The following is a 230,686-nucleotide window of genomic DNA, read 5'->3' as shown; positions in this document are numbered from 1 at the left end:
CATCATTGTATGGTTCCTCATTATTTCTTGCGCCTCCATATCCATAAAGCGAATTTTTTCTACACTCTGATTAGATTTTCAGATAACTCTTATTAAACGTAAAAACAGACTATGAAAAATAAGGCAGGCTGATGAATGCGCTGGGAGGGACAAAGATGCGATTTATATAGGCTTGAAAAGTGTAATTTCTGATCTCTGGGAGAGGTGGACAGCATTGCGTCCGTTTCGTTTGGAACTGTACAGAGCATGGTCAGCCTCTGACAGTAGCTCTTCTAGAGTGGCTTTAGGACTTAGGGCTTCTACTACTCCGAAGCTGGCAGTCACGTTAATGGACCCGATGAGCGTATACAAGACACTTTGTTCAATATCTGCGCGGATAGTTTCGCAGAGTTGTGCGGCTTGCTTCAGCGACGTATCTGGCAAACAGATCACAAATTCCTCACCGCCATAACGTCCGAAGATGTCACCCTCCCGGATATGTCTGTTGCATACCTCGACAATGTGCTGAAGGGCTTGATCTCCATATTGATGTCCGAATCGATCATTAATGCTTTTGAAGAAGTCTACATCCAGCAAAATAATCGATAGTGAACTCCGATTGCTCGCGGCCTGAACAAGAAGCCCTCGGCTCAGCTCCAAAAAATAGGTACGGTTATAAATCCCCGTCAGACTATCCATCGTAGCCAATTGACGCAGCTTATCTTGAAGCAGTATTCGTTCAGTTACGTCAATCAGCATGATCATTTGTCCTGCTAAGTATCCCCCTTGTTTCTGTACGGGAGAGGATCGAATTTGGTAGTAACAAATCTCGTCTCCTTTGATCCAAGCAACTTCACGTTCTTCGCGTAGCAGTGGCTCTGTATCCATAACATAGGACAAGGCATCTTTGCCGGCATTAAGAAACAGTTGAGCCAGCGATTTACCAATCGCCGAGGAATTAAGTCCTTCTATCATATCCGCGGCTGCGCGATTGTAATCGACGAGCATGTCCGAACGATCGGTGACAAGCACCCCATCTCGCATGCTTTCGAACAGATTCTCACGGGCGATAGGCGCAGCTGTTAGCATACCTCTTGATAGGATAGCCCAGATATATAGGGTGGAAGTGATACTCATAATGATGGGAACGGGATCCATCCCGTAGGGAGTCAGGCCCATTAAATATAAAAAAGAGCCTAACGTTGGAAGGCTTAGTCCAATTAGAATAGTAACGATTTGTCTCCGGTATACTCGTTTCATCCGGTTCCACTGCCATAACATAAGGCAGATAGCTGCCAGTAGACAACCAAAAGTAAAGCTGCCGTGAACGATATACCAAGGTCCCATCACTACATCAACGAGTGGGGAGGGCGTATTGTCTCGCAAATAAATGGATTTATAGAAGAGGTGGTGGTAATCATTGGTCCACACCATCAGTGTTGTGATGAACGGTATTATATATAGCGCTGCTCGCATGCCCTTTTTAATTAGACTCTCCAGCCCTACGAAATGCATCACCATAATAAGGCTGGCGGGCGCTATAAAAGGCATCCCCAGGTACTCTACTTTAATCCAAAAACTCATTTCCTCCAGTGTTTTCCCCGACAGTTCTAGTGCGAAGCCGAAGGTATAAATCGCGGAAGTGAAGGAGCTTATAACAAAGGCTCTAATTCCTAAGAAATCCGTTTTTTTATAGTAGGCGAAAAGGGCTAGTAAAACGCTCAGGACACCAGATATAGCCACAATAACAATATAATTCGAAATTACAGATCCCATGGGTCTATTGTCTCCTACTGAGGAAAGATATGGATAAATATTACCACAAATCTACAAATATTTAAAAATCACTTCATTTGAAACTCGAATAAATGTCCCCTAGACAAAATGACGTGATTTAGCGGGAGCTATTTTACTAATTGTCTAATGAGAGTCCAGTGAGCAGCGTGTAACATGTTAGTTAATACTACACAACAGAAGATTTTAACTCGACACACTCTCTAGTGAGTCAGATTAATTAACATTAATTGCATAGCTTATTTTGATAAGGGGGGGGCTGAGTATGTCATTACTCGCGACAAATATTCCTGAAATTCAGCTGGAAAATGTTGAAATGCGCTATAGGGCAGAAGCTGCGGAAGTGCTTGCACTGCATCAGGTGAGTCTTGATATTGCAAAGGGGGAGTTCGTCTCACTGCTCGGACCTTCAGGATGTGGCAAAACAACGCTTTTGAGACTGATGGCCGATCTCATCGCGCCAACGGGCGGGAACATTGTAGTCGCTGGAAAAAGTGCTAAAGAGGCAAGGCTGGCGCAGAAATATGGCATTGTTTTTCAAAGTCCTGTGCTGTATGACTGGCGGAAGGTGAAGCATAACATCACATTGCCGCTGGAACTGATGGGAGTTAAAAAGTCGATCCGTGAAGAGAGGGCGCTGGAGCTTCTTGATCTAGTGGGCTTGCAGAGCTTCGCGGATAAATACCCTTGGCAACTTAGTGGGGGGATGCAGCAAAGAGTAGCGATTGCCAGAGCGCTATCGATGGAGCCGGAAATTCTACTGATGGATGAACCGTTCTCTGCACTGGATGAGTTTACACGTGAGCGTCTGAACGAAGAACTGTTATCTGTCTGGAGCAAGGTGCAGAACACGATTGTCTTCGTAACACATAGTATTCCTGAGTCGATATTCCTCTCTGACCGGGTGTTTGTTCTTTCCCCGCATCCAGGTCGCTTATCCGCTGTGGTTGAAATTCCTCTGCCACGTCCGCGAACGGCGGAAATGAGAAACAGCCCAGAGTTTTTCGAACTGATCGCAAGTATTCGCGACAGCTTTGAAGGGGTGTAGGGATGAAAGGGGGCAGTATCTTTGTACGGGGTCGCCTGCTGCCGTTGTTTGTCTGGATATTTGGTTTGCTGCTAGTTTGGGAAGGAACCTCCTGGATGCTGCTCCATGTAGTGGAGACACCGTTAGCTCAGTCCAAGTTGCCCTACGTTCATGAGGTGCTATCCACGCTGTGGAAGTATAGTGGCACGCTTCTGAAAGAGGGGGCTGCCACCTTTGGCAATGCTGGTGTTGGCTTCCTGATTGGTGCGGTGGCTGGTGCTTCGCTGGCGGTGCTAATGAGCTTGTCGAAGACGATAGAACGGTTAACTTTTCCTTACGCTATCGCCTCGCAGATGATTCCGATCCTGGGGCTGGCGCCGATCATTTATGGGATTGTGAGAGATGAGCAGACTTCACGGATTATTATTTCGGGTTATATTACATTCTTCCCAGTGGCTCTCAATATGCTGCGTGGCTTGCGAAGTGTGGATCCTTCCGCGCTGGAATTAATGCATTCTTACGCAGCGAAGCCGTGGGCAGTCTATTGGAAACTCAGATTTCCAGCGGCCCTGCCGGGTTTGTTCGGAGGGCTTAAGATTGCTGCTCCGCTCGCAGTGACTGGTGCTATCCTGGTAGAGCTCATGGGTGCGCAGCACGGGATTGGCGTAATCATGCTGCGTAATCTCTACTACGGCAGCTCTCATACCTACATGTTCTGGTCTACGGTGATTGTCGGCGCTTTGTTGGGGATTGTAAGTTACTGGTTGATCAGTCTGATAGAACGTTTGGTGGCGCCGTGGCAGCCTGAATTTCGACCGAAAGGAGGTAGCCGCTAATGGAAACCAACTCCGTTCGGGAGGCTTCATTTATAGGCTCTAGTGGTAAAGAAATGGCTCAGCCGGCGCTAACGGCTACACAAAAGAATGCTGTAGCCGTTCCGAAACCTGCGGAAGCTACCGCGAGTCGAGGCGGCTCACGAATGCTGAAGAGGATATTTAGCGCAGGGGTGCTGCTGCCTGTATTGGCGGGGGTGTTGTTTCTTGGGCTATGGGAGTTCGAATTCTTTCATAAGATCTTTGATCTGAAGAAATATCAGCTGCCGTTGCCCACAGCAATTGCCACGACCATGAGGGATAATTTCAGCATGTTGCTATCCTATACCGGATACACCCTTACTGAGGCTGTGCTGGGAATGTTGGTTGGTTCTGCTATCGGATTTCTGATCGCTTTAGCTGCTACGGCGTGGCCGCGTTGGGGAAGTGGAAGTTTAACTTTGGTTGCTGCTCTAAATGCTGTGCCCATCGTCGCCCTCGCGCCCATTATGAATCTGTGGTTTGGAGATGGGATAGGCTCACGAATTGCCATAGTAACAGCAACTACAATGGCAGCGATGGCGATCAACGCCTATAAAGGCATGGCGGCGATTGATCCATTGGCGCTGGATCTGATGCATTCCTACGCGGCAGGTAAGCCGGCAGTGTTTCGTTATCTGCGGATTCGCAATAGCCTGCCCTATGTATTTACAGCACTGAAGATCAACGCGACGGCGAGTATGATTGGCGCCATTGTTGGGGAATTCTTTTTCTCCTCAAAAGGGCTTGGGTATCTGCTCTCCAATTCCATTAAAGTTGCCAAAATGCCGCTGGGCTGGTCATGTATCGTTCTGGCCGCAATTGCCGGAGTGCTCTTCTACTTAGTAGTTGAGCGGCTGGAGAAAGTATTCATTAAGTGGCATCCTTCGCAAAGATAACCTTACCATCAGTACATCCAGTCCTAATGGAGAAAGAGAAACCGCCCACGGCTGTATGCATACAACGCACCACGATGATTGTCCATACTGTGCTTGTTACAAACTTAAATTACGATAGGGGGAGTTCGATTGATGAACGGGAAAAAACGCAAATTTCGTGGTGGTTTGTTGGCAATCGTGATGATGTTGAGTGTTTCTTTAATGGCGGGTTGCGGTGGCAACAATAATAACTCGGCAGCCGAAGCTACGACTGCCCCTGAAGCTTCTACAGCTCCTGAGGCAAGTGCTACGGCTGAACCAGCGGCTGATCCAGTTACAGTGAAGCTGCAGTTGAAATGGGTGCCGCAGGCACAATTCGCTGGGTATTTTGTGGCGCAGGATAAAGGATATTACAAGGAAGAAGGACTAAATGTAGAGATTCTGCCGGGAGGTCCGGATATTGTTCCAGAGCAGCAAGTGGCAGGCGGCTCCGCAGATATCGGTGTGGGTTGGGTAGCCAGCTTGCTGCCGAGTCTTGAAGAGGGAATGCCGCTGGTGCAGATCGCGCAAATCTATCAAAAGAGCGGATTGGTCCTGGTCTCCAAAAAATCGGCGGGCATCAACTCAGCCGCTGATCTTAAGGGTAAAAAAGTCGGCAATTGGATGGGCGGCAACGAATTTGAACTATTAGCGTTATTCGATAAATATAAGTTCGATCCGAATAAGGATCTAAGCTTTACGAAGCAAGGGTTCACGATGGATCAGTTCTTGGGCGATCAGATCGATGCGGCCTCAGCGATGACCTATAACGAGTACCAAGTAGTGTTGGAGTCAGGTGTTAAGGCTGAGGATCTAAATGTCATCGATATGAATACAGAAGGCGTAGCGATGCTAGAGGATAATCTGTTCGCTAATAAGGAATGGCTTGCGGAGAACAAGGAGACTGCGGCAAAGTTTGTTCGTGCCTCATTGAAAGGCTGGAAGGATGCAATTGCTGATCCTGCGGCTGCGGTGGATAGTGTAATGAAGCAAGCAGAAGACGGCAGTACTACTAAGGAGCATCAATTGACGATGATGACCGAGGTTGCCAAGCTGATTCTGCCTGAGGGCTTTGACAGTGCGAAGATGGGATATACCGATGCAGCGGCGTTCCAGCAAACGGCTGATATTTCGCAAAAGTTCGGTGTTATTAAAGAGCCTGCTAAGGTAGATGAGGCTTATACGAACGAAATCGTAGAAATGGCGGCAAAATAACCAACTGAGCTTAATGTTATTGTGGATGGCCGCCTGATCTGGCGGTCATCTATTATAATCAGCAGTCCATCAGTGCATCTGAAATAGAGAAAGAGGTGCGAGCTATGTCTCTCCTAGTAACGCAGGCTGAAAGAGTTAAGAATTATGTGAATGGAGCTTGGGTAGAATCGTCGTCCGGGCGAGATGAAGAGGTATATAATCCGGCGACGGGTGAAGTGATTGCTTATGTGCCCATTTCCAGTAAGGAAGAGCTGAGTGCGGCGGTAGAAGCGGCTGCTGTGGCATTTCAAGCGTGGAAAAGGGTCGCTGTGCCGCGTCGCGCCCGCTACTTTTTTCAATATCAACAGCTGCTGGTAAAGCATTGGCATGAGCTGGCCGAGCTGATTACGCTGGAGAATGGCAAAAGTCTGGAAGAGGCGCAAGGTGAGGTGCAGCGTGGAATTGAGTGTGTGGAATTTGCCGCAGGCATCCCCACGTTGATGATGGGCAGCCAGCTTCCGGATATTGCTACCGGAATTGAATCCGGGATGTACCGCTATCCATTGGGGGTTATCGGGGGGATTGCCCCGTTTAATTTTCCGATGATGGTTCCTTGCTGGATGTTTCCGCTCGCCATTGCTTGCGGGAATACCTTTGTGCTGAAGCCTTCTGAGCGTACGCCTCTGCTGGTCAATCGGTTAGCTCAATTATTTGCTGAAGCGGGCTTTCCACCAGGTGTGCTGAATGTGGTTCATGGAGCGCATGAGGTGGTGAACGGGCTGCTGGAGCATGATGAAGTGAAGGCGATTTCGTTCGTCGGTTCGCAGCCGGTTGCGGAATATGTATATAAGACAGGAACGGCGCAGGGGAAGCGGGTTCAAGCATTGGCAGGCGCTAAGAATCATTCGATTGTGTTACCTGATGCGGAGCTGGATAATGCGGTGAAGAATATAATTGCCGCTGCGTTTGGCTCTGCGGGTGAGCGGTGTATGGCTTGCTCGGTTGTAGTGGTTCATGAGGATATTGCTGACGAGCTAGTGAGTCGTCTGGCTGCGGCTGCAGATGAGCTTAAGATTGGTAATGGTGCCGATGACGGGGTGTTTTTGGGTCCAGTAATTCGCCAGTCGAATAAGGATCGGACTCTTTATTACATTGAGACTGGTGAAGCTGAACAAGCCGAGTTAGTGAGAGATGGGCGGAAAGATGCTGCTGTGGGCGGTGTGGGTTATTTTATCGGACCAACGATATTTGATCATGTACAGCCGGGAATGACCCTCTGGAAGGATGAGATTTTTGCACCGGTGTTGTCTGTGATTCGTGTGAAGAGTTTAAGTGAAGCTATTGCGGTGACGAATCAGTCTCCATTCGCGAATGGGGCGTGCATTTACACAGATAGCGCTAAAGCGATCCGCGAGTTCCGGGAAGAAATTGATGCAGGAATGCTGGGTGTCAATCTGGGTGTGCCTGCGCCCATGGCCTTTTTCCCCTTCTCGGGTTATAAGAAATCATTCTATGGAGACCTGCATGCCAATGGCCGTGATGGGGTGGAATTCTATACGCGTAAAAAGATGATCACTGCCCGTTATTAGAGAAAATGAGCTGCTGAGAGGAGAAGATGTTATGCAGAGTCTGGGGAATGATAGTGAGCTTGCGGTGAGCAAGGATCGGAAATATTTATGGCACAACATTACACCTTATAGTGAAAAAAATCCGCCTATGATTGCCGCCTCGGCAAGTGGGTCGTGGATCACGGATATACAAGGCAATCGATTTTTGGATGGGATGTCTGGCCTGTGGTGTGTAAATGTGGGATACGGGCGCAAGGAGCTGGCGGAAGCTGCTTACAATCAATTGCTAACGCTGCCTTATTTTCCGCTGACTCAGAGTCATCTCTCGGCGATTGCGCTGGCAGAGAAGTTGAATGAGTGGCTTGGAGACGAGTACGTGATCTTTTTTTCCAATAGTGGGTCAGAGGCTAACGAGGCTGCTTTCAAAATGGCCCGCCAGTACCAGCAGCAAATCGGCCAGCATTATCGCCATAAATTCATTGCCCGTTATCGTGGGTACCACGGTAGTTCGCTTGGGGCATTATCTGCAACGGGCCAGGCCCAACGCAAATATAAATATGAACCGCTGACAGGCGGGTTTCTGCATGTAGCTCCCCCGGACAGCTATCGCCGCCCGGCCGGGATGACTGTGGAAGAATTCAACCTCCAGTGTGCACAGTCCATAGAGGATATGATCATCTGGGAAGGCGTGGAGACGGTAGCTGCGGTGATTATGGAGCCTGTAATTACGGGTGGTGGCGTCATTGTACCCCATCAGGTTTATTTGGATAGGGTGCAGGAAATCTGCCGTAAGCACGGTGTGTTGCTCATTATGGATGAGGTGATTTGTGGATTCGGACGTTCTGGACGTAAGTTTGGCCATCACAACTTTAATGTGAAGCCTGACATCGTAACGATGGCTAAGGGACTGACCAGTGCTTATCTTCCCTTATCTGCCACTGCTGTTCGTAAGGAAATCTATGAGGCGTTCAAGGATAATAGTGATGATTATGGTCATTTTCGCCATGTGAATACTTTTGGTGGCAATCCGGCTTCGTGTGCACTAGCGTTACGCAATCTGGAAATTATCGAGCAGGAGAAGCTGGTGGAGCGTGCAGAGCTTTTGGGCAAAAGACTGAACACTGCATTCGCCGAGTTACTGGATCACAAGCTTGTGGGTGATGTTCGCAGCTTTGGTTTAGTGACAGGCATCGAGCTGGTTGAAGATAAGGTTAGCAAAAAGCCAGTTGATCTGAGTATTGTGAAAGGCATTATTGCTGAATGCAAATCCAAAGGACTTATTATCGGCAAGAATGGCGATACGGTAGCTGGGTTCAACAATGTGCTTACCTTCGCCCCGCCGTTATCTTCCACGGATGAAGATGTAGAGTTTATTATCGATACGTTTAAATCTGTACTGAGCGGGGGCTGGGTAAAGTAATTTTGTCCGGATATAGAAATTGGTAGGCGCGCAGGGCAACCTGAATGGAGATCCGGTTCTCTGGCTGCATGAAGTCTTCGCCTAGCAGCTCTGTTATTTTGTCCAGACGATAATACAGTGACTGTCTGACAATGAATAAGTTTCGAGCGGCAATTTGTTTGGAACCATCATGATCCAGATAAACGCGAAGGGTAAGCAGCAGCTCACTGCCTTTGGTTTGGTCGTGGTCGATTAGCGGGCCGAGATAACTGCGAATGAAGTTCTGCAACGTTTTTCCGTCATTTAAGCTCAACAGCAACTGGAATACACCCAGCTCTTCATAGAAGAGTAGTGACTTCTGGTAACAGGAGTATAACGACAATGCCTGTAGGGCTTCTTGATAACCGGAATAGGCCTGTTTTAGGCGCTTATGCGATTTACTGACTCCGATGACCAGCTGCAAATCTTTGAGCTTCTCGTCGGAGCGGATATGTTGAAGGGCCTCAAGTGCTTGCTGAAGCCGCATTTTTCCAGGCATTTTCGATTGAATGTCGAGTGCGATGACGGTGAGGCGATTGTTCTTGAGTGTGATCAGCGGACGTAGGGAATATTTTTCGAAAATGGAACGCAGGATGAGCGAAAGGTGGAAGGTAATTGATTCCCATTCGTTCTCTGAGCTGTTCCATTTTACGTCTCTAGGGTTCTTGATTTCGATAAGGCATACACGGTAAGGGAGTTCGTTGACCATGTTGAAATTGGAACCGATCAAGCCTTTTAAGCGATTGTCATCCTCTATACGACCATTGATCAGCTCGTCGACCCATAGATTTTCTGAAAAAAGCTTACGCTCCTCCATATACCGGGTACGCAGTAGCTCCTGAGCAATGGACAAAGAGGCGGAATCCAGCAGCAGACAGTCGAATTCCTGTGGTTTGTGATTGCATACCATCAAAATGTAAGCCCAGGTCTGATCCAGCGCACCTACAGGCTTGATTGCAATCGTCTTTTGTCCATATTCTCGGGTGTAAGGAGCGATGTCTGGTTGAATGCCTTCCATCTCGTCACCGAAGGTGGTGAAGAAATTCAGCAGGGGAGTTTGCTCTTCGGGCGGAAGTGCCGGGAAGAATAAGGGTTTGCCTTGCAGTTGCATATAGACGATTTGTGTGCGGGTGCTTTTACATAATAATTGCAGCACCTTCACTGTTCCTTGTGAGGTTAAGGTCAGACGGTGGAATTCACGAGAGATGCTTTCGAGTTCTTGCAGCATCCGGTGATGCCGATTGATGATGATGGAATGGAGGTCTAGGGTGATATCGACGAAGCGAACCGTGCGGGTGAAGATGATTAGCGGAAAGTCATGCCTATCGGCTAATCCGATCATCTCTTGCGGGATGGTGCTGAAATACGTACCTAACTCAATACATAGGCAAGCTGCATTTTTGTCGATCAGGTTCTGCATAAACTCCAAGGAGGAAGGGAGATCGACACTTGCACCAATCCCCGTAGTCAAAATCATTTCTTCGCCATGAATCAGAGTCTCGAAGTTGGCACTTTCCAGCACATGCACCCAGCGAATGGCACGGCTTAGGCCGCTTTTCCCGCCGATCACCTCGGCTTCTGCGAATAGTGGTCTTTTTAAAGCGTCACGAATGGTTAATACAAGCTCCCAGTCCATAGTTACTCCCCCTCGATCTTCTGCGCTCTGGCCTTCGGCTAATGCCCTGTTATTCTCAGCCTATTCTCACACGTAAAAAATACAGTTTTGAAATTAGACAAAGTGTCTAATGCAACGAAAATTCGAAATGACTATAGTTTGATTAACGGATGTCAGTATATATAACCTAATCAGGAAGAACGTTGAGAGATAATTTCTGTTAATGCTTATATTACTACAATAATTTAAAGATGTAAGCAAAATATTCAAACGAAACTTGAAATAATGTTATATTATATAACGCAAATATGAAAAATTACCCATAAGGAGGGACTAGTGATGGAGCATTCATCTCCGTTAACAGCATTTACACCTGATATGTTCATGCGCAATTTCGCCGAGGCTGAGCCGCCTCTGACCCATAAGGGTGCCCTGGATGAGTCCAATCGCTGTCTATATTGCTATGATGCCCCATGTATAAAAGCATGTCCGACCAGCATTAATATTCCCTCCTTTATCAAACGGATCGCCACTGACAATCTGAAAGGCTCGGCACAGACGATTATGGATTCCAATCCTGTGGGTGCCAGCTGTGCTCGTGTTTGTCCTACAGATGAGCTGTGTGAAGGCGCCTGTGTGTTAAACGATGCCTCGGCGCCGATCCAAATCGGACTGCTGCAGCGATATGCAACAGATTGGGCGATGAACAGCGGAGTTCAATTATTTAAGGCTGGCATTCCTAATGGGAAAAAGGTAGCCGTAATCGGTGGAGGTCCTGCGGGATTGTCAGCGGCTAGGGAACTCGCCCGTGAAGGTTTTGCTGTTGTGATCTACGAAGCGAAGGCGTTAGCGGGTGGGCTGGATACACATGGGATTGTATCATTTCGGCTCCCGCAATCTGTATCTCTTTGGGAAGTAGAGCAGGTAGAGAAGCTGGATGTGGAAATACGTACAGGTGTAAAAGTCGGAGTAGATGTTTCTGTAGATGAGTTGAAGTCGAATTATGATGCTATCGTTTTGGCAGCGGGTATGGGTTATGTGCCTCCAATAGGGATTGAAGGTGAAAAAATGGCTGGCGTATATGACGCCATTGCGCTCGTAGAATCCACTAAGACTGGCATTCCTCTACTAGAGCTGATGGGTCAGCGGGTCGCTGTCATTGGTGCAGGGAATACGGCTATTGATGCAGCGACTTGCTCAGTGCGGCTGGGAGCCTCAAATGTAAAAATGGTCTACCGCCGGACCCGCGAAGAGATGACGGCTTATGATTTTGAATATGAATTTGCGAAGCAGGAAGGTGTGGAGTTCAACTGGCTTACCTTACCGAAACGTATCGTGGGTGATGAGCTTGGAAATGTAACCGCACTGGAATGTGTGCAGATGAAGCTGACGGAGGAGCTGGGCAAAGATGGGCGTCCAATACCTATGCCGATCGAGGGTTCTGAGTTCTTGATTCCTGTAGATGCGGTTGTAATAGCTATTGGTCAAAAGCGTCGTCTAGATCTAATAGATTCCTTAGGTCTTATGCATGACCGTGGGGTTGTAAAGGTGGATGAAGCCACCTGTCAAACCTCCGATCCGCAAATTTATGCCGCTGGCGATATCATATTTGGTTCAGGCAAAGGCGAGGCCATGGTTGTATCCGCGGCACAGCAAGGAAAAGATGCAGCCCATGCGATTGTTAAACAATTCTCAGGCCAGCAGGAGGCCGTTATTAGATCTGCGGGTTGAGCGTAGAGATCAAATTGGATTTTACATGACAGGGAGGGAACATCAATGGCAGATTTAAGTATTAATCTCGCAGGAATCAAATCACCGAATCCGTTCTGGCTGGCCTCTGCGCCGCCTACGAATACAGGTTATCAAGTGCAGCGGGCCTTTGAAGCAGGTTGGGGCGGGGCGGTGTGGAAGACGCTCGGCGATCCGATCATTAATACCTCATCGCGTTTTGCGGCAGTAAATTTCAATGGGCAAAGGGTTGCGGGCTTTAACAATATTGAACTGATCACCGACCGTCCGCTTGAAGTTAATCTGAAGGAAATCTATGAAACGAAAAAAAGATTTCCGAATCATGCGATTATAGCCTCCCTGATGGTAGAACCAACGCAGCATAAATGGCATGAGATTGTTAAGCGGGTAGAGGATGTGGGTGTAGACGGTCTGGAGCTTAACTTTGGCTGTCCGCACGGGATGGCTGAGCGTGGAATGGGCGCTGCTTCGGGGCAGCAGCCTGATCTGGTGCAGGCACAGACCACCTGGGTAAAAGAAGTTGCGACGACCCCGGTGATTGTGAAACTGACGCCCAACATTACGGATATCACCGTCGTTGCCCGCCATGCGGTTAAGGGGGGAGCGGACGCGATTAGTATGATCAATACAATCAACAGTCTTGCTGGTGTAGATATTCATAGCTGGAATACGATTCCGAACGTTGGAGGTCAAGGTGCGCATGGAGGTTATTGTGGTCCAGCTGTGAAGCCTATTGCGCTTAGTATGGTAGCTGAGTGTGCTCGTGACCGGGGAGTAGGTATTCCTATCTCCGGTATTGGAGGGATTTCGACCTGGCAGGATGTTGTGGAGTTTATGCTAATGGGTGCTACAGGTATTCAGGTATGTACAGCGGTTATGCATCATGGTTTCCGGATTGTGGAGGAAATGATCGATGGGCTGAACAACTATTTGGATGATAAAGGGTTAGCTTCTGTAACAGAGCTAATCGGCAAATCGGTATCCAGATACTCCAACTGGGGTGATCTGGATCTCAACTATAAAGTCGTTGCCCGTATTAATGAGAACAACTGCATTAACTGTAATAAATGCCATATTGCCTGCGAAGATGCTTCACATCAGTGTATTGATATGTTAACTAATGCGGATGGGAAAGCTATTCTACAGGTCCGCGAGGAAGATTGTGTAGGCTGTAATCTTTGTTCTATTGTCTGTCCAGCAGACGGCGCGATCGATATGGTTCCAGTGGATACTGGGGCAACCCCACTGACCTGGAACCAGCGGCAAAAAGTGATCGGCAGTTTGAATGGCTCCTATTCGGAAGTGGAGGTGGTGTAAGGATGAAAAAGATTATTAAAAATGGCATCATCGTTACCGCAGCAGATACTTATACAGGCGATGTGGCGATTGAAAACGGGGTTATTACGGAGATTGGCCTTCATTTGGATGTCCCTGGTGCGGAAATTATAGATGCCTCGGGGTGTTATGTTTTTCCTGGTGGCATTGATCCTCATACGCATCTGGATATGCCTTTTGGCGGCACGGTTACAGCTGATGATTTCGAGACGGGAACCATTGCGGCTGCATATGGCGGAACGACCACGGTCATTGATTTTTGCTTAACCACCAAAGGACAACCGCTACAGCAAGCCGTAGATACATGGCATCATAAGTCGCAGGATAAAGCGGTGATTGATTACAGCTTCCACCTTATGGTCTCAGAATTAAACGATAAAGTATTGGGCGAGCTTCCGGAGATAATTGAGAATGAAGGCATTACCTCGCTCAAAGTATTTATGGCTTATAAGAATACTTTTCAGGCGGATGACGGCACACTTTTTAAGACCCTCCAAGCCGCGAAAAAAGAAGGTGCGCTCGTTATGGTGCATGCGGAGAATGGAGATGTCATTGAATATCTTGTTGAGCAGGCCTTGGCCGCAGGCAACACTGATCCGATCTTTCATGCGCTGACCCGCCCGCCGGAGCTGGAGGGTGAAGCTACGGGACGCGCAGCTTATCTAACTGAACTGACAGATTCTCAGCTGTATGTTGTACACGTGACCTGTGCGGAAGCTGCTTGGAAGATTGCTGAAGCGCGTAAAAAGGGACTACGCGTCTACGGCGAGACTTGTCCACAGTATTTAGTGCTGGATCAGACGGCGCTGGAAAAGCCTAATTTCGAAGGTGCTAAATACGTGTGGTCTCCGCCCCTGCGTGAGCAGTGGAATCAGGATGTTTTGTGGGATGCGCTATGGAGCGGCAGCTTGCAGACGATTGGCTCTGACCAGTGCTCGTTTGATTTCAAAGGACAAAAGGATCTGGGGCTAGGCGATTTCTCCAAAATCCCGAACGGTGGGCCGACCATTGAGGACCGGTTTACGATTCTATTTTCGGAAGGTGTACAGAAAGGCCGGATCTCATTGAACAAATTCGTAGACATTATTGCTACCTCTAGCGCTAAGCTGTTTGGCTTGTATCCGCAAAAAGGCACGGTCGCGGTAGGCAGTGACGCTGACTTGGTTATTTTTGATCCGGCTGTAGAAAGAATACTCTCCGCAGAAACACATCATATGAACGTCGATTATAATGCGTTTGAGGGCTTTGAAGTAAAGGGAGAGCCTGTTTCTGTTCTCAGTCGAGGCGAATTTGTGATTCGAGACAAGCAATTTGTTGGTAAACCCGGGTCGGGAAAATATTTAAAGCGCAAGCGTTTTGCAGCGGAGGCTCCTCTTCCTTCCAAGGCGGAAATTAGCGGAGGTGTAGTCTAATGTCTGCTTTTGCGGAATATGCCAAAGAACAGCAGGAGATTGATGGGCTGCTTTTTAAAGGATATACGATTGCCAGCATCCAAGAGGATTTGGACGGTGCCCGAATAAAGTTTGTCAGAGGGGAGCCGGCTAAAAGCTCGGTAGAGCTGTTACTGCTGACAGCGGATGCCCGTAAGTACGTGACAACCCTTGTGGTTGCGGGGCTGAGGGCTGAAGGTGAGCAGGCGGGTTGTTACAGTGGAGAGGTTTGAGGTGCGGGTATTGAAAGCTGAGTAGTAAGCTCCTAAACCGGGGGCTTGGTGCTCGGCTTTTTTGTTGTGATGATGAAAATTTAAAGGCCACCCTGCAAAAGGATGGCCTTTTCTCTGAATTATTGAACTAACTAACAAGCTAGTTTAATTAGGCTCAATGAGGCCAACGGTTTGTAAATCCTCAATGTTAAGATACATAGTGCCCTTATATTTCTTTACACGTATGTCGCTTAACGTGAATTGGCCTGTTTTTGCTTTTTTGTATTCATCTGTCACAATGATATCGTATCTTACGAGGCCCATCTCAGCATATTTACCTATGCTAAGGGTGTTGGAATCACTATTTCCAAGATTAATGATTTTTTCAATTTCGGAGAGCATAGATAAGGAAATCCAACCTTCGCTCATAAGCGGAGGCAAGGTTTCCTTGTTTCCGGCTGCGGTTACATAATTGGCGTCAAAATAATCAGGGTATCCTTTATAGCCGGGATCTTTGGATTGTTCTTGTGTTGGCGGTACTCCGACAATACGAATTTTGGGAGCGTTAGCTGTGAAATCTTTAATGGCATCGATCTCAGCTATTTCCTTTTGTAAATTCATGTCTTTTAATGCGTTGGGACCAAACAAGACAGTTCCATTGGCATTGAATAAGATCGGGATGCCGTCAATGGTGTAAGAGGCACCTTTAAAAGATGGGCTATTAATTTGAATCACATCTGCTGCTGCTGAATAATAAACGGCGTTCCCGGTTGCTTCACCAACGATACGAACCGGAATTAACGTAGTGCCATTCTGAGCAAATGGCGCCGCCTGCAGCATTTTTTTCTGGCCATTCACGTATGCTGTTTTGCTACCAATAGTAAAAGTTATCTTCAAATCACCTTTGGTGCCCGTAACTTGTTTCAGTTTTGCGTTATAGTCTATACTCATCTTAAGCTTCTCGAATAATTCTCGGAAAGGGACGAACGAAACTCCGTTTTTGCTCACAGATCTTGAATTTAGTGGCACCCCATCCACAAAAATGTGGGATCCCTTCGAAGCTGCTGACGCTGGAGCAGGAATAAGACCTACAGAAAATATCAAAACGCATATCATTGCTAGAACCGACAATCTCTTCAACAAATAACGCCCCCATAAATTCATTTTATTTCCATCAACTCTCATCTTACTATTAATCGTTGTGCTGTCAAGATAAGTGTCCTGAAGTCCCTTTGTAATGAAGTAACTTAATCTTATTTTGTCTATCGTAACGAAGAACTTACCCACTGTCATTCATGTAGTTCTAGCTTGTTTTCTTTATATTGGAAGAGCTGTAGGAATGCTCGCAACTTCGTGTATAATTGAGACCAGGTGTTAAGAATTCCAATCGGATGAGGAGATCAGCTGGTTATGTACTTTCTTGATATTATGTCTTGGCTGACAGAGGATAATCTGCGGCATCTGCTTGAACAATATCGTTCGTTTGGGCCCTTTCCGGGCATTGCGTTAACGTTTTTGAAATCATTTATACCACCACTACCAACTATTGCGATCGTCGGATTAAACGGGGCTGTATATGGTTTATGGTTAGGTTTTTTGTATTCTTGGATCGGCTTGGTTGCGGGCTGTGTGACAACATTTTGGATTATTCGCAAAGTAGCTTCGCATCGGTATCTGCGAAAATGGGCAGAACGGCCAAAGGTAGCCAAAAGTATGACATGGGTGCGGCAAAGCGGATTCAGTTATGTATTTCTGCTTAGTATATTCCCGGTTGGCCCCTTCGTTGTAATTAATATGGCTGCTGGTCTTGCTGGTATGAGGTTTCGTTCATACCTCCTTGCGCTCACTGTGGGCAAAGCGATCATGGTATTCGCAGTTTCATATATTGGAAATGATCTGGAACGATTTATCCGCCAGCCGTGGGAGATCATCTATGTCTTGGTGTTTATTGGATTGTCACTATGGGGAGTTAAAGCCATCGAGGCGCGGTTCGCTAGAACGGTGGAAGATGGAAACAAGGCCGCTTAGTACTGTGAATGGACTATTTTAATAGAACAAAGGAGGAAATGATGATGAAATATCGTAAACTTGGCAGTACAGGGATGAATGTATCGGTGATCGGATTGGGTACTTGGCAGTTCGGTGGAGAGTGGGGCAAGGATTTCACTCAAGCAGAAGTCGATGCCATGCTAGATAAGGCTGGAGAGCTCGGTATTAACCTGATTGATACGGCAGAATGTTATGGAGATCACTTGTCAGAGAAGTTCATCGGGGGTTATCTGGCTCGCCGGAAACGTGAGGACTGGATTGTAGCTACGAAATTCGGTCATCATTTTCAGGGACATTTGCAGCGGGAACAGTTATGGCGTGTTGAGGATGTGCTGAAGCAACTGGATGATTCCCTGCGTGCACTTCAGACTGAGTACATCGACCTCTATCAATTCCATTCCGGAACGGATGAGCAATTCGATAATGACAAGCTGTGGAGCATGCTCGACAGACAGAAGCAGGCAGGGAAAATCCGTCATTTAGGCGTCTCGATAAGTGCATCAGGCTCAGGTGTACATCAGACCTCTGCAGCAGCGGATGTGCAAGCAGAGGCCATACAAGTAGTATATAATCGGCTGGATCGTCAACCTGAGGAAGAGATTCTTCCACTCTGCATCGAGCATAAATTAGGTGTGTTGGCGCGTGTTCCGTTAGCGAGTGGTTATTTAAGCGGCAAGTACAAGCCGGATGCGGTATTTGGTCAGGGTGATGTGCGTGCTAACCATAAAGAGGATGTAAGGCAAAAACAGCTGCGCGCTGTAGCTGAAATTGCTGCCAATGAAGTCCCTTCTGGACTCGATATGGCGCAGTGGGCTTTGGCGTGGTGCCTTCAGCATCCCGCAGTAACCAGTGTAATTCCAGGTTGTAAAAATGTAGAACAAGTTATCTCCAACGCTAGTGCTGCCGATCTGGACATGGTGAAGGACATTACACAATAAGCTGGGAACTACACCGAAAAAAGCGCTTTGACCTTCGCCTCTGCGGGATCCTCATTGTAGATATGGGTCCAACTGTTCGTAGAAGCATCATAAAAATAGTCCTGTTTCCATTGTTGGAAATGGATCACGATATTTCGTACAGCGGATACAATTCTCTCTACCTCCTGATTCGTCATAATGGGGTGTAGAGAGATGCGGATCCAACCCGGTCTAAGCGACTGGTCTCCTACAGTAATTGCCTCAGCGATCTGAGCAGATTGCGCCCACCCTAATTCAAGTAAGTAATGCCCATAAGGACCTGCACAAGAGCAACCACCCCGGGCTTGTATACCAAAGCGATCATTCAGTAGTTGAACTGCAAGATTATAATGAATATCACGTAGTGTAAAAGAGACAATGCCATGACGTTCTGTATGATGTCCAGCTAGCAGCGAGCATTCGGGTATGCTACGGAGCCCGTTCATTAATTGCTGGCATAGCTCGTGCTCTCTAATCACCATATATTGACCGTTTCCATTCATCTGTTCCTTCAGCTTCACGCAAAGTGCCGTCCGAAAAGCTTGCAGAAACCCCGGTGTTCCCCCGTCTTCCCGCATCTCTATTTCGTTGGTGTAGCGCCGTCCTCCCCAAGGATTGACCCAAGCCACTGTACCTCCACCCGGTTCGTCAGGAATACGTCCATTACTTAGAGCCTCATCAAAAATTAGAACGCCATTCGTGCCCGGTCCACCCAGAAATTTATGCGGAGAAAAAAAGATTGCATCCAGCTTCTCCAGCGGTGAGACAGGATGCATATCGATAGGCTCATAGGGTGCACTGGCGGCAAAATCTACAAAACATAGGCCTCCGTGGCGGTGCATAATCGCGGCAAGCTTCTGGTAGGGAGTCTGAATTCCGGTCACATTGGAGCAAGCCGTAAATGAACCGATTTTCCAGCGGCGATGCTGATACAATTTCAACTGGGCTTCAAGCTGCTGAAGATCTATATTTCCGTTTTCTCCGGGAGGAACAGTCACAACATCACCAATCCCCTCCTGCCAGGGAAGGATATTGGAATGATGCTCCATATGGCTGGTGAAGATCACAGGACGTTCCTCCATCGAATGGGAGCTATAGTCCTGAATCCACTCAGGGAGTCTTAAGCCCATGATACGCTGCAGCTTGTTTACGGCTCCTGTTGTTCCATTTCCGCAGAAGAGCAGGATGTCCTGAGGGCCAGCATTTACATGCTTTTTAATAATTTGTCGCGCTTCATTATAAGCCAGTGTCATGGTTAAACCGGTCGTGTTGGAGTCTGTATGTGGATTACTAACATATGGACCGAAGGCTTCCTGCAGCTTCCGTTCAATCGGTTCATATAAGCGTCCGCTTGCGGTCCAATCGGCATACAGCAGTGGCTGTCTACCATAGGGTGTGGTGATCTGATGCCGAGTTCCAATGGTGTGCTCACGAAAAATCTCGAAATGGTTTTGTAGTGAAGCGGGCGTCTCTGCAGAAGAGGCGTGGATGATGTTTAGCACGGATTTCCCTCCAGCCCGTACGCCGATAGTGGTAAGGTCATAGTTTATTTTCGGCGTGCCAGTAGTTTCTATGGCATTAGTATATGCTTGCTTGGAGAATTGGGTTAAAGCCTAGGTGGAGTTTATAGGAAAAACAAATAAAGGAGATAGAGGTGAATGGTGTAATTAATATACAACATTGTTTTTTATTTACTTATAATGAAACTTTTTGAGATCTACTGCGTCAAATAATACGATTTGAAATAATGAATGTACCATGAAGTAAAAGCACTGTCTCGTTATATAAGAGGAAGGTAAAGTTAGGGGCCACTTATATTCACAAATGGAGCAGAGGAGTCAAATCATGCATTTAAAAAAACTATCATTAGTTGTACTATTGGCCGTATCTCAGACTGCTGCGGCAGTGCCCGTTTTTGCTGAAGCTGGAAATATTACCTCCAGTAACACCAGTGGAGTAAGAGTGGCTACTACATCTTTTGCGGAAGTAATTCCAGAAGCTACTGATCCATTGCCATCATTGACACGTCCGGTAGCAGAAGGGGCAACAGCAACACCAACACCAACACCAACACCAACAGCGACAGTAACGCCAATTACAGGGGTAACAACCGATTCTACTTTAACAACGTTACCATCCCCCACACCGAGTCCAAGTCTTACACTTATACCTGCGACCACCACACCACCGATTACAACAGATATAGTTAATGCAGGGGCTAGCAATCAGCTTGTACTTATGATGAATAGTAACAAAATGTATCAGAATGGCATTGAATATTTGGCTAATCAGCCAATGGCAGTAAAGAATGGTGTTTCCTACGTTTCGATTAGAGCTATGGTTGAACGTGTAGGTGTGAAATACATTTACGATTATAAGACGAAAGAGACTATTGTTACTAAAGGCAGCGACGTTATGCGGTTCAAGACAGACAGTAAGATTTATTCCGTAAATGGTAAGAATGTGACAATGAAAGGTCCAGCTTATCAATTCAAAGGAACCTTTATGATTCCATTGACGTCCATTACTGGGGCGCTGGGCATTCCGTATACCGTGGATAATGTGCAAAAACGAGTCATTCTTTCGCTAAATTTGAAGCCTAAAGCTTCTTTTACAGTACCGGCTATAATTTATGCTGGTGATCCAGTGAATTTCCTGACTTCTAGCTCTTCACCGATTGGTTCAGCCATAGTTGAAGAGAAGTGGGAAGGGAAGCAGGATATCTATGATACACCTGGGCAATATGTAGTATCCTACTCTGTTAGGGATGCTAATGGACAATGGAGTGATCCTTACTCCACGACGATCACGATTCTAAAACCGAATACACCGCCGGTTGCAAATTTTACGACCGATAAGAATTCCTACAAAATGGGTGAGATGATCACTTATACGGATATGAGCACCGACCCAGACGGAGATACAATTAAAACAACGACCTGGACAAATAAAGCGGAAGCTTTCTTCACGCCTGGTCCTGCAACAGTTTCTATTCAAGTAGAAGATTCACATGGCGCAATCAGCACTTTTGAAAAAGTCATTAATATTACGGGTGAAGTCTTGTACAGTAAGGAAGATTTCTATAGATTGTTCGCTTCTCCGGGTAGTGTATTTGATGTTGACGGATCCAATGTTCCAAACTGGCAGAAGGTAGCTTATACGCTCACTTCTGAGCCTTATAATCTTATTCGCGCTAACAGTCCAGAAACCGTAAATATGGAAGGGATTACTTATCGTGAAACATCGTTCGGTGGAACCCGCTTTTTGATTCACCACAAGAATAATATGAATACTAAAATGAAGGTATATGTGATAGCTAAGAACAACAATCTATCCCCTACGACGATCACAACAGAATATTTAGGAGTTGGAGGCCCACATCCCTTTCCGGAAGCTACGGGTAAACTCTCAGTGCAACGTTACTGGGAATCCATGCAAACGAAAAAAGATTACAAGACAACGGTCCTGCAACCTGGTGAAAGCGTCTCTATCCTGTCTGATCTGAATAATATTGCAATAAAACCGAGCGAAATCGTTTCACTCCAAGCGGACTTATATAGTGATTATCCTATTGAATACAATGTTATGATGATTGATGCGAATAAAGATCCGTTAACCACACTTCCTATGCTTCCAATACTGGATCGTGATGGTGTGCATAACCGAGGGACTTATGCTGATTCTACACGTATCATGACTGTTACGGATGAAGTAGGGAGAACACCAGCGAGACTTCTCATCGGTGATAATTCAAGTGATTTGAATTTGATGGGCACCGACCCTATGTCAGGAACTGGTGCATCCAATGCAGGCAACTTCGGAGTACTATACAAAATCAAATTTGAACATGTTGCTCCAAATTCATTAATTACCTTTAACCCGCGTGGTGGTAATTATATGGGACCTGTTATGGTGAATGGTCAAATTGTTCAAATGCCAAGTACCGGCAGTATTACAAATGCAAACTTGAATAGTGTGGTTTATCGTACAGGTGATGAAGGGGGCTCTGTTGAGATATTGTTCACTGCAGCATCTGGTAGTAATTTGCCGGTTAACTTCCTGATTACACCGCAACCACCGAAGAGATAGTTATGCAAAGTAATCATTAGGGGGACCAAAAGGCGAGATTCCATTCAGCTATGAATGAGAATTCGCCTTTTTTAAAAATATACGGAAGTATAAGTTTCACGCTATACTTTATCCTTATATTTCTCGCAAAAACGCTTTCCGTCCTTTAAGGACGCCGAAGGCGTTTTTGCTTGTCATTTCATGTGATCTTTTCGATACTCCCTTGCGGTCATGCCTAGATGCGTCTTGCAGTAGGTAGAGAAGTAGGCAGAGGAAGCGAAGCCGAAGATATCACTAATATCCTGAAGCGCCATATTTGTATGGATCAGGAAGTTCTTGATCGCATCCATTCTTTCTTTATGGATGAAGTTGAGGACAGTGCTCCCTGTTTCTTGTTTGAATAGCGTTGCGAGGTAATTCGGATGCAACTGCACGATTTCCGCAACTCGCTCTAGCGTAGGCTTCTCTTCAATGTGCTTTTTAATATAGGCGATGGTCTTATTAATGATGGGTCCATACGAATACGAACGATGGGTTGAGATGACACTAATAAAGCTATTTAGCATGAGGTATTCAATCTCAACGGTCTTCACGATCGAGTCGCTCTCATCAATTAAGTTGATGTAATGGTCACTGAGAATGAACGCGGACTCGGAATCGACTCCCGCCTCAATGATCGCACGCGTAAAAATGGTGCAGCTAGCGACTAGAGAATATTTCAACGACTGCAAAGGCTTCGGTGACAGGTTGGCTCGTTCCAGCAAGTTGATTTCATTCAATATTTTAACGGCACCTTCACGATCAATGCGTTGGATTGCATAGACGAGCTTCTTTTCGTGCTCATAGGAAGGGTGCATATAGTTCTGATAGCGATTCTTCGCCATATTGCGTTCGAGGACGGCAGTAATGTCTAGCATGGATAATCTCCTTTAGGCTACCTGTTTAAGGGAGGATTTTACAATATAATCCGTATTTATAAATCGAAACTAATGTTAAGAATTTATAATTAAGTGTTATATTATCGTGTAATATCAGTTTTGTAAAGGCTTTCAATTTTAGAAATACAAATAAAAATTATGAAATCTTCAGAAGAGGGGTATTGCAGATGAAGAAAAAAGTAGGGGCAGCATTATTATCTGTAGCTATGTTATCCACGTTAGTCGCTTGTGGAGCAAAAAGTGATGATGGGGCAAACAAGGCAAATAGCACAGACACAACGTCTAAAGGAACTGGTAAAAAAGCGGTTATTACAATCATTCAGAATAAAGTAGAAATCCAAAGTGCACTAGAGGATGCAGTGAAAGAATTCAATAAAACTCAAGATAAATATGAAGTACAAGCACTAGGAGCAGCAGGTGACAACCTGATGACGGTGCTCCAGACACAATTCAGCTCCGCACCTGAAAAAGCACCAACCATTTTCACAACAGCATCTGGCTCAGAGTTTCAAAAATATCTTCCATATATGGCACCCTTGGATGATATGAAAGCGGCTAGCAAAATTGTTGAAGGACAAGATACAGCAGCGCGTAATGATGGTAAATTATATGGCTTGCCAGTTGCGCTTGAAGGCTTCGGACTTATCTACAATAAGGATATGTTCAAGGAAGCAGGCGTGAATGCGGACGATATTAAGACATGGGATGAGCTTGTTGCAGCAAGCACGAAGCTAGAGCAAGTGAAAGGCGTGAAGAAGGCCATAGCGTATGCACAAGAGTCTTACTTCCGTTTCATGCATCCATTTAACTGGCCATTTGCATTAATGAAAGATACATCGGGTACGATTGCTAAGATTAATGCTGGCGAATTGAAGCTTCAAGATATTCCTGAATTGAAAGAGTACGTTGCTGATCTGGACAAGATCAAAGACCATACGAACTTGAGTAAAGATACGTATGATGAACAAGTTGCAGGCTTCGCGGCAGGACAATATGCGATGATTCACCAAGGAAACTGGGCACAAGGTCTCTTGAACGATTATGATGTGAAATTTGAATACGGTTTCTTGCCAGTACCTTTCGAAGGTAATCAAGGTATTGCGGTAGGTAACAGTAACTTCTTCCGCGTGAACAAGCATGCATCGGAAGATCAACAAGCGGGTGCGAAGGCGTTCTTGGATTGGTTGCTAACAGATCCAGCGGGTCAGCACTATGTAACGGATGAGTTTAACTTTATCCCTGTGTACTCCGGTTTTGATACTAGCAAAATGGATCCGTTATCCCAAGAAGTGAACCGTTATGCAAGTGAAAGCAAGACAGTGAAATGGGTATTCGATCAATTCCCAGCGGGAGCAGATCAAGAGTTTGCGAACCAAATGGAAAAATACTATGCAGGAAAATTAACGGGCGAGGGCTTGTTAGAAGCACTTCAGAATGTTTGGATGACTGCGGTTAAAAAATAATCGTATGGCTATGGAGGCTGCTTCTCGAATATTCGTTAAGCGGCCTCTTCCTGTTTTGTAGAAATGGATAAGAGGTGAAACCATTGAAGAAAAGTGTAAAGAGAAATTTAATAGCCGCAGCTTTTATTGTTCCATCATTATTCATCTTTATAAATGTAGTCATCATTCCATTCGTTATGGGGATTGTGTACTCTTTTACAGATTGGGATGGGTTTAAATTTGCAGGTTCTAACTTTGTAGGCTTCGATAATTATGTACGGGTGTTTCAAGATTCAGATTTTCTTACATCCTTCGGCCTGACATTTAAATATGCCGTATGCATGATTATTCTCGTTAACGTTATCGGACTTTCACTCGCGATGCTGGTGACTTCCAAAATTAAGTCGCGTAATCTTTTACGCTCAATATACTTCCTGCCGAACTTGATCGGTGGTCTGATCCTAGGTTTCATCTGGAAGTTCGTATTCACGAAATTCTTCGTACAGGTTGGAGAAGTAATGGGGAATAGCTCGATCTTCTTCAATTGGTTGGATGATCCGACGGCTTCCTTCTGGGCGCTGGTCTTCGTAGGAACATGGCAAATGGCCGGCTACGTCATGATCATCTACATCGCAGCTATTCAAGGTGTTTCGGATGAGGTGCTGGAGGCAGCTGATATGGATGGCGCAGGCGGATGGATGCGATTCCGCAAAATTATGTTCCCACTCATTATGCCAGCCTTCACGATCAGCTTGTTCTTGACGCTGTCGAACGCATTCAAACAATATGATACCAATATCTCACTAACGAACGGTGGTCCTTACGGTACAACCGAGCTTGTTGCAATGAATATCTTTAAAACCGCGTTTAGTATGAATCAATATGCGCTCGCGCAATCCAAGGCGATTATTTTCTTCCTCGTCATCTTAGTTGTGACGGTTACGCAGGTCGTTATCTCGAAGAAAAGGGAGGTTGAACAATAATGAAACGTCGCAATAAATCAACTTCAATATTGCTTGAAGTTATAGCTTGGGTTAGTGGACTTCTTATGCTGTTGCCTATGTATATTATGTTTGTGAATTCGTTCAAAGGACGTGCCGAGATATTCACCGATACGTTCGGCCTGCCGAAATCCTTTTCCTTCGAGTACTATGCTGCGGCAATGGATAAAATGAACTTTTTGTCAGCATTTAAAAACTCGCTCTTAGTGAGTGTCATTAGTATTGGGCTTATTATTATCTTCTCAGCGATGACATCTTGGATGCTTGTTCGCATGAAGAATAAATTGTCCAATGGCATTCTCCTCTTATTCGTAGGTACGATGCTCATCCCGTTTCAATCGGTGATGATTCCGCTAATGCAATATTTAAACAAATGGGATATCCCATCACTTAATTTCTCTATGATTAATACACATTATGGCCTAATTTTCATGTATATCGGATTTGGGCTAAGTATGTCGGTCTTCCTTTATCATGGTTTTATTAAAGGGGTACCGATTGCTCTTGAAGAAGCGGCGATGATAGAGGGCTGTAATACGTGGCAGACATTCTGGAAGGTTGTATTCCCAATGCTTACGCCAATTACGATGACTGTAGGAATCTTGAATCTATTGTGGATTTGGAATGACTATTTACTTCCATCCTTGACCTTAACAAGCCCAGCGCTTCGTACCATTCCATTGTCAACCTTCTTCTTCTTTGGAGAATTTACAATTCAGTGGAACCTTGCAATGGCAGGACTTGTCGTATCGATTATTCCGGTTATTATCTTTTATCTGTTCGCACAGAAATACATTATTAAAGGCGTTATGGCAGGTGCTGTGAAATAAAATTGGATGAGGGGGCCTTCATATGAAGTCGGGCTGGATTATTGAGAATCATAGGGATATGCAAGACCTCGGCGTTAGTGAGAGTATTTTTAATGTGGCTAATGGTTATGTAGGTGTTCGAGGTAATTTTGAAGAAGGTTACGAAGGTGACGAGCCAACGGTTCGTGGAACATATATAAATGCATTTTATGATATTACACCGATGCTATATGGGGAGAGCGCGTATGGCTTTCCCGATACACAACAGAAACTTGTGAATGTGATGGATGTACAGGATGTGACTATTCATATTGGGGAGGAGAAGTTCAATCTTTTCACAGGGACGGTCGTTTCCCAGCGTCGTTATCTCGATATGCGCGAAGGTAAGTACGTACGGCTCGTGCACTGGATTTCACCACAAGGTAAAGAGGTCGAAATTTCATTCACACGCATGGCGTCATTGACAACACTCGAATTGTTCACGATAGATATTGAGGTAACTCGTATCAATTGTCAGGATGAAGTGACGATTACCTCTGGCGTGAATGGCAATGTAAGTAACTATACGAATGCGAAGGACCCTCGTGTTGCATCGGGTCATGCTAAGCTATTGGATATGAAGAATATCGAGGTGTTCGACGAGACCTCCTTACAAATCGTGCTTGAGACAAATACGTCGAAGCTACAAGTGGCGGCAACAACAGTTCATCAGACAACGCCTGCGGTGAACGGTGAACTGATCAAGGGTGAGAAAAGTGTAATGGTGCGGTATGCGTTCCCAGCCGGTAAAGATATTGTTCAATTCACAAAATTCAACGTATTTACAGATACACGTCGACACGAAGATCCAGCTGCTCACGGACGTGAGTTGATGGCTTTGGTATTAACGCAAGGGATTCAAGCGGCTTACATGGCACAAGAAGTATATTTACAACATTTTTGGGAAATTGCAAATATCGAGATCCAAGGTGATGAGGTACTTGAGCAAGGTCTTCGATATAACGTATATCAGTTGCTGCAATCTGTGGGCAAAGATAAATACAGTAACATCGCAGCCAAAGGCTTAAGCGGTGAGGGCTACGAGGGACATTATTTCTGGGATACCGAAATCTATATCCTGCCGTTCTTCATCCTCTGTCAGCCAGAGCTGGCGAAGCAGTTGCTTCGTTACCGTTATACGATTCTAGGTGAAGCGAAGAAGCGTGCGTTAGAGCTAGGCCACAAGAAGGGGGCCGCTTACGCATGGCGTACCATTACAGGGGAAGAGTGCTCGGGGTACTTCCCAGCTGGTACGGCACAGTATCATATTAATGGTGATATTGCTTATACGTATATTCAATATTATCTCGCGACAGGCGATAAAGATTTCATTGCGGAATTCGGTGCGGAAGTCGTATTTGAAACTGCAAGAACTTGGATGGAGCTAGGTCATTATCATGAAGGTCTATTCAAGATTGATGATGTAACAGGTCCGGATGAGTATACGGCCATCGTAAATAATAACTATTACACGAATGTACTTGCAAAATATAATCTAGAGTGGGCTGCATCGTGGTATAAGCAGCTGGCAGAAACTCATCCTGCAGCATGGGAAGCTTTGTGTAGTCGCATTGGCTTAACAGCAGATGAGATTACAGCATTTGAAGAAGCGGCTGCGAAGATGTATCTGCCTTTCGATGAGAAGTTGAACATTCATGCACAAGATGATTCTTTCTTAGCGAAGAAGGTGTGGGATTTCGAGAACACACCGGAAGAAAAACACCCACTGTTGCTTCACTATCACCCGCTACACATCTATCGTCATCAGGTGTTGAAGCAGGCCGATACGGTGCTGGCGCATTTCTTGCTCGAGGATGGCATTTCAACCGATGTCTTGCGGAACTCCTACGATTATTACGAGAAGCTGACAACTCATGATTCGTCCTTATCCTGCGCGATCTATAGCATCATGGCTTCGAAGTTAGGTTACTCGGACAAGGCGTACGATTATTTCATTGAAACGGCACGAATGGATTTGGATAACACTCATGGCAACACGAAAGACGGATTGCATATGGCGAACATGGGTGGTACATGGATGTCGATCGTCTATGGCTTCTCGGGTGTAAGGATCAAGGATGATCATTTGGCATTGAACCCGACATTGCCGAAGCAATGGAAGGGATACACCTTCACGATGCGTTACCGTCAAGCGACGATTACCGTGGAAGTGAACCATCTGAAGACGCAATTAATCGTGGATGCACAAGAGTTGATTCATATCAAAGTAATGGAGAAGAGCTTCAAGATTCCAATGGGCAAGACAATCATCACGGTATAATTTATATCCTTTCAATTGAAATCCGAAGCGGCATGAGAAATTCCCCATGTCGCTTTATGTTTTCTTATATTAATTAATTTCAACCGCTAAATGAACAGCTGAACATCACTCTCCAAAGCATCTTTTAAATACGCCGCAGCATCGATAATCTCGACCTCTGGCAGCAGTTCTTCTGTTTTAAAGCCCATGATTTCGACGGAGAGCTTACAGGCATAGAACTTGATGTTTTTTTTACGAGCTCCTTTAAGAAAATGAATCAGCTTCGGCGCGCCTTGCTCCTCCATCATCTCCTCTAGCATCATCCGGCCCAGCCCGCTGAAATTCAAATGGGAGAGTGGCAGCTGCCCAGGGCCTTTTGGCGTAATGACATCCATCAGCTTCTCATAAATACTTTTATCCTCTAGCGTCATCTTCTCCGGATCACGTACCAGAAACAAACCCCAGAAAGAGAAAAACATCGTAACCTCTACATCAATATCTCTCGCGGCATTCGCTAGGATCAATCCCGCCATGGCTTTGTCGTATTCTCCGCTGAACATCAGAAGATTTATTTTTTTACTCACCTGCATAGTCCTCCCGTTACTTATATTGAATTATAAGAAAGTATAAGTCTCACGATATACGTTATCCTTATAATTCTCGCATAAACGTTTAGCGTCCTAAAGAGGACGCCGTAGGCGTTTTAGCTTGGAATGTCATTAGTATGGTTATGGAGGGGAGAAGTATGCGAAGGGACCTTCCGAATTCACAAAAAAAGCCCCCTTACGGGAGCTTCATCACCTTTATTTTGTTACCTAGCTTCTACTAATGTACTTCAGAATCTTTGGATTCTGGATCTAAGGTGCTGCGGATGTCATGGTAACGGGCGGAAAGCCAAATGCTTCCGGTAAATAATACGATGAGTCCAAGAACGATAGAAAATCGCCAGTCGCCTGCTTTGAAGTTCAGCTGAAGTACCGTTAGTACAAGCGAAACCTGGGTCCAGACCAGTGTTCTTTTGCGAAAAGCCGCAATATCTCCAGACATCTTTGGGATATTCCGAATGATCAAATAGGCAATAACTGCGAGAATAAGCGCAAATATAGCGGTTACGGCTAATTCAGAAGAGGATAGAACATGCATGGTCTCAGGCATCCTTTCGGCTTGCAAAAGTTAGGATTCAAAAAAGGTGAATTACTATTTCTTGAAAATACCTAGCGGAGCTCCAATCGGTAAGAAAGTGCGTCCGAAATGAGCGTTTAGTACAGACGCGCCACATCCGTATAAGGATACGATACCAATTCCAAGTTCGGCACAAGCAGCAAGCTTATGGAAGAATTCTGGAGCGATACCAAAGGAATCGAAGGTTAGTCCAATAAAAAGGAAATCTATCAATACAAAAATGATAAGCAAAACTCTATTAGCCTCAACCGCGCCAATGGTCATAAAGATTGTAAAGATCAAGTAACCCAGAAATACAAATCCGAGCTGCTTAGGATCTACAGCCTCTGCAAGCGTTGGGCCGAATACGCCGAGCTTGATCAGCCAGCTGCTAGCCATGCCGAACCAAAAGAAAGCGTAGGCGCCAAAGGCAGTCATACCAAAGGTGTTGTTGTGCTTAGCATCTTGAATTGCGGCGAATAGTTGAGCAAATGCTCCCAGGAAGATAGCCCAAGGAATGACGTAGCTAAGTCCTGTTGTAAACTCAAGCTTCTGTGAAGAAGCAACCAATGTGACAATAGCCAGTCCGAATAGCCCGATGGCGCTAGGGTCTGCGGTGACGATTTTGACAGATTGGGTGTTAGGGGATTGCGCTGACATGACAGTAAAAGCCTCCATTATTATATATAGTTTTACGCTCTTAAAAACAGCACTCAAGGAGCGCTGTTCATAGGCTTGCCTATCATATCATATTGGTATGTGCTTGCCTATAAAACAGCGCTCATTTTTTGTTGTAAAAGGGTGGCCTTATGTCCAATAAGAGGTTATTTACATTTTTAGCTTCAATGAAGAAACCTTTTAGCCAAACAAACCGAGGTATTATGTCAAGATTAGACATTATATGCAGTGATAATCTTCACAATCTGTTGAAAATTGATGTATAATAGTCAGTGATAATTATTATCAAGTCATAATGAAAAGGCGGTAAGCTTGAAGTGAACAAATGGACATTATTTACGAAGGCGACCCGGTTTTGGAGTTTTTCAGTTATGCTTATCCCGATTGTTTTAGGTACAGTTGGGGCATATGTATGGGAAAGGTCATTCCATCCGGTCTTATTTATTCTAACCTTAATAGGAGCGATTTCGGCGCATCTGTTTTCCAATATGGTGAATGATCTGTGGGATTATCGCAACGGAACAGATACAGAGGCGAAGAATTCCGCTGGTGAAATCAGCACAAACTCCGGGCTACTGACAGGTGGAATCCTCTCGGAGTCTTTTTATGCAAAGATGACCTGGAGTATGTTGGCGATTGCCCTCATCTGTGGTGGAATCCTAAGTATATATAGCGGTTGGAATATCCTCTGGTTTGTACTTGCAGGTGCTTTAATCGCTTATTTCTATGTAGCCCCACCCCTGCGGTATGGATATCGCGGTAAGGGATACAGTGAGATGGCTATCTTTATAGCTTTTGGGATCATGCCTGTGTTAGGTTCCTTTTTCGTACAAACCGGTCATTTTAGCATGAAGCCTGTCATCCTTTCATTGCCGGTTGGATTCTTGACTACATTGCTATTGTTTAATCATCATTTCTTACATTGGAAAGCGGACGAGCAGGCTGGAAAACTTACGCTTGTTGTAGTGTGGGGTGAACAGAAGGCACTTGTCTTCTCGCGTGTGCTTCTCTTCACCGGTTATGCTTCTGTGGTGATCTGTGTGCTGATGGGCGTACTTCCAGTTTATGCACTATTGGCCTTGGTTACGGCCTTCTGGCCAATTCGTATTTATCGTGGACTGAAGCCGCATAATGCTTCACCAGCCTATATCCCGCTCATGGGTGCTTCACAAAAAGCCTCCGTTCGTTGCGGAGTAGTGATGGCAGCAACCTTACTAATTCAAGGATTATTCTGAAAATATAAGAATATATAGGTTTTACGCTATACATTATCCTTATATTTCTCGCATAAACGCTTACCGTCCATTAGGGACGCTGAAGGCGTTTTTGCTTGTACTAATAATTACCATACAGAAGGAGTGAGCTTTCATGGAAAAGAAGGACAAGGAACTGTTGAAGGAAGAACAAAATGTTAAAGGCAATCAAATGGTGCTTGGAGATTTCCACTCCATTTTAGAAGAAGGAAAGGTCTGGAAGACAGGTGGATTTACACTGCCTGATGGATCCTTTTGGGCTTATCGTGAACCGGAAGCAGTAGTTATCGTTCGTAATGATACGCTGTATGTGCGTGCGAAATTATCTCGTGAGAATCATCAAGTACAAATTCTAGACAATGCTAAGCATATGTATTACTCCGCGGAGCCAGTGGTAATTCCTGAGGCCGGAGAGATTAGCTTTGAGCTGCAAATTCGTAGCCGTACACAAGGAACAGCACCTGGAGATTTGTATGATGGTTATGTATCGCTGAACTTGCTTGATTTTACGACAGGTGCGGCGCTAGACTTTTTTGCGGGAAATGATAAATATGCTACTGTATATGGTATTTTGCCGTTCCCGGGGGTACAAGTACCAGAGAGTAAAGGAACGAAATATTTCTGCATCTTTAAAGAAGATACGGATTTCAAACCACGTGAATTTAATACCTACCGCATAACGTACCACCGTGGAAATGATGAGGCTGTATTCTATTTGAATGGAAAAGAAGTGCGCCGTGAGAAAAATATTCCGATCAAATTCAACAACTTTACAGTCGCGCTTGGAATTATGACAGAGAAGGATCTGAGTCCTGAAGGCAGCGTGTCTGTGCACGGTCAAACGGTTATTGCTGAATGGTCCCCAGTGAAGATTACAACGACTGAACAGTAATACCTTGCAGGCTCATTTGATAAATAAGGGTGTATGGTGTGAATATTAAAAGCTTTCTAAGATTTGTGGAGCTGCCGACAAAAGTAGCCAGTATGATCCCCTTTCTGATGGGAACGCTGTATGCCCTGTATCGGTTTGAGGATTTTTATGTGTTGCGTTTTGGTCTGATGTTCGTTTCCTTGCTTAGTTTTGATATGGCAACGACGGCGATTAACAACTATTACGATTTTAAAAAAGCTTCTAAAACCCACGGCTATGGCTATGAGACGCATAATGCGATTGTACATTTTAAGCTAAAAGAGAGCACCGTCGTGGCGACGATTGTTATTTTGCTAGCTCTGGCTGCAGGGGGCGGGATTGCGCTTGTTACGCAGACGGGTTTACTGGTCTTTTTGCTGGGTGGATTGTCGTTCTTGATAGGTATCCTTTATTCGTTCGGGCCTATTCCGATTTCGCGGATGCCATTAGGGGAGTTGTTCTCGGGTTTGTTTATGGGCTTTGTCATTATTTTTATTTCTGCCTATATTCATACGGACGAGCATGTGGTATCGCTGTTGCTTCAGAACGGTTGGGTCAGCTTGAATATCAATATTGTGGAAGTGCTGTACCTGTTCTGGTTCTCTGTTCCTGCCATTTTGGGGATAGCAGGGATTATGCTCGCTAATAATATTTGTGATATTGATGAAGATGTGGAGAACCGCAGGTACACACTTCCGGTCTACATTGGCCGACGTAATGCGCTTGTGCTGTTTAAATATCTATACTATGTCTCTTATCTGGATCTTGTAGTGCTGCTGATCTTGGGGATTAACCCTATTCTTGTCTTGGCGATTCTACTTACACTGATCCCATTGCACCGAAATATCGATTTGTTCAAACAGAAGCAGGAGAAGGCGAGTACCTTTATTCTTGCCGTCAAAAATTTCGTGTTGATGAATGCGGCCCGTATTGCTGTGCTTGGTGCGGCTGTGCTGTTAAACATGATAATGTAATTTTTCCACTGGATTAAAAAGCAGTATCTATCGGAGTCGAATCTCCTTTGGGTGCTGCTTTTTGCGCTCTGACTGTACTTTTCTATTAGTGATGAGTTTCATTCTATGATAAGGTGTCTTAAAGTATAGTAACTAATCCAAGGGAAGAGGTGTAGCCATTATGGTACAAAAACTTCGGTGGGGAATCATAGGCTGTGCGCAGATTGCGACTGGTTCAGTGATGCCAGCTATCATGAATTCAGATTCGGGAGTGATTACAGCGGTAGCGAGTCGTGGCTTGGAAAAAAGCAGCGCTGTAGCCGCAGAGTTCGGAATAGAGAAAGCATATGGCAGTTATGAAGAGTTACTTGCGGATAAAGAAATCGATGCGGTGTATGTTCCGCTCCCTAATCATCTTCATCGAGAATGGGTGATCCGTGCGGCAGAAGCAGGTAAGCATGTGTTATGTGAGAAACCGATCGCACTGAACAGTGCAGAGGCTGCAGAGATGGTGAAAGCATGCAACGATGCAGGCGTCCACTTAGCAGAAGCATACATGTATCGGCATCATCCACGGATTGCTGAACTCCAGGACATTATCGCTAGCGGTGAAATCGGAGAATTACGCTCGATTCGAGGTACATTTACTTACAATGATGCTACAGATACTTCAAATATTCGTTTTAAATCGGCTTGGGGTGGCGGCTCGCTTTATGATGTTGGCTGTTATCCGTTAAGTGCGGCACGACTGTTGTTTGGGACGGAGCCGGAAGCTGTGACCGTGCATGCGAAGTTCTCCCCTGAGCATGATAATGTAGATATGATGGCTTCAGGGCTGGTAGAGTTTCCAAATGGTTTAAGCTTGATCTTTGATTGCGGAATGTGGGCATATAACCGCCAGCTCTTAGAGATTCTTGGGACTGAGGGACGAATTGAGGTGCCTATGCCTTTCAACGCTAGAGACGAAGATGCGGAATTCTTTGTGTACACTGGCGATGAGGTGAGACGGGTCGATGCCACAGGGGCTAATCCATACATTCGGCAGGTGGATGATTTTGCAGCCGCTGTGTTCACAGGTAAGAGACTCATTGCGCCGGAGGATCCGGTGCTAAGTATGCGGCTGGTTGAAACCTGCCTTGCTTCAGCTAAACAACGGCAAAGAATTAGCATGGTGTAACAGCGAATCTAATATGGATCTACGTTAAAAAAACCTCCGGCTTGCTGCTATAAGCAGATGCCGGAGGTTTTTTTGCTTGTATGTTCGGATTTTAAACTGTGCCCAAGAGAATATCATCTTCGTCATCATTGCTATTAAAGGCTTCGCGGTCAAATTCACCTTCTGAATTCGCGACCAACAACGCGGTTACAGCTGTTCCTGTTGCATTTACAGCGGTACGACCCATATCAATGAGCGCTTCTACACCTGCAACGATAGCGATTCCTTCAAGCGGCAGGCCAAGAGCGGTTAAGACCACCGTAGTGGAGATTACGGCTGGTCCAGGTACGCCAGCTACACCAATAGAAGAGATAATACTTACTAAAACCAGCGTAATATAGTCAGTCCAGTTCAGATCAATACCGAATACTTGGGCGGTGAACACAGCCACAATCGCCGGCCAAATGCCACCGCACGCATTGAAGTTGACCGATGCTCCTAACGGTGCAATAAAGCTCGCGATCCGCGGGGAGACATGAAGGCGCTTCGTAATCACTTCAAGATTGACAGGAAGTGTTGCGTAGCTGCTTCTAGTCGTGAAGGCAACGGTAATGGTTGGATAGATTTTGCGGAAGAAACGGATTGGATTCACCTTCGCTACTAATAGAACCAACCCGCCAAAGATAAGAACAAAATGTATAATCATAGCGACATATGAGGTAATGATTACACTGCCCAGCTCCTGCAACGTTTCCCAGCCATAACGTGCGGTAATTCCTGCAATCAGTGCGAAGACACCGTAAGGCGTCAAGCGAATAATGAATTTCACGACCTGATGCAGTATCAGTGTCAGGGATTCAATAAGATCACGTACAGGTTTCACGGCTTCCGGTTTCTTGGAGCCAATTTTGATTATAGCTACTGCTAGGAAGATAGCGAAGATGAGCAGAGGCACAACCTTACCCGTAGCTGCTTCATTCACAGGGTTAGATGGCACAAGATCCAGAATAACCTGTGAGAAGGTAGGGATTTCCCGGGCGGCGAAATCTGCAGGTACATCCTGTTGTATCCCTTGACCAGGATTGAACAGCAGCGCAACCGATAGGCCGATAATAGAAGCGATACCCGTCGTTCCGAGGAACCAGGCGAAGGTTTTGATCCCTATTTTGCGCAGATACTCCAGATTAGTTAAGGAAGAAATACTGTTTAATACGAGTATGAATACTAAAGGGATGACGAGCATGCGAATCAAGCTGACATAAATGCTGCCGAACGTGCTAATGGCTTTGGTCTCTAAATCGAAGTATTGAAAAAATATTCCGGCAATAAGTCCGATGCCAAGTCCGATGAGTACTCGAGTACCAAATCCGATGCGTTTACGTGCCAGTAGAAACAAAATTGCAAAAACAAATATGGAAGCAACAAATCCATACCAGTTCGTTTCGATGGCGGATAACAAGTTGTTATCTATGTTCACTACCAATACCCCCTTAAACCTAGTTTTTTAATGTGATTAATCCTATTGAGATCAATCTATATACAATTTATAGTAAAGTCAATGTAATAATATGTTAAAAATAATCAATCCCGATAAAAACCATGTGAAAAATAAAAATTGATTGACAAGGCGCATCGTCATGAATAATATGGAACTTAATCACAAGCCAATTGGAATCGACTGGACAGCCGGAGATTCAACGAAAGACGCGTATTTTGCGTCTCGTTGAGTCTCTTTTTTTATTTTAGAGAAGGGAGAGGTAATGGGGGTAAGGTACAAAAATGTAGTGAAGTGGCATGGATCTACTGGACAGCCAGAGATTCAACAGGTACGTAATACGTGCCGTGTTGGGTCTTATTTTATTTGAAAAGGATGGTACACATTATGAAAAAACTTACGATATCTTTGGTTGCTGCAACTGTCGTCTTTTCCGCACTGACGTATGCCGCAGTATCCGCTAATAAAAAGACAGCAGAGGCAGCATCCATTGAAGCAAGCAGTAATACAGCAGTATCCGTTTCAGCAGCAGCGGCACCTGTAGCTACTTCTGCAGCCGTAGTCGTTGTTCAGGCAGAAGCCACTTCGGCTCCTGTTACAGAAACGGTTCAGCCGGAATCTTCAGCTCCAGCAGTGGAGACTGTCTCCGCAAAAGCGACTGCTGCCTCAGACGCAACCGTTGATTCTGCGGAGAAGACTGTTGCCTCAGCAGCTCCAGCGGTGGGTGAAACTCAGCCTAAGGCGACCGCAGCTCCAGCCGTGGAGACCGCTAAGGTAGCTACAACTACAACCGCGGTAGCTACGACTGTCAAAACGCAAACTCAAACAGCTACACCGGTTCCAACGTCTGCGCCTACGGCAGCTCCCAAAGCAATCGTAACTGCCAAAGCAGCTCAAACGACATCTGCTCCTGTCGTATCTGCTCAGCCTAAGGCCACTGCGGCTCCTGTAGTAACGGCAACGGAAGCACCTTCGAAATCGAAATCCATTACTTTCTCCACAACTGAGGTGGTTAAAGCGACAGCCGCTCCGGTAGTTGAGTCTGCCCAACCGAAGACATCGTCTTCTGCACCTGCATCATCCACGGTCAGCGCACCAGCAGCTGCTCCAGCGGAAACGGTTCAGGCACCCGCACCGGCACCAGCCGCTGAGGAAGAGGTTTGTCCTTGATGAGCGGCAGGCTCATTCAGGATTCCTTTCAGCCCATACATCACATAAACCTATTTAAGGCGAGGTGCACATAATGATACGACCATTAACCTTTAAAAAAATTCTAACGCTGCTGCTGGCAGCCTCCCTGCTAATTCTGCCTACTCAGGCAGGAAGAGCTTATGCTAATCCGGATAGCGCAGAGGCGCTAACTTCTTTTGGTTCAAGTAGTGGTGTAAGCCACTTTGATTATTTCAGTCATGTCTATGACCGTCTGAATGATCCTAACCATGTATTTAAAACGGCAACCTATGAGGATATCGTTCATCTTTTTGAGAGTGAAGGCATATACGCTGTTCTGGTTGGCGGCGCTTGGAGCGAGAATACACAGGCCGACATCGGCTTTATCAATGAAGTAGCAAAAGAATATGGCATCTCTACGATTTATAACTTTGATACTAAGCTGGACGGTGACACGCTCCAGATTGCAGACAGCAATAATAAATTTGCTTACAAATACGTTGACCTGATAAACAAATATTTAAAGAATTTGAATCTGTCCTCGAAGGATGTTCCAGAACGCAATGTTAGCTATACCAATAAAAACGGGGATGTCGTAACTGCTAATAAGATCGAATCTCCATTTCTCTTGGTATACAACAAGGATCACAAGGATGCACAAGGAAATATCGCTCCTGTTGTATCCTATCTGGATAAAAGCTACTCGTGGAATGAGTTCCTGACGAACGGAACACTTAATGCTGCGAAGGTTAATGCGTATAAAGCATCAGTAAGAGAGGTACTTAGTGCCGCTTCTGGGTATAACACGATCGATGAATCTGCTTATATCAAGGCTGCATTTAACAAGAACTACGAGGGCGAAAATGAGGGCAAACCCACGATCTTCAACGAATCGGACGGTACGCTCGTGTATGAACATGTGACCTACCATCAGCTGAAGCAAATTTTGGCGAGTGATGGCAACTATGCGATTTTGTTAGGTGGATCATGGTGCCCCAACACGCAAGCGGTTATCAAATATATTAATGAGTATGCCAAAAAGCATAATATCGATAAGGTCTACTTCTTCGATACGAAGCTCGACTCTGGGGTGACGGTTGCTGAACCAAGCAACAACAGCGGCACCAAGGGCAATGCCAATCCGCACAATAATAATGAGCTTCAGATTAGAACAACCAATCACCCATATGCGAAGTTGTATGTTGATTTGGTCCGTACTTATCTGACTAATATCAAGACCGAGAACAATACAGCAGCCAAACCATCTGTGATTAGTTATGTGAATGAGCTTGGAGACACTGTGATTGGAGATAGACTTCAGGTTCCATATCTGTTCACGTACAACAAGGATAACAAAGATGCAGACGGCACTAATGCACCTATTCTAGGGCATATTGAGCTTATGTACAGCTGGACGAACATCCAACCGGATTACGTGCAGGCGAATTACCCAGTCGGAGCCAGATACACTAACACTACAACAGCTCTGGATAAGCTATTCTCTAAACTGGAAGCTGTGCCCGCTGGACTTACAGGTGTTGCACCAACCGCAGCAGACAGTAAGGATGGGCAAATCTTGGGCACAAGTTCGGCCTTGGAATATAAGCTGGCTGGAGATACGGCATATACGCCAGTATCAGGATCAGCGGTTACAGGGCTTGCGCCTGGTGTTTATAAAGTAAGATATGCGGCTACATCAGGATATCAAGGTCCAACGAACGCAGCGGGACCAACAATCATTCCTTATAATGCTGGAGAAGATGTAAGTGTGGAGGTGCCTGCTTATATCCATCAACAAGCAGCTCCAACAGGTCTATTAGGCGTAGCTCCTACTTCTGAAGCTAACGATGATGGGCAAATTACGGGCTCAGCTGAAGGGCAGGAGTATAAGGGTGTTGGAGAAGCTGATTATAAGCCTGTAACAGGCGTAGCTATCACAGGTCTTACTCCGGGTTTTTATAATGTAAGATTTGCGGCAAAAGAAGGATACAGCGTAGGTAAAGATGCTACTGTTGAAGTTCCGGCCTATGGCGAGCAAGCAGCTCCTGTAGGGCTAGTGGGGGTGGCACCGACTAATGCAGCCAATAATGATGGCAAAATCACAGGGACTACGAAAGCGTTGGAGTATAAGCTATCAACAGTTACCGATTATGTCTATGCAACAGATGTAGAGATCGTTGGACTGGTACCGGGAACGTATCAGGTAAGATACGCAGCCAAAGAAGGGTTTAATGCAGGCAGAGCAGCAGAAGTGATTGTTCCAGTATTCACTGCAGAGCAAGCAGCGCCATCTGGTTTACAGGGGGTAGCACCTACCTCTACAGCGAACAATGATGGGAAAATTACAGGAACCACAACAGCCTTAGAATATAAGCTGTCCAGTGTGACTAATTATGTGTATGCACCAGATAAAGAGATTACAGGTCTAATACCAGGTACGTATCAAGTTCGATATGCAGCGAAAGAAGGTTATAAGGCGAGTCCAGTAACTAATATTATTGTCCCTGCTTATGTATCTATTTCAGACCCAGGAACAAGCGGGCCTGGCGGCAGCAATCCTGCGCCGAGCACGACCACACCAACGCCAACAGCAAGCCCTCAACTGGTTGCTACAACAACAACCGGTAACACTGTGAATTTATCATCAACAGCAGCAACCAAAACGGATAAAACCACAGGAGTAACCACAGCTACAATCACGAAAGAAGCGGCTATCGAGCTAGTGAACCTTGCTAAAAAGGCAGAAGCGGATGGGAAGAAAGCTGTACTGGAAATTAAAGTAGCAGCTACTTCTGATACCAAAACAGCCGAGCTTACCCTATCTAGAAGCATAATTAATGAGTTAGTCTCTGGTACAAAGGCCGAGATTACGATTCATTATGAGAATGTAGGTACGATTACGCTTGATGCCAAATCTTTGGCAAGTATCAACGCAGCCTCGGATGCAGGGGATATTGTCATAACCATTGCTAAGGTTTCGTTAACGGCAGAAGGTAAGGCCGTTCTCGGGGACAGACCGGTTTATGATTTGTCGGTAAAAGCAGGTCAGAGTACCATTTCCACCTTTGGTGGGGGCATTATCCATATCAGTGTGCCGTATACACTGCAAGCAGGAGAACAGAAAGATGCGGTCATCGTATACCATATCAATACCAACGGAAGCTTGGAGAATGTACGCGGGAATTATAACGCTGCCAAGGGAACCGTAGATTTTGTTACCACACATTTCTCCCAATATATTATTGGATATAACAAGGTGAGCTTTGCGGATGTTTCAGAGACATCGTGGTATAGCAGTGCAGTAGGTTATCTTGCGGCACGCAGTATCACATCCGGTACGGATGCAGAGCATTACAGTCCGAATGCTGCAATTACTAGAGGGCAATTCATAGTCTTGCTCTTGAATGCTTATGGCATCACACCCGACGCTACCGCAACTGATAATTTTGCGGATGCGGGCAATACGTATTACACGAACTATCTCGCGACTGCTAAGCGCCTTGGGGTAGCCACAGGTTCTGGAGATAATCAATTCCAGCCAGAGGTTCAGATCACTAGACAGGAGCTATTTACACTCTTGTATCGCTCACTTGTAGCGATAGGTGAACTGCCATCCGAGAAGAAGGCTGTAGCTCTTTCTGATTTTGGTGATGCAGGGGATATTGCTGGCTATGCACAGGAAGCCCTTCAGGTGCTGGTGGAAAGAGGTGTAGTAACCGGAGCGAATAGCAAGCTGAGCCCTAAAGAAGTTACTACAAGAGCGCAAGCGGCACAGGTCATTTATAATCTATTATCGAAATGATTGGCGGTAGCTGAATATAACAGTAGAACCCCCCTGCTTTTTTACAGGGGGGTTCTACTGTTAAAACTTAATGCAGATTTTTCCGAAGTGTGTACCCTTAGCCAAGTATTGCAATGCTTCAACAGATTGTTCAAATGGAAATACAGCGTCAATGATAGGGCGAAGTCCATTTTGTTTAACCGCACGGTTCATCATCTCAAACATGTCACGGCTTCCGACATTGATGGCTTGAAGGCGTGCTTTTCTCAGAATTGCAGGGATGATTTCAAAGCCCTCGACTTGGAAGCCCGACAGACCGCCTACCAGACTGATCCTTCCACCCACCCGCAGCGTCCTGATAGACCTATTTAATGTAGATGATCCACCGAGGTCAACAATATGGTCTGCCCCGCGTCCTCCTCCCCTAGGGGTATCTTTACTTGAGCCTATGAGAGCGTTAAATCAGTGGACGAGTCAAAATTATGTATGGGTTGAAAAGGCCAGAGCTTCATATGATCAAGTGGATCAAACAGAATAATTTGTGTGGGATAGATCTCTACACTTTAAGGGGGAACCAATGGTTCTCCCTTTTGTGCTGAAAAGGGCACTAGCATTCATAGATATAAGATTAGTGAGTTAAATTATGGAGTGGGATTCAGTTGAATGATACAATTATTGTAATTTTATGAAATAGTAATTTTTAACATCGTCAATTAGTCGCTAGAGAGGGGATTAGGATATGGGCCTTGCTGATGATCCAGTCATTGCGATTTCTGGTTTATGGATGAACTACACGGACCGAATGGTGCTAAAGGGCATTGACCTTAAGGTATACAGAGGACAAATTATTGGCTATATCGGCCCTAACGGGGCAGGAAAGAGTACAACTGTTAAGATTATGCTCGGTCTGGTAGAAGGCTACAACGGCAAAGTAGAGATTTTCGGTAGGGATATTGCTGATGGAGATGTTTCTTACAAAAAAAGAATCGGTTATGTGCCGGAGGTAGCCGAATTATATGATAGCCTCACCGCTAGGGAGTATCTAACTTTTGTAGGTGAGTTGTATGGCATGAAGCGTAGTGATGTGGATTCCAAAGCTGGAAAATTGATGGCCTTGCTAGGTCTTGAGAAAGCTTATGATTCGCGGATCGCAACCTTCTCCAAAGGGATGAAACAAAAGGTACTGCTGATCTCCAGCATGCTTCATGATCCCGATATTCTGTTCCTAGATGAACCGTTGAGCGGTCTGGATGCCAATAGCGTAATGGTGGTAAAGGAGATTTTTGCATCTTTGGCGGCACAGGGCAAGACCATTTTCTATTCTTCACACATCATGGATGTAGTTGAGAAGATCAGTAGCCGGATTGTTTTGATCGATGGTGGAGATATTGTGGCGGATGGGAGCTTTGCTGAGTTAAGAGAGAAAGGTCGCGAAGGGTCGCTTGAGGATATTTTTAATCAACTAACTGGATTTGATAAATACCGTGATATTGCTGGGGAATTTGTTGCGGTCATGCAAGAGGGATATTCTCATGACTGATTTCTATGTGCTGAAGCTTCTGGATAAGCTGCGAGGTGGGTTTAGCCGAATCGGAGTTGATTATGATGTGATGCGGAGTATTCTGCAGGTCAAGCTGACGATGGACGGAAGAAGAACACCAACAGTGCTCGCTGGAATGCAGAAGAAGGAGGAGAAGAAAGAGGGCTCGCCGCTGCGTGTGCAATGGATTTATTTACTTTTTGGCGTCATGTTAATTCCGCTTATGATGTTAACGGGCAATTATATGCTACAAATGAGCCTTGTATTTGGTGTAGTGATGTTTATGATTACGACCACACTGATCTCTGATTTCTCTTCCGTGATGCTTGATCTTCGGGACAAAAACATACTGGCTTCAAAGCCAGTGAACCGCCGTACCTTGAACATGGCGAAGAGCATCCACATTCTCATTTATTTATTTTCAGTGACGCTGACATTGACCGGACCCTCGCTGATTTTGTGCCTGTTCAAACAGGGAGTACTATTTTTTCTAATATATGCTGTTGAGATCATTCTGATGGACTGCTTTATCCTCGTCATTACGGCGCTGCTTTATTTACTGATCATGAAGTTTTTCGACGGGGAGAAGCTCAAGGATATTATTAATTATGTACAGATCATTTTGACTATAGGGATTACAGTAGGGTATCAGCTCGTTGTTAGACTGTTCGATATTGCTGAATTGAGCCTCTCTTTTAAGCCGGCATGGTGGCAGTATTTGATTTCTCCGATTTGGTTTGCGGCTCCATTTGAGATGTTGATTGGCGGGGCGAGAGATACACACTTCGTGGTGCTTTCAGTGCTAGCTTTAGTAATTCCGGTTCTGCTGATTGTGGCTTATATTAAGCTGATGCCTTTATTCGAAAAGAGCTTACAGAAGCTTTCAGAGCAAGGGAACGTTGGCAAAAGTAACGCCCGAATGGTGGACTGGTTGTCGAAAGTAACTTGTAAGAACCCTGTAGAGGGCATGTTCTTTCGTTTTAGCTGGTCGATGATGAAGAATGAGCGTGACTTCAAGTTAAAGGTATATCCGGCAATCGGTTATTCCATTGTCTTCCCGTTCATTTTTATATTTGGGATCTTTTGGGATGGAAATGCATCGTCAATCAAGGATTCGAACACATACCTGATGATTTATTTCGGTGCGACGTTACTTCAGACGGTTGTTCTAATGCTAAGGTACTCTGCGGGTTATAAAGGCTCTTGGATTTATAAGCTGATTCCTTTGCCAAACACCGCACCCATCTATCGTGGAATGCTTAAGGCAGCTATAGTTCGCCTGCTATTACCTTTATTCGCTATAGAAGCGATAGTGTATCTTTGGTTGTTTGGGCTGCGGATTGTGCCAGACTTGGTAGTCGTGCTGTTTGCAATGCTGATCTATGCGGTCATTTGCTTCCGTTCTTATCCTCCGGTACTACCTTTCTCAGAACGTTATGAGGCAGCTAAACAGAAGGATTACACCGCAAACTCCTTTGGGTTGCTATTTTTGCTGATGGGGATGGCAGGTATTCATTATGTCTTCACTTTGTTTATGGGTGGAGTTTATATCTACCTGTTGGTTCTGGTAGTTTTGAATCTATGGATATGGCGAATTACCTTTCCAAAAAATGTATCATCAACAGGTCATGGTTCAAGTTTTCAGGGTTGAGTGAGTGTGTCAAATATGGACATTTTTCGCGTAATAAAAAAGGGTATAAATTCCAGTATTTACTTAGACAATCTTCTGAATACAGAGTAGAATACATCTAAAGTTTCTTTTTATGGATAACCTATAATCTTTACGCACTCTTCCATATCTGATATTCGTGTACTGATTTTTTACTTGAGAAATACGCTGAGCGATTACGGGATTCAAAACCGGTGAAGAGGTTAACTAATGGATAAAATGGGAATCCACTTTAATGTTTGGATTGTTTTACTATCATTTGTGCTAGCGGCGACAGTTACTTATTCTGCACTAAATCTGATTTCGCAAGTTTCGCGTTCTACTGGCAAAATCCGACGTCTGTGGTTGATCTCGGGAGCTTGTGTGTTAGGCTGCGGTATATGGGCAATACATTATGTTGGGATAATGGCGAATCGCTTTCCGGCGGAGGTCAATTATTATCCAGGCAGATCTATAATATCACTATTAGTTGGTGTGTTATTCTGCTATTTGGCATTCCGGATCACATCTGTTCCTCAGTTAAAGATATGGAATTTAGTAGTAGGTGGTATTCTCTTGGGAAGCGGCTTTTCGGCTATGCATTATATCGGAATGTCTTCTATGAAGATTGCGACGAGGATTCATTATGATATATGGATTCAAGCCGTTGCTGTAATTCTGGTTTTGGTTTCGTCTTATATCGGATTATTGATGTTTCAAAAGTTTAAAGAATGCGCAGGGTTTCAGCGATGGAAGCTATACTCGGCGTTGTTTATCGGATTTTCAGTTACCGGATTGCATTACACAAGTGTAAAGGCTTGTCATTTTGAATATAACAACTTACCTGGAAGCAAACCTTTTTTTGTAGAGACTGATGTTATACTGTTAATGGCATTTTCGCTGGCAGCGCTACTTATGCTCGCAGTTTCTGCTGGCGCCGTATTTCTGGATCCCCATGTGCTTGAACGAATGGCTTATCAAGATCCACTAACAGAGCTGCCGAATCGACATGGACTAGAACGCTATTTTAAAGATGAATTTTTTGAAAGTAGATCTGGTGCTGTTTTTATTGTAGATCTAGATCGCTTTAAGTCGATTAATGATACGCTGGGACATGATATAGGTGATATGTTACTACAGGAGGTCGCTGTTAGATTAATTCGTTCTGTAGGGGATAAAGGAAAGATATTCCGTTTAGGCGGTGACGAATTCCTGATTGCTCTTCCAGATTGCACGCTGGAGGGTGCGCAGGAAGAAGCAGGGCATATTATGCATGAACTTAAGGAATTCTATCGTATTCAGGGCAATGAGCTATATGTTACTGCAAGTGTTGGAATCAGTATGACTCCTATGCATGGGACTGATCGCTCAGCGCTAATGAAGGCTGCGGATACGGCTCTTTATACCTCTAAAGATTCAGGTAAGAATAAATGCAGTGTGTTCGACCAGGAAGTAAATCGCCATCAGTTACGGCGGATGTCGCTAGAGAAGGATCTTCGAAAAGCTTTGGCTCGTTCTGAGTTTATGGTTGTGTATCAGCCGAAATGGGATTCTTATATGAATGTTACGGTGGGTCTTGAAGCGCTGCTGCGCTGGAGACACCCAGAGCATGGGATCATTTCGCCAGCGGAATTCATTCCTATTGCAGAGGAGACCGGACTGATCGTTCCGATTACCTATTGGATGCTACATGATGTGTGTAGCCAGAACAGGTTCTGGCATAAGGAAGAGATAGCTAACGTACCGGTCTCTATTAATATGTCCGCACGGATGTTTGAGGATGGGAGTCTATACGATGTTGTAGCGGAAGCACTCACATGTGCAGAATTAGAGCCACACTTTCTCGAACTGGAGATTACAGAGTCCATTGCGATGCATAACATGAAAGAGACGGTTGCACAGCTGTCTAGACTTCGAATGCTTGGGGTAAGAGTATCGCTGGATGACTTTGGGACAGGCTTCTCCTCCCTTGGTAATTTGGATGAAATCCCAGTGAACACACTCAAGATTGACCAAGTATTTATTCGTAACAGCAAGATGCACTCCAAGAAAGCTATTATCAGCAATATTATTGCGATTGCGACTCATCTTAATATGGAAGTCGTGGCGGAAGGTGTGGAGACACCAGAGCAGATTGAATTGCTGAAATCACTGGGTTGTAGAGTCATGCAGGGTTATTATTACGGTCGGCCGATGCCTGTACATGAGCTGGGTGAGTGGTTTATAGCGAATACGGCAGCGTCGTGATCTCAATACATAGAAGAGGGGCTAGCGACCAAGCAGAATTTCTCTGCTTGGTCGCTAGCCCCTTTAAGTTTAAGAACTAACATGATAAGAAGAATTATACTTTGAAACGTTCAATTAGAATCTGTAGCTTCTCAGCTAGCGAGGACAGGAAACCTGCAGCTGACTCCACTTCTTCCATGGCTGCAAGCTGCTCTTGTGAGGAGGCGGATAATGTTTCCGCACCACTTGCTGTCTGATTAGCGACGTCTACAATATTCTGTAGAGTAGTAACGAGACCATCGGAGATGGAGGCTAGCTCGCGGACTGTTCCGGAAATCTGCTGACTTTGTGAAGCCATCCCAGAGACAGACATCTCAATCTCGGAGAAGGATTGACCTGCCGTTACGATTAATTCCCGGCCTTGATCCATCTCTTCTGTAGAGCGCTTCATGGTCTCTCCTGCTTGGTCCATCTGATTTACGATGATGCTTACGAGTTGTCCGATTTGAGCAGCAGATTGGGCGGATCGCTCGGCAAGCTTGCGTACGGATTGTGCAACTACCGCAAAGCCTCTTCCCTCTTCTCCGGCTCTTGCAGCTTCAATGGCTGCATTCAGCGACAGCAGATTGGTTTCTTCTGCGATGCTCGCAATCGTGCCCACAATATTCTCAATTTCCTTGGAGTAGCCGCCCAAGGTCTCAATAATGACAGCTAAATCAGTGATGCTGTCACTGACGATGCTCATCTGTTGTGTAGTAGAATCCATTGCTTCTCGACCTGTACGAGCCTTTTCAGCGTTACTGGTAGCATTATTCATTGCGTTATCAGCATTTCCTGCAATCTCTGTAATGAAGTGTGACAAGTCTTGTACAGACTTATATCCACCCTCCAAATTTTGCAATTGTGTATTAGCTCCATCGGCAAGTTCAATCGAAACGTTGACACTGTACTCACCAGCACGGTTAGTTTCCTGTGCACTGGCAGAGAGCTCTTCGGATGAAGACGCCACCTGCATGGAGGTTTCATTAACTTCGGTAATGAGCATGCGCAAGCTCTGCGTCATGCCGTTGAAATTTCGAGCTAGTGTACCAATCTCATCCTTACTGTTGAATGAAATAGGATCATGAGTAAGATCACCCTGTGCAACAAGATTTACGCCTCTGGATAGCTTTGTTAGTGGACTTACCATTCGGCGGATTAAGAGATATGCTGCCACAATAGCAATAACTAGAATGGAAGTCCCGATAATAAAAGGCTGAACAATGATGTCTCGGGTCCGTTCTTGAATTAATGGGCCATCGAAGTTAATAGCCATTAGAGCGACTATAGGCTTGGACGGATCATGATCCTGATAGATGGGGCCGTAACCCGTCTTAAGTGAGGTACCTTCGTATGTATAAACCTTGGAGTAAGCGGAATGCTTAGATTTAGTGATCATTTGTTTCTCTTCATCTGAGAAATAAAAAGTGTCACCTGCTTTATAACCTCTTGCTTTGAAGCTTGAATCTGCGGCGAGGATCTTTCCGTCTAGCGATAAAATGAACGCCTCTTTAAAAATAGCCTTATGTGCCACAATCCAACCGATCCGGTCCTCGACAGCCTCCAGTTTGCTTTGATCTCCTGCAATTAATGCGGTAATGTCTGATGGGTCAATCAGCCCGGTTGTAATATTGGCGCATCCTACCAATTCGATACCTGCTGCTTCGTCTACTTGCTTGTAAGCAGTACGATATCCGAAGAACCCGATGGATGATCCAACAAGAAGTAACACGATGAACATCATCCAAGTTAATTTAGTTGCCAATTTCATTTTTTGCACCAACCTTGACAAATTATGTTTTCGGTGACAATCGCTCTCACTGCTACGATTATAGCGTATCGTTAAGCTTAGAACCTTACATAGAATATAGTATTTTTGTGTCGGATATTGTAAAATGGTGGAAAAAATATGGAAATAAACGTGATTATGAAATGTTTAGCAGACAAAAACATTGAATCCTAACCAGTTCTAGTGGTACGCTTGAGTTATTAAAAACGGATTGGGAGTTGAAACAAGGATGCCGCATCAATTAGATCCGTTAATAGAGCGTCTTGGATTATCCATGTGGAGAGTACAGCGTAAGATCATGTCTCAAAGGACTTTGCATAAAGAACTCGGACTTACCGTACCTCAGATGGGTCTGTTAAATATAGTAGCGAAAGAGAAAAAGTCGCGGGTGGTACAACTGGCGGAGTCTATGGAGGTCAAATCCAGTGCCATTACCGTGATGCTCGATCGCCTGGAAGCGCTGGGTTTTATTAAGCGTGAGACGGATGGATCGGACCGGAGAGCGGTTGTGGTGACCATCACCGAGCAAGGTCAGCAAATACTTGAAGAAGGACATTTCCGTTCAAAACAGCTGCTTGCTGAGCATTTATCTATACTGAAGCCGGAAGAGCTGCAAAAGTTTGCGGAGTACTACCGTATGATCGAGGATCAGGAACGGTAAATCTCTAGCTTTAGCTTATAGATACAGAAAGAAGGCCACCTTCTCCGGAGAGAAGGTGGCCTTCTTTGAAATATAATAATGATAAGTTCTAAGGTTCAATTGGTTTGTCTGGCAGCTGCGTAATATAGCTATGGGAAAGCTGTAGAAGTCTCAATGCTCGGTTGTATTCATCCTCAGTAGCAGCCGGTGCTTTTCCATTATAAATAGGGTATTGGGTATTATCTTCAAAGCTGTTACCCGGAATAAGCAGTCCTGAGCTGGAAATGAAAGATCCAGAAGGTAAATAATATCTTTCTGGCAGCAAATTATAAGTCTGACTGAGTAGATCTTGACCGAAAACTAGGTTATTCTCTAATGAAATTCCAAGAAGACCAGCAGCAGTTGGCATAATATCTACTTCGCCACCGACTTGCTCTAAGGTCTGTGGTGCTGTACTGTCTCCTGCATGAATGAGCAGAGGAATGTTTAACATATCCGCATAGGAATATTCATGACCATAAATTTCAGTCATTAATTGCTTATCATCATGATCGAGAGAATAAATAGGCAGTCCCATATGGTCTCCATAAATCATGATCATGCTGTTATCCCATACGCCATTCGCTTTGAGCTCTTCTACGAAATGTCCGAAGGCATCATCCGCATAGTTTTGGGAACGGATATAGTCACCCACAAAAGTACCTTCGTAACGCTCTGGTAGCTTCATGCGGTATTTTTCCTCAGGAATTGTGAATGGATGATGCGCTGACATCGAAATGATCTGAGCATAGAAAGGTTGACCCTCGCTATTCATGTCTTTCAGCTTGTCGGCTGTTTTACTATATAGCGTATCATCAGAAGCCCCAAAGAAGAAAACATCATCTTCACCGAAAAACTTCCGATCATAATAATGATCGAAACCCAGTGATTCATACAGCTCACCACGGTTCCAGAACTCTACGACATTCGTGTGAAATGTTGCGGTCTGATAACCATTTTCTTTAAGCAAGCGTGGCAGACTTGGTAGCACCTTATCCACATAGGACATCGTTGCCGCACCACGTGGAGGGATGTAGGCGGATGTGTTCACTACGAATTCTGCATCCGAAGTATTCCCTTGACCTACCATTTGATAGAAATTAGGGAAGTAAAGACTATCCTTCATTACCTTATTCAGGTTCGGTGTAATCTCTTGCCCGTCTAGCTCGAGACCCATCAAAAAGTTCTGGAAGGATTCCAATTGAATGATAATAAGATTTTTGCCTTTAGCCGTGCCATGAAGTGGAGAACTAACCGCAGTATTAATCCCCTTCACTTTGTTGATGGCATCTTGTGTAATGTCACTTGATTGCACAAGCTCTGGTTCTTCTTTTGCAAAGATCGTATAGGCTTCATAGTTAAGAATACCCATCTCCTGAGCTTTCTTAATTTCGTTCATACTAGCCTTATTAGGCAAAATGTTGAACAAGCATAAACCAAGTGAGACTGCGAATAGAACACTATATTTTATTTTTCCGTTACGACGGTTGATATTCTCTTTTTTATAGACACGGCCTTTCTTATTAAAGAAGAAATAGCCTCCTAGGACAATAATATCTGTAAAGATTAACAGGTAGTAAGGATCCATCAGTGAGAATACGCTGTTGCTGACGGCTGTGACTTGATTCACCTGTTCCGCGGCATGGTAAGTTACAATGACTCCATAATATTTAAAATACATAATGGCTGCGAAAAAGATGGCTGTTACTAATAAATTGACTGTCATGTAATATCCAAGCTTTCGTTTGGAGGCGAACCGCTCAATAATACAGAAGAGCGCCCAGGCAAAAGGAATTTCTGTCAGTAATGACTTCCAAGGCAGCACATCATCAAAAATGACGCCCCAAGCCAGAAATGCTTTTAGGATAAAAAGTATTGTGAAAAACACAAAAGGTTTAATAATCCAACGTTTAATATTAAAGGATGACACAGCTTCCCCCTCTTTCTACATGATAAAACGCCATTTCTCAAACAGGACGAAACAGTGTCAAGACAAAATGGCTCCATAGTAATAAAATTTATTATGCAGGGCTAGCAGAAGAAAGTCAAAAACCGAAAGCGTAAGTATAAGCTTTGTGGAGTGCGTAAAGTTAAACACACATGGGTGAAAGATGATGCTTATGCTATCCCATGGGGTTATACAGCGATTAAAGGACCGAAATAGACATTGGGAACAAAAAGGATATATGGCTAATTAAGGGAGGTGAGAATAGTTGGATCATACTGTAACTCTATCCGTTAGAACTCTCGTCGAGTATGTCTTTCGCAGCGGTAGTATTGAGCCTGGATTTCATGGTACTTCCTCTATGGTTGAAGGAACACGAATTCATCAGAAAATCCAAAAGCAATATAAGGAAGGTGACCGCAAGGAGGTCTATCTGAAAACAGAGATCCCTTATGGTAGCTTACTCTATATTGTAGATGGGCGCTGTGATGGACTGCTTGTTTCGGAGGATGGGAGCCTAACGGTGGAAGAAATCAAATCAACCTCCGGACTGCTGGACATGCTGGAAGAGGGACATGAGGTTCATTGGGCTCAGGCGCTGATGTACGCATATATGGTATCGCTGGAGCAGGAGCTTTCTTCTATTCAAGTAAAGCTTACCTATGTCCACCGGGCAACTGATGAGCAAAAAAGCTTGTACCGAACGTTGTCTTTAGATGAACTGATCTCATTTGTTAATGATACCGTAGCCAGATATGCTCCGTACGCTGAGATGATGGTTCGTCATGATGCTAAGAAAGAGCAGAGCCTTCGAGAGTTACAATTCCCGTTTCCTTCTTATCGAAAGGGACAACGGCATTTTGCCGGAGCGGTGTACAAATCCATCGTAGAAAAGGTCAGTCTGTTCGCTCAGGCGCCCACAGGCATCGGAAAAACAATGTCGACGCTGTTCCCGGTCCTTAAAGCAATGGGAGAAGGACAAGCTAAAGGATTGTTCTATTTAACGGCTAAGACGGTTACCCGTTTTGCCGCGCAGGAAGCAATCTCGCTACTGCTGACGCAGGGACTTCAGCTGCACGTCATCACACTTACTGCTAAAGAGAAGACCTGTTTTCATGATGAAGGGATTTGCGGCAAGGATTCCTGTCCCTATGCGGAAGGCTATTATGATCGGATTAATGATGCGGTAATGGATCTGTTAGAGCATGAGACACTGATGAGCAGAGACACCCTAGCACTGTATGCTCACAAACATAAAGTGTGCCCGTTTGAGTTCTCGCTGGATGCAGCCTATGCCTGTGATGCGGTGATCTGCGATTACAATTATATATATGATCCTCGGATCAGCCTGAAACGGCTAACAGAGGAGAGAAAGAGAGAAACGGTGCTTCTGGTAGATGAAGCACATAATCTGGTAGACCGGGGACGAGAGATGTTCTCTGCCTCTTTGCTGAAGGCCCCCTTTCTAGAAATCCAGCGTCAGTACAAGGAAGTAAACCGTAATTTGAGTACTGCAGCTAAATCGGTGAATGCTTTTTTCATCTCCCTTCGCAAAATTTGTAATGAAGAGGGGCAAGGGCAGTGGGCTTCGTTCCCGGAGGAGCTGCCAGCCTTGCTTGAGATATTTTCTTTGGAGGCAGAACAGGAACTTATTCACCCGAGCGCCAGCATTGTTCCTCAGAATGGAGAAGGAGAGAATGTTCTTCTGGATACCTATTTTGCAGTTCAAGGGATGCTTCGCACCTTTAAGACCTATGATGAACGCTACATAACCTATGCTGAGGTTCGGCGCGGCGATGTGTACTTGAAGTTATTTAATTTGGATCCATCGCATTTACTCCGACAAATGTCTAAGAGCTTTCGAAGCCAGATTCTGTTCTCTGCTACGCTTTCTCCATTATCGTACTATCGGGATATGATTGGTGCGGTGGAGGAAGATTACAGTTTAACGGTCTCATCTCCTTTTCAGAAGGAGCAATGGGAAGTGACCGTGCTGCCTGTCTCCACACGTTATCATGACCGGGAAGCTTCCCTACTCCCGTTAACTCAGGCATTGAATCAAATGGTTTCAAAGAAGGGCAATTATCTGGTGTTTTTTCCTTCATATCTCTATTTACAAAACGTATATCAGGCCTTTACGGAGAATTACCCCGAAGTACGGACTTTGATGCAGGATACAGGCATGAGTGAGCAGGCTAGAGAAATTTTTTTAGCATCATTTAGTCCAGATAATGACGAGACGCTGTTAGGATTTGCTGTACTCGGAGGGATCTTTTCGGAAGGTGTAGATCTGCCAGGAGACCGTCTCAACGGGGTAATGGTTGTTGGAGTTGGCCTACCACAGCTTGGTCTTGAGCGTAATCTGCTGCGCCAGTATTTTAATGCCAGAGGCAAAAACGGCTTTGATTATGCTTATGTCTACCCGGGAATGTGTAAGGTATTGCAAGCTGGAGGAAGGCTGATTCGAAGCGAGACAGATACAGGCATTATTGTGCTTGCGGATGATCGCTTTTTGCAGAGTCCTTATAAGCATTTGCTTCCCGAAGAATGGAGAGATTATCATATCCGCTCATAAGAGGGTATAATCTATGAAAAGGTATTCATAATCAATCGGCAGGAGGAAAAAGAATGACATTAAAAGTGGGTATTGTGGGTACGGGCTGGTTCTCTAAGGTACATGCTGATTTACTAGCAGAGATGGATGATGTCCGTTTGCAGGCAGTCTGCGGAAGCAGTAAGGCTAAAGGCGAAGATATGGCACGTCCATACGATGCTGCTGGATATGGTGATATTACGGAGATGCTGGATGCGGAGAAGCTCGATGCTGTTTATATTTGTGTGCCTCCACAATCTCATGGCGCGATCGAACGATCATTAATCAAGAGGGATATTCCCTTTTTTATAGAAAAACCGCTTAGTATGACTACTGAAATTCCCGCAAGCCTACTTCAGGATATCAAAGAACATAATTTGTTAACCTCGGTTGGATATCATTTCCGCTATCAGGAGAACATTAAACGTCTGAAAGAAACTTTGCGTGGTGACAAAGTCGGTATGATTATGGGGCAATGGATGGGCGGCATGCCAGGCGTAGCTTGGTGGCGTGATCATAAGCAATCCGGAGGACAATTCACAGAGCAGACTACACATATCGTTGATTTGGTGCGCTATCTAGCCGGAGAAGTAAAGGAAGTTTATGGCATGTTCGGAAACCGGATTATGCATGAGCAGCATGAAGGTGTGAGCGTGGCAGATGTAGGCACCGTATCCCTGAAGCTTGAAAATGGAATTATTGCTAATATTTCAAATACATGCGTTTTACCTGATGAGGTGGGAAGTGTAGGTCTTAGCTTCTATAATGATCGGGGACTTTTGGACTGGAACCCGGATCGTCTCTTGGAAGTGAGAAGCGGCAATAGCACCGAATTTGCGAATACAGGAAACCCATATTTAGTAGAAAGTGAAGCCTTCATACATGCTGTACGGACGGGGGATCGCTCGCGCATTTTATGCGACTATGAGGATGGATACAAAACCCTCAAAGTCACCTGTGCGGCCTATGATTCAGCGCAAAGCGGGTTGCCTGTTAAGTTCTAAGGTTCGATTCATAGAAAAAGGACATGCTACTTTAGATGTACTAAAGAGACATGCCCTTGGCCCAAGCTGGGTTAGCCTAGTGGAGGAATATCGCGAGCAAAGCTGGCGCCACACCTATAGATAACAGCGCGGACAGAATCATCGCAATACTGGAGATGGTTCCGGTCAGTGAACTAAGCTCGAAGGCTTTGGATGTTCCTGTACCATGTGCAGCGGTTCCCAGCGATACACCGCGCGCAATTTCATTCTCAATGCGGAAGATGCGAAGTACAGTAGGGCCCATCATTGTACCCAGTATCCCGGTAATAATGACAAAGACTGCCGTAATACTCGGTACACCGCCGATACTTTGCGAGATGCTCATAGCGATCGGTGTAGTTACCGAACGCGGGACCAGACTAGCTGCCAGATCGCCGCTAACATGCAGCCATTTGGCGAGCAGAATGGAAGAGATCACCGCAACTATCGTCCCTGATAGCACGCCTGCCGCAATTTCGGCGGCGTGCTTTTTGAGTACCTTGAAGTTCTTATGCAAAGGGATGGCAAAGGCCATGGTTGCTGGTTGCAGCAAATCCGTCAGCCATTTTCCTCCCGCATTGTATGAGTCATAAGTAATGCCTGTTATAAGCAGAAAGATGATCATAATCACTGGTGTGATGATTAATGGAGAGGTGTAGACTTTACCGGTAGAAGCATAGATACGTTTCGCGAGTAAATACACCGCGACCGTGAGGCCAAAGAACAGCAGAGCGTTTAACATGATTCTTTCCGCTCCTTCGCTTTATAAATTCTACTGGTAAGTAATCCGGAACTAGCCATCACAACAAATGTGCCTAAGACGACAACGGCAAGAATGCGTAATCCATCCGTTTCCAGAATATTAGCGTATTTCATTACACCTATAGCAGATGGAATGAAGAACAGCAGGAGCTCGGCGAGTAGCCAAGAAGCACCAACTTCTACCCAATTCAGACGAATGACACCGAACTCAAGCAGGAGAAACAATATAATCATTCCGAGTATGCTTCCGGGAATAGGGATATGCAATAATGGGGTCACAGCATTAATAAGTAAAGAGAATAACATAAGTCCCGCTACCTGCAGCAAGCCTATAACAATCTTTTTCATAAGGCTTCGCTCCTTTCATGATAATGAAAGTTTACATCAATTGTTTTCATAGGTAAAATGAATAGATCGAATAAATGACATTCCTTTTGTCTATGTATTAGGGGGCACATAAATGGATATCCGACAATTAGAATATTTCGTTCAAGCGGCACGAATGAAAAGTTTTACGAGAGCTGCTGAATCATTATATATAACACAGCCCACGATCAGTAAAATGATTCGGAATATGGAGGTCGAACTGGAGGCAGACTTGTTCTACCGTGAAGGGAAGAGTGTAAGGCTTACAGACGCAGGGGAAATTTTGTTCACCAAAGCGCAAAATATCGTGGAGTCTTTCGCTAGCTTGTCTTCCGAACTGGATAACTTACGGAATCTGGAGCAGGGCCACATCCGCATCGGCCTGCCTCCAATGGTAGGAGCGAGCTTTTTTCCATCGGTGATTGGTCAATTTCATAAACGTTATCCGCAGGTTACGATTCGTCTTCATGAGGATGGGGCCAAAAAAGTGGAGGAAGATGTAGAAACGGGACTGCTGGACATTGGAATGGTCGTATTGCCTGTAGATACAGCCAAACTTCATTGTTTTACCTTTGTTGAAGAGAAGCTGAATCTTATTTTGCCTATGGGACATCGGCTGGCCGAGGCAGAGCTAGTTCCACTAAGTGAGCTGGCTGAAGAGGAGTTCGTGCTATTCCGGGAAGATTTCACGCTGCATGATCGGATTATTACGGAATGTGTAAAAGCTGGATTTCAACCGAAGGTTATATATGAAAGTTCACAATGGGACTTAATCAGCAAGATGGTAGCCGCAGGAATGGGAATTGCATTATTGCCGGAAACCATTTGCCGTGACATGGATCGCTCACGATTGATAGTCATACCTTTGACAGATCCGGTAATTCCTTGGCAGCTCGCTATGGCGTGGCGTAGAGACCGTTATTTATCTTTTGCAGCACGTGAATGGATTTCTTTTGCAAAGGGACTATTGAGAGAACAGTACCCAAATGAGCTTCCCCACGAGACTATAGAACATCCGAATAAATAGCTATTTTATTTTTTGTGGATGTTCTGCAAATTTTTCTTTTTTTTTGAAAATATGTTTTTTGGTATCATGGATTATGATAGGAAGAGATGTTGATAGAGAGAAGGAGAGAGTTGTGACACTATATCAAGGTTCTTCCGAGAAAGCTTATAGAAGAGACTACAGAGAAGATGAGCTGTTTGTGACTATAGAGAGCCTTAGATGCGAATTGCTGGAAGTCGCGGAGCAACGAAGTCTTAGTGACCATGCTGTCCTAGAGCTAAGCGAGCGATTGGACGGTTATATTTTGCTGGCACAACATAAGATGATGGAGAACTTGCGCAGTCGCAAGGCAAGTGCAACAGCTTACTGCTGAAGCTCAAAAGCCGCTATTACAATAAATTAAACTCGATACATCCATAGAATTACACTATTACGAAGATCCAACCGATAAAGAGGAGAGAAATACGCTCCTCTTTTTGTCGTACAATCTATTGGTTGTACAATCCATAACTTTCACCTATAATGTCAATTAATAGGATCTTTTCAAGTCAAACTTTGGGGGTGCCGAGTGGAGGGAAAGTTAACAACTATACGCTCAGAAATTGAGAAAAATCTGTCCCGCTCCGGCCATAATCTCGCCTCATTTTCAAAAATATGTGGCCTGAATCGTGGAAGTCTCAGTGCAATTTTGCACGGGAATCCGCCGAAGCCTATGTCCCTGGGACAAATAGATGCAATCATTAAAGCCTTTGGATTTCCTGACGGTTGGTTGTATCCTTTATATATTGATGAATGCTTTAATGAGGAGAAGGTCTCACGCCGCAGGGTAGAGCCTTTTTTAATACGTTGCGCCGAATTGGGCAAACAAAATTGCATTGATGAAACTATAGGTAGGATATTGGAGTGTACAAAGCCGCTGGATATCATTTATTCAGTTGCTGATAAGTTATTCAATAAAGGGAAAATTCAGGAGTCTTTGTTTTTTTATAAAATTGTAGTAGAGAATGAGTCTGATAGTTACAGTGAACGTCTTGCGATCAGTCATTATCGTATTTTTAAATTTTTGCAAACATTTGATATGGAAGAGAAACTACGTGCAGTGATTAGTTTTAGTCCATTCAGGGGCCGTCTTCCAGAGAATTTGCAATTGGATGGTTTATTAATGCTGACGCAGTTATGTTTCGCTCTTCGAAGATGGGAAGAAATGGAAGTATATGCTGATGAGTTGAGAGCTTTAGCCAATGCTGTTTACCGCCAAGAGCTACGTCGTAGTGAAGACAGACGAAGAGAAGCGCTTTGTACAGAGCGTCCGCTGGTTGTCTATTATGGACATGGTTATTTACTCAAAGCGATTTCGTTGTCAAAGCAGGGTCGATATGAAGAGGCTAAGAAATATACTGCTGGTTACGCAGACCTCAGCTGGTTCGAAATGTTGGATGAAGTAGGTCACCAAGCCGTAGATCAGTTCCGATTATTTGCAACCGGAAACAGCTTTACACTGGAGATGCTGGAAGGCAATGTTGAAGTTATACCAGCTTATGTAGCCTTTTTAGCTGATCATCCCGGAGAGATACTACCAGGACTCATTATTATTATGGAATCGGCTAATCGTTTCGGATTTTCTGTAGACAATGTGCTTACACGCTTCTCACGGGAAATGCTGCGATTTGAGCAGTTTGAAGATCCCATTAATATCGATCGATTATATCGGTTGTACTATCAAGTAGCTATATATCAAATAAGAAATAAACAATATATTGTAGGTGTGGAATATATTATTCAGTCTTTAGAGTTATCTATTAAGACGAATAATGGAATAGACTTCATAAAATGTGTAACTTTATTTGAGACCAACAGGGACTATGCAACTCAGATTCAGCAGGACAAATACAGGAATTTAATAAGGGAGGTGAGAAAAGATGAAAAAATCACTATTGATGATGGCAGGCATTTTAGTATTGTTTAGCTTCATCATTATTGGTCAACCGACATTGGGAGGCGGCAATGGAGGAATGACGACCTATGAACACGGAGCGGGATTCTAATATTAAAGGTATGTTGGACATTTTAATATATAGTTACATATCCGATTTTTTTAACTCCTTACCTTCGTGGTGGGAGTTTTTTATTTCGTAATAATTGATAACGTATTCATAATTTGACAAAGCGTTGCACCGAAAATATAATTAGGTAGCCTAAATAATACAGTGTTTAATAATTAGTTGACCTAACTAAATTAGAGGTGAAAGAAATTGGGATAAACGGAGGAAATACAGAAAATAATGAAAATTCAGTCGCACACGAGCTTTTTGCGGCGATGAAACGGCTGCATAAAGGCCAATGGCAAAAGGGTGTTGAAGGCCATAAGCCGAGTGAGATGACTTTAATGATATGCATTGAAAAATGGAATCATTCTGATGATGAGGGTCTAAAGATATCTGAAATCAGCCGACTTCTCGGATTCACACCTCCAACTATTACGCAGTTGATTAATAGTCTTGAGGCGAAACAGATGGTGGAAAGACACGCAGATCCTTCGGACCGAAGAGTCGTACGCGTGAAATTGACGGAGAGTGGAAAAAAACTCACACGAAGAGCAGAGCAATATAGAGACGCAATGCTGGATGAGCTCGTTCGTTACTTAGGTGAAAAAGAGACTAAGCAGCTCACAGAACTGTTGCTGAAAGTACATGCATTCGTTGAGGATAATCCACCACCTAATTGGGATAGGCTACAAATGAACGGAGATGAGAAGCTTGATTAAATTATTTAAACAACTGAAGCCATTTCGAGTAGCTATTGGTGCTGTATTAATTCTTGTGTTCTTGCAGTCCATGGGCGACTTATACCTCCCTACGCTGATGTCCGACATCGTCGATAAGGGTATTGTTCAGGGAGATCGTACTTATATTTGGAAAATAGGTAGCTTCATGCTTTTAGTTGCAGGGGGCGGGGCCTTATGTTCAGTCATTGCCAGCTATTTATCAGCAAAAGTGGCAGCAGGGTTCGGTAAACTTACCCGTGCTCGTGTGTTTAACCACGTAGAGAATTTCACGCTGCATGAATTCGATAAGCTCGGTACCGCATCTTTAATTACCCGTACAACGAATGATATTACGCAGGTACAGACTGTGCTTACTATGATGCTGCGTATGATGATCGGTGCACCGATGATGATGATTGGTGGTATCATCATGGCGGTATCTGAAGATGCGAAATTATCATTGATCTTTGTAGTAGTTATTCCGGTACTCGTTGGCGCAATTTTCTTTATCGGGATGAAGGGATTACCACTGTTTAAAGCGATACAGATCAAGCTGGATAAATTAAATCTGGTTCTACGTGAACATTTGACGGGTATCCGTGTTATCCGTTCATTTAACCGGATTGATCATGAGAATAAACGCTTCTCCGAGGCTAACCGTGATCTGACAGACACAGCGATCAAAGTAAATAAAATCATGGCCGGTTTGATGCCGCTTATGATGATTGTGATGAACTTTTCCATGATCGCGATTCTTTACTTTGGTGGGATCCGAATTGGTGATGGTGATTTACAAGTCGGCTCACTGATGGCATTTATTCAATATGCGATGCAAATCATGTTCTCCCTGATTATGGTATCGATGATGTTCGTGCTGATTCCTCGTGCTTCAGCATCAGCCTTGCGTATCAATGAAGTGCTCGATATGCGGCCTGAGTTTACAGATCCTTCAGATAGTGAATTGCAAACAACGGCTCAAGCTACTAAAAAAGATGGCCGCGATCATATGCGTGGTTTTGTTGAATTCGATAATGTTTCCTTTTCTTATCCTGGCGCGGAACAACCTGCACTTTCGAAAATTAGCTTCAGTGCTCGTCCGGGTGAAGTTACTGCCATTATCGGCGGTACAGGTTCAGGTAAATCTACGTTGCTTAGCTTGATTCCAAGGTTCTATGATGTTAACGAAGGTGCTGTACGTGTTAACGGAGTAGATGTGCGTGAGATGACTCAGGAAGAGCTACGGAGCAAAATTGGTTACATCCCTCAAAAAGCGGTATTGTTCTCAGGAACGATTAACGAAAACATTCGCTACGGTAAAGAGGATGCTACCGATGAAGAAATCATTCATGCAGCCAAGGTAGCTCAGGCCTACGATTTCGTGTCAGCAATGAAAGATGGATTTGATTCGGAAATTGCTCAAGGCGGCAGTAATGTCTCTGGTGGTCAGAAACAGCGGCTGTCCATTGCACGTGCGCTTGTGAGAAAACCTCAAGTTTATCTGTTCGACGACAGCTTCTCTGCACTTGATTTCAAAACAGATGCTAAGCTTCGTGCGGCACTCAAAGATGAAACCACGGAATCCACTGTTCTAATCGTAGCTCAACGGGTTAGTACCGTTATGGATGCCGACCGGATTATTGTTATTGATGAGGGTGAAATCGCCGGAATGGGCACTCACCGTGAACTGCTCGCGAGCAGTGATGTGTACCGCGAGATCGTATCCTCGCAGCTGTCAGAGGAGGAAATAGCATGAGTGAACAAAACAATAGAGCTGCAGCTCCGCGCACCCATAAAGGTCCTGGACCTGGTGGCGGCCCTGGCATGCGGATGCCTGCAGAAAAGGCTAAAGACTTCAAGGGTACACTTCGTCGTCTGATTAAGTATTTAAGACCTCGTATGGTTCAATTGATTATCGTTCTTGTAATGGCAATTGCCAGTACTGTATTCAGTATCTTCAGTCCTAAGGTTATGGGTAAAGCAACAACTAAACTATTCGAAGGTGCTTACGGTAAATTAATGGGTGTTGAGGGAGCTTCCATTGATTTTGGATACATTAATGATATCCTGATCATACTTGCGGGTCTGTATTTGCTTAGTGCTCTATTTAGCTATATTCAGCAGTACGTAATGGCTGGCGTAGCTCAGAAGGTCGTCTACGACATGCGTGAGCAGATCAACAGCAAGCTGGAACGTTTGCCTTTGAAATATTTTGATTCCCGTACCCATGGGGAAATTCTAAGCCGTGCTACGAATGATGTGGATAACATCAGTACTACACTGCAGCAGAGCTTAACTCAACTGATTACTTCTATTGTCACCATTATCGGTGTCATCGTAATGATGCTTACCATCAGCCCATGGCTGACGTTGATTACAATTGTTACATTGCCACTCAGCTTCGTTGTAATTATGGCTATCTCCAAGCGCTCGCAGACTTATTTTGTGGGACAGCAGAAATCGCTCGGTCAGTTGAATGGTCATGTAGAAGAAATGTATACAGGTCACCGGATTATTAAAGCTTTTGGTCGTGAACCGCAGTCCCTTAAGGATTTCGATGAAATTAACGATAAGCTTTACGACTCTGGCTGGCGTGCCCAATTCATGTCCGGTATGATTATGCCGCTCATGATGTTTATCGGTAACTTGGGTTATGTAATGATTTGTGTAGTCGGCGGTATCTTTGTTACTAAAAAAATGATCGATGTCGGGGATATTCAAGCTTTTATTCAGTATTCCCGTCAGTTCACCCAGCCGATTGCACAAACGGCTAACATTGCTAATATTATTCAATCCACTATTGCTTCCGCAGAACGGGTATTTGAACTTCTGGATGAAGAAGAAGAAGTTAAGGAAGTTAATACTACGCTTGCGAAGCTTGATGAAGGTACTCCGGAAGGTTCCGTTGAGTTCCGTCATGTGAAGTTCGGATATAAAGAAGATGCGATTCTGATTGAGGACATGAATATTGAGGTTAGTCCAGGTCAGACCATAGCGATTGTCGGCCCTACTGGTGCTGGTAAAACCACTCTGATTAACCTGTTGATGCGCTTCTACGAGCTTAATGATGGGGAAATTATCATTGATGGTGTCAATATTACCAATATGAGACGGAGTGACCTGCGAAGCAAATTTGGTATGGTGCTTCAGGATACCTGGCTGTTCAATGGTACGATCCGCGATAACATTGCTTACGGACGTGAAGGTGCCTCAGAAGCTGATGTGGTTCGTGCTGCCAAAGCTGCTCATGCCGATCACTTTATCCGCACACTTCCACTTGGCTATGATACGGTGTTAAATGAAGAAGCTTCTAATATTTCACAAGGTCAGAAGCAGCTGATTACGATTGCTCGTGCGATTCTGGCCGATCCATCGATCCTCATTCTTGATGAAGCAACGAGCAGTGTCGATACACGGACAGAATTGTTGATTCAAAAAGCAATGAAGGCATTGATGCAAAACAGAACCAGCTTCGTAATTGCTCACCGTCTTTCGACGATTCGAGATGCGGACCTTATCCTTGTTATGAATCAAGGTAGTGTAATCGAGAAGGGCAACCATGAGGAACTGCTTGCACAAGGCGGATTCTATGCTGATCTTTACAACAGTCAGTTCTCCGAAGGAGATTTGGACGCAGGCTAAGTTGAAGTGAAAGAAAAAGTATAGCAAACTATAAACCCCTCTTTTCACATGTTGCTGATTTTTTATGTGAAAAGAGGGGTATTTTATATGTGCTGAGGTGTTTTGAATTTTCAGGAAAATAAAAAAAGTTTGATTAAAAATTAAAGCATATATATGATAGAATTAAAAAAATGACCCGCGGCTCATTTTAGGCTGCAAGGTAAAAGAGAGGATGAAGGGAATGTCAGGCTACGGTAAATGGGTGGCAGGAAAAAAGACGAAATGGATTACTCTTCTCGTATGGATAGTGCTGGTAGGTGCACTTACCCTGTTATGGCCTGCAGTGAATTCTCAGGTTGCTAACAATGCGCCTAACCTCCCAGATGATGCACAATCGGTACAGGCAGCAGCTATTGCAGAAAAAGAATTCCCTAGTGGAAGTGGAGTGCCTGCGCTGCTCGTATGGCATAGGGAAGGCGGGCTTTCACAAGATGATTTAGTACATATCACTGCTGTGTACAAGAAGTTGGAGCAGCAACCGTTACCCCATCAGAATTTTGTTCCTCCATTAGGACAGCTGCCGCCACAGGCACTACAAGCCTCGTTATCTGAGGATCTTAGTACGCTGGTAACCCCAGTGCTTTTTGATAAAACGGCAGATAGTGATCAGCTCGGCGAAGCTGTGACAGAAATGAAGAAGATCATAAACACGGAGACGGGTGGAGACCCCTCCGCGGCTAAGGTAGATGACAAAGAGCTGAGTTTACGTGTTACGGGTCCGGTGGGTATCTCTATTGATGCTACTGGCCTGTTCCAGAACGCAGACGTTTCCTTGCTAATTGCTACGGTTATGCTTGTGCTGGTGTTCTTATTGGTGATTTATCGTTCTCCTATCTTGGCGTTTATTCCGCTTATTGCTGTTGGATTCGCTTATGGTGTAACTAGCCCGATTCTTGGGAAAATGGCGCTAGAAGGCTGGATCACCGTAGACTCGCAGGCAGTTTCCATCATGACGGTCCTGTTGTTCGGTGCGGGTACGGACTATTGTTTGTTCCTGATTTCGCGATTCCGTCAGCTTCTGAAGATAGAGCAAAGCAAAAGTCGTGCTCTGCTTCGTTCCATTACCGATTCTTCAGGAGCTATCGCTATGAGTGGTTTCACCGTTGTGCTTGCGCTGTTCGCGTTATTACTGGCCAAGTACGGAGCTTACCATCGGTTTGCCATCCCATTCAGCGTGTCGATTTTCATTATGGGGATTGCTAGCTTAACGCTTGTACCTGCACTGTTGGCGATCTTCGGACGGACTTCGTTCTACCCATTCATTCCGCGTACCCCGCAAATGGAGGTTGAACGGGCTAAGGCTAAAGGAAAACCAGCTCCACAACCCAAAGTCTCCCATAAAAAAGGGATTGGCGGATTTGTAGTTTCCCGGCCTTGGACTATCGTAGGCGTGACTGTTATTGGACTGGGAATTCTGGCTTCATTCTCTAGTGGAATCAAATTTACGTATGATATCCTTTCCTCCTTTCCTAAAAATATGGAGTCCCGCGAAGGGTTCGACCTCATCGGTAAGCAGTTTTCGCCGGGGGAATTAGCTCCCGCTAAGCTAATTATTGATACTAAGGGGCAAGCGAGTGGAGAGGATCTTAAAGTCGTTCTCGGAGGGCTCACGTATGTGGACACGGTTTCCGATCCGCAGCAGGGTGCTGTGAACAAGGATATTCTAGGTTACGATATCGAATTTAAGAACAATCCTTATTCACTTGAAGCGATGGGGCATATTCCAGCCCTTCTAGCAACTGCAGAGCAAGCGTTGATTGATGTAGGGGTAGAGAATCCTTCAGATCATGTGTGGGTAAGTGGTCAGACAGCGACGCAGTATGATACCAAAAAAATCGGAGATCGTGACACCGATCTGATTATCCCTGTTGTTATCGGGTTGATCACTTTGCTGTTGTTGATATATCTGCGCTCGATAGTGGCGACTATTTATCTGGTCGGAACGGTCATTCTCTCCTTCTTCTCTGCACTTGGCTTAGGCTGGATTATCATTCACTATGTGATGGGGGCAGATGCCATTCAGGGAGCGATCCCGCTCTATTCCTTTGTATTCCTGGTGGCACTTGGAGAAGATTACAACATCTTTATGATCTCGAATATTTGGAAAAAGCGTAAGACCATGCCGCTTAAGCAGGCCATCGCGGAAGGTGTGAATGAGACCAGCTCGGTAATTACCTCTGCGGGCCTCATTCTGGCAGGTACTTTTGCTGTGTTAGCTAGCTTACCGATTCAGGTGCTTGTGCAATTTGGTATCATCACCGCTCTAGGTATTCTACTTGATACCTTCGTAGTACGTCCGTTCCTTGTGCCCGCTATTACGACACTTTTTGGTCGATGGGCATTCTGGCCGGGGAAACATCAAGAGGTGGAGGAAGCTCTGCCTCGTGGTAGTGAGCAATAAGCAACACACTGTAAAAACAAACAGGGATGCCTCAAAGCCATATTGGCTTAGGGCATCCCTGTTTTTATTGTCGTGGCAGTCGAACTTTTATTCATTGTACGATTCGGCCTACATCACTTAATTGCTGGTGCCGGGTGTTCGGCTGATCATCAGTTTATATTTGTCGATTGATGCTCCAAGAATGGCTTCATTTCCACCAGCACCGCGGTGTGATTGACGGAAGGATTCACTGGATGTCCAGCCTTTAAATGCCTCCTCGTTCTCCCACATGGTGCAGATCTTTAGTTCCTCAACACCTTCTTTGGCACTTCCTTGCCAAACCTCCATGCGTACGAAACCTGGCATATCCTGTACACCGTTATTTCCTCCGAAACGTTGAGCAATGGCTTCACCATGACCTTCTTTAACCTTAATGGTATTTGTTACTACCAGCATATTAGATAAACCTCCGTTCAGCAGTGTGATATACATATATAAACATTAGATTGAATATTTAATTGCACTTTATACACTTAAAAGTTCTGGTTCGTTAGAAATGAAGCGATAAGTGTATTCTATGCAACTAAATAAGATGAATCTGGGAAATGGTCGAGCATTATTAGCTTTTAGTTGCACAGAGTGCAATTAAAGTGTAACGGATCCTTTAATTACGCTGAATAGATGTATATAGTGCAACTATTGTTATTCGAGCGCCAAGTAGTGTTCAGAGTCGAAGCGCCCAGCGTAACTACAAGCACACAACATTATTATTAGAACCAACGAATAAATAAGTACCTCTAAACTCCAGTTGCCCAATCTGGCGCTAAAGTAACCATCTCTTGCCCCAAAAATGGAGTTTGATTGCAGAATGTGCAACAGAACAGCCTGAAAACAGTCTACATTAGGCATTCTATCGCATTCTGTACAATAGAACTGTGGTTAAATCGCCTAAAGGGGGGGATTCTCCAGTTTGATTGTACAAAGTGCAATCAAACCATATTTCAGCCGCTCCCAGAGGCATTCTATCGCACAAAGTGCAATCAGTGTATGGAGAAGAGCAGACTAAAGGGATTGACTGGCACAAGGACACCCAATCCGCTCTACTGCTCCTCTCCCATGAGCATTCTCCTGCAAAAAGCCGCAATCAGAGCCTGGTGCAAAACCAGCCAGTCCTTTTTATTGCGGATTAGTGGTCCAGAGTCCAGCTGTTTTTAGGAAGACACGATCCGGCAGCTTCAAGGCTGTTAAAGCCAATTCAGCTACATCCTCAGGCTGCATCATGCGGTCTTCGTCACCGATTTTAAGTCCAGCGTTGGAAGCTAATCCGGTGTTAACAGTGCTTGGAGTCAAGGCTACGACGCGGATGTTGTGCTTACGCACCTCTTGTGCGAGAGCTTCGGTCATGCCCATCAGTGCGAACTTGGATGCGCAGTAAGCCGAGCCTGTTGCGAAACCGCGTTCTCCAGCGGTAGAAGAGATATTGATGATATTTCCACCATTTTTCTCAATCATAGCTGGCAGTGCAGCGCGAGTTACATAATAGGTACCGTAAAGATTGACTTGGATATGACTTTCCCAATCGGCAGGGTCCATTTCTACTAAAGTGCCGAATTTTGCAATTCCGGCATTGTTGATTAATGCGTCAAATGCTCCTAGCTCGTTTTGCAGGTATGCAACCGCACGTTCCGCTTCTTCGCGTACAGCGATATCCGCAACGGCAATGCTGACTTTCACGTCGTATACTTCCGTTAAGGCTGATTTTAACGCTTCGAGATCGCCTGAAGTTCTGGAGATCAGGCCCAAATTAGCACCTTCCTTAGCTAGTGCCATGGCTAAGGCTTTGCCGATCCCTTTGCCTGCACCAGTAATCACAACACTCTTTCCTCTCAAATCCATCTCTAACGTCACGCTCCTTTAAACATTTTTGAAGCTAATGCTTCGTTCATGTCCTATTATACCTGAATGCTATAGGGCATTCACAATCGCCGAAGGAAAACGATTTGAAAACTTCCGTGTATAGCGATGTTATTTTCCATGAATCCATCATTTGTTCCCACGAATGAAATGATTTATTCGTAAAGCTTCGTCAGCGGCACGGATGCGGGTCCCTCTAAGACTTCTCCATCATAGGAGAAACGGGAGCCGTGGCAAGGGCAATCCCAAGAACGGTCGCCATCGTTCCATTCGCATTCACAGCCCATATGTGTACAGGTTCTGTCTACCAGATGAAGCGTCCCTTCCGGATCCTTATAAGCTCCCACACGTTTGCCGTCATGGAAGACAACAGCCCCTTCGTCTGCCTTCAAATCACTTGTCTTTTTATGGACGATTTCTACTTTGCCCGCTACAAGCTCTTTTGCCACATTGGCATTTTGAACGAAGAAGCTTTTTAGGCTGGCGCCAGCTTTGAAGCGGGATGGATCGTATAGCTCTGTGTATGGATTATCCTTACGCTGAATCTGATCGGAGATAATTTGAGCGGATAAGGTACCGCTTGTCATGCCCCATTTTCCGAATCCGGTAGCGATATAAATCTCTTCGCTGTTCGAAATCTTGCCAATGTAGGGGACCTTGTCCAGCGTAATTAAATCCTGTGCTGACCAGCGGTAAGGGATCGATTTGATGCCCAGCAAGTGGCCTGCGAACAGCTCCAGATTCTCATAATGACCTATCGTGCAAATGCCTTGGCCCGTCTTATGATTCTCACCCCCGACGATAACCAGATTCTGGCCTTCCCACTCCACTGCACGCAGAGAACGGGTTGGTTCGCTGGCACTTAAATACATTCCACCCTCAAAATCCGTTTCGGGCTGGATCGCCAGACAGTAGGAACGTTCAGCATGCAGTCGCGAGAAATATAACGCACCTCCGTCGTAGAAGGGGAAATGAGAAGCCGAAACAGCGTAACGGCAGGTGATACGGAAGTCATTCTTTTCCGTAAAAAGCGTAAGCGTATCGTTCTTCTCCACCTTGTCCGCCATCATCGTATGCTCATAGATCACGCCACCTTTTTCCACGATAACCTTCAACAATGCCTTCAGATATTGCAGGGGGTGAAAGCGAGCTTGTCCTGGTAATTTAATCGCACCGCTCGCCATCAGAGGGATAGAGACGTTATCCAGCCATTCACCGGGCAGGCCTAATTGTTCATAGGCTTTATACTCTTCTTCCAACTGTTTAAGCGTTTTATGATCTTCAGCATCAGCGTACAAATAGGCCGCTTCACGTTTCATGTCACAAGACACTTCAAGTTCTTCAGCCGTTTTTAAGATCCAATTCATAGCCTCATTGTTCGATTGATAATATCGCCGGGCATTCTCCGCCCCGAAATGTTTCAGCAAATGATGATAGATTAATCCGTGCTGAGTGGAGATCTTGGCGCTTGTAAAACCCGTAGTACCGCTGAGGATTTCCCCTGCCTCCAAGAGTGCGACTTTGTATCCGGCTTTGCTTAAGAGATAGGCTGTTGTAATTCCTGTAATACCGCCGCCCACCACAGCGACATCTGTAGAAATATCTTCAGTCAGCTTTGGAAAGGTCGGTAAATCTGTAGTGTCACGCCATATTGATTCTGGAAATTGCGGAAGACCTTGCGTTATTTTACGGTGTGGATCCATCTTATTATCCCTCCATCTGTACAATGCTCATTTCATTTATTACCACAGTCCCGTTAAAAGAAACTCCGTATCCATATGTGCAGTGCATGAATTCAGAGAAATAGTGCCAAAATAAGGTGGCATCCGGGAAGCGCAGGATAAATAGGAGGGATGATCCATGTCAGTTCAACAGGATAAGCACAATGTTTCTCTGGAATGGATCAAGGGTGAGTTGGACGGATTTGCCGATTTAATTGATAGAACGCTCGTTGCACCTTTTGGGCAGATCAACTTAATTTATATTAAAAGCGTTACAGATTCGCAGACGCTCAGTCGCCATGTGATTACGCCGTTCTATGAGATGGGGGATACTAACGCTTACCTTGATTACATTACGACGTATCCGGGGACGGAAGAGGAGACTACGAAGGAAACAGCGATCGAGCTTTTGCTTAGCGGCTATGTTCTTCTTGGCATAAATGATGTGATTTGTCTTTTCGACGCGATGAGTACAGAGAGCAGCGGTGTTAGTGAAACGTCTGCAGAAAGCATTTCACAGGGACCTTCAGATGCACTAACGGAGGATATTGCGGTTAATCTGAACATGATTCGTCGTCGCTATCAATCCACTAATCTCAAAATGGAAACCATGGTCATCGGCGATGTCTCCAAAACAAAAGTGGCCATCCTATACGACATCAGTCGTGTTGATCACAATGTATTAGCGGAATTAAGGGAGAAGATGAATACCCTAAAGGTTGATATTTTACAGGCTACGGGAGAACTTGAGAAGTTTATAAGCAGTGATAAATTGAGAATACTCCCTAAGTCTATTATTACTGAAAGACCTGATAGAGTTGTGTTTAATTTGTCTGAAGGAAAAGTAGCGATACTCCTGGATACAACGGGATATGCGATAGTGCTGCCCTCCATATTTAACGATTTTTTTACATCCATGGATGATAAGATCCAATTCCCTATTGTGGGCCGTTTCTTAAAGCTACTCCGAATTATCGGCGTGTGCATGACGTTATGGCTGCCTGCGATCTATGTAACACTTACCTCGTATAACCCAGAGATTATTCGTGTGCAGGTTGCACTACTCATTTCGGGTAGTCGCGCGACCGTGCCTTATCCATCTTTTGTGGAAGTACTCTTAATGCTTATGATGATGGAATTTTTGACCGAGGCGAGTTTACGGCTGCCCAAAGCGATTGGTCCTACGGCCACGACGGTCGGAGGTCTAATCTTAGGTCAGGCCGCTACGGCGGCAGGGCTAGTAGGTAATATTATGATTATATTGGTCTCTGCCGTTGCGATATCCAATTTTCTGATTCCTCTGAATATGATGAGCTTGTCAATACGCGTGCTGAAGTACATTTTTCTTATAGCTGCCGCTGTTCTAGGAATGGTTGGTGTAGTGGTCTGTGTTGTGGGATTCGCGATGTATTTATGCAATCAGCGTAGCTTTGGACAACCTTATTTCAGATTGTTTTTTCTTGATAACCTTGGTAAGAAGAAGGGCGGGGAACATTGATGGCCAAAAGCCGTTATTTCTACTGTCTTTTTCTGATGAACAGCTTGATCAACATCATTAATTTTGTTCCTAGGGAACTAATAGACAGACGCTTTGACGGTGCTTTGTTCTCCATACTAATTGCAACGATCCTTGGCACTTTGTTTGTCTATATATTTACTGTATTGATTGCTAAATTTCCTGGAAAGGGATTTCCGGAAATATTTAACCCTCTTCTTCCTAAGCTGCTAGTCAAACCCTTACTTGTCTTTTTTGCGGGTTTATGGTGTGTGGCTGGGGGGGTTACCTTGCTTTCTTTTGTAGATATTACGCTGAGATATATCAGTCCGGATTCAAGCCCATATACTGTCATGATCAGCTTTCTGATATTGGTCTGCATCTGCTGTCGCTTTGATTCACTATCACTTTTGTATGGTCTTGAAATCATTCTTTTCGTTACATTACCGTTAATTGTCTATGGCATTGTAAAGGCGCTGACCAATCCGGATTTCAATTGGGATTCTGTTCTGCAGATCACTACATACATCTGGCATAAGCCGGATTTGATGAGTCTTTCGGCAGCTACCTTTTCTTTTAGTGGTTATATTAATCTAGCCATCTTTAATCGGGTATTTCATGGGTTAAAGCTAAAGCATGTCTGGATTTTAGGGGTGGAAGGACTTCTCGTACTGCTCGTAACCTTTTTGGTCCCTATCGGTTATTTCGGTACTGTTGCGATTGAGAGACATGTATATACGTGGTTCTCGACGGCAGACAGTATCCGGATAGAATCCTTTATTATTGAACGGATGTTGTTTATTTTTTATTTTGCCTATATGACTCTATCTCTGGTGAGTGTAATTGTTCATTGGCATGTAGGGTTAGGGTTATTCAAAGGTGCTATTTCATCTACGAAAAAAAAATCCCAGAAGGCAGAGCAGTGGAAAGAGTGGCTCATCCTGTGCTTGTTTAGCGGAGTGGTCCTCTCCTTAATTTGGATGGATCAATATCAGCTCAACGTGTTGGGCATTTGGTTTCTACAGATCCGCTGGTTTGGTGAGATGTTCTTAATCGCTCTGCTGTTTTATTGTTATCGCAAAGTAAGGAGGCAGAGGTTGTGAGAAAAGCACTTAGTGCAATAGGAATTGTGTTACTGCTACTCCTTGCCGGCTGTGACTTCAAAGAAATTGATTTACGGATATTCGTACTGGCGATCGGTGTTGACCCTGGTGAAGAAGAAGGGACTTTCAAGATCAGCTTGAAACTTGCTATCCCTCAGGGGGATGTTACCAAGATTGATGAGAAGATGCAGATATTAACCGAAGAGTCCCCAAGTATTTCAGAAGCGCTGCGCAGAATGAAATCCAGAGTGGAGAAGGAGCTTGATTATTCCCATTGTAAATCGATTATTTTTGGGGAAGGGATCGCACGCAGAGATATTCAGCATGTTATGGATTGGGCGGTGCGGCGCAGAGATATCCAGCTTATTCTCAATTTTGCGATCGGGCGTCCGGAGGCACTTCAAGTGCTGCAGGTACGACCCGAATCGGAGCGTATCCCATCGAATTCTCTTATTCTAGCTATGAGTGGACAAGGCACGGAGTCTCCATTTATTTCTAGTGTATATTCCTTTCAGCTGATGAGAAATATTTATGAGAAGGGAATTGATCCGATTTTGCCGATTATCGAGGCCAAAGGGAAGAGTGAGTTCTTAATTAATAAAATTGCTCTACTGGATAGCGAGAAAATCAAGATGGTGCTTACACCGAACGAAACCCGGCTATACAATCTGCTGTCGCGCTCCAACTTACGGACCAATTTGCCAGCCCATATTGAGGGGGTCATGTATCAGTATTACACAGAGAGATCATCCTCGGATTACAAGATACTAAATACCGAGAGCGGGAAAGCTACTATTCGATACCATATTAAGATTAAAGGGATCCTCGAAGAGAGTAGCAGTCCCGATTTGGTGACACATAGCTTGTTGAAAAAAATTCAGACAGCTGGCGAGAAAGAATTGGAAGATCATATCTTAGCATTACTGAAAAAAATTCATACGAGCGGTTTGGATCCTTTTGGGTGGGGGCTGCACTATGGAGCTAGACATTTTAATAATGATACCGAAATAGAAGTGTGGAAGGAGCTCTATGCTGGGCTCGATTTTCAGGTCAAAGCTGATGTTAACATCAAATATTCAGGATTGATTAAGTAACTGAGAAAGTAATGAGTGGATAAAAGTGGGATTGACGTTCTTACATTCACGATTTATACTTGATCTAAAAACAAGTTAGAGGATGATAGCAATGAAAAGTCTAAATTTGACTTCCCAACGTCAAGCCGTTTACGATATCGTCCTTAATTCACATGACCATCCGACTGCCGCGGAAGTAATGAACCGGCTAGTAGAACAAGGTCATAGCTTAGCATACGGTACTGTATATAACTCTCTTCGTTATCTTTCAGATAAACAAATGATTCGTGAGCTTAAGCTTGGTGAGGCTGCCAGCAGATATGATGCCCGCATGGATGATCATCAGCATATCATTTGCGAGGTTTGCGGTGCGGTTGATGAGGTAATGAACCAAGTTCCACGGGACTGGATGAACACAGTGGCTAAGGATACAGGTTATACCATTGGTCATGCCCATGTGGTATTCGGAGGCGTCTGCCCGAACTGCAAGAACAAGAACGTGAACTAGGATGAAAGAACCGGAGTCTTTTGCTACGGTAATGATAAGAAATAGGCTTATTTGAGTAGATCGCTCTCTTTGAGGCGGTCTTTTTGTTGCGTTTATATGACAATTTTTAAGAATGATGAGAAAAATGAAGAAAGATAGGAGGAAAATCGGTTCCAAAGGAGGATATATAATTATATAGTAAGTCTGGTAAATAAGTCCTTCTTTAAGACTCGAAGAGAGAGTGTGATGACAACTATGAACAAAAAAGCAGGTATGAGTATCCGAACCAAATTAATTCTTACATACCTATTAGTTCTACTGTTGCCCAGTATCATTATCGGTTGGCGAACCTATCAATCTGCTAGCCATGAAGTGGAAGATCAACTGGTGAACAATGCTACTGAAAGTGTTGAGGCAGTAGATGCAATCATCAACTCGAATATTCAATCGAAAATAGATACTATTTCTTATTTTGCTGCTGAGTTCACCGCTGAGGGGACCAACAGTGAGGCAAATGGAGAGACGGTAGCTTCTATGCAGGACAGATTAAAGGAATATGCTGTGCTACATCCTGATGTGCTAGATATTTATGTTAGTACAAGCAGAGGGCAATCGATCCATGCTTCGGAAGCCAAGCTGCCCGAAGGCTATGATCCCAGACAGGAAAGTGCCTATATTAATTCTCTGAAGCACGGGAAAGGTGTTGTGATTTCTCCGGCCTTTCAAACTGTGAATCAGGAAACGGCGATCGCGATATCAACGGTCCTGAAGAGCGGTGACGGGGTGATAACCCTGAATCTCAATCTATCTGCATTAGGAGAATTGACCGCGACCAAGGTGGGCAAGGAAGGATATATTATTATCCTGGATAACAGCAAGAAATATCTTGTTCATCCAACAGAGGCTATTGGGCTGGAGTCATCCGATGACTTTATAAAGACAATGTTCGAGGAAGATCAAGGTACTTTTGATTATGTCTACAAGGGTACGCACAAAAAGATGACGTTTATGGTAAATGAGCTTACGGGCTGGAGAATCGGAGGCACGATAAGCATAGATGAAGTGACTTCAGTAACGAGTGGAATCCGCAATACAGCGCTGCTTGTAATTGTAGCTTCCGTTCTGCTTGCACTAATCGTAATCTATTTTAATATTCAATCTATCTTGAAGCCTCTGATCCGTTTGCGGAAAGCAACTGCCGTGATAGCCAAAGGGGATCTGTCCGAAGACATGGGGGCTTTCCGCAAAGATGAAATTGGCATGCTAGCCGAGAACTTTCAATTAATGGTGCTCAGCCTGCGCCAGATGATCATAGGTGTGCAGGAGATGACGAGTAATGTCTCCTCTTCAGCCGAAGAGCTGACTGCCAGTGCGGAGCAGAATGCCCAAACGATCGAACAAATGACGATAGCGATTCAGGAGGTAGCGGCAGGGACGGAACGGCAGGTGATCGGTGTACGCAAAGGAATGGAAAGTACAGCAGCGACTACAAGCGAAGTGGATCATATTTCCGTATATATGGAGCAGGTGTCTGCGATGATGGACAAGACTTCACTCTCTGCTTCGGAAGGAAATGATTCCGTCATCAGCGTGGTGGATAAGATCAATGGTATCGATAGAACGGTGGGAGAGCTTGGCAGTGTAATCGACAAGCTGAACGAAAGAACCGGTCAAATTGAGGGCATTGTCGGCGTAATCACAGGGATTGCCCGTCAGACCAATCTGTTAGCTCTCAATGCTTCTATTGAGGCGGCCAGAGCTGGAGAGCATGGCCGTGGATTTGCCGTTGTCGCTGCTGAAGTGCGTAAGTTGGCAGAGGAATCAGAGAGATCAGCGGATTTGATTGCAGAGCAGATTACCGCCATTAATAGTGAGATGACGCTGGTGACTCATACGATGGAAGACACAAAGCAGCGCGTAACCGAAGGGATAGAGGCCGTGGATACTTCCGGACGTTCATTCTCCCGTATCCGTAGAGCGGTCAAGAGTGCCGCAGAGAAGATTGAGGCAATGGGTGGGGCTGTACAGACCTTATTGGTGGAATCAGATCACATGGAGAAGGCTATAGGAGAGATTCGCGGCATCTCTGAAGAAGCGGCTGTGAATACAGAGACCATCGCGACGGCAGCGCAAGAGCAGCTCGCTTCTGTTGAAGAGATGGCGTCTTCGTCTACCGACCTTAGCCGTCTTGCGGAGGAACTGCAAAAGCTTGTGAGTAGCTTTAAAATACACTCTTCCTAGTAATAATATATATTTCATATAGGAAAACGATGCTTTTATCTTCCCTTTTGCAGCCCTTTGCAAGTATACTGATAAACAATAATGTTGGGTTAGGCAACGGAGAGAGGAGAGATAATAGTACATGGCAGAGCAACTGAAAGGGTTCACGGTCGCCTTGGCGGGCCCGCGCAAATCGGAAGAGATGGCCAAGTTGGTGCGAAATATGGGGGGGACGGCGTTATGTCGACCTGCTCAGGGTACTGTCTTTCTTGATGATGAGGCATTGGAGGAAGGATTGAATTCATGGATCAGCCATCCACCTTATTTGGTGATCCTTACCACAGGCATGGGACTGGATGCTCTCTTCCAAACGGCTGAACGCCTTAATATCGCTGAGCGTTTCTTAGAGGTCCTTTCTGGTTCTATTATTGCTGCACGGGGTTATAAGACAGTGAATGCTTTGAAAAAAAGAGGACTTACGCCGGAGGTTCGTGACGACGACGGAAGTACGATCGGTTTGATTCGTGGGCTTCAATCTCTGGATTTGCAGGGCAAGGAGGTCGTACTGCAGCTGCACGGCGATCCAGCTCCTCGTATGCTCGCATGGCTGCAGGAGGCTGGGGCGAATACCCGCCAAGTGCTGCCGTATCGTCATACTCTACCAGAACCAGGTGAGCTTGAAAGATTGCTTACAGAAATCATAGAAGGTAAGATTGATGCCGTGGCTTTTACAAGTGCGCCACAATTTCGTTTCCTCTCTCAATTTGCTCGGGAACAGGGCAAGCTGGAGGAGATGCTGAGGTCTTTCGAGGATAAAGTGCTTGCTGTTTCTGTAGGGCGTATTACCTCTGAGGCTCTAAAAGAAGAGGGCCTACAACGTATCATCATGCCTGAGCATGAACGGATGGGAAGCATGATTGTAGAGTTGGGCAAATATGTGGCGGCGAATCGCTAGACCACAGTGTGCGGAAGCTTTACAAGATTTACGTTACTATTCAGAAGCATTCCCGCCGGATTCAATGGGTGGGGATGCTTTTTTACCCGGAAGAGGATGCCTTAAGAGTAGTAAACCTGCCATCTGCATGGACATTCGCAGCAGTTTTCCTTAGAATATAGGCAACATGTGATGAATAATAACAATGAATAAGGAGGAGGATCCCCATGGACAAAAGAAAATGTCTGTTACTTGGTGATTATACCCATCCCCGTTTCCATCCACTTCAAGGAGTGGACCAACAAATTAGTGAGATCTTAAATGATTTATTAACCGTTCAGTGTTCAGAAAATAAAAAAATGATGCGCATTGAGCATTTAGGAAGTTATGACTTATGCATTGCCTACAACGAATTATGGAATGAAACTGTATCTCCTCAGCAAACCGCTGGCCTACTCAGCTATGTGAGCGGTGGTGGAGGACTGATTGTTCTTCATACAGGTGCTTCATTGACGAAGCGTAACGAACTAGCTCAGCTGATCGGTGGACGCTTTAATGGTCACACCGCTTACGAGCCAATGAATTTTAAGGTGCTAGAGCATGACATTACTGAGGGCGTTGAAGACTTCCAACTGGATGAAGAGCCTTATCATTTCGAATTTGATCCGTTCACAGATCGGACTATTCTTCTTCAGTATGAATCGGAGGGTCAATGGCTTCCAGCTGCATGGTGCCACAGCTATGGTTTAGGACGAGTAGTGTTCCTTATGCCTGGGCATCATGAGCCATCCTTTCGCCATCCAGCACTACGTAAACTGATCTTGCAGGCAGCTACTTGGGCTGCACGTATTCCGGTAAGTAACTAAGGGATATTGCGTTTTTTTGAAATACGCACACAGTGAGGTATACTTTAATCATCAACTCCGTTTGTAACGAAACGGAATCTTTGGGAGGAAGTACTATGAGTGATTTGTTTAAAAAAGCGATCTCTTTAGGAGTGGGCCTCACCATTGTCAGTAAGGAAAAAGTAGAGAAGGTTGTTGAGGAACTAGTGAAGCGTGGGGAGCTTGCTCCTTCCGAGTCTAAGGCCCTTGTTGACCGTCTGATTGAACGCGGTGAGGAAGAGCGAGGTATGCTCAAGTCTGTTGTACAAGAACAAGTACAACGCGTGTTGAAGGAAATGAAGGTTCCTGTACAAAGTGATATTGACGAGCTGGAAGGCCGAATTGCTGTGTTGGAGCGTCGATTGGCCGAGCTGGAGGGCATTTCCCATCTAGAAGGAACATCGGCGGAAACGCGTACGGACTAAATGGCAGTACGTATCAGACATGCCGGACGATACCGGTCCATTGCCATGGCGCTTATGCACCATGGTTTTGGCTATATGGTGGAGGAGCTGGGGCTCTATCATTTATTATCCCTTCCACGCCGTCTTGTAACGCAAGAAGCTCATACAAGCCTTACGCTCGGGGAGCGGATTCGGCTCGTGTTGGAGGATTTGGGCCCAACCTTTATAAAGCTTGGACAACTCGCCAGTACACGTTCGGATCTGCTGCCTGATTCTATTATTCAAGAATTGGTAAAACTACAGGATAATGTGCCCCCGTTCCCTGTGGAGCGCGTGCGCACGATTGTGGAGCATGAACTCGATCAACGGATGGATGAAATCTTTAATTCCTTTGAGGATACTCCTCTTGCGGCTGCGTCGATCGGTCAAGTGCATAGAGCTGTTCTTCACAGTGGGCAGGTCGTGGCTGTTAAAGTTCAGCGCCCTGGCATACTGCGAACGATGAGTAGGGATTTGGAAATTCTCAAAGATCTGAGTGCCCTTGCTGAGAAGCAGCTAGGCTGGGCGAGGCAATATCAGTTGTCCCGTATGGTAGAGGAATTCTCGAAATCTCTGCTTGGTGAGCTGGATTACGGCCAAGAAGGACGCAATGCAGAGAAAATTGCTCAACAGATGGATTATGACGGAGTATACATCCCGGATATTTATTGGGACTATACGTCAGCACGAGTGCTGACGATGGAATATGTGGTAGGGATAACGCTAAGTCGTCGCGATGAACTACTGAGTAGCGGCGTTAAGCTTAAGGTTATTGCTCAGCAGCTCGTGGAAATGATGCTAAGACAAATTTTCATTCATGGCTTTTTTCATGCAGATCCGCATCCAGGGAATGTTATGAGAATGGCTGATGGGAAGCTGGCTTTGATTGATTTTGGCATGATGGGGCGGCTGAACGAAGAGATGAAAGAGCAGCTGTCTGCGCTTGTCATCGCACTAATGCGCAAGAATACGGATGCGATGGTCCGGGCAATTTTGCGTCTCGGCGTCATCCCTGAGGATGCTGATCGAGCGGCGTTGCATAATGATATGGATCGACTTCGCGAAGAGTATTATGATGTTCCGTTCAGTAAGATGAGCATAGGTAAAGCGCTAAATGATCTGTTTGGCATTGCTCGCAAGCATCGATTAGTCCTTCCCCCGGATCTAACGATGCTTGGTAAGACGATGCTGACGCTTGAGGGTGTCATTAGCAACTTGGATCCAACGATTAGCATTTTAGAGATGGCAGAGCCTTTTGGACGGGAACTTGTGAAGCAGCGATTTAGTGGTCCCCGATTGCAGCGCAAGTTCCTTGGCGGCGTAGCCGATTTAACGGAGAGTCTTCTAGAGCTTCCTGGGCAGGCAAGGCAGTTATCTGCGCTAATTAGTAAGGGAAAGCTAAAGGTAGAGATTGCGGCACCTGAGCTGGAGCATTTGGAGCGAAAGCTGGATCGGGTTGGGAACCGCTTAGCGTTTAGTATTGTGATGCTTGCGTTCAGTATTATCATGGTTGGACTCATTATTGGAACTGCGATGCGCGGTCAGCCTTCAGTGTTATGGAATTTCCCTACAGTGGAGATTGGCGGCGTAGTAGCGCTTCTGATGTTCTTATGGTTGATCTTTGCGATTTTTAAATCGGGAAGGTTCTAACCTACAACTACAGGATAGAATAATTATTATTCTGCAGTTTCACACAAATGCCGTTCTATCAAGTACAATATAAAAGATAACTTTCTAAGCTTAACTTTACTTCTATTGTATAAAGTGGAATGGAACGCAAATGGAGTGCCGTCTAAACGTCCGGTGGATCGCTGCTGCCCAGAAACCGAACTTTGACCGCACTCTTTTAACGGGTCAAGGGATACATGGGACGGAAGAATGCCGGTGACGGGGTTCTTCCGCTTTTGTTTGAATATAGCTGAATCGGAAGCATACGCCCCCAAAAGGACAGTCGGGTAGGGGCTGCCTGAATAGGGCTTTGGAAGACGGAAGTTAAGTAAGAGATGTAATCAAATTTAACTGAGAAAATAGTGAGGTGGAGAATTTGCCGGGATTTAAAGAATTAGGTGTTTCAGAATTACTGTGTACATTGCTTCAAGGTCAAGGCATCGTTAAGCCTACACCAGTGCAACAGGAAGCAATACCGCCATTGGTGCAGGGTCTGGATGTAATTGCAAGAGCGAAGACAGGTACAGGGAAGACATTAGCTTTCTTGCTGCCAATTATGGACAAGATCCACACGGAGCGAGCTTATCCGCAGGCACTAATTATGGCCCCAACACGTGAGTTGGCTTTGCAGATTACAGAAGAGGCACGTAAGCTGGCGCGTCATACGGATATTAAAATCTTGGCCGTTTATGGTGGTCAGGATGTTGAGAAGCAGCTGCGTAAGCTCGAGGGTGGCAGACATCTTATTATCGGTACACCGGGCAGACTGCTAGATCATATGCGCCGGGAGACGCTCGATCTTAGTGGCGTTAAGATGCTCGTTCTGGACGAAGCGGATCAAATGCTGCATATGGGATTCTTGGAGGATGTAGAGACCATTATTACGGCTGTTCCTTATCGCCGTCAAACGATGTTGTTCTCTGCGACGATGCCAGATCCGATTAAACGTCTCGCAGCTAATTACATGAAAGAGCCTCTGGATATCATTATTAAGAGTGGTTCTCCGATTCCGCTGGATAATATCAAACAGCAAGTCGTGGAAGTCTCGGATCGTAATAAAGAAGAGGCACTCAAAACATTGATTGAACGGGATCGTCCTTACTTGGCTATTATTTTCTGCCGGACCAAACGTCGGGTGTCCAAGCTGAACGAAGCACTCCAAGCAGCAGGTTATGATTGTGATGAGCTGCACGGTGATTTGTCTCAAGGTAAACGCGAAGGTGTAATGAAGAGATTCCGTGATGCGAAGCTGCAGCTTCTTGTAGCCACAGATGTAGCGGCTCGGGGGCTGGATGTCGAAGGTATCACTCATATCTTTAACTACGATATGCCACTTGATGTGGATAGCTATATTCACCGGATCGGCCGGACAGGCCGTGCCGGAGGCAAAGGGCTTGCAATTACGTTCACTTCTCCACGTGAGCAAGATGGACTAGACTTGATCGAGCACGGCATTTCGCAGCGCCTGGATCGCCGCCGTTACGACAAGGATGAATTCGGCGTTGGCGAATTCGTTGCAGTACAAGGCGGCGGACGCCACGGCGGTCGTCAAAGCGGCGGCGCTGAGGCAGCGCGCACGGGCCGCGGACCGAAGACCGGCGGCTCTGGCCGCGGCGGCGCTCCGCGCGGCGAAGGCGGATCGCGGCAAGGTGGCCGCGGCCGCGGTAAGGAAGCAGGCGGCTGGGGCGCGCCTGCAGAAGGTCGCCGCGGCGGTCGTTCTGATGCGGCGGCTGGCAAGCGCGGAGGCAGCGGCTTTGATGCTGCCGCACCTAAGGGCGGCGGCAAGGCTGCCGGCGTAGTACGAGTAGGCGGCGGCTATGGCGCCTTCGCCTCCAGAGGCGATGCGCCAGCTAGCGGCAACGCAGTAGCGCCTAGCAGTGCCGGTTCGCGCGGTGCGAACCGGAAGGGCGGCCCAAGCACTGGCTACAGCGAGAACGTAGCCAGAGGTGCAGACGGCGGCGCTTACGTTGGCGGCACACCAAGAGGCGGCTTAGGCAGCGGCTACGGTACGGGCCCGTCCAGAGGCGGCGGTAAAGGTGGTAAAGGTAGCAAAGGCGGCTATAGCGGTGCCAAGGGTGGCGCTGGTAAAGGCGGCCGCAATAGCGGAAATACGGGTTCCTCACGGGGTGGACGCGGCAGCTCCGGCGGCTTTAAAAGCGGCGGCAGAGGCACATCCAGATAATGTGAGTGGAATTTCATAACTAAAACTTGTTACCATAGGGAAGTTAGCGGACAAGCTAACTCCCTATGGTAACTTTATTTTGTAGGCACAATTATCCGAGCGATATTTGTCTAAAAAAGGATCTTAGTGTAACATTTTTGAAGGAAAGCTTGTCTAATAGATAAATAGAGTGTTTCGACTTCGAGGAGGAAGATCTTGCAGATGTCTAAAAAATTAAAAATAATAATCTTGTTAATTGTCGTTATTGCTGTTGGGTGGGGGATTGGGAAGTATACGACGCCTTCTCCTTCTGCTTCAGATAGTAGCGGTTCCAATATAAATGTGCAGGATGATCTTCAAGCTGAGCCTGGTGAAGATGGAAATAGCATCGAAGAGGGCATAACAGACCCAGTGGTAGCTAACCCATCTAATACAACGGATCCCTCTGATCCGTCCGAACCGGATAGTAACGGCAAGGGAAATAGCACTGATGATTCTTTTAAAGAGCCTGACAGCATAGCTGTGATGGTGAATAAGGAGTATGGACTGCCGGAGAACTATAAGCCAACGGATCTAGTCTACCCGGAAGTGCGTTTTACATTTAAAGAGAAAATCGAGAAGCGTATGATGCGTAAGGAAGCTGCCGAAGCATTAGAGAAACTGTTCGCAGGCGCAGAGGAAGACGGGATTTACTTGGCTGGCGTTTCGGCCTACCGTTCTAAGGAAACCCAAACAAGGCTGTTCAATCGTTATGTTGAGAAAGACGGAGAAGAACTGGCTCGTACTTACAGTGCCGTGCCTGGCTATAGCGAGCATCAGACAGGGCTTGCTATCGATGTCTCAGGAAGTGACGGAAAATGTGCTGCGGAGAGCTGTTTTGGTGGAACGAAGGAAGCGGAGTGGCTAGCGCAGCATGCAACCGAATATGGTTATATCATCCGCTTTCCAGAAGGAAAGCAGGACATTACAGGATATAAGTATGAGCCTTGGCATATCCGTTATGTGGGCAAGGATATAGCTACTTATATTGCGGATAAAGGGATTACGCTGGAAGAATATTATGATGTCGTACCCGTATCCAAATAACAGAGTGATAGAGAGCAGTCCTAAGAAATACATAGGGCTGCTTTTTTCTAAATATAAGAAATTATAAGTTTCACACTATACTTTATCCTCATATTTCTCGCTAAACGCTTACCGTCCTTTAGGGACGCCGAAGGCGTTTTTGCTTGTTCTTAGTGTTTACAGAAAGTGTCGATAAGTTGCATTCTGTTACAATTCGGGTAAGATACGTAGTGTAGTCTAAGTACATGGAAGGAAGGGGAATTAGGATGTCGATCTACAATTTTTCCGGCGTTACGCCTTCGGGTAAAGAAGTGTCATTTACAGAGTATGAAGGTAAGGTAGTGCTGATTGCCAATACGGCTAGTAAATGCGGACTTACACCGCAGTATGGGGATCTCCAGAAGCTATACGAGCAGTATAGGGATCAGGGACTTGTAGTATTAGGATTCCCCTGCAACCAATTTGCGGGTCAGGAGCCGGGTACAAGTGAAGAGGCAGAAGAATTCTGTCAGATTAATTATGGCGTTACATTTCCTGTGTTTGCCAAAGTGGATGTGAATGGACCGGATGCCAGCCCTCTTTTCAATTATTTAAAAGAGCAGCAGCCGGGTACTGGCGATAGCAGTGATATCAGCTGGAATTTCACGAAGTTTCTTATTGATCGTGGCGGTAATGTAGTAGCTCGTGTGGAGCCAAAGGAATCGCCAGAAACGATGACAGAACAGATTGAGTCCTTACTGTAGATCATTTAGGGACTGATGAATTGTTATTTTACAAGTATCCTTTCGACCTCGGTCTTTGGCCGGGCCTCGACGGGATTTTCTTTTTTTACATAGGAATATAGAATAGGCGCCTTAAATTTTGTTGTGATAAATTATACTTGACGCTTTACAGAGACCATGTATTCTTTGAAGAGAATGTAATGCCCATGCAAAATATGCATAAAGCGTGGAATACAGCAGGATAATAACGGCAGGAGGGTTCAATACAAGCATGAAGTTAATTACAGAGGTAGCAGCACAAGCGGGAATTGGCGAAGAGCATCTGGAACTATACGGCAAATATAAAAGTAAACTTTCACCGTCCTTATGGGAAGACATGAAGAACAAACCAGATGGCAAGCTGGTATTGGTCACTGCGGTGAATCCAACCCCTGCTGGCGAAGGGAAGACCTTAACAACCATTGGGCTGGCACAGGCATTGAACGCAGCAGGAGTAAAGACCGTGGCTGCCTTGCGCGAACCATCCCTCGGACCATGCTTAGGCATGAAAGGCGGTGCCACGGGCGGCGGCAAGTCACAGATCATTCCGGCAGATGAGATTAATTTGCACTTTACGGGTGATATTCATGCGGTGACTTCTGCACATAATTTATTGTCTGCGATGATTGACAATCATATCTTCCAAGGTAATGAGCTGGGTCTTGATCCGCAGCGTATCGTTTGGAAACGCGTGATGGATATGAATGATCGCAGTCTGCGGAATATTGTGACAGGGCTCGGAGATGGAAATGGAGCCGTGCGGGAAAGTGGATTTCAGATTACAACAGCTTCTGAGATTATGGCTGTATTATGCCTATGCGATAATCTGAGTGATCTCAAAAAGCGTCTGAACCGTATTTTGATTGGGTATGACCAAGAGGGACAGCCTGTAACGGCCGAGCAAATAGGGGCAGTTGAAGCGATGACAGCGCTGCTGAAGGAAGCAGTTAAGCCTAATCTGGTGCAGACCTTGGAGGGCACTCCTGTTATTGTACACGGTGGTCCATTTGCGAATATCGCCCATGGCTGCAGTAGTGTTATTGGTACTCGTTATGCACTCAAGCTGGGAGATGTTGTGGTTACGGAAGCAGGCTTCGGAGCGGATCTTGGTGCAGAGAAATTCATGGATATCAAATGCCGGCAAGCGGGTCTAACCCCTTCAGCGGCAGTGCTTGTCGTGACGGTGAAATCCTTGAAATATAACGGTGGTGTACCTAAGAATGAGCTCCAAACGGAGAACCGGACGGCGCTGCGCTCTGGATTGTCTAATTTGGAGCGTCATGTAGAGAATCTCGGCAAATTTGGGGTGCCTGTTCTTGTTGCCATTAATCATTTTGAAGGCGATAGCCCAGAAGAGATTAATGACGTTGTGGAGGCTTGTCGCCGATTGAACGTTCCTGCGGCAATATCCAAGGTATGGGCAGAAGGTAGTGCGGGCGGACAAGAGTTGGCTTCGGAATTAAAGAAACTTCTGGATCATAGCGACACTGAACGTTTTGCTCCTTTGTATGAGAATGAACTCGACATCTCTTCCAAAATCACCAAGATTGTTCGCGAAATTTACCGTGGTGCGGAGGTTAACTTTTCCCCTGCGGCCAAACGCAGCCTAGCGGTGATTGAGCGTCTTGGGTTAAATAATCTTCAAGTATGTATGGCGAAGACCCCTTATTCCTTCTCAGATCAGCCTAGATTGCTTGGCGCTCCAGAAGGTTTCACGGTAGGTATCCGTGATATTACCCTTTCGCTCGGTGCAGGGTTTGCTGTAGTGATTACGGGCAATATCGTTACGATGCCAGGTCTACCGGCTAAGCCAGCTGCTGAGGCACTATGGATGGATGAGGATGGCGTGATTCACGGTTTGGTGTAGATTTAGTTTATGATCAGGCTTTTCCCTGTTGGTTTAGGGGAAAGCCTTTTTTGCGCGTTATAAGAAAGTATATCCTGAGGGGGCAGAACATAATGTCCTACGCCCATGGCAAAGCTAACGAGGTCGCAATCGGCAGCAGTGACGGAAAATGCTTAAAATTGTGAACAATCTGAGAATATAGGCGAAAAGACTTGCAATGTGATAAATATCACAATATAATCAATTTATAAAGTGAAATAAATCACAATTAACTCATCGGTGATCAGATATCTAATTTGATCAGTCAAGCAATTCTAATATATAACCAGGTTGTCCATTTGAAGGAGGAAGAAAATAATGAAAGTAGCTGTCATTGGATGTACCCATGCCGGAACTGCCGCAATTGTAAATACTGCCAAGCTTCACCCGGAAGCCGAGATTACGGTTTATGAGCGTAATGATAATATTTCTTTCTTATCTTGTGGAATTGCTTTATACGTAGGTGGAGTGGTCAAGGACCCACACGGGCTGTTCTATTCTTCCCCTGAGAAGCTTGCTGAGCTTGGTGTAAAAACCAACATGCGTCATGAAGTGACCGTTGTGGATACGAAGTCCAAAACATTGCGTGTTCGCAATTTGGTAACCGGACAGGAGTTTGACGATACCTATGATAAGCTGATTATGACTACGGGATCATGGCCGATTGTACCGAAGCTCGAAGGGATTGAGCTGGAAGGCGTCTTGCTTTGCAAGAACTATGATCATTCCAATACCATTATAGAAAAAGCTAAACAAGCGAATAAAATCACAGTCGTAGGCGCTGGATATATCGGCGTTGAGTTGGTGGAAGCCTTCCAAATGAACGGAAAGCAAGTTACGCTGATTGATGGCGAAGATCGTATTTTGAATAAATATTTGGACCCAGAGTTTACTGCGCCGATCGAACAATCCTTTAAGGATCATGGTATTAAATTAGCGCTGAATGAGAAGGTAAGTTCTTTTGCTGGTGAAGGTGGTAAAGTTACCAAGGTTATCACAAGCGAAGGGGAACATGAGGCGGATCTTGTAATTCTCTGCATCGGCTTCCGTCCGAATACTGAGCTGTTAAAAGGTCAAGTGGATATGCTGCCAAATGGCGCAATTCTGGTCAATGATTATATGCAGACTAGTTGCCCAGATGTGTATGCCGCTGGTGACAGCTGCGCGATTCATTACAACCCTACGGGTAAGCACGCTTATATTCCACTGGCAACCAATGCAGTACGGATGGGCACTTTGGTCGCACGTAACTTAGTGAAAGAGACGATTCCTTATATGGGTACTCAAGGGACTTCGGGCATTAAGATTTATGAAGATAATATCGCTGCTACCGGTCTTACTGAAGAAGGGGCTAAGGCTGAAGGAATGGACGTAGAAACTACCATGATTATTGACAACTACCGTCCAGAATTTATGCCAACCTTCGAGCAGGTGCAATTAAAAGTGGTATTTGATCGCGCCACACGCCGCATTCTCGGAGCGCAAATCTTGTCCAAGACGGACTTGACGCAATCGATCAACACAGTATCTGTATGTATTCAAAATAAAATGACAATCGATCAGCTTGCCTTTATCGATTTCTTCTTCCAACCTCATTACAACAAGCCTTGGAACTTCCTGAATACAGTAGGCCTCGAATCGCTACCGGCATCAGTACCAAGTAAAGAGGCAGTAACCGTATAATTTATATGCCTGTGAACAATAAAGTTGGGTAAACCGGAGCCATATATGGCTCCGGTTTTTTGTGATTGAAGCTGGTACTATTTACCTTTAAAATAATATGGAGCCTGTTCTTACAAATGTAATTATGGATGCGCTTCGTTAAATTTGACATGTCAGTGAAAAGTTTCACTTAGTTTTTCATTAAGTGATAATTATCACGTTAATGTGTTTTATGACACGCTACAATGGTCGTAAAGGAACAAATTTTAAGTAAATAGATGAAGGGGATAGGAATCATGGCTTATAATAAACCGCAGCAGATTGCCGCAGTCACGGTCGAGAACGGCATAAAAAAGGCGCACAATCCTTTAAGCACCGTACTAATTCTGGGCTTTTTGGGAGGAGCGTTTATCGCGCTCGGATTTTTACTGGATATTCGCGTCATTGCTGGCGCACCACATGAATGGGGATCCATCGCTAACTTTATTGGGGCAGCTGTCTTCCCTGTTGGATTGATTCTAGTACTGCTTGCAGGGGGAGAACTGCTGACAGGCAATATGATGGCTGTGCCACTTGCTTTTATGGCGAAGAAGATATCCTTCTGGGAAGTGGTTAAGAATCTCGTATTGATTACCCTGAGCAATCTAGCGGGAGCTTTGTTTGTAGCTTACTTTTTCGGTCACGTGGTGGGTTTAACCTCTGACGGTGTGTATTTGGAAAAATTAGTGGAGATGGCAGGACATAAGCTTGAGGCAGACTTCTTGCCGGCATTTGTTTCCGGTATCGGTTGTAACTGGCTTGTAGCTTTGGCGGTATGGCTCTCCTATGGAGCAGATAACTTCAGTGGCAAAATCCTCGGTATCTGGTTCCCAACGATGGCTTTTGTAGCTATCGGCTTCCAGCACGTTGTAGCCAACATGTTCTTAATTCCGGCAGCTATTTTTGAAGGTTATTTTTCATGGGGAGAGTACTTCAACAATTTTGTTCCGGTATGGCTAGGAAACTTGACGGGCGGTGCGATCTTTGTTGCGGCAGCTTATTGGATGGCTTACCTGCGCAAAGAGCCTGCATCTATTCAGTCCGTGGACAGCATGTCCGGCAGCGGTGTAAAAAAACACGCCTAAACCTATCTTATAGAGCACTCCTTAGAATAGTTGAGGGGTGCTTTTTGCTGTATAGACAAATAAAATCCGCCGTGATGTATCCGAGCTCGGGGGAACGAATTCGGATGCACAGCGAATTTTAAAAGGGGGAGTGTTTCTAGGCTCTATTACCCCGACTTTGTAATAACGAAACACTTCATTATTGTTTAGTCTACTTTACGGACGACAGCGGCAACTATAAAATATAAATAGATAATAGAAATAGGGAGGAATGCGGACGTGAAAGGTGCTACTTTTTTCTCAGCTACGGCAGAAGTTAGTCCTAAATAAGAGGTAAAGTATACTGAGACTTTATCACGATAGCACGTCAATGCGTCCGCTTGCCCTGAACCCTGTTTTGGGATAATACTGGATGGAATAATGACACATATATTACAGGGGATGTACACTACTTATGAAGTTTTTACAGAATTATCCTAAAGAAGTTAAGATATTTTTAATTGCTAGTCTTATTAATGCAACGGGTAGTGCACTGATGTGGCCATTGGTTACAATGTATGTTTTTGATGAGCTTGGACGCAGCATGTCGGATGCTGGATTAGTGATTCTTATTCAATCAGTTGGAGGAATTGTGGGTCAACTACTCGGGGGCTCACTCTATCATAAGGTAGGCGTTAACCGGCTGATTGTTGGAGCGCTGGGCATGAATGCACTTGCTCTGTTCACTTTGCCGGCAGCAAGTAACAACTGGACGTTATTTATGGTCGCGATGGGACTGGTAGGGCTCTTTAATTCACTGTCCTTACCTGCGATTCAGGCATTTATCGGCTTTCGTTTTACGAAGCAGCGCGGAGAGTTGTTTAATGTTATTTATGTCGCCAATAATATTGGTGTAGCACTGGGTACGGCGTTAAGTGGTTTTTTGGCCGATATTTCTTATATGCTCAGCTTTGTGATGAACGGCGTAACTTCAGCGGTATTTGCGGTATTCTTTTTTGTATATCTCAAGAAAGTCGGAGGAGATTCTTCACAGGAGGTCGCAGAACACCAGAAGGCTGGTCCTGACAAACAATCTACCTGGAAGCTAATGGGGCATACACGAATTTATCTTTATATGGGTATTGCCTCGATGTTCCTACTATTAGGGAACTCTATCTGGAATACAGGGGTATCTCCGTTCATTATTTCTGAGGGCTGGCCTAAGAAGACTTATGGTTTTCTCTGGACGCTTAACGGAATTCTCATTTTTGCGGCTCAGCCGCTCGTAACAGTAATTAAACGCTGGTTCGCATCTACCTCAACGGCGCAAATGACAGTAAGTGCTCTATTTTATTTGGGTGGGTATGCTGTTCTTTTATGGATGCCGACTTATTCAGGTCTAGTGCTTGGGATGGTACTCGCTACGCTTGGGGAAATGCTGATATCTCCGGCCATGCCTTCCTTTATTTCGGATCATGCAGGTCGTAGTGCTCCTTTCTATTTAGGGCTAAGTGGAGGCATGGGGGCAGTCGGTAGGGTGATTGGACCATACTTAATGGGTAGGTTATACGATAGTGGAGGCTTAGCGCCTACCGCATGGTTGGCATGTGCGATGGCACTGCTGTCCGTAGGATTCTTTATCGTTCATGCGTATATCAACCGCCGAGGAAATTCATTGGAGCGGTCAATAGGATAGTTGAGCATAGTGGATTCAAATGATCTACTGTGAATTCTATAGAGGTGCAAGGCAAGGGGTGTACATCTTTATGAAACTTAGCAACAGGGATAGGTTTATAATAAGGTTCTCAGAGATTAAAGACGTGCGGGAACTGATTCATCTGGATCATATGATCTGGACGGAGAACACTAGCCCGGGGCCATTACTGTGGCGTTCCCAAGAGGATTATCTACTGAATGCTCCCCCGGGTTCGCAGCTAGTAGCACTAAAGGATGACAAGCTATGCGGATATGTTGGGTTTGGCTGCCCTAGTCGAATGGAGAGTAACAGGCATGTGTGCGAGGTCAATATTGCTGTTCATCCGGATTATCAACGTTTAGGTATTGGCCGGCAGCTCATAGAGGCTATTAAGGAACATGCCGCAGATAACGCCATTCGTAAGCTGCGTCTACGCGTATTATCCTGTAATGAATCAGCGCTTTCTTTTTATCGTAAATGCGGGTTTGTGGAAGAGGGACGTCTGCGGGAGGAGTTTTATCTTGGCGGTCGATATGTGGATGAAATATTTATGTGCTGCATGCTGACAGGAGGAGAAGGATATGGAGATCATCTCGCTTAATGTGGGGCGGCCGGTAACAGTGGATTATCGGGGGAAACCTTTGGAGACTGGAATTTATAAAATGCCTGTAGAAGGATCAGTTCAGTTAAATACTAATGGCTTTATCGGAGATGGTCAGGCGGATCTGAAACATCACGGGGGCCCTGACAAGGCAGTTTGTGCCTACCCCATCGAGCATTATCTCTACTGGGAGCAGCAGCTTGGGAAGAAACTGGAATACTCTGCCTTCGGGGAAAATATAACAACTGCCGGCTTATTAGAGACAGATGTGTGCATTGGCGATGTGTACGAAATAGGTACCACTGTGCTGCAGGTCAGCCAGCCACGTTATCCTTGCTTCAAAATCTCACAAAAGCATGGCCCGGCAGACCTCCCGGCTCAAGTGCTGGACACTAGATATAGCGGATTTTACTTGCGTGTGCTTCGTGAAGGAAAGATCTCAACTGGAGATAAGATTGTCAAAAAAGAAAGTGGAGCTGGCGGTGCGTCCGTGGCGCATGTACTACATTTAATGCAAGTAGGGCTGCAAGAGGAAGCTGCACTGGCATCTCTTGCGGAGCTAGAAACTCTCTCCGCCGTAGTGCGGAACAAGTTTCGAAAACAGCTGGGTCTGCCGGAGAGTTAAACACTATCTACAAACCAAAATAAGCCTGGAGGCGTATGCCTTCCAGGTTTATTTCTATTTATGAGCTTATACTTGTTGCTTGCTTAGCCTAACTTAACCGAGTAGCTGCCATTCACTACGTAATAAACCGTATACGGCATGGTTGACGTAGCCGTCAGGCAGTTTCTCTGACTGTCTAATCACACCCTCAAGGACAAAACCAAGCCGTTCCGGGATCGCCCGGCTGGAAACATTTCCGGTCGCGCAGCGAATTTCTACACGCTGCAGCTCCATTTCCAGTAGTGCATAGTCTACTAGCACCCGACAGGCACTGGTCATATACCCTTTACCTTCATATCCTTCACCCAGCCAGTAGCCGATCCCAACAGATCGGTTATGCCAGTCAATCTGGTGATACCCAATAACACCGGCGAGCTCACCGCGAACCCATAGTCCAGCGGTAAAAGCACCATTGTCAGTGCTTTGTTTAACCGCATTTTTGATGAAATTTAGAGTGTGGACCTGTTCCGTAACGGCATCCACCCAAGGGAGCCATTGTCGTAGTCGTTCCCGTGAGTGCTCTACTAACGCGAACATGTGCCGAGCGTGCTCTGGCATTAGCGGCTTTAACATCAGATCTTCATCGATGACATAATTAAACAAGCGGTTGCCTCCTTTTCGGCACAAGGCCTTATGTATGATTATGGATTATTTCTTATGATTATCATGCTACTCCATCGCCCTGACAGAAGTCAAAAGGTCTAAAGACACTAAAAAATGATCCGTGCCTTGTGCCCCCTTTTATTGAACAATCTACGGTTAACGGGTATATTAGTAGGAAACATGTTTATACAAGAAGTAGTGTAACACTACAGAATGAAAGGTTGATAGCTGTGGAGAACCGTAGCACCCCCTCCAATTTTATTAAGAATGTTATTACCGAAGACCTCCGTACCGGTAAAGTAAAGGAAGTTATCACACGCTTTCCGCCGGAGCCGAACGGTTATTTACATATCGGACATGCCAAGGCGATCTGGATTAACTTTACACTGGCGGACGAGTTCGGTGGCAAGACTAACCTAAGATTTGACGACACGAATCCGGCTAAAGAGGATACGGAATATGTAAACTCGATTCAGGAAGATGTAAAGTGGCTCGGTTATGAATGGGAAGAGCTGCGTTTTGCATCTGATTATTTTGAGGAAATGTACAAACGTGCCGAATTATTAATTACAAAGGGCAAAGCCTATGTCGATGACCTCAGTGCAGATGAAATTCGTCAATTGCGTGGAACGCTGACGGAACCAGGAAAGAACAGTCCGCATCGTGATCGTAGTATCGAAGAGAATTTGGATCTGTTCCGGCGTATGCGTGCAGGCGAATTCAAGGACGGTGAGAAGGTTCTTCGCGCCAAGATTGACATGGCGTCACCGAACATTAACCTGCGTGATCCTATAATTTATCGGATTACACATGCACATCACCATAACACAGGCGATAAATGGTGTATCTACCCAATGTATACCTTCGCTCATCCGTTAGAAGATGCTATTGAGGGGATTACTCACTCCCTTTGCTCGCTCGAATTTGAAGATCAACGTCCATTCTACGATTGGGTTGTAGCTGAATGTGAGATGCCAGCTGTCCCTCATCAATATGAATTTGGTCGTCTGAATCTGGCTCAAACGATGACTAGTAAGCGTAAGCTGAAGCTGCTTGTAGACGAAGGACATGTGGATGGTTGGGATGATCCACGGATGCCTACGATTTCTGGTCTACGCCGTAGAGGATATACGCCGGAAGCGATTCGTAAATTCGTGTATGAAGCGGGTATCTCTAAGAGTCAGGGTCTGGTGGACCTGCAAATGCTGGAGCACTTTATCCGTGAGGATCTTAAGCTAACTGTACCGCGTACTATGGCTGTGTTACGACCGCTTAAGGTTGTTATCACCAATTATCCAGAAGGTCAAACAGAATGGCTTGAAGCGGAGAATAATACAGAGAATGAGGAAATGGGCATACGTCAAATTCCGTTCTCGCGTGAAATTTATGTTGAGCGTGATGACTTTATGGAGAATCCGCCGAACAAATATTTCCGGTTGTTCCCTGGTAATGAAGTACGTCTGAAGCATGCTTATTTCATCAAATGTAATGAGGTTATTAAGGATGAGAATGGCGAGGTAGTGGAGCTGCATTGTACGTATGATCCAGAAACGAAGAGCGGAAGTGGATTTACAGGCCGCAAGGTAAAAGGTACGTTGCACTGGGTTGAAGCTAGCCAAGCGGTTCCTGCGGAATTCCGTCTATACGAGCCTCTTATTTCTGCTGAAGAAGCGGATGAGGCTGTGGAGGTTGAAGGATTGGATTCCTCGGTAGAGAAATCGGAGCCTAGCTTCTTAGATCAGCTTAATCCTAAGTCCATAGAAATTCTGCAAGGGTTTGTTGAACCTGCGCTTAAGGATAGCGTGGCTCAGGATAAATTCCAGTTCTTCCGTCATGGCTATTTTAATGTGGATAGCAAATATTCGGCGCCTGGACATCTCGTATTCAATCTTATCGTTTCACTGAAGAGTTCATTTCAGCCTCCTAAACAAGGCTAAATAGATAAATTAATCAAGGTAACAGCAAAAAGCAGGCTCAAACGTCCCGAATAGGTACGTTTGAGCCTGCTTTTTGTTGAAAATATAAGAAAGTATACGTTTTGCACCTATACTTCATGTCTTATATTTCTCGCTTAAACGCTTACCGTCCTTATAAGGACGCCGAAGGCGTTTATACTTGATTATAATGCTTCGATGTCGAAGATCTCTTCATCTTCCTCTGAAGGGGGGCGATACCCTCCACGGCTAACAAAGAGCCACATGAAACCAAAGCCAAGCGTTCCAATAAGCGTCAAAAATACACCCGTCTGATACATGCTTTGTGCACCCAGATACTGATACATCCAACCTCCGAGAATACCTCCAATGAAACCGGATATCCCACTCCAGCTTAGGGTGTAGAGCGCTTGTCCGGAAGAGCGATAAGGCCGTGGAATCAGGAGCATCGTCAATTGGGTACCTACATAGAAAAAGCCGCCGAACGTTATGCAGTGTAAAATTTGAATGAACACCACTTGAAGGGCAGTAGTCGCATCAGCCATAAACCACCAACGCAGAACGAACAAACCACTGACCAATGCAAGCCAGCCGAGCAGAACAGAAATTTTGCGTTTCAGGAACCGGTCACAGAGAACGAATACGCCTACCTCCAAAATGGAGGAGAGGAATACGGCAAGACCGATCATTTTTTTAGAGCCGCCCAGATCCGTAATATACAAGGATATAAATGTGGTGTTCATAGTGTTTGGAATGGATACCAGAATACCAAACAATAAAAAGCACAAGAAAAAAGGATTGAAAATCAACTTACTTAAGCCCTTATACGGCATTGGAGCTCTCATAATGGTATGGTTAATTTTAGGCAATACAAGAACGGATAGGATTGATGCACCTAGTAACGCTGTAAGCAGATAGGTCAAGATGGATACATCAGCCCAATCCAGGATAAAGCCGGCGACAATCGCAATCAGTGCCCACCCTATTGAACCCCAAAGCCGGAAAGAACGGAAGCGCTGATTAGTTCCGTCAATATAGCTGAGAATCATCGTGTTGCTTTGAGCAAATAATGGTCCTTGGAAGAAATAGAACAAAATAATGGTGTTATAGATCGTTTCATATGTATTTGCTCGAAACATAAACTGTGAGAACACTAGCGTTCCGAATAACATTAGCAAAACGATACGCCGTATATTCTGAGAACGGTCTGTTAAGAACGCCCAAAATGGATTTGCAAATATGGATACTAGCGCTCCCATAGAGAATAAGACACCAATCTCTAATTTGTTCATCCCTACATCCAGCAGGTATAGTTGAAAGAAGCTGGTGAAGAGGACCATGGTTCCATATACAAAAAAATTGAACCATTTTAAAGACGTGATAGAAGATGGAATAACGCCTTTTCGCAAATGGTTCACTCCTTTCTCACTAAATATCTTGCATGGAGTAGAGTGGCCAATAGTAGGCCCTTCTATCACTGTAACACGTGTTGAAAAGGGATACAAACACCCTTTTTTACTTTTTTACATTATTTTGGGTTTTATTTATGTTTGAGACGATAAGCGACAAAAAATGCGTGAACGCGTGCGTAGAAGGTACAAACGCTAAGTGTATCGGGCGTTATTTTGGCCTGCGACTATTCCCGCAGGATGGGAAATGACAAGGCAGTATTGTCTGATCGGCGCGTTTAACTTCAGTTTACAATCTGCAGATAGGATGGGTGTAAGGCGAGAAAGATATTACTATGCTTTTCTCGTAGAGCTATTAAGAAAAGGGGAGTCATTGTCATGAAGAAATCCGAATCCAAGCGAAAGATGGCGCTGAAGCCGTTCTTAACGCTACTAAGAGAAACCAAGCCTTCATACGGCTTATTGGCTATAGCCATTGCGTTAAGCATGATATCGACATTGGTTAGTCTGGTCATCCCGATGTTCACTAAGAACTTAGTGGATGGCTTCTCTCTGGCCTCCGTGAGCAAGCTGCAGATTGCGGGTATAGCAGCTGCGTTTATTGCGCAGACCATTGCGGGAGGGATCTCTATCTATCTGCTCAATTATGCAGGTCAGAAGATGGTTGCAGGTCTGCGGGACCGACTGTGGCGTAAATTTCTAGTTCTGCCTGTGGCTTATTATAATGACAACCGAACGGGAGAAAGTGTCAGCCGCATGACGAATGATACAGGGATCATCAAAACGCTGATTTCTGAACATCTAGCCAGCTTATTTACCGGAGTGATCTCCATTGTAGGTTCGATCTCAGTTCTGCTATTTTTAAATTGGAAAATGACACTTGTTCTATTCACTGTTCTTCCACTTTCGGCGCTGATACTAGTACCACTTGGGCGGCAGATGTACAAAATTTCCAAGGGAATGCAAGATGAGACAGCTTCTTTTACTGCTACACTTAGTGGTGTTTTATCTGAGATCCGTCTGGTCAAATCCTCAGGCGCAGAGAAAAAAGAGTACGAGGCAGGCAAGACTGGAATTATGAACCTGCTTTCCTTTGGTATTCGTGAAGGCAAGATTAGCGCGATGATCAGTCCACTCGTCTCCTTTGTTTTTATGATGCTGCTTGTGGTCATTATCGGTTATGGTGGGATGCAGGTATCTTCCGGCGTCTTGACGGCTGGAGAACTGGTCGCCTTTATTCTTTATCTTATTCAGATTATTATGCCACTTACTCAACTGACTACGTTCTTCACACAGATTCAGAAGGCTAAGGGTGCCTCAGAGCGTATTATTGAGACCTTGGCAGCAGAAGAGGAAGTATATGAGGGACAGGAAGAGGCAAATGGCACAGAAGGTCCGATCTCAGTAGAGGGATTAAGCTTTGGATATAAAAATGGTGAGAAGGTATTGAATGATGTAAGCTTCCAGATGGTTCCTGGTCAGGTGACGGCTATTGTCGGACCGAGCGGGGGCGGTAAGACCACGTTGTTCTCGTTGCTAGAACGTTTTTACGAGCCTCAGTCAGGTCTGATAAAGCTGGGTGACAAGCCAGTGTCTACATTCTCATTGCGTTCGTGGCGGAAGCTTATAGGGTATGTCTCGCAGGAAAGTCCACTGTTGGCTGGTACGATTGCTGAGAATTTAACCTATGGATTGGATCGTGACGTTAGCAGGGAGGAGATGCACGCAGCAGCAGCAATGGCTTATGCAGATGGTTTTATTGATGCACTTCCTGAAGGATATAATACGGATGTCGGCGAAAGAGGCGTGAAGCTGTCTGGTGGACAGCGGCAACGGATTGCTATTGCTAGAGCACTGCTGCGGAACCCGAAGATTCTTATGCTTGATGAAGCCACTTCCAGTCTGGATAGCCAATCAGAAGCCGTGGTGCAGAAGGCACTGTCCAATCTGATGAAGGGTCGGACTACGATTGTAATTGCGCACCGTTTGGCTACTGTAGTAAATGCAGAACAGATTATTTTTATGGAAAAAGGTCAAATTACCGGAATGGGAAGTCATGAGGAACTACTGGAAAACCATGAGCTGTATCGTGAATTTGCCACCCAGCAGCTACAGATGAATAACCCCGAGGTTCAGGACATTGAAGAGGAGGCTCCAGTGATACATGACAAAAATACTAGTAGTGGACGACGATCCGCACATCCGCGAATTGGTAGAAGTATTTATGAGAGCTGAAGGAATGGATGAGATCTATGGAGCTTCCGATGGACTGGAGGCTCTTCAGATTCTGGAAGGCAATAACATAGATTTAGCTATTATTGATGTGATGATGCCCAACATGGACGGCTGGGAGCTATGCCGGCGGATGCGCCAGAACTATGATTTCCCGATTTTAATGCTGACAGCCAAAGGGGAAACCTCACAAATTGTAAAAGGCTTTGAGCTGGGTGGTGATGATTATTTGGTCAAGCCATTTGAGCCGGTTGTACTTATTGCGAGAGTAAAGGCGCTGCTTAAACGATATCAGATTTCTGCCGCGCAAAGTGTGACCGTAGGCCGATTGCGTATGAATCGCAAAACCTACGAGGTCTCTTCAGAGTATGGGGAAATTACCTTGCCGCTTAAGGAATTTGAGCTGTTGTTTAAGCTGGGCAGCTATCCGGGGCAAACATTGACAAGAGACAGGCTGATCGAAGAAATTTGGGGTTATGATTTTGAAGGGAATGAGCGGACACTCGATGTGCATATCAACCGTTTGCGTGAACGGTTCAATCAGGATAACTATGGATTCGTTATTCGTACGATACGTGGTCTAGGGTATCGGTTGGAGGGGCATGCATGAACTTGTTTAAAGATATTGTGAAGCATGTTTTGATGTTTATTCTCTTTCTTGTTGCAGCTGCGCTTTGCTGGACTGCGGCTTATTTTCTAATGAACCAAGTGAATGCTGCATATGGCTGGCCTTCCTCGAAGTATGTTTTGCAATTGGTCACCTTTCTAGTTGGCTTTGTGATTTTACTGCTGGTCTTTTTCTTATTTTCTATTTTCTTTCGTGGCTGGGAACGTGTCTTTTATAAATCGGTTATTGAAGGAATTCGCCGTATTTCCAAGGGAGACTTTGATGTTGTACTTGAACAAAATAGGGAATACCGTGAATTCGGCGAAATTGTAGAGAGCATTAACGAAATGGCTAGTGAGCTGAGTCAGATGGAGACCATGCGCCAGGATTTTATCTCCAATGTATCACATGAAATTCAATCCCCGCTAACCTCCATTCGAGGGTTTGCGCTTGCGCTGCAGGACGAAACCTTAAGTATGGAGAGTAAGAGGCACTATATTGATATTATTGTGGCTGAGAGTACCCGCGTATCTGGGCTCAGTGATAATTTATTGAAGCTATCAGCGCTCGAATCGGGTAATTTTCCGTTTGAAAATCAGGTTTATCGTCTGGACAAACAGCTTAGAGATACAATTCTGGCTTCTGAGCCACAGTGGCTGGAGAAAAATATAGAGGTAGAGGCCGAGCTGGAAGAAGTGAATGTAACTGCGGTAAAAGATTTAATGACCCAGGTCTGGACCAATCTTCTTCATAACAGCATTAAATTCACTCCCGGGAATGGATGTATTCATATCAAGCTTCGAACGATAGATGAGCGGGTAGAGGTGGAGATTCAAGATAGTGGGATTGGTATCTCTGAAGAAGACTTACCTCGCATCTTTGATCGCTTCTATAAGGCAGACAAAGCTAGAACAGCGAGCGGGGGCGGTAGTGGCCTGGGCCTATCACTGGTTAAGAAGATCGTTGAGCTGCATAACGGTAAAGTAACTGTGGCCAGCCGACCGGGTGAAGGAACGGCTTTTGTAGTGAGCTTGCCTATGCCAAAGAAATAAATCGGCAGTGTTTATGTAAATATGAATATTTACATAAACATGCAACAAAATCCGACATGTCTTTACAATTTTCTACTATTCTAAATATAGAATCTACGAAAATCCAAAAGACATCGGAGGATTAATCATTTTGAAGAAGAGCAAAATTCGCGTTTTTCTAACTAGTTCGCTTGTCGTATTATTGTTAGCACCCAACTTTTCATTACAGACAGTTTATGGTGGTTCAGGTGAATCAGCGCCTGATATCACATCTACTGCTTCTGAACATTCAGGAAAATGGATGACAGGTGAATACCATGCACATACGTATGAATCGAACGATGCTCAGGAGTCATTGAAAAGTGTGCTCGATGCTGCATTTGAACAAAATGGTTTTGACTGGATGGCACTGGCTGATCACCTTCGGGTATCTGACCGGGATGACGAAGGGGTGAATCTCCCTGGCGGCTCCATTCCGATGTCACAAGGTATTGTGGATTATCAGAATGAGAAAATTAAGAAGTTACAGGCAGAAGGCAAATATGCTGGGAAAATTATTTTTTCCGGCTTTGAGTGGGATATGCCCCAATACGATCATGCTGCAGTTGGGATTGTTACAGATCATCCAGGGTCCGCAGAAGCTTTGAAGGCTATTAATCAATTTGAATATTTATTTACTAATCGTGATGTAAGTATGTTCGATCCGGCAGATGTGGCTGAGTGGAGTACGGCGGATAGTAGAGCTTTTTCTACAAAAGAAGATACTCGCACAGCTATGAAATGGCTAAGTAGTCATTATCCAGATAGCTATGTACTGATCAATCACCCCTCCAGAAAAAATGGTACAAGCTCGGAGCTTAAAATAGAGGATATCCGTGACTTTAACAATATCAATCCGAATCTTGTCTTCGGCTTTGAAGGTATGCTGGGCAATCAGATGGCGAGTGATCGGGGAGAGACGCCTGAGACTTACGGAGGTACAGACGTCAAGGTTGCACAGCTTGGAGGAATGTGGGACGCACTGCTGGGTGAGGGCCGCAGATTTTGGAATTTTGCTAACTCTGATTTTCATTTCAAAACAAAAAATGATCAATTTTCCAGCGGTTACTGGCCTGGTGAATATTCCAAGAACTATACCTGGGTGGATGGCTCCGATATTAACGCTGTCGTAGATGGCATGCGGTCAGGGAAATCCTTCTCTGTTTTTGGGGATCTCATCAACGCATTAGAGTTTAACGTGTCTGGAGATGGACAAGAGGAAGAAATGGGTGGCGAACTGGACGTAAAACAAGGGGACGACCTAGAGCTTACGATCCGTTTCAAAAGTCCACAGCAAAATAATAATGGCGACGCCGTTAAGGTAGACCACGTAGATTTGATCTCCGGTGAAGTCCATGGCAAGGTTGATCCAGGTACACCTGATTACACCAAAGCGACTAACGATACAACAAAAGTGTTGAACCGCTTCACAAGCGAGGACTGGACTACAGATTCCGAAGGCTACAATGTCATTAAGTATAAGGTAGAGGCAGCGGACAAGGATCGTTATTTCCGGTTAAGAGGGACTAACCTTGGAACTGATGTTGCGGGAGAAACGGTTAACGGTGAACCGCAGATTGATCCGAAAAATAATACTGTCGATAACCTGACTCGTTTCGAAGAAATCAACGCCCGTAATTATAGTGATATGTGGTTTTATTCCAATCCGATTTTTGTGGATGTGGAGTCGTACAGCGATCAGCAGGCAGTTAACGATACTATGACTGCATTAGATCTAGGAGACACAAGCGCAGTAACTTCTGATCTAACGTTGCCTACCGAAGGCAAACACGGGACAAGTATTGTGTGGAAAAGCTCCAATCCGGTTCTAATGACGAACGAAGGTAAAATCATCTACCAACCTAAGAAGGATACGAAGCTGACCTTAACAGCTACAATTCAGCGGGGATTGGCTACGGAAACGAAGGCTTTTGAAGTAACGCTAAGCGGAGATGATAGTATCACCCCATTGGCGCTTCATAGCACATTAAAGACTGAGAACGGACAAGCTTATTTAAGTGGTGACTGGACGAATCAGAGTGTTTCGGTAAGCGTGTATGCTAGCGTATATATTCCTGGTGCGGATGTATCCATTCAATTAGCGACTGATGTAAACGGAAATTTCCTGCCCTATGAAAGTGGGAAAGTGGTTGAGATTTCGGAAGAAGGCCAACATCAACTGCAATTCAAGGCAACGGATTCTTTAGAAAATAAGACAACATTGCCGCTTGCTGTGAATATCAATCGTACAGCACCTGTGATTACCCTGAAGGGGGATAGCCGTCCTAGTCTGACCCAAGGGGATGACTTCAAGGACCCGGGCGCAGACGTTACTGACAAGGTTGGGATTGCTAGCTCTATCCTGGTGACAGGAACAGTGGATGTTCAGACTCCAGGAACGTATACATTGAAGTACAATGCGACAGATTTGGCTGGCAATGCGGCTACTGAGGTTGTACGCACAGTAGTTGTAACTGCGGGCACTAGCAGTGGAGGGGGGAATAATAACGGAGGAGGCAACGGACCAGTTGCAACTCCAGCTCCTACCGCGACGCCATCTCCTACAGAGCAGCCTTCTACAACTCCGCGTGTGGAATTGGAGGTAAAAGCACAGCAGGGAGGAACGGGCACACTTAAAGACGTGGGCAGCTTTACGATTCCGGCTGGAGCGTTGTCTGGTAACAGCAAAATTGCCTTTTCGGTTATTGCTGCTGATGAGACGCCAGCAATGGGCGCTCTTCAGGCTGTGAGTGCAGCAGTAGAGCTAACTAGTGACAAGGCAGGTATGCTCAATAAGCCTGTGGAACTGTCCCTCAATTACGATGCGGCCAAGATTACATCGGGGCATAAAGCAGCTATCTACTATTACAACGAGCAGCTTAAAAAGTGGATTTATGTTGGTGGTCAGAGTCAAACCGGTGGAACTATAACTGCAAGCTTAAATCAGCTTGCCAAATATGCTGTGTTTAATTATCAGGCCCCATCGATTACCGATTTGAATAAACATTGGTCCACGGCGTTTACAGACCGTCTAATCGGTATGGGCGTCATGAAAGGGTACGAGGATCATACCTTCCGTCCGAATGAGGATGTTACTCGGACACAGTTCGCCTCTATGATTGTACGGGCGCTTGGTTTGCAATCAACAGGTAGCACAGTGAAATTCGCGGATCAAAGTGCGATTCCAGCTTGGGCTGCAGATGATGTAGCAGCGGCGGTAAATGCCGGAATCCTTCGTGGATATGATGTGAACGGCAAAATGTTCTTCGAGCCTTCAGAAAAGATTACCCGTGCCGAAATGTCAGTTATGCTCGCGAATGCTTTGAAGGCTAATGCCCATAAGCAAACGGATAAAGAGGGGGACTTCGCGGATCTTACCTCCATTCCACAATGGGCACAGGCATCTGTAAAAGCGGGTGTTGAAGCGGGTATTTTGGGTGGATTCGAGGATAACAAATTCAGACCTGAGAACAATGCTACAAGAGCGGAGGCAGCAACGACGCTTTACAAGCTGCTCGAGGCTCTATATCTATAATAGTGGATGGCGAAGGCTAGCCTTTAATCTCTAAATGAAACGCCGCTTTTCCCAGATAGCTTGGGGAAAGCGGCGTTTTTAATGAGACGGACTAGCCTCCAATTTGAGACATACGCCGAGCCGTCGGCGTGTGGCTTTGTGCTTTTTTCTCCAAGGCTAATGCCATTTCGTGGTTATGTGGCTTGTTGCCCAGAGCTTTGCGGAATAAGGCCTGCACTGCTGCGGGATCGCTTATTAGGGGACGGACATTGTACTCATCTTCCCAATACAGACAAGCTTTGATATGGCCATCTGCTGTTAGTCTTAGACGATTGCAGTTATCGCAAAAGTGATCGCTTACGGGATGGATTAATCCGAACGTTCCTTGTGCTCCAATAACCCGCCGATTCTGGGAAGGGCCATTACCAGATGGCATCTCAGCTTCCTCGGTTTCCCAGCCGGCCGCAGTACAAGCTTCTATTACAGTTTCCAGCGGCAGATAGGATTGGCGCCAAGAATCAGTAGCACTTCCGATGGGCATATATTCAATAAAACGTACATTTAGTGGACTGTTCAACGTAAGGGAGATGAAGTCTTTGATCTCGTCATCATTAATCCCTTTCATCAATACAACGTTAAGCTTGATCGGCTCCAGCCCGGCAGCTTGTGCTGCCTCGATCCCCTTTAGTACCTTGGAGACCACACCGCCGCGTGTAATCATAGAGAAGCGATCTTGCCGTAAAGAGTCCAGACTGATATTCACCCGTGACAACCCGGCTTCTTTTAGCAGTGCTGCTTTAGCTGGAAGCATTAATCCGTTCGTAGTCAGTGAAATATCGTCGATCCCCGGAATGGCGGATATCATAGTTACCAGCTTCTCCAGGTCTTTGCGTACAAGAGGTTCTCCACCTGTTAGCCGTACCTTGCGTAATCCAAGTGGTGCTAGCGATTCCACAACTGCGGTGATTTCCTCATAGCTCAGAATCTCGTCCTGCGGCTGGAATTCCATCCCTTCCGCTGGCATACAATAAATGCAACGCAGGTTGCAGCGGTCGGTAACCGAAATGCGGATGTAATCGTGTAAACGCCCAAAAGGGTCCGTCAGCGGCTCCATAGCGTTGCTCCCTTCATTTGTTGGTGTTTTGAATGCTTCCCGCCTTAAGAGGAGGCGAAGGTGTTTATACTTGTTTAGAATTTTAAAGATCGCTCGCGGGTACGTCAATGAGCAAACTATTGAACGGGTTAAACTCCCCCTATTTGAATAAGGAGGGTTGTGATTTAATTGCATAATAATGGACAAACTAAATAGAATGACAAAGCCGAAATAAACTTGCAAAAATGTGACAAAAGTACGACAAATGAAGTGATTAGTCATAGAATGCTCACGGAAAGCGCTTTTAATATCCGATATAATCTAGGTGCGGATTACTTTTACGTTCACTTTTGCGAAAACAGAAAGGATACCGGAAATTGCACGTCGATCATGTGACGGTGTGTGACCGGGAAACCCAATGAGGAGGATTTGCAAAATGACTATGCAAACTGTTCCATCGCTCGCCGTGCCGGAGGCATTTAGCCATTGGTTGGAAAGTCGGGGATTAATATATCAGCTTTTAGTGGATTTTTTGGGTAGAAAACCATCACTCTCACTTGTGGCTCAGTGGAGCCGCAATCGCAAGATGAGTGTTGCTGCAGAGATGACGGAAGGCGGACGGGAACTGAAGCGCTATCTGAGTCAGGAACCGAATAAGCTACCCCATATATGTGAGAAAGAGACCCAAGAGTATAAACGGCTTATGCACGAACAGACAGTAAGCTCTTTTAAATTACGTGAAGCTGCTATTCTGGGTCGTTCTGAAGATTTCTGCAACGTGCTTGCTGATGTGTATACTTCCGCAGGAATTGTATTTAACAAATGTAATGGTGAAGCTGATGATCATATTGCTATTGAGCTGGAATTTATGGCAGTAATGCATGAGCGGATGTTGTACAATAGCTTCTCAATTAGAAGTGCTATGGATCTACTTGATATTCAGGTAGCCTTTTTGGAAGATCATTTACTGCAATGGACTCCACAGTTCTGTGAGAAGTTAAATGCAGCAACGAATAGTACGTTGTATTTGGGACTTTCCCATATGCTCGCTGAGTTTCTACCCCTTGATCTGCAGATGCTGCGTTCCTGGAGAGCTTCGCTGGAGAGCAGTGCAACAGCAATGGTATAACAACACTATAATACAGAGCCCGGCCTATAAATTAGGTCGGGTTTTTCTTGCTGTGGAAGTGTAAATAGTGATGTAAATAGAGGTCCAAGTGGAGTAGACAAATGAAGATTTGAGTGAAGTCCCAAATGACAATCCAAGTGAAGCTCTAGAAGAATAATTAGGGAATTTCTCCCTAAAACTCTGAAATTATTGGTCATAAGACATGTAATTAGGGAAAACCTCCCTATAATTCACCTGATTTGGCGCTAAATCAGGTGAATTAGCTAAATTACAGGGAGAAATTCCCTGATTCCATTAATTTAGAGCGAATATCGAAAATTTAGAGGGAGTTTTTCCCTAATTAGTTTAGACCTACTGTCCACCGCACAACTACCCATCGTAAATCATGCACCGCCTACCGCACAACCGCCTATCGTCAATCCCCCGTCCAACCACTCATCACCCACCTACAAAAGTCTAATAGGTTACTTTGCCCATTCCATAAAAAAGAAGCTGCCCCAAAAGTAGTATTCACTACTTTGGAGACAGCTTCTTCATTTAGCAGGTGTACTTGATATGCATCAAGTGTTCTAGTCAATTACCTTTTTACTGCGGAATTTCATCAGGAATTCATACACGACTGGCACTACTACAAGTGTCAGCAGTGTGGAGCTGATCAAGCCGCCGATAACGGTAACGCCTAGCCCTTTGGAGATGATCCCTGCACTGTTTTCAAGTCCTGTAACCAGTGGCAGCAATGCACCAATCGTTGCAAGTGCAGTCATCAGGATTGGACGTAAACGTGTGCCGCCTGCTTCAAGCAAGGCTTGACGTGTGGTCATTCCTTCTTTTTCCTTATGAATAACGCGGTCGATGAGGACAATGGCATTCGTGACTACGATACCAATCAACATCAGCGCACCCATGAGGGAGGAGACGTTTAAGGTTTCCCCAGCGATCAGAAGGGCTACGAGTACCCCGATAATGGTGAAAGGAAGTGAGAACAGGATAGCAAATGGAGCTAATCCACCGCCAAACGTAACCACAAGCACGAAGTATACAATGGCAATAGCCGCCGCCATAGCAATACCTAATTGACCAAATGTGTCATTGATCTGCTCGGTTACACCACCGAAGCTAACTGTCACGCCATCAGGTAATTCCATAGCATCTATTTTTTCCTTCACGAGGTTTGAAGCACTATTGACGTCACTTGAAATAATCTCGGCAGTGACATCCACCTTCATTTTACCGTCCATCCGAGTAATCGAGTCAGGGGAAGAGCCGTTTTCAATTTTAGCGACTTGCCCGATTGGCACGGAAATGCCTAGTGGTGAAGTCAATGTAGCCTCTTCCATTTCTTTAATACTCTTATACGTTTCTTTATCAGTTTCGATATAGACTTTGTAGTTCTTGCCGTCCATTTCTACTTCTGTGAGTACTGGACGTGTACCTGCAGGAGCAAGCTTCATCGCAATTTGTCCCGCTGTAAGTCCAAGGGAGCTAAGCTTTTCTTGATCCGCTACAATCGTATATTGATCGTAAGCTTCTTTGAGACTTGTTTCGCCATCCTTGAAATTAGTGGTGTCAGCCTGTACGATCTTGGCGATCTCATCCGCTACCGGCTTAATTTGATCTAGTTCGTCTCCGAATACATTCACGGTTAACGTGCTTCCACCCATACCTCCGCTCATCATCGCGGACATATCGCCCCACACACCATCTGGGACTTCTGCGGTTAAGCCTTCGATCAACTTCTCTTTTACATTTTCGAAATCAGGAGTATTACTATCGTAAACGATGAAAAAGAGTCCTGAGTTGCTGGATCCGCCCATACCCATCGGGCCGCCGCCACCAATGGAATATTGCATTTTATCTACATGCTGCTGTGCTAAAATATATTTCTCAGCTTTCAGGCCTTGTTCTTGAACTTCTTCAGTTCTTTGTCCAGCCTTCGGTGAGTAGGTTAGCATAACCGTTTTATCCTCTTGGGAAGGCATAAAGCTAACGCCGATAGGCTTGATCAGGAACAAGCTGCCCGCCAGGAGCAGAACCGCTACTCCGAACGTAACGAGTTTATGGGAAAGACACCAGTTCAGAATCTTTTGGTAACCGGCAGACATTCTGTCTGGTTTCTCACTATGGGTCTTCTTACCTTTCAATCCGTTGCGGAACAGGGAGTGCGCCATTGCAGGAACCAGGGTAATCGCAACTACCAATGAAGCGAGCAGGGCGAAGACCATGGTTAAAGCGAAAGGCAAGAACAGCTCTCCAACCATACCACTTACTAGAGCAAGCGGTAAGAACACCGCGATGGTTACAATCGTAGAGGACATGATCGGTACGAACATTTCACGAGTGGCTGCACTGATTAATTCCCGGCCTTTTAGCTTCTCGCCAGATAACGAGAGTCGCCGGTATATGTTCTCTATGACTACAATCGAGTCATCGACTACCCGTCCGATGGCAACGGTCATCGCTCCAAGGGTCATCATATTCAGTGTGATATCCATTTGACGCAGACATAACACTGCGATCAGTAGTGATAATGGAATTGAGATGATAGAAATGATCGTCGAACGAATATTCCGCAGGAAGACCAAAATGATAATTACTGCGAAAAGGGCACCAAATACTGCCTTGGACAGCATTGTATTTACGGAGTCCTCAATTGGCTTACCTTGGTCAAGCAGAACTGTAAGGTCAATGCCTTTATATTGTGCTTTTAATTCTTCAGTTTTGTCCTTAACACCATTTACGACATCAACAGTGTTGGCATCGTTGGCTTTGACAATCTGGATACCGATCGATTCTTTACCATTCGTACGGGAGATCGATTCAGAATTCCCAACAACCTCAATTGTAGCAAGCTCTCCCAGCTTCACGGTTGGCAATCCCATATTTGCAGCTCCGCCAGCAGCACCTGCACCGGCAGCGCCAGCTCCAGCTCCAGGAGCCCCAGCGCCAGCAGCACCAGTTGGCATTACTGGAATGGTCACATTTTTAAGATCTTCAACGGTGGTGATGTTGCCATCCACGACAACTGCCTTTTGAGCTTTGTCCATCTCGAACAGTCCTAGTGGAACACGGAGGGAAGAGCCTTGAATGATCCCTTTAACCGTATCTTCGGTCAGTCCGTATTGCTTGAGCTTCTCTTGATTGAACTTAAGCGAAACTTCTTTGACGTATTGTCCAGAGATTTGAATAGAAGCAACACCCTCAACATCTTCAAGGGCAGGGCGAATATCGTTCTCGGCAATACGGGTTAGTTCCTCGAGATCTTCTGAATCCCCATTCGATAAACTAAGGGAGACGACAGGCATTGAGCTAAGGCTAAAACGGGAAATGGAAGGCTTTTGCACATTGTCTGGCAATGAGACCTCATTCAGCGCTTCGCGAACAGCTGCTGTAGCATTATCCAGATTCGTTCCATAATCAAACTCGATTTGGATACTGGAGGCATTCTCCAGAGAAGTGGAGGTGATTGTCTTTACACCATCCACATTGCGCAGCTTTTGCTCCAACGGTTTGCTGACATCATTAACGACGCCTTCTGGTGCAGCACCCGGATAAATGGTTGTTACGCTAAGATAGGGTATACTAATATTAGGTAAGGTTTCTTGCTTCATTGTCAGTCCGCTATACAAACCGGCAAATACAATAATTATCGTCAGAAGCCAAATGGCAAATTTGTTCCTGAGCGAGAAATTAATTAAGCTTTTCATAAGTGTTGTTTCTGCTCCTCTCGGGCCTTTTTTTTACGAAATAGGACGCCATTTTGAAAATTTATAATACTCGCTATCCATGTTCTTCTCTCTCACGAACTCTTTAAAGAGCAATTAACGAAATAGGCATGAATGATTTGAAAAAGAAGTAACCAGCTTTCTCAATTCTTCCAATGGTCTAGTGAGCTCTGAGCAGGATTGGAGGTTGGACAACATCCCCTGTATGATTGCTTTGCGTGGGTGTGGTAAGAGAACTTCGCCTTCTAGAATGTTGAGTGATTCCAGCAAATCGGCTGACTCTTCCGGTTCTATAGTATCTAATTTACTAACCACAGTCTTCATGTCCTTAATGATCTGCAGTGGATTCTTGCGCTTACTCTCCTCATTTTCCTCCATCCAGCTTGCTAGAATACTAGAGTTGATGAGAGGGGCCTGCTTACTTGTAAGAAGTCCAGCTACAATAATATCTAGCAGATTCATTAGATGATCAGCCATAACGGCAAGGGACAAGTGGGTATCCTGACGAAAAATAACCGCAATATATGACTTGATTAGTCCATGACCTACAATACATAAATCTCCGGTATAGGGAACGATGTCTTTTCCATAAAGGGTCTCCATCTTCACCTGAAACCAGCGCAAGAAGGAAGCATTGTTTCTACGTAGCCATTCCGGTACTTCAGTATCAAATCCTTTTCCTGCAACTTCCTGAATTTGACGCTGTAAGAACTCCCGTAATTCGTATACATGGCTCAGTAGAATTTCTATTTGATTCCTAAGCTTTTCACGCGGTGTTCTTTGGGTTTCTTGTTCTTCACGTAATAAGGGATCACGAATCATTCGGTAACAATAGAGAAAAATACTGCGTTCCAGTTCTTCTTTGGATTTGAATACTAGATACAAGCTTCCCTTCGAAATTCCGCATAATTCGGCGATCTCTTGCATGGACGTGGAAGAAGAGCCTTTCACAGCGAATAACTGCATGGCGATCTTAATAATCTGTTCCTGCTTGTCCACAGTTTTATCGCTCATTGGGGGGATAACCTCCTTTCTGACTACCCAGTTCTATAATTGACTAATCGGTCAAAATAATTATATTCGATCCATCTTGTCATTACAAATTTCAGAACAGAAGGGTTACAGTTTTGTTGTAAATAGATTTTTACACAGTAATTGTCTAGGAAGATATAGGTTCTTCATGTAATATATAAAATGTGTCATTTTGGTGTTGCTTTTATGAATAAGAAGGTAGGTACAATATGAGAAGAGGACTTCAATCTATAATTATTATTGGGGCTTTCATAGCATTTTATTATTTTGGTTTTGGTATTTTTGGGAGTACTGCTGGAACAATTATTAGTATTTTCTCCACACTGACAGTCGTTTCAATTAGCTTAGCTATTTTTATGGAGAATCGTAATCCTTCTACTACGATGTCATGGATTCTTTTGCTTGCGTTGATCCCGGTGCTCGGTTTGGTCTTTTATTTTCTATTTGGACAGAATGTATTTAAACGTCGTAAATATGATAAAAAAGCACAAAGAGATCTTATGGCCTATGAGCGGATTGAGAATGACGCTTTGCGTACGCATCAAGATTGGTCGGTCTTTGACCCCTCGCGTCAAAAACTACTATTATTATCCAAGACACTAGCACGTACCCCTATTTCCTTTGCTTCAGAGACGCGTATCCTAACCAATGGTGAAGAGACATTTGGGACATTACTGCTAGAGCTGCGACAAGCGAAGCACCATATACATATGGAGTATTACATCTTCCGTGCAGATCACATTGGAACGCGTATTCAACAGATTCTGATCGCAAAGGCGCGTGCGGGAGTATCTGTCCGATTTATGTATGATGCTGTAGGTAGCTTTCAACTCTCCAGAGCCTTTTTGAAGGAGTTAGTTGACGCTGGAGTACAAGTGGCATCGTACGGTAATTCCACCTCCTTTTTCTCTAGCCGGGTTAATTACCGGAATCACCGAAAAATCGTCGTCATCGACGGTGATGTCGGGTTCATGGGTGGACTGAATGTGGGGGATGAATATTTAAGCCGCAGCAAAACTTATGGATTCTGGCGTGACACCCATATGTTAGTTAGAGGTGAAGCGGTACGGACGATGCAAATCATCTTCTTGCAAGATTGGATGCATACTACAGGTGAAAAAATACTGGAGCAGGATTATCTAACACCACAGCTACACTTTATGACAGGGGACGGAGCAGTACAGATCATAGCGAGTGGGCCGGACAATGAACGCCGTGCACTCAAAAATATATTTTTCTCCATGATCACCTCAGCTGAGAAATCAGTTTGGATTGCCAGCCCTTATTTCATTCCGGACGAGGATATCCTGACTGCGATACGTGTAGCGGCTATATCTGGTCTAGATGTTCGCTTGTTATTCCCTGCTAAGCCGGATAAATGGATTCCGTTTCTGGCTTCGCATTCTTATTTCCCGGCATTGCTGGAGGCTGGAGTGAAGATTTATGAATACGAGAAGGGCTTTATACACTCTAAGCTGTTAATCGTGGATGGTGAAATAGCGACTATTGGTACAGCAAACATGGACATGCGGAGCTTCCATCTTAACTTTGAGGTAAACGCATTGCTTCTTCAGACAGAGAGTGTTACACGAATCGTTGCTGATTTTGAACGCGATTTATTGTCCACCACTCAGATTGTACATGAGACCTTTATGAATAAACGCATGGTGGTACGTATACTGGAATCTGCCGCCAGATTAATGTCTCCACTGCTATAACTTCATTACAGATTAAACCACCGCGGAGGGTGCTGCCTTCTCTGCGGTGGTTTTTGTTTAAAAAGTAGTAAAGCCCAGGTTAGTCTGCAGCCGGAACAGGATGTACTTGAACCAGGTCACATCGCTCTGGTAGGCCTCAAAAGGTAAAGTGAACATATGACCCTCGTTATTCCATAGCCGATTAAAGTAGGCTTCCATATCTTTGAACAGCGGCTGATCTTGCTTCATAGAAATCCACAGATCATTCTCGAGATTGTAGTCATCTAGATTGCGTGTGGTGAAATTGGTGGAACCACCAAGAATGATGGATCTCTCGGTTTGTTTGGCGATAAAGAGCAGCTTCGGATGATATTGCTCTTTGGTTGTATTGTACCAACGAATAGAGATTTCGCCGTTCGTACGCTTGTTCAGGTCCATGGCAACTGGACGGTTAGGGATTCCGATTTTATCACGACCGAAGGCGTTCTGGTTTGGATCTAGGATCAGGTTTACCTTAGCCCCGCGTGAAGTAGCCTCTACCAACGCATCCAGAATGGCATCATCAGCAAGGTAGAACATCCCCATCCATACGGTATCCCCCTTCTGGGCGGACCTAATGCCTTGCAGCGCATATTTGTATACCTTTCCTTCTGTTAAATAGCGAACTTCTAGAGCTTCCGCTGATGGTAGGTTTTTTTCTTGGGTGAAATTGGGCTTATGAAGTAGCAATGGATCTGCATCTGAAAGATTGGCTGCCGCCTGCTCGGTCTGGAGAATATCGGCAATAATTGGACCTTGTACCTCCAAAGCAATATTGGAGTGGTAGGCGCTGGCATCGTGAACATTTCCAGAGGAAATTAGTGCAGTGTTCTCACTGACAATTACTTTGCGATGGTTCGCCTTCACATTCAGCAGCTTCAGATAAGATCGAGCGGTAATATCCGGTCCACCACTGGCCATAAGATTGGGGATAAAGCCCTTACCGGATTGTCCGAACCATTGAATGAAGGTGCGCCAGACGGCTGAATAGGCAGGTGTAGAATCTCGCAGCGCATTAACATCGGTCATGATGACTCGGATCCCCACGGCCTTCATTTCTTCCAGAAGATGATTGGGTGCTGAATTGTAATTGGTATTGACCTCATCGGTAATGAAGACAATCTCCATTTCGGGATAGGTTTGCTTTTGTGAGATTAACTTATCTGTCAGCATTCGACTGACAGGAGGGAACGACTGATCCTTATGGGTATAATCATTGAACAGGAACAGGTCGATGACTAAGAACTCCCTTGACTCCTCGATGATATGTAGCATTCTCGGAAGAATTTCACTCTCTTGCTTACCTGTGTCCGTACCGTCTGGATAGGTTAGGTCATGCCAGAAGGATATATTATTCACTTTGTATATGGGACTTTCATAGGAAATCCCTGCGGGCAGAGGTTTATGTGTCTGGTATATCATTACGCCCATTAACCAGAGAATTAGAATGACGCAAGCCCATATCACTCGTTTGGGGCGTCGTGAAGAGGTGCGTTTCTTTGGAGCAAAAGCATGGGTTCTATCTTGTATCGCTTGGGGCTGAACGGGTTGTTCACGATCTGATCTCATCGGAAGTTCCTCCTGAAAGTATTGCAGAGCACTTCCTTTATAATTATTATGCTCCGGCGTGTACCAACCTATTAACACCTAGTGGGTAGAAATGAAGCAGTCTCCTTATCATTAACGTTTAATGACATAACACATAGGCTTATGTATAATGAGTGTGAAAGATTTGTATAATGTTTAGGATTGCTAATTTGGGCAGTTGCAATAAGGAAAGAGAGTGAGTTCTATCATGTATTCCATCAAACAGGTTGTTGAAATGCTGGATATTCCTTCTGTGACTCTCAGAGCTTGGGAGAACCGGTATCAGGCGGTTACCCCTGAACGAACCGAATCCGGGTACAGGCTGTATAGCCATGAGAATGTCGAGGATCTGCGCTGGCTGAAGGAACAGACCGAGCAGCAAGGGGTAAGCATATCGCATGCTGTTCGAATGCTGAAGGCTCGTAAAGAAAAACAACTGGATGATACGCTTTCAGTCGCAAGCGGAAATACTCAGGATGCTTTTGAGAAAATGAAAGAACAAATATACAATGCACTACATGACTTTCAGGGAGAGCGAGCTAATGCCTTAATTGATTTTGGTTTATCTCTTTATGGTTATGAAGCAATGTTCCATCAGGTACTTGTGCCAATCTTGATACAAGTAGGCGATGCCTGGGAAGCTGGCATAGCAACGGTAGCGCAAGAACATTACACCACGCATATGATCTCCAACCGGTTCTATCAAATATTCCACGTATTCCCCGTTTACTCCCATTTGCCGAAGGTGTTGGCTTTCTGCCCTGCAGGAGAGCATCATCAAGTCGGGCTGTTGTTATTCGCCTTGTTTTTGCGCAAAAACGGAATGGAGGTTATCTACTTAGGAGCTAACACGCCTGAGGAAGGGATCATCTCGATGCTGGAACAACAAAGCCGGGTAGGCTTGATTTGTCTGTCGATTACGGATAAAGATTTGATCCCCTTTAGTGAGGAGCTTATAGAGCGGCTAAGAAAGGTATGTCCAGGGGCTAAATTCCTCGTAGGTGGCAAGGGTTATGAAAGAGACCCTTCTTTATCTAAAGCGGATTATGTGATGACGGAACCTGCTGAACACTGGCAAGCGTGGTTTGATCATGTGTTTACAAGTATGAAGATTAAGTAATCCTTCTGATCAAGAAAATAGATATATAAATAGGAGTCTGTAATATCACTTTTGGGTGATATGGCAGGCTCTTTTTTTATTGAAAAAGGAGGGATCCTACAGAGTTATTTACATAGCTGTATAAACACTGTATGATATTTGTATAGTGTTTGTATGATTTTTGTATAACGTTTAATTGACATATAAAGCTGTGAAGGAGGGATCGTATGAGCAGAAGAAACACAGCTAGGGTTGCGGTGGTTGGAGGGGGTCCGGGAGGGCTTGCTGCTGCTATGCTCCTAGCTGCTGACGGCTATGATGTCGCAGTTTATGAGAAGCAGGAGGTTGTTGGAGGTCGTTCAGGTGAACTTCGTCTGGGTGATTACCGATTTGATCGTGGAGCTACATTTTTAATGATGCCGCATTTGCTGGAAGAGTTATTTGCCTCCGCTGGTCGATCCCTGAAAGATTATGTGAATTTGAAAGAGCTCGACCCGCTTTATTCGCTTCATTTTGGAGATACCGTATTTACCCCTTCTACGGATCAAGAGCGGACCGCTGAAGAGATAGAGAAGCTGTTCCCCGGAAACGGTAGTGGATATAAACGATTCATGGCTGAGGAACAGGATAAGTTGGACCGGGTGATTCCACTATTACAGCGGCCTTTTCAATCTATAGGAGACTATGTCAAAAAGGATGTTCTGCACGCGCTACCTAAGCTGCATGCAACCGACACTGTGTACAACAGACTTTCAAAGTATTTTGATGATGAACGCCTGAGGTTTGCTTTTGCGTTTCAGGCTAAGTATTTGGGGATGTCGCCTTGGGAATGCCCGGGTACCTTCACCATTCTTTCTTTTATGGAGCACCGATATGGACTGTATCATCCCATTGGTGGAATTAACCGTGTGCTAACGGCAATGGCAAAGATTATTTCGGAGTACAGTGGAATCGTACATACTTCTTGCGGAGTAAAGCGAGTCTTGGTACAGAATGGGCAGGCGTGCGGTTTATTGCTGGAGAATGGAGAGAAGGTGGAGGCCGATTATGTGGTGCTGGGAGCTGATTTTGGTTCGGCTATGACACAGTTATTTGAGCCTGGCATTCTTAAACGTTATTCACCGGATAAAATATCCCGTAAGAGGTACTCTTGTTCTACCGCGATGCTGTATTTGGGAGTCGACGGAGCCGTTGATTTAGCTCATCACTCCGTTCATTTCGCTGAAGATTATCGGCTTAATGTAGATGAGCTTACGCGGCTTGGCAAGCTTTCCGCGGACGCTTCGATATACGTTCATAATCCCTCGGTGTTAGATCCCACGTTGGCCCCAGCAGGCAAGTCATCTCTTTACGTGCTGATGCCAGTGCCCAACCTGACGGCTGATGTTAATTGGGAGCAGGAGGGTGAATGGGTCAAGCAAGATATGATGGAGCGTCTGCAGCGCATTCCAGGTCTAGAGAATTTGCCTCAGCGAATAGAGGAGAGTTTGTTCTTCTCACCACTGGATTGGCGGAACAAGCTGAATGTATACAACGGTGCAACTTTTAATTTGGCTCACAATCTCGGGCAGATGATGTATATGAGACCTCATAACACCTTTGAAGAGGTGAAGGGAATCTGGCTAGTCGGGGGAGGAACCCATCCCGGAAGTGGTCTTCCGACGATATTTGAATCGGCGAAAATTAGTGTGGCGCTGCTGAAGGAGCAAGACCGTGCAGCTAGATCTAAGGCCGTATCCGCAGGATTCGCCGGAACGGGAGCTTCATTATGAGCCGGATTGCTATTGTGGGCAGTGGCATAGGCGGTCTTACAGCAGCACTTCTGCTAAGCCAGCGTGGGCAGGAGGTTACGGTGTATGAACGTGCACCTCGGGTTGGCGGACGTGTGGCTTTTGAAGAGAATGGCCGTTACCGGATCGATCAAGGACCAACAATTGTACTTCTACCGGAGATGCTGCTGAGCATTCTGGAAGAGGGTGGCCTGCCTCCGGAGAGTCTGGAGCTGCTACGGTGCGATCCGCTCTACCGTGTTCATTTCAAGAGTGGACGTACCTTGACCAAAGTGAACGGGATAGAGGCACAGGCGGCTGAAATTGAGAAGTCTTTTCCCGGTGAAGGGCAAGGATTCATAAGATTCATGAAAGAGATGTCGGGTCTTTTTCCCTTAGGGAAAGCTTCTTTTCTGGAACGAGGCTTCAAGACTCGCAGAGCGTTTTTCAGCGTGAACAACTTGAGGCTAATGGTTCGTTTACGCGCCTATAAGAATCTTAGGGCCGCAATTGGGCAGTATTTTCGCAGTGATGAGTTGAAGGATGCCTTCTCACTACAGAGTCTATACATTGGTGGAGCACCTTTCCGCACTCCGGGTCTTTATACAATGCTTCCTTATGCAGAGCATGCCTTTGGAGTCTGGATGCTGAAGGGAGGATATGGGGAGCTGCCTCGAATCATTGCACGAGAGCTAGAAAGACGCGGAGTGTGCATGCACACAGGTACGGAAGTAGAGTCACTGCTTGTGGATGGTGGCAGATGCCACGGAGTAGTAGTTCATGGACAAGAGATAACTTACGATGCTGTGCTCTATAACGGTGATTTTCCACACTTGTCCGATCTTTTACCTGAAATTAAAGGGAGACAGTACCGTAAGGATTTCATGCCTTCATCAGGTTGTCTGCTCATCTATGTAGGAGTCTCCAAGCAATGGGAGGAGTCGCTGACACACCAGTTTTTTCTTCCTGATTCCTTGAATAAGAGCTTGCGTGATTTATTTGATCGCAAGAGCATCCCTGGTAAACCCTCCTATTATGTGTTCAATCCCGTGATGCTCGATGATACGGCGGCTCCTGAAGGAGAAAGTGTACTTTATTTTCTCATCCCAGTACCTGCCGGTGAAGAGATAGATTGGAATACGGCTGCAGAGCCCTTGGCTTCACAAGTCCTGGCAGACGCCGAAGAGCGAGGTTTTCCTGGGCTTGGTGCTCATACAGTCTGGCGAAAAATTCGTACACCGGCTGATGCTGCCAAGGAAGGTTTGTTCGGCGGTGGAAGCTTTGGGATCGCACCCGTGCTGACACAATCCGGTGTGTTTCGACCTCAGTCTAAGCCCTACAATATTGAAGGTTTATATGCTGCTGGTGCATCTGTGCATCCTGGCGGCGGCGTTCCTATTGTTATGCAGGGCGCAAAATTGGCAGTTCATGAACTGATGAAGGAGATGAACAATACATGAATGAACAAGTATTACAGAAATGTGAGGAAATGATCAGAAAGGGTTCTTCTTCGTTTTACAGGGCATTTGATGGCTTGCCTAGTCCACGACGGGAGGCGGTTCATGTAATCTATGCCTTTTGCCGCCTAATAGACGACAGTGTAGATGAGCCGGAAGAATCATCTTATACAATTCATGAGCTCCGAAATCATTTCCGAAACTTAGAGGAAGCAGAGGGGCATTTCATCTGGCCTGCACTACGTTGGTTGCTGCATCATTTTCCTCATTTGGATAAACAGCCGTTTCTGTTACAAATGGAAGGTCAGGTAAGAGATCTCTCCTTCACTCATTATGAGACGCTGGAAGAGCTTCTATCTTATTGTTATCTCGTAGCAGGTACTGTAGGAGAGATGCTGCTACCTGTATTGAGAGACGACGGAGGCGATGAAGCACAGGAAGCAGGGATCGCTCTTGGTATTGGTATGCAGATCGTAAATATTATCCGTGATGTGGGTGAAGATCTAGAGCGCGGAAGAAGGTATATTCCTTTGGAAATCATGAGAAAGAACGGGTACAGCCAGCAAGAGCTGGAACACGGAGTGGTTAATGAGTGTTTTGTAGCTGTATTGCAGGATCTTAGAAGAGAGGCATTGCTGTGGTTTGAGAAGGGTCTGAACAATGTGGATACTTATCCCCCGGAGAGTGGAATGGCAGTAGAATTGGCCGCCGCCTTTTATGCAGGTATTCTCGATGATGTAGCCGCAGGCAATTACGATGTATTTCGCAGGCGTGCCTATGTCAGTGATGAGGCTAAGCTTCGGATGTTCCATCGTACCGCTATGCGTTATGCGCCAAATTTAGGAGGCAAGGGCAGAACGGCGGTGTACTAAATGATCCGAATAGTATTCTGGGTATGGTACTTTATTGGAGCGCTGTTGTTAATATGGCTTGGCATTCCTGAAAGTTTACAATTTTCTAATGGTTTATTTCTTATTTTTTATGCAGCCTATGCTGCAGATTTAATTTACAAGGGGTCGAAGCAGCAATTAATGTCTGACCAGTCAGTCATTAAACAATGCAAGCCTGTTATTTGGGTGTCGGCTATTCTTATCTGGACCTTAGGCATGTCCGTTGAGTGGATTGGTGTTCATTCTGGTAAGTTGTTTGGTACTTATAATTACTCTGATATTTTAGGTCCGCTACTGTATGGGGTGCCTATTACTTTAGGCTTTGCTTGGATTGCTGTAATATACAATGCTGCTTTGATTAGTTACGATTTCGGACTAAGGGGACCACGATTATGGCTGGCAAAAGCACTTCAGATTGGGTTTTGGACTGTACTGCTGGATCTCGTATTGGACCCTGTTGCTCATGCTAGAGGCTTCTGGTATTGGGGTAGCAGTGGAGGATTCTATGGTGTGCCTTGGAGTAATTTCGCCGGATGGTTCATCGTAGGGATGATCTTATCCTTAACGCTACGTAACGTTAAGAGTACTAGTTTGTCTGTTCGTAGCGGGACCCGGTTATATCAAGCGATATTAATTTTATTTGGAACCATTGGTCTGCGTGAAGGCTTGCTGCTCTGTGGAGTTATTGCTGTACTAGGCGCGTTACTTGCTGAAGGGAGCTTGCGTTATGTTGGAAGCCGTCAAACACAAAGGCTTTGATAAGCTGTTCTATCAATACAATCGGCTTTATTTGATTCAGAGACATTTCCGTTATGTTGGGGTCGCTGGAGAATTGCAGCCACAATCTACGGGAGATAGACCCATTCTATATATTATGAATCATAGTTCTTGGTGGGATGGATTACTGGCTTACCATGCAGCGAGAACTATGACTAGTGGAGAGCACTTTTTCATGATGGAGGAAGAGCAGCTGCGAAAGTACGCTTTCTTTCGCAAGCTCGGCGCCTATTCGATTAATCGGCATAACACCGGGGATATTAGTGCTTCGCTCCGTTATACCGCAAGGTTACTACATGAACGAGGGAACATATGGATATGCCCCGAAGGGGAAATTCAGCCGCTGGAGCACCGTCCATTAAACTTGCAGGGAGGGGTAGGGTTAGTACTTCGATTATGTCCAGAAGCAGTTGTTGTACCTGTAACGCTGTATCATGGTTTGTTCCGACATTCCAAACCGGAGGCGACGTTGTTGGCGGGCAATGCTATATCTCATCCATGGCGTGCTATGGATCGTAACAGTATCGTAAAGGAGCTGCAGACTGTGCTTAGAGAGCAATTGGATCATCACCGTCTGATGATGGTTAATAACGGGGGTTATATTCCGGGGGGCTTTACTCCACTCATGAAGCAGGGCAGATCTATTAATGAATGGTTTGATGCTGTGCGACAATGGGGGGAATGATGATTCTTTTTCTGCAGATCATTAGTGGGTGCCTCCTCCTTCAATATTTATTTGCACTGTGGAATACAGCCCAGCTACCGAAGCTTGGGATATCGAAGTCGATACATACCACTAAGGTTAGTGGGAGTTCTTCTACGGAAGAATGTAATCGACGTGTGTCTGTACTGATACCGGCTCGTGACGAGGCAGACAATATTGGGGATTGTCTTGCTTCCGTGTTGGCCTGTACAAGTACAGGGTGGGATTTGGAGGTTATTGTTCTAGATGACCGATCTAGTGACGAAACAGGCAGGATTGCCAGAGCTATAGGAGATGAGCGTGTTAAGGTTGTGGACGGAAGAGAATTGCCAGATGGCTGGTTAGGCAAGTCTAATGCTTGCAATCAGCTAGTGGAGGCAGCTTCTGGAGAGTGGTTGCTGTTTCTTGATGCAGATATTCGGCTGAAGCCTGAAGCGTTGGAGAACGCTCTTGGCATGGCTGAAGCACAAGAAGAAGGTCTCATCACAGGATTTGCTTATCAGCATACTGGGACTTGGTTGGAAAAGCTTGTGGTACCTTTAATGACCTTTACGATCATTTGTCATTTGCCGATCCCTCTTGTTCGTGCTTCCCGTGATCCACGATTCGTAGCAGCACATGGAGGATTTATGCTGGTTCATAGGAATAGTTATATGCGCTGTGGTGGTCATGCGGCGATTCGAACGGATCTTGTAGATGATATGGCCTTAGCCCGTGGAATCAAGAAGGCTGGTGACCAAGTAACACTTGCTGATATTACGGAATATGCGGAAATGAGAATGTATCATAATGCCAGCGAGGTATGGAATGGCTACCGCAAAAATATTTATGCTGGATTAGGTCGCCGCCCTGTTATTTTACTGGGAATGTTAAGTTTGTATACGTTGCTATACGTGTTTCCTTTAGCTGCGTTTTTTTTCTTTAGTGCGACAGGTCAGGCTACTGAGGCTGCATGGGCTTTGTCGTCTAGTCTATTAGGCATTGCTATTAAGCGGATTAGTGATGCCTCTGCCAGACAATCTGTATGGTTATGCTTGCTGATTTCTGGGAGTATTGTCTGTTTGTTAGCCATTGCGATTAGTTCTTGGTGGGGCAGTCGTCCTGGTCAAGGCTATGAATGGAAAGGAAGGCGTTACCTATGAAACCAAAGGCAGTAATCATCGGTGCAGGTTTCGGTGGACTGTCCTGTGCTGTAACCTTAGCCTCGAAAGGCTGGGAGGTGACGGTGCTCGAACGCCAACAGAATCCTGGTGGCAAGCTGCAACGGATCGAAATCGATGGCTATACCTTTGACAGGGGCCCGAGCACGATAACAATGCCTCATGTATTTCGCTCACTGTATGAGCTTGCGGGTGCTTCCATGGAGGATTATGTCCAAATATATGAGCTGGAGCCGCGTACACGTAATATTTTTGCGGATGGAACTGTAGTGGATTTCTCTCGCGATCAAGTGTTTATGAAGGCTCAGATTGCCAAATACAGTTCAAGTGATGCGCTCCGGTATGATGATTTTATGGCTGAAGCTGCTATGCTTTATCAACTCAGTGAGAAGCAGTTCTTAAATAGATTGCTGTTGTCCTGGCGAGATAAGCTGTCTCTTCCTCTACTACGGGATCTGCTGCGAGTCAGGCCTTTTTTAAGTTTGCATTCACTCCTATTGAGATACTTTAGCCATCCTCACACCTTAGCGATGTTAGGTCGCTACGCTACCTACGTCGGATCTTCCCCGTTTCGTTCACCAGCTATTTTCGCCATGCTTGGATATGTGGAAAGTGTAGAAGGAGTTTATGGTGTGCGGGGCGGAACTTATAAGCTGGTCGAAGGTCTTTCAGAACTGGCACAAGGCTTAGGGGTTCGCATCATGACAGGGGTTGAAGTTACGAATATTTCCGTGGTAAATGGAGTAGTCGAAGGTGTGGATACAACACGAGGCTTTTACAAGGCGAAGACGGTTATTGCAGGGGGAGATGTGCTCACTGTTAACCGTATGCTTGTGCAGGAGAATAGCCGTCCTTCTATGAGTGATCGCAAAATCGCTGCTTATGAGCCCACTTTATCAGGGTTTGTAACACTCGCAGGTGTTCCTCGTAAATATGATGCTCTATTACATCACACGGTGTTTTTCCCTGAGCAGTATGAGTTAGAGTTTAGAGATATTTTTGAACGCAAACGTCCTCCTGAGCACCCGACAGTTTATGTGTGTCACTCTGGATACTCTGAGTCAGGCATGGCCCCTGAAGGAAGTAGTAATCTGTTTATTTTGGCTAATGCACCTTATATAAGTGAGGCCTGTGATTGGCGGACAGAGACTGCTTCCTATGGTAAAAGAGTACTTTCGGTGCTTGCGGGCCATGGAATTACAGGTTTAGATCAGAGTGATGTGCTCCAACATTATACACCTCAAAATATCGCAGATGACACACTGGCTCACAAGGGTGCGATCTATGGGATTTCCTCGAACTCGGTAGGGCAGACCTTCTTCAGACCAGGCAACCGTTCAAGCGATGTTAAAGGACTCTGGTATGTAGGTGGAACTACACACCCCGGCGGTGGCACACCGATCGTTTCGTTATCGGGAAGGTTAGTCGGTGAACATATTGCTAGCCACGCGTAGAAGGTGATTTGTAGAATAATAGAGATGCGAATTGTAATCGCTAACCTCATATTGTAAATTCATCTGAAGGGATATGTTATAATAAGTGCAGTTTAGGAATAGGAGGAACGGAGCATGAATCATACGCCAGAAGAGGCCGGACCATATGATGCGAATAGGCAGTCTGGCGCGGATCATGGCAATGACCTACCGACTGTAGAGGTTTCAGATAAGAAGTCTTTATTGCCTGCATCAAGGACAGGTGAACGCAAAATAGAGCATGTACGCCTTTGTCTAAATGAAGAAGTTGGTGGCGTTGGTGTGACTACGGGGTTTGAACATTACCGATTTCGGCATAATGCTCTTCCAGAGCTGAATTTCGATGATATATCATTGCAGACTACGTTCCTGGAACGTGAACTTCGTACACCACTGCTGATCAGCTCGATGACAGGCGGCAGTACAGCTACAGGAGCCATCAATGCCCGACTAGCAGAGGCAGCGCAGCGTCGTGGATGGGCGCTGGGGGTTGGTTCTGTGCGAGCGGCGGTGGAGCGCTCTGAGCTAACCGAAACCTTTTATGTACGGGACAAAGCACCTGATATACCGGTTATCGCTAATATTGGCGCCGTACAGCTGTCCTATGGTTTCGGGATTGAGGAGTGTCGCCGGGCTGTGGATATTGCTGGTGCAGATTTTCTTGTACTGCATCTCAATGGTCTTCAAGAGGTCTTCCAACCTGAAGGGAATACTGGCTTTGCTTCCTTACTATCGCAGATAGCAAAAGTATGCCGTGCACTTGAGGTTCCTGTAGGTGTAAAAGAAGTCGGCTGGGGCATTGACGGTGATACAGCAGCACATCTTTATAATGCAGGGGTAGCTTTTGTTGATGTAGCGGGTGCAGGTGGAACATCCTGGAGTCAGGTTGAGAAGTTTCGGAGTAGAGACCCTATACGGCGCGCAGCGGCTGAAGCTTTCGCAGACTGGGGCACTCCAACCGCAGATTGCATTGCAGAGGTACGTGCTGTCTCCCCGAAGGGGGCATTGATTGGCAGCGGCGGCTTGAAGCATGGTGTGGATGCGGCGAAGGCATTGGCCCTCGGTGCTGATTTAGCAGGCTTTGGACGCAATCTTTTAGGACCGGCAGTAGATTCTGAAGAGGCGCTAGATGCTGCACTGGCTCAGGTAGAGCTGGAGCTTAAGATAGCAATGTTCGGCATCGGAGCTCCCGATTTAGCAACTTTACGTGGGACTTCCCGTTTAATACGTAAATAAAAGTATATGGTAAATATAGAAGTGAGGAAGTGAAAAAAGATGATGATTAAATTGGTTCATATGGATGAGTCTGCTTTTCAATTTTTCTTAGGTCAAGCTACTCGTGACTACGCTGAAGATAAGATTAAAGCCGGCGCTTGGGACCCTGAAATCGCGATGAAGCTGTCTGAGGAAGCTATAACACAGTCACTGCCCAAAGGATTGAACACAGATGGCGCTTATCTATACTCTATAGTAGAGCTAAGTAGTGATAGCCAGGTGGGATATATCTGGTTTAATGTAAGTGAAGGTCGCAGCGGCCGAGAGGCTTTCATTTATGATTTTTACATTTTTGAACCGTATCAGAGTAAAGGCTATGGCAAGCAGGCTATGGTCGCACTTGATGAGGAAGCCCGTGAGATGAACGTCACCAAAATCGGGTTACATGTCTTCGGTCAGAACAATCGTGCATTTGAGCTGTATAAAAAAATGGGATATACCGTAACCGACATTACGATGTCTAAAGATCTATAATGCTATCCGTGGAGACCTCGAAAGAGGTCTTTTTTGTGTTGGCGTGCCCAGAGGCACGCATTATCTAGTTGGTGAAAGTCCAACCAAAGGAGGGACCAAGCCACCTTTGTAGCTAGGATGCTTGCGCATGGCGAAATCTGTGTGTAAAAGCGCATCGACAAAAGTACTTATCAGAGATAGGGCGAGCAACAACCTAGGCCGCAACATGAAGTGAATCCTGCCGCGTCGTCAAAAAGGCCCTGCGAAGGGGAGAAGAAGGTGCCGAGTCTCGCAACAGTAGACGAAGGCCAAGGAAGCTGTACAGAACTTGGGTCAACAGTGAAGAACCTTCCGGCGTAAAGGGAACGGCATGGGTTGAAAGATAATGCAGTGAACTGGGGAGACCCTCCCCCACACAGATTTTTTTTTTTAGAAGTCCGTAAAAAGGTGCTCTATAAGTTCAAAAGACGAAGTGAACCGCCTGTGGGAAGGGAGTCCGAGGGGCACATAGTACCTAAGAACCTAAAGACAACATAACTTTAGGGAGGGAAGGAGTCCTGCTTTGTTTACGCTCTTAAAGGAGGTACGAGTGAGTGAATGCCAAAAGGCTAACGACACCAAAGGAAAAAGTTCAACAACTCCAGAGAAAGCTATGTCATGCTGCCAAGGAAAACAAGAAACGTAAGTTTCACGCACTATATGACAAAGTGTACCGAGAGGATATCCTTCTAGAAGCATGGCGAAGAGTCCGTGCGAATAAAGGCTCAGCTGGAGTGGATGCAATAACCATTGCAGAAATTGAAAGGCAAGGCGAAGTGGAATTTCTTCAAGAATGTCAGCAAGTTTTACGAGAGGGCAACTACCAACCGCAACCTGTCAGAAGACACTACATCCCGAAAAAGGATGGAAAACAGCGACCTTTAGGAATCCCAACGGTACGAGATCGAGTCATACAGATGGCAACGAAGCTCGTGATTGAACCCATCTTCGAAATGGATTTTCAAGAAGTATCTTTTGGTTTTCGACCAAAAAGAAGTGCCAAACAAGCGCTCGACCGCATCCGGAAAGCCTGTAACCGCAAAGGAAATTGGGTATTAGACGTCGATATCCAAGGTTACTTCGATAACATTAACCAAGAGAAACTCATGAAGTTGGTAGAAATGCGTATCAACGACAGAAGAGTATTGAAGTTAATAAGGAAGTGGCTTAGTGCAGGAGTTATGGAGGAAGGAAGTATCCGTCGGTCAGATTTAGGCACACCACAAGGCGGTGTAATCTCTCCACTACTAGCGAATATTTACTTAAATTATTTCGACTTGGTATGGAAAAAGCACGGAAATGGACTCGGGGAATTAACAAGGTATGCAGATGATTTGGTGATTGTTTGCAAGACGAAGAAAGACGCAGAACAAGCCTACAAGCTTGTCCAAACCATAATGGAGCGACTGGAATTAACCCTGCATCCAACCAAAACGCGAATAGTGGGCATATGGACGGGAGATGAAGGATTCGACTTCTTAGGAATGCACCACCGAAAAACAAAAGCGGAAACCTCGCAAGGAAAAGTATACTTTACAACTCAGCAATGGTTAACGAAGAAGGCAGAAGAACGTATTCGAGAAGTGGTCAAAGAACGATTAGCTCCGCCAAGAATGCGAGTGAGGTCGTTTCAAGAACATGTAGAATGGCTCAACCCGAAAATACAGGGATGGAGAAATTACTACTATACGAACTATAGCCAGAAGAGATTAGCCAAACTGGATTGGTATATTCTACAGAGGTTTGCAAGATGGTACGCCAAGAAAAGACAAAGAAGAAGATGGATAGGGACTTTAAACGAAGTGAAGTTCATTGCCAAACAGTGTGGATTAAAAACATTATTGTAGACCGTATGCGCATGAAAGAAGAACATCGGAAAGCCGTATGAGGGAAAACCTCACGTACGGTTTGATGAGGAGGGGCTGATTTTAATCAGTCCTTTACTCTAGTTCTAAGAAAACCAATGTAAATAATTGTGATAAATATATTTGAATTAGGAGGAATAGAAAAATATGATTATTAAATAAATTCTTGAAAATGGATTCAGTTATATGGAATATTGGAAGGGGGATTAAGGTGAGACCAAGGTTTGTATTACCAGCGGCTTTATCTGTAGCTGCAATACTGTTACTGGTTAGTTGCAACCGTGGGGATTTGCCAGGGAAAAAGCAATTTGAGTCGGGGCAAGTTCAGGCAAGTCCGGTTGCGCCGGTAGCCTCTTCAAAGGTAGCGGAAGAACAGCTAGAAGCGGCGTTGTCTCCATTGACAGTGGAACAAAGATTAGAGGATTTTGATTATATGTGGAAGATTATTGAGGAGAACTACCCTTTCCTAGAGGTAAATAAGCGTCTAAATGGAGAGGATTGGCTTGCGAACAAAGAGGAGTACCGTAATGAAATTGCAGCAGTGAAAAACGATCATGAATTTTTGGGGGAAATGACATTTGTACTTAGCAGGTTAAATAATGGGCATACGAATTTTTTATCTAAGGAAGAATATCCATGGTTTCTAAACGCCTATGTTCAGGCAGGTTTTGGTTATGAGCCTTGGATCAACGTGTTTCAACAGCCAAATGTGTTGGCTCGTTACAACCAGAAACCTTTAGCGGAGCAGCAAAGCTCTAATGGCATCGTTAACGATATGAATAGTGGTGAGGCAGGGAGTCAGACAGGAAAGACTTCCGGGAATGTAAAAAAGGTTATTATAGAGCCAGAGCAAATAGCGTATCTAGGCATGCGAAGCTTTGCCGGAAGTCTCATGGAGATGGATAGTTCGGAGATTCGTGATTTTTTAATAGAAGTTAAAGATTATAAGACATTAATTCTAGATATCCGCGGAAATGGCGGAGGAAACAGTAGTTACTGGAGAGCTCATATTGCTCCTCTGCTGATCAATAAACCTATCGAATACAATACATACTTACTTTATACAAGAGGCAACTATGCTGAGACCTTTATGAAGGCACGTCAGATCACAAGGGGGCAGCAGCCTATTACCAACATCAAAGACGAACAGTTGCCTAATTTACCATCGGAAGCATTAAAAATGTTCAAGACATATAGTAAAAATAAAGATGTAGTAATCCCTCAAGAATCCGTTGGTTTTAAAGGAAAGATCTATTTGCTGGTAGATAGCTCTGTGTATTCATCAGCGGAAGGTCTTGCAGCCTTTGCAAAAGGTACCGGGTTTGCGACGGTTGTTGGTGGCAGAACAGGTGGGGATGGACTAGGGATGGATCCGCTTGTCGTTGCATTGCCTAATAGCGGTTATGTATTCAGATTTTCCTTTGAGATGGGACTTAACTCTGATGGAAGCTGCAACGAGGAAGTGAAGACAGTCCCTGATGTGGAGGTTGATCCAGATACTTCTAAGCCCCTATTGGATCAGCCGGCGGTGCAAAAGGTATTGGAACTTGCCAAATCCCATTGAAATGTGCGCGCTTGGATAAGGGTGGATTGACACATCTGTAAGACATCCGATGTTGCTGGAGAATATGTTCTAATATATAATGGTTTAGATCGTATTACTTATTCGGATGATCAATTTAGCTGAAAATAGGAGTTGTCATATAAATGGCTTTGAAAGCGGGAATCGTCGGTCTTCCTAACGTAGGAAAATCCACATTGTTTAATGCAATAACGCAAGCGGGAGCAGAATCCGCAAACTACCCTTTTTGCACGATTGACCCTAACGTTGGTGTCGTTGAAGTTCCGGACGAACGTCTTGATAAACTGACTGAGCTGGTACAACCTAACAAGACTGTACCTACTGCTTTTGAATTTGTTGATATCGCTGGTCTTGTGCGCGGTGCGAGTAAAGGTGAGGGACTAGGCAACAAGTTCCTAGCTCATATTCGCGAAGTAGACGCTATCGTTCATGTCGTTCGTTGTTTTGAAGATGAGAACGTTACCCACGTGGATGGAAAAGTAAATCCGATCAGCGACATTCAGACCATTAATTTGGAACTGATTCTTGCTGACATTGAGAGCATTGAGAAGCGGATTGAGCGTTCCCGTAAGAACATCAAAGGCGGCGACAAGAAATACGCTCAAGAAGTTGAACTGCTTGAACGCGTCAAAGAAGTGCTCTACGAAGATAAACCTGCACGTAGTATAGAATTGTCCGATGACGAGAAGGTTATTATCCGTGATCTTCATTTGTTAACATTGAAGCCTGTGCTGTATGCAGCGAATGTAAGTGAAGAAGAAGTAGCAAGTGCTGAGAATAATCCTTATGTGCAGCAAGTACGTGAATTTGCAGCAACTGAAGGTGCTGAAGTTGTTCCGATCAGTGCTAAAGTAGAAGCTGAAATTGCCGAGCTTGAGGGCGAAGATAAAGCGATGTTCCTAGAAGAACTTGGGCTAGAAGAATCTGGTCTGAACCGCTTGATCAAAGCGGCTTACAAACTTCTAGGCTTGTATACGTATTTCACGGCAGGTGTTCAGGAAGTTCGTGCGTGGACCATTCGTAAGGGAACTAAAGCACCCGGCGCTGCTGGTGTAATTCACACAGATTTTGAACGTGGATTTATCCGTGCTGAGGTAGTGGCTTACGCAGATCTTTTGGCAGCAGGCTCAATGAATGGTGCCAAAGAACGTGGTCAACTGCGTCTAGAAGGTAAAGAGTATTTGGTGCAGGACGGCGACGTTATGCATTTCCGTTTCAACGTTTAAGAGGACTGAAGCATACTAATGATAAGAGGGTCATCTCAGTCGGTAGAGGGTATCTACTGCTGGGATGATCCTTTTTTAAAATATAAGACATTTATTAAGGGATTTACGCGTACAGAACTGTAGCCATTTCACAATATCTTTGGTATAATATAAAGTCGTATATCTAATTTTATGACATATGTTTTAATCGCTTTATTTGCGAATTTGAAATTGAACTAGGAGAGGTGAATTCCCTTGTTGGACCGATTGCAATCCCTGGCGGACCGCTATGAGAAGCTCAGTGAACTGCTTTGTGATCCGGATGTTGCAAACGACAGTAAGAAACTGAGGGATTATTCCAAAGAACAATCAGACCTACAGCCTGCATTTGAGGCGTATACTGAATATAAGAGTGTAATGGAAGAGCTTGAAGCTGCTAAGCAGATGCAAGGCGAAAAGCTTGATGATGAGATGAAGGAAATGGTCAAGATGGAAATTGACGACCTTTCCAAACGTCAGGTAGAGCTGGAAGAGCAAATCCGTGTATTGCTACTGCCTAAAGACCCGAATGATGATAAGAACGTAATCGTCGAAATTCGTGGTGCAGCGGGTGGAGATGAAGCTGCATTGTTTGCTTCCGACCTTTATCGGATGTACACCCGGTTTGCAGATTCACAAGGCTGGCGCGTGGAGCTAATGGATGTCAACGCGAGCGATCTTGGTGGATTTAAAGAGGTAATCTTCCTTATTAACGGCCGCGGTGCATACAGTAAGTTGAAATACGAAAGTGGTGCGCATCGCGTACAACGTATCCCAGCGACTGAATCCGGTGGACGTATTCATACCTCTACTTCTACAGTATCGGTGATGCCGGAAGCTGAAGCATTTGAGATTGAAATCCATGATAAAGATATTCGTGTGGATACCTTCTGTTCAAGTGGTGCAGGCGGACAGTCTGTAAATACGACCAAGTCTGCAGTACGTGTAACCCATGTACCTACGGGCATCGTTGCTACCTGTCAGGACGGTAAGTCACAGAACTCCAATAAGGAAAAGGCGCTTCAAGTGCTTCGTGCCCGTATCTCCGATATGAAGCGGCAGGAAGAAGAAGCGAAGTATGCTGGTGAACGGAAGAGCAAAGTAGGTACGGGTGATCGTAGTGAGCGTATCCGGACGTATAACTTCCCGCAGAGCAGGGTTACAGATCATCGCATTGGCTTGACACTGCACCGTTTGGAGCAGGTTATGAACGGAGAAATCACTGAAATTATTTCGGCTCTTTCAATTGCTGAACAAGCTGATTTGATGGATAGTATGGACAATGGATAATAATGCTTTGAACGATGGCGTATTTGTCATGTCGGAAGTGAAAAGCATCCGGGAAGCCTTTGCGGAGGCTTCTTCTTTTTTGAGCCAGAGCGGTTGTAATGAGCCGCAGCGCAGTGCGCAATTATTGCTTGAGCATGTGCTTGGCTTGTCCGGGGCAGCGTATTATATGGCGCTGGCGGATTCTTTTCCAGCTGCGGTCAAGGAAAAGTGGGAGGCGGGAGTTACCCGCCGGAGTAAGGGTGAGCCGGTGCAATATATCATCGGCGAGCAAGAGTTCTACGGGCGTCCTTTTGAAGTGACGCCTGATGTGCTTATTCCACGGCCGGAGACGGAGCTGCTCGTCGAGGCGATTTTGCGGTACGGCGCGGAGCTTTGGCCGGACGGCACGGTTGCGCCGAGTGAAGCGGCGCAGGAAGAAGGCGCTGCTTCGTTAGCAGCAGCGCAAGATCGTGCGGGCGGCGCGGAAAGCGGACGCGCCGTACGGCCGCTGACCGCCGTCGATATCGGCGCCGGCAGCGGAGCGATTTCCGTCACTCTGGCGGCGGAAGCGCCGGCGTGGCGGGTCTGCGCCGGCGATATTTCGCCGGCGGCCCTAGCTGTGGCGAAGCGCAATGCGATGCGCTCCGGCACAGCCGTGGACTTTCGGCTCGGCGATCTGCTCGAGCCGTTCGCGGGGATGGAGACGGATATTCTCGTCTCCAACCCGCCGTACATTCCCGGCGAGGATATCGCCGGGCTGCAGCGTGAGGTGCGCGACCATGAGCCGCGCACTGCGCTAGATGGCGGAGCGGACGGGCTGGACCCGTACCGCCGCATGATGGAGCAGCTGGCGCTGCTCCCGGCACCGCCGCGCCTGATCGGCTTCGAACTCGGCTTCGGACAAGCCGAGCAAGTGGCCTCGCTACTTGAAGCGGCGGGCCATTGGAAAGAGATCATCACCATTAATGATCTGGCTGGAATTCCACGTCATGTGCTAGGTATAGCACAATAATACTGCATGCTGTGCAGGGGACTCCTGTTGATCGGGGAGTAAAATTGTATTTTCAACCCGACTTCCTTTACAATAGAATTTAACCGGACTTCTTAGTGAAACATAAAAGAAAGCCCAGATTTAGAGTAGGGAGGCAGAACGTGCTTCAGAAGATTAAAAAAATTGATGGTGCTATCGTAGTCGTTCTGTTATTGCTCATGACTGTCAGCATCTTCGCCATATATAGTGTGACTCATGGAAGAGAAAAGCTGGACGGACATCATATCCGTATGATGATGTATTATGCAATTGGCTTTATTGCTTTTATTGGAATGACCTTTTTAGATTACAGAATTTTAGTGAAATACGCGCTATATATTTATTTGTTTGGGATAGGTATCCTGGTCCTCGTCAGCTTTTTGGGCGAGACCAAGAATAATGCCCAAGGCTGGTTGTCCCTCCCTGGAGGACTGAGCCTTCAGCCTGCCGAGCTATTCAAGCTAATATTGATTCTATTTCTGGCAGCGATGCTTGTTCGTAAGAATAAGAGTAAACTCTTGTTTTGGCGGGATGTTGTGCCGCTCGGCCTCTTAACCTTATTTCCGTTTCTTATTGTCCTTACACAGAATGATCTTGGGAATGCCTTGTCTTACATTGTGATTCTTGCAGGTCTGTTGTGGATTGGAAATATTAAGTACACTCACGCATTAATCGCGCTGGTGATTGTAGCAAGCTCCGCGATTGCCGGAATTATGAGTTATATCCATTATCATGACGAAATTAAAACGTTTCTTAACGATATTGGCCGGTCGCACTGGATTGAACGTTTCGACCCATGGCTTGTTCCGGATAAAGCGACAGCGAAAGCTCTTTATCATACCAAAAACGCCAAGCTTGCGATTGCCTCAGGTGGGATGAGTGGAGAAGGCTATATGAACGGTAGCTCTGTTCAGACGGATCGGGTGCCTTATACGTATTCAGACTCTATCTTTGTGCAGATTGCCGAGGAATTTGGCTTTGTAGGTTCTGCATTTGTGCTGCTACTGTATTTTATCCTGATTCACCGAATGATTCTGATTGCGCTGGAAGCCAGAGATCGAGCAGGTCCATTTCTGATCGTCGGCATTGTCGCGATGATGCTGTATCAGATTTTTGAGAATATTGGTGCGTTTATTGGTCTGATGCCTTTGACAGGTATCACATTACCATTCATCAGCTTCGGAGGTACCTCCCTGCTTATTAACATGGCCAGCATTGGGCTGGTAATGAGCGTGCGTCTGCATGGTCGAGATGTAGAGGAAGATTTGCCTAAGCCTACTCCTTATGCAGCCGCCAAACAGGTTTAATCACTAAATCAAAAGATAACCGTCAGAAACTCATCTTTTAAGGATGGGAACTGGCGGTTTTTTATTATGGGAAGTGAATCTCTGATATCGGGTGTATTACATAAATTTGGAATTGTGGCCTTGAATACTCTACAATAGAAAGGAGAGACTTTCCTCAGGTGAGGGTGGTTGGAACCTTAATAGAGTAAGGGGTTTGTGTATGCTTAAAAAGCTCAAGAAGATCGATAGCGTGATTCTTATTGTTCTGGTTATGCTGATGGTTATTAGTATTCTTTCGATATACAGCGTGACTAATGGTAGATTAGTTCAGAAACTAGATGGGTTCCATCTACAAATGCTTAAATACTACATTGTAGGGTTTGTAGCGTTTTTTGTGCTTACCTTCGTGGACTATAGGATATTTGTTAAATATGCTCTTTATATTTACATCTTGGGTATTGGTCTGCTAGTGTCGGTTAGTTTTTTTGGTAAGGTAAAGAACGGTGCGCAATTAGGGCTAGAGATAGGTGGACTTAGCTTTCAACCTGCGGAGCTTTTTAAGTTGATATTGATTCTTTTACTCGCGTCCATACTGGTCCGTAAACAAGGAGCCACGCTAACCTTCTGGAAGGGAGTCGTTCCGCTGGCGCTTCTTACATTGCTCCCTTTTGCCATAGTTATTGTACAGAATGATCTCGGAAATGCGCTAAGCTACATCGTAATATTAATCGGTCTTCTATGGATCGGGAATATCAAAATTTCACATGCACTCATCGGATTACTAATCGTTGGCGGATTGGGTCTTGCAGGAATTCTGAGCTATATTCACTATCATGATGAAGCGGTATATTTTTTTGAGGAGACCCTTGGCAGGAAGCATTTAGTGGATCGTTTTGATCCTTGGCTCGTACCTGATTTGGCGTCAGATGATGCAAGCTATCACACGAAAAATGCTAAAGTGGCTATTGCCTCCGGAGGGATGAGTGGCGAGGGGTACATGCAAGGAAGCTCTGTGCAGAGTAACCGTGTTCCATATACCTATTCGGATGCCATATTCGTACAGGTTGCGGAGGAGTTTGGGTTTGTGGGTTCAGCGCTGCTGCTGTTGCTCTTTTTTATTCTTCTTCATCGGATGATACTGATTGCTCTAGAGAGTAGGGAGCGTAGTGGTCCGTTTTTGATTATTGGAATTACGGCAATGCTGCTATATCAAATCTTAGAGAATATTGGAGCTTTTATCGGCCTAATGCCGCTTACGGGAATTACACTTCCGTTCATCAGTTATGGAGGCACATCTCTTTTAATTAATATGGCCTGTATGGGGATTGTAATGAGTGTGCATCTTTATGGTCGGGATGTTGAGGAGGATTTGCAGTTGCCTAAGGCGCTTGCTGTAAAATTATAGATTTAATAGATTCATAGGTTTGCAGTCTCTCATCTCTGGACATACTACTAGCATGAGAGTTAAGAGGAGAGGGGCTGCGACAAATGAACGATAATCATATGGATAAAAGAGATTCCTTACGTGTAACTTTTAAGTATACTGCCATTTTAATTTGTTTTTTTATGATCGTTATCATGGCCTGGGAAGGTCAAAAAACCGATGCAGCAGTAGCCGAAGTATCGATTCCACAGGATTCTATCCGGCTGCGTATTCTGGCGAATTCGGACGGAACACAAGATCAACTAGTGAAGCGGCAAATCCGCGATACAATTGTAGAGCAAATGAACCAGTGGGTAACTGCACTTGAGGACCCACAGAGTTTAGAGCAGGCGCGCGCTTTAATTAGAACTCATCTACCAGAGCTTAATGCACTAGTTGGATCGGAGCTAGAGAAACGTGGCATTCAATATTCTTATAAAGTTGAGCTGGGTGTAGTTCCTTTTCCGACCAAATTGTACGGTGGAACAGTCTATCCGGCCGGAGAATACGAGGCTGTTCGGGTAACGCTGGGTGAGGGAAAAGGGCAAAATTGGTGGTGCGTACTGTTTCCGCCGTTGTGCTTTATCGATGCGGGTTCTGGAGATGCGGCGGCACCTGCTGCTAACAAAGGGGCGAAGACCGTTTCGGCTGCCGGGGCAGATAGCGGAGTTAAGGCGCAACCAGCAGTAGGAACAGCTGTACAAGCAGATTCTTCGGCAAAGGATGTTGCGGCAGCGGATTCCGCAGAGCCAGAGGTACGGTTCTTCGTTTGGGAACTGTTGCAAAACCTTTGGAACTGGATTAGCGGATTATGGTCGTAATGCTGATGTTAGCCCTTTGGTTTTGTGGAAATGGTCTATAGTTTTGAATCTAGATATGTTACTATTTCATAAGCAGATCGACTGCGGCGCCTTCATTGGGGCCGCTTTTTGGTAAGATTAGAGTTAATGAACCTCCAGAGTATTTATCCTAAGATTGCAAGAAAAGCTATTGTTCAATATATATCCTGTAGAAAGCCTGTGATGAGAATGAATGAACCACACGACCCTTTATTCGCCGTTCAGCGGCGGAGTGGAAATAGAAATGAGACTGTATATTGGGAACTGGATTTGCTGGAAGATGCAGCTTCGGATTCCGGTGTACTTCAGCCAAGTGAGGAGAATAAGTTAGCCATCGTGGAGGCGGCAGCCATGCTTCGTGAAGGTGGAACGGTCGCTTTTCCAACCGAAACGGTCTATGGACTTGGAGCGGATGCACGAAATACTGCGGCAGTTGAGGCTGTTTTTGCGGCAAAAGGGCGACCGTCTGACAATCCCCTAATCGTGCATATTGCTGATCCAAGTGCTTTGGACGAGCTGGTTACAGAAGTGCATCCTACGGCTGCGGTATTGATGGATGCTTATTGGCCAGGACCGCTGACAGTTGTTCTTCCTGTTCGTGAGGGTGTTTTGTCATCCTGTGTAACGGCAGGACTGGACACGGTAGGTGTTCGTATGCCTGATCATCCGGTAGCTTTGGCGCTGATCAGTGCAGCGGGCTGTCCCGTTGCGGCACCTAGTGCTAACCGTTCCGGTCGTCCGAGTCCGACCTTAGCTTCACATGTGATGGAAGACTTGGCCGGATACATTGGCGGTGTACTTGATGGCGGCGCCGCCGGAGTTGGACTGGAGTCAACTGTGGTGCAGGTGCAGCCTGATGGAAAGGTTGCCGTGCTTCGCCCTGGTGGGATTACTTTGGAGCAGTTAGCTGCTGTAGTGGGAGCAGAAGCTATTGCTGCTGAGCCGGCTGTGGTTAAAAAATTTGGGACTTCCGCAGCAGCGGAAGCTCCAGTAGCCACTGCACCGAAGGAGCGCCACGGTGCAGAAGCTGTTTCCGCCAGCTTGGCGCCACGCGCGCCGGGCATGAAGTACACGCACTACGCGCCGCGCGGCTGGCTCGGTGTGGTGAGCGGATCTTCTCCGCAACGTGTTGCGGATGAAGCCGCGAGTCTACTTCAGGCGGCACAGCTGAACGGCGAAGTGACGGGCTTACTCCTCTTCGAGGAGCATAAGCCCCTCTATCCCGCCGATCCTGCCGCCTGCGTTCTTTCCCTCGGCTCGTTATCCTCACCGGAGGAAGGGGCGCGCTCCCTATATGCCGCGCTGCGGCGCTTCGATGAAGCGGGAGCGACTTACATCTTGGCCGAGGCTTGTCCGTATACGGGCCTCGGCGTAGCTATTATGAACCGGCTTATGAAGGCAGCCGGTGGTTCCGTCATTGATGCCGGATAGCCACGGCGACCTTTCTATCCAGCTATAGTATAGGTTCTTCGAATCTGAAATCTCCTATGAAGTCATGATTACCCCCTTGTCCGCATATCGTTGTTGTACAAGATATTTCGGACTTGGGGGGTTAAGCATGGGCATAGGAGATGTATATGCCGGTTGGGGACAGACAGTTACTATTGCTATAATGGCGATTGCATTAGGGATGGATGCCTTTTCGCTCGGAGTAGGGATCGGGATGAAAGGGATTCGTCTGCTGCATATTCTGCAAATGAGTGTGCTCATTGCTTTTTTTCATATGCTGATGCCTCTTCTAGGTTTATTGACTGGAAGTTATGTCGGACATTTGCTAGGTCAAGTAACAACTTATGCCGCAGGAGGGCTACTTGTGCTGTTAGGCGGACATATGGTGTATAACTCCTTTCGTCCGGAAGTGGTAGGTACGCGAGCTATGAATCACCGAACCTTATGGGGAATGCTGCTTCTATCACTCAGTGTAAGTGTGGATTCTTTTTCCGTTGGGGTATCCTTAGGGATGTTTGTGAATGGTGTGCTTCTGACTATACTAGCCTTTGGTGCCTGTGGAGGTCTGATGTCAATTATCGGCCTGCTTCTTGGCCGGCATGTCAGTCGTGGACTCGGGGAATATGGGGAAGCACTGGGCGGGGCTATTTTATTGGGGTTTGGCTTGCTATTCATCTTTTGATACAATAACGGCATTACAATATTTTAATTTCATGGGGGTGCAAAAGCATGCTGCATATTTTATTCGTCTGCACCGGTAACACATGCCGTAGTCCTATGGCCGAGGGGCTTTTACGAAAGCTTGCGAAGGAACGCGGAATCGACCTGGAAGTGCGGTCTGCAGGTGTATCTGCCATTTCTGGTACTTCTATATCGAGACATGCTGCAGCTATTTTGCGAGAAGAAGGCATTCATGATCATTTAGAGTCGTCGCAATTAACAGGGCAATTCGTCGCTTGGGCCGATCTTGTACTTACCTTAACCAGTGGACATAAGCAACATTTGCTACAGTATTTTCCGGATGCCGTAACAAAAACATATACATTGAAGGAATACGTGCATAACGAAGAAGCTGTGACTGAGGATATTAAAGAATTGGACAGCCTTTATGCAGATGCTGAGTTAAGCATAGCTCTAGGTGGTGAACCCAACGCAACGGATCTACAACGAATGATTGAAATCCGCCAGCGTATCCCAAGCTTTGATATTTCTGATCCATTCGGGGGTACGCGTGAAGATTATGAGCTTACTGCTGCTGAGATTCGCACTTCGTTGTTTAGTTTATTAGATAAACTGGAATCCTTACGCCATTTGTAAATGGTTGATTTTCAGTCGGCTTTGCTTTAAGATGAAAGTACAACTAATCGGTTCCGATGTAACTGGCGACAAATGTGGATCAAACCACGATGGAGCATCGGAATAAACGGCCGGTCGCCTGGGCAAAAGAGCAAATCCGCAGCTACCTGCGGACTGCTCTTTTTTGTTTAAATGAAGCTTGTTTGAAGCTTGAGGAGGTAGGGTGATGGACAAAGTTGTGGAGTTATCTTTAACTGAAGCTACTGTCACTGTGTTAAGGGAGTTGGCGGAAGCTGGTAACCTTGGATCTGGTAAAATTGTTGTCCTAGGAGTTAGCACAAGTGAGGTCGCTGGTGTCCGTATTGGAACCGGTGGTGCGCTTGAAGTCGCACAGCAACTGCTTGAAGGGGCTCGTTTGGTCGCAGCGGAAAAAGGATTTCATCTCGTTTATCAGTGCTGCGAGCATCTGAATCGTGCGCTTGTAATGGAACGCTCTTTGCTAGAGTCGCTTGGGCTAAATGAAGTTTCAGCTGTACCTATACCTGGTGCTGGCGGTTCGATGGCTGCGGCTGCCTATCGCTCTATGAAAGATCCTGTTCTGGCGGAAACGATAGAAGCACATGCTGGCTTAGACATTGGTGAGACTCTTATAGGTATGCATTTGCGCCGCGTGGCAGTTCCTTTTCGACCGACCTTACGGTACATTGGAGCAGCTAGAGTGAACGCAGCATGGGCCAGACCTCCGCTTATTGGCGGCGAACGTGCGGTTTACCGCACTCTTGAACAGAGTGGTTCACAGGTTTGTGATTGATGAACTTAGATTTATGTTTTTGCAGAAACGTAGACCTAAAGCTTTTTCGTGGCGGGCAAATCGTTTCTATTTAAATACAACATATCTACACACACTAGGGAGGAAATAAGAACATGGAACAATTACGTAAGAGTGACCCGGCAGTACTGGAAGCAATGGAACTGGAACTGAAACGTCAGCGTGCCAACATTGAGCTTATTGCCTCAGAGAATATCGTTAGCGAAGCCGTAATGGAAGCCATGGGCTCAGTGCTTACGAACAAATATGCAGAAGGCTATCCAGGCAAACGGTATTATGGTGGCTGTGAAGATGTGGATATCGTTGAGAATCTGGCTCGTGATCGTGCAAAAGAATTGTTCGGTGCGGAACATGTCAACGTACAGCCTCACTCTGGAGCACAAGCGAATATGGCTGTATATCTCGCTGCACTTAACCCGGGCGACACGGTTCTTGGCATGAACTTGGCGCATGGCGGACATTTAACGCATGGTAGTCCAGTAAATGCTTCTGGATTACTCTATAACTTCGTAGCTTATGGTGTACAAGAAGATACTTTCCTAATTGATTATGACGAAGTACGCAAAGCAGCCTTCAAGCACCGTCCTAAGTTGATTGTTGCTGGTGCAAGTGCGTATCCGCGCATTATTGATTTCGAAAAACTTGGTGCTATCGCCAATGATGTCGGCGCGTTGTTTATGGTAGATATGGCCCATATCGCAGGTCTTGTTGCTGCTGGTCTTCATCCGAGCCCGGTTCCTCATGCTCATTTCGTTACAACTACAACACATAAGACTTTACGCGGTCCCCGCGGAGGTATGATTATGTGCAGACAGCCATGGGCGGCTGCTATCGATAAAGCCGTATTCCCTGGTTCCCAAGGTGGACCGCTGATGCATGTCATTGCGTCAAAAGCAGTCGCATTCGGCGAAGCTTTGCTGCCATCCTTTAAGACCTATGCTGAGAATGTAGTGAAGAATGCAAATGTTCTTGCAGAAACACTGATAAGCGAAGGGGTTAACATTGTATCCGGTGGTACAGATAACCACTTGATGTTGCTTGATACACGTAACCTGAACATTACCGGAAAAGATGCGGAAAAGGTACTAGATTCCATCGGAATCACTGTGAATAAAAACGCAATTCCATTTGATCCTACAAGTCCTTTCGTAACAAGCGGTATTCGTATTGGTACACCTGCGGTTACTTCCCGTGGTATGGACGAGCAAGCTATGGTGGTTATTGGCCGCATTATAGCTAATGTTCTGAAGAATCCGAAGGATGAATTGAAATTAGCTGAGGCAGCTCGTCAAGTTGCTGATTTGACGGATCAGTACCCACTTTATCCAGAACTGAAATACTAGTTCCTATTCGTATTCATTAATAAATTCACCTCCACCGAGTCCTGATTTTAGGGTTTGGTGGAGGTTTTTTGTTGTTTATTGTTCACAATATTATATGGGTGAATTGATGGAAAATCATGAAATCAATCATGAAAGTTCATGGAACTTTCATAAACAATAGTGAAAAAAATGTGAATAGTATGAAAAATGCAAATTTGCACAACCTAATCAAGGTTTTATTCCTGAAAAGGCAATGGAATTTCCAATCCTTACCTTTATAAGCAAAGGAAAATACAGGGGTAGGGGTTCAATATGGATACATGTGCCTTTCTAGGTGAAATGCGGCGATGGGAATGCTATAATAGACAGGATTTAGCCATAGAGAAGCAAAAGCGCTTTCTAGGGTTATAGACACGACTTACAATTACCGGAGGGACAGGAAATGGGAAAATTGGTGATTTGCGATCATCCTTTAATTCAACACAAACTAACATTTATTCGCGACGTAAGAACAAACACGAAGGATTTCAGAGAGCATGTTGACGAAGTTGCCACATTGATGGCTTATGAGATAACACGTGATATTCCTCTAGAAACCATTACAGTACAAACACCGGTCACTGAAACGGAAAGTAAAGTGATTTCTGGAAGAATGCTTGGGCTTATCCCTATTCTTCGTGCTGGTCTGGGTATGCTTGAGGGCGTTCTGAAGCTTCTTCCTGCTGCTAAAGTAGGACATGTTGGCTTATTCCGTGATCCGGACACGCTTCAACCGGTTGAGTATTACATCAAGCTTCCTACAGATGTACAGGAACGTGAGCTGATCGTAATTGATCCAATGCTAGCTACGGGGGGGTCTGCGATTGCTGCTATTACCTCGCTGAAGAAGCGTGGCTGTACACAAATTAAAATGATGAACCTGATTGCAGCTCCAGAAGGTGTTGCTGCCGTCCAAGAGGCTCACCCAGATGTTGATATTTATGTAGCTGCGCTTGATGATCATTTGAATGAGCATGGATATATCGTTCCGGGACTTGGCGATGCTGGAGATCGTTTGTACGGAACTAAGTAAATAGTAAATCGTAATAGGATATAAGAAATTTGTTTATTTTTTGATGAGAGGGTAGGGGTTATGTCCAAAATTAAAGTGATGACTATTTTCGGAGTGCGCCCCGAGGCGATCAAGATGGCTCCTCTAGTTCTTGAACTGAAGAAGCATCCTGAGCACATTGAGTCAATTGTATGTGTAACAGCACAGCACAGGGAGTTGCTCGATCAAGTGTTGGAAGTGTTCAATATCACTCCTGATTACGATCTGGATGTGATGAAGGATCGTCAGACGCTTAATGAGATTACTATTCGAGTACTTGAAGGCCTGGAACCTGTACTCAGAGAGGTTAAACCTGATCTCGTATTGGTGCACGGGGACACATTAACGACGTTCCTTGCAAGCTATGCCTCTTTCCTGCAGCAAATTCAGGTTGGGCACGTAGAAGCAGGACTTCGGACATGGAACAAATTGTCTCCGTATCCTGAAGAAATGAACCGTCAGCTTACAGGTGTATTAGCAGACCTGCATTTCGCTCCAACGGATTGGTCAGCTAGTAATCTGAGACATGAGAACAAAAAAGAATCAAGTATTTATATCACAGGCAACACTGTAACCGATGTGTTTCAATATACCGTACAGCCTGATTACCGGCATCCTGTTTTGGATTTTGCTTCAGGAAAAAAACTTATTTTGATGACTGCTCACCGTAGAGAATCGCAAGGTGAACCGCATCGGAATATCTTCCGGGCAGTCAAAAGAATCGCTGATGAATTCGAAGATGTAGCCATTGTTTATCCTGTGCATCCGAGTCCTGCTGTTAAGGAACCTGCACATGAAATTTTGGGTGGACATCCAAGAATTAAGCTGATTGATCCGCTGGATGTCGTGGATTTGCATAATTTTTATCCGCATACCCACTTGATATTGACCGATTCTGGCGGTTTACAAGAGGAAGCTCCTTCATACGGAGTACCAGTTCTTGTGCTTCGTGATACGACGGAGCGTCCTGAAGGGATAGACGCTGGAACGCTAGAACTTGTGGGCACGGACGAGGAGAAGGTGTATGCACGGACACATGCTCTTTTGACTGATAATGAGCTCTATCAGTCGATGAGTCGGGCCGCCAACCCGTACGGAGATGGCAAAGCCTCCCAACGAATTGTCAATGCGATTTTGCACCATTTTGGTGTAAAAAAGGAGCGTCCTGAAGAGTTTCACAGAATGTTCACAAAAAATAAATAATTTCATTTAAAGTAATATCTGATCTGATTAAAATCAACATACAGTGAAACTGTACGGTTTATATGGTTTTGGAACATTTTGCTGTGATTATTTTCATGTTTTCAAGGGTTTTTGGGCAATGTTCAATGAATTGACAAAGACTCCAGAAATTCAGTAAAATTAGTTGGGATTGTAGCCATGAAAGAACAAAATAGCAGGGACAGCTTGTTACAGACCGCGCTTATCATTGGAAGTGCAGGCACTATACTCGCCGCTTACATTGTTATTGGTTTTTTTGCGGCAAGGTGGCTGAAAGACTTGATGGAGGGGCCTAAATATTGGCTCGCTATTGGCACTATAACCGGAATGATTCTGGGAATTGTGAACGTCGTCCTGTTAATTAAAAAATTTTTGGGGGAGCAGAATGGATAATATGACTCCCATGATCAATACCGTCACTAGAGTTACGCTCGTCCTTATGGCAGGACTCTTAATGGGCTGGGCGCTTCATCATGAGACCAGGGAGTTTACACTGGGCATGACTCTGGGTCTGGTGGCGGGATTGGTAAACTTTCGTTATCTGGCCGTCAAGGTTCGACGGGTAACGCAGTCGATTGCGAGCAACGAAGGGAATGCCTTCAGCCTCGGTTTTGTTACACGGATTAGCTTCGCAATTTTGGTCACCATGTTCGCGGTCAAGATTGAGCATTTCTCCCTGGTAGCAACTATTTCAGGCGTATTCATTCCTCAGCTTCTCGCCATTCCTGCGGGGATATATCTGAGTGTGAAGAACAAACTTTAACCAGATTAAAGAGAAAGGGGGATGATACTATGCATGAGATGCCGAAAATCTTTGTCGGGGGAATACCGATAGATATATCAGCCGTATTGATGCTTCTGATCAGTTGTACAGTAGTATTTGTGCTGGTGATGCTGTCGGTTCGTAAGCTTTCGGTTGAGAATCCATCTAAACTTCAGAATTTTATGGAATGGGTTGTTGAATTTGTAGAGGGTGTCATAAGCAGTGCCATGGACCTGAAGAAAGGAAAACCTTACATATCTTTGGGGCTAACGTTGATTCTGTTTATCTTTGTTTCCAACCTTCTTGGATTGCCTTTCTCAGTTGTAACTGAAGCACATGGACCTGTAACCGTGTTTGGCCATGTAATTGAAGCAACCAGGAACTTGGCGCATGGTGATCATGTTGAGATCTTATGGTACAAGTCGCCGACTGCTGACATTAATATCACTGCAGGATTGGCAATTATTGTGTTTATACTGATGAACTTCCTGGGCATTAAGCTCAACGGCAAGCATTATTTCAAACACTATATTGAGCCGTTTCCAATCTTTTTGCCACTGAACATTATCGAGAACCTGGCAAAACCAGTAGCTCTGGCAATTCGTCTATTTGCTAACATTTTTGCCGGAGAAGTACTAATTACAGTCATTTTGAAGCTGGGGATTCTCAGTATTCCGTTCCTGGCTGTATGGCAAGGCTTCAGTATTTTCGTCGGGGCACTACAAGCGTTTATCTTTACGATTCTGACGATGGTTTATATCGCACAGATGACGATTCACGAAGAAGAAGCACATTAATGAACTGCTGCGAAGGGAACGGTTATCGTCTGATTTTCTTTCGCGGGAGATATCTTATATCATTAAACACAATATGAACCAAAATTAAAGGAGGATATTTACAAATGGAATATTTAGCAGCAGCAATAGCGGTTGGTTTGGGTGCACTTGGTGCAGGTCTTGGTAATGGTATGATCGTTAGTAGAACAGTTGAGTCCATCGCTCGTCAACCAGAAGCTCGTAATGCGCTTCAAACAACAATGTTTATCGGTGTAGGTATCGTCGAAGTTATTCCGTTGGCAGCAACAGTTATCGCATTCCTAATCATGTTTTCATCTTAATAAACCGTATTTACGGTTTGGCGGGGACGGCCGATGCCATCCGCGCCTTACTTTTGTATACGTCCGCATGACGCGGTAATGGAAGGGAGTGACCTCAGTGGAAATTGTTTGGACAAACATCTTATTTTCAATTGTAGCCTTTGGGATTCTATATTTCTTGCTCAGTAAGTATGCGTTCAGCAAACTGTTCGCAGTTATGGAGAAACGCCGTGAGCTGGTAATGCAGCAAATGGATGAAGCTGCGAAGACTAGAGAGCAAGCGGTCGCGTATGTGGAAGAGCAGAAGCAGGCGCTGAACAGTGCACGCCAGGAAGCTCAACAGATTATTCAACAATCGCAAATTACTAGTAATCAACAGGTAGAACAAGCTTTGGCGCAAGCTAAAGTTGAAGCTGCACGCGTCAAAGAAGAGGCCGTGCGCGATATCGAGAACGAGAAGAATAAAGCAGTGGAAGAGTTGCGCAGCGAAATTGGAACGGCATCTGTTCGTATTGCTTCTAAACTTCTTAAGAAAGAAATTAGTGCTAGCAGTGAGCAGGAGCAGCTTGTGAACCAATACCTCAATGAGGTAGGAGGCCGATCATGAGCCGCGATACGGTAGTTGCCAAGCGCTACGCTAAAGCATTGTACAGTGCAGCGGTAGAGAAGGGGATTACCCTTGAAGTAGAAGAACAGCTCAAGGCAGTGGTCGAAGTATTACATTCAGACCAAGAGGTACAGCGCTTTATTCTTGCGCCACGTATCTCGGAGTCCGACAAGCTGAAAGTGCTGCGCACAGCACTTCAAGATAAGCTCTCTCCTATTGTGATGAACATTGTAGAACTGTTAGTAGAGCGAGGCAGAACCGATATTTTTGCCGAACTGCTGGATACGTATATCAAGATTGAAGGAGACGCTCTTGGCATTGGTGATGCTAAGGTATACTCCGTTTATTCTTTAAGTGAAGAAGAACAAGCGGCTGTAGCTGCAGAATTCGGCCAGCTCGTAAACCGTAAAATTCGGGTTACGAATGTGGTCGATCCAAGCCTGCTGGGAGGACTGAAAGTTTATATCGGCGATACGCTGTATGACGGTAGTCTTTCTAGTAAATTGGAACGTCTCGAGAAATCCTTTAATGATAAGCATAGAAGATAGGGGTGAGGATATTGGGCATCAGACCTGAAGAGATCAGCACTTTGATCAAAAGTCAAATTGAGCAATATAAAGCCGATATCGAAGTTGCCGAAGTGGGCACCGTCATTCAAGTCGGAGACGGTATCGCTCGTGTCTACGGTCTGGAAAACGCAATGGCAGGCGAGTTGCTAGAGTTCTCCAACGGTGTAGTGGGCATGGCGCTCAATCTGGAAGAAAGCAACGTGGGTGTTGTTATTCTGGGTGAGTACAAGGAAATTCGTGAAGGCGATCAAGTAAAACGTACTGGACAAATCATGCAAGTTCCAGTTGGAGAGGCCCTTCTGGGTCGTGTTGTTAACGCACTCGGTATGCCGCTTGACGGTAAAGGCCCAATCCAAACGACGGAGTTCCGTCCGGTTGAGAATAACGCTCCTGGTGTTATCGACCGTAAATCGGTTCATGAGCCAATGCAAACTGGCCTTAAAGCGATTGATGCGATGGTACCAATTGGTCGTGGACAACGCGAACTTATCATTGGTGACCGTCAAACAGGTAAGACTGCAATCGCAATCGATGCGATTATCAACCAAAAAGGCAACGGAATGAAATGTATTTATGTTGCCATTGGACAAAAACAATCCACAGTAGCACAGGTTGTAGAAACTCTCCGCCGTCATGGCGCGTTGGAATATACAATCGTTGTAACTGCTTCGGCTTCAGAGCCATCCCCACTGTTGTATATTGCTCCATACGCAGGTTGCGCAATGGGCGAGTACTTTATGTACAAGGGCGAACACGTATTGATCATTTATGATGACCTTTCAAAACAAGCTTCGGCTTATCGCGAATTGTCCTTGCTGCTTCGTCGTCCACCGGGTCGTGAAGCGTTCCCTGGTGACGTGTTCTACTTGCACTCCCGTCTTTTGGAACGTGCGGCTAAGCTTAGTGATGAGCTTGGTGGTGGTTCATTAACCGCGCTTCCGTTCATCGAAACACAAGCATCTGACGTATCGGCTTACATTCCTACGAACGTAATCTCGATTACAGATGGTCAAATCTTCCTTGAATCCGATCTGTTCTACTCTGGTCAACGTCCGGCGATCAACGTCGGTATCTCCGTTTCCCGTGTAGGGGGCTCCGCTCAGATTAAAGCGATGAAGAAGGTAGCTGGCTCGCTCCGTTTGGATCTTGCTCAATATCGTGAACTTCAAGCTTTCTCACAGTTCGGCTCAGATCTTGATAAATCCACGCTTGCTCGTCTGAATCGCGGAGCACGTATGATGGAAGTTCTGAAACAAGGTGTAAATCAGCCGTTGTCTGTTGAGCATCAAGTGCTTAGCTTGTACACAGCTGTAAAAGGATACTTGGATGATATTCCTGTTAAAGACGTAAAACGTTTTGAAAAGGAATTCCTTGCTTACATGGACAGCAGTGCTGCTGAAGTTGCTCAATCCATCAGAGATACCAAGGATTTGACAGCAGATAACGAAGCCGCTCTTAAAGCAGCGATTGATAAATTTAAAAGAGGCTTTGCTACTAGCTAATATAGATCGTACCTAAACGATTCTTACTAAGTGAGCTTTGGCTATGCCGAAGCTCAGGCTATTACTTATAAAGTTGGCTTTGAATTCGTCAAAGCTAAGAAGATGCTTACGAAGTTAGCTTTGACTTCGTCAAAGCTTTAAGGTGGTGAAATCATGGCAAGAAGCATGCGTGATATTAAACGTCAAATTAAGAGTGTTCAAAACACAAGACAGATCACAAAAGCGATGGAAATGGTAGCCGCCTCCAAGCTGAGAAAAGCCCAGGAGAAGGCAATTGCCGCCCGTCCTTATGCTGAGAAGCTGAAAGAGGTTGTATCGAGCATTGCTGCCGGTACAGAAGGCGTTCAGCATCCCATGCTGGTCAGTCGCCCTGTGAAAAAAACTGGTTATCTTATCGTGACCTCTGATAGAGGGCTTGCGGGAGGATACAACGCTAATATTTTACGTAAGGTGACGATGCTCATCGCGGAACGACATAAATCCAAAGATGAGTACGCCTTGTTCGTTATCGGTCGTAAAGGCCGTGACTTCTTACGCCGCCGTGAATATCCGATTGTACAGGAAGTTACTGAGCTATCGGATGCGCCGAAATTTGCTGACATTAAGTCTATTGCTAATTCGGCAGTACAACAGTTTGTAGATGGTACGTATGATGAGTTGTACGTTTGCTACAACCAATTCGTCAATGCAATTACCCAGATCCCAACCGTTGATCGACTGTTGCCTATGGAAGGCGTAGGAAATCATGAGCATCATGAAGCGACTGCAAATTACGAATATGAACCTTCACCAGAAGGCGTACTCGAAGTACTACTTCCGAAATACGCCGAAACTTTGATTTATAGCGCAATTCTGGATGGCAAGGCCAGTGAGCTGGGTGCGAAAATGACAGCGATGGGCAGTGCAACAAAGAACGCGTCGAAAATGATCGGAGAACTTACCCTTACGTACAACCGTGCCCGTCAGGCGGCAATTACGCAGGAAATTACCGAGATCGTGGCCGGAGCGAACGCTCAGTCTTAAAAATACAAGAACAGTTAAGCAGCGTGCTTGACTTGCCTTGTATTTTACGAGAAACAGTGCCGCATGGAGCGATACATAGTATCGCCCGCTTCTGGAGTATGGCTCCTTAAGAACGGCACTGCAGTTCTTCTTAAAATATAAGAAAGTATAGGTTTTACACTATACAAAATGCTTATATTTCTACGAGAAACGGTTGTCATCTTTATATGACGACAACGTCGTTTCTTCTTGATGTAACAGCTTTCGAGGAGGGAAATGAAGATGAACAAAGGACGCGTTGTAAGCATTATGGGTCCGGTTGTCGATATTGAATTTGAACGCGGCCAATTGCCCGAGATATTCAACGCTATCAAAATTGAAACCGTCTTGGACAATGGTCGCCAGATTAACCTAACACTTGAGGTTTCCAATCACTTGGGAGACAATTTGGTACGTTGTATCGCGATGTCTTCTACAGATGGTCTGGTTCGCGGACTGGATGCGATTGACCAAGGTGGTCCTATTTCGGTTCCTGTAGGGGAAGCGACATTAGGCCGGGTATTTAACGTACTTGGAAATCCAATTGATAACGCTGGTGAAGTTGTTGCTGAAATAAAGAACCCGATTCACCGTTTGGCTCCGACATTTGATGAATTGTCGACACAAGCCGAAATTTTGGAAACGGGTATTAAAGTTATCGACTTGCTTGCACCTTACGCTAAAGGCGGTAAAGTTGGTCTGTTCGGCGGTGCCGGTGTAGGTAAAACAGTAACGATTCAAGAATTGATTAATAACATTGCCCAAGAACACGGCGGTATTTCCGTATTCGCGGGTGTGGGTGAACGTACTCGTGAAGGTAATGACCTTTATCACGAAATGACGGACTCCGGCGTTATTAAGAAAACAGCAATGGTGTTCGGACAAATGAATGAGCCCCCAGGCGCGCGTCTACGCGTAGCTTTGACCGGTCTTACAATGGCAGAATATTTCCGTGATGTTGAAGGTCGCGATACGCTGCTCTTTATCGATAATATATTCCGCTTTACCCAAGCGGGTTCCGAAGTATCCGCTCTTCTCGGACGTATGCCGTCCGCGGTAGGTTACCAACCAACACTGGCTACTGAAATGGGTCAGTTGCAAGAGCGTATCACTTCTACCAAAAAAGGCTCCGTTACTTCCATTCAAGCAATCTACGTACCAGCGGATGACTACACTGACCCTGCTCCGGCAACGGCGTTTGCTCACTTGGATGCAACAACTAACCTTGAGCGTAAGATTTCCGAGAAGGGGATTTTTCCAGCGGTTGATCCACTGGCTTCCAGCTCGCGTCTGCTAGCTCCGGAAATTGTTGGTGAAGAGCATTACAACGTGGCACAAGGTGTTAAACAATTGCTGCAACGTTATACCGAACTTCAAGACATCATTGCCATCTTGGGTATGGATGAATTGAGTGAGGATGATAAGGTTATCGTAGCTCGTGCTCGTAAAGTTGAGCGGTTCCTGTCACAGCCTTTCCACGTAGCTGAACAGTTTACCGGCTTCAAGGGTAAATACGTGCCAATCAAAGAAACTGTACGTAGCTTTAAGGAAATCCTGGATGGTAAGCATGATGATCTTCCAGAAGCAGCGTTCCTTTTTGTGGGTACAATCGAAGAAGCGGTTGAAAAAGCGAAATCGATGTAACACTGAGCTTAGTGAATGCTTTCGAAGCGTGCTTTACTTCGTAAAGCTAAGTGTATGCTTTCGATGAGAGCTTTACTTCGTAAAGCTTTAAGGAGGAATGGAAGTGAATACCTTTTTGTTGGAAATTGTCACGCCGGAGCATCTCGTCTATTCTAAACAAGTGAATAGCTTGACAGTACGGGGAGTCGAAGGCGAGTTGGGTATTTTGCCGGGACACATTCCGCTTGTGACTCCACTTCAGGTTGCTCCGTTATCCGTCAAATCGGACGGTGTTACGATCTCCATCGCCGTTCATGGCGGTTTCGTTGAAGTGCATAAGGACAAAGTAACAGTGCTGGCCGAAAGTGCCGAACTGCCAACGGATATTGATGTTGAACGCGCCGAGGCTGCTAGAGAACGCGCTCAGCGCCGTCTCCAGACTCGTAGCAAACAAGATGATATCGATCACCGCCGTGCGGAGTTGGCGCTGCAACGCGCTGTTACACGGATTAAAGTGTCCACTGGTAAAGGACAACAGTAGGATATAAGCGGTCAAGCTCTAAGCTTGACTGCTTTTTTTGTTATAGTAATCTATGTAGTAAAGGTTAAGATTTCTTCATTTTTTTGGATATTGGCATTGAATTGTTTAAAAATTTGTAAAAGTACTGGATTCTTTTGCCCTGCACAAGTATGATATAAGAGTCGATTTCCGAGTAATACGAACACGGAGGGTTAGCATGGGGGATATATTGTCCAATGGATGGTCTAGTGCCGCTGGAACCAGCAGCATGATCTCAATGATTGTTTCTTTGCTCAGTGTTGTATTATCTTGGTGGGCATTGCAGAACCTTAAGCTGGATTTGGTCATAAGATATCCCAAGAGTCCTCAAGGAAGGCTGCTGCACTTGCTTCTGGCTATTGTACTTGGTCGTTTTGTTGCAGGATTCTTTCTGGATTACCTTAGCTGGAGTGGGATGATCCGCTATATGTTTTAGGAATATGTAGTTTGGTTATAAGTGTCATAGGTCGCAATGGTCAAAAAGTGTCGAATAATAAGGTTTTATTATGTCAACACTGAACTTTAAGGAACATGCCCGGCTGAATGGGCGTATTGATGGAGTATGCGAATTTTTTTGCAATTACTTTTAATCTAAAAAATAATTTAAGAAATAATGGACGCGGAGGGAAACCGAAAATGAGCAAATTTATCGTCCGCGGTGGCAACAGATTGACCGGGAGCGTGAAAGTTAGCGGCGCAAAAAATTCCGTATTACCGATCATAGCCGCCTCTCTATTGGCAGAAGAAGGAGTAAGCGTCATTGTGGACGCACCTCCGCTTGATGATGTAATGACGATTTCAAAAATGTTGGAATCTCTGGGTGCAGGGGTTACATATCAAAACGATATTATCCAGGTGGATGCTACAAACATCACTTCCTGTGAAGCACCTTATGAATGGGTACGGAAAATGCGGGCATCTTTTTTAGTCATGGGTCCTCTGTTATCACGGCTTGGTCATACAAGAATTTCTTTGCCTGGTGGCTGCGCCATTGGCACACGACCGATTGATCAGCATTTGAAAGGATTTGAAGCGCTTGGTGCGGAGATTAGTCTCGGCCAGGGCTACATTGAAGCGAAAAGTAACGGTCGCCTGCGCGGAGCCAAAGTGTATTTGGATGTAGCTAGCGTGGGTGCGACCGAAAATATAATGATGGCAGCGGCACTCGCCGAAGGTGTGACCGTGATTGAGAATGCGGCTAAGGAGCCTGAAATTGTCGACCTGGCCAATTATTTGAATGGTATGGGCGGAATCGTTCGCGGTGCGGGTACAGGTGTTATCCGTATTGAAGGCGTAGAACGTCTGCATGGCGTTAAACATCATGTGATTCCTGACCGTATTGAAGCTGGTACCTATATGGCTGCCGCAGCAATTACAGGTGGGGACGTATATGTGGAAGGTGCAATCGCTGATCACTTGGGACCTGTTATTGCTAAGATGGAAGAGATGGGTGTAACCATTATTCCTGATGAGAATGGGGTTCGTGTAATTAGTGACAAACCTCTTAAAGCTGTTGATTTGAAGACTTTGCCGTATCCAGGCTTTCCAACGGATATGCAGTCACAAATGATGGCATTATTGCTGCGCTCTGAAGGAACTAGTGTCGTTACAGAAACTGTATTCGAGAACCGGTTCATGCATGTGGATGAATTCCACAACATGAATGCTGAGATTAAGATCGAAGGTCGCTCAGCAATCGTTACAGGTAATGCGCAATTGGTCGGAGCCAAGGTTTGTGCTACGGATTTACGTGCGGGAGCTGCGCTTATTTTGGCAGGTCTTGTTGCTGAAGGCACTACTGAGGTAAGCGGAACTCATCATATCGACCGTGGATATGTACATTTGGCTGAGAAGCTGTCTGGACTAGGTGCGGAAATATGGCGTATCTCCATGGAAGACACAGCCGCGCAAACGGTGAAGGACGAAACTCTTAAACCAGAAGTAGCCAAGAGCGAATCAAGCAAAAGCGATGAGGTTAAACCTCGCTTTCAGGTTCAAGCAACTTGGGTATAATATCAGTCATTAGGTGAGAACAGGCTGCAGTGATGCGGCCTGTTCTTTTTTTAAATATAAGAGTTTATATGTTCTACGCTATAAATTATCCTTATATTTCTCGCATAAACGCTTACCGTCCTTATAGGGACAGCGAAGGCGTTTTTGCTTGTATTATTAGAAAGTAAATCTGAATCCTCAACTAATGAGGATTTTTTTTCGTTTGTGATTTTTTAACGCGGGGCATAGTGATAGATACGAGAAAGCTAGTCTCTTTCTCTCAAATATTGTTCTAGTATTTGCTGTAAATTCATATCTATAAGAATCAACAGTGACTCACGGAAGGAGCCATAGAGATGAAAGATTTCCGCTACTTGCGACGTAATAAGTCAACGCGCTGGCACTCGCGTCCCCTTGCTCCCCGGCTCAGGCGCCTCGGTCCCGCCGCCTGGATCGCAGCGCCTATCCTGGCGGCGCTGCTGATTCCACTGGCGGTTGTCCCGCTGCACCGGGGACAACCGGCGCCTCCGGCCTTGCCGACGGTAACGGCCTCACCAGCCGCACCAGCGGGGCCGGAGGCGGCTGCGCAGGAAGCGCCGCAGCCGAAGGTCTCCGTCTATTTGTCGCGTAGCGGACAAATAGAGACGTTGCCGCTGGAGGAATACGTCAGCGGCGTGCTTGCGGCCGAGATGCCGGCAAGCTTTGAGCTTGAAGCGCTCAAAGCGCAGGCCGTAGCGGCCCGCACCTTTATCCTTCGTCGCCTGCTGGCTGGCGACAGAAGCGGCGTCCCCGTTCCGGGGGCGGATGTAACAGATACGGTAAGCCATCAGGCTTACGTATCTAAGGATACGCTGGAACGGAAGTGGAAGCTCGGCGGAAGAAGCGCCGACCTTGCAAAGCTTCAGCGCGCGGTCCTTGAGACGCGCGGTGTCATTATGACCTATAAAGGGCAGCCGATTACGGCCTCCTTTTTCGCCTCCAGTGGAGGATATACCGAGAACTCGGAAGAATACTGGAATGCAGCGATTCCCTATCTGCGCAGTGTAAATAGTCCTTGGGAGAAAGAGATTACCCCAAACTATGCGGTGACATCTACATTCACCATCTCGGAAATACTTACTAGACTTGGGCTAAACGACAGAGTAATTCCTGCTTCAAAAAATAATACCCAATCAGGCATGACAAAAAATATCTCTACTTCCTCTGAATTGCCGGTAGAAGTGTTGTCTCTCACCACTGGACATCGGGTTAAGGAAATCTCTATTGGAGGTACTATTTTTACTGGAAGAGAAGTGCGAGAGAAGCTAGGGTTACGTTCCAGCCAATTCAGTTGGGGGCGAAAAGGGAATAAAATCTATATAACTACCTTCGGAAATGGGCATGGTGTGGGAATGAGTCAGTGGGGAGCTAATGGGATGGCGAAGGAAGGCGGAACGGCTACTCAAATTCTCAAACACTATTACAGTGGTATCTCTTTTACGCAAATCTCAACTCTTCTGAAAAAATAACTTGAAAGATACGTATAAAAGATAGAAGCCCGGTAACACTGGTTACTGAGGTGATAACCATATGAATGAACAAGACAAAAACAAAACAAACCATGATGAATCTCTCAAAAAATCGCAGGGAGATTCAGGTGCTAAACCTTCTTCATGGAGCAAGATGTTATCTAAACGTTGGGTGTTCCCAGCAGTCTACACGGCGGCAGCGGCAATTATACTAACTTTGGTGTGGGTCTATCAGGATGCCGGCCAAAAACCGCTGGACACCGCCGCCACATCACAGCAAGTAGGAGCTTCGACTAACGAAGCTGGTACTGCAAACAGTAATCCAGATGCCCTTGAAGTTCTAGCTTCAGCGGAAAGCTTGGTTTGGCCAGTAGCCAATCCAGGTGAAGTAGAAGTGGTCAAACCGTATTATGATGAGAATGGTACAGAGGACAATCACGTTGCCGCAATGGTGCAGTATAACGACAAATTTATTCCTAATGTCGGTATCGATCTTGCCCGTGAAGACAACAATACGTTCGACGTCAAAGCAGCGCTTAGCGGTGAAGTTACTAGAGTGGACGATGTTGCAGTGTTAGGTAAGGTCATTGAGATTACCCATCAAGGTAATATGAAGACCGTGTACCAAAGTCTTGGCGAAACGAAAGTTAAACAAGGCGATGTTGTGAAGCAAGGAGATACGCTTGCAACCGCAGGTCGCAGTGAAATCGAGAAGGACCTTGGCAATCATGTACACTTTGAAGTGTATAAGGATGGCAAAGTAGTTAATCCATCTGAGTTACTGCCAGGTCGATAAGAATATTTACTGCAGGGGGCTAACGCCTCCTGCTTTTTTTTGAAAAAGGCTCTTCGTAAGCAGCATGCTTATAAAGAGCCTTATTTTTCTATGAGAAATGGTTATTGTCTTTGATGGATCAACGATGTTCCGTCTTGCTAATAACAAGGCTTCTTGGGTTGTCCATTAAATAAAATGAGCCCTCCTAGGCTTGTCATGTCTTGAAAGCGCGAATATATAAGCCCGCCCCTCATATAATGTACCAAACTATCCACAGTTGGGAGGCGGGAGCGTGCACGATTACATCAAGGAACGTACGATCAAAATCGGACGCTGCATCGTGGAAACCAGGCATACGGTCCGGACCATAGCCAAGGAATTTGGCGTTTCAAAGAGCACGGTGCACAAAGACTTGACTGAGCGTCTGCCAGAGATCAACCCTGATCTGGCCGATCAGGTGAAGCACATTCTTGAATATCACAAATCCATCCGACATCTTCGGGGGGGAGAAGCCACAAAAATTAAATATAAAAAAACGACGGGGAAAAAACGTGAGGTTGCTGTAGCATCAAAGACATGAGATTTTCGGAAATTTAAGGAAATATTCAGCTTTAAAACATTGTGTAGTTCCCCTAAAGTATGTTATTTTTAAATTTAGTACTAACTGCTGTTTTTTCAATTAAAATAACACTTTGGGGGCTCTTTCATTATGTTTAGCAAGGATATCGGAATCGACCTCGGCACGGCCAATGTGCTCATACATGTTAAGGGAAGGGGAGTCGTTCTGGATGAACCTTCCGTGGTCACACTTGAAAGTGATACGAAGAGAGTCCTTGCGGTGGGAGAACAGGCACGTCGCATGGTTGGGCGTACACCCGGAAATATAACAACTATCCGTCCTTTACGGGATGGTGTCATTGCAGATTTTGAAGTCACGGAAATGATGCTGAAGTATTTTATCGACCGTGTTGGCGGTCGCACCTGGTATTCACGGCCTCGCATTCTGATATGCGCCCCTACAAATATTACATCTGTGGAACAAAAGTCCATTCGGGAAGCGGCAGAACGCAGCGGGGCTAAGGAAGTATTTATGGAAGAAGAGCCAAAGGCCGCTGCGATTGGAGCGGGAATGGACATCTATCAGCCAAGTGGAAACATGGTCGTCGATATCGGTGGCGGAACGACGGATGTAGCCGTACTTTCTATGGGCGACGTCGTTACCGCTTCTTCGATTAAAGTCGCTGGAGACAAGTTCGATGAGGCCATTTTAAGATATATTAAACAAAAGTATAAATTGTTGATCGGTGAACGGACAGCAGAGGATATTAAGGTTACTATTGGTACGGTTCGACCTGGTTTGATGAAGTCCGAAATGGATATTCGTGGCCGGGACATGGTAAGCGGACTTCCCCAAACGCTCACTATTACGGCGGCTGAGGTAAAGGAAGCATTATGGGATCCGGTTTCTTCCATTGTGGCTGCAGCTAAATCGGTACTGGAGCGTACACCACCAGAATTGTCTGCGGACATCATTGACCGGGGTGTGGTTCTTACTGGTGGAGGTGCTTTGCTTAACGGATTGGACGAGCTACTCTCAGAAGAATTACATGTACCTGTTTGGGTAGCGGAAGACCCTATGCACTGTGTGGTAAAAGGAACAGGAATTATGCTGGACAATTTGGACAAGGTCGTTAAGAAAAAGTTCTAAGCAGCCGATATAAAAGGTAGCATTAGATTCGGAAGGAGACTACCTTCATGATAAGAGGTTTATATACGGCCGCTGCAGGTATGGTTGCGCAGCAACGTAGACACGATACGGCAACACAGAACATCGCTAACTTAAATACTACGGGATATAAGCAGGTTGACAGTGTTAATCATGCTTTTCCGGATGTCTTGATCTCGGCTATGATTAATGGCAATACCACGCCGGTGGGGCGCCTTAACACGGGAGTTTTTGCAGAACAGTCAATATCCCAATATTTACAGGGTGATTTAAGGGAGAGCGGCAAGTCTATGGATTTTGCTTTATCTACAGATTTGCAAGTCGCCGACCCTGTGACGGGTCAAAATATAGCCTTTGATGGTTCAGGGAAATATGTAAGTCCTGAGGGTGAGGTTATTTACCGTCCACAGGCTTTCTTTACCGTTCAGGATGCTGAGGGCAATAACTTATTCACCCGAAATGGAAGCTTCACAGTAAATGCGGCTACGGGAGAAGTGTTGAGCAGTGGAGGCTTCAAGGTTCTTGATTCCACTGGCAAGCCTCTTGTCTTGACAGGAAATCAGGACACCCTTAAAGTGGACGGGCAGGGTAATGTACTAAATCCAGTAACAGGACTTCCGACAGGGACCAAGATTGGTGTGAGTGTAGTTACAAAGCCGCAGGAGCTTGTGCGTGATGGTAAAGGTGTGTTTCACGCTGATGATATAGCGGCGGCAGACATTCGTTACTCCAATGCAACTGATAACTTACAGGTGCGTCAAGGATATTTAGAGGGCTCCAATGTTGACCCTACTCAGGTTACTGTTGATTTGAATGCAGCATACCGGGCGTATGAAGCGAACCAAAAGATCGTCCAATACTATGATAGCAGCTTGCAGAAGGCTGTAACTGAAGTCGGCAGGGTATAAGTGCTGCTTATGAAATGGGTTTTACAGGTACAGCTTATAGGAGGTTTGATCTATGAACAACTCAACGATTAGTGCAGCAGTCTCCATGTCCAGCCTTCAGCAGCGGCTTGATATTATAGCGGATAATCTAGCCAATATGGATACAAATGGTTATAAGAGCAAGAAAGGTTCCTTTGAGGATGTGCTGACTCGTGTGCAGCAGCAATCGGATGACTATGATCAGCCGGGCCGCGCTACACCTCTAGGCTTTAATATTGGTTTTGGGACTTATGTGCCTTCGATTACGACGAATTGGGAAGAAGGCCCCCTTAAAGAAACAGGTAATCCAACCGACTTGGCGCTTCAGGGTAATGGGCTGTTTGGAGTTCAGGTCAATGGAACTACAGCTTATACAAGACAAGGTGACTTTCACTTTACGCCTGACACCACCGATGCAACGAAAATGGTCCTTGTAGATAATACGGGGAATCCGGTACTGAATACAGCAGGTAATCCTTTAACGGTCCCTGTGGGCGTCAATGCAGCTATCGATGAATCCGGTCGTGTATTAACGAAACAGTCAGAGAATGGACCTGTTCGGGTAGCAGGTACTATAATGATTGTAGAACCTAAGACACAGAATGCTTTAAAGGCAGTGGACGGGAATTTCTATATGCTTGCCGATGGAGTTACAGCACAGCAGGCTTTTGTACAAAGAGCGGCAGGTGAGGCGTCTGGAATTGGAGTACGCTCAGGGTGGCTGGAGCAGTCAAATGTCGATATGACCACAGAAATGACAGAAATGATGCAGATTCAACGTACGTATCAACTCGCAGCTCGGGCGCTTTCTTCCAGTGATCAGATGCTAGGTCTGGCCAATAACATGCGCGGGTAGAGGTGAAGGAATGGAACGTCAGAAAAAGGTGAAGTCGGAAGACAAACCAGAAGACAAGAAAGAGCCGAAGCGGCGAGGATTATCAAAATGGACACTCATCCAGTGGATTCTTATTCCTTTGCTTCTCATAGCTGCACTTGGAGGCGGACTGGTTGTCGGTTACGTTGTCCTTGGCAAAAAAGAGTTTAGCGATGTTCTACAATGGAGCACATGGAAACATGTCTATGATTTGGTTTTTGCTCCATAATTTAAGATGATAACGACTCCCTTCTTGCTTAAGGGAGTTTTCTTTTTTATACGGATAAATGTATAATGGTGGGGGGCCTCGGGCAGCAAAAAGGGCCCTCTCCGCCATGCTATCGCATCTGGTGGAGAAAGCCCCTTATCTCAACCTCCACTTCTGCAGGTGGTGAAGGATATATATAGTTTTTACCGAAGCTGCCTAAATTTATGCAGTTCGGCGAAGAATAAATGAAGTAACATCCGAAAGGAGTTTTGTTAATAATGCTGGATATCAACCAAATTCAAGAAATCATCCCCCATCGGCCTCCATTTCTGCTGGTGGACAAGATCACTGAGATTGAAATGGGTAAAAGAGCTGTTGGCATTAAAAATGTAACGATTAACGAACCTTTCTTCGCAGGTCATTTTCCAGGCTATCCGGTAATGCCGGGCGTACTGATTACAGAAGCTCTTGCACAAGTTGGTGCGGTTGCTATTCTAGGGGTAGAAGCGAATCGCGGTCGGATTGGCTTTTTAGCCGGGCTCGATGGATTCCGTTTCCGTGGTCAAGTCGTACCGGGAGATACGCTCACTCTTGAAGTGGAGATTACTCGCCTTAAGGGCAGTATTGGAAAAGGACAAGCTACTGCGTCGGTTGAGGGGAAAGTTGTTGCCTCTGGGGAAATTATGTTTGCGCTCAGCTAATATTAATTAGCGAATATATATTATACATGGAGAAGGAGAGATTCTAAATGACTCAATTAAGCCCAAAAGCGGCAGAAACCTTATCTCGCTGGCTGGAGAACGCCTCTGTTGATGACTCTACGAAGGCGGAGCTGCGCGCTCTGGAGAACGAGCCACAGGAGCTCGAGGAACGATTTTATAGAGATCTAGAATTCGGTACAGGTGGTCTACGCGGTGTAATTGGAGCAGGTAGTAATCGTATCAATCGTTATACGGTAGGTAGAGCTACACAAGGTTTCGCTAAATATATTCTGGAGACGCATACTGGAGAGGGAAGACCTTCTGTTGTTATCGCTCATGACTCCCGTCGTTTCTCGCCTGAATTCACACTTGAGGCTGCTCTTGTATTGGCTGCTAATGGCATTGAGGCTCATTTATTCACTTCTCTGCGCTCAACACCCCAATTGTCGTTCAGCGTGCGCCATTTGAAGGCAACGGGCGGTATTGTTATTACTGCAAGTCATAATCCGCCTGAATATAACGGGTATAAGGTTTATAATTCTGAAGGTGGACAGCTTGTCCCTGACGAAGCCGAAAAGGTCATTTCTTACATATTAGGGGTTGACACTTTTGATGGTGTGAAACGGATTTCCCAAGAAGAAGCGGAGCGTCAAGGTCTGCTGCACTGGCTTGGTGAGAAGGATGAAGAAGCTTTTACCGATACTGTCGCTGCGGTTAGTCTTGCAAGTGAAGAGATCGCTTCTACGCTTGGAAAAGACTTCAAAATCGTATACACCCCGCTACATGGTACTGGTAACCTGCCAGTCCGCCATGTGCTTGAGAAAATTGGTTTTACACAGGTGCATGTTGTACCTGAGCAAGAACAACCAGATTCCGAATTTTCCACTGTAAAATCACCGAACCCAGAAGAACGCGAAGCCTTTACACTGGCTATGAAGCTGGGCGAAGAGTTGAATGCAGACCTCTTAATTGGCACGGATCCCGATGCAGACCGTATGGGGGCAGTGGTTCGTGATAATGAAGGTAAATTTGTTGTTTTGTCGGGCAATCAATCTGGAGCTTTGATGATTCATTATTATTTGAGCCGTTTACAGGAACAAGGTAAGTTGCCTAGCAATGGTGCAGTTGTGAAGACTATCGTGACGAGCGAGATGGGGGCTGCTGTAGCCTCTCATTATGGTGCAACTGTATTTAATACGCTAACGGGCTTCAAATATATTGGGGAAAAAATGACTCAATTCGAACAATCCGGAGATTACACATATCTTTTCGGTTATGAAGAAAGCTATGGTTATCTTGCAGGTAACTATGCTCGTGATAAGGACGCCGTTCTTGCGGCTATGTTGATCGCTGAAGCAGGTGCTTATTACAAAGCTCAAGGCAAAACATTATATGATGTTCTTCAGGAATTGTATGAGCAGTTCGGATACTTCTTGGAAAGCCTGGAGTCCCGTACATTGAAGGGTAAGGATGGCGTTGCGCAAATTCAAGGTATCATGAATGATTGGCGTACGAATGCACCACAAGAAATTGCGGGATCTGCCGTTACAGAGGTGCTGGATTATTCGCTAGGCTTGAATGGTCTGCCGAAAGAAAATGTACTGAAGTATTTGTTGGCTGACGGTTCATGGTTCTGCCTGCGTCCTTCAGGTACCGAGCCAAAAATTAAAGTTTATTTTGCAGTTGTGGGTGAATCCTTGCAGAATGCTAAGGATAAGGTAGCTACACTATCCAAGCAGGTTATGGCTCGTGTTGACGGGGAACAATAAAATAAGAATATAGATCGCGCTCTATATTGTGAAATTATATTTTTAAAATATAAGAAAGTATAAGTTTCACGCCATACTTTATATCTTATATTTCTCGCATAAACGCTTACCGTCCTTGGAAGGACGCCGAAGGCGTTTGAGCTTGCATAGAAACGGGTACCGTCTCTAAAAGGATGACGATCCGTTTCTACTTTTGTAAAAAGAGTTTTGAAGTGAAAGAGGAGGTACTTTTGGTGCAGCAAAAATGGCAACGTTGGAATATTTCTTCCCGAAAGTGGCTGTGGATCATAGTTGTGGTTGGCGTTTTAGCTGCCTTGCCAGTTGTCTATGACCGTCTGCAGACGGAGAAGTCTTCCAAGACAGTGGAATTTGTATTTGATTACCGTGATTTAGTTGAAGTAGCAAGCTATCGTGCAAATCCGCAGGATTATATTTCCGAACAGTTAGATCGTCTAAAAGATGCTGGTGTTCAGAGTATGGCGATTTACGAAAGCACGCTGGAAGATTATCGGAAGGCGCGTCGTCTAATGATGTGGGGTGCGGCTGATATCGCTAATCTTACGGATACAATCATTCCGGTGAATGAGAACTATACTTATGTTCTTTTTACTAATCCTGATTACTACCAGGCCCTGGCGCCTGTCATTAAAGAGGCATTCGGTAATCTTGGGATTACTTCGAAGGAATGGAGTTTCCGCGGACAACAAGGTCTTATTATTGAGACTCCAATAGAAGATGCTACACTGAAGCCACTTCAGCCGGATCCATTTACACTGGAGATGCTGCATGACAAAGGGTTCACCATTGTACCGCGTCTTGTGGATTCTTTGACTTATAATAAAGCAACAGTTAAGAAGCTGTTAGATCGTTATGAAGAATTGGGTGTAAAACGAATCCTATTCGAGGGAGAGTCCGTTAAAGGGTTTAATGACGATGCCGATACGGCTAGTATCACTGACTTTGCAAATCTCCTTAAGGAACGTGGAATCGGAATTGCAGCAATTGAAAATATTAAGAAACAGCAGAAGGGTTTTAACAAGCTTGCTTATTTGCTGGACTATAACGTAACACGGTTATACTCCCTTAGCGAAGGGGACTCTGCCTTAGATCCAAAAGTGATCTCAGATCGTTTCGCGCTGGCAACAAAGGATCGCAATATCCGCATGATTTATTTAAATACAATTCCTTCACGGAATACAGCTAAGGCACAGATTACAGATACGCTAGACAACCTTGTCACGAGTCTGAGTGATCCTGGTGGTGCCGTTGAGCAGATCAAAGACAATGGGTTTAAGTTAGGACAAGCTACGGCTTTTGAGGTTGTAGATTCGTCTTATCAGCGTTACTTCAAGCTAGTTGCGGTAGTTGGCGCAGTCTCATTAGTAGCGCTGCTGATTTCTTACTTTATTCCATGGCTTACGATCCCAGCATGGGTGCTAGGATTACTGGGAAGTGCAGGCCTGCTGGTCTTGAAACCAGAGCTATTTGAGCAGGCACTGGCGCTAGCGGCTGCGATAAGTGCACCAACCCTGGCGGTTGTACTTGCCATTCGTAAGGTCAATGAAATGGGACCTCCGCTACGGAACAATACCCTTACCTATAAGGCTATGAGCCCGCAACGTCGGTTTACGCATAGTCTGGTGCTTTATTTGAAGACTTCATTAATTTCTTTGAGCGCTGTACCTTTCGTGATCGCACTGCTCAACAATATAACCTACAGCCTAGTGCTGGACCAGTTCCGTGGTGTTAGTCTGCTCCATATGGCGCCTATCGGTCTTGTAGCACTTTATGTACTCCTCTATCGTGGAGAGTTTGTCTTTAACAAGACAGGTAAGCTGCTGCGTACACCAATCACATTAGCTATGGTTCTTGCCGCTATGGTTCTTGGGGTCGTAGGTATGTATTATTTAAGCCGTACTGGAAATGGTGGTAACGTAACACCTCTAGAAATGGCCTTCCGTACATTCCTAGAGAATACGGTTGGTGTCCGGCCGCGTAATAAAGAGTTTTTGCTCGCACATCCGTTATTAATTCTTGGTGCATTCCTGGCCTTTAGATATCGGAATGCAGCATTTATCATGATCATTGCCGTAATTGGTCAGCTCTCCATGGTGGATACCTTTGCACATATTCATTCACCTGTTCTGATCTCGCTGGTTCGTGGATTGCTCGGTCTTGGACTCGGACTGATCATTGGTATAATTGCCGTAATCGTATGGCAGATTGCAGAAGGGTGTTGGAAACGATGGTCGCCACTCCTAAAAAGATAGTTATCTCTGGTTACTATGGTTTCCGTAACAGTGGAGATGAGGCGGTGCTGCAGTCCATTCTAATTGCACTGCAGAAACAGTCTCAAGCTTTGGGTATATCCATTGAGCCTATAGTGCTGTCCATTGATCCTGAGTGGACGAGCGCCACATACGGAGTGAAATCCGTGCACCGGATGAAGCTTGTTGAAGTCCGTCAAGCGATTTATGAGAGCGCTGGTCTGATCAGCGGTGGGGGCAGCTTGCTGCAGGATGTCACAGGTAGTAAGAGTATTCCTTACTATTTAGGTATTATCAAGCTTGCGCAGTGGATGGGGAGACCAACCTTTATCTATGCTCAAGGTATCGGGCCAGTGAATCGCAAGCTTTTTCACCCTTTAATCAAATCCGTGTTTCGTAAATGTACTTATATATCTGTGCGGGATGAACAATCCCGTGAGCTTCTCCTATCTATGGGACTGGAACAGAAAAAGATAGAGGTTGTTCCCGACCCGGTTATGGGCTTGTCTTTGCCAGAGGACACGGATGCTACTACACAATCTTCAGAATTATCTGATTCACTTCCGGTGATTGGGATATCGGTACGTTTTTGGGAGCAAGACCGCAGAGAACTGGAGGCTCTTGCACAAGGCTTGATTAAGGCCAACCGTGAGGTTCCGTTACATTTGCGATTTCTCCCTTTTCACACCCCTTCGGACAATGAGGCTTCACGTTATATGATGGAGAAGCTGAAGGGAATCATAATCGAGCATGGTGGGCAGATCAGTATATGTGAGGATGCTATTCACCCGCAGCATATGCTACGGGAAGTGGGACAATGCGATGTTCTGATCGGCATGCGGCTTCATAGCTTGATTTACGCGGCTGGAAGACGTGTTCCACTGATTGGTATTTCTTATGATCCGAAGATCGATCATTTTCTGGATAGAATCCAGTGTCATCCTGTTGGAGCAACGAACACACTTGATGCTGAACATGTTGCTGCCGAGATTGTTCATCTTTTGAACACAGGACAGGAATGGAGAGCGGCACGGGAAGATGTCATTTCCAAGTTGATTCAAGAAGCAGAGGCACCAGCTCGGCAAATCGTAGAATATTTTCACCATAAAGGATGATCTAAAGTGAAAGCAGAAAGCGCGGTACCTACAGTTCCTATTTTTGGAATTAGAGTCTCGAAAGTTGATATGGCAGCAACAGTTGCCTATTTGACGGAGGCTGTTCATACCCGTATCCCGCATCAAGTGATTACAGCTAATCCCATTATGGTTATGGCTGCACTGGAAGATCCAGCTTATATGGATATTATGAAATCGGCTGAATTGGTTGTCCCCGATGGGACAGGCGTTGTATGGGCTGCTAATTATTGTAATGAGCCGGTATCAGAACGGGTAGCAGGTTATGATCTGTTACATGAATTGATGCGGCAGGGTGAAAGATATAGTTGGAAGGTATATCTCCTAGGTTCTACGCCTGAAGTGATTCGGGAAACCGCTGAAAGGTTACAATTGCAATATCCGGGTGTTATCATTGCAGGATATCACGACGGTTATTTTGGTCCGGATGCAGATGAAGAAATTGTGGCTGGAATTGTTAAAGCTAATCCTGACTTATTATTTGTTGCCAGAGGTGCGGATAGTCAGGAACCTTGGATTGCTAAATATAAGTCCAAACTGGGCGTTCCGATCATGATGGGGGTCGGCGGCAGCTTTGACGTGATCTCTGGGAAGAGCAAAAGAGCGCCAATAGCCTTCCAAAAAATGAGAATAGAATGGTTGTACCGTCTCCTAAAAGAACCTACACGGTACAAACGAATGCTTGCACTGCCGAAATTCGCATTAAAAGTGGTGCGTGAGAAAGATAAAGTAACAAAAGTCTAGCAAAATGCCGATATTCACCTAGAAAATGAGATAAATAGCCTAAATAAAGGATTGGAATTTGTTTTTGTAACAGCGTATAATTCAATGCGGTAGAGAAATGGGGGTCGACTGATCAAATGTTAATCATATACATCGCTGGATTTATCGTATGCATGGGACTCGCACTTGGCCTCACACCTTTGGTGAAGAAATTCGCCATTAAGATTGGTGCAACAGATGTGCCGAATGCTCGTAAAGTGCACACGAAAATTATGCCCCGCCTTGGCGGATTAGCTATTTTTCTAGCGTTTGTGTTAGGCCTGCTTGCCGTATTGCCGATTATTCCATACGAGTTCACTCCGCGGGAGGTCAACTTCATCAAAGCGCTGCTATGTGGTGGCGGACTGATTGTACTTATCGGGGCACTCGATGACCGATTCGAATTATCAGCAAAAGTGAAGCTACTGGGCCAAATTATCGCAGCCTGTATCGTTGTTTTCGGCTTTGGTATTACTGTAGATTTTGTGAATATTCCATTTAACAATACGTATTCCTCACTGGAGAGCTGGATTGCTATCCCGCTTACGATTTTCTGGATTGTCGGTGTTACCAATGCCGTTAATCTGATCGACGGGCTGGACGGGCTTGCGGCTGGTGTATCAGGAATTGCAATTGCTACGATTGCGGCAATGGCTTTCGTGATGGGAAACACCATGGTGGCAATGCTGTGTTTGTTGCTTCTGGGTAGCATCATCGGATTCCTGTTCTTTAACTTCCATCCTGCTAAGATTTTCATGGGTGATACGGGTTCACTGTTCTTAGGCTTTTGCTTGGCATTACTTGCTTTGCTAGGATTTAAACAGATTGCAGTGGTTTCGTTTATTACACCTTTGCTTATTATCGGTGTACCATTGTCGGACACGTTCTTTGCGATCGTGCGCCGTAAGCTGCAAAAGAAACCAATTTTCGCACCAGATAAAGGTCACTTGCATCACTGTCTACGCGAGCTTGGCTTTAGCCATCGCCAGACTGTACTCATTATTTATGGTATTGCTGCGTTTTTCGGTATTCTAGCTGTCATTCAATCATCCGCAGCTCTTTATGAAGCGAACTGGGTTACGTTCGTGGTTATCTGTATCATGCTCTTCTTCCTGCAAATCGGTGCTGAAATCACTGGTTTGATCGGTAAGACTAAACGGCCGCTGATTGATTTCTTTTTAAGAATGCGGATGAAGGTGAGTCAGGAACGCGGATCTAAACTGTAAGCTGCACTTTATAATAATTATAGAAACAACAAGATCTCATTATGTAAAAAGCCTATTCTGTCACAGGATGGGCTTTTTACGTTCTTAAAATTAGCTAAAAAATGTTCTTTTTATAAAATTATTAAGCAGTATTCCTTCAAATTATCATCTTATGTACCGATAAAATAGTTAACGTCAACAAAAGGGAGAGATTAATGACATGCAGCGCATGAGAAAGACATTTATATGGTCGCTACTGTTTGCTTTGGTAGTAACTTTAGTCCCCGCTGGACTTATGAATACCGCAGAAGCGGCAGATAAGCCCACCAGTTATTTTACACCTGATAATAAAGTTTTACGAAATACAGTTGATCTGACACTATTACCGTCAACAGGTACAACCACTCAAATCTCCAGAACTAATGTATTGCAAGTAACCGATGCGAGCTTGAAGGTTTCAGGAACCTATACAAAGGTAACCAGCTCTACTCTGGGAGCAAATGTACAACTATTGAGCTGGGATCAGCAAGCTGGAAAGTGGGTTGAAGACCCTACACATGTGATGCCAGGTGTTGTTCAGTTGGATGTTGATAGCCCGGATAACCGGTTTACCGCGAATTTGACGCTGTATCCGGGAATTAATCGGATTACGTTGACCGGGTCGCAGGGAAGTAACGATCGTTCTGAGGCTTTTTATGTTCTTTTTGATAAGGTACCTTATGTTGAGAAGCTTCAAGTATTAGGCGGTTCAGATAAGCTTGACCTGAACGAAGGTGCGCAGCTTGTAGTAGCGAACTCAGAAATCACTTTGGAAGGTAAAGCACAAAATGCAACAAAGGTTACTGTTTCCATTAACGGTGAGGGTGCATCAGCTACCTCTCTATTGCAAGACGGAACCTTCTTCTCACAGCGGATGCAACTTAAACCAGGTGTGAATGAGCTGAAGTTAGTCGTAATGAACGGCTCTGATACGCTGTCCTTTCAATATACGATATTTTATTTTGATGAGAAGAATCCGATTGTTAAATTATACTTAGGGGATTCGTCTAATTATGTACAGGATCTGCTTGGCAAAGATCAGCCGATATTTACGGAGAAAGCGGATACCGCCAAAGTATTTGTTCAAATGATGGTTCCGGACAATGCCGGGATTCCATTTGCTGGTTCTGCAATTGTAAAACTTGATAATGCGGTTGTTACCCCTTCTTATGGAAGTGGGATGACTATTGATTCTAGTGGTAAATTGTCTTTAACTACTGGGTCTGAAATTTTGGTCCCTTCTCCGAAGAAAGATTCGCCTTCATATCGTCTAGTTACATTCAGCATTCCACTCACTATGGCGAAAGACACGGCAGCCAATATTTTAGTAGATCAAGTTCACGCTCTTTCGGTCGCTTATGGGACTAAAACAATAAATCGTTCCGTGGATTTTCAATATATGCAGGGGAAAACGGTTATCACTGATATGAGACTGTTAGAAGGATATAATCCCGCAGATACTACTATTCCACCAGGCGTATCGCTAAATGGAGCAAAGGTGAACTCCAGTGAGTTCTATATTCGGGTCAAAACTAATAGTTTACCTAATGATACTACGTTACTTGCTAGCTATTTACCTTTATCCACTAAAAACCTAGCCCCTGAGTTGGTTAAGACAATTTCAGATACTGAATATATTTACAAAATAAATGATTTTCAAAATGGTAATCAGACAGTCCGCTTTAATTTTAAGGGTTCTACCGCAAATAAAGATGTTAATATTTCCTTTGCATCAAAGAACTACATCTATGTCGCTAACCTCACTGATGGAGAGACTTATACTATTGATTCAAGCGCAAACAAAACACTCACGGTTAAAGGGCAGTACATTGATTTCCAAAATCTAAAAAGTACTTTTTTTGTAGCTGAAATGTATGTTAATGGACTAAAAGTTAAATCAAGCACCGATGCTTGGGTGGACAAACAAACAGGTAATTTTGAAGTTCCACTAGGGGTTAACGCTACAGCAGGTCCGTTGGTATATGGAGAGAACAAAATCATCTTTACTGCAACAGGTATTGATGACAAAGGACAGACAAGAGAAGTGCGCAAGGAATTGCGTATATATATTATTGATGAGAATGTGTCAACGATTAGTAAGTTCCAACCTGCTGTTGGTACAGGAAGACCGGACTTTCCGTCTCGTGATTTTACATCTACCGATACAGGACTCGCCAAACTTTTTAATTTAACACCAGATTTCATTTATAAAGATAATATATATACAACAAGTTTGAAGACGTATGATTTAGTTCTTCGAGGAAGCGGAGCTGTTAAGCTTAATTTGAATTTGGGTACTAAAAATATTGTTTCTATTGATATTCCTACAAATTCACAAACGCCTGAGACTCCCACTTTTCCTCCAGGTACCGCATACACTTATAGCTTTGCAGGAAATCAAAAGGACTTTATTATGCGAATACAAGATCTCACTAATGATGCACCAGGAACGTATATATACACACTTGAGTTGATTAACAGCACAGGAGCTAAGACCAGTCGGAAGCTAGAGATTGTTAGAGAAGTAAGTGCGTATCGCCTTCTTTCACCTCAGCCTTCTGTAGGTACTCAATATGTTGTGAACAAAAACTTCATTCACTTCGATATTGAGGCTGAAGGAGCTACAGATGTTATCGTAGATAAGGAACGCGCGGTTAGACGTACTGACTTGGGGGCTAATAGATTTGTATTAGATTATGTGGGCTTAAAACAAGATAAAGCCAATCCTATTAAGATTTCAATTGTTCGCGGAGGAGCAACCACGACAGATACCATTTCCGTATTCTATACGGGGACTGTAGGTGTCGATTCACAGTACATGGCACCTAAGGTAGCGGATAAATACAGCGTGTTTAACAAGGCATTAGAATTAAATTTCCCTAAAGGAACGGTAATGCAAAGTACAGATAGACGGAACCTCACGAAATATTATCCTGACACGAAGTTGCGTTTTGGGATTGCAGAGCCGAAGACAGGTGTAGTAGAACGCCGTAATGATTATGGAAATGTTATTGGTTTCCCTGAGACGTTTGAGGACAGTGGTATTCCTACATGGAAGATTCCTGATGAGTTTACTCTTCGTTTTAGCTCCGATTATGAGACTAATAACTTTGGACGCATTTCGGAAATGTACTGGATTAGTGGTGGATTAGGAGAGTTGGGCACAGTCTCAACTGCAGGATACATTCCTGCTACAAACGGATTAGCTCCATATTCTGTAGATGGTTTGTTTGGTGATCCGCAGATTCCCGCTGAACGCAGAATTACACCATCCAAACGCGGTACACTGACCCTTTCGTTTGACTCTAATGTAGTAGTGGAGGCAGGTACCCAAGTTACTGTATTCAAATATAATGATAAACGGGAATGGGAAAATATTGGAGGTACTGTAGATACCAATAAACACACAATCACCGTTCCATTTGATGAATTTGGATACTATACCGTTATGAAGATGAGCCGAGGATACAACGATGTTACGAATCATGCTTGGGGCAGAAATATTTTGAACGCTTTGTACTCTAAAGGAATTATGAACAATTTGCGGTTTGAGCAATTCGGAACAGATGATCAGACGACAAGAGGAGAGTTCGCAACACTTCTTGTTAAAGGATTGAACCTTCCGCTTAATTATGATGATAAGAAGACATATGCGGATCTTGTACCCGGAGCAAGCTCAATTACCTGGGACTATGCCCATATTGAGACAGCGGCAAGAGCAGGTATCGTTACAGGACTCTCTGATGGTGTATTCGGACCAGATCAGCCGATTACCAGGGAACAAGCAGCTGTAATGATCGCCAGAGCACTTAAATTGAAGCTGGCAGTGAATGATCAGAAATTAAAAGACAATGTCGCCAAGTCATTCATGGATTCCGGTAAGATAGAATCCTATGCATTGTCTGCTGTTCAAGCAGTATCGAAAGCCAAAATCATGAATGGAACTGAAGTGAACACTCCAGGACAGAAGAAACCTTCATATAACTTTAATCCTAAGTCCAACATGACCAGAGCTGAAGCTGGGAAAATTGCTGTTGAACTATTGAAAAAGAGTACTACTATATTCCCTAAAAACCTGAGCTAGAGGGAAGGATTCATATTGTATAATTTTATTACAGAGGGCTGTTTAGTCGCCCTCTGTTTGTTCATTTTTCAGCCACTATATATTAGGTATACTTTATATCTGATTACCATTTGGGTATAATAAAAAAAAGAAAAAGCAAAGTTTTGAAGAGCACGTGGATTTATACAGCTTAAATTACCATTTAGACATCTTTGTAATCTGCTTCGATTTACGATACAATAACTGAGAAAATATTATTTTCTGAAAGGTGAAAGCCAAACATGAAACCGATTTTAGCAAAAGCACAGTTGGATTACATGAAAGCCAAGAATATGTTTGAGAATAGAGCAAAAGTGTTAGAAAAGGAAATTGCGGCTAAGCGGGCACTACAGGAGATTACGCAGGAGGTTATGGAGGAGCTTGTGCAGGCTACAGGATTCCATGATTCTTACAATGAGCTTGTCGTTGCTGAGAACGCTTTGATCGAATGGTCTCATACTACAATTAAACATGAGAAGAGCTACCGCGAGAATCGTGCAGCTATTGATGCAATGTATGACAATGTAAACTCAAGTCCTGAAAAGCGTCAGGAATTGATCCAGTTATCTATGAAGATTCGTTAGATCCTACTGTAATAGAAGTAAGCGCCGGCAACGGCGCTTTTTTGTTACGTTCAGTATGGATGATATCTGTATGGGAAGGGCCGAATGGTGAAGGTAAATAGTAGCCATTAGCTTACGAATCATCAAAGTAATGAACCAGGAGGCAAACCAAGAAAGAACATGTTTGATCACACCTATAAGAGAAGGTTTTTAGATTATAGCTTTAAGAGCCGAAGCTCAGAAGAGGAGCCTCCATATAATCAGCCTACGGTGAATGTGAGTAATCAGGTCTTTTTGCCCCTTTATACTCAAATTTTGTAGGAATGTTTAAACAAATGGCACTAGTGTTAATGATACTTAGTAAATATTGCATAATGACGTTTAGAAAACGACTATGGTATACTATTTTCCGTGGCAACCCATGATTAACAATAGTTAGTAGAACATACATATGTATCTTCTATTGGGATTGTACCGGGAAACAAAAAAAGAAAAGAATTTTTTTGAGAAACCGCAACTTTTCCAAATCTTCTGCGTTTAAGGTGTAGAGTCATTTACACAGGCAGTTGAAATAAACCGGTGGTAAAGCGAATTTAACAAAATGGAAAAATTAGCTTTACGTGACTTGAGGCACATTGTATAATACTTAGGTATAATTAGGAATCTAGTATTGTCATGTCCTGATCATTGTTTACCAGTTTCTGTGATACCCGTCACAGACATTATTTATACTTAATTTGCTCAACTCTGGAAAGGGGGTGCATCGGCTAATGAGTGACACGAGCTACTCAACTAAAGAAAAATCTCAGTTTATGAACGTCCAAGGAGGAGAAAAAAAGGTTATGAAGAAAATTTTATCCGTAGCATTATCTACAGCAATGGCATTCTCGATGTTTGCCTCTGTAGCGTTTGGTGACGCAGCAGCAACTCCGCAACAAAAATTTGACGCTTTGGCAGCAAAAGGTATTCTCAATGGGTACCCAGATGGTCAAGCTCACCTTGAAAAAGATCTTACTCGCGCTGAATTCGCGAAGATCGTTACTAAGTTGTTCGATCTTACTGAAGTAACTAACAAATTGTCTTACAAAGACAAAGGTTACAACGCTAAGAACTGGGCAGTTCCTTACATCGAAGCTGTTACTGCAGCTAACTTGATGCAAGGTAAAGATACTGTTAAAGGTATCTTCGACTACAACGGTAAAGTAACAGTTGAAGAAGTAGCGGCTGTATTGTTCCGCGCTTTGAAACTTGAAACACCAGCTACATCTGACAACACTGCATCTGCATGGGCTAAAGGTTATGCTCAAGCGGTAATCAATGCTGGTCTGATTGCTAAAGACACTAACTTCAAAGCTAACGCTAGCCGTTCTTTGGTAGTTGAAACAGCTTATGCAGTTGATCAATTGAAAGCAGCTCCTACTGTAGCTTCTGCTGAAGCAGTAAGCCCAACTAAAGTAGTTGTTACTTTCTCTGACAAAACTACTACAACTGTTGAATTGACTACTGCTCTTGTAGCAGGCGTTGAAACTACAATCAACTTCAAACACAACAACCACGATTACACTACAAAAGTAACTTTGGCAGCTCCTAAGGTTGTTTCCGTAGAAGCTCCAAACGCTAAGCAAGTTGTAGTTAAATTCAACCGTTCGATCGATACTGATACTTTGGCTGAATCCAGTAAAGTTATCGATGGCGTTGTAAAAGTGACTAAGGTTGGCAACAAAGAAGATGAAGTTGCTAATGCAAATGTTTCTTTCAATGCAGACAACACTGAAGCTGTAATTACTTTGCCGGGCGTTAAAGCACTTAAAGGTAACTACACAGTTGTTGTAAGTGACGCTGTGGCTACTACTGCTGGCGAAAAGGTTCCTGCATTCACTTCGTTGTTGACTGTAGCTGATACAGTTGCCCCAACTGTTGCATCTGTTAGCTCCACAGCTAAAGCGACAACTAAAGATGTTTATGTTAAATTCAGCGAGCCGGTTAAAACAACAGGTATTATTGCTTACGTAAATGGTAAGAGTGCTTCTGTATCTGTTCAAAATGACACTTACACTGAGTTCAAATTGACTGCAGATACTTTGGAAAGCGGTAAGACTTATGACGTATCGCTTACAAACGTTACTGACTATGCTGGTAATGTAGCTAACCCTAACCCAATTAAAACTACAGTAACTGTAGTTTCTGATGTAGCTGCTCCAGTAATTAAGAGCGTAACAGCTATCAGTGACAAATTTGTCGAAGTTGAATTCGATAAAAACGTTGAGCGTGCTTCCCTAGTAGGTAATGTTCGTTTGCTTAATGCTGTAGGCGAAAGCCAAGGTACTTTCCGAGTAGTTACTTCTGACAATGGTAAGAAGTTCACTTTGGAAACTCCTTTGAGCAGCTTCCCTAGCACTGGCACATTTACAGGATCTGTTCTTTTCGGAGCAACAGTTAAGGATACTCTGGGTAACATCCTAGGAGCCGAAACTAAAAAAGATATCACCTTTACTAAGGATACAGTAGCTCCTACAGTAACTACTGCTACTTACACAACTACTGCTTCTAATAAAGGTCTTGTTCTTAAATTCTCCAAAGATGTCGTTTATGCTGGTAAAGGTGATGTTTACCTGATCAACGAAAAAACTGGTGAATCCACTAAATTGACACACAGCGCTAGCAGCGTAGTAGGAAGCGGCAAAACATTTACATTGACTGGCGTGAATGTTCCTGCTGGATCGTACTCCGTACGTCTGCCACAAGGACTATTCAAAGATAAGTCCTTCTCGGCTAATGAGTCCACTGCAACTGTAGTGACTGTTTCTATCGGTAGTGCTTCGAATGATACTACTGTACCTGCATTGTACAGCTTCGATGCTGCTAACAGTGGCGTTGTATTCAAGGATAGCCAACTGACTGTTGGAACATCAACTTATGGCGATATCACAATTGAAGTTAATCTGTATGATGCAGGTGGCTTGAATAGTGCTTCCATTAGAGATATCAATAGTTATACATTGGGTAACAAAGGTCTGCCTGCTGGATCTTTCGTAACTATCGATACTTTAAACGCTAGTGGCACGAAGATTGAAAGTGCAACTAACCCAACTTATGCTCGTGCATATGTGCACATTCCAAGCTCCAGTGTCGAGAAGACTGATAACTATGAGTTCGTAGTTAATGGTGTTACTGATGTAGCGGGCAACCCAATTGATGCTTCCGCTTCTAAGAAAACAGGTAAGTTGACTAGCAGAATCGCTCCAGTATTCAACTCTGCTGTAGTATCCAGCGGTAGTTCTACTGAACTGATCCTCGGATTCACTAAGGATCTGAACGAGAAGACTACTCAAGTTGATATGTTGAGAGACCTGAAATTCTTCATCAACTCCGATACAACCGCTGTTGATCAAAACGATATCGTTTCAATCACTAAGATTGAGTATGGTTCTGACAAAGGCAAATGGTCTGTTAAGTTCAAAAAACATGCCATCGACAACAAAGTAACAACAAACGAAGTACTTGACCTTAATAGTAATGATGTTAACAGAATCGTAGTTAAAGTCATTAAAGACGCTAAACTTATTGATACTGATTACAACGTTATCAAAGGTGAAACAGAAATCTCCGCTAAGTAATCTCCGATTACCGAAGCACAGAATAGCCTCTTCGGAGGCTATTCTTTTTTTATAGGTTTTTACCCCCATAAGAGGAGGAATTTCATTGAAATCCGTATGGAAAGTATCAACAGCAGCTTTATTGCTGGCTGGTGGTGTATGGGCTGGATCACTGTTGAATGTTACTGCTGAAGGTGCAGGTGTGGGTTCACAGCCTGGAACAGCAGATGACCCAGTGGTTACCAAAAGCTATGTTGATCAGCAAATTCAGAAGGCACTTACAGGTGGTACAGGCACAACTCCAGTAGCTACAGCTACTCCGAGTCCAAGCTCAGCTCCAACAGCTACAACAAATCCGACTACTAGCAGTAATGAATCCGTAATTGTCGATGTGAAACCAGGACAAACTTTAATTGCTTCCGCAGGTGCTGAATTTATCGTTCGTGCTGGTAAAGCGGTTATCTACTCTCAGGATGCAAATGGTGTTGCTGATTTAACGGATGGTAAAGATCTTGCCAATGGAGTAGCTGCGCCGACTAACCATTTATTATCTTTTCCTCGTGATGGTCGTGGTATTACTGTGCAATCAGGACAAACTCTTGGCCTTGTTGTCATGGTTCGTGGTGGATATACACTAAAATAATTTGTAATAATATATATTCATAATGCCCGTAAAAGTACTTAATCATACCTTCAAACTGATTTCCAAAGTTACAAATCATTGGCGCGATTGAAGATTAGATATTGGACGCACAATATTCCTGTAATCTTACAAATTCACAGGAGGTGCTGAAAAATGGCACGTAACAATCGTACAGTGGTACCGGAAAGTCGGGCAATGCTGAAGCAAATGCAATATGAGATTGCAGCTGAATTTGGTTTATATGGAGCGCATTATGGAGGCGGAGCAGACACAGAATTTGCTTCTGAATTAGGAGCAATCGGAGGTAGTGGTTCTGGCCGTAGCCAGTATCTTGGACATCTTAGCTCAAGAGATAATGGCTCTGTTGGTGGAGAAATCACGAAGAGACTCATTAAGCAAGCAGAACAGTCTCTTCTTTAATAATATCAGGGTGAAGGAATTCTTATTAATCCTATCTGATATTTCTTTTTAATACCGTGGAATCAATATTTATACTGTGATGGAGGGGCTTCGGAGTAATTGACACCACCTCCCAAATAAGATAATATGACTTTTGAGGAAAGCCTTAGACCTTTTCCATATGGGAAAGGTTCATTTTTTTGAAGAGTTTAGTGAATATAAACATGAAATACTGCAATCATCCTTCATAAAAAGAACAGGGCCCTGAGTTTCTTTGTTTATAGTTTTTATTAATTTGGCCTGTGATCATTAAGGAACTCCTTATACAGTGTCAGACTAACCATAAGGGAGGTTGTTATACTTGTCTATTAAAGGGCGTCATTTGTTTACTTCTGAGTCCGTGACGGAAGGGCATCCGGATAAAATCTGTGACCAGATTTCCGATGCGGTATTGGATGCATTTTTAGCTAATGATCCAAATGCTCGTGTAGCCTGCGAAGTAGCAGTAGCAACTGGTCTTGTTTTGGTGATCGGGGAAATCAGTACCAAATCTGAGTATGTAGATATTCCTGCCATCGTACGCAATACCATTAAAGAAATTGGCTACACACGTGCAAAATATGGTTTCGATTATAATACTTGTGCAGTGTTGAGCTCACTTAATGAGCAGTCAGCTGATATTGCTCAAGGCGTAAACTCTGCTCTCGAGCACCGTGATCCAGCACAATTGGCTGAAGAAACAGCAAATATTGGTGCGGGTGATCAAGGCTTAATGTTCGGTTTTGCTACGAATGAGACACCAGAACTGATGCCGTTACCGATCGCTTTATCTCACCGTATTGCTCGTCGCTTATCTGAAGTTCGTAAGAACGGAACCTTGGAATATTTGCGTCCTGACGGGAAGACACAAGTTACGATCGAATATCAAGATGAGAAGCCTGTACGCGTGGATGCTATCGTAGTATCTACACAGCATGCAGAAGAAATTTCTCTTGAACAAATTCAGGCAGATATTAAAGAGCATGTAATTATGCCGGTTGTTCCTGCGGAACTGCTCGATGCTGAAACAAAGTATTTTATTAACCCAACAGGACGATTTGTGATTGGTGGTCCTCAAGGGGATGCTGGTCTGACTGGACGGAAGATTATCGTCGATACGTATGGCGGATACGCTCGTCACGGCGGCGGCGCATTCTCTGGTAAGGATCCAACTAAAGTGGACCGTTCTGCGGCTTATGCTGCTCGTTATGTGGCGAAGAATCTTGTAGCTGCGGGTCTAGCTGATAAATGTGAGATCCAGCTTGCTTATGCCATTGGTGTGGCTACTCCTGTCTCGATTAATGTGGATACATACGGAACAGGTAAAATCAGTGAGGAAAAGATGGTTCAACTGATCAGCAACAACTTTGATCTTCGCCCTGCGGGTATTATCTCCATGCTTGATTTACGTAAACCAATTTATAGACAGACTGCAGCATACGGCCATTTTGGACGGACTGATGTTGATCTTCCTTGGGAACGCGTAGATAAAGCGGAATTACTCAGAGGTCAAGCAGGATTGTAGTTAATTATATGTTCTTATAATTCGTTAAGCCCGCAAGTTGGCACTTAGTGTCAGCTCTGCGGGCTATTTTTATGTAATGGGCAGAATTAGGATTGATTCTAATCATAGAGAAGTAGACTACTAAACTTTGTAAGCCCTTTAACCGAAATATAAGAATATACATAAAGACGTTAGTATGGTTTGAGAGGAGTCTATCACGGCATGAAAAGAAAAATTTCAATATGGACGGCAATTTTTCTAGCGGGAGAACTGGTACTTGGAGCAGGGTATCCTTCTATCGGAATTGGAATATCGGCAGTACATGCTGCAGCGGAATTTGGCATTAGTGTGTCGCCAGCACCTGGAGCAACCTATGTAAATATCGGGTCATCTCTTAAATTAAGCTTTGATCGTCAAGTAAACCCACAGGCTGGAGAAATTACCATCACGGGTCAGGGTGATAGTACACCTTTTGTGACGATTCCTATTGGTAGTTATGGTTTAATTGGTAGTTCAAAAGATTACGAGCTTAAATTAGGGCCAAACCAACAATTCACTCCGAATAAGGCATACACAGTCACAATTCCAAAAGGATTGTTCAAAGATAACGAGGGTAATGAATCAGGACTTACTTCATGGGTATTTACCACCGCTCCCGAGAGTAATACGGCTATCACGGCAGGCAACTTTTCACCGGCTAGTAATGCAAGAGTAGATGCCGGGAGTTTAAAGGAACTTAGTCTGACACTAAATAAGCAACTGTTAAAAGGTGGGGGCTCTATTAGAATCTTGTCCTCAGCAGATAATACAACCGTGCAAGAGTTCAGAATAAAGGATGATGACACTAGAGTTAACGTTCAAACTGATGCAAACTCTACTACAGTTAAATTAACGTTGGAGAAAGTTTTGGCAGCCGGAGGAAGTTATTATGTTCTAATAGATGCCTACGCTTTTAAAGATGTTGATAATCGAACGTTTGCTGGTATTTCTAGTGGGAATGTATGGAGTTTTTCTACGAAAGGTGTAGCTGAAATTCCAGTAACCCCATCACCGGCTAACGGTGCAGGTGGTATATCTACCACAGGAGCGCTACAGCTCACTTTTGACCGTCCTATGATGCCTGCATCAGGTTATATTACGGTGTCCCCAGGGGCTGCTAACGATGCCAGAACGAGATGGCTTGATGTGAACTCCCCAGCCGTTACTGGAGGAAGCAGCAGAACCATAACATTGAATCCAGCGTCATCAGCCTCACCTCTGCTAAACGGCACACAATATACAGTTACGATCCCCCAGGGTGCTTTTTATGATCAAGATGGAAATGTATTTCCTGCCTCGGGCCCGTACACTTGGACCTTCACAACGGTATCTTTGACAGGACTTGGCGTAAGTGCTTTGAATCCATCTGATCGAAGTGAATCTATTGCTAACAACAGATCCTTTTCGATCGCTTTTAATCGGGATGTGAATTACAACAGTGCAGTGGCCAATGGTGTGGCTCTATATAAAAGCGGAGGATCTCAGGTGCCGGTTAACGTTACTCGGAGTACCACTACAGCTAAAGAATTTATAATCACACCTTCTGTAGCGTTAGATAGTGATTCAACTTATTACATTGATATCGCTAAAGGGGCTTTTGTAGACGCAAGTGATGCTAACGTTCTATATGACGGATTAAGTGGTAAAAATTCATGGAGCTTCAAGACCTTGTCTCTGGATAAGACAGCTCCACAGCTCACATCAGCACAGCTTGAGAATAACCGAACCATTCGTCTGAAATATAATGAATCTCTCAATTCATCCATAGCGCTGTTAACCTCAAGCTTTGGAGTTACGGTGAACGACGAGAATCGAGCGATTGAAAGTGTTTATATTCAGGGAGACAGCGCTTATCTGGTGCTGAGTACAGGAGTAGCAGTTGGGCAGATTGTGAAGGTCAGCTATAATGGCGGACTGCGGACGATTCAAGATCCAAGCGGAAATGCAGCGAGCACTTTTAGCTCTAAACAGATCACGAACTCCATTGAGTCCTCCATGCCGACACCTAAAGATGGGAGAATCACGGGAAGATCCGTAGTATTAAATTTTAACGATACACTAAAGCCGGTTTCTTATTACGCTCATAACCAGTTCCTAGTGACAGCAGATGGAAGCTCACTTGGGGTCAACTCGATCAGTTCCAGTGGCAATACAGTATATTTAACATTGGGCAGTGAAGCATCGAATGGACAGAACGTTCGGGTGTCCTACTATGCAGGTTCGTATCCTTTGCTAAATTCTTATGGACAAAATATTGCGGACTTTACTGATTTCAATATCCGTAACACTAACGATACGATTGCGCCAGTGTTTCAAAGTGCAACCGGAGGCGGGACTAAAATCATTCTGAATTATAATGAAGGCTTGTCTACAACCAATCTCCCACTGAATAGCCAATTCTCTGTGTTAGTGGGCAGCACGCCTAATTATGTAACTAATGTATCGGTCAGCGGCACTCAGGTCACTTTAACGCTTCAGACAGCGCTGACGGTGAATCAGAATGTGACTATATCTTATGTGCCGGGTTCTGCCGGGATAAGTGATTTGAATGGGAATCGGGCAGCGTATATTAACCTGCAGCCTGTATCCATCTCGGAAAACAGCGGCACCACCATACCAGAGATTAACTCAGCGACCGTTTCAGGTGACGAGCTAACAGTTACTTTTGCAAAGAATATGCAGGCATCCGGTTCCCTCTACACCAATCAGTTCGGAGTTAGAGCAGATGGCAGCAGCTTGGGAGTTCAATCCTACTATATCTCAGGCAATATTCTAAAAATAACATTATCCTCGGCTGTAAAAACCGGGCAAACTGTCGACTTATCCTATATGTCTGGTAACGGTATGATTAAGGATTTGAGTGGGAATATACTATCCTCATTCTCAGCATTATCAGTTCAGAATCTAACCGGCGTGACCACCGGATCTGGAAGTCGTCCATCCTATCTGGGAACACTTGCAACGAGTGAGTTTGGAAAAGAGTATCTACTGTTAAAGAGCGACTCCTCACAAATTGTGGATGACCGTTCTTTATACAATCAATCCGTAAAAAGATATACTATAAACGCAGATCGAATAGCTGCAAGTTATGAATATCTGAATAAGATGAACAATGATATATTAGCTTTTGAAGTTCCTTCCACCGAGCAAGCAGCTTTTGTATCCGTTCCGCTAAAACCATTGCTCGATGCGGTAAATCGTAATAAAAATACTAAGTTTATGATTCGTCATGGAGATAACCTATTTAGCGTAGGGCTCAATGATATGGATATGAACGGGCTTGCAAGCAGCCTGAACTCGGAAAGTAAAAATATTTCGCTCGTGTTTCGCTTGGATAAAGTTCCAGCAGGCACTTTTACACCTTTTGAGCAAAAGCTGCAAACGTTGGGAATGCGAACCGTTACTAGTCTCATGGATGTACGTGTGACGGCGATCGTTGGCGGTAGTAATTCGAATTCCAAGGCACTGGCTGTACCAGGAGAATACACCGTACGTACTACTTCCTCGTTAAATAGTGCGCAGACATCTGTAGTCAGATTAGATCCTTCTTATGACGATGCAGCTTATCTCCCCACAAAAATCAGTACGGTAGGCAGCTATACGATTATTCGTGCTCGAACCAATGGTAATCAGGTGCTAGGGACCTTCTTGTCCCTCCGGACTTTCACGGATATGAGTAAGCACTGGAGTAATGCGATTGTAGCTGAGCTTGGCGCTAAGAGTATTATCGATAGCAGCTACGGCAATTCGTATAATCCGGAGAAAAAAATTACCCGCTCTGAGTTTGCTGTTATGCTTAGTCGGGGTCTGGGTTTGCTTGGAGATCGTGAGACAGCACAACGCTTCCGGGATGTGCGGCCTTTCACACAAACAGGAGATTATATTGGTGCAGCGGCTAAGGCTGGAATTATTACAGGGAATACGGATGGTACTTTCCGTCCGAATGATAATATAACACGCGAGCAGATGGCGATCATGATGATCCGTGCGATGGAATATACCAATCATCCTATTACACTAAGCGGTACTTCTGCCTCAACACTTACAAGATTCAAGGATAAAGCAAAGATTCAGAGTCAAAGTGCGGAGTTCGTCGCAAAGGCAGTGCAATCAGGGATTATTTTGGGCATGACAGTAAGTGAATTTGGCCCCCAAAGCAATGCCACACGTGCCCAAGCTGCCGTGATGTTACAACGGATGCTGAAACAGGCTGATTACTTGTAAACAACTCTTATAAATAACCAAACAATTGGTAAAGCCCGGCAATTATGCCGGGCTTTTTTTGTCGTCTAATTATGACAGCTTTGACTCTATAAAGCTTGGAATCTCTCAATTTCGCAACTTTTTGGCTTATTTTCAGTCTATTAAAAGAGTACTAGAAAAATAGGGACCAGTTTCCAGACTTTGATATGGACTGAAAGAGTACAAAAGAGATGGGAGAGTTACGTTGAAATGAATGAAGTTTTCATGGAGAAGAAGAGTAACGAGGTTGTACGGGGAATAAGATTATCTTCCACTAAAAAGTGGATTGCTGCTTCATTGGCTGGTGTGTTATGGATTATGCCGGTAATTGGCAGTGAAGGTATGATGCTGTTTGGTCAGGGATCTGCACCAATTGCAGCTGCAGCCACAGCTCCTTTTAAAGTAAGTAAGCTGGGAGAAGAAGTGATTACTTCGGGCGCCATTATGATGAAATATAAATATACTACTACACGTTCTGGGGCGAGTGCTTCTGGGCTTGCGGATGTCATTCGTGTAGATCTTAACAATCCATATGTTTCTTTAGATGTGATGACTGGTAAAGGTGGAAACCTGACTACGCGGCAAAGTACTGGCGGGATGGCCAAGGAAACTGGAGCGGTGGCCGCAGTAAATGGCGATTATTTTAATACAGGTGGAGAGGGTGCTCCGATCGGTGGACAAGTATCAGGTGGAGTACTGGTGTCTACCCCTTCACAATTAGATGGAATGTATGCCTTTGCAGTGACAAAAGATCGCAAACCTATTATTGACGAGTACAGCTTTGAAGGGATGGTAACCGCGCCAGATGGCGCACAGTTTGAGATCTCCGGTATCAATAAAGGCGCTTATAGCCCTGAAGGCGGCAGCTCGACTTATAGTCATGCTAATGCTATGTATATCTACACAGATGTATGGACTGCACTCGACCGCCCTAAAAATAGCTCTACCACTCCAACAGAGGTACTTGTTGAGAATGGTGTAGTTACTCAAATCTCAGAAAATGCTGCACTCCCTATGGCGGTTCCAAAGGGAGCTTATATTTTGCGGGCACATGGCTTAGCCGCACGATATGTTACTGCCCATTTGACGGTAGGACAACCTGTAACAAGTGTGTATTCCCTGAAATCTAAGACTACACAGCAATCGCTAGATCCTGCGAGTCTACAAACAATGATTGGCGGACATACGATTCTAGTAAATAACGGAAAAGCAGCAACGTTCTCTCGTTCTACTAGCAGCATTGGAGGCTATCGTGCACGCACGGCTTTAGGATATTCTCAAGACGGACGTTATGTATATATCATAGCTACTGAGAAAAATGGCAATAGTTCAGGGATGTCTCTAACCGAATTGCAATCATTCATGACCAATATTGGAGTCTGGAAAGGTCTTAATCTCGATGGAGGCGGCTCTACAACGATGGTAGACCGGCCCCTCGGTGAAACCTCTACTACACTCACTTTTAATACAGAGTATGGCACAGAGCAACGCAGTATCGTTAACGGGCTTGGTGTCTACACTAACGCACCGCAAGGTGAAGTCAAAGGAATCAAAATTAGCGGAAGTTCCGCACTGCTGGTTGGACAAAAGGCAACATATTCTTTAAAGGGTTATGACACTTACTACAACCCTATTGATGTAGTAGCAGGTAATCCTACATGGGTATCAAGCGGCGGAAGCGCAACGGTAAGTGCAGGTGAAGTAACGGCAGTGAAGCCAGGTACCGTTACCTTAACGGCTAAAAGCGGTTCTGCAAGCGCCTCTACAACTGTTACAGTTCTGGGTGGTAATGATCTATCCAGTATGAGTGTAGGTACAGCTACAGCGCCACTGACAGCCGGAACTACTGTGTCTGTCCCTGTTACAGCGGCAACGAAGAGTGGAACAACTATCAATGTTCCGGATTCAGCACTGAAGTGGGAGTTTGTAGGCTTTAAGGGAGCCGTGAAAGATGGCAAGCTTACTGTAAACGCCGTTGATGCAGGGGTTACTACAGGTTATGCTATTGCCCGTTATGATGGATTTAGTGCAGTGGTTGTATTATCAACAGCAGCAGCTACAACATGGGAAGATTTCGAGAAGGTAAGCTATCCAATCGACTTTACTACCAATGTTCCAGCGGTACAGGGTACTGCAACGATAGTGGATGGAACGGCTGAAAGAGTAGGCTCCAAGGTGCTGTCACTCAGTTATGATATGACGGCTGGCAGCGGCAAAATGTATGCTTATGCTCAGCTTAATGGTACAAGCGGCAAAACAGTTCCAGCGCTTGCAACTTCGATGTCGGTTGATGTGATGGGCGATATGAGCTTGAATTGGCTGCGTGCTGAATTTGTAGACAACAGTGGAGCTACAGCTTATGTGGATCTTGCGAAGATCATCGATTGGAATGGTTGGAAGAACATTAACATTGACTTGTCAGGCTCAGGCATTAAATTCCCAGCAACGCTGAAGAGACTCTATGTTGTCAACGTAGAGGAAGGCCAAGATGAACGGGCGAAGACGGGTACAGTTGCCGTTGATAATATCAAGTTTACAATGCCATCGCTTTCTAGTGATGCAGGCTTACCGAAAGGTACGGCTTCCATGAGCATTGGTTCAAAAGCAATGACCGTAAACGGAACAAAGAAAGCTATTGATGTAGCTCCAATTGTAAAAGACGGTAGTACTTATGTGCCAATTCGGTATGTCCTTGATGCTTTCGGAGGCAGCGCTACTTGGGATCAGGTGAATAAGAAGATCATGGTATTACGCGGAGCCAAGGCACTGGATCTTACCGTAAATAAAAAAGAATATCTGCTGAACGGTAAACGTCAGAGTGCTGAAGTAGCACCTATCATTTTGCAAGGTAGGACTTTAGTACCGTTAAGATTAGTTTCTGAACAGCTAGGATTAACTGTAAAATGGGAACAGAAAACGAAGACCGTAACTATCGAATCGTGATATGTTAATATAAAGGAAAACCTTTAAAACGATTCGATAGAAAAGGGGCAAGCATCCGTGGAATTTCAAGCCGATGCGATTGATCGCGTCATTAAAAATACCATCGACGTGATGGAGAGCAGCAAGTATCAGATTTTTGAAATATTGCAGGTTGCGCGTGATGAACTTGCTGCACTCAACAAAGAACTGCAGCGGGTCATGGACGAAACGGATGAGACATTGAAAAAAGTAGACAAGCTGGAGCTGCAGTATCATCGCTCCAGAATCCGGCTGACAGAGGTCAGCCGGGACTTTGTCCGCTACTCGGAGAAGGATATCCGTATTGCCTATGAGAAGGCTACGGAGCTACAGCTCGAACTCATGATGACGCGTGAGCGAGAGGTCTATCTTCGATCAAGACGTGATGAATTACAAATGCGAGTGCGCAGTGTCGAAAATTCTGTAGAGCGCGCAGAGTCAATTGGTTCGCAAATGAGCGTAGTGCTCGAATATTTGTCGGGAGAACTAGGTCAGGTGACGAGAATTGTCGAATCTGCGAAGAACAGACAGATGATAGGACTCAAGATAATCCTGGCTCAAGAGGAAGAACGGAAGAGAATTGCCCGGGAAATTCATGATGGTCCTGCTCAAATGCTGGCGAATCTAGTCCTTAGGACGGAAATTGTAGAAAGAATGCTGGTAAAGCAGGAATTTGGGTTGGTGCAGGACGAAGTAATAGATTTGAAAGGACAGGTTCGATACAGCCTGGAAGAAATGCGTAAGGTCATCTTTAATTTACGACCGATGGCTCTCGATGATTTGGGATTAATTCCGACTTTGCGGAAATATGTGCATGATTTTGAGGAGAAGACGAAGCTGAGGACGACCTTGGAAACCAGAGGTCAGGAACATCGACTATCTTCAGCCATGGAGGCAGCGGTATACCGATTGGTCCAGGAAGCTTTGTCTAATGCAGCTAAACATGCCTACCCGAGTTTCGTATTGGTAGAGATTACTTACCAAGCGCAGTTAATTAAGATTGTGATTAAGGATAATGGATTAGGTTTTAATGTGCAGAAATTAAAAAATCCGCAGGGCAATCGTGAAAGCTTCGGGCTAGTAGGTATGCGGGAACGTGTAGAGCTGCTTGAAGGCAGAATGGAAATCATATCAGCCGAGAATCAAGGGACAACAATCGTGATCCACATTCCGACGAACGTGGAGAAAGGGAAGGAGTAATGTGATGGAGAACTTAAACTCTACTAAAACGCCCATTAAAGTTCTTTTGGCGGATGATCATCAGCTTTTTCGTGAAGGGCTGAAACGTATTTTGAATATGGAGGAGGATATCGAAGTCATCGGTGAATGTGGTGACGGTATCCAGGTATTAGAGTTCTGTAACGGAACTAAACCAGACATCGTGCTGATGGATATTAATATGCCTATTGAGAATGGCGTGGAGGCCACTCAAAAACTGCGGGAAATGTTCCCGGAGGTTAAGGTAATTATTTTATCGATTCATGATGATGAGAGTTATGTGTTTGAAACCCTTCGTAAGGGTGCCAATGGTTATTTATTGAAGGATATGGAGGCTGAATCCCTTATTAATGCGATCCGTTCGGTCTGTGAGGGACACGCTTTTATTCATCCAAAGGTTACCGGAAAGCTAATCAATCAATTGCGGCGCATGACTTACCTTAATGAGACTGGAGTAGCTGCTGATACGGTAGTGAAGGAAGCCGGTGTTAAGTTTGTGGCCGGTGACAACAATCCTCTAACACGTCGTGAAGCAGAAGTACTGCGGCTGATGGCGGAAGGTAAGAGTAACAAAATGATCGGTGAGTATTTGTTTATTAGTGAAAAAACGGTCAAAAACCATGTTAGCAGTATTTTGCAAAAAATGGAAGTTGATGATCGTACGCAAGCTGTAATTAACTCGATCAAATATGGTTGGGTAACCTTATAAGAATATTTACAGATTTACGGTACATATAGGAATGAATTCAAGGAGAGCACAGCTTGTTCCTTTAAAATATAAGAAAGTATAGGTTTCACTCCATACTTTATGTCTTATATTTCTCGCATAAACGCTTACCGTCCTTGCAAGGACGCCGAAGGCGTTTATGCTTGACAGGAACTCTGGGCAGTCACCGACCTTTTAAAGCCGGCATATAGTGTTGGTATACAGAGGAGGTGCATCTCCATGGTAGCCCAGTTGATATGGATTGCGGCTGTTTATGTATCCGCTGCAGTGATTATTCATATGCTGCATAATCGGCAGAAGGTGCGGCAGACACCGCAGTCCGTGAAATGGATTCATTATATTTTCATTACCCGCAATCATGCATCTGTTGTGGAATGGTACATTCGGGCGCTGACATTTCAAGCTTTTTTAACTGGAAAACGATTTCGAGCAACGTTCATGGACGATGGCTCGAGCGATGGAACCCTTGGAATTGTTTCCAGGCTGGCTGATAGTGGCTGCTCTATCGATCTTGCAACATCTATGTACACTTTTCAGGTGAGTGAAGAAGAGTTGCAGAAACAAGGGATTGTGGTAGACTTGCGGTTGTCAGGGCAGTCTGTTTCGTTGCCTTTTATGGGGATGGCAGGAAGTAGGGGATGCGAATCAAAGCGCGACAGATTTTAAGTAAATATGTGAGTAACGGGTGAAGCACACTCTCCAAGAAATGGAGGAGTGTGCTTTTTGCGTTTGAGGCAGGGAAAGTAGAGTGGGCAAGAGCGATTAATGGTGAGACTTAAGGAGGCGGTTTTTATGCGAGCGGCTGTGTATGCCTTGGAATGTAGAGGGATCTGGAGTATTTGGATTTCTTTAGATCTTACAGTAGATAGATGGTGGTGGTCTGGCAATGGATCGGAGAGTCATGGTAGGGGTTTAGAAACGGTGGACAAGCTGGTATTAATATCACCTGCATTGCCGCTGGGGTGGGCGGTGAAGCTGCGCGATTATTTTAAACCAAGGGACGGAATGAGGAACTGGGGGGCTAAGGAGTGGGGTCAATACGTAAGCAGTGTTCTTGAGCCTGAGTTGAAGGAGGAAAGGGAAGCAGGAGGAAAAGGCGAGGAAGAGTGGCTTAGTGATGGGGTGTCGCTATGGCGACCTTATGAATTAGGTTGGGTAATAGAACAGGGTAAGAAGAACATTGATAGCAGAAGTTACAGTAGAAGAAATGATCTCGATTATGCTTTGCTTGAATCGGAGGCAGAACAACTATCGTGGGCTGTGGCCGGCCGCTCTTTACTGCAGCCGGAAATTGAGGCGCTGCTGGCAGAAGGATTGCCAGAGCTGACAGGTCGTTGGCGTCAGGCGGCACAACTGGCGCATTTACAGGGGCGGCTGGAGTTGATAGCCGCCGTGGGTAGTCACGCCCCGGCTGCGCACGCGTGGTGGCGCTGCGCTGTCGCCCGCCGCGCGGTTTCGCGCTGCCTGCGCTGCGGCAGCGCCCCAACCGGCCGCACGGCATGCGCCGCGTGCGGCCTTATGGGCTGTGCCTATTGCGAGGCCTGCCTCGCACTTGGGCGCAGCCGGGCTTGCGCGCTGCTCCTGCGCAGCGCAGCGCTTCCGGCCGTGCGGTGCACGGCCGCCCTTGACCCCACCGCGGCCGCAGGCCGGTGGGGGCTTAGCCCAGCGCAGGCGGGAGCCGCTGGCGCTGCGCTGGGTTTTCTGGCGGAGCGGCGTGAGCGCTCCGCCAAACCGTGCCCAGAGCGGTTCCTGCTCTGGGCGGTGACGGGAGCCGGGAAGACAGAAATGATCTTCCCGCTCCTAGAGGCCGTGCTCGCCGCCGGTGGGCGGGTGCTTGTAGCGACGCCGCGACGCGACGTCGTACTCGAGCTCGCTCCGCGGTTCGCAAAAGCTTTCCCGGCGGAGACTCTCGCCGTGCTTTACGGCGGCAGCGCAGAACGCTGGGTGAGCGGTCGCTTAACGCTCGCGACCACCCATCAGCTGCTGCGCTTCCATCATAGCTTTGATCTCGTAATCATTGACGAGCTGGACGCATTTCCTTACCACAATGACCCTATGCTGGCTTATGCCGCAGAACAAGCTTGTAAGGTAGAGGGTTATTTTATCTACTTATCAGCCACTCCGCCACAAGAAATGCAGCGATTGGTCCGGTCAGGTAGGCTTCCACATGCCAGAGTACCTGTCCGCTTCCATGGTCATCCCTTGCCTGTGCCGCAGCATCTGACCATGACATCCGTTCAAACATGCCTAAAGCGTGGGAACTTACCTAGATCGATCATATATACGCTTCGTAGGTCGCTCGAGCGCAAGGCGCAAATCTTTTGTTTTGTGTCGCGTATTGCACATATTGAAGGATTACTGGTTCTGCTTCGTCGGAGCTTTCCCGGCGTAGTTATCGAGGGTACCTCCTCTAAAGATCCCTTCCGGGCAGAGAAGGTAACTGCTTTCCGCAGCCGCGCGATCACCCTATTAATAACAACTACGATTCTGGAACGGGGAGTTACAGTGCCACGCAGCGATGTATTTATTTTGGATGCGGATAGCGATCTCTTTGACGAAGCCTCCTTGGTTCAGATGGCGGGTCGTGCCGGGCGATCAAAGGATGATCCTGCTGGGCGTGTTGTATTTGCCTCTCCCCAGTGGACCCGATCACAGCGTGGAGCGATCTCCCAGATCCGTACTATGAACATCATCGCTCGCCGCAAAGGATATATCAGTAAGGATGTTTCGAGATGAATTCTCTGTTCTCATGGTTAACTAAATCTCAGGCACTCTTGTCCTCTTCCGTAACTCCATGCTTAACTTGCGGCAAGCGCAACCCTGGATCCTCGCAATTTCCTGGAGTTTGCAGGAATTGCGTAGAATCCATTCCTTGGATACGTTCCCTACGCTGCTTGAAATGTGGTCGGCATGTGGGCTGTCCTGACTGTACCCGCAGTAGTGAACCGTCACCGATTATTTGTAATCGAAGTGCAGTGGCTTACACTAGTGTTATGCGAGAATGGTTGGGTCAGTATAAATATCGCGGGAATGAACGGTATGCCCCTTTACTTGGCCTCATGCTGGATAGAGCCTATCTAAACCTAAAAAAAGAGAAGCAGAGCGCTCTTTTATCCCGAAAACCATCCATCATCCATCGTTCTTGGACTGCTGATTTGTTAGTGCCTGTGCCTGTCAGTGATGCCCGGCTTATGGAGCGAGGATTTAATCAAGCGGAAAGATTGGCGGATGTGCTGTCTAGACGTAGAAAGGTCCCACAGCTTCCGCTGCTAATCCGTACACATCATACGGGAAAACAGAGTTTTAAGAGCCGAGCGGAACGACTAACGGATATGAAGCACGCTTTTGCGGAGAATCCGGCAGTAACAACACAATTTGCGGATTGGATGAAAAGGGAGGTACCTCTAAATCGTCCTGTTCGGATTATTATTGTCGATGATATTTATACGACGGGCAGTACCATTCGTGCGTGCGCTGAGATCATACAACAAATGGGTTCAGATTATGGTTATGCGGTAGAGGTGTATAGCTTAACTTGGGCACGTTCTTAAGTGGAACAAAATGCATGATTGTGAACACCTCCATTCACTTTTTGAAGACAAACATACACCTAGTAGCGTTTCTTCTGTCCCATAGACGAATTCTCTGCAATCATGTAATCTAGGAGCATAAGAATATTATGTGTTGTACAGAATGTACGGAGAGGAGCGGCTGCTTGTTATGAATCTAGACAATTGTCCAAGGTGCGGCCGGTTGTTTGTTAAGAATCTTATGGGTTTGTGCCAGCCTTGCATCAAAGAGCTGGAGCATGAATATGAGACCTGCGTGGAATATTTGCGGGAGAACAAAGGAACCAACATTCAAGAGCTGTCCGATGCTACGGGAATTTCGATAAAAGAGATCACCCGCTTTATTCGTGAAGGCCGGATCTCTATAGCTAATGCACCTAATATGATGTATCCTTGCGAGGTGTGTGGAACACTGATTCGCGATGGACATATGTGTGATAGCTGTCGTAGTCGGCTAAGGAAGGATCTCACGAATGCCGCCAAGGAAAGTGCTGCTGAGGATTCTACCAAAAAGACAACAGACGGTGCATATCGTGCCATAGACAAGTTGCGTGACCTATAAAATCTGCAAAAAAAACGTTTGCAGCTATAAAGTATGTTTCAGTCTACGCCGATAAACTTAGTAAAGATTATCGGCTTTTTTATATTAGAAGGAAGGTGAAGTTATGAAAATTAACGAGACCGGACGAATTAACGCGATGAATCCGTATCAACGCAGCGCCGATGCGCAAAGGCAGGAACAAATGAAGAAAAGTTCACGCAAGGATGAGGTTTCGATCTCTGATGAAGCAATTCAGCTCTTGCAAGCACAGAATTCTGGTAATGATGCTGAACGTGCACTTAAGATTGACAGTTTGAAGCAACAGGTCTCCGCAGGTACCTATCAAGTAGATGCAGCTAAGCTAGCAGAGAAACTCGCCCCTTACTTTAAGCAATCCTCCGAGAATTAGGTGAAACCATCCATGGCATTGACGACATTAATAGAACTATTGGAGCGGCTGGACGAAGTGCATAACCAAATGCTGGAGCTGGCCGCTGAGAAAAAACAGACGATTATGGACAACAAGGTGGATGCATTAATCGACATCCTGAACCGTGAGTCCAAGCTAATGAAGCTGATTGGACAGCTCGAGGAACAGCGAATCGCGGCAGCATATACCGTTCTGCAAGGCGTAGGTATTCGTTCCAACTTGAACCTGAACCTAACTGAGCTGTCCAGACTTATATTTGACCCTGAAGACAAGGCACGACTGCTGCATATTCAGCAGAAGCTTTCTGGCACTTTGCACCGCTTGAAAGAAGCAAATGAGCTTAATCAGAAGCTAATAGAGCAGTCGCTTACTTTTATAGATTATTCTTTGGATCTGCTAGTCGGAAGACCGAATCAGGATATCACATATCATCGTCCGTCCGATAAGGGCAATGGCGTAAATCGGTCGGGGATTTTTGATGCACGAGGCTAGAATTGTACTGATGAAGTGTTCTGCTGGAGCAGAACATAAGGAGGAGTAAGAAGCATGACATCCACATTTCACTCGATAGAGACCGCGAGACGCAGCCTTTTTACTCAGACCGCAGCTCTTAATACGACTGGACATAATATCGCTAATGCGAATACCGAGGGTTATACCCGTCAACGTGTTAATATGAAGGCAGCTTTACCTATTGAAGCATACGGATTTAATAAATCTACCGTTCCTGGTCAAATGGGCACAGGGGTGGAATTCTCATCTATCGATCGGATTCGGGAAATGTTTCTGGATGATCAGTACCGTGGTGAGAATTCTGCATTTGGTAACTGGAAACTTCAAGCAGATACCCTCTCTAAACTAGAAGCGATTGTTAACGAACCATCGGATACAGGTATTCGTACGGTGCTGGACAACTTCTGGAAATCATGGTCTGACCTTAGTAAAAACCCTGAGGATCCTACTGCTCGTAAGATTGTAGTGCAAACTGCACAATCTTTGACCGATGCCATGAATTATATGAGCACACAATTAGATAATCTTGATCGGGATCTAACTACTAATATTGACGTTAAAGCAAAAGAGGCTCAGGGTTACCTGACCGCTATCGCAGATCTGAATAAATCGATTTATAAGATTGAGGGTATGGGTGATCAGGCGAATGATTTACGCGATCAACGCGATCTTATGGCGGACAAGCTATCCAAAATTGCTAATATTACCGTTGTGGAAACGGAAGCTGGTTATAACGTTTCTCTGGGTGGACAGCCACTGGTAGAGGGTGGGGAAGTTACTGCAAACGTAGATAGTGCATTTCTTAATAATGCTTATGCCGCTGGAACTTTGAAGGGCGGCGAGGCTTACGGAATGATTTTCTCCAAAAATACTTATGTTACCGACTACAAGAAACAACTCAACGATATGGCTAGTACGATTGCTACTGGTGACGTTGAGATTACAATACCGGCAGGTTCCAATCTTCCTGAAGGTACGGTGTTGACTAATGATACCAAGATTAAGCAAGCGGATGGAACCGTAGTTACTTTGGCCGCTGGTCAAGCAATGCCTAAGGGAGCAACGATGTATGAAGACGCCAAGACCATTGTCAAAGGCTTAAACGGACTTCACAAGTTAGGTTATGCGATGGATGGAAGCGCTGGTCGTGATTTCTTTGTAACCTCTGGTGACGCTGGAACGATCAAGTTGAATCCGGAAATTGCTGCAGATGTTAGCTTATTCGCAACCTCGCTCCGTACAACTGTTGATGCTGATGGTAAAACGCAGGTTGTTAAAGGAAATAACACCTTGGCTCTTTTATTGACGAACCTCAAGGATAGTAAATTCACTACGCCGGACGGTAAAGTTAGCAATACTGTGGGTGGGCTTCTAGGCTCTATGGTTGGCCAATTGGGTATTCAATCGCAGGAGGCAGCGCGTCAAACTGATAACTCAGATTATCTGGTAGAGCAGGTTAACTCCCGTCGGCAATCTGTTAGCGGTGTGTCTCTGGATGAGGAAATGTCGAATATGCTCGTGTTTCAGCACGCTTATAGTGCCGCTGCGCGTTTTATGACTACTTTTGATGAACTGCTCGACAAATTGATTAATTCCACCGGCACAGTCGGCAGATAAAAGGAGATATAGCATATGTTGAGAGTAACCTCTAACATGATGAATTCACAGCTTCTGCTTAACCTAAACCGTAATGCTCGTACGATGAACGACACACAGTTACAGCTTTCAAGCGGACAAAAAATTAACAAGCCTTCCGATGATCCTGTAGGGATTACGTATTCCCTGCGCTATCGTGCGGAGCTTTCATCTAACGAGCAATATACCAAGAATGTAGATAGCGCTCTTTCATGGCTAGATTATAATGATACCGTCCTAGGTCAAGCTGGGGATGTTGTTCAAAAGATTCGTGAATTGTCGGTACAGGCTGCGACAGGGACTAATCCACAGTCAGCACTGGACAGTATTAATGCCGAAGTGATGCAGTTAAAAGATCAACTTGTGGATATTGCGAATAGTACGTTGAATGGTAAATATATTTTTAATGGTGAGCAATACAATACGAAGCCTTATGATTTCACTAAAGGTGCAGATGGCACTTATGATGTATCTAAGGCGATTACAACAGATACCGGACAGATTCAGTTTATTGTAGGTGATGATGTTCGTATGCCTATTAGTACGACTGGCAATGACGTATTTGGTAATACTGGGGATGCTGACAATTTGTTTGCAATCATTAATCAATTATCAGTTGCTTTGAAATCCGGTGATTCCAAAGGAATATCGGCACAACTTGGTTTAATTGATACAAGGATGGAAAAAATTCTGACGGCGCGCTCTGAAATAGGGGCCAAAACCAATCGTGTGGAATTAATGCAGGATCGGCTTAGTGATTTGAATATTAACTTAACGGATTTACAGGCTAAGACTGAAGATGCCGACTATGAGGGTTTGATTATGAACTCTAAGATTCAAGAGAATATCTATAATGCCTCCTTGTCTGTGGGCGCAAAGATTATTTCCACAACTCTCGTAGACTTTATCAGATAACGGAGGTGGTGCTCGTTGCTTCAGCCGATATTGCAAATCCGTCAGACGCCTGCAGTGATTGGCATTGATGCTGATCCGGGCACATATTCGATAGCCCAGCCAAAGGCTGAGGTCAATGTTACAACCACTCCGGGGCAATTAACGGTTCAATCCACTCGGCCTGAGCTTACTGTAGATCAATCTCGAGCATGGGAAGCCTATAACGGTGGAAAGATGCTCGATATGAATAGTCGGATTTACTCTGGAATTCAGCAGTTGTATCTTCAGGGCATTGCTAGAAAAGTCGAGCAAGGGAATCGTATGGCTCAGTTTTTCAGACCTGGTAACACAATTGCAGAAGTGTATGGCACTGATACCGAGCCGAATTCGTTTCCAGAAATTCGCGGTCCGGCATCCTACGACAATGTGGATATTCACATCGAAACGAGAGACCCGCAAATCGATTTTCGAGCCGCAAAAGTGGATATTCAGGTGGAGAGACGTAATCCGGAAATTGAATATACCCGTGGGAAGTTGAACATATACATGCAGCAATACGCTTCGATTCAGTTTATTCCACCAGAACTGAATGTTCAATTGTAGCTTCTTAAGCTATAGATGTGCCGGAAAGCGCCTCTATAGCTTTTCTGTTATTTAGAATCCGAATGAAGTAAGTTAAGAACCAGTTTTGCTATGCAGAACTTTTGAGGAGTGAACAACTTGATTATAGAAACACTGTCTTGGGGCAAACTTGAATTGAACGAGGAACAGCTATATCATTTTTCCAAAGGAATCCCAGGATTCGACGAAGAAACAGACTTCGCATTGATAGAAATGGCTGAATCTCCCTTCTGGTATTTGCAGTCAGTGAAGAACGAAGGATTATCCTTTCTGCTTGGTGATCCGTTTATATTTTATCCCTCCTATGAATTTGAACTGCTGGATGATGAAGCTGAAGAGCTCCGGATTGGTTCGAATGTGGTTGTCCGTTGCATCATTACGCTGAAGGAACAAGTTGAGCAGTCCACAATCAATCTGCTGGCTCCCATTGTATTGAATCCTGATGGTAAAGCGGGCAAACAAATTGTTCTACACAGAACACCTTATCACACCAAGCATAGCCTGCTGCAAGAGCAGCCAGCAATAGACGGAAAGGATGGTGGATAATATGCTCGTGCTTTCCCGCAAAAAAGGGGAGTCCATCGTCATTCAAGATCAGATTGAACTAACGGTCTTAAGTGTGGAGGGAGATACGGTTAAAATAGGCATTGCCGCTCCCAAGCATGTCGATATTTTCCGTAAAGAAGTATATCTGTCTATACAGGAAGCAAACCGTGAATCGGCTGCTCCGTTGCAATCGGATCTTAATGCGCTGATTCATCGGCTTCGCGTACCCAATGGCAATAACGAATAAGTGTCTACAAAACTCATTCCTGGGGCTGCAGCCTCAGGTTTTTTTGTGATATAGGCAGATTCTCCAAGAAATTTTAAAAAAACTTCGAAATGCTCTAAACAGTTGGGTACATGCCGTCGATATATGTAGTAGACGCTGATCCGGCAGGGCGGCCGACCTTAATGGTTCGGCGTTTACCACATGGATGTGGAACTAACTTAATTTCAGGGAGGAAATATCAAATGATTATCAACCACAATATCGCGGCTTTGAACACTCATCGCCAACTGTCTACAAACACTGCCAACACTAACAAAAATATCGAGAAACTGTCTTCCGGTCTTCGCATCAACCGTGCAGGTGATGACGCAGCTGGCCTGGCAATCTCCGAAAAAATGCGCGGTCAAATCCGCGGTTTGGATCAGGCTTCCCGTAATGCTCAAGACGGTATCTCTTTGATTCAAACAGCTGAAGGTGCTTTGAGCGAAACTCACAGCATCCTGCAACGTATGCGTGAGATCGCAGTGCAATCCGGAAACGATACTAACAACGACCTGGACCGTGGAGAACTTCAAAAAGAAGTTAGCCAACTTGTTGATGAAATCGATCGTATCTCGAATACAACAGAATTCAATACTAAGAAACTGTTGAATGGTAATCTTGGAGCTGCAAGAACTGCAACTGCTGGAGTAGTTGAAGGACAAGCTAACTTTAAAAGTTCTTCGACTGTTAATATCACAGGAGCAACTGGTGTTCTCACCGGTAATAAAGTTGGTTCACATGAAATTACGTTCTCAACAGGTGTTGCTGGTGAAGTAAAAGGAACGGCTTCTAACCTTAATGGAACAGAAACTCTTGCTTCTCTAGGAATTACTGATGTTGCAGGTCTAGCAGTAGGCGATCTTGCTTCTGAAACTGCACTGACAGGTATTAACCTTAACAGTACTGTGGCAGATTTGATGAATGCAATCACTACGCAAACGAATGCTAAGGCTGAATTAGTAGATGGTAAGTTGACTGTTTCCAGTAAGGCAGCTTCGGCTACTCAACTTAATATCTTACAAACTACTGCAAGTGCAACAAGTGCAACTAACGTTTTGTTTGGATCAGGTGCAGGTACAGCAGCTAAAGCGTCCACTAATGCTGATGCCACTAAGCTTACAATAACAGATAAATTTACAGATGCGTCTGGCAATGTATCCACTACTGTGGACAGATCTGGTAAAGATGGAACTGCAGACATCACTTACAACGGTCTCACTATTAAGAGAGGTGCAGCTGATATAGCTGGTGGAGACAAGCTTGTTGTCGATGGCCTGAAAGCTAAGGATGCTCTTGCAGCAAGAACTGACAGCTCCGCTACTTTCCAGATTGGTGCCAATGAGAACCAAACAATGAAGCTTGACATTGAGGATATGTCTTCTAAAGCGCTTGGTCTTACTATTGGAGGAGAAAAAATCAGCATCGCTACTTCAGCAGATGCTTCCAAAGCTATTACTACAATTCAAAGCGCTCTTGAAAACGTATCTGGTGAACGTTCAAAACTGGGTGCTGTTCAAAACCGCTTGGAACACACCATTAACAACTTGGGAACTTCTTCAGAGAACTTGACAGCTGCTGAATCCCGTATCCGTGATGTAGATATGGCTAAAGAAATGATGCAGCAAACCAAGAACAACATTCTTGCACAGGCTTCCCAAGCTATGTTGGCTCAAGCGAACCAACAACCGCAAGGCGTTCTGCAATTGCTTCGTTAAAATTAATTCTGCTTTGTTCTGGTCCTGGGGATATCCCTGGGGCCTTTTTTTGTTTTGGTAATCAGTCTGCTGCTGGAAGTGTTCTTTTTTTTGCTTGACAGGTTAAAGTCCTAAATTATCCCTCAAATAAACCGATATATAGTATAAATCGAGCTTTGTTGGAGGTCGAATTAATGAATATACAATTCTCGCTTACTGCTACTCCCAATATAACGGGACAGAGCGGAGCCGCAGACAACAAGCAAAATACAGGTGCGGGGTCACAGGCTAGTAAAACATCTCTGATCAGAGACACCAGAGATATGAGTGCAAAAGAAATGCAGGGAGTAAACGTGTCAATTGCCGAAAAACAACTCATCCGTACAATTGAACAGGCGGTAAAATCATTACAAGGACCATTGACCACTCTGGAGATTTCAATTCATGAAAAGACGCATGAAATTATGGTGAAGGTACTCAATAAAGACACTGGTGAGTTGATTCGTGAAGTTCCTCCAGAAAAAACGCTGGATCTTGTAGCCAATATGATGGAGATCGCCGGGATTTTGGTAGACGAAAAAATATAACATTATGGGGGTGTTGTTTTGGTTACACGAGTAAACGGATTCTCGGGAATGGATATTGACAGTATGGTCAAGAATATGATGAATGCCAAAAGAGTGCCATTTGAAAAACTTAATCAAGATAAACAGCTTTTGGAATGGAAGCGGGAAGGTTATCGTGAGTTGAACAGTAGGCTCTATGATTTCCGGACTAATAAATTGGGAACTAAGTATGGTAGCAGTTCCGCACTAAATGCTAATAAGGCAGTTGTCACAGGAAATACAGATGCTGTAAAAGCTGAGGCAACGTCGATGGCCAATGGAATTGAAATGAAGATCAGTGTTACTCAACTGGCGACCAGAACGACCTACTCAACACCTGGACTAGGTCAGGGAATAACAGGGTCAACATCATTAGCTAAGCTAGATAATGTTGATCTGTCAGTCATGACCCCAAAAGAAGTGGAAGAGTATCTGAATAAAGGGTTTGATATTAAAATAAATGGTGCAGATTTTAAAGATAAGAATGGTAAGTCGCTTTTTAATGGCAGCACATCCATTTCTACATTGGTAGCAACAATTAATTCAAATGAAAAAGCAAATGCGATTGCAAGTTTTGATGAGATTACAGGAAAGTTAACAATTTCTGCAAAAGATAGTGGTGAGGGTGGAACTGTAGAGATTGTTAATCCCACGCAAGGGAACGCATTAATTGGTCTTTTTTCTAAAACAAAAGTTGTTGAAACAAATGGGTTGGAATCAACGATAGATGCATCTACAACAACAATGGGACAACTGCAAAATTTAACTGTGGAAGAAGCTAATTCGAAGAAATACAATTTCAGTATTAATGGAAAGTCCTTTAATTTCGATGCAAACACTACAATTGCTAATTTGGTAAAGGAAATTAATGATCAGGTTGGAGCTAATGTTATAGCTAGTTTTGATGGGAAAAAATTAAAAATTGTAGGCAAAGATGATGGCGCAGTAGTTATGGGCGGCGGTTCTTATGAGCTATTAAAGATGTTTAAAGGGACAGTGCCAAAAGTAATTGGAAATGATGCTATTGAGAAAGTCATAGATGGCAAGAATGCACAAGTTACTATCAATGGGGAAAAACTTGATAATATAAAGAGTAATACTTTCACAATTAATGGTGTTCAACTCACTTTGTTGAAGGCGACTGTTGTAAAGGACAGTGGTGGAACAGAGATTGATACCCCCCTTATAGTAAAAAATCAATCTGATCCAGAAAAAGTTTTAGAATCTATCAAGGGATTTATAGCAGATTATAACGATTTGATCAAAATGCTCAACACAAAAGTTGATGAGGCCAAGTTCCGAGATTTCAAGCCATTGACGGACGAGCAGAAAAAGGAATTGAAAGAAGATGATATAAAAAGCTGGACAGAAAAAGCAAAGAGTGGGCTCTTCAAAAATGACGATATAATGAAAACTGTATTGTCTGAGATGCGCATGGTTATTACTCAACAACTCGGTCCACTCGGTGCGCTTGGTATTACCACAGGAAAGTATATGGAGAACGGTAAATTAATACTTGAAGACGAAACAAAGTTGAAGAAAGCTATCAGTGCCAATCCTCAACTTGCTATAGATTTGTTTCAAGGTCCAACAAGTGCTTCAGATTCTGGTTTATTTGATAAGTTAGCTGCTAATATGACAAGTGCGATTCAAAAAATCTCTGATCGAGCTGGTACCAACAGATTTACAATGGACCTGACTAGTAGTTTCAAGGAAGAAAGTGTCATGGGAAGGACACTAAAGGATTATAATAGAAGAATCGGAGTTATGAAGAAGAATCTCGTTAATGCTGAAAACCGCTATTACAAACAGTTTACTGCCATGGAAACAGCAATGAGCAAGTTGCAATCCCAGTCCTCCAGTTTACTCTCCAGCTTAGGTCTATCATCATAATAGTTAAAGGGTGAGATTATTGATTAATTCTCCTTACGATAAATATCGGCAGTCTTCCGTTAAGACATCTACGCCTGCTCAACTGGTACTTATGCTCTATGATGGAGCGATTCGTTTCATTCGGGCTGGTTTGGATGGTTTAAAGAGGGATGACCTTGAAAAAACAAATATCAATCTTGGCAAGGCCCAAACCATTGTCAGTGAGCTGATGAGCACTCTGGATAATAATTATGAAGTATCCAAGAACCTGTATTCACTCTATGAATATACAAATTTCCTACTTGTTGAGGCCAATATACGCAAAGATACAACAAAGGCTGAGGAAGCGGTGGGATATTTGATTGAACTACGGGAAACGTGGTTACAGGCTTCCAAAATCGCAGCAGGTCAAGGTCAGCCGCCGTTATCTACGGAAATTTCAAATGGATAAAGATAAGCTTATTATAGAGTTGAAGCAATTGACGCAGAATATAATGGAGCGGTTATACGAAGTCGAATTTGAAGAGTTAGAGTCTTTCGTGGACGAACGTCAGAAATTGATTGATGACATCATCCGACAGTTCTCGTTGATTCCTGCATCGGAAGCGCAAAAGGTCGAAATTGAACGAATTTTGCATCACGATTCAGAAATCACTGCTCGCATGAACACTCTTTGCCTCGAGGCCCAAGACTGGCTGCAGAAGCGCAATCAGTCCAAGGTACAGCGCAGCGCCTACGAGGCCGCTTACACCCCAGATAGTTTTCTAATGGATCGCAGAAAATAATTCATTTCGGTGTTTCACTATAGGAGTAGACGGGTATTAAATACCGTCTGCTCTTTTTTTGATCCTTACGCCGTAGCTATTTCTTGATTATGGTAAATTAAACGTCCTATTTTACGTGGTAAATTATTGCATGTAAACATTTACTTTTCCAATTGACAATGAAGAAGTTACGGTGGTATAGTCGATTTGTGAGCAAGACTCACGTTCATCTGATGACGAAGGGAATGTTTAATCAATGGAAGGTAAAGTAAAATGGTTTAACGCAGAAAAAGGTTATGGTTTTATCGAGACTGCAGACGGTGGCGACGTATTCGTACACTTTTCCGCGATTCAAACTGACGGTTTCAAGACTTTGGATGAAGGCCAATCCGTAGAGTTCGATATCGTTGAAGGTGCACGCGGACCACAAGCAGCTAACGTAATCAAATTATAATCATACGGCTAAGCCGACCTACATATAAGTAGATGGTTAGCAATTTAGACAGCGCTAGCAAGGATCTTGGGATTTCTCCCAAGGTCCTTTTTTTGTGTGCTTGGGGCCCCCGCAAAGTACCTGAGTATGCATCGAAGTAAAGCTCCACTTTGTGGGGATAATTTGTGCTCTCAAAAGCCTCTATCAAGGCAGTTAATAGAAAAAAAATAGCGTACTTTGTAAATTTTTAATATGGAAAATGTTAGAACTCTTCGAAATGTGGGTAATAGCTTTACGTTGAGCTGTTTATCTTACCTCGACGCACACTATGTTAGCCTAGGCCAATACTTCCAAAAAGAGATTCATATAGCCTACGCTATCAAAACTTTTAGGAGGATGATTAGCAGGATGAAAAAGAAGTTGCGCGGTCTTATGACCGGAGTTTTAGGAGTTAGTATGTTATTAGGATCTCTTGGCAGTGTATCTGCCGCCTCCGTACCTAAGGATATTCAAGGTCACTGGGCCCAAGCTCAGCTACAGGAATGGTTAGATAGTGGATACCTTGGAGGATACCCAGACGGTACAGTTAAACCAAACAAGGCAATTACACGTGGAGAGTATGTAACTCTGGTAAATCGCCTGTTCGGTTTTAAAGAAAAAGCAACTGTAAGCTTTAAAGATATGAAAAGCACAAACTGGAACTACAGTGAAGTGGCTAAAGCCGTGGAAGCTGGCTATATCGGAGGATACGAGGACAATACGTTCCGTCCTAATAGTCCGCTCACAAGACAAGAGGCAGCAGTAATGGCTGCGAAATTACTTAAATTGAGCACCAATAGCACTACTAGCAAATTTAAAGACAATGCACAAATTGCAGCATGGGCAAAAGGTGCAGTAGCCGCTGCAGCGGATAAAAAGATTATTAACGGTTATCCGGACGGAACCTTCGGTCCTAAGAGATCGTTAACACGTGCAGAGGCTGTTGGTATTATCAATACCTCAGTCATCTATTACCCAGGTAGCGGCACAGGTGGTGGAGTGATTCCTACACCAACGCCAACGGCTACTCCGACACCAACAGCTACTCCAACACCAACAACTGCTCCAGGTGGTAGTACTGGTGGAGGCAGTGGTGGTGGATCTGGTGGTGGTGACGGAAATGAAACAAAACCAACCGTTAGTGGGGCAACCTATGGTAACGTTGGTTCGGTAACAGCTGATATATATCTAACATCTTCCGTAACGGGTGCAGTGTACTATGTTGTAGCTCCTTATACTGCTAACGTAAATGTACCAAGTGCACTGCAAGTGGAAAAAGGACAAATTAGTGATGGAACTGCAGGCGTGCATCACGGTAGCGCAGCTACTGTAGCTAACACTAAGGTTACCTTCTCTGTTTATGGATTGAATTCTGGTACGGAGTATGCGACTTATATCGCGGTAGCTGATGCTTCGGGTAAGCTTTCTGATGTTACAACAGTTCGTTTAACTACAGCTCAGGCAACTACTAACCCGGTAGCGCTTTTTGAACCGGGACAAGTAGGAACAGTTACAGCAGATGTATATATTCAATATGGTGTGCCTGGTGGCACTACAACACCGGTAAGATACGTAGTATTGCCGGCAAATGAAAAAGCGCCTAGCGCAGCACAGATTGCTGCGGGGCAGGATAGTACAGGTGCTGCATTGAATGCACCATGGACCGGCACACCTTCCATTACTCCAGGCGTAAAATATACACAAACTTTGACTGGATTGACAGCTAATACTGCCTATAAGGTATACCTTGTTACAGGATCAGGTACGCAATTGTCATCTGTAGAAATCATTCAAATTCATACCAAGTAACTTAATCTTATACTGTCTCAGTTTGGGAATATAAGAATGGAATTCGTACTATAATAACGTCAGGTTTACTCTTGGTCCGGTGAGGCGAATAGTTGCTCTTGCCGGACTTGTTTTATTTGTGAACACTACGACAATATTTGTTATCTAATTGTAAGGGCTGTAAGGAATTACTTTTTACTTAGCCTTAACAATTTGGTATAATGAAGGTGTAACTAAAGGAGGAGTGGCCATGCAATTCACCATTCGAGGTCAACAAATTGACGTGACCGACGCTTTGAGAGAGTATGTTGATAAGAAGCTCAGCAAACTTGAGAAGTATTTCGAAGCACCCCCTACCTCTGAAGGGTCTGTGACGCTTGGCGTAGTTCGCGGCCTTCATACGGTGGAAGTAACCATTCCGCTTGCTGGCGTGACGCTTCGTGCGGAAGATCGCAGCGATGACATGTATGCTTCCATAGATGCCGTTGTGGACAAGCTAGAACGTCAAATTCGCAAACACAAAACGAAGATCAATCGTAAGTTCCGTCAAGAGGGACTGAAGACGCTGTTTGTGGATGGAGCTAGTACCGCTGTTGCTGTAGAAGAACAAGATTATGATGATTTAGAAGTTGTGCGGAACAAACGCTTTACAATGAAGCCGATGGATGTGGAAGAAGCAATTCTTCAAATGAACATGGTAGGACATAATTTCTTTGTGTTTTCCAATATCGACACCTCGGAAGTAAGCGTAGTTTACAAACGTGATGATGGTAAATATGGACTGATTGAACAGGGCTAAGATACAATGATGCCAGTTATGCTCTAAGTATAAAGGGCCTCGAGAGTTAGTCAGAACCTAAGAAATTTAAACCGAGCCCCTATTCGCTTGCAGCGAATAGGGCTCTTGTGCGTATAAGCGACTATATTTGAAAAATGTGGCTGATACACCTTGTATTGCGGCATCTCTTACAAACTGTTACAATTTATGAAGCAGCGGAATCGAATTTATAAATGGCCCTTTCAATTTTGTGAGGATGGGCTCGGTTCCACCATCTGTGTTGCATGAAAGGGGTTAACCATGCTAGGACTTGTAAAGAAAATATTCGGAGACACCAACGATCGTGACGTTAAACGTCTCATGAAGACAGTCGATGTAATTAATGGATTGGAACCGGAATTTGTAAAGCTATCTGATGAACAGTTACAAGCTAAGACAGCAGAATTCCGTGCCCGTATTGAAAAAGGCGAAACTCTGGAAGAAATTCTTCCTGAGGCATTTGCAACCGTACGTGAAGCTTCCAAGCGGACACTTGGTATGCGGCATTTTGATGTGCAGTTAATTGGTGGTATGGCTCTGCATGAAGGCCGGATCTCCGAGATGAAGACTGGTGAAGGTAAGACACTAGTAGGTACATTGCCAGTGTATTTGAATGCTTTGCTAGGTAAAGGCGTACACGTAGTAACGGTCAATGACTATTTGGCTCAGCGCGACAGCGCACAAATGGCACAAATCTATAACTTCCTGGGCATGACGGTTGGGGTTAACCTAAGCGGTATGGACCATGCTGATAAACAAGCTGCTTATGCCTGCGATATTACGTATGGCACAAACAACGAATTTGGTTTTGATTATTTGCGTGACAACATGGTGCTTTATAAAGAGCAAATGGTTCAGCGCCCTCTGTATTTCTGTATTATTGATGAAGTGGACTCTATTCTTATTGATGAAGCACGTACACCTCTTATTATTTCCGGACAAGCTGAGAAGTCTACAGAATTGTATTTTTCAGCAGACCGTTTCGTGAAAAAGCTTAAGGCTGAAGAAGACTACACAGTTGATATTAAGGTGAAGTCTGTTGCCTTGACTGAAAAAGGTGTGGCTACTGCTGAGCGCGCTTTTGGTATTGAGAACTTGTATGATCACAGTCATGTAACTTTGAATCACCATATCGTCCAAGCCCTAAAAGCAAATGTAATTATGCGTCGTGACGTAGATTACGTTGTAAACGAGGGTGAGGTCGTTATTGTTGATGAATTTACAGGACGTCTAATGTCAGGTCGTCGCTATAGCGATGGGCTGCACCAAGCGATTGAAGCAAAGGAAGAAATCGAAGTACAGAATGAGAGTATGACTCTTGCAACAATCACATTCCAGAACTACTTCCGTATGTATCGTAAACTCGGTGGTATGACAGGTACAGCGAAGACTGAGGAAGAGGAGTTCAAGAAGATTTATGGTCTTGAAGTTCTTCAAGTTCCTACGAACAAACCAAATCAGCGTGTAGATATGCCAGATGTGGTCTACAAGAGTGAGAATGGTAAGTTCAAGGCTGTCGTGGAAGAAATCGTAGAACGTCACAAAAAGAACCAGCCTGTACTGGTTGGTACAGTGTCGATCGAGAATTCAGAGCTCGTATCTGAAATGCTGAAGCGCAAAGGCGTTAGACACCAAGTGCTTAACGCGAAGCATCACGCTGCGGAAGCAGAAATCATTACCCATGCAGGTCAGCCAGGTACAGTTACGATTGCTACCAACATGGCTGGACGTGGTACGGACATCGTTCTGGGTGAAGGTGTGACAGATCTTGGAGGTCTGCATATCATTGGTACAGAGCGTCATGAATCGCGCCGGATTGATAACCAGCTGCGCGGTCGTGCAGGTCGTCAAGGTGACCCTGGTTCTACACAATTCTACTTGTCGCTTGGCGATGAGCTCATGAAGCGTTTTGGCGCTGACAACGTTCTGACTATGATGGATCGTCTCGGATTCGAGGAAGATCAGCCGATTGAGAGCCGCATGATCACACGTGCTGTAGAATCTGCTCAGAAACGTGTTGAAGGCAATAACTTTGATATCCGTAAAGTCGTATTGCAATATGATGACGTGATGAATCAACAGCGTGAAATTATTTATAAACAACGCCGTGAGATTCTGGAGTCCGATAATATTAAAGATATCGTGCTTGAAATGATCAAGCCTGTAATTGAGCGTATCGTTCTAGCACACTGTAGCGATGATATTCCTGAGAACTGGGAACTGCAAGAAGTTGCTGATTACGTAAACAGCAAGCTGCTTGAAGAAGGTGCTTTGACCCGTGATATTCTATGGGGTAAGGAAGCTGAGGAGATCATCGAGTTTATTTTCGAACGTGTGCTTGAGAAATATGCTGCACGTGAAGAACGTCTGGGTTCAGAACTCGTACGTGAATTCGAGAAGGTAATCGTGCTTCGTTCCGTAGATAGCAAATGGATGGATCATATTGATGCAATGGATCAATTACGTCAAGGGATTCACTTGCGTGCTTACGGTGGTACGGATCCACTTCGTGAATATCAATTCGAAGGCTTTGAGATGTTTAATACTATGACTGCTACGATTCAAGAAGAAGTAGCTACTTATATTATGAAGGCTCACATCGAGGCGAATCAGGAACGTCAATCCGTTATTGATGAAGACAAGATCTCTACAAACAGCGAACCTGTTGAGAAACGTCCGGTTCATGTTGAGGCTGTGACTGGTCGTAATGATCTTTGCCCTTGCGGAAGCGGCAAGAAGTACAAGAATTGCCACGGTCAAAACGCATAAGACAAACGTTTAGTAGCGCTCATATTCAGGTGTTGAAGATATAAGTCTTTAACCCTGATCTCTATGGGTATACTAACCATAAAGAGCGGCTGGGCCCGGGGGTATCCCCCGTTTACGGCCCAGTCGCTTTTTTGGATATTTAGTATTCGAGTGAATGAGGAATGGAGAGAAGGTTTGGAACTGGAGAAGCGTAGCGCTCGCCTTTATCTTCAGATTCCAACCGCAAGTGCGGTTATCTAATCAAGGAATCTGAGGATAACAGCGATCGGAAGTCCAATCCTTCTCGGAATGGCTAATCATTCACTCACCCACTAACTATCCATTAGAGCGACGACCGTAACAACCAATTTTGAAAGGTGAAGTGACCTATGATAGAACCAAATGTAAAGCAGGATCTGCGTGAAATAGGCAAGAAACTAACTGACCTTAGGGGGTCTCTTTGACTTAGATCTTAAGCAAGAGATGATTTCTAACTTTGAAGAGAAAATGGCGGCTCCAGGATTCTGGGATAATAGTGAGCAAGCGCAGAGTGTAATCGCTGAGATGAACGCTGTGAAATCTTCCGTAGATCAATACGAGAAGCTTCAACAGGAATACGATGATGCTGCGATGATGGCAGAGCTTGCGGATGAAGAGGGCGATGAGGATCTGGCAACAGAAATCGGAGAGACGATCCGTAGCCTAGGAAGTAAAGTGGATGAATTCGAGCTGCAATTGCTGCTTAACCAACCGTACGACAAGTTAAATGCTATTCTTGAGCTTCATCCAGGTGCAGGCGGAACAGAATCCCAAGACTGGGGACAGATGTTGCTGCGTATGTACACACGTTGGGCTGAGAAACGTGGATTTAAGGTTGAAGTGCTTGATTATTTACCGGGTGATGAAGCAGGGATTAAGAGTGTCACACTGCTCATCAAGGGTTTCAACGTCTACGGATATTTGAAAGCCGAAAAGGGTGTACACCGACTGGTGCGGATATCCCCGTTTGACTCTTCTGGCAGACGGCACACCTCTTTTGTGTCCTGTGATGTCGTTCCGGAAATTACGGATGATGTTGAAGTTGAGATCCGCACCGAGGATCTTAAGATCGATACGTATCGCGCGAGTGGTGCCGGTGGACAGCATATCAATACCACGGACTCTGCTGTACGGATTACTCACTTGCCGTCGGGCGTAGTGGTAACCTGCCAGAACGAACGTTCACAGATCAAGAACCGGGAACAAGCCATGAAAATGCTGCGTTCCAAGCTCTATGAACGCAAGCTGCAAGAGCAGCAGCAGCAATTGGATGAGATTCGCGGCGAGCAATCCGAAATCGCTTGGGGCAGTCAGATTCGTTCCTATGTATTCCATCCGTATAACATGGTCAAGGATCATCGTACTTCCGTGGAAACGGGTAATGTGGGTGCAGTAATGGACGGAGACCTGGACGCATTCATTGATGGGTACTTGCGTAGCCAGATCAAGGTTGAGGCGGATTAAGGGATTTTTTCGGGAATATAGGAAAGTATAAGGTTACTCCATACTTTATCTTTATATTTTTTTAGGGGAAACGGATACCATTCTTTGATATGGATGGAATAGCCGTTTCTTCTTACGTAGAGCAAGATGACACTTTAAGGAGCGCCATGAAATGCAAAAAATCAATTCTCGTAATAAACCCCCGCTGATTCCGCTGAATGGACCCGTCCGTCATGTGGTGGATACAACGCTTATTCTGATCGGTTCGCTAATCACGGCACTGGGTTTTAATCTTTTTTTTCTGCCTAATCATATAGCTTCTGGTGGTGTATCGGGTCTTTCTGTATTGGCTGAAGCTTGGTTTGGGGCTGAACCGGCATTTACGCAATGGGCACTTAATATCCCGCTGTTTGTGCTCGGAGTAATCTTCCTGGGTAAACAATACGGCGTTCGCTCGTTGCTCGGGAGCTTTGTGCTGCCGCTATTTATCTTGTTGACAAAAGATTTACCTACACCTACAACCAATCCACTTTTAGCCTCCATTTATGGCGGTATCTGTGTGGGGGTGGGACTTGGCGTTGTGTTCCGCGGTCGGGGCTCGACAGGTGGACTTACAATTTTGGCGCAAATCATTCAAAAGATATCTGGTCTCAGCTTCTCGGTTTCCGTTGTGTTGCTGGACGGGACGGTTATTGTGCTGGCTGCATTTATACTCGGCATGGAGCAGGCGCTGTATGCGCTGATCGGATTGTTTGTTACAGGTAAGGCCATTAATGCAATAGAGGTTGGCTTCCGTTATACGAAGGTTGCTTATATTATCTCGGACAAGACAGATGAAATATCTGCGGCGATATTAAATGATCTGGATCGTGGTCTGACAAAGCTGGACGCACATGGCGGGTACACTGGCGATGCACGTACCGTTCTGATGGTAGTGGTAGGTCAGAATGAAGTATCAAGGCTAAAGGCGATTGTCCAATCCGTAGATACAAGTGCATTTGTTATAATTACCGAAGCACATGAAGTGTTAGGCGAAGGATTTAAAAGAGAAGCGTAATCTCTCCTAAGGGGGAGGCGACGCTTCTCTTTTTTTGTAAATAGGGTTATATTTAGGGATAATAAAGTTCACATAATGTGTTGTATTTATATTAATAGGGATGTATAATAATACATATTTCTAAGACGGCATACATTATATTAAATAATATATTCATGATAAGCAGGAAGTGGGGATGACAGTGGAAGGCAAGCTGAGGGCGGCGATTGTTGGATCAACGGGTTATGGAGGCGTAGAGCTGATTCGGCTACTACAAAGTCATCCTAAAGTAGAGATTACTTCGGTAATTTCCTCATCTAGTGCAGGGGATGCGATAGAGGAAGGGTTTCCTCATTTGACGGGCATTATTGACCGAAAGCTGGATGGCGTTGATCCGGTGCAGATGGCTGAGCGGGCGGATGTGGTTTTTACGGCTACACCGTCTGGTGTAAGTGCCAAGCTGGTCCCGCAGCTGCTGGAAGCTGGACTTAAGGTCGTAGATCTATCCGGTGATTTCCGATTGAAGGATGGCGCAGAGTATGAGCACTGGTACAAACATACAGCTCCTGCTGATGAGTACCTAGAACAAGCTGTGTACGGACTTTGCGAGGTGTTTGGAGAGCGTGCGGCTGGGGCCAACTTTATATCTAATCCAGGCTGTTATCCTACGGCTACACTTCTTGGACTAATTCCTGCGATTCAGGCAGGCTGGATTAAGCATGACAGTATTATTATTGATGCCAAATCCGGGGTTACCGGAGCAGGACGCGGAACGAGCCTGATGGTGCATTATGCAGAGATAAATGAGAACTTTAAAGCTTATAAAATAAATAAACATCAACATATACCAGAAATCGAGCAGACACTCACGGAGATTGCTGGAGAAAAGGTAACCGTAACGTTCACCACACATCTCGTGCCAATGAGCCGAGGCATTATGAGTACGATGTATGCAGGAATGACGGGCAATCATACGGAGCAGGATTTTGTGAATTTATACCGTGAATATTATGCGGGCAGACCCTATGTGCGGGTGCGCGATGTAGGTGTGATTCCAGCGACAAAAGAAGTTAGCGGCTCTAATTATTGTGATATCGGATTTGCGACAGATGCTCGTACAGGGCGGGTGACCATTGTCTCCGTCATAGATAACGTTGTAAAAGGTGCGGCAGGTCAGGCAATACAGAACCTTAATTTGATGATGGGATGGGAGGAAACCCTTGGCCTCGGCTACACACCTGTGTATCCATAAGGATCAGCGGTACAAATAACATGAGCGAGATTGAATTATTTACTGCCTTGGAAGGTGGAAGCATTACTTCACCTAAAGGATTTAAGTCCGGAGGACTGCACTGTGGATTGAAAAAAACAGACCGCAACGATCTCGGAGTGATTCTTTGTGAGGTTCCAGCTACGGCTGCTGCCGTGTATACGACAAATGTTTTTCAGGCGGCTCCTCTGAAGGTGACGCGAGAAAGTCTTGTGAACGGAACGTTGCAGGCGGTAGTCGTGAACAGCGGGAATGCTAATGCCTGCACAGGTGAACAAGGCGAGGCCGATGCTTATGAGATGCGCGCTGCTGCGGCTCAACATTTGGGTGTAGAGGTTAATGATGTTGCTGTCGCCTCGACTGGTGTGATCGGTGAGCTGCTGAAGATGGATTACGTACGTAGCGGTATTGCTGCAATACCAGAAAAGCTAGACGGTGGGGCTGCTGGAGCGGAGGAATTCTGTCAGGCTATACTTACAACTGATTTAGTTAAAAAAGAGGTTGCCGTGAAGGTGCTTGTTGGCGGTGTAGAAGTTATTATTGCTGGAGCTGCGAAGGGCTCCGGGATGATTCATCCTAACATGGCTACCATGCTCGGTTTTATGACTACAGATGCTGATATTTCAGCGGAAGATTTACACAGTCTACTTCGTTCTGCTACGAACGTTACTTTTAATATGATTACAGTTGATGGAGATACAAGCACGAATGATATGCTAGTCTCGATGGCTAGTGGGCTTGCAGGTAATGAGAAGCTGACCCAATTGCATCCGGATTGGGACGCTTTTGCCGCTGGATTCACGTATGTCTGCCAGACGCTTGCCAAGGCGATTGCACGTGATGGAGAAGGTGCGACCCACCTGATTGAGGTTCAAGTGAATGGTGCTGTTCATGACGAAGCTGCTGCAGCGATTGCCAAGACAGTGGTGGGTTCTAGTCTAGTGAAATCTGCTATTTTTGGAGCGGATGCGAACTGGGGAAGGATCATTGCTGCGGTTGGACGCGCGGGTGTTCCGGTATCACCAGAACGTGTAAACATTTCTTTAGGTGATATCGAGGTGCTACTGCATTCGAAGCCGGTTGCTTTTGATGAGGAGAAGGCTTTGGCCTATTTGCAAAAAAGTGAAACTGTGCTGATCACTGTAGATTTGCATGATGGAACCGGAAAGGCTACAGCTTGGGGCTGTGACCTAACTTACGATTATGTGCGTATTAACGCTGCATACCGTACCTAATTTGTGGCGGCTTAAGCCCACAAGGGAAGGATACCGAACTTATGACGCTAAATAGCGAGCTTGAACTTATAGATGCATTAGATGGTAGTGGATTGTTTGTGATGAAATGCGGCGGCAGTACGCTGGCTGCTCTTCCTGATTCTTTTTTCGAAGATTTACGAGATTTGCAGCAGGAAGGCATTCAGCCTGTAATTGTTCATGGCGGAGGGCCGGCCATTTCAGAGAATCTAGCAAAGCTGGGCATTGAAAGCAGCTTCGTGAACGGTCTGCGAGTAACCACCGAGGCAGTACTAGATGTCGTAGAGATGACGCTGGCAGGGAGTATCAACAAGGCGATTGTAAGGCGAATTCAAGGAAGTGGCGGTCTAGCTCTAGGGCTATCCGGTATCGATGGAAATATGATTACTGCTAGACCCGTAGCTAATAGCGCTGAAGTAGGTTTGGTAGGAGAAGTAACGAAAGTAAAAGCTGAGATCGTAACTGGTATTGTTGGGATGGGATATATTCCTGTCATTGCACCTATCGGTGTAGATGCTGCAGGTCAGCGCTACAATATTAACGCAGATACAGCAGCAGGAGCAGTCGCTTCTTATGTAGAGTCTCCCCAAATGATCGTAGTTACAGATGTGCCTGGCATTATGAGTACGGTGGAGGGTCGAAAGGTTGTGCTTCCATCCGTTACCGTACAGGAAATCGAAGCTTTAATTGAAAGTGGAGAAATTTACGGCGGTATGATCCCAAAAGTACGGGCAGCTATCGATTGCATTCAAGGCAGCGTTTCAGAGGTTATTATTGTGGATGGAAAAGAACCGCGGGTGCTTAGTCGAGTACTACAAGGTGAAGCGATAGGCACACGTATTATTCGTTCGTAGAATCATAGATGAATATCATTTAGAGGTGCAGCCTGGTACACAGGAGCACAAGGTGGGAGAGTGACTTAGAATGAGCAAGCTTACACAAGCTGAATTGGATTCGCAAGCAGGGGCACAGCAGACCGATACAGTAGGATCAGTTACACCTGATGTTGCAGCAGGCAAGCTTAGCGCGGTATTCCCTTCTTACGCCAGATATGATCTCAGCTTAGTTAAAGGCAAGGGCACCTGGGTATGGGATGATAAGGGCAACAAGTATCTTGATTTCACAAGTGGATTAGCTGTGACCAGTCTAGGTCATGCTCCTGAAAAAGTCGGTGCGAAGCTGAAGGAACAGATCGATACGCTCTGGCATGTCTCGAATCTGTTCCATATTCCTGGACAGGACAAAGTTGCAAACCTTTTGACTGAGAATAGCTGCGCTGATCAAGTGTTTTTCTGTAATAGTGGGGCAGAAGCGAATGAGGCGGCTATTAAGCTGGCTCGTCGTTACCACCAGAAGATTAAAGGTGTGGATCGTTATGAGGTCATCACATTTGAACAATCCTTCCATGGACGTACATTAGCCACACTAACAGCTACAGGTCAGCAAAAGGTAAAAGAAGGATTCCTGCCGCTTCCAGCAGGCTTCAAGACTGTACCCTTGCATGATCTGCCAGCGTTAGAAGCTGCTATCGGGAACCATACCGCTGCTATCATGCTGGAGATGGTACTTGCAGAGGGTGGCGTGCTTGAGGTAGAGCCTGAGTTCTTGAACGCTGTAGTAGCACTGTGCAAGAAACACGGATTGCTTCTCATAGTAGATGAAGTACAAACAGGAATGGGACGTACAGGCAAGTTGTTCGCTCATCAGCATTATGGAATTGAACCAGATATTTTCACTTTGGCAAAGGGAATTGCTAGTGGGTTCCCAGCGGGCTTAATGCTTGGCAAAGGGTATTTGCGTGAAGCATTCTCACCTGGCAGCCATGCATCCACCTTCGGAGGAACACCGCTTGCAACAGCGGTTATGGCAGCGACGATTGAGACGATGCTGGAGGATGAGCTTCCACAGCGCGCCGAGCAAATGGGTAAATACCTGACAGGTCTTTTGAAAGAGAAGCTGGCGGACTGTTCTTTTGTGAAGGATATCCGTGGTAAAGGACTGTTAATCGGGATTGAATGTCAATCACCAGTGGGCGATATTGTTTTGGCTGGACAAAAGAAAGGCCTGTTGTTCGTGACAGCGGGTCCTAATGTCCTTCGCTTGCTGCCTAATCTATATGTAAGTAAAGAGGAGATCGACCAAGCGGTAGACATCGTCTCCGAACTCATTCATACTTATGCTAAACAAGCAAACGGGGAGGTAAGCTCATGAGTCAGGGCGTACAGAGTAACAAGCACACCATTGCGCAGCAACTGAAAGGCCGTGATTTACTGGAGCTGAACGATTACAGCCCGGAGGAAATTACGTATCTGATTGATTCGGCGATTGAGCTGAAGAAGAAGCAGAAAAATGGCGAAGAATTTCAGCCGCTGAAGGGGAAAACGATTGGTCTTATTTTTGAAAAATCCTCTACTCGTACGCGCGTGTCGTTTGAAGTTGGAATGTATCAGCTGGGAGGGCATGCCCTTTTCTTGAGCAAGAATGATATCCAGCTTGGACGCGGTGAAACGGTTGGCGATACAGCACAAGTAATGTCACGTTACCTCGACGGAATTATGATCCGTACCTTCGGCCATGACAAAGTAGAGGATCTGGCTCGTTATGCTTCTATTCCAGTAATCAACGGTCTGAGCGACCTGGCACATCCTTGCCAAGTGCTGGCGGATTACCAAACCATTTATGAGCACAAAGGAAAGCTCAAAGGCCTGAAGCTGGCTTACATCGGCGATGGCAACAATATGGCGCATTCTTTGATGATTGGTGGAGCTAAGCTGGGCGTGGACGTATCTATTGCCGGACCGGAAGGTTATGAGCCGGATGCAGCGGTTGTAGCAGAAGCTCGTGAGATCGCTAAAGAAACAGGGGCCAAGATTGTGGTAACTCGCAGCCCGCAAGAAGCTGTACAAGACGCTGACGTCATCTACACCGATGTGTGGGCGAGCATGGGCTTCGAAGAGGAGCAAAAGGCGCGTGAAGCGGCATTCAAGGACTATCAGGTCAATGAGGAGCTTGTAAAAGGCGCGAAGAGCGATTATCTCTTCCTGCACTGCCTGCCAGCCCACCGTGAGGAAGAGGTCAGCACAGGCGTGATTGATGGCCCTAACTCGGTCATCTTTGATCAGGCTGAGAACCGCCTGCATGCACAAAAAGCTTTAATGGCTGCGCTGATGAGTTAAGGAATCATAGATAATTAGGATTGAACTTATATTGGTCTAAGATTATATAAAATACTATATAAGATGAACTTAATAAGTAGCGTTGGAATTCCGGTGCGGAGCAATGAAGTGAAAGTTTGGAACTGTAGGAGCGTCAGCGTTCGCCTTTATAATCAGATTTCATCTGCGAAGGCAGACTACAATCATAGAAATCTGATTATAACAGCGACCGGAAGTCCAAACATTTCACGTAGTTGCGCTTTATCACCGGAGTTCTATAAGCGCATTTAAGCGAATCTTATACCCCCCACACGAAAGGAAGTTGCCACACCATGGCTAAAGAAAAAATTGTACTCGCCTATTCCGGCGGACTAGATACATCCGTTATTTTGAAATGGCTTAAAGAAACCTATGACGCGGAGATCATCGCCTTCACAGCCGATATCGGCCAAAAAGAAGAGCTCGACGGTTTGGAAGAAAAAGCACTAGCAACCGGTGCATCGAAAGTATACATCGACGATCTGCGCGATGAGTTCGCTAGCGACTTCATCTACCCTATGTTCCAATCCGGCGCGCTTTACGAAGGCCAATACTTGCTCGGAACTAGTATTGCTCGTCCACTAATCGCTAAGCGCATGGTGGATATCGCCATCGCTGAAGGCGCAACGGCTATCGCGCACGGCGCGACAGGCAAAGGGAATGACCAAGTGCGTTTCGAGCTTGGCGTAGCTGCCTTGGCTCCGAACATCAAGGTGATCGCACCTTGGCGTTTGGAAGAGTTCCGCAATCAATTCCCGGGTCGTGCGGAAATGATCGCTTATGCGGAAGCTAATGATATTCCGGTACAAGCCTCTGCGGCGAAGCCGTATTCGATGGACCGTAACCTGCTGCACATCAGCTATGAGAGCGGCGTATTGGAAGATCCTTGGTTCGATCCAAGTGCACCAGAGAATAAAGGAATGTTCCTACTGAGCAACGCTCCTGAGGATGCTCCAGATGAAGCGGAATACTTGGAACTCGATTTCGTGAAGGGAGACTGCGTAGCCCTGAATGGTGAGTCCTTAAACCCACTTCAAGTGATGGAGAAATTGAACGAGCTAGGCGGTAAACACGGAATCGGACGTGTGGATATGGTTGAGAACCGTTTCGTCGGCATGAAGAGCCGTGGTGTGTATGAGACTCCGGGTGGAACAATCCTGTTCGTCGCTCATCGCAAAATGGAGTCCATCACGATGGACCGTGAAGTGATGAACCTGCGTGACAGCCTGATCACTCGTTACAGCACTTTGGTGTATAACGGTTTCTGGTTCGCACCAGAGCGTATTGCACTGCAAGCTCTTGTAACACAGAGCCAGCAAAATGTAACAGGTACTGTTCGTCTTAAACTGTACAAAGGCAACATCATCGGCGCTGGAGTGAAGAGCCCAGTCAGCCTGTACAACCCTGAAATTGCAACGATGGAAGCTGATCCTACACAAGCTTATGATCAAGGGGATGCAACTGGTTTTATCCACTTGAACGCATTGCGCCTTAAGGTTTCTACAGGTGTAAATGGAGCTTCGAAATAGAACGATAACATAAACTTAAACGGGCATTCCGAAGGCCGTTCCTCCCGTCAGGATAGGAGCGGCCCTCTGGCGTCCAAGAGGAGGAAACTACAGGTGAGCAAGCTTTGGGGCGGAAGGTTTACTAAAGGAACAAACAAGCTGGTGGAGGAATATACGGCTTCCATTGGATTTGATAAGGCTTTGGCCAAAGAGGATGTGCAAGGCAGTCTGGCGCATGTCACAATGCTGGGCAAATGCGGAATCCTTCCACAAGAAGATGTGGAGACGATTAAGCAAGGTCTGAACAAAGTATTGGACAAGGTTAACGCTGGAGAGGTTGTTTTCTCCGTAGCGGATGAAGATATCCATATGAATATTGAAAAACATCTGATCGAGGAAATCGGTCCAGTCGGAGGTAAGCTGCACACAGGACGCAGCCGTAATGATCAGGTGGCAACGGATATGCACCTTTACTTACGGGGGCGTGTAGTTGAGCTAGTTAGCTTGCTGCATGAATTGCAGGAGGCTTTGATCGAGCAAGCCAAAGACAATGTGGAGACGATCATCCCTGGTTATACGCATTTGCAGCGGGCACAGCCGATCCTGTTTGCTCATCACTTGTTGGCTTACGTATCAATGTTCCGCCGCGATGCGGAGCGTTTGACAGACAGCTACAAACGGATCAACGTTCTGCCACTCGGGGCAGGTGCGCTTGCGGGAACGACCTTCCCGATCGACCGTCATTTTGTAGCGGAGCAATTGGGCTTTGACAGTGTGTATGAGAACAGTCTGGATGCTGTCAGCGACCGCGATTTCATCGTTGAGTTTTTGGCAAATGCTGCGCTTGTTATGACTCACCTATCCAGACTCAGTGAGGAATTGGTGTTGTGGAGCAGCACGGAGTTCAGCTTTGTGGAACTGGATGATGCTTTCTGCACAGGTAGCAGCATTATGCCACAGAAGAAGAACCCGGACGTACCAGAACTGGTACGGGGCAAAACAGGCCGCGTTTACGGCAACCTGATTGGCTTGCTGACCGTGCTGAAATCACTGCCACTCGCGTACAACAAGGATATGCAGGAAGACAAAGAAGGCATGTTCGATACCGTTACTACACTGACTGGTGCACTGCAATTGTTCGCGCCGATGATCTCCACCATGAAGGTGAACAAGGGGCGTATGCGTGAAGCCGTGAACACGGACTTCTCGAATGCTACGGATATCGCCGACTTCTTGGTAGGCAAAGGTCTTCCTTTCCGCCAAGCACATGAAGTAATCGGAAAAACAGTGCTCTACTGCATTAACGAAGGCAAGTTCCTGCTGGATCTTACGCTGGAAGAGTTCAAGCAATTCTCGCCGCTGTTCGATGAGAATATCTATGCTGTTCTTCAACCGGAAGCTGTAGTTAACGCCCGTAACGTTTATGGCGGCACAGCCACCGTTCAGGTGAAAGCTGCAATCGAACGCGCGGAGCAGGCACTGCATGAAGCTAATGAATGGGTTGTAAAACACGGTGACGCTATATTGTAAACCGTATCAATACCAAATCTCGCCTCAGACTTTTATAGGTCGCAGGCGAGATTTTTTTTATCTAAAGGGGCTCTAATTACAACACGACTGGATTCACAGTGTTCTTTACGGTTATCCTTAGATTAGGGATAGGAGGGTGCGTAAGTATGAGTAGAGAGCAAATCCTAGACGAGCTTAAATCGCAATTAAAACTAGGGAATCATATTATTGGAGTAGCCACAGGTGCGGGAATAACGGCAAAGTATGCGAAGCAGGGTGGAGCAGACTTCCTTCTGATGTTAAACTCGGGTAAATTCCGGCAGATGGGGAGGAGCTCTCTCGCTGGGATTTTGCCATTTTGTAATAGCAATGATATGGTGATGGACTTTGCGTCTAGGGAAATCATCCCTTTGGTCAGAGATATTCCTATTATTTTTGGACTCAATGCAACCGATCCGACAAAAGATATGGAGAGCTATATCATTGAAATAAAGAATAAGGGATTTTCCGGTATTAATAATTACCCCACAGTTGGACTAATAGATGGTCAATTTGGTGAAACGCTTGAAGAAGAAGGGAATGGTTATCTACTCGAAGTAGAAGCTATAAGAATAGCTCACGAAAAAGATTTGTTTACCATTGCTTTTGTATTTGACGAAATCCAAGCCGCTCAGATGATCGAGGCAGGAGCAGATATTATTTGTGCACATTTAGGCTTAACCGAAGGGGGATTATTAGGAGCCAAAAAAGTATTCTCTCTGGAAGCTGCCAAGGCTAAGGCGGACAAAATTTTTAATACATGCAATGCGCTAAAGCCAGATTTAATTAAATTGGTGTATGGTGGTCCCGTGAAAACGCCAATTGATGTGCAGTATATGTACAGTAATAATCAAAATTTGATGGGGTATATCGGGGGCTCTGCTTTTGAAAGAATTCCATCGGAGAAGTCCATTACGAATATAACCAAAGCTTTTAAAGTGTCGGGGACACTGGATGAAGATGATTTTATGGTCAAAATGTTAGACGGTATCACAAAGCACTATGATTATGTTGAATTTGTAAAAGAATACGTAGCTCAAAATTATATGAATGAGATCTTGTTTGCAGATTTAGCTAAGGTGGCCCATATATCCCGAAGTTACTTAAGTAGCTTGTTTACCAAAAAAGTAGGCTGCAGCTTCCAAACGTATCTCGTGCAATTTCGGATGGATAAGGCAGCGGAAATATTACATAGAGACCATATCCAGTTATCTGAGCTAGCGCCATTAGTTGGATATCAAGACTATGCGCAGTTTAGCAAAATGTTTAAGAAGTATAAAGGGTTCTCTCCAAAACAATATAAATCTAACATAAACACAAAAACATAAGACATAAAAGCGTTTTCATTGATAAACCGAAGAAGTATGATTAACTCATAAGTTGATCATGCTTTTTTGTTGTAGATATTTGAAGAGGAGGTTGAAGAAATGAAGACGATTGCCATTGCCGGAACTTTTGACACCAAGGGTGAAGAATATCTCTACATTAAAAATTTGCTGGAAAGCTTGGAGCTAGGTACGTTTACGATTCATACGGGTGTGTTTGAGCCCACCTTTACACCGGATATCTCTAACCGAGAAGTAGCAGCAGCCGCGGGTGTAAGTATAGATGAGCTCGTTGCCAAGAAAGATAGGGCACTAGCAACAGAATTATTAGCCAAAGGTATGGAAAAATTAGTACCTGAATTATATAAGCAAGGCAAATTTGATGGAATTATCTCCTTTGGGGGCACTGGAGGGACTTCACTTGTAACCCCTGGTATGCGGGCATTGCCTATTGGTGTACCAAAAGTGATGGTTTCGACCGTAGCTTCAGGGAATACTGCTCCATATGTAGGCACTAGTGATATTGTCATGATGCCATCCGTAGTGGATGTTGCTGGACTGAACTCCATTTCAACAAAGATTTTTACCAATGCAGCTTTCGCCATCGCCGGTATGCTTAAATTTGAGAATAAACAAGTGATAGAGAAAAAACCATTAGTAGCTACAACAATGTTTGGGGTAACAACCCCCTGTGTGACGGCAGCCCGTAACTATCTTGAAGCTAGAGGATATGAAGTGCTTGTATTCCATGCAACAGGTGTAGGTGGCCAGTCCATGGAAGCGCTAATCGAGGCTGGTTTTATTGAAGGCGTATTGGATCTGACCACAACAGAATGGGCGGACGAAATTATTGGTGGTGTGCTAAATGCTGGACCTCATCGGTTAGAAGCTGCTGGAAAACATCATATTCCACAGGTTGTGTCGGTAGGTGCACTTGATATGTGCAACTTTGGCCCTTATGATACGGTACCCGAGAAATTTGCTGGACATAAGTTCTATAAGCATAACCCTACAGTTACTTTGATGAGAACAACGGTAGAAGAGAATGAAGCCATCGGCAAAAAGCTTGTCGAGAAATTAAATATGGCCAAAGAAAAAACGGTATTAATGTTGCCTCTTAAAGGGATATCCGGCATTGATGTCGCAGGGGAAGCCTTTTATGGCGTAGAGGAAGATCAAATGTTATTTGATACCTTGAGAAATGGTGTGAACAGAAATGTTGTCGAGGTTATCGAAATGGATTGTGCCATTAATGATGTAGAGTTTGCAGAAGCAGCAGCTCAGAAGCTAATAGATCTCATGAGCAAATAACACTAACACAGAACATTTAAATAATGATGGAGGCGTTACACATGAACAAAAATACAAGAACTGAAATCATGGCGAAGTTTAGAGAAGAAGTAGCAAATGGAAAGATTCTTTTAGGTGTTGGGGCTGGCACAGGGATTACTGCAAAAAGCAGTGAAGCTGGCGGAGCGGATATGCTGATTGTTTATAATTCAGGAAGATACAGAATGGCAGGTCGTGGATCACTCGCGGGGTTATTATCTTATGGAGATGCCAACCAAATCGTAGTCGAAATGGGCTCGGAGGTATTACCTGTTGTAAAAAATACTCCCGTATTAGCAGGCGTATGTGGAACAGATCCTTTTAGAGTGATGGAGGTTTATTTAAAACAACTTAAGGAACAAGGTTTCAGCGGCGTGCAAAACTTCCCAACCGTTGGTTTGATCGATGGCGTATTCAGACAGAACCTTGAAGAGACAGGGATGGGATATGGTTTAGAAGTAGATATGATTAGAGCGGCGCATGAATTGGATATGCTCACCACTCCTTATGTATTTGATCCTGAACAAGCTAAAGCTATGGCAGAAGCAGGAGCAGATATTTTGGTGGCACATATGGGCTTGACTACCAAAGGTACAATTGGAGCTAAAACCGCTCTTACTTTAGATGATTGTGTTGAAAGAATTGAAGCGATTATTAAAGCAGGGAAAGCGGTAAATCCAGATATTATGGTTATTTGCCACGGTGGACCGATTGCTGAGCCAGAGGATGCGGCGTATGTAATTGAACGGACAGAAGGTATAGACGGATTCTTTGGTGCATCGAGTATTGAAAGATTTGCTGCTGAAAAAGGAATCACAGAACAGACTGGATTATTTAAAAAAATCACCAAACAAGCATAATTGCCTTCGGCGTCCTTATAAGGACGGTAAGCAATTAAGCGAGAAATATAAGGATAAAGTAGTTTGAAACTTATACTCTATCCTTATATTTTAAAAGAACCCTCCGAAGAGGGTAATCTGGGTAGAACAGATATTAAGGTGCAGCTTATGGCTGCACCTTTTTGTTGTCTATTAGAAGAAGCTAGTTATTACTCAACGGTAGCCAAGCTAATATATCGCGGATTTTGGCATCCCAGTAGCCCCATTCATGGTTGCCAGGACCTTCATCGTAGGTGAAATCAAGGGAGGTTGCTCGGCATGCATCGCGGAATTTCAAGTTATCTGTGTACAGGAAATCTTCTGTGCCACAGCATTGATACAGCGCTGGTTTCGGTCCCGTGGAGCGGTTCACTTCCTCAAGCAGCCATAGAAGGTCTTCGGGCGTTCCGGCGATATCTTCTGTTCCGAAGATCATTTCGTATTCTTTGCTTTTGACGGTAGGATCTTCCGCGTTCATAAAATTATGCGCCATATCAAGTGCTCCTGACAGACTCGCTGCCGCTGCAAAAGACTCCGGTTTACGCAGTCCCAGCTTGATCGCCCCGTAACCACCCATCGACAGTCCAGCTACAAAGTTCTCCTCACGTTTATCTGACAGTGGGAAAAACGAGCGCGCAAGCATCGGCAACTCTTCACTAATAAAGGTCCAATAACGGCCGCCAACCGCCATATCCGTGTAGAAACTGCGATGCACATTTGGCATAACTACAGCTATTCCCATCTCTGCTACATATCGTTCTATAGAAGTCCGGCGAAGCCAGATCGAATCATCGTCTGACAAACCGTGCAGCAAATACAGCGTAGGGTGAAGTTCACCTCTAGTTACGTTGCTCATCCCGATTTGTGTGGTTGTTTTTTGCGGCAAAATTACAGTCATTGAGGTATTCAATCCTAGTACTTCCGAATAAAATTTGCACTCTATTAAAGCCATTTCATCCATCCCCTCTCTTTTCAAATGATAGCACAGAGCAAAAGTGAGAGATATTGTAGAAATATCTGAATTATAAGGGTTTTGAGGATTGCTGTAGCTGGATATGAGAGAATATAATGGAAGTAGAAAATTAAGGAAAAAGCGTGCAAATATGAAAGCATTCTCGTAGGCGGGAGGAAAAAAGTAGGATGAAATCAGGCCTAAAGCAGGAAAAAGGATTTACATTGATCGAAGTACTGGCCGCTATTGTGATCTTGTCGATAGTTTCACTGGTACTTACGTCTTACTTTACAAACGCCATGAGTTACTCTAAATCGAACCAAAACAAGACGATTATGGTCAATCTGGCGCGGAATGCGCTGTTTTATGTGGAGAAGCAGGATTTTGAGAAGATGAAGGATTATTTCATAACGAAGGGGAACGATGCGATAGAGGCTGAAGAGTGTACCCTAGTCAACTGCAGCTATAGTAATTTATTCTCAAACATGACAGCCTTGGCGAATGTATTGAATCCAACAGTTAACGATATCCGTTATAAAATTAATATTGTTTATCAACCTGAACTAGTAAATAACCCGTCTAGTAACCCAACAAATGGTGGTATAACTCCTATCGATAAATCAGCGGTGAAGGATTATTTAATACCTGTTAAGGTTGAGGTCGGGCGAGTAGAAAGTAATGGACAACCCGATTATTACGTGATGTTGGAGGGGTACATTACTGATGAAAGAATCCGCTAAACGACTTAGGTCGGAACAAGGTTTTACCTTGGTGGAATTAATTGCGGCACTCACTGTATTTGCAATGATAGTCGGTCTAATATCTGGAATTACTATGTACGGCTTTCGAAGCTATCATAAAATCTCAATTCAGAATGCTTTACGCGACGAGGCGGATCTGATCATGTCCTCTATTATTACTGAACTCTATACATATAGTCCTGAACGGCTACAAAACATTTCTGGAGGAATTGAATTAATTAAAGAAGGGAGTTCTCCGCGTGTAATTCGTGTATCAGGAAATGAAATCGTTATAAATGGCGAAGAAAGCGGGGCTGAGTCTGGTTCTCCTCTTGCGGTACAATCGAACATGGCTGGTTCTATCATAACCGCTTCCACATCAGATGGTAGATCATGTAATGTAGCCTCTCTTTGCAACTCCGGTCTGATCCAGATTAAGTTGGTATTAAAGTATAAGGGAAATGATGCAGATAAAATGGAATTGGAAAGCCAATTTGGATTTTAGGAGGAGAACAGAGATGTTGAGGCGAGCAAGCCTCCGATCAGAACGAGGGTCGGCTTTGGTACTTGTAATGTTTATCGTCCTATTGCTCACTATTTTGGGAGTTACAGTGCTTAGTGCTACGATTGGAGGCGCGAGGCGTGCAGAAACTCGTGAGAATGATGTACAGAGCCTTCACTTAGCGCAGAAATCGATTGATGAGGCGATTGCCTATATTACAGCAGATTTAAATCAGAAAATACAAGTTAGTAGTAATACTACTCAGGCACAGTTTGATCAAGAAATTGAGATGTTTTTAAGGGGCCTCAATTCTAATAAAGGAGCTTTTGTTACCGATACAAGTTTACAGGGAGCTAGCAATGAAATCACGGGAATTACTCTCGATGGCAGTTCTACAAGTAGTAAGCATGTAGTTGCGATTAAAGCCAATGCAACAGTGAACGGCGTGTTAAGAACGTTGCAACAAAAAGTTGTGATTACGACATTCCCAGATTTTTTGAATTATTCATTGGGTTCTGAAGGAACGATCTATTTGAATGGCGCTCCTTATATTCAGGGGAATATTTATGCTGGAAATCAATTGAAAGTTAGCCAGGTGGCTAAGTATAAACATAACGCAGAGTTGGAAAAACGCAGTCTATTTTCGTTAATCGATGGAGAGGCACATATCCAATCAATGAACGATCTGCTTTATTCCAGAACAGGGGATATATTTGAAAAGGTACCGACAATTGATGATGCCGACTATTCTTCACTAGATAATAGGGTGAAGACGATTATTGAAAAGGCAAAGATCAAAAAGAATACGACGTTTGTCCAAGTGAGTGTGGAAGATTCCTTTCTGGATAAAGTTGCTGAAGCTTCAGGGTCGGCTGGAAATAAGAAGTTATTCAGCGAAAAATATTATGGAGCGGCTGGATCTAATAGTAGTGAAGAACCCACTGCAAGAGGAACAAGATTAATTACCTCGCTTCAGCAACCTGGGGGCATTTCCAACTTATGGATGCCTATGCTAGAAGATTTTAAGGACATTGCAACTGGCGATACAGATGAAGAGAAGGAGCAGGAGAAACATAGACTTTTCGAAGAAGCAAAGCTATCACTGAAGCAAAACCTTGAGAGATTGGAGAGAAGCACGATCTTTATAGGGAATCTAAAGTTGGATGGGGTTATGTTAAATCAGATAAGGGATATTTCTAAGCTTAATTCAAGCACTGGGGCTCACTGGCTTATTGTAAACGGTGATTTAACAATAGATAGTTATTCAACGGCCATTATTCAAAGCAATATTCTGGTTACAGGAAATTTATATATTAGAGGAAAAGCCGAATTCGATTCTACTATGTTTGTGCTTGGAAAAACGGATATTGTGGATGCTACGATATCAGGAATACCTACTGTAGGTAGAGGAAGTAAAGAACTTGTATTGATCTCAAAGGGAGGTATACTCATCAATCGGGTTGAAGAGTTTAAAAATGAGGCTACAAGATTAAGAGCCTTTTTTTATACTGATAGTACGGCAGAGTTGTACGGCGTGGGCTCTATATTTTCACTCGATGGTGGATTTTTTGCTAAAGGAGATTTAATTATCAATGCGGTTGTTGGCAAAGTCAAGAAGGAGACAGGATCTGCAAACTTTAATTTTGATATCCAGACGGAGGTTGAGTCCCCTCGTTTTATTGTTAATTATAATGAACAAGTATTTGAAGACCAAAATGTGGGACTGCCACGTGTGAATCAAATAAACGTTCATGTAGGTCCCATCGAATTGCTGACTCCAGGTAAGTAATGGGCGCACATGAGAAAGCAGCCGATCAGTATCTGATCGGCTGCTTTCTCATTATTTAACAGAATTCGATGTGCTCTAGTAGCGATTCTCAATAGTATCTTGTGATCCAATAATATATATTGTGTAGAATGCTTCAATCATCTCATTACTTAAAGTGAAATAATAGGCTCTAATCGTTGCTTGGCCTTTACTGATACCACGATAGAGTCCGTTTTGTACTTGTAGAACAGCTGGTTTAGAAGCGTCTTCACCCGATTTATTGCTAACAAACTCCCAGTGCATTTTGTTTATAAGGCTAGTAGGTAGAGCCCCAAAAGGATCCCGTGTATTTAAGAGTGTTAATAAATTTAGGGATTCACCTTCCATGATTATTCCTGAATCGGGATAGAATACCAACCCTGGTTTAGGCACAATTATGTTGTGGATATTACTGGTGATTCCAGCGGCTTTAACTTGAATCTGTATATCATTTTTCGATTCTAGCCCCCTTACACTAACCCTCTTGTCGTAAGTTATTATTTTGGAAACTGGAATAGGATTATCTACCGTGACGAATCCAGCATATTTAAGATCACTGTCGTTGACCAAACTCCATTCAAACTGTTCATTACTTGCGTTGTCAGGAATGGTATTAACACTTAAGTCAGTGGTTCCTTCATATGGCACTTTTTTTGGTCCGGTAATTGTCAAAGAATCAAGACCAACGGTTATTGGTATCGTTTTTCGAATTCCTATTGAATTTAAATTAGAGGTTACAGTAACAGTTAACCTGTACTCTCCTGATTTGTTAGCTGTGAAACTGGTACTCTCACGCGTGCTATCAAGAATAACAAGAGTTACATTATTTGTTGGTAATCCGTTTGCATCCACGACGCTCCATGAATATTGGATTCCCGTTTCTTTTGTTTCGTAAGTAGCCTTGAAATCTATTTTCTTATTTACAAGAGTGCGGTTAGGTCCTTCAATATTTAATTGGGGATCCAAGACAGTAACAGTAGCCTTACTAATAAGATTACTTCCATCGTTAGCAGCTACTGTAATTTCAGCAGAGCCAACCTTTTTACCAAACACGACACCTAATGGACTAACACTAACAATATTATCGTTGCTTGATGTCCAGATCAGTTGATTGAATTTCTCCAAAGGCTTAATAATCAGAGAAAGCTTTTGGTTATCTCCTAATAAAAGTTGTGCACCACTTAACTCTAAAGTAGTTATTCTGTCGATAGCGGTAATCGTCATCTCAGGAAATTTAATGGTCGTTCGCACCGGCGGATTAGAAGTCGGCGACGGCAATGGTGTTGGCGTTGGTGTTGATGTCGGTGTCGGCGATGGTATCGAAGTTGGTGTTGGTACAGGAACGGGCCCTCTGTATGGCAGAATATCAATTAAGCATGATGCAGTATTCAGGGAAGCAGCGATTACATTTCCATAAACATTCCCATTGCTAATACTTAATGCTGCTTTGGGAGCTAGGATCGAACCTCTAATTTCAACTCCTGAGATATTGACCGTTGTCGCATCTGGAAAGTTATATAGGATGTTGCTACCTGTCGTATTCTGAGGCAGATCAAAGGCTTTGTGAACATTAACAGTAGAACCAGTAATAGTATAAATCATAGTAGAGCCTGAAAGAGCAGTAACATCAGTCCATCCTGCCTGATTAAAATATTCGTTTGTAAAGTTAAATATGTTAACTGAACGATCTCCTTTAATATATAAACCGTTATATTTTAGCTCTGTTGTTCCATTTTGCGGAACCGCGGCTAGTTGATTCGATAGATTCACATAATATTGTTGAGCTGATACAAAATCGATCAGCGTATTGGTAACCTTATTATATGTTCCTGAGATAATGCTACCACTATCAACTTTATTGAATTCTCCTTGGTGAATGATATTTCCATATACAGTACCATTGGTGAAATTCAGGTTGCCACCAGTAACGATAGCATAAGGTACTTTGTTGCCGTTGGACATATTGATGTCTACGCTACTAGTAGTAGTATCACCGCCAGCTGCCAAATTACCCTTCAAAGAAGCCGTGACTGTGGCTTTTCCAAAAATAAAAGCATTATAATCACCAGCAATTCCGAGCCCGGAGCCGGTTGTAGAAACGGATGGGTTGAAATTAGTAGTATTAGGTGTTGGACTAGCAGTAACAACTGCTGTCGCCGTTGGAGTAGGAGATGCAGAAGGAACAGCATGAATATCTACGAAATCAACTAAGGCGTTATCGAATTTATAAGTTGTGGCTACATTTGCTGATACATTGATAGAAAATTTGATGGGCTCATTGGAATCAGGCAGGAAAGTCTTAATCCCATTCACGTTCTTTAATGTATAAGTAATATTATTAAGTGACTTCTCTAACGCTAGACCTGTTCCAACACTACCAGAAGGGTTGGTCATCCCATCAGGTAAGCCTGATGCTTCAAGCTTAATGTTCGCTGGAAGAGTGTCACGGAATAAAATATTTGAAATTACTTGATGCTCAGATGATTGATCAGTTGTACTTACTTGCTCAAATGGAACAGGTTTGGCTTTGATGATATAAGTGATAGTGAAAGGTTCATTTTTTGCTACTTCGCCGTTAGTGCTAACATTGGTTGACAACTCCCGTGATAATTCAAGATTCGATTTAGCTTCTAAAATAGTAATATCAATGATTTTTGGTGCTGCATAAGCGCCTTGTTTATCACGCGCTGTAATTTCTATTGTTAGTTTACCACCTCTAGGGAGAGGGTTTGGGAATACCTGATGAATGGTCTCTCCCGAAAGAATAGCCTTCTCTGCCATCCCTGTATTTGGTAAATAGGTATTCCCGGACTTAAAACGAATAGTTGTAAATAAATCGCGATCTTTTAAATCGGGATCTTCGACTACATAATCTATTAACAGTTCATTCTGATAAGACGGTTTTATTTCATCTTGCTGTGGTGTAGATACCGTGATTTCTGGCGCATGATTAGCACCAATATAAGCACGGTACATTGTGTTGACGAAGAGATTTTGCTCCCATACCGGGAACTGAACGCTGGATGTTCCAAATACGTGACCAGTACCAGAGTATGTTACATTTCCTTTAGAGTAGGTGTAGTAGTGGTTCCAGCTATCATCAATATCCCGTGAACTTCCTATAATGTTATACCAAGGGATGACTGAAGGATCCTCTAGATTTAAAGTAAAGTATTGATTATGTGTTGTTGCTATCTGTGGTGTAATAATGTTTGTCTGCTCATTGTTTGCATTAATAGTACTCAAGTAAAAAGGGTATTGCGTTAGTAAGCCATCATTAATTGGTTTGACTGTAGTTGATGGATTAGGAGCGTTAAGACCTAAGTTTGTTTCCGGTTCGATTTGACCCGTAATATTCTTGAAATTCTTGACCCAATTGCTATTATTCTGATATACCGTATCATGTGTGAACATGACGCTCTGTTTAGTAACCTCTGTAAAATCAATAACAGCCTGGGTTGCAAGTTCACTTAATACAGCTTTGTCATTATAAATATCACGAAATCCGAATATGAGCATATCGTATACGCCGTTAAGCCCATATTTCTTATCTTTGGTATACTGAGTCACAATATCGGTATTAAATTCAGAAATGGTCTTAGTAGTAATCTTTAATTCGTAACTGCTATTACTTAGGAAACTTTGCGTCATATTTTCAGGTCTGAGAAGACTGCTACTTCTTTCACTATTAGAAATAGTAGGCAATACCTGAAGAATGTTAACGATTGTTTTCTTGCCAAGGAATTGAATCGTGCCACTGTCAAAGTCTTTTAATTTGTTCGGATTTAAGTGGTCTACAATTTCTAGCTTCCAGTACAAAAGACCAGAGTATGTATTAGGAAGTTTGTATACGATTTCGCCATTAGGATCTTGATTCAAAGTCTGTACAGCTACGACATCATTTTCGGTCATTTTAATCGACTTATCTACACTGATGTACAATTTTGCTAGGATGGGGCGTTCGTTAAGACTGTTTACATTTGATACGTTGAATTTAAAACTAAGAGTATTCCCAGGTTTATAAACATGCTCCTGGTTCTGGCTGTAATCAATAATGTTAGCTTTATTAGTAATTTGAATACGAGGACGTTGCTTTAAAAGATCCTTCTGAGCGGAAGGATCTTTCTTCAAATTTTCGATCCATGTATTTAACTCATTGTTATCGACGAACTTAACATTTGATTTTGGTGTTAATGTTCGGTAGGTATTAAAGGTGTTGTACAATATTCCGCGCTGATTAGTTGTTTGCTTATCAAACGGCTCTTTGTTGATTAATACGTAAAGTCCTTTATTAATAAAATAGTCGGTAATTTCTTTGGCTTTCAGGGCAGTTATGTCATTCATAACTGCTTTGGTATTATGATCTTTTCCGGAGACCCCACTCGTACTGTAAGTCCCCTTCCCGATATAAACCGCATCGTATCTCCCGTCCAGATCATCCCTCAGCGCCACAAAGCGCTTCATACTCATCGTATCAATCGTAAGGTTAGTTATTCCCGTTTTTAGAGACGCAAGCTCACTAACCCCACTCTCCGTAACCTCCAGCATACGAATCTGGTAATCATTTGAACTGGCTTCGACATTCATGAAGTGATTTTTGATAGGCAGAACAAGCAGAAGGAGAAGCAAGATCGTTACTGTAAAAAGATAGATCCGTTTGTTACTGGCAAATTTCATGGTCATCTCTCCCTGATTGTTAACTATTGGCAGATATGGTCGCATTAGAGGTCGTATATGCTAGTTTACGACAGCTTTTTCAGTTGATTTCGTTGTAAAATTATCCAATCTATGTTATATACATTCTAGGACATTCAGCATTGATAGACAACATAAATCTATTCAAATATACCTATAAATTTATTACTAAAGTCCCGATTATATTGAAAAATACGCTAGTTTGACAAATTTGATGGATCCGTAATTATGGAAGAAATTATTTTCGTATTTTGCAGAAATAGAACTGGTAATTTATCTTCTGTTTATTCCTAGTATTATCCATTATCGAGGTCGACATAAAGGTATAACCAATAACGGCATATGGAGCTGAACGGACATGGCCATCGCCAAAAAGAGACTTGGAGATTTGCTGGTAGAAAATAATATTATTTCTCAGGAACAGCTGCTTGAAGCACTTGCGGAACAGCGTAAAAGCAAGCGTAAGCTTGGCGATCTGCTAATCTCTCAAGGCTATATCACGGAGCAGCAGCTGATTGAAGTGCTTGAATTCCAGCTGGGTATTCCGCATGTCAGTTTATTTAAATACCAGATTGATCCTGCGATCACACAGATTATTCCTGAAAGTATGGCTAAGCGTTATCAGGTACTTCCCTTCTTAAAAGAAGGCGGTAAGCTGATGGTTGCGATGGCCGATCCGCTAGATTATTTTGCGATAGAAGATTTGCGAATGAGTACAGGGTTCCGGATCGAACCCGCTATTTCCACTAGGGATGAGCTACAGCGGGCGATTGCGCGTCATTATGGCATGCGTGATTCTATGAATCAGATGCTAGTAGAGCTCCCGACACAGGAAGAAATAGAAGAAACGGAGATTACAGACGAGGACTCTCCAATTGTCCGTTTGGTCAACCAGATGATTCAGCAGGCTGTTGCTCTGCGGGCGTCTGATATACATATGGATCCAGGTGAGAATAATCTAACGATCCGCTACCGCATTGATGGAACTTTACGGACAGAGCGCATTATTCCTAAGCAAATGCAGGGCTTTATCACCGCTCGTCTGAAAATAATGGCCCGACTGAATATCGCAGAACGACGTTTGCCACAAGACGGCCGAATCAAAATGCAGTTTGATTACAAAATGGTAGATATTCGTGTATCCTCATTGCCGACGATGCACGGAGAGAAGATTGTACTGCGGTTGCTAGATTTAAGCACTGGTGTCAAATCTGTAGATGCTTTGGGATTCAGTGAGGGGAATGCAGAAGCTTTTAAGGAAATGATTGCTCGTCCTTATGGAATTCTGCTAATTACTGGACCTACAGGTAGTGGAAAAACAACGACTTTATATTCAGCGCTGAATCAACTCAATGTAGAAAGTGCAAATATTATTACTGTTGAAGATCCAGTGGAATACCAGCTTGAGGGTGTAAACCAGGTACACGTAAACTCAGCTATTGGTTTAACCTTTGCCGCGGGACTACGTTCGATTCTCCGACAAGATCCGAATATTGTAATGGTCGGTGAGATACGCGATGCAGAAACTGCTGAAATTGCGGTTCGCGCCTCATTAACGGGTCATCTAGTGTTGTCTACTTTACATACAAACGATGCGATTAGCTCCGTCTCTCGACTGCGAGATATGGGAGTAGAGCCTTATTTAATTGCCTCCTCATTAATTGGTGTGGTAGCGCAGCGGCTCGTTCGCAAAATCTGCACCGACTGCAAAGAAACCTACAAACCGTCTGAGCAGGAAGCGATTATGCTACGTAGCTTAGGGTTGCCAGCGGATGAACTACATCGTGGTCGAGGTTGCGGTAGCTGTAGCAGTTCTGGTTATCGTGGCCGAATAGCGATTCATGAGGTACTCAGTATTGACGATCATTTGCGGCAGCTTATTACGAACACTGCTTCAGTAGAAGAACTCCGTGCCGCAGGTAAAGCGCGTGGGCTTGTACAACTAATGGATGATGGACTACTCAAGGTTAGTCAGGGAATTACAACGCTTCAAGAGGTCATGCGCGAGACGGTCTCACATT

184 protein-coding genes and 1 riboswitch (2 of these 185 running past the window's edge) are annotated in these 230,686 nt (G+C 44.9%); of the genes, 158 read left to right on the top strand and 26 right to left on the bottom strand.

Annotated elements, in window-relative coordinates; genetic code table 11:
- Positions 1–24 carry the beginning of an alpha-amylase gene (locus NYE25_RS19615; protein WP_042194667.1) on the bottom strand. Its footprint begins 1,449 nt before the window's first position, so the window shows 24 of its 1,473 coding nt (coding positions 1–24); its start codon is at positions 22–24; the stop codon falls past the left edge of the window.
- Positions 25–162: 138 nt separating this feature from the next.
- Entirely contained in the window at positions 163–1,755 is a 1,593-nt protein-coding gene (locus tag NYE25_RS19610) for a histidine kinase N-terminal 7TM domain-containing diguanylate cyclase (protein ID WP_341146640.1), read from the bottom strand.
- A 283-nt stretch (positions 1,756–2,038) separates the two neighbouring features.
- Between NYE25_RS19610 and NYE25_RS19605 the strand changes: the two genes are divergently transcribed.
- From NYE25_RS19605 to NYE25_RS19580, 6 genes are all read left to right on the top strand, one after another.
- On the top strand, positions 2,039–2,821 hold the full coding sequence (locus tag NYE25_RS19605) for an ABC transporter ATP-binding protein (RefSeq protein ID WP_076284892.1): 783 nt from the start codon (positions 2,039–2,041) through the stop codon (positions 2,819–2,821).
- Positions 2,822–2,823: 2 nt separating this feature from the next.
- Positions 2,824–3,636: an ABC transporter permease gene (locus NYE25_RS19600; RefSeq protein ID WP_042192667.1), complete on the top strand. Its 813-nt coding sequence runs from the start codon at positions 2,824–2,826 to the stop codon at positions 3,634–3,636.
- The gene (locus tag NYE25_RS19595; RefSeq protein ID WP_149645405.1) at positions 3,636–4,550 is read left to right on the top strand and encodes an ABC transporter permease; all 915 of its coding nucleotides are present in this window, start codon (positions 3,636–3,638) and stop codon (positions 4,548–4,550) included. The genes NYE25_RS19600 and NYE25_RS19595 overlap by 1 nt, the downstream gene beginning before the upstream one ends.
- A 132-nt stretch (positions 4,551–4,682) precedes the next feature.
- A complete protein-coding gene (locus NYE25_RS19590; RefSeq protein ID WP_341126614.1) occupies positions 4,683–5,783 on the top strand; it encodes an ABC transporter substrate-binding protein in 1,101 nt (366 codons plus the stop codon).
- 104 nt (positions 5,784–5,887) lie between these two features.
- Positions 5,888–7,351 (top strand): CoA-acylating methylmalonate-semialdehyde dehydrogenase, encoded by a 1,464-nt coding sequence (locus NYE25_RS19585; protein WP_341146639.1) that lies wholly within the window; start codon positions 5,888–5,890, stop codon positions 7,349–7,351.
- A 31-nt stretch (positions 7,352–7,382) separates the two neighbouring features.
- Entirely contained in the window at positions 7,383–8,750 is a 1,368-nt protein-coding gene (locus NYE25_RS19580; protein WP_341146638.1) for an aspartate aminotransferase family protein, read from the top strand.
- Here NYE25_RS19580 and NYE25_RS19575 read toward each other — a convergent pair.
- The gene (locus tag NYE25_RS19575; RefSeq protein ID WP_341146637.1) at positions 8,716–10,404 is read right to left on the bottom strand and encodes a PucR family transcriptional regulator; all 1,689 of its coding nucleotides are present in this window, start codon (positions 10,402–10,404) and stop codon (positions 8,716–8,718) included. The genes NYE25_RS19580 and NYE25_RS19575 overlap by 35 nt on opposite strands.
- A 318-nt stretch (positions 10,405–10,722) precedes the next feature.
- On the opposite strand from NYE25_RS19575, the gene NYE25_RS19570 reads away from it, so the two are divergent.
- Genes NYE25_RS19570 through NYE25_RS19555 form a run of 4 tightly spaced genes read left to right on the top strand, consistent with a single transcriptional unit; the run spans position 10,723 to position 15,130 of the window.
- On the top strand, positions 10,723–12,114 hold the full coding sequence (locus NYE25_RS19570; RefSeq protein WP_341146636.1) for an NAD(P)-dependent oxidoreductase: 1,392 nt from the start codon (positions 10,723–10,725) through the stop codon (positions 12,112–12,114).
- A gap of 45 nt (positions 12,115–12,159) precedes the next feature.
- Entirely contained in the window at positions 12,160–13,449 is a 1,290-nt protein-coding gene (preA, locus tag NYE25_RS19565; RefSeq protein ID WP_341146635.1) for an NAD-dependent dihydropyrimidine dehydrogenase subunit PreA, read from the top strand.
- Between the two features lie 2 nt (positions 13,450–13,451).
- On the top strand, positions 13,452–14,879 hold the full coding sequence (hydA, locus tag NYE25_RS19560; protein ID WP_341146634.1) for a dihydropyrimidinase: 1,428 nt from the start codon (positions 13,452–13,454) through the stop codon (positions 14,877–14,879).
- Complete coding sequence (locus NYE25_RS19555) at positions 14,879–15,130, top strand: hypothetical protein (protein ID WP_076179218.1); 252 nt, start codon at positions 14,879–14,881, stop codon at positions 15,128–15,130. The genes hydA and NYE25_RS19555 overlap by 1 nt, the downstream gene beginning before the upstream one ends.
- A 144-nt stretch (positions 15,131–15,274) precedes the next feature.
- Here NYE25_RS19555 and NYE25_RS19550 read toward each other — a convergent pair whose 3' ends face one another.
- Positions 15,275–16,252: a copper amine oxidase N-terminal domain-containing protein gene (locus NYE25_RS19550; protein WP_197071253.1), complete on the bottom strand. Its 978-nt coding sequence runs from the start codon at positions 16,250–16,252 to the stop codon at positions 15,275–15,277.
- A gap of 267 nt (positions 16,253–16,519) precedes the next feature.
- Between NYE25_RS19550 and NYE25_RS19545 the strand changes: the two genes are divergently transcribed.
- Both NYE25_RS19545 and NYE25_RS19540 read left to right on the top strand, forming a co-directional pair.
- Positions 16,520–17,137 carry a TVP38/TMEM64 family protein gene (locus NYE25_RS19545; RefSeq protein WP_042192646.1) on the top strand — a complete coding sequence of 206 codons (618 nt, stop codon included), beginning with the start codon at positions 16,520–16,522 and terminating at the stop codon, positions 17,135–17,137.
- 44 nt (positions 17,138–17,181) lie between these two features.
- Positions 17,182–18,096 carry an aldo/keto reductase gene (locus NYE25_RS19540; RefSeq protein WP_341147753.1) on the top strand — a complete coding sequence of 305 codons (915 nt, stop codon included), beginning with the start codon at positions 17,182–17,184 and terminating at the stop codon, positions 18,094–18,096.
- An 8-nt stretch (positions 18,097–18,104) separates the two neighbouring features.
- On the opposite strand, the gene NYE25_RS19535 is transcribed toward NYE25_RS19540, so the two are convergent.
- Positions 18,105–19,616: an aminotransferase class V-fold PLP-dependent enzyme gene (locus tag NYE25_RS19535; protein ID WP_341146633.1), complete on the bottom strand. Its 1,512-nt coding sequence runs from the start codon at positions 19,614–19,616 to the stop codon at positions 18,105–18,107.
- Between the two features lie 343 nt (positions 19,617–19,959).
- Between NYE25_RS19535 and NYE25_RS19530 the strand changes: the two genes are divergently transcribed.
- Positions 19,960–22,203, top strand: a complete 2,244-nt coding sequence (locus tag NYE25_RS19530) for a copper amine oxidase N-terminal domain-containing protein (protein WP_341146632.1) — start codon at positions 19,960–19,962, stop codon at positions 22,201–22,203.
- A gap of 173 nt (positions 22,204–22,376) precedes the next feature.
- Here the strand turns inward: NYE25_RS19530 and NYE25_RS19525 are convergent, their stop codons facing one another.
- The gene (locus tag NYE25_RS19525; RefSeq protein ID WP_042192637.1) at positions 22,377–23,099 is read right to left on the bottom strand and encodes a helix-turn-helix transcriptional regulator; all 723 of its coding nucleotides are present in this window, start codon (positions 23,097–23,099) and stop codon (positions 22,377–22,379) included.
- 188 nt (positions 23,100–23,287) lie between these two features.
- Between NYE25_RS19525 and NYE25_RS19520 the strand changes: the two genes are divergently transcribed.
- The 4 genes from NYE25_RS19520 to NYE25_RS19505 all read left to right on the top strand — a co-directional run bounded on the left by NYE25_RS19520 (position 23,288) and on the right by NYE25_RS19505 (position 28,692).
- Positions 23,288–24,583 carry an ABC transporter substrate-binding protein gene (locus NYE25_RS19520; protein ID WP_341146631.1) on the top strand — a complete coding sequence of 432 codons (1,296 nt, stop codon included), beginning with the start codon at positions 23,288–23,290 and terminating at the stop codon, positions 24,581–24,583.
- Positions 24,584–24,666: 83 nt separating this feature from the next.
- Positions 24,667–25,545: a carbohydrate ABC transporter permease gene (locus tag NYE25_RS19515; RefSeq protein WP_231573358.1), complete on the top strand. Its 879-nt coding sequence runs from the start codon at positions 24,667–24,669 to the stop codon at positions 25,543–25,545.
- On the top strand, positions 25,545–26,393 hold the full coding sequence (locus NYE25_RS19510) for a carbohydrate ABC transporter permease (RefSeq protein ID WP_076284877.1): 849 nt from the start codon (positions 25,545–25,547) through the stop codon (positions 26,391–26,393). Before NYE25_RS19515 ends, NYE25_RS19510 begins: the two co-directional genes overlap by 1 nt.
- Positions 26,394–26,415: 22 nt before the next feature.
- Positions 26,416–28,692 carry a glycoside hydrolase family 65 protein gene (locus tag NYE25_RS19505; RefSeq protein ID WP_341146630.1) on the top strand — a complete coding sequence of 759 codons (2,277 nt, stop codon included), beginning with the start codon at positions 26,416–26,418 and terminating at the stop codon, positions 28,690–28,692.
- Between the two features lie 86 nt (positions 28,693–28,778).
- On the opposite strand, the gene NYE25_RS19500 is transcribed toward NYE25_RS19505, so the two are convergent.
- The 3 genes from NYE25_RS19500 to NYE25_RS19490 form a co-directional block, all read right to left on the bottom strand.
- Positions 28,779–29,255, bottom strand: a complete 477-nt coding sequence (locus NYE25_RS19500) for a DsrE/DsrF/DrsH-like family protein (protein WP_042131456.1) — start codon at positions 29,253–29,255, stop codon at positions 28,779–28,781.
- A 241-nt stretch (positions 29,256–29,496) separates the two neighbouring features.
- Positions 29,497–29,814, bottom strand: a complete 318-nt coding sequence (locus NYE25_RS19495) for a hypothetical protein (RefSeq protein WP_076297950.1) — start codon at positions 29,812–29,814, stop codon at positions 29,497–29,499.
- A gap of 54 nt (positions 29,815–29,868) precedes the next feature.
- Complete coding sequence (locus tag NYE25_RS19490; protein ID WP_042192624.1) at positions 29,869–30,492, bottom strand: acetate uptake transporter; 624 nt, start codon at positions 30,490–30,492, stop codon at positions 29,869–29,871.
- Positions 30,493–30,827: 335 nt separating this feature from the next.
- Here NYE25_RS19490 and NYE25_RS19485 point away from each other — a divergent pair, with 335 nt between their 5' ends.
- The 4 genes from NYE25_RS19485 (at position 30,828) to NYE25_RS19470 (ending at position 34,803) form a co-directional block, all read left to right on the top strand.
- The gene (locus NYE25_RS19485; protein ID WP_341146629.1) at positions 30,828–31,745 is read left to right on the top strand and encodes a prenyltransferase; all 918 of its coding nucleotides are present in this window, start codon (positions 30,828–30,830) and stop codon (positions 31,743–31,745) included.
- A 133-nt stretch (positions 31,746–31,878) separates the two neighbouring features.
- Positions 31,879–32,655, top strand: a complete 777-nt coding sequence (locus NYE25_RS19480; RefSeq protein WP_341146628.1) for a DUF6081 family protein — start codon at positions 31,879–31,881, stop codon at positions 32,653–32,655.
- 38 nt (positions 32,656–32,693) lie between these two features.
- Positions 32,694–33,647 (top strand): 1,4-dihydroxy-2-naphthoate polyprenyltransferase, encoded by a 954-nt coding sequence (gene menA, locus NYE25_RS19475; protein ID WP_076287081.1) that lies wholly within the window; start codon positions 32,694–32,696, stop codon positions 33,645–33,647.
- A 160-nt stretch (positions 33,648–33,807) separates the two neighbouring features.
- On the top strand, positions 33,808–34,803 hold the full coding sequence (locus NYE25_RS19470; RefSeq protein WP_042192615.1) for a Gfo/Idh/MocA family protein: 996 nt from the start codon (positions 33,808–33,810) through the stop codon (positions 34,801–34,803).
- A gap of 91 nt (positions 34,804–34,894) precedes the next feature.
- On the opposite strand, the gene NYE25_RS19465 is transcribed toward NYE25_RS19470, so the two are convergent.
- Positions 34,895–36,253: a dicarboxylate/amino acid:cation symporter gene (locus NYE25_RS19465; protein ID WP_076285710.1), complete on the bottom strand. Its 1,359-nt coding sequence runs from the start codon at positions 36,251–36,253 to the stop codon at positions 34,895–34,897.
- A gap of 411 nt (positions 36,254–36,664) precedes the next feature.
- Here NYE25_RS19465 and NYE25_RS19460 point away from each other — a divergent pair, with 411 nt between their 5' ends.
- Positions 36,665–37,447 (top strand): hypothetical protein, encoded by a 783-nt coding sequence (locus tag NYE25_RS19460; RefSeq protein WP_341146627.1) that lies wholly within the window; start codon positions 36,665–36,667, stop codon positions 37,445–37,447.
- A 73-nt stretch (positions 37,448–37,520) separates the two neighbouring features.
- On the top strand, positions 37,521–41,249 hold the full coding sequence (locus NYE25_RS19455) for an S-layer homology domain-containing protein (protein ID WP_341146626.1): 3,729 nt from the start codon (positions 37,521–37,523) through the stop codon (positions 41,247–41,249).
- A gap of 60 nt (positions 41,250–41,309) precedes the next feature.
- Here NYE25_RS19455 and NYE25_RS19450 read toward each other — a convergent pair whose 3' ends face one another.
- Positions 41,310–41,678, bottom strand: coding sequence for a zinc-binding dehydrogenase (locus NYE25_RS19450; protein ID WP_341147752.1), 369 nt, complete (start codon positions 41,676–41,678; stop codon positions 41,310–41,312).
- 289 nt (positions 41,679–41,967) lie between these two features.
- Between NYE25_RS19450 and NYE25_RS19445 the strand changes: the two genes are divergently transcribed.
- The 3 genes from NYE25_RS19445 (at position 41,968) to NYE25_RS19435 (ending at position 46,663) form a co-directional block, all read left to right on the top strand.
- Positions 41,968–42,768 carry an ABC transporter ATP-binding protein gene (locus NYE25_RS19445; RefSeq protein ID WP_341146625.1) on the top strand — a complete coding sequence of 267 codons (801 nt, stop codon included), beginning with the start codon at positions 41,968–41,970 and terminating at the stop codon, positions 42,766–42,768.
- Entirely contained in the window at positions 42,761–44,419 is a 1,659-nt protein-coding gene (locus tag NYE25_RS19440; protein ID WP_341146624.1) for a hypothetical protein, read from the top strand. Before NYE25_RS19445 ends, NYE25_RS19440 begins: the two co-directional genes overlap by 8 nt.
- A gap of 228 nt (positions 44,420–44,647) precedes the next feature.
- Positions 44,648–46,663 (top strand): bifunctional diguanylate cyclase/phosphodiesterase, encoded by a 2,016-nt coding sequence (locus NYE25_RS19435; protein ID WP_341146623.1) that lies wholly within the window; start codon positions 44,648–44,650, stop codon positions 46,661–46,663.
- Between the two features lie 94 nt (positions 46,664–46,757).
- Here NYE25_RS19435 and NYE25_RS19430 read toward each other — a convergent pair whose 3' ends face one another.
- The gene (locus NYE25_RS19430) at positions 46,758–48,452 is read right to left on the bottom strand and encodes a methyl-accepting chemotaxis protein (protein WP_042192597.1); all 1,695 of its coding nucleotides are present in this window, start codon (positions 48,450–48,452) and stop codon (positions 46,758–46,760) included.
- Positions 48,453–48,699: 247 nt separating this feature from the next.
- Here NYE25_RS19430 and NYE25_RS19425 point away from each other — a divergent pair, with 247 nt between their 5' ends.
- Positions 48,700–49,131, top strand: coding sequence for a MarR family winged helix-turn-helix transcriptional regulator (locus NYE25_RS19425; RefSeq protein WP_081382665.1), 432 nt, complete (start codon positions 48,700–48,702; stop codon positions 49,129–49,131).
- 88 nt (positions 49,132–49,219) lie between these two features.
- On the opposite strand, the gene NYE25_RS19420 is transcribed toward NYE25_RS19425, so the two are convergent.
- The gene (locus NYE25_RS19420) at positions 49,220–51,079 is read right to left on the bottom strand and encodes an LTA synthase family protein (protein WP_341051315.1); all 1,860 of its coding nucleotides are present in this window, start codon (positions 51,077–51,079) and stop codon (positions 49,220–49,222) included.
- Positions 51,080–51,362: 283 nt separating this feature from the next.
- Here NYE25_RS19420 and NYE25_RS19415 point away from each other — a divergent pair, with 283 nt between their 5' ends.
- Entirely contained in the window at positions 51,363–53,669 is a 2,307-nt protein-coding gene (locus NYE25_RS19415; RefSeq protein WP_341146622.1) for a helicase C-terminal domain-containing protein, read from the top strand.
- 53 nt (positions 53,670–53,722) lie between these two features.
- Complete coding sequence (locus NYE25_RS19410) at positions 53,723–54,691, top strand: Gfo/Idh/MocA family protein (protein WP_341146621.1); 969 nt, start codon at positions 53,723–53,725, stop codon at positions 54,689–54,691.
- 76 nt (positions 54,692–54,767) lie between these two features.
- Here NYE25_RS19410 and NYE25_RS19405 read toward each other — a convergent pair whose 3' ends face one another.
- Positions 54,768–55,451 carry a CidB/LrgB family autolysis modulator gene (locus tag NYE25_RS19405; protein ID WP_042192587.1) on the bottom strand — a complete coding sequence of 228 codons (684 nt, stop codon included), beginning with the start codon at positions 55,449–55,451 and terminating at the stop codon, positions 54,768–54,770.
- Entirely contained in the window at positions 55,445–55,819 is a 375-nt protein-coding gene (locus NYE25_RS19400) for a CidA/LrgA family protein (RefSeq protein ID WP_042192585.1), read from the bottom strand. The genes NYE25_RS19405 and NYE25_RS19400 overlap by 7 nt, the downstream gene beginning before the upstream one ends.
- Before the next feature lie 112 nt (positions 55,820–55,931).
- On the opposite strand from NYE25_RS19400, the gene cidR reads away from it, so the two are divergent.
- The 8 genes from cidR (at position 55,932) to NYE25_RS19360 (ending at position 65,686) form a co-directional block, all read left to right on the top strand.
- The gene (gene cidR, locus NYE25_RS19395) at positions 55,932–56,864 is read left to right on the top strand and encodes a cidABC operon transcriptional activator CidR (RefSeq protein ID WP_341146620.1); all 933 of its coding nucleotides are present in this window, start codon (positions 55,932–55,934) and stop codon (positions 56,862–56,864) included.
- 112 nt (positions 56,865–56,976) lie between these two features.
- Positions 56,977–57,216, top strand: coding sequence for an aspartyl-phosphate phosphatase Spo0E family protein (locus tag NYE25_RS19390; protein WP_042192581.1), 240 nt, complete (start codon positions 56,977–56,979; stop codon positions 57,214–57,216).
- A 195-nt stretch (positions 57,217–57,411) separates the two neighbouring features.
- Positions 57,412–58,809: a DNA-binding protein gene (locus NYE25_RS19385; protein ID WP_341129378.1), complete on the top strand. Its 1,398-nt coding sequence runs from the start codon at positions 57,412–57,414 to the stop codon at positions 58,807–58,809.
- Positions 58,763–58,888 carry a hypothetical protein gene (locus NYE25_RS19380; protein WP_256716182.1) on the top strand — a complete coding sequence of 42 codons (126 nt, stop codon included), beginning with the start codon at positions 58,763–58,765 and terminating at the stop codon, positions 58,886–58,888. The genes NYE25_RS19385 and NYE25_RS19380 overlap by 47 nt, the downstream gene beginning before the upstream one ends.
- 272 nt (positions 58,889–59,160) lie before the next feature.
- A complete protein-coding gene (locus NYE25_RS19375; RefSeq protein ID WP_076298122.1) occupies positions 59,161–59,607 on the top strand; it encodes a MarR family winged helix-turn-helix transcriptional regulator in 447 nt (148 codons plus the stop codon).
- Positions 59,600–61,360 carry an ABC transporter ATP-binding protein gene (locus NYE25_RS19370; protein WP_341051327.1) on the top strand — a complete coding sequence of 587 codons (1,761 nt, stop codon included), beginning with the start codon at positions 59,600–59,602 and terminating at the stop codon, positions 61,358–61,360. The genes NYE25_RS19375 and NYE25_RS19370 overlap by 8 nt, the downstream gene beginning before the upstream one ends.
- A complete protein-coding gene (locus NYE25_RS19365) occupies positions 61,357–63,246 on the top strand; it encodes an ABC transporter ATP-binding protein (protein WP_076297938.1) in 1,890 nt (629 codons plus the stop codon). Before NYE25_RS19370 ends, NYE25_RS19365 begins: the two co-directional genes overlap by 4 nt.
- Positions 63,247–63,457: 211 nt before the next feature.
- Complete coding sequence (locus tag NYE25_RS19360) at positions 63,458–65,686, top strand: MMPL family transporter (RefSeq protein WP_341146619.1); 2,229 nt, start codon at positions 63,458–63,460, stop codon at positions 65,684–65,686.
- Between the two features lie 117 nt (positions 65,687–65,803).
- On the opposite strand, the gene NYE25_RS19355 is transcribed toward NYE25_RS19360, so the two are convergent.
- The 3 genes from NYE25_RS19355 to NYE25_RS19345 all read right to left on the bottom strand — a co-directional run bounded on the left by NYE25_RS19355 (position 65,804) and on the right by NYE25_RS19345 (position 69,282).
- Entirely contained in the window at positions 65,804–66,121 is a 318-nt protein-coding gene (locus tag NYE25_RS19355; protein ID WP_042192566.1) for an antibiotic biosynthesis monooxygenase, read from the bottom strand.
- Positions 66,122–66,841: 720 nt separating this feature from the next.
- Positions 66,842–67,561 (bottom strand): 3-ketoacyl-ACP reductase, encoded by a 720-nt coding sequence (locus NYE25_RS19350; RefSeq protein WP_341051332.1) that lies wholly within the window; start codon positions 67,559–67,561, stop codon positions 66,842–66,844.
- A 173-nt stretch (positions 67,562–67,734) separates the two neighbouring features.
- Positions 67,735–69,282: an FAD-dependent oxidoreductase gene (locus NYE25_RS19345; protein ID WP_341146618.1), complete on the bottom strand. Its 1,548-nt coding sequence runs from the start codon at positions 69,280–69,282 to the stop codon at positions 67,735–67,737.
- Between the two features lie 157 nt (positions 69,283–69,439).
- Between NYE25_RS19345 and NYE25_RS19340 the strand changes: the two genes are divergently transcribed.
- The 18 genes from NYE25_RS19340 (at position 69,440) to NYE25_RS19255 (ending at position 91,145) form a co-directional block, all read left to right on the top strand.
- The gene (locus tag NYE25_RS19340) at positions 69,440–70,798 is read left to right on the top strand and encodes a spore germination protein (RefSeq protein WP_341051335.1); all 1,359 of its coding nucleotides are present in this window, start codon (positions 69,440–69,442) and stop codon (positions 70,796–70,798) included.
- Entirely contained in the window at positions 70,798–71,898 is a 1,101-nt protein-coding gene (locus NYE25_RS19335; protein WP_341051336.1) for a GerAB/ArcD/ProY family transporter, read from the top strand. Before NYE25_RS19340 ends, NYE25_RS19335 begins: the two co-directional genes overlap by 1 nt.
- Complete coding sequence (locus NYE25_RS19330) at positions 71,895–72,992, top strand: Ger(x)C family spore germination protein (protein WP_341051337.1); 1,098 nt, start codon at positions 71,895–71,897, stop codon at positions 72,990–72,992. Before NYE25_RS19335 ends, NYE25_RS19330 begins: the two co-directional genes overlap by 4 nt.
- Positions 72,993–73,083: 91 nt before the next feature.
- Positions 73,084–73,479: a Fur family transcriptional regulator gene (locus NYE25_RS19325; RefSeq protein WP_042131422.1), complete on the top strand. Its 396-nt coding sequence runs from the start codon at positions 73,084–73,086 to the stop codon at positions 73,477–73,479.
- Between the two features lie 225 nt (positions 73,480–73,704).
- Positions 73,705–75,699, top strand: coding sequence for a methyl-accepting chemotaxis protein (locus NYE25_RS19320; RefSeq protein ID WP_341051338.1), 1,995 nt, complete (start codon positions 73,705–73,707; stop codon positions 75,697–75,699).
- A gap of 121 nt (positions 75,700–75,820) precedes the next feature.
- Entirely contained in the window at positions 75,821–76,633 is an 813-nt protein-coding gene (locus tag NYE25_RS19315; RefSeq protein ID WP_341129371.1) for a uroporphyrinogen-III synthase, read from the top strand.
- Positions 76,634–76,839: 206 nt separating this feature from the next.
- Entirely contained in the window at positions 76,840–77,478 is a 639-nt protein-coding gene (locus NYE25_RS19310; RefSeq protein WP_042192549.1) for a ThuA domain-containing protein, read from the top strand.
- Between the two features lie 95 nt (positions 77,479–77,573).
- Positions 77,574–77,921 carry a phasin family protein gene (locus tag NYE25_RS19305; RefSeq protein WP_042131416.1) on the top strand — a complete coding sequence of 116 codons (348 nt, stop codon included), beginning with the start codon at positions 77,574–77,576 and terminating at the stop codon, positions 77,919–77,921.
- A complete protein-coding gene (locus NYE25_RS19300) occupies positions 77,922–79,589 on the top strand; it encodes an ABC1 kinase family protein (protein WP_339799226.1) in 1,668 nt (555 codons plus the stop codon).
- 394 nt (positions 79,590–79,983) lie between these two features.
- Positions 79,984–81,789: a DEAD/DEAH box helicase gene (locus NYE25_RS19295; protein WP_341051341.1), complete on the top strand. Its 1,806-nt coding sequence runs from the start codon at positions 79,984–79,986 to the stop codon at positions 81,787–81,789.
- 201 nt (positions 81,790–81,990) lie between these two features.
- A complete protein-coding gene (locus tag NYE25_RS19290) occupies positions 81,991–82,854 on the top strand; it encodes a M15 family metallopeptidase (RefSeq protein ID WP_341146617.1) in 864 nt (287 codons plus the stop codon).
- A 245-nt stretch (positions 82,855–83,099) separates the two neighbouring features.
- Complete coding sequence (locus NYE25_RS19285; protein ID WP_339267652.1) at positions 83,100–83,576, top strand: glutathione peroxidase; 477 nt, start codon at positions 83,100–83,102, stop codon at positions 83,574–83,576.
- Between the two features lie 250 nt (positions 83,577–83,826).
- Positions 83,827–85,461 carry a formate--tetrahydrofolate ligase gene (locus tag NYE25_RS19280; protein ID WP_339267650.1) on the top strand — a complete coding sequence of 545 codons (1,635 nt, stop codon included), beginning with the start codon at positions 83,827–83,829 and terminating at the stop codon, positions 85,459–85,461.
- 336 nt (positions 85,462–85,797) lie between these two features.
- A complete protein-coding gene (locus tag NYE25_RS19275) occupies positions 85,798–87,162 on the top strand; it encodes an FAD-dependent oxidoreductase (RefSeq protein ID WP_076297929.1) in 1,365 nt (454 codons plus the stop codon).
- Positions 87,163–87,437: 275 nt separating this feature from the next.
- Positions 87,438–88,265 carry a formate/nitrite transporter family protein gene (locus NYE25_RS19270; protein ID WP_042192534.1) on the top strand — a complete coding sequence of 276 codons (828 nt, stop codon included), beginning with the start codon at positions 87,438–87,440 and terminating at the stop codon, positions 88,263–88,265.
- Positions 88,266–88,698: 433 nt separating this feature from the next.
- Entirely contained in the window at positions 88,699–89,919 is a 1,221-nt protein-coding gene (locus tag NYE25_RS19265; RefSeq protein WP_076118992.1) for an MFS transporter, read from the top strand.
- A gap of 70 nt (positions 89,920–89,989) precedes the next feature.
- Positions 89,990–90,520, top strand: a complete 531-nt coding sequence (locus tag NYE25_RS19260; RefSeq protein ID WP_340973263.1) for a GNAT family N-acetyltransferase — start codon at positions 89,990–89,992, stop codon at positions 90,518–90,520.
- Positions 90,501–91,145 carry an MOSC domain-containing protein gene (locus NYE25_RS19255; protein WP_341146616.1) on the top strand — a complete coding sequence of 215 codons (645 nt, stop codon included), beginning with the start codon at positions 90,501–90,503 and terminating at the stop codon, positions 91,143–91,145. Before NYE25_RS19260 ends, NYE25_RS19255 begins: the two co-directional genes overlap by 20 nt.
- 93 nt (positions 91,146–91,238) lie before the next feature.
- Here the strand turns inward: NYE25_RS19255 and NYE25_RS19250 are convergent, their stop codons facing one another.
- Positions 91,239–91,787, bottom strand: coding sequence for a GNAT family N-acetyltransferase (locus NYE25_RS19250; RefSeq protein ID WP_341146615.1), 549 nt, complete (start codon positions 91,785–91,787; stop codon positions 91,239–91,241).
- 230 nt (positions 91,788–92,017) lie between these two features.
- Between NYE25_RS19250 and NYE25_RS19245 the strand changes: the two genes are divergently transcribed.
- Positions 92,018–93,724 (top strand): glutamine--tRNA ligase/YqeY domain fusion protein, encoded by a 1,707-nt coding sequence (locus NYE25_RS19245; RefSeq protein ID WP_341146614.1) that lies wholly within the window; start codon positions 92,018–92,020, stop codon positions 93,722–93,724.
- Positions 93,725–93,906: 182 nt separating this feature from the next.
- On the opposite strand, the gene NYE25_RS19240 is transcribed toward NYE25_RS19245, so the two are convergent.
- The gene (locus NYE25_RS19240; protein ID WP_445667140.1) at positions 93,907–95,139 is read right to left on the bottom strand and encodes an MFS transporter; all 1,233 of its coding nucleotides are present in this window, start codon (positions 95,137–95,139) and stop codon (positions 93,907–93,909) included.
- A 369-nt stretch (positions 95,140–95,508) separates the two neighbouring features.
- On the opposite strand from NYE25_RS19240, the gene NYE25_RS19235 reads away from it, so the two are divergent.
- The 4 genes from NYE25_RS19235 to NYE25_RS19220 all read left to right on the top strand — a co-directional run bounded on the left by NYE25_RS19235 (position 95,509) and on the right by NYE25_RS19220 (position 102,574).
- Positions 95,509–97,365 (top strand): ABC transporter ATP-binding protein, encoded by a 1,857-nt coding sequence (locus NYE25_RS19235; protein ID WP_341146613.1) that lies wholly within the window; start codon positions 95,509–95,511, stop codon positions 97,363–97,365.
- A complete protein-coding gene (locus NYE25_RS19230; protein WP_341146612.1) occupies positions 97,295–97,972 on the top strand; it encodes a response regulator transcription factor in 678 nt (225 codons plus the stop codon). The genes NYE25_RS19235 and NYE25_RS19230 overlap by 71 nt, the downstream gene beginning before the upstream one ends.
- Positions 97,969–99,021, top strand: coding sequence for a sensor histidine kinase (locus NYE25_RS19225; RefSeq protein WP_341146611.1), 1,053 nt, complete (start codon positions 97,969–97,971; stop codon positions 99,019–99,021). Before NYE25_RS19230 ends, NYE25_RS19225 begins: the two co-directional genes overlap by 4 nt.
- 130 nt (positions 99,022–99,151) lie before the next feature.
- Complete coding sequence (locus NYE25_RS19220) at positions 99,152–102,574, top strand: S-layer homology domain-containing protein (protein WP_341146610.1); 3,423 nt, start codon at positions 99,152–99,154, stop codon at positions 102,572–102,574.
- A gap of 91 nt (positions 102,575–102,665) precedes the next feature.
- Here the strand turns inward: NYE25_RS19220 and moaA are convergent, their stop codons facing one another.
- Positions 102,666–103,667, bottom strand: coding sequence for a GTP 3',8-cyclase MoaA (gene moaA, locus NYE25_RS19215; RefSeq protein WP_341146609.1), 1,002 nt, complete (start codon positions 103,665–103,667; stop codon positions 102,666–102,668).
- 415 nt (positions 103,668–104,082) lie between these two features.
- Here moaA and NYE25_RS19210 point away from each other — a divergent pair, with 415 nt between their 5' ends.
- A complete protein-coding gene (locus NYE25_RS19210; RefSeq protein ID WP_042192508.1) occupies positions 104,083–104,775 on the top strand; it encodes a TorD/DmsD family molecular chaperone in 693 nt (230 codons plus the stop codon).
- Between the two features lie 569 nt (positions 104,776–105,344).
- Here the strand turns inward: NYE25_RS19210 and NYE25_RS19205 are convergent.
- Together NYE25_RS19205 and NYE25_RS19200 are read right to left on the bottom strand one after the other, a co-directional pair.
- Entirely contained in the window at positions 105,345–108,479 is a 3,135-nt protein-coding gene (locus NYE25_RS19205; protein ID WP_341146608.1) for an efflux RND transporter permease subunit, read from the bottom strand.
- A 114-nt stretch (positions 108,480–108,593) separates the two neighbouring features.
- On the bottom strand, positions 108,594–109,511 hold the full coding sequence (locus NYE25_RS19200; RefSeq protein ID WP_341146607.1) for a TetR/AcrR family transcriptional regulator: 918 nt from the start codon (positions 109,509–109,511) through the stop codon (positions 108,594–108,596).
- A 227-nt stretch (positions 109,512–109,738) separates the two neighbouring features.
- Between NYE25_RS19200 and cls the strand changes: the two genes are divergently transcribed.
- Complete coding sequence (gene cls, locus NYE25_RS19195; protein WP_076285643.1) at positions 109,739–111,247, top strand: cardiolipin synthase; 1,509 nt, start codon at positions 109,739–109,741, stop codon at positions 111,245–111,247.
- A gap of 57 nt (positions 111,248–111,304) precedes the next feature.
- Here the strand turns inward: cls and NYE25_RS19190 are convergent, their stop codons facing one another.
- A complete protein-coding gene (locus NYE25_RS19190) occupies positions 111,305–112,834 on the bottom strand; it encodes a phospholipase D family protein (protein ID WP_341146606.1) in 1,530 nt (509 codons plus the stop codon).
- A 226-nt stretch (positions 112,835–113,060) separates the two neighbouring features.
- On the opposite strand from NYE25_RS19190, the gene NYE25_RS19185 reads away from it, so the two are divergent.
- From NYE25_RS19185 to NYE25_RS18730, 92 genes are all read left to right on the top strand, one after another.
- Complete coding sequence (locus NYE25_RS19185; protein ID WP_341051361.1) at positions 113,061–113,972, top strand: MerR family transcriptional regulator; 912 nt, start codon at positions 113,061–113,063, stop codon at positions 113,970–113,972.
- Between the two features lie 206 nt (positions 113,973–114,178).
- The gene (locus NYE25_RS19180; protein ID WP_341051362.1) at positions 114,179–115,723 is read left to right on the top strand and encodes a phytoene desaturase family protein; all 1,545 of its coding nucleotides are present in this window, start codon (positions 114,179–114,181) and stop codon (positions 115,721–115,723) included.
- Entirely contained in the window at positions 115,720–117,180 is a 1,461-nt protein-coding gene (locus tag NYE25_RS19175) for a phytoene desaturase family protein (protein ID WP_341146605.1), read from the top strand. Before NYE25_RS19180 ends, NYE25_RS19175 begins: the two co-directional genes overlap by 4 nt.
- Entirely contained in the window at positions 117,177–118,049 is an 873-nt protein-coding gene (locus NYE25_RS19170) for a phytoene/squalene synthase family protein (RefSeq protein ID WP_341146604.1), read from the top strand. The genes NYE25_RS19175 and NYE25_RS19170 overlap by 4 nt, the downstream gene beginning before the upstream one ends.
- On the top strand, positions 118,050–118,826 hold the full coding sequence (locus NYE25_RS19165; RefSeq protein ID WP_341146603.1) for a carotenoid biosynthesis protein: 777 nt from the start codon (positions 118,050–118,052) through the stop codon (positions 118,824–118,826).
- Complete coding sequence (locus NYE25_RS19160) at positions 118,795–119,529, top strand: lysophospholipid acyltransferase family protein (protein WP_341146602.1); 735 nt, start codon at positions 118,795–118,797, stop codon at positions 119,527–119,529. The genes NYE25_RS19165 and NYE25_RS19160 overlap by 32 nt, the downstream gene beginning before the upstream one ends.
- On the top strand, positions 119,526–120,689 hold the full coding sequence (locus NYE25_RS19155; protein WP_341146601.1) for a glycosyltransferase: 1,164 nt from the start codon (positions 119,526–119,528) through the stop codon (positions 120,687–120,689). Before NYE25_RS19160 ends, NYE25_RS19155 begins: the two co-directional genes overlap by 4 nt.
- Positions 120,686–122,161: a phytoene desaturase family protein gene (locus tag NYE25_RS19150; RefSeq protein WP_341146600.1), complete on the top strand. Its 1,476-nt coding sequence runs from the start codon at positions 120,686–120,688 to the stop codon at positions 122,159–122,161. Before NYE25_RS19155 ends, NYE25_RS19150 begins: the two co-directional genes overlap by 4 nt.
- 114 nt (positions 122,162–122,275) lie before the next feature.
- Positions 122,276–123,415 carry a type 2 isopentenyl-diphosphate Delta-isomerase gene (gene fni, locus NYE25_RS19145; RefSeq protein WP_341146599.1) on the top strand — a complete coding sequence of 380 codons (1,140 nt, stop codon included), beginning with the start codon at positions 122,276–122,278 and terminating at the stop codon, positions 123,413–123,415.
- A 39-nt stretch (positions 123,416–123,454) separates the two neighbouring features.
- Entirely contained in the window at positions 123,455–123,928 is a 474-nt protein-coding gene (locus NYE25_RS19140) for a GNAT family N-acetyltransferase (RefSeq protein WP_341146598.1), read from the top strand.
- Positions 123,929–124,500: 572 nt separating this feature from the next.
- The gene (gene ltrA, locus NYE25_RS19135; protein WP_341144791.1) at positions 124,501–125,793 is read left to right on the top strand and encodes a group II intron reverse transcriptase/maturase; all 1,293 of its coding nucleotides are present in this window, start codon (positions 124,501–124,503) and stop codon (positions 125,791–125,793) included.
- A 229-nt stretch (positions 125,794–126,022) separates the two neighbouring features.
- Complete coding sequence (locus tag NYE25_RS19130) at positions 126,023–127,375, top strand: S41 family peptidase (protein WP_341146597.1); 1,353 nt, start codon at positions 126,023–126,025, stop codon at positions 127,373–127,375.
- 143 nt (positions 127,376–127,518) lie between these two features.
- Complete coding sequence (gene ychF / locus NYE25_RS19125; protein ID WP_060625988.1) at positions 127,519–128,619, top strand: redox-regulated ATPase YchF; 1,101 nt, start codon at positions 127,519–127,521, stop codon at positions 128,617–128,619.
- 234 nt (positions 128,620–128,853) lie between these two features.
- The gene (gene prfA, locus NYE25_RS19120; protein WP_042192496.1) at positions 128,854–129,927 is read left to right on the top strand and encodes a peptide chain release factor 1; all 1,074 of its coding nucleotides are present in this window, start codon (positions 128,854–128,856) and stop codon (positions 129,925–129,927) included.
- A complete protein-coding gene (gene prmC / locus NYE25_RS19115; RefSeq protein WP_341146596.1) occupies positions 129,920–130,918 on the top strand; it encodes a peptide chain release factor N(5)-glutamine methyltransferase in 999 nt (332 codons plus the stop codon). The genes prfA and prmC overlap by 8 nt, the downstream gene beginning before the upstream one ends.
- A gap of 140 nt (positions 130,919–131,058) precedes the next feature.
- The gene (locus NYE25_RS19110; protein ID WP_076285646.1) at positions 131,059–132,243 is read left to right on the top strand and encodes an FtsW/RodA/SpoVE family cell cycle protein; all 1,185 of its coding nucleotides are present in this window, start codon (positions 131,059–131,061) and stop codon (positions 132,241–132,243) included.
- Positions 132,244–132,442: 199 nt separating this feature from the next.
- Positions 132,443–133,627, top strand: coding sequence for an FtsW/RodA/SpoVE family cell cycle protein (locus NYE25_RS19105; RefSeq protein ID WP_076285647.1), 1,185 nt, complete (start codon positions 132,443–132,445; stop codon positions 133,625–133,627).
- Positions 133,628–133,710: 83 nt separating this feature from the next.
- Positions 133,711–134,466, top strand: a complete 756-nt coding sequence (gene spoIIR / locus NYE25_RS19100; protein ID WP_081382658.1) for a stage II sporulation protein R — start codon at positions 133,711–133,713, stop codon at positions 134,464–134,466.
- Between the two features lie 207 nt (positions 134,467–134,673).
- Positions 134,674–135,915 carry an L-threonylcarbamoyladenylate synthase gene (locus NYE25_RS19095; protein WP_341147751.1) on the top strand — a complete coding sequence of 414 codons (1,242 nt, stop codon included), beginning with the start codon at positions 134,674–134,676 and terminating at the stop codon, positions 135,913–135,915.
- A 127-nt stretch (positions 135,916–136,042) separates the two neighbouring features.
- Positions 136,043–136,615, top strand: coding sequence for a manganese efflux pump MntP (locus NYE25_RS19090; RefSeq protein ID WP_042192488.1), 573 nt, complete (start codon positions 136,043–136,045; stop codon positions 136,613–136,615).
- 47 nt (positions 136,616–136,662) lie between these two features.
- The gene (locus tag NYE25_RS19085; protein ID WP_076297917.1) at positions 136,663–137,250 is read left to right on the top strand and encodes a low molecular weight protein arginine phosphatase; all 588 of its coding nucleotides are present in this window, start codon (positions 136,663–136,665) and stop codon (positions 137,248–137,250) included.
- Positions 137,251–137,298: 48 nt separating this feature from the next.
- Positions 137,299–137,381: riboswitch (ZMP/ZTP riboswitch) on the top strand.
- Between the two features lie 74 nt (positions 137,382–137,455).
- Entirely contained in the window at positions 137,456–138,040 is a 585-nt protein-coding gene (locus NYE25_RS19080) for a TIGR01440 family protein (RefSeq protein ID WP_149645348.1), read from the top strand.
- Positions 138,041–138,153: 113 nt separating this feature from the next.
- Positions 138,154–139,401: a serine hydroxymethyltransferase gene (glyA, locus tag NYE25_RS19075; protein ID WP_341059281.1), complete on the top strand. Its 1,248-nt coding sequence runs from the start codon at positions 138,154–138,156 to the stop codon at positions 139,399–139,401.
- 421 nt (positions 139,402–139,822) lie between these two features.
- Complete coding sequence (upp, locus tag NYE25_RS19070) at positions 139,823–140,452, top strand: uracil phosphoribosyltransferase (protein ID WP_042131376.1); 630 nt, start codon at positions 139,823–139,825, stop codon at positions 140,450–140,452.
- Between the two features lie 60 nt (positions 140,453–140,512).
- Positions 140,513–141,673, top strand: a complete 1,161-nt coding sequence (wecB, locus tag NYE25_RS19065; protein WP_341146595.1) for a non-hydrolyzing UDP-N-acetylglucosamine 2-epimerase — start codon at positions 140,513–140,515, stop codon at positions 141,671–141,673.
- A gap of 177 nt (positions 141,674–141,850) precedes the next feature.
- A complete protein-coding gene (locus NYE25_RS19060; RefSeq protein ID WP_042192476.1) occupies positions 141,851–142,084 on the top strand; it encodes an AtpZ/AtpI family protein in 234 nt (77 codons plus the stop codon).
- The gene (locus tag NYE25_RS19055; RefSeq protein WP_341146594.1) at positions 142,077–142,454 is read left to right on the top strand and encodes an ATP synthase subunit I; all 378 of its coding nucleotides are present in this window, start codon (positions 142,077–142,079) and stop codon (positions 142,452–142,454) included. The genes NYE25_RS19060 and NYE25_RS19055 overlap by 8 nt, the downstream gene beginning before the upstream one ends.
- A 29-nt stretch (positions 142,455–142,483) precedes the next feature.
- A complete protein-coding gene (gene atpB, locus NYE25_RS19050; protein ID WP_042192471.1) occupies positions 142,484–143,251 on the top strand; it encodes a F0F1 ATP synthase subunit A in 768 nt (255 codons plus the stop codon).
- 104 nt (positions 143,252–143,355) lie between these two features.
- A complete protein-coding gene (gene atpE, locus NYE25_RS19045) occupies positions 143,356–143,571 on the top strand; it encodes a F0F1 ATP synthase subunit C (protein ID WP_060625974.1) in 216 nt (71 codons plus the stop codon).
- A 97-nt stretch (positions 143,572–143,668) separates the two neighbouring features.
- Positions 143,669–144,157, top strand: coding sequence for a F0F1 ATP synthase subunit B (gene atpF / locus NYE25_RS19040; protein ID WP_341146593.1), 489 nt, complete (start codon positions 143,669–143,671; stop codon positions 144,155–144,157).
- Positions 144,154–144,705 carry a F0F1 ATP synthase subunit delta gene (locus NYE25_RS19035; protein ID WP_060625972.1) on the top strand — a complete coding sequence of 184 codons (552 nt, stop codon included), beginning with the start codon at positions 144,154–144,156 and terminating at the stop codon, positions 144,703–144,705. Before atpF ends, NYE25_RS19035 begins: the two co-directional genes overlap by 4 nt.
- Positions 144,706–144,716: 11 nt before the next feature.
- Positions 144,717–146,228 (top strand): F0F1 ATP synthase subunit alpha, encoded by a 1,512-nt coding sequence (gene atpA / locus NYE25_RS19030; RefSeq protein ID WP_042131369.1) that lies wholly within the window; start codon positions 144,717–144,719, stop codon positions 146,226–146,228.
- 153 nt (positions 146,229–146,381) lie between these two features.
- A complete protein-coding gene (atpG, locus tag NYE25_RS19025; protein ID WP_042131368.1) occupies positions 146,382–147,251 on the top strand; it encodes an ATP synthase F1 subunit gamma in 870 nt (289 codons plus the stop codon).
- A gap of 261 nt (positions 147,252–147,512) precedes the next feature.
- Positions 147,513–148,913, top strand: a complete 1,401-nt coding sequence (gene atpD / locus NYE25_RS19020) for a F0F1 ATP synthase subunit beta (protein ID WP_042192466.1) — start codon at positions 147,513–147,515, stop codon at positions 148,911–148,913.
- A gap of 103 nt (positions 148,914–149,016) precedes the next feature.
- Positions 149,017–149,433, top strand: a complete 417-nt coding sequence (locus NYE25_RS19015) for a F0F1 ATP synthase subunit epsilon (protein WP_042131365.1) — start codon at positions 149,017–149,019, stop codon at positions 149,431–149,433.
- A 196-nt stretch (positions 149,434–149,629) separates the two neighbouring features.
- Complete coding sequence (locus tag NYE25_RS19010) at positions 149,630–149,887, top strand: DUF1146 family protein (protein ID WP_076285651.1); 258 nt, start codon at positions 149,630–149,632, stop codon at positions 149,885–149,887.
- A 200-nt stretch (positions 149,888–150,087) separates the two neighbouring features.
- Entirely contained in the window at positions 150,088–151,464 is a 1,377-nt protein-coding gene (gene murA / locus NYE25_RS19005; RefSeq protein WP_042192464.1) for a UDP-N-acetylglucosamine 1-carboxyvinyltransferase, read from the top strand.
- A gap of 335 nt (positions 151,465–151,799) precedes the next feature.
- The gene (spoIID, locus tag NYE25_RS19000) at positions 151,800–152,951 is read left to right on the top strand and encodes a stage II sporulation protein D (RefSeq protein ID WP_341146592.1); all 1,152 of its coding nucleotides are present in this window, start codon (positions 151,800–151,802) and stop codon (positions 152,949–152,951) included.
- 61 nt (positions 152,952–153,012) lie between these two features.
- The gene (locus tag NYE25_RS18995; RefSeq protein WP_042192459.1) at positions 153,013–153,747 is read left to right on the top strand and encodes a M23 family metallopeptidase; all 735 of its coding nucleotides are present in this window, start codon (positions 153,013–153,015) and stop codon (positions 153,745–153,747) included.
- Between the two features lie 271 nt (positions 153,748–154,018).
- Positions 154,019–154,306, top strand: a complete 288-nt coding sequence (spoIIID, locus tag NYE25_RS18990) for a sporulation transcriptional regulator SpoIIID (RefSeq protein ID WP_234530662.1) — start codon at positions 154,019–154,021, stop codon at positions 154,304–154,306.
- Positions 154,307–154,435: 129 nt separating this feature from the next.
- Positions 154,436–155,434 carry a rod shape-determining protein gene (locus tag NYE25_RS18985; RefSeq protein WP_042192456.1) on the top strand — a complete coding sequence of 333 codons (999 nt, stop codon included), beginning with the start codon at positions 154,436–154,438 and terminating at the stop codon, positions 155,432–155,434.
- Between the two features lie 47 nt (positions 155,435–155,481).
- Positions 155,482–156,360 (top strand): flagellar hook-basal body protein, encoded by an 879-nt coding sequence (locus NYE25_RS18980; protein ID WP_149645345.1) that lies wholly within the window; start codon positions 155,482–155,484, stop codon positions 156,358–156,360.
- Between the two features lie 52 nt (positions 156,361–156,412).
- Complete coding sequence (locus NYE25_RS18975; protein WP_076285654.1) at positions 156,413–157,234, top strand: flagellar hook-basal body protein; 822 nt, start codon at positions 156,413–156,415, stop codon at positions 157,232–157,234.
- 10 nt (positions 157,235–157,244) lie between these two features.
- Positions 157,245–157,481 carry a DNA-directed RNA polymerase subunit beta gene (locus NYE25_RS18970; protein ID WP_042192450.1) on the top strand — a complete coding sequence of 79 codons (237 nt, stop codon included), beginning with the start codon at positions 157,245–157,247 and terminating at the stop codon, positions 157,479–157,481.
- A gap of 257 nt (positions 157,482–157,738) precedes the next feature.
- Complete coding sequence (gene fabZ, locus NYE25_RS18965) at positions 157,739–158,161, top strand: 3-hydroxyacyl-ACP dehydratase FabZ (protein WP_042192447.1); 423 nt, start codon at positions 157,739–157,741, stop codon at positions 158,159–158,161.
- Between the two features lie 47 nt (positions 158,162–158,208).
- Positions 158,209–159,930: a phospho-sugar mutase gene (locus NYE25_RS18960; protein ID WP_341146591.1), complete on the top strand. Its 1,722-nt coding sequence runs from the start codon at positions 158,209–158,211 to the stop codon at positions 159,928–159,930.
- Positions 159,931–160,163: 233 nt separating this feature from the next.
- Positions 160,164–162,200 carry a DUF5693 family protein gene (locus tag NYE25_RS18955; RefSeq protein WP_076285657.1) on the top strand — a complete coding sequence of 679 codons (2,037 nt, stop codon included), beginning with the start codon at positions 160,164–160,166 and terminating at the stop codon, positions 162,198–162,200.
- On the top strand, positions 162,176–163,312 hold the full coding sequence (gene csaB / locus NYE25_RS18950; RefSeq protein WP_341129613.1) for a polysaccharide pyruvyl transferase CsaB: 1,137 nt from the start codon (positions 162,176–162,178) through the stop codon (positions 163,310–163,312). Before NYE25_RS18955 ends, csaB begins: the two co-directional genes overlap by 25 nt.
- A 6-nt stretch (positions 163,313–163,318) precedes the next feature.
- Positions 163,319–164,074: a WecB/TagA/CpsF family glycosyltransferase gene (locus tag NYE25_RS18945; protein ID WP_042192439.1), complete on the top strand. Its 756-nt coding sequence runs from the start codon at positions 163,319–163,321 to the stop codon at positions 164,072–164,074.
- A 116-nt stretch (positions 164,075–164,190) separates the two neighbouring features.
- Positions 164,191–165,318 (top strand): glycosyltransferase family 4 protein, encoded by a 1,128-nt coding sequence (locus tag NYE25_RS18940; protein ID WP_339799167.1) that lies wholly within the window; start codon positions 164,191–164,193, stop codon positions 165,316–165,318.
- A 199-nt stretch (positions 165,319–165,517) separates the two neighbouring features.
- A complete protein-coding gene (locus NYE25_RS18935; RefSeq protein WP_341146590.1) occupies positions 165,518–169,420 on the top strand; it encodes an S-layer homology domain-containing protein in 3,903 nt (1,300 codons plus the stop codon).
- Between the two features lie 260 nt (positions 169,421–169,680).
- Entirely contained in the window at positions 169,681–170,022 is a 342-nt protein-coding gene (locus tag NYE25_RS18930; protein WP_042131350.1) for a hypothetical protein, read from the top strand.
- Positions 170,023–170,843: 821 nt separating this feature from the next.
- Positions 170,844–173,618 (top strand): hypothetical protein, encoded by a 2,775-nt coding sequence (locus tag NYE25_RS18925; RefSeq protein ID WP_341146589.1) that lies wholly within the window; start codon positions 170,844–170,846, stop codon positions 173,616–173,618.
- 85 nt (positions 173,619–173,703) lie between these two features.
- Positions 173,704–174,240, top strand: coding sequence for a hypothetical protein (locus tag NYE25_RS18920; RefSeq protein WP_341146588.1), 537 nt, complete (start codon positions 173,704–173,706; stop codon positions 174,238–174,240).
- A 153-nt stretch (positions 174,241–174,393) separates the two neighbouring features.
- Positions 174,394–174,660: an alpha/beta-type small acid-soluble spore protein gene (locus NYE25_RS18915; RefSeq protein WP_076285662.1), complete on the top strand. Its 267-nt coding sequence runs from the start codon at positions 174,394–174,396 to the stop codon at positions 174,658–174,660.
- Positions 174,661–175,000: 340 nt separating this feature from the next.
- Positions 175,001–176,203, top strand: coding sequence for a methionine adenosyltransferase (metK, locus tag NYE25_RS18910; protein WP_042192431.1), 1,203 nt, complete (start codon positions 175,001–175,003; stop codon positions 176,201–176,203).
- Between the two features lie 201 nt (positions 176,204–176,404).
- Positions 176,405–180,445 carry an Ig-like domain-containing protein gene (locus tag NYE25_RS18905; protein ID WP_341146587.1) on the top strand — a complete coding sequence of 1,347 codons (4,041 nt, stop codon included), beginning with the start codon at positions 176,405–176,407 and terminating at the stop codon, positions 180,443–180,445.
- A 228-nt stretch (positions 180,446–180,673) separates the two neighbouring features.
- Positions 180,674–183,406: a stalk domain-containing protein gene (locus tag NYE25_RS18900; RefSeq protein WP_341146586.1), complete on the top strand. Its 2,733-nt coding sequence runs from the start codon at positions 180,674–180,676 to the stop codon at positions 183,404–183,406.
- 57 nt (positions 183,407–183,463) lie between these two features.
- Positions 183,464–184,624 carry a sensor histidine kinase gene (locus NYE25_RS18895; RefSeq protein ID WP_042131343.1) on the top strand — a complete coding sequence of 387 codons (1,161 nt, stop codon included), beginning with the start codon at positions 183,464–183,466 and terminating at the stop codon, positions 184,622–184,624.
- A 4-nt stretch (positions 184,625–184,628) separates the two neighbouring features.
- Entirely contained in the window at positions 184,629–185,351 is a 723-nt protein-coding gene (locus NYE25_RS18890; RefSeq protein WP_042131342.1) for a response regulator, read from the top strand.
- A gap of 237 nt (positions 185,352–185,588) precedes the next feature.
- Positions 185,589–186,035: a glycosyltransferase family A protein gene (locus NYE25_RS18885; RefSeq protein WP_341146585.1), complete on the top strand. Its 447-nt coding sequence runs from the start codon at positions 185,589–185,591 to the stop codon at positions 186,033–186,035.
- A gap of 126 nt (positions 186,036–186,161) precedes the next feature.
- Entirely contained in the window at positions 186,162–188,105 is a 1,944-nt protein-coding gene (locus tag NYE25_RS31310) for a helicase-related protein (RefSeq protein WP_445667139.1), read from the top strand.
- Positions 188,102–188,920 carry a ComF family protein gene (locus NYE25_RS18875; protein WP_341146583.1) on the top strand — a complete coding sequence of 273 codons (819 nt, stop codon included), beginning with the start codon at positions 188,102–188,104 and terminating at the stop codon, positions 188,918–188,920. The genes NYE25_RS31310 and NYE25_RS18875 overlap by 4 nt, the downstream gene beginning before the upstream one ends.
- A 169-nt stretch (positions 188,921–189,089) precedes the next feature.
- The gene (locus tag NYE25_RS18870) at positions 189,090–189,500 is read left to right on the top strand and encodes a TIGR03826 family flagellar region protein (RefSeq protein ID WP_341146582.1); all 411 of its coding nucleotides are present in this window, start codon (positions 189,090–189,092) and stop codon (positions 189,498–189,500) included.
- Positions 189,501–189,603: 103 nt separating this feature from the next.
- Complete coding sequence (gene flgM, locus NYE25_RS18865) at positions 189,604–189,888, top strand: flagellar biosynthesis anti-sigma factor FlgM (RefSeq protein ID WP_042192418.1); 285 nt, start codon at positions 189,604–189,606, stop codon at positions 189,886–189,888.
- A gap of 12 nt (positions 189,889–189,900) precedes the next feature.
- Positions 189,901–190,401, top strand: a complete 501-nt coding sequence (locus tag NYE25_RS18860) for a flagellar protein FlgN (RefSeq protein WP_042192416.1) — start codon at positions 189,901–189,903, stop codon at positions 190,399–190,401.
- A 54-nt stretch (positions 190,402–190,455) separates the two neighbouring features.
- Complete coding sequence (flgK, locus tag NYE25_RS18855) at positions 190,456–192,039, top strand: flagellar hook-associated protein FlgK (protein ID WP_341146581.1); 1,584 nt, start codon at positions 190,456–190,458, stop codon at positions 192,037–192,039.
- A 15-nt stretch (positions 192,040–192,054) separates the two neighbouring features.
- Complete coding sequence (gene flgL, locus NYE25_RS18850) at positions 192,055–192,972, top strand: flagellar hook-associated protein FlgL (protein ID WP_341146580.1); 918 nt, start codon at positions 192,055–192,057, stop codon at positions 192,970–192,972.
- Positions 192,973–192,987: 15 nt separating this feature from the next.
- Positions 192,988–193,554 carry a DUF6470 family protein gene (locus NYE25_RS18845; RefSeq protein ID WP_341146579.1) on the top strand — a complete coding sequence of 189 codons (567 nt, stop codon included), beginning with the start codon at positions 192,988–192,990 and terminating at the stop codon, positions 193,552–193,554.
- A 117-nt stretch (positions 193,555–193,671) separates the two neighbouring features.
- Positions 193,672–194,118: a flagellar assembly protein FliW gene (locus tag NYE25_RS18840; RefSeq protein WP_341146578.1), complete on the top strand. Its 447-nt coding sequence runs from the start codon at positions 193,672–193,674 to the stop codon at positions 194,116–194,118.
- A 1-nt stretch (position 194,119) separates the two neighbouring features.
- Positions 194,120–194,365 (top strand): carbon storage regulator CsrA, encoded by a 246-nt coding sequence (gene csrA, locus NYE25_RS18835; RefSeq protein ID WP_341146577.1) that lies wholly within the window; start codon positions 194,120–194,122, stop codon positions 194,363–194,365.
- A gap of 221 nt (positions 194,366–194,586) precedes the next feature.
- A complete protein-coding gene (locus tag NYE25_RS18830; protein ID WP_341146576.1) occupies positions 194,587–196,101 on the top strand; it encodes a flagellin N-terminal helical domain-containing protein in 1,515 nt (504 codons plus the stop codon).
- 173 nt (positions 196,102–196,274) lie between these two features.
- Positions 196,275–196,667, top strand: coding sequence for a flagellar protein FlaG (locus NYE25_RS18825; RefSeq protein WP_341146575.1), 393 nt, complete (start codon positions 196,275–196,277; stop codon positions 196,665–196,667).
- 18 nt (positions 196,668–196,685) lie between these two features.
- On the top strand, positions 196,686–198,578 hold the full coding sequence (fliD, locus tag NYE25_RS18820) for a flagellar filament capping protein FliD (protein WP_341146574.1): 1,893 nt from the start codon (positions 196,686–196,688) through the stop codon (positions 198,576–198,578).
- 19 nt (positions 198,579–198,597) lie between these two features.
- Positions 198,598–199,008 carry a flagellar export chaperone FliS gene (gene fliS / locus NYE25_RS18815; protein WP_341146573.1) on the top strand — a complete coding sequence of 137 codons (411 nt, stop codon included), beginning with the start codon at positions 198,598–198,600 and terminating at the stop codon, positions 199,006–199,008.
- The gene (locus NYE25_RS18810; protein ID WP_341146572.1) at positions 199,001–199,342 is read left to right on the top strand and encodes a flagellar protein FliT; all 342 of its coding nucleotides are present in this window, start codon (positions 199,001–199,003) and stop codon (positions 199,340–199,342) included. Before fliS ends, NYE25_RS18810 begins: the two co-directional genes overlap by 8 nt.
- Before the next feature lie 235 nt (positions 199,343–199,577).
- Positions 199,578–199,775: a cold shock domain-containing protein gene (locus NYE25_RS18805; protein ID WP_019915069.1), complete on the top strand. Its 198-nt coding sequence runs from the start codon at positions 199,578–199,580 to the stop codon at positions 199,773–199,775.
- A gap of 387 nt (positions 199,776–200,162) precedes the next feature.
- Entirely contained in the window at positions 200,163–201,602 is a 1,440-nt protein-coding gene (locus NYE25_RS18800) for an S-layer homology domain-containing protein (protein WP_341146571.1), read from the top strand.
- 229 nt (positions 201,603–201,831) lie between these two features.
- A complete protein-coding gene (gene hpf / locus NYE25_RS18795) occupies positions 201,832–202,380 on the top strand; it encodes a ribosome hibernation-promoting factor, HPF/YfiA family (RefSeq protein ID WP_042131328.1) in 549 nt (182 codons plus the stop codon).
- A gap of 279 nt (positions 202,381–202,659) precedes the next feature.
- Positions 202,660–205,167 (top strand): preprotein translocase subunit SecA, encoded by a 2,508-nt coding sequence (gene secA / locus NYE25_RS18790; protein ID WP_076297896.1) that lies wholly within the window; start codon positions 202,660–202,662, stop codon positions 205,165–205,167.
- A gap of 368 nt (positions 205,168–205,535) precedes the next feature.
- Positions 205,536–206,649 (top strand): peptide chain release factor 2 gene (gene prfB / locus NYE25_RS18785; protein ID WP_143759238.1). Its coding sequence is split into 2 segments (ribosomal slippage): positions 205,536–205,607 and positions 205,609–206,649, totalling 1,113 coding nucleotides; the frame shifts between segments, so codons are not numbered across the junction.
- A 151-nt stretch (positions 206,650–206,800) separates the two neighbouring features.
- On the top strand, positions 206,801–207,685 hold the full coding sequence (locus NYE25_RS18780) for a YitT family protein (protein WP_042131326.1): 885 nt from the start codon (positions 206,801–206,803) through the stop codon (positions 207,683–207,685).
- Between the two features lie 175 nt (positions 207,686–207,860).
- On the top strand, positions 207,861–208,916 hold the full coding sequence (gene argC, locus NYE25_RS18775; protein ID WP_445667138.1) for an N-acetyl-gamma-glutamyl-phosphate reductase: 1,056 nt from the start codon (positions 207,861–207,863) through the stop codon (positions 208,914–208,916).
- Positions 208,917–208,936: 20 nt separating this feature from the next.
- A complete protein-coding gene (gene argJ, locus NYE25_RS18770; RefSeq protein ID WP_341146570.1) occupies positions 208,937–210,169 on the top strand; it encodes a bifunctional ornithine acetyltransferase/N-acetylglutamate synthase in 1,233 nt (410 codons plus the stop codon).
- Positions 210,170–210,210: 41 nt separating this feature from the next.
- The gene (gene argB / locus NYE25_RS18765) at positions 210,211–211,041 is read left to right on the top strand and encodes an acetylglutamate kinase (protein WP_341146569.1); all 831 of its coding nucleotides are present in this window, start codon (positions 210,211–210,213) and stop codon (positions 211,039–211,041) included.
- Between the two features lie 70 nt (positions 211,042–211,111).
- A complete protein-coding gene (locus tag NYE25_RS18760; protein ID WP_341146568.1) occupies positions 211,112–212,398 on the top strand; it encodes an acetylornithine transaminase in 1,287 nt (428 codons plus the stop codon).
- A complete protein-coding gene (gene argF, locus NYE25_RS18755; protein ID WP_036678521.1) occupies positions 212,395–213,363 on the top strand; it encodes an ornithine carbamoyltransferase in 969 nt (322 codons plus the stop codon). Before NYE25_RS18760 ends, argF begins: the two co-directional genes overlap by 4 nt.
- A 311-nt stretch (positions 213,364–213,674) precedes the next feature.
- Entirely contained in the window at positions 213,675–214,910 is a 1,236-nt protein-coding gene (locus NYE25_RS18750) for an argininosuccinate synthase (protein ID WP_042192353.1), read from the top strand.
- A 93-nt stretch (positions 214,911–215,003) separates the two neighbouring features.
- Positions 215,004–216,419 carry an argininosuccinate lyase gene (gene argH / locus NYE25_RS18745; protein WP_060625918.1) on the top strand — a complete coding sequence of 472 codons (1,416 nt, stop codon included), beginning with the start codon at positions 215,004–215,006 and terminating at the stop codon, positions 216,417–216,419.
- Positions 216,420–216,565: 146 nt separating this feature from the next.
- Positions 216,566–217,765 (top strand): phosphoenolpyruvate hydrolase family protein, encoded by a 1,200-nt coding sequence (locus tag NYE25_RS18740; protein WP_341146567.1) that lies wholly within the window; start codon positions 216,566–216,568, stop codon positions 217,763–217,765.
- A 99-nt stretch (positions 217,766–217,864) separates the two neighbouring features.
- On the top strand, positions 217,865–219,073 hold the full coding sequence (locus NYE25_RS18735; RefSeq protein WP_042131317.1) for a Tm-1-like ATP-binding domain-containing protein: 1,209 nt from the start codon (positions 217,865–217,867) through the stop codon (positions 219,071–219,073).
- A 41-nt stretch (positions 219,074–219,114) separates the two neighbouring features.
- Complete coding sequence (locus NYE25_RS18730) at positions 219,115–219,951, top strand: phosphoenolpyruvate hydrolase family protein (RefSeq protein ID WP_042192344.1); 837 nt, start codon at positions 219,115–219,117, stop codon at positions 219,949–219,951.
- 181 nt (positions 219,952–220,132) lie between these two features.
- On the opposite strand, the gene NYE25_RS18725 is transcribed toward NYE25_RS18730, so the two are convergent.
- Entirely contained in the window at positions 220,133–220,921 is a 789-nt protein-coding gene (locus tag NYE25_RS18725; RefSeq protein ID WP_341051434.1) for an alpha/beta hydrolase, read from the bottom strand.
- 188 nt (positions 220,922–221,109) lie between these two features.
- Between NYE25_RS18725 and NYE25_RS18720 the strand changes: the two genes are divergently transcribed.
- The 3 genes from NYE25_RS18720 to NYE25_RS18710 are packed head-to-tail and all read left to right on the top strand — an operon-like array spanning position 221,110 to position 223,952.
- Positions 221,110–221,661 (top strand): type II secretion system protein, encoded by a 552-nt coding sequence (locus tag NYE25_RS18720; protein WP_341146566.1) that lies wholly within the window; start codon positions 221,110–221,112, stop codon positions 221,659–221,661.
- Positions 221,645–222,166, top strand: a complete 522-nt coding sequence (locus tag NYE25_RS18715) for a PulJ/GspJ family protein (RefSeq protein WP_341146565.1) — start codon at positions 221,645–221,647, stop codon at positions 222,164–222,166. The genes NYE25_RS18720 and NYE25_RS18715 overlap by 17 nt, the downstream gene beginning before the upstream one ends.
- Before the next feature lie 55 nt (positions 222,167–222,221).
- On the top strand, positions 222,222–223,952 hold the full coding sequence (locus NYE25_RS18710; protein ID WP_341146564.1) for a hypothetical protein: 1,731 nt from the start codon (positions 222,222–222,224) through the stop codon (positions 223,950–223,952).
- Between the two features lie 75 nt (positions 223,953–224,027).
- Here NYE25_RS18710 and NYE25_RS18705 read toward each other — a convergent pair whose 3' ends face one another.
- Positions 224,028–228,647 (bottom strand): DUF5057 domain-containing protein, encoded by a 4,620-nt coding sequence (locus NYE25_RS18705; protein WP_341146563.1) that lies wholly within the window; start codon positions 228,645–228,647, stop codon positions 224,028–224,030.
- 376 nt (positions 228,648–229,023) lie between these two features.
- Here NYE25_RS18705 and NYE25_RS18700 point away from each other — a divergent pair, with 376 nt between their 5' ends.
- Positions 229,024–230,686: the 5' portion of a GspE/PulE family protein gene (locus NYE25_RS18700; RefSeq protein ID WP_341146562.1), read on the top strand. 2 nt of this gene lie beyond the right edge of the window; 1,663 of the gene's 1,665 nt are visible here — the first part of the coding sequence; its start codon is at positions 229,024–229,026; the stop codon is cut by the window's right edge — 1 of its three bases falls inside, at position 230,686.

Source organism: Paenibacillus sp. FSL E2-8871 (genome assembly GCF_038000345.1).
In the GTDB taxonomy this organism is placed as follows: Bacteria; Bacillota; Bacilli; order Paenibacillales; family Paenibacillaceae; genus Paenibacillus_AQ.
The sequence above is the reverse complement of the archived record's forward strand: the minus strand, read 5'-3'. Positions and strand labels throughout refer to the sequence as shown.

Bases quoted from the DNA above. Each gene is read 5' to 3' on its own strand.
- NYE25_RS19165 (WP_341146603.1), top strand. From the start codon at position 118,050: ATGATCCGAATAGTATTCTGGGTATGGTACTTTATTGGAGCGCTGTTG.
- NYE25_RS19410 (WP_341146621.1), top strand. From the start codon at position 53,723: ATGACATTAAAAGTGGGTATTGTGGGTACGGGCTGGTTCTCTAAGGTA.
- NYE25_RS19345 (WP_341146618.1), bottom strand. From the start codon at position 69,282: ATGGATCCACACCGTAAAATAACGCAAGGTCTTCCGCAATTTCCAGAA.
- NYE25_RS19405 (WP_042192587.1), bottom strand. From the start codon at position 55,451: ATGTTAAACGCTCTGCTGTTCTTTGGCCTCACGGTCGCGGTGTATTTA.
- NYE25_RS19490 (WP_042192624.1), bottom strand. From the start codon at position 30,492: ATGTCAGCGCAATCCCCTAACACCCAATCTGTCAAAATCGTCACCGCA.
- NYE25_RS19170 (WP_341146604.1), top strand. From the start codon at position 117,177: ATGAATGAACAAGTATTACAGAAATGTGAGGAAATGATCAGAAAGGGT.
- NYE25_RS19555 (WP_076179218.1), top strand. From the start codon at position 14,879: ATGTCTGCTTTTGCGGAATATGCCAAAGAACAGCAGGAGATTGATGGG.
- NYE25_RS18970 (WP_042192450.1), top strand. From the start codon at position 157,245: ATGGAACGTCAGAAAAAGGTGAAGTCGGAAGACAAACCAGAAGACAAG.
- fabZ (WP_042192447.1), top strand. From the start codon at position 157,739: ATGCTGGATATCAACCAAATTCAAGAAATCATCCCCCATCGGCCTCCA.
- argF (WP_036678521.1), top strand. From the start codon at position 212,395: ATGAGTCAGGGCGTACAGAGTAACAAGCACACCATTGCGCAGCAACTG.
- NYE25_RS19380 (WP_256716182.1), top strand. From the start codon at position 58,763: ATGAAAAAATCACTATTGATGATGGCAGGCATTTTAGTATTGTTTAGC.
- NYE25_RS19505 (WP_341146630.1), top strand. From the start codon at position 26,416: ATGAAGTCGGGCTGGATTATTGAGAATCATAGGGATATGCAAGACCTC.
- NYE25_RS18825 (WP_341146575.1), top strand. From the start codon at position 196,275: ATGAATATACAATTCTCGCTTACTGCTACTCCCAATATAACGGGACAG.
- secA (WP_076297896.1), top strand. From the start codon at position 202,660: ATGCTAGGACTTGTAAAGAAAATATTCGGAGACACCAACGATCGTGAC.
- NYE25_RS19105 (WP_076285647.1), top strand. From the start codon at position 132,443: ATGCTTAAAAAGCTCAAGAAGATCGATAGCGTGATTCTTATTGTTCTG.
- NYE25_RS19140 (WP_341146598.1), top strand. From the start codon at position 123,455: ATGATGATTAAATTGGTTCATATGGATGAGTCTGCTTTTCAATTTTTC.
- NYE25_RS18720 (WP_341146566.1), top strand. From the start codon at position 221,110: ATGAAATCAGGCCTAAAGCAGGAAAAAGGATTTACATTGATCGAAGTA.
- NYE25_RS19225 (WP_341146611.1), top strand. From the start codon at position 97,969: ATGAACTTGTTTAAAGATATTGTGAAGCATGTTTTGATGTTTATTCTC.
- NYE25_RS19570 (WP_341146636.1), top strand. From the start codon at position 10,723: ATGGAGCATTCATCTCCGTTAACAGCATTTACACCTGATATGTTCATG.
- NYE25_RS18730 (WP_042192344.1), top strand. From the start codon at position 219,115: ATGAACAAAAATACAAGAACTGAAATCATGGCGAAGTTTAGAGAAGAA.
- NYE25_RS19600 (WP_042192667.1), top strand. From the start codon at position 2,824: ATGAAAGGGGGCAGTATCTTTGTACGGGGTCGCCTGCTGCCGTTGTTT.
- NYE25_RS19200 (WP_341146607.1), bottom strand. From the start codon at position 109,511: ATGAGCGATAAAACTGTGGACAAGCAGGAACAGATTATTAAGATCGCC.
- NYE25_RS19320 (WP_341051338.1), top strand. From the start codon at position 73,705: ATGACAACTATGAACAAAAAAGCAGGTATGAGTATCCGAACCAAATTA.
- argJ (WP_341146570.1), top strand. From the start codon at position 208,937: ATGAGCGAGATTGAATTATTTACTGCCTTGGAAGGTGGAAGCATTACT.
- NYE25_RS19480 (WP_341146628.1), top strand. From the start codon at position 31,879: ATGGAAAAGAAGGACAAGGAACTGTTGAAGGAAGAACAAAATGTTAAA.
- NYE25_RS19540 (WP_341147753.1), top strand. From the start codon at position 17,182: ATGAAATATCGTAAACTTGGCAGTACAGGGATGAATGTATCGGTGATC.
- NYE25_RS19360 (WP_341146619.1), top strand. From the start codon at position 63,458: ATGAAGGGAATGTCAGGCTACGGTAAATGGGTGGCAGGAAAAAAGACG.
- NYE25_RS19085 (WP_076297917.1), top strand. From the start codon at position 136,663: ATGCTGCATATTTTATTCGTCTGCACCGGTAACACATGCCGTAGTCCT.
- fni (WP_341146599.1), top strand. From the start codon at position 122,276: ATGAATCATACGCCAGAAGAGGCCGGACCATATGATGCGAATAGGCAG.
- NYE25_RS18705 (WP_341146563.1), bottom strand. From the start codon at position 228,647: ATGAAATTTGCCAGTAACAAACGGATCTATCTTTTTACAGTAACGATC.
- NYE25_RS18900 (WP_341146586.1), top strand. From the start codon at position 180,674: ATGAATGAAGTTTTCATGGAGAAGAAGAGTAACGAGGTTGTACGGGGA.
- NYE25_RS19155 (WP_341146601.1), top strand. From the start codon at position 119,526: ATGATGATTCTTTTTCTGCAGATCATTAGTGGGTGCCTCCTCCTTCAA.
- NYE25_RS18760 (WP_341146568.1), top strand. From the start codon at position 211,112: ATGAGCAAGCTTACACAAGCTGAATTGGATTCGCAAGCAGGGGCACAG.
- csrA (WP_341146577.1), top strand. From the start codon at position 194,120: ATGCTCGTGCTTTCCCGCAAAAAAGGGGAGTCCATCGTCATTCAAGAT.
- NYE25_RS18810 (WP_341146572.1), top strand. From the start codon at position 199,001: ATGGATAAAGATAAGCTTATTATAGAGTTGAAGCAATTGACGCAGAAT.
- NYE25_RS19270 (WP_042192534.1), top strand. From the start codon at position 87,438: ATGGCTTATAATAAACCGCAGCAGATTGCCGCAGTCACGGTCGAGAAC.
- NYE25_RS19305 (WP_042131416.1), top strand. From the start codon at position 77,574: ATGAGTGATTTGTTTAAAAAAGCGATCTCTTTAGGAGTGGGCCTCACC.
- NYE25_RS19285 (WP_339267652.1), top strand. From the start codon at position 83,100: ATGTCGATCTACAATTTTTCCGGCGTTACGCCTTCGGGTAAAGAAGTG.
- NYE25_RS19185 (WP_341051361.1), top strand. From the start codon at position 113,061: ATGTATTCCATCAAACAGGTTGTTGAAATGCTGGATATTCCTTCTGTG.
- NYE25_RS19325 (WP_042131422.1), top strand. From the start codon at position 73,084: ATGAAAAGTCTAAATTTGACTTCCCAACGTCAAGCCGTTTACGATATC.
- NYE25_RS19090 (WP_042192488.1), top strand. From the start codon at position 136,043: ATGGGCATAGGAGATGTATATGCCGGTTGGGGACAGACAGTTACTATT.
- NYE25_RS18890 (WP_042131342.1), top strand. From the start codon at position 184,629: ATGGAGAACTTAAACTCTACTAAAACGCCCATTAAAGTTCTTTTGGCG.
- NYE25_RS18940 (WP_339799167.1), top strand. From the start codon at position 164,191: ATGTTAATCATATACATCGCTGGATTTATCGTATGCATGGGACTCGCA.
- NYE25_RS19470 (WP_042192615.1), top strand. From the start codon at position 33,808: ATGGTACAAAAACTTCGGTGGGGAATCATAGGCTGTGCGCAGATTGCG.
- NYE25_RS19455 (WP_341146626.1), top strand. From the start codon at position 37,521: ATGATACGACCATTAACCTTTAAAAAAATTCTAACGCTGCTGCTGGCA.
- hydA (WP_341146634.1), top strand. From the start codon at position 13,452: ATGAAAAAGATTATTAAAAATGGCATCATCGTTACCGCAGCAGATACT.
- upp (WP_042131376.1), top strand. From the start codon at position 139,823: ATGGGAAAATTGGTGATTTGCGATCATCCTTTAATTCAACACAAACTA.
- NYE25_RS19055 (WP_341146594.1), top strand. From the start codon at position 142,077: ATGGATAATATGACTCCCATGATCAATACCGTCACTAGAGTTACGCTC.
- NYE25_RS19230 (WP_341146612.1), top strand. From the start codon at position 97,295: ATGACAAAAATACTAGTAGTGGACGACGATCCGCACATCCGCGAATTG.
- cidR (WP_341146620.1), top strand. From the start codon at position 55,932: ATGGATATCCGACAATTAGAATATTTCGTTCAAGCGGCACGAATGAAA.
- NYE25_RS19365 (WP_076297938.1), top strand. From the start codon at position 61,357: ATGAGTGAACAAAACAATAGAGCTGCAGCTCCGCGCACCCATAAAGGT.
- NYE25_RS19265 (WP_076118992.1), top strand. From the start codon at position 88,699: ATGAAGTTTTTACAGAATTATCCTAAAGAAGTTAAGATATTTTTAATT.
- NYE25_RS19340 (WP_341051335.1), top strand. From the start codon at position 69,440: ATGTCAGTTCAACAGGATAAGCACAATGTTTCTCTGGAATGGATCAAG.
- NYE25_RS19235 (WP_341146613.1), top strand. From the start codon at position 95,509: ATGAAGAAATCCGAATCCAAGCGAAAGATGGCGCTGAAGCCGTTCTTA.
- NYE25_RS19060 (WP_042192476.1), top strand. From the start codon at position 141,851: ATGAAAGAACAAAATAGCAGGGACAGCTTGTTACAGACCGCGCTTATC.
- NYE25_RS19010 (WP_076285651.1), top strand. From the start codon at position 149,630: ATGGGGGATATATTGTCCAATGGATGGTCTAGTGCCGCTGGAACCAGC.
- NYE25_RS19595 (WP_149645405.1), top strand. From the start codon at position 3,636: ATGGAAACCAACTCCGTTCGGGAGGCTTCATTTATAGGCTCTAGTGGT.
- flgM (WP_042192418.1), top strand. From the start codon at position 189,604: ATGAAAATTAACGAGACCGGACGAATTAACGCGATGAATCCGTATCAA.
- NYE25_RS19610 (WP_341146640.1), bottom strand. From the start codon at position 1,755: ATGGGATCTGTAATTTCGAATTATATTGTTATTGTGGCTATATCTGGT.
- NYE25_RS19585 (WP_341146639.1), top strand. From the start codon at position 5,888: ATGTCTCTCCTAGTAACGCAGGCTGAAAGAGTTAAGAATTATGTGAAT.
- NYE25_RS19190 (WP_341146606.1), bottom strand. From the start codon at position 112,834: ATGAGATCAGATCGTGAACAACCCGTTCAGCCCCAAGCGATACAAGAT.
- preA (WP_341146635.1), top strand. From the start codon at position 12,160: ATGGCAGATTTAAGTATTAATCTCGCAGGAATCAAATCACCGAATCCG.
- flgL (WP_341146580.1), top strand. From the start codon at position 192,055: ATGTTGAGAGTAACCTCTAACATGATGAATTCACAGCTTCTGCTTAAC.
- wecB (WP_341146595.1), top strand. From the start codon at position 140,513: ATGTCCAAAATTAAAGTGATGACTATTTTCGGAGTGCGCCCCGAGGCG.
- NYE25_RS19175 (WP_341146605.1), top strand. From the start codon at position 115,720: ATGAGCCGGATTGCTATTGTGGGCAGTGGCATAGGCGGTCTTACAGCA.
- NYE25_RS19275 (WP_076297929.1), top strand. From the start codon at position 85,798: ATGAAAGTAGCTGTCATTGGATGTACCCATGCCGGAACTGCCGCAATT.
- NYE25_RS18960 (WP_341146591.1), top strand. From the start codon at position 158,209: ATGACTCAATTAAGCCCAAAAGCGGCAGAAACCTTATCTCGCTGGCTG.
- NYE25_RS19530 (WP_341146632.1), top strand. From the start codon at position 19,960: ATGCATTTAAAAAAACTATCATTAGTTGTACTATTGGCCGTATCTCAG.
- atpD (WP_042192466.1), top strand. From the start codon at position 147,513: ATGAACAAAGGACGCGTTGTAAGCATTATGGGTCCGGTTGTCGATATT.
- argB (WP_341146569.1), top strand. From the start codon at position 210,211: ATGACGCTAAATAGCGAGCTTGAACTTATAGATGCATTAGATGGTAGT.
- NYE25_RS18905 (WP_341146587.1), top strand. From the start codon at position 176,405: ATGAAAAGAAAAATTTCAATATGGACGGCAATTTTTCTAGCGGGAGAA.
- NYE25_RS19255 (WP_341146616.1), top strand. From the start codon at position 90,501: ATGGAGATCATCTCGCTTAATGTGGGGCGGCCGGTAACAGTGGATTAT.
- atpG (WP_042131368.1), top strand. From the start codon at position 146,382: ATGGCAAGAAGCATGCGTGATATTAAACGTCAAATTAAGAGTGTTCAA.
- NYE25_RS19575 (WP_341146637.1), bottom strand. From the start codon at position 10,404: ATGGACTGGGAGCTTGTATTAACCATTCGTGACGCTTTAAAAAGACCA.
- NYE25_RS19290 (WP_341146617.1), top strand. From the start codon at position 81,991: ATGTCTAAAAAATTAAAAATAATAATCTTGTTAATTGTCGTTATTGCT.
- NYE25_RS19280 (WP_339267650.1), top strand. From the start codon at position 83,827: ATGAAGTTAATTACAGAGGTAGCAGCACAAGCGGGAATTGGCGAAGAG.
- NYE25_RS19160 (WP_341146602.1), top strand. From the start codon at position 118,795: ATGTTGGAAGCCGTCAAACACAAAGGCTTTGATAAGCTGTTCTATCAA.
- atpE (WP_060625974.1), top strand. From the start codon at position 143,356: ATGGAATATTTAGCAGCAGCAATAGCGGTTGGTTTGGGTGCACTTGGT.
- NYE25_RS19310 (WP_042192549.1), top strand. From the start codon at position 76,840: ATGGACAAAAGAAAATGTCTGTTACTTGGTGATTATACCCATCCCCGT.
- argC (WP_445667138.1), top strand. From the start codon at position 207,861: ATGACAGTGGAAGGCAAGCTGAGGGCGGCGATTGTTGGATCAACGGGT.
- NYE25_RS19430 (WP_042192597.1), bottom strand. From the start codon at position 48,452: ATGAAATTGGCAACTAAATTAACTTGGATGATGTTCATCGTGTTACTT.
- NYE25_RS19375 (WP_076298122.1), top strand. From the start codon at position 59,161: ATGAAACGGCTGCATAAAGGCCAATGGCAAAAGGGTGTTGAAGGCCAT.
- NYE25_RS18935 (WP_341146590.1), top strand. From the start codon at position 165,518: ATGCAGCGCATGAGAAAGACATTTATATGGTCGCTACTGTTTGCTTTG.
- atpB (WP_042192471.1), top strand. From the start codon at position 142,484: ATGCATGAGATGCCGAAAATCTTTGTCGGGGGAATACCGATAGATATA.
- moaA (WP_341146609.1), bottom strand. From the start codon at position 103,667: ATGGAGCCGCTGACGGACCCTTTTGGGCGTTTACACGATTACATCCGC.
- NYE25_RS18715 (WP_341146565.1), top strand. From the start codon at position 221,645: ATGAAAGAATCCGCTAAACGACTTAGGTCGGAACAAGGTTTTACCTTG.
- NYE25_RS19510 (WP_076284877.1), top strand. From the start codon at position 25,545: ATGAAACGTCGCAATAAATCAACTTCAATATTGCTTGAAGTTATAGCT.
- NYE25_RS19435 (WP_341146623.1), top strand. From the start codon at position 44,648: ATGGATAAAATGGGAATCCACTTTAATGTTTGGATTGTTTTACTATCA.
- NYE25_RS19300 (WP_339799226.1), top strand. From the start codon at position 77,922: ATGGCAGTACGTATCAGACATGCCGGACGATACCGGTCCATTGCCATG.
- NYE25_RS18885 (WP_341146585.1), top strand. From the start codon at position 185,589: ATGGTAGCCCAGTTGATATGGATTGCGGCTGTTTATGTATCCGCTGCA.
- NYE25_RS19205 (WP_341146608.1), bottom strand. From the start codon at position 108,479: ATGAAAAGCTTAATTAATTTCTCGCTCAGGAACAAATTTGCCATTTGG.
- NYE25_RS19580 (WP_341146638.1), top strand. From the start codon at position 7,383: ATGCAGAGTCTGGGGAATGATAGTGAGCTTGCGGTGAGCAAGGATCGG.
- NYE25_RS18925 (WP_341146589.1), top strand. From the start codon at position 170,844: ATGAAGAAAATTTTATCCGTAGCATTATCTACAGCAATGGCATTCTCG.
- cls (WP_076285643.1), top strand. From the start codon at position 109,739: ATGAGAAGAGGACTTCAATCTATAATTATTATTGGGGCTTTCATAGCA.
- NYE25_RS19520 (WP_341146631.1), top strand. From the start codon at position 23,288: ATGAAGAAAAAAGTAGGGGCAGCATTATTATCTGTAGCTATGTTATCC.
- NYE25_RS18780 (WP_042131326.1), top strand. From the start codon at position 206,801: ATGCAAAAAATCAATTCTCGTAATAAACCCCCGCTGATTCCGCTGAAT.
- csaB (WP_341129613.1), top strand. From the start codon at position 162,176: ATGGTCGCCACTCCTAAAAAGATAGTTATCTCTGGTTACTATGGTTTC.
- NYE25_RS19590 (WP_341126614.1), top strand. From the start codon at position 4,683: ATGAACGGGAAAAAACGCAAATTTCGTGGTGGTTTGTTGGCAATCGTG.
- hpf (WP_042131328.1), top strand. From the start codon at position 201,832: ATGCAATTCACCATTCGAGGTCAACAAATTGACGTGACCGACGCTTTG.
- NYE25_RS18985 (WP_042192456.1), top strand. From the start codon at position 154,436: ATGTTTAGCAAGGATATCGGAATCGACCTCGGCACGGCCAATGTGCTC.
- NYE25_RS19350 (WP_341051332.1), bottom strand. From the start codon at position 67,561: ATGGATTTGAGAGGAAAGAGTGTTGTGATTACTGGTGCAGGCAAAGGG.
- NYE25_RS19445 (WP_341146625.1), top strand. From the start codon at position 41,968: ATGGGCCTTGCTGATGATCCAGTCATTGCGATTTCTGGTTTATGGATG.
- NYE25_RS18860 (WP_042192416.1), top strand. From the start codon at position 189,901: ATGGCATTGACGACATTAATAGAACTATTGGAGCGGCTGGACGAAGTG.
- flgK (WP_341146581.1), top strand. From the start codon at position 190,456: ATGACATCCACATTTCACTCGATAGAGACCGCGAGACGCAGCCTTTTT.
- NYE25_RS19400 (WP_042192585.1), bottom strand. From the start codon at position 55,819: ATGAAAAAGATTGTTATAGGCTTGCTGCAGGTAGCGGGACTTATGTTA.
- NYE25_RS19545 (WP_042192646.1), top strand. From the start codon at position 16,520: ATGTACTTTCTTGATATTATGTCTTGGCTGACAGAGGATAATCTGCGG.
- NYE25_RS19425 (WP_081382665.1), top strand. From the start codon at position 48,700: ATGCCGCATCAATTAGATCCGTTAATAGAGCGTCTTGGATTATCCATG.
- NYE25_RS18830 (WP_341146576.1), top strand. From the start codon at position 194,587: ATGATTATCAACCACAATATCGCGGCTTTGAACACTCATCGCCAACTG.
- prmC (WP_341146596.1), top strand. From the start codon at position 129,920: ATGGATAATAATGCTTTGAACGATGGCGTATTTGTCATGTCGGAAGTG.
- NYE25_RS19460 (WP_341146627.1), top strand. From the start codon at position 36,665: ATGAAAAAACTTACGATATCTTTGGTTGCTGCAACTGTCGTCTTTTCC.
- NYE25_RS18805 (WP_019915069.1), top strand. From the start codon at position 199,578: ATGGAAGGTAAAGTAAAATGGTTTAACGCAGAAAAAGGTTATGGTTTT.
- NYE25_RS19315 (WP_341129371.1), top strand. From the start codon at position 75,821: ATGGCAGAGCAACTGAAAGGGTTCACGGTCGCCTTGGCGGGCCCGCGC.
- NYE25_RS18740 (WP_341146567.1), top strand. From the start codon at position 216,566: ATGAGTAGAGAGCAAATCCTAGACGAGCTTAAATCGCAATTAAAACTA.
- NYE25_RS18800 (WP_341146571.1), top strand. From the start codon at position 200,163: ATGAAAAAGAAGTTGCGCGGTCTTATGACCGGAGTTTTAGGAGTTAGT.
- NYE25_RS18735 (WP_042131317.1), top strand. From the start codon at position 217,865: ATGAAGACGATTGCCATTGCCGGAACTTTTGACACCAAGGGTGAAGAA.
- NYE25_RS18995 (WP_042192459.1), top strand. From the start codon at position 153,013: ATGAATGAACAAGACAAAAACAAAACAAACCATGATGAATCTCTCAAA.
- glyA (WP_341059281.1), top strand. From the start codon at position 138,154: ATGGAACAATTACGTAAGAGTGACCCGGCAGTACTGGAAGCAATGGAA.
- NYE25_RS18725 (WP_341051434.1), bottom strand. From the start codon at position 220,921: ATGGCTTTAATAGAGTGCAAATTTTATTCGGAAGTACTAGGATTGAAT.
- NYE25_RS19605 (WP_076284892.1), top strand. From the start codon at position 2,039: ATGTCATTACTCGCGACAAATATTCCTGAAATTCAGCTGGAAAATGTT.
- NYE25_RS19440 (WP_341146624.1), top strand. From the start codon at position 42,761: ATGACTGATTTCTATGTGCTGAAGCTTCTGGATAAGCTGCGAGGTGGG.
- NYE25_RS18870 (WP_341146582.1), top strand. From the start codon at position 189,090: ATGAATCTAGACAATTGTCCAAGGTGCGGCCGGTTGTTTGTTAAGAAT.
- NYE25_RS19260 (WP_340973263.1), top strand. From the start codon at position 89,990: ATGAAACTTAGCAACAGGGATAGGTTTATAATAAGGTTCTCAGAGATT.
- NYE25_RS19080 (WP_149645348.1), top strand. From the start codon at position 137,456: ATGGACAAAGTTGTGGAGTTATCTTTAACTGAAGCTACTGTCACTGTG.
- NYE25_RS19210 (WP_042192508.1), top strand. From the start codon at position 104,083: ATGACTATGCAAACTGTTCCATCGCTCGCCGTGCCGGAGGCATTTAGC.
- NYE25_RS19095 (WP_341147751.1), top strand. From the start codon at position 134,674: ATGAATGAACCACACGACCCTTTATTCGCCGTTCAGCGGCGGAGTGGA.
- NYE25_RS18975 (WP_076285654.1), top strand. From the start codon at position 156,413: ATGAACAACTCAACGATTAGTGCAGCAGTCTCCATGTCCAGCCTTCAG.
- NYE25_RS19335 (WP_341051336.1), top strand. From the start codon at position 70,798: ATGGCCAAAAGCCGTTATTTCTACTGTCTTTTTCTGATGAACAGCTTG.
- NYE25_RS19525 (WP_042192637.1), bottom strand. From the start codon at position 23,099: ATGCTAGACATTACTGCCGTCCTCGAACGCAATATGGCGAAGAATCGC.
- NYE25_RS18980 (WP_149645345.1), top strand. From the start codon at position 155,482: ATGATAAGAGGTTTATATACGGCCGCTGCAGGTATGGTTGCGCAGCAA.
- NYE25_RS18875 (WP_341146583.1), top strand. From the start codon at position 188,102: ATGAATTCTCTGTTCTCATGGTTAACTAAATCTCAGGCACTCTTGTCC.
- NYE25_RS19180 (WP_341051362.1), top strand. From the start codon at position 114,179: ATGAGCAGAAGAAACACAGCTAGGGTTGCGGTGGTTGGAGGGGGTCCG.
- spoIID (WP_341146592.1), top strand. From the start codon at position 151,800: ATGAAAGATTTCCGCTACTTGCGACGTAATAAGTCAACGCGCTGGCAC.
- ychF (WP_060625988.1), top strand. From the start codon at position 127,519: ATGGCTTTGAAAGCGGGAATCGTCGGTCTTCCTAACGTAGGAAAATCC.
- NYE25_RS19150 (WP_341146600.1), top strand. From the start codon at position 120,686: ATGAAACCAAAGGCAGTAATCATCGGTGCAGGTTTCGGTGGACTGTCC.
- murA (WP_042192464.1), top strand. From the start codon at position 150,088: ATGAGCAAATTTATCGTCCGCGGTGGCAACAGATTGACCGGGAGCGTG.
- NYE25_RS19495 (WP_076297950.1), bottom strand. From the start codon at position 29,814: ATGCATGTTCTATCCTCTTCTGAATTAGCCGTAACCGCTATATTTGCG.
- NYE25_RS18915 (WP_076285662.1), top strand. From the start codon at position 174,394: ATGGCACGTAACAATCGTACAGTGGTACCGGAAAGTCGGGCAATGCTG.
- NYE25_RS18930 (WP_042131350.1), top strand. From the start codon at position 169,681: ATGAAACCGATTTTAGCAAAAGCACAGTTGGATTACATGAAAGCCAAG.
- spoIIR (WP_081382658.1), top strand. From the start codon at position 133,711: ATGAACGATAATCATATGGATAAAAGAGATTCCTTACGTGTAACTTTT.
- NYE25_RS19035 (WP_060625972.1), top strand. From the start codon at position 144,154: ATGAGCCGCGATACGGTAGTTGCCAAGCGCTACGCTAAAGCATTGTAC.
- NYE25_RS18750 (WP_042192353.1), top strand. From the start codon at position 213,675: ATGGCTAAAGAAAAAATTGTACTCGCCTATTCCGGCGGACTAGATACA.
- NYE25_RS31310 (WP_445667139.1), top strand. From the start codon at position 186,162: ATGCGAGCGGCTGTGTATGCCTTGGAATGTAGAGGGATCTGGAGTATT.
- NYE25_RS19355 (WP_042192566.1), bottom strand. From the start codon at position 66,121: ATGCTGGTAGTAACAAATACCATTAAGGTTAAAGAAGGTCATGGTGAA.